Raw genomic sequence first — 226,703 nt, forward strand, 5'->3', positions numbered from 1 at the left:
CACGATGAGCATGCTGATGCCCTTGTGCTTCTTGACGTTCGGGTCGGTGCGCACCGCGAGCCAGACGTAGTCGGCGTAGGCGATCAGACTGGTCCACATCTTCTGGCCGTTGATCACGTAGTCGTCGCCGTCGCGCACCGCGGAGGTGCGCAGGCTGGCCAGGTCGGTGCCTGCGCCGGGTTCGGAGTAGCCGATGGCGAAGTGCAGCTCGCCCGCCGCGATCTTGGGCAGGAAGAAGCGCTTCTGCTCCTCGCTGCCGTAGTGCATGATCGTCGGCGCGACCGAGTTGATGGTCAGGAACGGCACCGGTGCGCCGGCGATCGCGGCCTCGTCGGTGAAGATCAGCTGATCCATCGTGGACCGGTCCTGGCCGCCGTATTCCTTCGGCCAGGCCAGCGTCAGCCAGCCGTCGCGGCCCATCTCCCGCACGACGTCGCGGTAGACGGTGCCCTGGCCGTACTCGCCGGTCTGCGCGCTGAGCGCGGCCCGCCGCTCGGGGGTGATGAGTCGCGCGAAGTAGTCGCGCAGCTCCGCGCGTAGCTCCTCCTGCTGCGGCGTGTACGCAATGCGCATGGCAAATACCTCATGCCTTCTCGATGTGGGTGCATCCGATCATTGCATACCGACTGAAACATGTTCCAGTATTGCTACTGAATCCGGTCGATAGCGCCACCTGCGGCGGTACCGGCTTGTTAGGGTTCGCCAAGGATCGCGGTAAAGGAGTTCTCATGAAGGTAAGCGTCGATCTGGATCAGTGCGAAGCGAACGGAATCTGCGTCGGAATCGCCCCCGACGTGTTCGAACTCGATGACGAAGACCAGTTGCACATCCTGACGGCCGAGGTGCCGGCCGACCGCGTCGCCGACGTCGAGGACGCGGTCGCGCAATGTCCGAAAGCGGCGCTGCGGCTCCAGTGAAATGGTCCCTTGCCATCGGCTGGAACACGTTCTAGGGTCGGCCCCGTGGACGATGTAGATGTGAGCCTGGCCGGACGAGTGGCGATCGTGACCGGAGCGGGCGCCGGGCTGGGGCGGGCAGAGGCGCTCGCGTTGGCCGGTGCCGGAGCCTCGGTGGTGATCAACGACCTGGCCGAATCGGATGCGGTGTCCGACACCCTGTCCGAGCTCCGCGCGCTCGGCGCCAAGGCCGAGTTCGTCGCGGGCAGCATCGCCGAACGGGCCACCGCGGACGCGCTGATCCGCACCGCCGAGGAAGCCTTCGGTGGTGTGCACATCGTGGTGAACAACGCCGGGATCACCAGGGACCGGATGCTGTTCAACATGTCCGACGAGGATTTCGACGCCGTCGTCGCGGTACATCTGCGCGGTCATTTCCTGTTGTCCCGCAATGCCGCGGCCTATTGGCGCGGCAAGTCGAAGGCGGCCGGCGCGCCGGTCTACGGCAGGCTGATCAACACCTCGTCGGAGGCCGGTCTGCTCGGCCCGGAGGGGCAGGCGAACTACGGCGCCGCCAAGGCGGGCATCACCGCGTTGACGTTGTCGGCGGCGCGGGCGCTGTCGCGCTACGGCGTGCGCGCCAACGCGATCGCGCCCCGCGCACGGACCGCGATGACCGAAGCGGTGTTCAGCGCCGCGCCCGAGGGCACGGTCGATCCACTCTCTCCTGATCATGTGGCCCGGCTCGTCGCCTATCTCGCGTCACCGGCCGCCGACGCGGTGAACGGTCAGCTGTTCGTGGTCTACGGCGCGATGGTGGCGCTCATGGCCGCGCCCGTCGTCGAGCAACGGTTCGACGCCGCGGACGGTCAGTGGTCGCCGGGCGATCTCGCGGCCACCCTCGGCGGCTACTTCGCCGAACGCCCTGCCGGGCAGACCTTCTCGGCTTCGGCGCTGCTCGATCTCGGCTGAGCCCGGCTCGCCGCCGCCCGATCTCCGGCGCGAAACATGCGCAGCGAGGATCGGTATCTGCAAGACCCACTCGACACGAACTGCTGATCAACCGACCAACTGTTGATCAAGGGTCCGGCACTTGGTAGACATTGGGTGTCGAGATGTGCTCCGCCTCACAAAGGTGGGATCAATCTCTCTGACACCCGTTCCAGATTTATATGCCGATGCAGCTAAAAAGTGCAGTTCAAAAGTGACAAACATCTTCCGGCAACGTTGTGAACGTGTTCTAATCAATGAGGCGGTGCGGCCTCGGTGAAGAATCGTGCCGTGAGGTTGTACGCAGGTTCTGAGCAAGGAGGTTCGTAGATGAACGAGGTCCTTGCCGTGCCATTGCGGGCCGTCGGCGGGTTCTTCGAACTGACTGCCGAAGTCGCACGCGCCAGCGTGCGCAGGCCATTTCAATGGCGCGAGTTCATCGACCAGTCCTGGTTCATCGCACGGGTCTCGATCGTGCCGACGCTGTTGGTCGCGATTCCATTCACGGTTTTGGTGAGCTTCACCCTCAACATCTTGTTGCGCGAGATCGGCGCGGCCGATCTCAGCGGCGCGGGCGCGGCGTTCGGCGCGGTGACCCAGGTCGGCCCGATCGTGACGGTGCTGATCGTGGCGGGCGCCGGGGCCACCGCGATCTGTGCTGACCTGGGCGCCCGCACGATTCGCGAGGAAATCGACGCGATGCGGGTGCTCGGTATCAACCCGGTGCAGCGACTGGTGGTGCCGCGCGTGCTCGCCTCCATGTTCGTCGCGTTGATGCTCAACAGCCTGGTCTGCACCATCGGCATCGTCGGCGGATTTCTCTTCTCGGTGTTTCTGCAGGACGTGAACCCCGGCGCGTTCGTCAACGGCATCACGCTGCTGACGCATTTGCCCGAATTGATCATCTCGGAAGTGAAGGCCGGATTGTTCGGGCTGATCGCCGGGCTGGTGGCCTGTTATCTGGGTTTGAATGTCAAAGGTGGTCCCAAGAGTGTCGGTGATGCGGTGAATCAGACCGTCGTCTTCGCCTTTATGGCTTTGTTCGTCGTGAACGTGGTGGTCACCGCGGTAGGCATCAAGTTCACGGCGCGGTGACCGCATGGCCTTCGTGATCGAATCCCGCTTCCCGCGTACCGTTCGACGGGTGCGTCGGATGTCGGACTCGCTCGATTCTGTCGGTAAACAGGCTGTGTTCTACGCGCAGGCGCTGGGGGCCATTCCGCGCGCGCTCACCCACTATCGGACCGAGACCATTCGATTGATCGCCGAAATCAGTATGGGCAGCGGTGCTTTGGCGGTGATCGGCGGCACCGTGGTGATCGTCGGCTTCCTCACCCTGTTCGCCGGCGGCACCATCGCGGTGCAGGGCTACAGCTCGCTCGGCAATATCGGCGTCGAGGCGCTCACCGGATTCTTCGCGGCCTTCATCAATGTCCGCATCGCCGCCCCGGTCATCTCCGGCATCGGTCTGGCCGCCACCATCGGCGCCGGCTCGACCGCGCAGCTCGGCGCCATGCGGGTGGCCGAGGAGATCGACGCGCTCGAGTCCATGGCCATCCGGCCGGTGCCGTACCTGGTCGGCACCCGGGTGCTGGCCGGGATGATCGCGATCGTGCCGCTGTACGCGCTCGCCGTGATCGCGTCCTTCCTGGCCAGCCGGTTCGCCACGGTCGTCATCTACGGGCAGTCGGCGGGCGTGTACGACCACTACTTCTCCACCTTCCTGATCCCGAGCGACATCCTCTGGTCGTTCGCGCAGGCGATCTTCATGGCCTTGGCGGTCATGCTCATCCATACCTACTACGGCTACAACGCCGCGGGCGGCCCGGTCGGGGTCGGCGTGGCGGTCGGCAACGCGGTGCGGACCTCGCTGGTCGCGGTGGTCACGGTGACACTGCTGATCTCGCTGGCCATCTACGGCACCTCCGGCAACTTCCACCTCTCCGGATAGCGATATGGCGGATTCGACGAAATTGCGAAACGCGCTCGGGTTCAAGCTCGCCGGAGCCGCGATGGTGCTGGCGATGGTGGCGATCGTCGCGATCGCGCTGCTGATGTTCGTCGGCGGCTTCACTTCGACGGCGACCGTCATGGTCGACGCGCCGCGCAGCGGCCTGGTGCTCGACCCGGACGCCAAGGTGAAGGTGCGCGGCGTGGAGATCGGGCGGGTCGTCGGGATCGAGCAGACCGCCGAGGGCGCCAGCCTGAAACTGGCGGTGAATCCCGATCAGCTGAAACTGGTTCCGGCGAACGCGGGCGTAGATATCCGCTCCACCACCGTCTTCGGCGCGAAGTACGTGAATTTCACGGTGCCCGAACAGCCTTCGGCGACCTCGCTGAAACCCGGTGCGCGGGTGAGTGTGCAGCACGTGACCGTCGAGTTCAACACGCTGTTCCAGCACCTGTCCGACGTGCTGGCCAAGGTCGAGCCGGAGAAGCTGAACGCGACGCTGTCCGCGCTCGGCACCGCGTTGCAGGGCCGCGGCGAGAAGCTCGGTGACCTGCTCGCCCGCAGCGATGCCTACCTGCGCGATATCAACCCGTATCTGCCCACGCTGCAACAGGATCTGGTGCAGACCGGTCAGGTCACCGACCTGTACGCGGACACGGCGCCCGATCTGCTGCGCACCGTGGACAACGCCACCGTCACCAGCCGCGCGCTGGTCGACGAGCAGCAGAGCCTGGACGACGTGCTGGCCAACCTGATCGGCCTGGCCGACACCACCGGATCGGTGCTGAAGGAGAACGAGGGCAACCTCGGCACCGCGCTGGATCTCTTGCGGCCCACCACGCAATTGCTGTTCGAATACAACCCCGCGCTCGGCTGCATCATCAACGCGCTCGGCCCGATGATGCCACTGGCCGAACGGGTTTTCGGCGGGGTGCTGCCCGGCATCGGGATGAACACCAACTTCATGTTCGGCGCCAAGCCCTACACCTACCCGGACGACCTGCCGAAGGTGAACGCCACCGGTGGCCCGCATTGCGAGGGCGTGGTCGACCGGGTGCCGAACAGTCATGCCGACTACGTCGTCACCGACACGAATCAGGGAGCTCCGTACGTGCCCAACACGGGTTTCGTGAAGCCCAACTCGGCGCCCAAGGTGTTCCAGCTGCTGTTCGCCGGGTTACCGGGGGTGGACGCACTGTGAAGAACACCGCGACGACCGTGAAACTGGCCATCTTCACCTTGGTGATGGCGCTGGTCTTCGCCGGGCTGACGGTCGTGTTCAGCCAGATGCGCTTCGCCAGGGAGCACGGCTACCACGCCGTGTTCACCAGCTCGTCGGGCATGCTGCCCGGGGCCAAGGTGCGCATCGCGGGGGTGCCGGTCGGCTCGGTCTCCTCGGTGCGGGTGGGCAAGGACAAGCTGGCGCACGTCGAGTTCGACGTCGACCGCAAGTACCGGTTGCTCACCAGCACCCGGGCCACCATCCGCTACGAAAACCTGGTCGGGGACCGGTATCTGGAGCTGCTGGAGGGCCCGGGCGCCGCGGACGTGCTGCGCGACGGCGGCACCATCGACAAGGACAAGACGGCACCCGCGCTCGACCTGGACATGCTGCTCGGCGGGTTCCGGCCGCTGCTGCGCGGCCTCGATCCCGCGCAGGTGAACGATCTGACCAGCGCCTTGCTCCAGATCTTCCAGGGCCAGGGCGGCACGCTGGTCTCGCTGCTCAACAGCGGTGGCTCCTTCGCCAAGACGCTGGCCGACCGCGACGAGCTGATCGGCAACGTGATCAACAACCTGAACACGGTGTTGCAGACCATCGATCAGCGCGGTGACCAGTTCGCCACCACCCTCGACGAATTGCAGCGCCTGATCACGGATCTGGCCGCCGACCGGGATCCGATCGGCGACGCGTTGCCGCGGATCGCCGGGGCCACCAGGGATCTGACCGATCTGCTCGCACAGGCGCGACCCGATCTGCGCACCACCATCGAGCAGACCGGGCGGTTGTCGAGCAATCTCGACAACGGCTCCGACACCATCCAGTGGGTGCTCGACCGGCTGCCCGACACCTACAAGAAGCTCATCCGCATCGGCGCCTACGGCTCGTTCCTGCAGCTCTACGTCTGCGGGACCAACCTGCTCGTCGACGGGCCGGACGGGCAGCCGCTGCAGGTGAACCTGCCGGGCAAGCAGACGACCGGAAGGTGTGCGCCCGAATGAACGAGCAGCGATCCCGTGTCGTCACCATCGGCATCGTCGGCCTGGTGGTCGCGGTGTGCGTGGCTTTGTCGGCCCTGCAGTTCGAACGGCTGCCGTTCATCCGCGGCGGCGCGAACTACACCGCGTTCTTCGCCGACGCCGGCGGGCTGCTGCCCGGCGATCCGGTCCAGGTGGCCGGCGTGCGCACCGGCCGGGTGGACAGCGTGCACCTCGACGGCGACAAGGTGCTGGTGCGGTTCACCCTCGACGAGTCGATCGTGCTCGGCCAGAAGACCGCTGCCGCGATCAAGACCAACACGGTGCTCGGCCGCAAGTCGCTCGAGCTGACGCCGACCGGGCCGGGCGCGCTGCGGCGCGACGACACGATTCCGTTGGACCGCACCACTTCTCCGTACTCGCTCAACGACGCGCTCGGCGATCTCGGCCGCACCGTGCAGGGGCTGGACCTCGAGCAGGTGGACAAGACGCTCGACACGCTCTCGGCGACCTTCGCCGATACGCCCGCCCCGCTGCGCGCGGCACTGGACGGGGTAACGGCCTTGTCCCGCAGCATCAATGCGCGCGACCAGGCGCTGTCCGATCTGCTGGTCCGCGCGCAGAGCGTGACCAAGATCCTGGCCGACCGCAGCAACCAGATCAACATGCTGCTGCTGGACGGCAACAACCTGCTCGGCGAGCTGGACCGGCGGCGTGGCGCGATCGGGCAGCTGATCGTCTACGTCAACGAGGTGGCCAAGCAGCTGTCCGGTCTGGTCAACGACAACGAGGCACAGCTGAAACCGGCGCTGGACAAACTGAATTCGGTGCTCGGCCTGCTGCAGCGCAACAAGCAGAACCTGTCCGACGCGCTCGACAACCTCGGTCCGTACGCCGCGGCCCTCGGCGAGCAGGTCGGCAACGGCCCGTGGTTCAACGCCTATGTCGTCAACGCCACCAGCACCCAGCTGCAGGGCCTGGTGGACGCGCTGGTGTGGCCCGAGCATCTGCCCGATGACCTGCGCAACATCTTCACGCATCCGGCACCGCCGTCGATCGGCCCGTCGATTCAGGAGCCACCGCGATGACCCTCATGGACAAGGCGAAAAAGGTGCCTCGCTGGGCGGTCGTGGTCGCGGGCGCCGTGGTGGTCGCGCTGGTGGCGTTCGGCGCGTACACCGGGATCACGCGGCTCGGCACGACCAGCATCACCGCGTACTTCCCGTCGACTTCGGGCCTGTACAAGGGCGACGAGGTTCGGGTGCTGGGGGTGAAGGTCGGCCGGATCGATTCGATCGAGCCCGGCAAGGACCGGGTGAAGGTGCGGGTGACCATCGATCGCGGGATCGACCTGCCCACCGACGCCCGCGCGGTGATCATCTCGCCGTCGCTGGTCTCGGCGCGGTTCATCCAACTCGCGCCCGCCTACACCGGCGGCCCGAAAATGGGCGACGGCGCGCAGATTCCGATCGAGCACACCGCGGTGCCGGTGGAGTGGGACGACATCAAGGCCGAACTGTCCAAGCTGGCAACCACTTTGGGCCCGGTCGGCGACGACTCGCAGGGCTCGTTCGGACGCTTCGTCAACACCGCCGCCGACAATATGGACGGCAACGGGCAGAAACTGCGCGACACGTTGCGTGAACTGTCCGCCACCCTGAACACCCTCTCCGACGGACGCACCGACCTGTTCGGCACCATTCGCAATCTGCAGAAGTTCGTGGATGTGCTGGCGGCGAGCAACGAACAGATCGTGCAGTTCGGCGGCAGGCTCGCCTCGGTCTCCTCGGTGCTGGCCGGCGCCTCCGCGGAACTCGGTGCGGGACTGGACAATCTGGACACCGCATTGGCCGATGTGAAGCGTTTCCTGGAGGGCAGCGGCGCCGAACTCACCGAGGGCGTGCAGCGGCTGGCCGACGTCACCCAGATCCTGGTGGACAAGCAACCGGAGCTGGAACGGGTGCTGCACTCGGGCCCGACCGCGCTGGTGAACTTCTACCAGATCTACAAGCCCGCCCAGGGCACGCTCACCGGTGCGGTGGCGCTGAACAACACGGCCGACCCGCTCGGCTTCCTGTGCGGATCGGTGCGCGCGCTGGAGATCAACCAGTCCGATCGCTCCGCCGACCTCTGCGCGCAATACCTTGCGCCGGTGATCAGTTCGCTGGCCATGAACTACGCGCCGATCCTGCTGAACCCGGCGACCGGTGTGCACGCGTTCCCGGAGCAGCTGAAGTTCAGCCCGCCGAGTCTGGCCGAGCAGGCGCCCGCACCGGGCCCGCCGCCGGTCACCGTGCCGGAAGGTCTTGCCGGACTGGCCATTCCGGGAGGTGGACGATGATGCCGCGCCGGATGACGACGATGGTGCTCGGTCTCGCTGTGCTGCTCGGTGTTTCGGGTTGCGAGTGGGACGGCTTGAACTCGCTGCCGATGCCGGGCACCGAGGGCACGATGGACGGCGCGTACCAGGTGCGCATCCAGATGCCGAATGTGACCACGCTGACCAGGAATTCGCCGGTGCGGGTCGACGACGTGACGGTCGGGACGGTATCGAACATCGAGGTGGAGGGCTGGCACGCGCTGGTCACCGTCTCGCTGAACCCGAACGTGCACCTGCCGGCCAATGCCGTCGCCAAGATCGGGCAGACCAGCTTGCTCGGCAGCAACCACATCGAGCTCGCCGCCCCCACCGATACCGCCGCGCAGGGTCAGTTGAAAGGCGGAGACGTGATACCGCTGGACCGCGCAGGCGCCTTCCCGACGACGGAGCAGGTGCTGTCCTCGCTGTCGGTGGTGCTCAACGGCGGTGGCATCTCGCAGCTGGAAACGATCACCCGCGAACTGAATTCGGCGTTGACCGGGCGCGAGAACGACATCCGCGACCTGCTGCCGCAGCTCGAGACGCTGACCACGGGACTGGACAAGCAGCGCAACGACATCATCGCGGCGATGAGCGGACTCGACCGGCTCGGCGGGCAATTCGCCCAGCAGCGCGACGTGGTCGCCAGGGCGATCGAGCGGATCCATCCCGCGCTCACCGTGCTCGCCGACCGCAGCGCGAGCATCACCGCGGCGATCAGCGCGCTCGGCGACCTCAGTGACGTCACCGATCGGATCATCACCACCAGTGGTGAGAACCTGAAGGCGAACCTGCGCAGTCTGGCACCGGTGCTGGAGACGCTGGCCGATACCGGGATGAACCTGGTCGAGGCGTTGAAGATCGTTCCGACCTTTCCGTTCCCGATGAAGAACCTGGACAAGGCGATCAAGGGTGACTACTTGAACTTGTTCATCACCGTCGACCTCACCGGGAAGCGGCTGGACAACAACTGGTTGATCGGTACGCCGCTCGGCGGCCGCTTCGGCGGTGTCGAAGGCGTGGTCGGCGGCTTCGCCCCCGATACCGCCACGCAGGCAGGCAATCCGGCGACCGGACCGCTGCTGCCGCCGCCGGCCGACGGACAGCCCGCGCCCGCGCTGCCCGGCCTGCCGCCCATCCCCGGCCTGCCCGCGATTCCGGGCCTGACCGTGCCGTTGCCGGGAAACACTGCGCCACAAGGGGGCCCGGGCCGATGACGCTGACCAGATTCGTCCGCACGCAGCTCGCGATCTTCGCCATCTTGACGGTGATCGGCCTGGTGGTGATGGGCGGGGTGTACGTGAAGGTGCCCGCGATGCTGGGCATCGGGCGCTACGACGTCACCGTGCAGCTGGCCGCGACGGGCGGTCTCTATCCCACCGCGAATGTCGCCTATCGCGGCACGAATGTCGGTGTGGTGCAGGATGTCCGGCTGACCACGACCGGTGTCGAGGCGCACCTGTCCATCGACAGCGACTACAAGGTGCCCGCGGACGTCAACGCCTGGGTGCGCAGCGTCTCGGCGGTCGGTGAGCAGTACGTCGACCTGATTCCCGCCGAGCGCCCGGTCGGCGGGAACCTGGCCGACGGTTCGGTGATTCCGGTGGGGCGCACCAAATTGCCGCAGGATGTCGGCACGTTGCTCGACCAGTCCGATCGGTTGCTGTCCAGCGTGGCCGACACCCGGCTGCGACAGGTGATCGACGAGGCGTTCAAGGCGTTCAACGGGGCCGGCCCGGATCTGCAGCGGTTCATCGATTCGGCGTCGTTGCTGGTACAGGAGGCACAGAACAACGCGGAACCGACCAAGAAGCTGCTCGATCAGATCGGACCCTTACTGGACACCCAGATCCAGTCCGACGCGGCGATCCGGTCGTGGACCAGTGATTTGGCCACGGTGACCGATCAACTTCGCGCGCATGATGTTTCGCTGCGCAATGTGCTGCACGAGGGCCCCTCGGCGATGCAGCGGGTGAACGCGCAGTTCGAATCCTTGCGACCGACCCTGCCGCTGTTGCTGAACAACCTGGTCAGCACCGGACAGGTGGGCGTGACGTATCACGCCGGGCTGGAACAACTGCTGGTGGTGTTCCCGCCGCTGATCGCGGCGCTGCGGACGGTCATCCGCGGACCCGCGGAGTACGGCGCCATGGTCGACTTCGGGACCGTGGTCAACGATCCGCCCGCGTGCACCACCGGATTCCTGCCCACCGATCAATGGCGCTCGCCGAGCGAACTCGATTCGCTGCCCTCACCGCGTGGCCTGTATTGCAAGGTGCCGCAGGACTCGCCGATCCAGGTGCGCGGCATCCGCAATACGCCGTGCGCGGAATTCCCCGGTCGTCGCGCGCCGACGCCCGAACTGTGCCGCACCGGTTATGTTCCGGAAGGCAACAACCCGCCGTTCGGCCCCGTACAGCCCGTGGCGCCTGCGGCAGCGCCGCCCGCGGAGGTTCCGGCGCAGACCGCACCCGCCGCGTACGGCACCGGGACACCGGCGGCCGCGCGATCCTACGACCCGTCCACCGGTCAGTACATCGGTCCGGACGGACGCACGTACCGACAGGGCGATATCGGACCGAACGGTTCGGGCACGGTACCGTCGAGCTGGCAGGCGATGCTCGAGGAGCAGCAACGATGAGCGATAGCAACGGAGATCAGCGGCGCACGCGGCGACGTGCGGTGCGCTCGGTGGGGCCACCGGCGGACGAGTCGGCGGCGCCCGGTGTGACATCGATACCAGCCGAAAAGACGCCGGTACCGAAGGCCGGCGCGGCGTCGTCCGGCACCGCGCCCACCCCGGTCGACGCCGTGGATTCCGGCACGGTCGCAGACGCCGGAACTGTCGATCTCGGTAAGGCGGCCACCGACGTCGGTAAGCCTGCCGACGCCGAACTGGGTAAGACGGCTGGTACGAGCGCAATCGAGCCCGATGCGTCGCCGACTGACGCGAACGAGTCGAAGTCTCGTCGCGGTGTCGGCCGCATCCTCGCCTTCGCGGCGGCCGCCGTCCTGGTGCTCGCGCTGGTGGTCGGCGCGGGACTGTCGGTGGTCAAAGCTCGTTCGATCGACGCGCGCGACGAGCGGCGCACCGAATTCGTGCAGACCGCCAGGCAGGCCGCCCTGAATCTGACCACCATCCGGGCCGATTCGGCCAAGCAGGACATCGATCGGATCCTCGCGGTGGCCTCGGGCCAGTTCAAGAGCGAGTTCGACGGGCGGGTCGATCCGTTCCTGAACGTCGTGCAGCAGGCCAAGATCGTCTCCAACGGCGAGGTCGTCGAGGCGGCACTGGAAAGCGACGACGCCGACTCGGCGCAGGTGCTGGTGGCGGTCAAGCAGACCCTGACCAACGCGGGCCAGGAGGGTCCGCAGACGCGGCTCTATCGTTTCCGGATCACTGTGAGCCGGGGCGATGCCGGGTTGACCGCATCCAAGGTGGAGTTCGTCGGATGACAATGCGCAGCAAGATCCTGTTGGCGGGCGCGAGTGTGGTCGCCGTGGCGGCACTGATCGTGCTCGGCGTCAACGGATTCCGGATCTGGAACGACGATCGGGCGGAGCAGGCCCGCACGGACGCGGTGGCCGCGGCCGATCGATCGGTGTCGGCGATGTTCACCTACGACTTTCAGACGGTGGACAAGGAACTGCCCAAGGCGGCCGACAACCTGTCGCCGAAGTTCCGCGACGACTATCTGAAGCTGATCACCCAGGCGATCGCGCCCGGCGCGAAGGAGAAGCAGCTCACGGTGCACGCCACCACCCAGGCGGCGGGCATCGTGTCCGCGGACAAGTCCGAGGTGGTCGTGCTGCTGTTCCTCAATCAGGTGACCACGAGCAAGGATTCACCCCAGGGCACCACCACCGGCAGCCGGGTCAAGGCGACGGTGCAGAAGGACGGCGACCGCTGGCTGGTCGACCAGGTCACGCCGGTCTGAGCCCGCGCGGCAGCCGGACCGTGAAGGTGGTGCCGAGGCCCTCGACGCTCTGTACCCGCACCGTGCCGCCGTGCGCGGTGACCAGCGCCTGGACGATGGACAGGCCCAGGCCGGTGCCGCCGCTGCTGCGGGTGCGCGAACCGTCGGTGCGGTAGAAGCGTTCGAAGACGTGCTCGGCCTCCTCGGGTGGCAGGCCGGGGCCGGTATCGGCGACCTCCAGCACGATGTCGTCGGCGGTCGGGGTGAGCCGGACCGCGACGGCCGCCTCCGCCGGCGTGTGCGTGAGCGCGTTGTTGAGCAGGTTGGTCAGCACCTGACGGAGCCGGGTCTCGTCGCCGACGATCTCCAGAGTGCCCTCGCCGGACTGTATTTCGAGTTCGATGCGCCGCCGCGGACCCGCCGGATCGGCCGCCGCGGCCAAGGCGCGGGCGCCGTGCACGGCGTCGCTGGCCACGGCGAGCAGATCCACCACGCCCTGTTCCAGCGGACGTTGGGCGTCCAGTCTGGCCAGCATCAACAGGTCTTCGACCAGGATGCCCATCCGCTGGGACTCCCGTTCGATGCGGTCCATGAACAGGTCGGGCTCGCCGGTCGCGCCTTGCCGGTACAGCTCGGCGAAACCGCGAATGGTGGTGAGCGGGGTGCGCAATTCGTGACTGGCGTCGGCGATGAACTGGCGCATCTTCGCCTCGGAGTGCCGGGCGGCCGCCTCGGACGCCTCGGTCTTGGCGAAGGCCTGCTGGATCTGCGCGAGCATGCCGTTCAGCGACCGGGACAGGCTGTCGACCTCGGTGTTGGTGCCGCGCACCGGAACTCGGCGATACAGGTCACCGCGGGCGATGGCGGCCGCGGTGCTCTCGACCCGGCGCAGCGGGCGCAGGCTGCGCCGGATGACGAAGTACGCGACCAGTGCCAGCGCGCACAGCACCGTCAGCCCGACGACCAGTTGCAGCACGACCAGCCGATGCACGGTGTCGTTGTTCTGGGTGAGCGGCAGCGCCACGGTGGTGGTGCCGTCCGGGGCGCGCAATGTCAGCGCGCGCCACTGGACCGGCCCGCCGCCCGCCGAACCCACGGTGATCGGTCCAGTGGCCGGATTCTCCGGCAGCGCGGGTTCGCCGTCGACACCGAACGCCTTGATGAAGAACGTCCGGCCGTCCGTGCTGGTGGAATGCACATAGAACTGGCTCGGCGCGTGCCGCGGGTCCGGCGGCAGCACCGGTGGCGGTGGCATCCGGGCCCGGCGTGACCATTCGATCACGCCCTCCCGTAACTGCTGATCGGTGCGGTTGGTCAGCGACTGCTCGAGCCCGGAGGTGACCACCGTGCCCGAGATGAGCAGGCCGAGCCCGGCGGTGAGCACCAGCACCACCATCAAGGTCACCCGCAACGGGACCGCGGACAGCGCGGCGGTGGCCTTGGCGCGAATCCTCCCGATCCGCCCCAGGCTCATTTCCCGGCCGACCGGCTGCGGCTCGGTGCGCGCATCACATAGCCGACGCCACGCAGGGTGTGAATGAGCCGCTCGGAACCGGTGTCGACCTTCTTGCGCAGATACGACACATAGGTCTCCACCACACCGACCTCACCGCCGAAGTCGTAGCGCCACACGTGATCCAGGATGCGCGGCTTGCTCAGCACGGTGCCCGCGTTGACCATGAAATAACGCAGCAGGGTGAATTCGGTGGGCGACAGCGCGACCGGCTCGCCCGCCTTCCACACTTCGTGCGTGTCGTCGTCCAGTTCGATGTCCTCGAACCGGAGCCGCGAATTCTCCCGCTGCGGCGCGGTGTGCCCGGCCCGGCGCAGGATCACCCGTAGCCGCGCGACCACTTCCTCCAGGCTGAACGGTTTGGTGACGTAGTCGTCGGCGCCGAGGGTGAGCCCGGTGATCTTGTCCTGCATCTCGTCGCGCGCGGTCAGGAACAGCACGGGGGAGTCGATGCCGTCGGCGCGCAGCCTGCGCAAGAGGCCGAACCCGTCCATGCCCGGCATCATCACGTCGACGATCAGCGCCTGCGGCCGGAAGGTGCGCGCCTTGTCCAGCGCCTGCGCGCCGTCGGCCGCGGTGTCCACCTCGAAGCCCTGGTAGCGCAGGCTGACCGCGAGCAGCTCGACGATCATCGGCTCGTCGTCGACCACCAGCACCCGCGCCTCGGGTGCCTGCTCCGCAGGCGCACCACTCATGGGCTTCATGGTCCGTCATCCTCCTGCGAAGTCGCTGGACCAAACCTGGGTGATTCCTGTGAACGGAACTCAGCGGGTGGGTTGGCGTTCCTCCGGGTAGACGTCGTCGTCGGAGAGCAGGGCGCTGCCCGCGACCTGATCCTGGGCCAGGGCCTCGAGGAAGGCGCGGGCCCAGCGGTCCACGTCGTGGGCGAGCACCTGACGGCGCAGCGAGCGCATCCGGCGGCGCTTGGTGTCGCGGTCGTCCTCGATCGCGGAGACGATCGCGTCCTTCACGCTGTCCAGGTCGTGCGGGTTGCACAGGTAGGCCTGCCGCAATTCGGCTGCCGCGCCGGTGAATTCGCTCAGCACCAGGGCGCCGTTGAGCCCGCTGTGACAGGCGACGTACTCCTTGGCGACCAGGTTCATGCCGTCACGCAGCGGCGTCACCAGCATCACGTCGGCGGCGACGAAGAAGGCGATGAGCTCGTCCCGCGGGATCGGACGGTGCAGGTAGTGCACCACCGGATAGCCGACCCGGGCGAACTCGCCGTTGATCCGGCCGACCTGGCGCTCGATGTCGCCACGCATCTGGATATAGCTCTCCACCCGTTCCCGGCTCGGCGTGGCCAGCTGCACCATCACCGTCTCCGCCGGATCGATCCGCTGCTCGAGCAGCAGCTCCTCCAGCGCGTTGAGCCGGATATCGATGCCCTTGGTGTAGTCCAGCCGGTCGACACCGAGCAGGATGGTCTTCGGATTGCCCAGCTCCGCACGGATTTTCGCGCCCCGCTCGCGGATCGACCGGCGGCGCGAATGCTCATCGAGCTCGGCGGAGGAGATCGAGATCGGGAACGCGCCGACCCGCACCGTGCGGAAACCGACCTGCACGACGCCGAGTTTGGAGCGGACACCGACGGTGCCGCGCGAAGTCGGCTGACCGGCCAGCCTGCGCGCCAGATACAGGAAGTTCTGCGCGCCGCCGGGCAGATGGAAGCCGATCAGGTCGGCGCCGAGCAAACCCTCCACGATCTCGGTACGCCACGGCATCTGCATGAACAGCTCGACCGGCGGGAACGGGATGTGCAGGAAGAAACCGATGGTCAGATCGGGTCGCAGCATGCGCAGCATCTTGGGCACCAGCTGCAACTGGTAGTCCTGCACCCAGACGGTGGCACCCTCCGCCGCCACCTTCGCGGTCGCCTCGGCGAAGCGCCGGTTCACCGTGACGTAGGCGGCCCACCACTTGCGGTCGTAGACCGGTCGCACGATCACATCGTGATACAGCGGCCACAGCGTGCCGTTGGAGAAGCCCTCGTAGTAGTCGGCCACCTCCTCCGCCGACAGCGGCACCGGATGCAGTTCCAGGCCGTCCTCGATGATCGGATCGACATCCGCGTCCGGCACCCCGGCCCAGCCGACCCACGCGCCCTTGTTGTTGCGCAACACCGGTTCCAGCGCGGTGACCAGGCCGCCGGGGCTACGTTTCCACCGGCTCGTCCCGTCCGGCAGCCGTTCCAGGTCGACCGGAAGCCGATTGGCCACCACTACGAAGCCCGAACCGGATTCGGCCGGGCCGACCGGGGTTTGCGGGTGGTCGGCGGAGGTGTCTAGGGCGGGTTCGGAGCCGTCGGACGAAGTCATCTGGTCCACTCACGCATCCTTTGCGCGTCGCTGGGTCCCACAGGATCTGGGTAGCTCGACGTCGCCGTTGGCGTCGAAAGGTAAGAACGGGTTATTCGACCCGGGAGCTGGGGCCGATGCCGAGCATCGACAACAGCATCCGGCACTCGTCGGCGTCCTCCGCATAGGCGGCGACCACGCGCTGAGCCTGTCGTGCGGTCTCGTCGGCCAGTGGTTCCAGATCATCGTCCGCGATGTCGTTCGCGCTGCCCTTCGCGGCCATCTTCAAGTCCTCCCGGTTCACTACGCTCGTACGTGCGAATAGTCAATGGTATCTGGCGCCGCCAGGAGCGGGTGGTACCCGCGTCACACCGGCCCCCGGCCGGGTGTGCCGCCCCGCTCGCCCCTATACCGTGGGGGACAGCAGCAACTCCACGAAAGGGTCGATATGCCGCTGGCCACGGTGAACGGAATTTCCCTCAACTACCAGGTCAAAGGTGACCGTGCGCGGGGTACCGATGTCAAGGGGTCGGGGCCGCTTGTGGTCATGATCATGGGCACCGGAAGCCCCGGGCGGGTGTGGGAACTGCACCAGGTGCCCGCACTGGTCGCCGCCGGCTACCGGGTGTGCACCTTCGACAACCGCGGCATCGCACCCTCCTACGAGGCGGCCGACGGTATGACGATCGACCAGCTGGTCGCCGACACCGCCGGGCTGATCGAGCTGCTAGACGAGGGCCCGGCGCTGGTCGTCGGCACCTCGATGGGCGCGCGGGTGGCCCAGGAATTGGCGTTGGCCCGGCCCGAACTCGTGCGCAAGGCCGTCTTCATGGCCGGCCACGGGCGGCTCGACCAGTTCCAGAAGACCCTCTCGCTCGGCGAACACGAACTCGACGCCAGCGGCGTCGAGCTGCCGGCGAAATATGAGGCCGCGGTGACCGCGGTGATGAACCTCTCGCCCGCGACCATGGCCGAACCGAACTCGGCCCGCGACTGGCTCGACCTGTTCGAGTTCACCGGCGGTCCGGTGACGCCGGGCATCCGCGCCCAGCGCCGGATGGATCACGACTTCGAACGGGTGCAGGCCTATCGCGCGATCACCGTGCCCTGCCTGTCCGTCGGCTTCGCCGACGACCGGATGATCCCGCCCTACCTGTCCAGGGAGATTGCCGAGGTGATTCCCGGTGCGCGCTACCAGGAAGTGCCCGATGCGGGCCATTTCGGCTACCTGGAACAGCCGGAAACGGTCAACAAGATCCTGCTTGATTTTTTCGCGAGCTGAGTTCTCGCCGCCAGAGGTAACCGCCCAGGCGTAACGTCTGCCTTGCTAGGGTCGAAACTACGCTCGGGACTCTAACGGTGCGGACGTCCGTGGAACCTCGGTTCATCGGGCCTGTGCCGGGTGAACCACGAGCGGTCCCGTACATAGCGCCAGTATCCAGTGAGGTGAAATTGAGCACCAACCCCTTCGATGACGAAGACGGCCGCTTCTTCGTCCTGGTCAACGACGAAGAGCAGCACTCCCTGTGGCCCGCCTTCGCGGAGGTCCCGGCCGGATGGCGTGTTGTGTTCGGTGAGGACAGCCGGGCCGCCTGTGTCGAGTACGTCGAGAAGAACTGGACGGATATGCGTCCGAAGAGCCTGCGTGACGCGATGGCCGCCGACGATGCGGCCCGCCAGGGCGCCCAGTCCTGATCCGCGGTATCTGATACTGCGCCGGGACATTTGATCGATCGCCGTCTGCGTGACACCGTAATGCCGGTGTCACGCAGTCGGCGTGCCCGGTTATGATGGCAACCGCTTTCGAGCGGACCCCGCCTCCTTAGCTCAGTGGTAGAGCACTCGCCTTGTAAGCGAAAGGTCGTCAGTTCAATCCTGACAGGGGGCTCAAACCATCCCTGACCTGCTGGAACGGCAGGTCAGGGATTTTGTTTAGGCGGAGCACAGTGCTCGAACACCACTAAACTGTTAGTTTGGTAGGTATGACCGTCGCCCGGAACAGGCAGTCGCGGAACCTCGACGCGGGCCCGTTCGCGCCGGAGATCCGGTCGTTCAGACTCCACCTCAACGCCGAAGGCAAGTCTCAGAAGACCGTCAACACGTACGTCGAGGCAGTGCAGTGGTTCGCCGGCCAGCACCTGTGCGGTGAGGCCGATCACACAGACTGGGCCCAAGTGGCCGCAGACGACGTCAAGGCTTGGATGGTCTGGCTGCTCGACCGCTACTCGGACAGCTACGCGAACAACCAGTATCGGGCCCTACAGCAGTTCTTCAAGTGGTACGCGGACGAAGAAGAGCTACCGAACCCGATGGCGAAGATGAAGCCGCCGAAGATCAAGGAGACGGTCGTCCCCGTCTTCACCGAGAACGAGCTGTCGGCCCTGTCGCGCACGTGCAACGGCAAAACATTCGTCGACCGGCGAGACCAAGCGATCATCGAGCTGTTCAAGGCAACCGGCATCCGGCTGTTCGAGATGGCCGGCATCAACTATGTGCCGGACGCGCCCGACCGAAGCGATATCGACCTCGATCGCCGCGAGCTGGTGGTCCGCGGGAAGGGCGGCAAGGAACGTCGCTGTAAGTTCGGCTTCGAGGCTGCACGGGCGATCGACCGGTACGTGCGTCTCCGGTCGAAACACACCCACGCCGAGAGCCCCAAACTCTGGCTTGGCATCAACAACCGGCCGCCGATGACGGCCAACGGCATCTACCAGATGATCGTCCGCCGCGGCGAGGACTGCGGAGTAGCCGTCAACCCGCACAAGTTCAGGCACCACTTCTCGCACACCTGGCTCGACAACGGCGGCGGTGAAGGCGACCTTATGGAACTCAACGGCTGGACATCACCGCAGATGCTGGCCAGGTACGGCGCCAGCGCGCGTAATGCGCGTGCACGGCGCACCTACGACCGCATTATGTCGGCTGACCGCGCTGTTCCTCGTGACGGGTCCTGAGTCCTCTCATCTGACTGATGAGGGTGAACCGCCGATCCTCAGCACGAATCGAATGAGCAGTCATCGCACAGCAGTGTGGATACGCCGTCCTGCGAGATGCGAATATCTGGCAAGCCAGCCATGCGTCGGAGCTCGTCGTCCCAGCTGACCGTCTCGATCCGTCCGCAGCTTGCGCAACGCCACTGTTGACCGAGCTTGAAGGTGCCGTCGTCGCTTCGCATGGTCGACTAATACCCGATTCGATCGCAAGTTGTCGGATTCGGACACTGCCGAACGGCGTCGTGGCTCGATTCGTCGACGCGTGTAGCCGTCGCTGCATCTCTTTCGAGTATCGCTGACATCGAGCCGGCACCCAAAGTCGTTGTGTACCTTTTGATCATGCTCGAGCAGCTGGTGCCAATGATCGGCGTTGTCCTGGGGTCGCTGGCGACGTATGCAGGTGCAACTATGGCCGAGCGAGCGAGGTTCAAAAGGCTGCTCTCTACCCGATGGGACGAGAATAAACTTGACGCGTACGCCGAGTTTGCGTCGTGTGTGAAGGATATGTTGCGTGCAGCTCAGCGGCATTCACAAGCTCGTGAGGAGCAGTGGGCGGAGCTGCCGCTGGTGCGCTCGGAGCTGGAGGCTGCGGACAATCGCCGCTCGACGGTGTTCGAACGGGTGGTGCTATTAGGAGATCCGGCGGTCAAGGAGGCTGCTGCTGCAGCGAATCAGGTTGTACTTGAGTCGAAACGAATGTCTGTGGAGGGAACGTCGACACCTGGGCAGCACGACCTGGGAGGCGGGCAAGTCGTCGACGCGCTGAATCTGTTGCATGAGGCGGCCCGTGAGGACTTGGGGATTCGACGGCCGGCCAGACACGGGATCGCGATCCGGCCTACGCAGTAGGTTGCCGCCGAACTTGTCGTTGTGATCGAAGTCGGGAGGTGCTCAGGTGGACCGGACCCAGCGTGCGAGCTGGGCACCATCGGCATCGAAGACGATGTGCTGACAGGTCATAGCCGTCGCCGTGCCTTGCGGCGAATACGTCATTCTGGCGGAAGTGCCACCGAGGACGGTTGGGGCCGTGGTGATACACAGCTCGTTCAGGTAGTGATCCGCAACCAGTTGTCCGGTTAGCAATGCACCGCCTTCGCATACGATCTCTCGCAGGCCACGTTCGGCAAGGGTATGGATGATGGCCGCGGCTTCGATTGCGCCCGAGCCGAGTTCAATCACCTCGGCGCCCGCCGCCGCGAGATCGGCCTTTGCTTCGGCGGGCGCGGTGGTAGTCGTGAGGATGATGGGCGGTACCTCCGTATTTGTCAGAAGCCGAGAACGCGGGTCGATGTTCGCGCTACCGCTGACCACTGCAATCGGAGGTACGGGAGGTCGGCCACGGGCGATCCGCCATTGCCGCCGTTCGTCGGTCGTTCTGATGCCGATGTAGTCCTCGGCGCGTATCGTGTTGGCGCCAACGAGGACTACGTCGGAGAGATCGCGGAGCAGCTTCAGGACGTACTGATCGAGCGGAGAGGTCAGCCCACCGGACGATCCGTTGGTCGCGATCGCGCCGTCCACGCTCACTACGAAGTTGGCTCGGACCCAGGGGCCTGAGGTTTCTGGGTGAGGTGCGTACAGCTCAAGCAGCTCGTCATTAGTTAGGTCCGACGCCTTGACGAGCTTTGGTCCCTCGGTCACCTCAGTTTCGCCTGCACTTCCATGCCGCGCCCCAAGTTCTGCACCGTGTACTCGCGTCCACCCACTTCGATAACGGCCACCTTGTAGCTGGAATCCTCGCAGAGTTCGCGAACAGTGATTCCGTCGATGCCGCGCTCATGCGCCGCATCAAGCCACGCTTGAAGTGCGATTCGGTGCCAGTTGTCGCGTGCTTCTGCCCACGATCGACTGTCCGTTCGAAGTGTGTAGTCGGCGACGAATTCCGTCACGAGGTCCATGCTGAGAGCTCCTGTCCGGGGTTGTCAGTGTCGCTAAGAATCGCCAAGAAGAGCCGGGTTGCGACGGCTTCAAACGGCTCGGTCATTGGGTCGGTGTAGGTGCGCGCACCAGGCAAGGACGCTGCGTACCTACGTGCTGCATCCGACAGGGAACCCATGATTCCGGCTGACCGCTGAATAGCCGACTTCTTGGCCCACGCGAGCGCGCCGGCGCCGGTGGGCAGCAATGTTTCGCAGGCCATCCGAAGGCACAATTTGTCTACCGGCTCTCCGTCGTGGTCTCCGAAAAGCGCTGAAGGTCCGAGGGTTTCAGCGACGGTCCAAAATCGGACAGTCTGGAAGACATGGACGAGCTGGTCCGCGTAACGGCCCAGGACTCGCGGATAGAAGTCGGGGACGAGACGCTGATATACGAAGTTGTTCGCCGACTCAGCACGCACTATCTGATCAAGTTCGACAGCGGCTTCGGCAGAGTTCACGGGGTGATGGAGCTCGCGTCCGCCAGCGATGATCGCGTCCGCTCCACTTCCAGTGAGGATCGGCCCGACTGTGTCGATTCGATTCAGGGTCGGAAGCATCGAAAGCAGCGGAATCGCGTAGGAGACCTCCCACAGCTCAGGGAGCCCAAGGCGGCGAACGGCGTCCTGCGCGAGGCTGACTGTCGCGTGCTGGTCGAGTTCCACCACGTCGTGGCGGAGACCGAGTGCGGTGGCGGCAGCCGTGGCATTCGTTCTGTCGGTGCCGCCTTCGGCGATTACCGTAATCGCCCGCGGTCGGGCGCCAATGCTCACGGCCGCCGCCGCTACCAGGATGGAGTCCACGCCACCGGAGAGAAGTACGACGGGTTCACCTGGCTGAGCCCGAAAGATTGCGTCAAGACGAGAGCAAGTCTCCTCAGCGATAAGCTCGGCCGCCTTTGCGGGATCCGCCAACTGCCGGAGTCCAGGATTCGTAGCGGCAATGTCTTGCAGGTCTGCAACATACTGCAGGGATTCGCCCGTCTGCTCGGCGAAGTCGGATGCCGTCATACTTGCGCTCCCTCGGGATCGAGCGGTACGTGGTGAGTCGCCGTGATGACCATGCGATCGGCACGGATGGCGATGTCCGCAGTTTCGACGGGGGTTTCGCCCGCCCAGTGTGTCCGTGTGACGAAGAGGATTGGTGTACCCGAGCCAAGATGCAAGATCTCACTCTCCTTGGCCGTGGGCATCCTAGCTCGGGTTTCTTCCTCGACTCGATCGACGTAAAGCCCGATGGAATCGAACCGTGCGATCACGCCGGGATTGCCTCTTGTGCCGTCTACCGGCTCTTCAATCGGTGTGCCTGCTGTAAGGGCTAGGGGCTCATATTGGGTGCCGACCTGGACCGGAACCCCGTCAACGACCCATACGTACTCGGCCACTGTGACGGGGGCGCCGGGTTCAATGTGCAGGCGCGCAGCAATCGAATCCGACGCAGCTTCGCGCCAGCGCTTGTCGATGACCTTGTCGTGCCAGCCACCGAGAATGGCCTCTTCCATGTTCGGAGCTAGCCCGGTGGGGTTCCGTTGGTATCGAGCTGCGCCCCGCCGGAAGAGTTCGGGTCTCGTACGCACAAACGAGCCCGTGCCACGCCGGGTCTCGATTAACCCCTCGTCGCGGAGCTCGTCTACTGCTTTGACAGCGGTGGCCAGCGCGACGCCGAAAAGCTCGGCGAGCTCCCGCGCCGACGGGATTCGTTGTCCCGTTGCGTACTTACCGTTGGCGATCTCCTCGCGCAGCGTGGCGGCTACCTGCCGATAGGGCCTGACTCCGGACGCCTCATTGATGGTCAATCGATCTTCTCCTCTCGAATCTCTAGCCTAAGCCAGCGAACCATTGTTATAGTATGCTAGAACACTGAAACTAGGAGGTGAAACCGGCCACGTGTCCGGGTTGATCTAGCCCACGAACGCAAAACTCCCCCGGCAGTTCCAGCTGCCGGGGGAGCAGTACTCACCAAAGCGGTTCCAGCCGCTTCAGCAATCTTTCGACTTCAGAGATCGGAGCCCTGAAGCATGCCCAGTGTAAATCCCGCACGTCCTGACGCGTCGGGCAGCAAACAGTGTGTAAGCAGAGCCTGCGCCTCGTCCGGCGCGACCCTAGATGTCTCTTTTCCGCCGGATCTGGTCAAACTCCAGGAAGCGGCCCGAGTTGGTGACGTCCATCCGGCAACGGTTCGCCGCTGGATCGCGCGCAGCATGCTCACGGCGTACCGGCGCCGTCCTTCAGGCCCGCTGTATGTCAGTGCGGCCGAGGTTGCCAACCTAGTTCGGCCTGTTGAGGCGGGCGGTGCGGCATGAGCACCCCGGTTGAGCGGACATTGCAGGCCAAGATCGCGGCGCACGAGTCGTGGGCGTGCACAGCTGACCGTGCGGCACGAACGGCGAAGGCTCGTAGCGCGGTGCTGAGCAAGTTCGAGCGAGCTGTCGATCCGGACGGACTCTTGAGCCCCGAGGAGCGCGCCTACCGCGTCGAACAGGCAAAGAAGGCGCACTACACGCGCATGGCGCTCAAGTCTGCGCAGAACCGTCGTCGCCGCTGCGAAGGCCGGCGCAAGGGCGGTGAACAGTGATGCGCGCCCGGACGTTCGGCCTGGCTGTGGCCGCAGTAGCGATCGGCTCCCTGATCCTGACGAATCCGGCGGTTGTCGGGTTCACGTTGATGGTGCTCGGCGCGGTTGCGTTGTGGCGGTCGAGTCGTCGGTGGGGGGTTCGGCGATGAACGCGAACGAGCCTGTCCATGATCCGGTAGTTCTGCTGGAAGAGCTGGACGCAATCATCGGTGAGCAGCAGCGGTTGCGCGAGCGGATCCAGGTGTTGCAGGCGCAATACCAGGCGTTGGAGCCGTACGCCGACCGGTTCGATCGTTATCCGGCGCCGGCCGGTGAACGGTCTCAGTTCGGGGAAGTGAACATCGAGTCGGCAGTCGCTCGATTGGGATATGCGATCGAGGACACCGCTGGAAGTTGTTGGCTGGCGTCGGCGCGCGAAAGCGCGGCCTGTATCCGGGAGTACCCGCAGCAGGCGCAGCCCGTCGTGCGGGAAGCGGTCGTTGAGTCGGTCGACGGCCCGGGTTCGAGTGGTTTTCGCCGGAGTGGTGATAGTGCCCGGAGTCGTAGCGGCGCACTGGTTCCGGTGTCGTCGGAGTTCGCTCGTGCTCGTACGCGTGAGCTGGCTGATCGGCCGGGGGTTGATCGGGGGCGGTCGCGGTGAACGGCGATTGGCGTGATGCCTCGCCGCAGCAGGTGCACACCGTCTATGTCGACCGGGGTCGGGCTCATACGCCGTTGCATTCGATGGCGGGCCCGGAGTTCACCGGTGCGGGTGCGGTGTATGCCCCGCTCGGTCTGCTGCCGCCGGCGTTGCGGTTGGCCGCGTTCGCGGTGCTGTTGTTGGTCGCGATGGGCGCGTGCACGGCGGCGTGGGTGGACTACAAGCAGTACACGCCCTCGCCGAACGTCTGCCGATCCGTGAATGCGGGTGTGCCGCAGGAGAAGCCGGGTTCGTGTGTTCCGGCCTCGCAGCTGCCGGGGGTGACGCGATGACCGCGCCGGCCGATGATGCGGGCCGGTTGTGGGCGGACTATCAGCGGGTCGCCGAGATCCGGGATCTGTTCGATGACATCGACGCGGCGGCGTGGGCGTCGATTGAGCGCAAGAACTTCGCTGATTCGACCGGTGAGATCGCCAAGCTCGCCCAGATCAAGTCCGCCCGGGCTGCGGTCGGCGGTGAGGTGAAAGAGGTCTTCGACCGCTATATCGACATCGCGGCGCGCACGGCGCCTGTCGATGAGATCACTGCGGCGGTCGAGGAGGTTTCGCGGCGGCGTTCGCGGGGGATCGGGCGGTCGCGATGAGCGGGTTCCTCGATCCGGACGGCGCCCGGCACGGGTTGCCGACGTGGCCGTGGGGTTTGGCCCCGCAGCATTTGCGCACGCGTCGTCAGCTGGCCGCGGATGGCCGGCGGCCGGGTGGTGAGTCCGAGGGCCAGGTGCTGCGTGCACGCGGCGGGTCGCGGGGGCCGCTGAAGGCGTACCTGTATGACGCGGATTCGGCTGTGCCGAAACGGGTTCCGAGCGATGCGCAGTTGGAGGCGTTGCGGCTGGCCCGGTGGACGCGGTCGGTGGATGCGTGTGAGCGGCGCGGGATCGACGCCTCCGATATGCGCGAGGTCATCGAGCAAGCCCGGGCCGATATCGCCGCCCAGCGTGCCGCCCGCCCCACCCCGCGTAGTGGAAGGGAGCGAAGCCGATGAACCACAACAACACCCGGGCCGTGGCGCGGCCGAACCGGTACGCCGGGCTGGAGTTGGAGTACGCGGACCAGATCATCACCGGTCTGCGCGCGAGGGGGATGGGTTATCAGGAGATCGCCCGCACCCTCAACATCCGGGCACGACGGGTCGAGGCAACCCTGGGCGAGATCCGGGCGTTGGCGGGCCGTCAGGTGAGTCAGCACGAGATCGCCCGCCGGGTCGGGTTGCCGCGCACGAGCGTGCAGGACCTGTTGCGGGACAAGAAATCGTCTCGGCCGACACCACGCAAAACGCAGGCGAAAGCGGCGATCTCGGACATGCACGGGATGCAGCTCGACGTGCTGGGCTGGTTCCTCGGGATGGAACGCAACCACGTCTACAGCCTGGCCAAGCAGCTGCACGACGAAGGCTCCATTCACGACCTCGAAGAGGTCCAGGCCGGAGAGAAATGGGTGGTTCCCACCCGGATCACCGCGGCCCGCTACCTGGGCTGGCGTCCTGCCGACTGGCGCCCGCCGCTGGGGCTGGCCGAGCACTACCGGGCCGTGGCGCAAGCGCGGGTGATGTTGGTCGGCGCCGACCGCGCGTTGTGGGTGCCCGAGCGGGTGCTGCGGCACCGCATCGGCAAGACCGCCGGCACCAACGGCCGATCGAAATCGGCTGAGCCGCAGATCTCTTCGGGCCGGACTCCGATCCTAGGTCACCCGCACGTGCACGACGGCCGGTTCCTCGGGGTGGTGGAAGGCACCTACGGCTGGTGGGCCCTGGAGGTCGAGTTGTCGAAGAAGGACCCCGAGCACATGGACATCGCCTTGAAGGGCGCGATCCGGGCCGCCCGCGATGCGACCGAGGAGTCGATGGTCGGGGTGCTGTATCTGTGCCGGACCGCGGCGGTGATCGACAACGTCAACGCCGCCTACGACCGGCTGCCCGCCAGCGAATTCGGCGACGGGCTGGACCTGGATCTGCTGGTCCGCGATTTCGACGAGCGGTGGCGCAAGTTCCTCACCGACTACGGCGCGCGCCGCGAAGCCGCCAAAGCCGCGAGCTCGAATCGCCGCCGCCGCACCATCATCCACCTCACTTCTCGGGAAGCGTCATGAGCAACCAGAACTGCGTCAACATTCTCACTCCCACCGACTGCGATCCCCTCGGAACCGCAGCCCCACCACCACCCGCACCGCCGAGTCCGGTGGAGCAGGCGCCGCCCATCGAGGTGCACCCGGTCAAACCCCCGATCAAGCAACTCGACGGAATCGACCTCCCGGACTTCAGTGTTGCCGTCGACCACGCCGGGACCGGCGCGGCCGCCGGGCTGGTGCTCATGGTGATGCTGCTGCTGATCGTCGCGGTCGCGACGTATTGGCCGTTGACCGTGCACCGGCTGCGGAACTTCGCCATCGCGGCGTTGCTGCTGCCGGCCTCGTCGGCGGTGGCGGGTGGCTCCTGGTCGACCCCGTTGTCGCTGTTGTGGTCCGGTGCCGAACGCGTCGCTGACGGGGATTGGTCCGGGGTGCGGATGATGCTCGCGCTCGGTGTGCCGTTCGCGGCGTTGACCGCAACGTATGTGCAGGCGCGGTTCGTGCACAAGGTTGCCACGGTCGGGTTGAAGAACCTCGGCCGCACCGAACGCGTCAGCGAAGCCATGCTGGCGCGCCAGTTCGCCCGCGCCGCCAAGACCGCCCAGAACGGCGCCCCCTACACCACCAGCGAGGGGATCGTGCTCGGCCCGCTGGCCAAGACCACCACGTCGAAGACACCAGGGTTGTGGCGGAGCCTGACCGCACGCCATGAGCAGTGGATGGTGATCCCGCACCGTGCCGCGCGCCGGCATGTGGCGTGGGTCGGGTCGACCGGTTCGGGCAAGACCGAGGGGATCAAACGCTATTTCGCCGGGCTGCTCACCTACGAATGGACTGCGTGGCAGCGCTGGAAAGACGTACCCGCCATGCGGCACAAGTACCGGCGTCCGCTGTCGGTGATCATCTCGTGCAAGGGCGGGCTCGATGATGTCGAGCTTGGTCGTGAGATCCGCGATATCGCAGCACGGTTGGGGATCGAACCGGACCGGATCGCGATCGTGGTCCCGGGCGGAGACCGGCTCGAGATGTGGGAGGGCACCCCGGCGCGGGATCTGCGTGCCGCGGTGGGGGATCTGCTCAGCGCCGGGGAAGCCACCACCAGTGAGGGCCAGCATTTCGACGAGATGCGCCGTCGCATCGTGTCGCTGGTGTGCATGGCGCCGATCGGGCCGCCGCGCTCGTTCGCCGAATTCGTGGCCCGCCTGCACACCGACGTGCTCCTCGACGCCTGGGGCGGGGACCCGAACGTCAAACGAATGCTCGCTGCGATGCAGGAGGAGAAGGTCCCTCAGCTCGACGACGCACTGATCAAAGCATCCAACTTGTTCGAGTTGCTTCAGGACCAGTCCGGCCAGACCGTGTTCGACGGCGGTAAAGATCTCGACGACCTCGACGTGCTGTATGTGACCGTCCCGGGTTTGGACAAGGACGCCGCCCGCGCCCAGGTCGCCGCGATTCTGCGGATGGCGATGCAGCGTGCCGGGCGCACCGCGAAGGATCAGCGGCGGTCGGTGTCGCTGATCATCGACGAACTCTCCGCCCTGACCACGGCCAAGGGTGCGATCGGGCTCACCGATGTGTGTGAGCGGGGCCGCTCCCAAGGCGTCGCGTTGCTGGTGACCGCCCAGTCCCAGGAAGGACTCGCGCCGGATGAGTGGAGCCTGAACCGGCTGCTCAAATCCTGTGCGGGCGGGGTGATCCTGGGCTACAGCGAGAACGCCGGCGACCTGTGCAAGCACGTGGGTTCGGTGCGGTCGATGCTCCCGTCGCGGCATCTGATCAAGGGCCAGCGCCACGGCGACGAAGGCCAGGTCTCGGTCGGGGAGAAATGGCTCGTCGACCCCGACGTACTGCGCCAGCTCGATACCGGCGAATTCGTCTACGCCCGCGCCCGCCGCGCCGACTGGACCCACGCCGTGCAGGTCAACAAACCCGAACTGACCCCGCTGCCCGGTACCGGCACCGCCGGTGAACCCGCGGGCACACCACGCGTCCCCGGCGACACCGCCGTCGCCTGAACAACTATCCGAAATCTGTTGGAAGGCAACCACATGCGTAACATTCCCGAACCCCACCGCCACAATGACGACGACCCCGACGAGGGCCACACACCGGCCCGTCCGGGTGAGCCGAGCGAACCGACACCCATCCGCGACATCCTCGCCGCGGAGTTCGCCGAGTACCTCGCGCGCGCCAGCGCCAGCACCGACGAACCCATCGATCTCGACGATCCGGCACCCACCGCGGCCCCGGACCCGGGGCCGGTACGGCCCAACCTGCGCCTGGTCACCACCAAACCCGACCCGGCCGACGACTGGGATGAGCCGTTGACCGTCGCCGATGCCGTGGACGCGGCGCGCACCACACGGCGACGGGTCGTGCGCACCGCTGCCGGCGGTACCGCCTTTGTGGTCGCTGCCGGGGTGGTCGCGGGCTGGGGCGAACCCCTGATCGTGACCGGTCCGCTAGCCGTCTACGGGGCGGGTTGGCTGGGTTACCTGTGGTGGAACGCCGCCTTGCGTCCCACTCTCGGCCAGGTCTTCGCCGCCGGATTCGGCGGTATGCGCACCGCGTTCACCGTCGTGCTCTCCACCCTCGCCGCCCTCGCGCACGGCCTGATCGAGCGCGTCAGCTCGGCGCGGTCCCGTCACGAAACCACCCGGACCTCACCCGTCACGCCGTCGGCGTGAAACCAGAAAGGAACCAACCCTGATGAACCCCACCATTATTAGCCCCGTCGCGATCGGAATCACTGCCGGGATAGGCGCATTCGCTGCTCTGTTCATGTGGGTCGAATACGACCCGTACGACTGCCTCGCTCAGCGGCTGGCCGTGTACAAGCTCACCGCCGCCGAACGCGCTGAGCTGGCCAAACTGACCGAGCAGCGCCGCCTCGACAGTGACCGCCACCGTCTTGTGGTCGAACGAGACCAGCAGGAGCGCGCCGAGGCCGCCGCCAGACTCGCCGCGGGCTTCAACCCCGACTTGCTGAACCTCGACGACCCGGTCGGCGACCCGCGCGAGCTGGACTTGACGCAGTTGGTCGCCGAGATCGAGCACGCCGAACACACCTACCGCCACGCCGATCACCACCTGGTGTATCCGCACCGGGAAGCGCTGTATCGGGAGTTCCAGCGCCGGCGCGAGTTCGACGAACTCATGAAACTGTCCCGAGCTGACCGGATCCGCCTGGATCTGGCCTCCCAGCGCGTGAACGCCGCCCGCCACGCGCCGTTCGTCACCGACCCGGCGACCACGACCGGGGGAGCCGATCTCGCCGCGGACTACTCCGGGCCCGCCGCGCTTGGCTACGACCCTGAACCCCCGTTCTGAGGACCCCGTCATGGCGAACAACCACCACGAACCCACTCTGCCGATCCCGTCGAAGCTTTCGCGCGAGATCACCGCCGTCATCGACGAGATCACGAAGTTGGGGGACAAGCTGATCGTTCTCGACCGCCGATTCCGGGCGCTGCAAGCCCGCCCCAGCGTCGTGGCCGTGGACGACCTCGGCCCCGCCATCACGGCCGGCGAAGCGACATCGAGTGTGCGCGGCTGGCTCGGCTGCGCCGAACTCGCCCTGCTGTGCGCGGCCGGGGAGCTGGGTGAAGCCCACGCTCACGCGAGCCGGTTGAAGCTCACCGACTCCGCGGCAGAACACACCCTGTCCGCCATGCGAGGCCCGAAATCCGTTACCCCAGAAAGGAACACAGCCAATGTCTGACCGTAGCCCTGAAGACGAACTGTTCGCTGAGGCGATCAAGTTCGGTCGCTCGTTTCAGCAGATGCTGCGCCTGTACGCCCAGGCCGGGAACTGGCTGGACAAGCGCCGCATCCGCAAACAGATCAGCCTGGCGTTGCGCGAGCAGCGCCGCACCGAGGAAACGAAGCGTAGCCATCAGCTGGATTGGACCCAGCAGATGGTCGACCGCTACCGCGTGCACGCCCAGACCGTCGCGCAGCGCGCGACCGACCCGACCGTCGATCACCAGCGCCGCTACCAGGATTCGAGGATCCTGGCCGAACACGGCGACTTCCTGCGCTCGAAGATCATCGCCAACCCGCGCCTGACCCCGACCGAGCAAGGTATCGCCCTGGACGGCCTGGATGCGGTCACGACGTTCCCGCACCTGCGCACGGGCCGGTTGTTCGACCGCGCCCACAAGGTGAAAGGCATTGACGCCCTTCACTACCGGGCGCAAGTCCACCGGACGAAGACCAGCCTCGACACCGCCGACCGGCAGACCGGCCACAACCACGATCAGGTCCGTGATCGGGCGGGCGCACAGCGACCGGAGCGGTATGCGGTGCAGATGACGTGGTCGGATCCGCGGGGGTGGGTGTGGAGTGAGTTCGGCTCGGCCAGGACCGTAGACGGGGCCGCGGAGTGGGTCGGCGACACTGTCGCACGCTCGGACTGGATGTCGGACACCACGGTCGAGCTGACTATCAGCGACACCGCCGACGAGGCGGCGCGGTACCGCGATTACGGGGAGCCCCGCGAGGTCGCGGAGAACCTGCTCGACTACACCGGCGCCCGGGACCGGGCGGCCCGCCGTGACGCGGCAGCACAGGCCGCGGAGGGTCGCCGGTGGACCAGTGTCGTGCGCTATCACGCGCCGGGTGACCTGGCCGCCGATCAGGTCTCGGTGCGACGCGGGTTCCACGACGAGCGCGGAGACGCGGCGCGGTGGGTGCACGACACCGTTAAGTCCGCGGAGATCGAGCCGCGCACCCGGGTGTCGGCGACGCTGTGGGACAAGGATGCGGTTCAGCCCGCGCATGTCGCGGCGGGCAGCCCCAGCGACGTCCTGGAAGAGGTCCGGCAGCGCTGGCACCGCTACACCGCGCAACTGAGCTACTTCCCCGAAGGCGCGGACCGGCCGGTACACGAAAGCCGCGGTCATGTCAGCGAGGCCGAATGCGCGGACTGGACCCGCCGTCAACTCGACGCGATCCGGTCGGAGCCGGGCACTGACGTGGAGATCGGCATCTACGACGGCGACCGCAGCGACCACGACCCGGTGTTCCGTGCCCAAGGCCCGAAAGGCATGGTGGCCGACGAGATCGACGCACTGCGCGACCAGCACCAGCGCCGAAGCACTCCGGAGCGGGCACGCTCCACCGAGCCGCCCGACGCCGGCGTCGACGATTCCCGGCTCGCCGAGGTCGAACGGCAGCTCACCGCCATGGCCGCCGACCGCGACCGGCTCAGCTCCCGCGTCGAGACCCTGCAGCGCGGCCTGGACGCGGTCACCGCCGACCGCGACGAGATCCGCCGCACGCTCAGCAACGCCGAATCGCAGATCGAGTCACTGAAGAACCGCAACCAGCGTCTGGCCGCCGAAATCGGTCAACTGCGCGACCGGCCGAACGTGGATGCTGTTGCCGCGGAACGGGACCGGTACCGGCGTGAACGCGACGAAGCCGTCGCCAAACTTGCCCAGCGCACCCCAGCCCAGGAGCGTTACGGCAGTAAAGCGCGCGTCGCGTTCGACAAGCTCGGCAACACCGAACGCTGGACCCCTGAACCCGCCACCACCCGCGATGGGACCGCGGCGAGCGGTGAGACGGCCGGTGAGAGTGCCGCGGCGGACCCGGATGCGGCGGCGCGGGAGAAGTACGGGTGGGCGGTCGCTGAGCAGATGTCGGCGGACTTCGTCAAGGCCCACGGCGATGTCTACGACGAGACCAAGATGCAGGAATTCGCTCGCGACTGGCTCAACACCCACGCCGAGAACACCCGCCAGCGGCTCGCGGGCGGGGGCAGTGGCCCGGAGCGTAACGGCCAGTCCCGCAACGGGATCGAACGGAGCCGTTGACATGGAGCACACACAGCCATCGTCGGAGCAGGGGCGCCGGTTTTGGAGTCGGACCCAGTTCGCGGTCGCGCTGGGCATGACCGCGGGGGTGTTCGATCGCGCCGTACGGGCGGGTGCTGTGCCTGCCGCCGACGCCGGGACACCGTCACGGCCGGCGCGCTGGTCGCACGAGACCGTCGCTGCGACGGCCGGGCGGGTTGAACAGATCCGCGCCGAGGTCGGCAGCCTCGACGATGTGGGTGCGGTCCGGGCCGCTCAAGCGCTCTCGGGCACCTTCGGCCGCGAGGTCGACCCGGACACGGTCGAAGAACTGGGCAGGTCCGGGGTGATCCCGGTCGTCGGCGAGTACAAGGGCCACGTCCTGTACTCGGGGTTGGCGCTGGAACGTTTCGACGACACCGCCGCGCTCGAAACGGCGCAGCGGAGGGGCCGGTTGTTCACCCTCGACCAGGCCGCCGCGCACCTTCGGGTTCGGCCAGCCGATCTGCGGCACGTCGTCGACGCGAAGCTGCTCGAACCGATCAAACACGGTCATTCGCGCTGGCAGCGGCGGCGCGACGCCCCGAATGTCGCCCTGTTTCGGGCGGCGGACCTGGACGTGATCGCCGAACACCCCGGCATCGACTGGGAGGCCGTGCGCGCCACCCCGGCCGGGCGTCCCTCACCACTGGCCCGGTTGAACCGCATGCCCGTTCAGAGAGGACGCTGACATGCACCGCGAGCACGAGGAAGCGATGCGCGAGGCGTTCGCCGAACTCGACGGCCTGACCCGCGCCGCCTACGCACCGACGGCGTCGGAGGCCGATATCAATCGGCTCTACACCGACGGCGCGGCGATCGATCAGGGCTGGACCTACGGCCCGCACCAGCAGCAGTGGGAGTTCCTGAAAGGTGTTCGGTCCCAATGGGAATGCGAGCCCGAGCAGGTTCGGTCCATGCTGCGGTACTGCCCCAGTGGCGGCTTGGATGGTGTGCAGCGTCGCAGTATCGAGCAGGCCCGCATCCTGACCGCCGGTTCACGCCCGGAAATCGAGCGGGGGAGGTGACCCGGTGGGCACCGCAGATCAGAACTCGACCGGCACGGCGTGCGGCCGGTGTGACCGGGTCAAGCCGCCGTTGCGGCGCGGGTTGTGCGGTGCCTGCTACCAGCGGACCCGCACGCGCGGGAAAGCCTACGGGCGCTGGGATCCGGACCGCACCGCCGCGGACCCGGTACGCGAGCACATCACTCGCCTGGAGAAGGCCGGCGTCAGTCACCGGCGCCTGGCCGAGCTGGCCGAGCTGCACCGCTCGACCTTGGGCGTTTTGCTGCACGGCCGCCGAGGATTGGAACCGCCGCAATGGATTTCGCACTCTGTCGCGGCGCGGGTCTTGGCGGTGCCGGTGCCGGAATCCGTGGTCGAGGTCGCTGCCCCCAACGGCCGGGTGCCGGTGGTCGGCGCGCAACGCCGGTTGCGGGCGCTGGTCGCCGATGGGTGGCCGCAAAAAGTGCTGGCGCAAGATCTCGGTCTGTTCCCCAGCAACTTGGGGCGGTTGACCCACGGCGAACGTCCGATCACCGCCCGATGGCACCGCGCCGTGTGTGAGCTGTTCGACCGCAAGCAACTCACTCCGGGGCCGTCGCAGCAAGCGCGCGACTACGCGCGGGCGAAGGGGTGGGCGCGGTCGTGGCAGTGGGACGAAGACACCATCGACGACCCCAAAGCCCGCCCGACTCCATCGCACTACCAGCGCAAGGTTGCGCCGCGCCCTGAACTCGGCTGGGCCGTGCACTCCAGCGCGGTGCCGACTTTCACAACCACCACCCGCGGCTACGACGCCGCCGATCTCGCGGTGCCCGTGCGGCGCCGCCGAATTGAAAGGACCCGTTGACATGGACCACACACCCACGAACCCCACACCGAGCGACGCCGAAATCAATTCGGCGGCAAACCAATTGCGTGACTTGATCGCGATCAAGACCTCGAAACTGGCCGACCAGCTCCTGCACAGTCCGGAATTCGGGACACCGGAGTGGGAGCAGGAGTGGAACCAGCGCGACACCCCGGAAGGTCAGCAGCGCCAGGCGAAGTGGCATCTGACCAAGATCCGGATCCAACGCGCCGCCGATATCGACCCGCTCGGCAACGTAATCAACGCCCGCGTGTTCGGCGCGGACTGGGACCAGATCGGCGCCGCCTACGGCATCGACGCCACCGACGCAGCCGACCGCTGGAACCGCGCCTGCTCCGGCTACGTCGAACGACTCGACGCGATCAGGTCGCAGGCGAACCCAGAACCAGCGCAACAGGATCCAGCTCCCTCCCTGGATCGGCCACGCAACCGGATCGAACGGAGCCGCTGACATGGACCACGAATACGAAGTAGCCATGCGCGTGGACTTCGCCCGGTGGCAGGCACTGCTCGACAGCCCGTTTCCGATCGAGACCGAGGCCGAACTCGAACAACGCATCCACGCCGACGAGATCGAACTGCGGTGGTCATACGGTCCGCACAGCGCGCACTGGCGCTACCTCGATGACGCCCACCAGGACTGGGCCGCTCGACCCGAGACCATGACCCGGTTCCTCGACGGCATCACCCAGGACCGTACCGCCGGCTACTTCGTCGGCGTCACCGATATCGAGTACCGCAGCCAATGCCAGGCCCGCGACCTCACCGAGGCCGAACGCGCTCGCAAGCGGGACCGGCCGCCGCGGCAGCGAGGGCGGTGAGGTCGATGACTCTGACAGCGACCAGCCTGTTCGCCGGTGGCGGTGGTGATGCCGAGGGGTTACGGCAGGCCGGCTACGACATTGTCGTTGCGGCGAACCATTGGCGGACCGCGGTGCGAACCCTTCGCGCCAACTACCCCGACACTGATTGCCGGATCGCGAATTTGTCGGAGACCGATTTCCGGACTTTCCCGCGCACCGACATCGCGTGGATCTCTCCGTCGTGTGTGTGGCATGCCCGTTCCGGTGGCCGTAAGCAGCCGCCGGTGCAGGTCGAGTTGCGGCGCGCCGATGAGGGATCGGTTGATCGGGCAACGGCTTTCGCGGTGATCGCCGCGAGTGAGGTGCACCGCTATGAGGCGGTCATCGTGGAGAACGTCCCCGAGTTCATGAACTGGGGCGGCGGCGTGATGTATCGCTGGTGGCTCGATGGCATGACCGTCCAGGGTTACAAGCATCAGATCGTGATCTTGGATTCCGCTGAGATCGGCCCGAACCCGGTGGCGCAGAACCGCAAACGCGTCTACATCGTGTTCACCCGTCACGGCGAGGTCGATCTGGCTCCCGGCCCGGTCGAGCGGACCCCGGCCACCGCGATCCTTGATCCGGATCCGGGCGAGCTGGTTACCCGTCGAATGTATGTGACACCGCAGTTCGAGGAGATCACCGACATCGATGTGCCGCACCTGGTCACCTACCGGCGCAACGCGCACGCCCGCCGCGCCGACCGCCACCAGCTCGCCACCGTCACCGCCGGTGGAAACCACCACGCCATAGCGACCCGCACCGCGGACGGGATCCGGCACCGGCTGCTGAACAACCGCGAACGTGCCCGCGCCCAGGGCTTCCCCGACGACTACGTCTTCCACGGCCGCAACGTGCCGGTCATCACGAACGGCAAACGCCGCTACATCGACGAAGTCCGCGTACAGATCGGCAACGCCGTCTCGGTCAACGTCGCCCGCTTCCTCGGCCAGCGTGTCGCCCAATCCCTCGGCGCCACCGAAGCATTGGGGGTCGCGGCATGAACCGCCCCGATCCACGCACACCCTCGGCAGGCCCGTCCTACCTGCTGATCACGACCGCGTTGAAACGCACCATGGGCGCCGGCCACGGTACCAACGACCCGACACGCTGGACGAACTACCTGTGCCCAGTGCATGAGGGCGACGGTCGCCCGCACACCCCGAGCCTGGGCGTGCGCTACGACCCGGACCAGGCCCGGACCATCGTGCGCTGCTGGGCGACCTGCGACGACGAGAAAGTCCTTGCACGGCTGCCGCATCCGACCGAGAACCGGTCGCTCGGTGTACGGGACATGTTCGACCGGCTCCCCGAACGCCGCCGCGACAACCAGGCCACCAGCCCCGGCAGTGGCGAGGGTCGGCGAGCAGCGGGAGTGGTGTCGCCGGTCGAGCAGGCGATCCTGGCCGCGCGGTTCCCGATCCTGTCCAAACCGGAGCTGGGTGTGCAGACCGGGCCGCCGGTGCGGATGGACACCTACCGGTATCGGTGGCCCGACGGGCACGTCGAAGGCGCGGTGATCCGGATACACATCCCGCACGAACACGGCGTCAAGAAGTCGTTCTATCAACGGCATTGGACCGGAACACAGTGGGAGGACGCGGGTTTCGCGCCTATCCCGTTCCAGCTGCCCGATATCCGGGAAGCCCTCGACACCGGTCGCGAGATCTATCTGTGTGAAGGGGAGAAGGACGTCCTGCGCGCGAACCGGGCCGGGCAGATCGCGACCTGCAATGTCGGCGGCGCGGGCTCCTGGACGCCCGAACACGCGCGTTGGCTGGCCGGCGCCGCCCGGGTGATCGTGGTCGCCGACCGCGACCGACCCGGCTACCGCCACGCCGCCAAGGTCGCCGACACCCTGACCGGTCGCGTCGGGGAGGTGCGGGTGATGCAGGCCCGCGGCGGCAAAGACCTCTCCGACCACCTCGACGCCGGACACGAACTCGGCGAACTCGACCCCGTCCCCTACCTCGACCGACCACAACCGCAGCAGCAGGACAGATTTCGTGGCCCGGCAGTGAGCCGGACGCGTACGCGAAGCCGCTGAACCCCGCCGACCACCACAACGCAAGGACCACTCGAATGACTGAATCGACAGGAGCCGACATCATGACAACCAACCACCCCGGCGCGCAGCCGGTCCGCGCTGAGGAGGGCGCGTCATCGTCATCTTCGCCGCGGCGGCCGATGCGTGCGTGGCCGGTGCTGTTGCTGGCGTTGCCGGCGTTCGTCGCGATCTGGTCCGGGTGGGTCGGGTTGGGTGAGCTGACCGGGTTCGGACCGGTCCGGCCGCTGCCGGGCATCGCGGACGGCTTCACGATCAATACCGCGATCACGTTGCCGATCGGGATGGAAACCTATGCCTCCTACGCACTGTATGTGTGGCTCGGTAACCGCATCAGCTCCGCCGGCACCCGCCGCTACGCGAAGTTCTCCGCGTTCGGCAGCCTCGCGTTGGGCGCGGTCGGCCAGGTCGCCTACCACCTCATGCAGTCCGCAGGCGTGCGGTCCGCGCCGTGGGCAGTGACCGTGCTCGTAGCCTGCCTGCCGGTCGCCGTGCTCGGCATGGGCGCCGCACTGGCACACATGATCCTGCGCGAACACCACCACCCAGCGGTGACCGGTACCGCCGAACATGCGGTGGTGCACGGTGGTGCACGGCCGTTGCCTGAGGCACAGGAGAAGGGTTCGACCGACAGCGTGCACGGTGCCGTCGCACCACCGCATGCACCGGGCACCGAGGGCGGTGCACCGGGTGGTGCGTCCGAGTCGCCGGATGCACCAGCGGCGAAAACCGGTGTGGTGCGCACGCACCGGCGTGTTCCACCCGCCCGCCGCCCGGCCCGGCACCGCTCTACCATCCGGACTCTGCGCCCGCGCAGTACTCGCACCGTGACAGGGATTGTGCCTGCTCACCACCCATCAACATCGGCACCCGAGGCAGCGGAAACCGCGGCGGAGCAGGCGACGCCGGCCGATCGGGACGCGTTGATCCGGGAACTCACCGCGCGGGGCATGTCCGCGCGACAGATCGGCCCGCTCGTCGGCGTGGCGCACACGACCGTTCTGCGAGTGCTGGGCCGCACCGAGAACGCACCAGCCGATGCACCACCCGCGCATTGCGCACCAGCCGACACCGGGTCGGCATCGGTGCCGGTGCACACGACACCGGTCCGGCACCCGGGGCTCCAGGTCATCCACGCCCCCGCGGGCGGACCGGTCGAGGTGATCGAGGCCGAACTGGTCGAGGACACCGAGCGTGCCGTTCCGCACGATCAGACCACCGGCACGGTTCGCAGGCACGCGTGATGAACGGAATCGAATGGATAGAGCGACCCACATTGACTTTGCATTGTGGTGTGGCCCGAACTGGAGGTGCAGGCGAAACTATGGCGCGGCTGATGTCTGTGGCGCTGACCGAGCAGCAGGTCCGTGACCGCACGAAAACTGTGACCCGCCGGATCGGCTGGAGCTACCTCCGTCCCGGCCAACGACTGACACTGTGCCGAAAAGTTATGGGCCGCAAGCATGGCGAGCCACTGATCCGGCTTGTCGACGTTGAAATTGTGGCCGTGCGTCGGGAACGTCTCGACACCATCACATCATCGGAAGTGGCTGCGGAAGGGTTCCCGAACATGACTCCCGCCGAGTTCGTAGCCTTCTTCTGCGCCGCGCACAAAGGCTGTCAACCAAGCAGCGACGTTACCCGCGTCGAATGGCGCTACATCGCGGACTCTGCCGACCAGGGGACACCGTCCGGATAGCCGAAGTGCTGTAACTCCTTTGCACCCGACAAGGCCCGCCAGGCACCCGCCCGGCGGGCCTTTTCGTGGTGTGCAAGAAGCGCTTTCGGACGGGACTTGGACGGGACAATGACGGGACTTGGACGGGACAATGACGGGAAAACCAAGTCCCGTCCAAGTCCCGTCAAGCAGACGCTCAAACTACGTTTGAGCTGGGTGTTTCGCGCCGTCCCCTTCCCCTGCCCGGCTGACACTCTCTCTGGCTTCGCTGTTCAGAGAGAGTGTCAGCCGGGCAGGGGAAGGGGACAACACAAAACACAAAGAACAAAAGATCAAAAGACAAGGGAGACAAGAGAAGGACCAAAAGAGGAAGAGAGACCACAAAGGGAGGGTTGGGAGCGGGGTTGGGTCAGGTGCGGACGTTACGTCGAGAGCTGCGCCACCTCCGGTGGCGTGTTCGCGGCCAAGGCGCGCTCAGTGCGGCAGGGCGCGTCAGGTGCGGAGGTGGCGGTTCAGGGCACGCGAGCAAGCGCGTGTGGGGGGCGAGAAGGGCGCGTCTCGGGTATCCGGGGTGGAAGAGAGGACCACAAGAAGAGGGGCGGATGCGGTCCGGAATAGCGGATGCGGTCCGGAATAGCGTGCTGATTCCTAGGTATCAATTCATCATCGAAGGAGCCAATGCCACTGTGGGAGAGGGTATTTCGGTAGAATGTAGTTAGTAATCAACTAACTGGGGAGGGTTCTATGAGTGTCGTTTCCGCGGCGATGGTCGCTGCGATCGATGAAGCATGGGCCGGTGTTCGCGCCCGGCATCCGGAGGTGCCCGACGTGATGGTCACCATCGCGGCCGGATCGGTCGGCCGGCGCGGTGTGCGCTTGGGGCAGTTCGGGCCCGACCGCTGGGTGCACGGCGATACGCGGTTGCCGGAGTTGTTCGTCGGCGGTGAAGGATTCGTCGACGGCCCGCGCGAAGTGCTGGCGACGCTGCTACACGAAGCGGCTCATGGCGTCGCGCTCACCCGCGGTGTCAAAGACACCAGCCGGGGCGGGGCCTACCACAACAGCAAATACCGCGAGATCGCTGTCGAACTCGGCCTGCACGTCGAACGCAGCAAGGGAGCGGGATGGTCGGACACCGCGATCACCGACGCTGCCGCAGACAACTACCGGGCGCAGATCGACCAGCTCGGTTCCCTGCTGGTCGCGCACCGCCGCTCTGAACACGACTACCTCGACGAACGCGTAGCTGCCGCCGACGAGGGCAACGGAGAAGGTGACACGGAATCGGAGGCGAGCGAACCGATCCCGCACAACGGCTACGCGCTCACGTGTTCGTGCGACCCGGTGCGCCGGATCAGGGCATCCCGCAAGGCATTCGACGTCGGTCCGATCTTGTGCGGGGTGTGCGCGGACCCATTCACGGTGACCACCGAAGACGATGATTCCTAGGAATCAATTCCGGTGCTTCCCAACGAAAGTCGGGAATTCGTGCCTTACGCGCCGATACTGCCGATACTGCCGAGGATACCAGGGGCAGGGGTGCGAATCCGTTCGCGCGCACCGAAACCGGCGTTTGTGTCATACCCGCTCGCTACCGTGATAGGTGGTCGACGTTCGCGTGGCTGCTTTCGGGGGTGAGTATGGCGGCCGAATCCGGGGAACCCGTGCTATGCGCTGGAGATGGACGCCGCGCTGGGCCGCTACGACGAGTACATCGACATCCGCGATCCGGCAGTGTTCGCGACGTGGCAGAAGACCCCCGGTCTGCGGTGCCTGGTGTGCCGGCATCCGGTGACGGTCTACCACTCGAGCGCGCAGAACCCGTTCGTACGGCACGGCAAAGGCTTCGGGGCCACCGGCGATCGCACCGTGAAGACCTCGGCACGGGAAACCTTCCTGCACTTCCGGCTCAAACACTGGGTCTGCGCACAGCTGCGGGCGCTGGGCTCCGAGGACGCCCGCGTGGAAACCCACCTCGAGGCCCGCACCCCGGACGTGTTCGGCCACCTGCACGGCCGCGGCTACGCCGTCGAGGTCCAATGGTCGCGGCTCGACCACGCCGTGGCGGAGGCACGGACGCGAGATCTGCTGGCTGAGGGTGCCGACGAAGTCCTGTGGCTGACTCGGCCCTGCACGTGGGCCGAAAAGCTGCCCGTGCTGGGCATCACCTCGTTCAACCCCGGCGGTGACGACTACGAAGCCCACACCGGATTCCTCACCTACCAACAGCACACCGGAGCCAGATCGAACGGGCCCGAGCGCGGCCAGAATCTCCGGCGGCGTCAACCACACGTCGGTGACCATTCGCGCCGACTGATGCCCATTCATCCCCGCGTGCGAGGCGCCGCCGATACGCCCACTGCCGACACGCATTCGAACAGAACTGGCGCGGCCGACCAATCTCCGGCGACTCGATACCACCCCCGCGTACCCCCACCACGCTCCACGAATCCCTTATTCCGTAACGCTTCAAGCACGCCCTGACAACACCGACAGCAACGGGTCAGGAATCGGTCAAATTCCTCGTTGCGGGCGTGACACCAACCTCGCAACGCAGCACAGCTGTCTTATTTCGTGAGGGTGATGTGGCCGTACCCGCCTGGCATTGCTCGTACGCCGCGTTCAAATAAAGGCCTCCATGGTCGGCAATTCCTGGTGTCCGGCCACCCGGCTGTCGTAGAGTGGGCGCCATGCGACTGAAGGAGCTGCAAGCGGCTGAATTCAAGCGATTTTCCCACCTCACGGTAACCGATATACCGGAAACGGCTCGACTGATTGTTTTGGCAGGGCCTAACGGTGTGGGCAAATCGTCGTTCTTCGATGCGCTACGTACTTGGCACTGGCAGCATGGCTCTGTGGGGTTCTCGTGGGATGAGACGTACTATGTGAAAGCGCAGGAGTTCGAGGATCTCGCGAATTCGGAGGTGCGAAATAAGGCGCAGAATGTGCAGCTGACAATGCATGACGAGTTTAGGTCAGGTATCGACGATGCTCGTAAGCGCGTATACGTTCGTTCTGCGTTCCGTAGTGAACCCGATTTCAATGTCTCTAGTTTCAGTCGCCCTCAATCTCCGCTTGAAACGGTGCGAGTTAATCGGCTTATAGATACAGATGCTTCTATATCTGAGAACTATCGACGTTTAATCATCAAAACAATTGATGGAGTGTTTGACGATGAAATATCTGACGCTACGACAAAGGCTGAGATTCGCTCGCGAATAATCGGCCGGGTCGCGGACTCCATGCTCCGGGTATTCCCTGACCTTGTTTTGACGGGTGTGGGCGATCCTATGGATCAGGGTTCCTTCTACTTCCAGAAGGGAAAGGCAAAGAAGTTTTTATACAAGAATGTGTCCGCTGGCGAGAAAGCCGTGTTCGATCTGCTGCTTGACATGATTATCAAACGCGAGTACTTCGATGATACTTTGTGGTGCATCGATGAGCCTGAGGTTCATCTCAATACGCGTATCCAAGGCAAACTGCTCGGTGAACTTCTAACTCAGCTGCCCGAAAGGTCGCAGCTTGTAATTGCTACTCACAGCATCGGATTTATGGCGAAGGCGCGTGAGCTCGAACAGGATCGGCCAGGCGAAGTGGTGTTCTTGGATTTTGATCGCCAGGACTTCGATCGGCCTGTGGTGCTGAGGCCCATTGTGCTAGACCGAGACTTTTGGGCTCGAACCCTTGACGTGGCACTCGGAGATCTTGCGCCATTGGTGGCCCCGGAGCAAATTGTGCTTTGCGAAGGGCGCCCCATCAAGCAGGGAGAGCTGAGCACGAAGGCGGAGTTTGATGCAAAGTGCTACCGCGCTATCTTTGGTAAGAGTTACCCGGACACCGACTTTATATCTGTTGGAAATTCGGATGATGTAAGTCGAGACAAGCTTGAGCTCGGCCGCTCTATTCAAGCGATCATTAGTGGCACAAAAGTAATTCGAGTTGTTGACCGGGATTATATGAACGACGCGGATGTAGAAGAGTACGAAACTCGCGGAGTCAACGTTCTGTCTCGCAGGAACGTCGAGTCGTACTTGCTGGACGACGAGATGATCACCGCGCTCTGTGTGCACGCAAATAGACCCGAGTTAGGGCCGCAGGCAGTTGCGATCAAGAATGAAGAGGTCTCGAAGAGTGTGCAGCGTGGCAATGATTCCGATGATCTTAAATCGCCTGCGGGCAGTATCTATATTAGACTCAAGAAGCTTTTGCAAATAGACCGTCCCGGACGGACGTGGGAATCATTTTGCACTCAAACGCTGGCGCCTTTGATGACAAAGGGCATGTCGGTGTACAAAGAGTTGGAAGACTCGATCTTTAAGAGTAGATCATGATGGTCTTTACCTGAAGATGGGCTGGCGCAGTACGGCGGGGTGAAATTTGCTGCGGCAAGGTCGCAAAGCCACCTCATCCGGCGCGACTTTGTGGCGCGTTCAAGGCCTCCAGAGGTAAAGCTTTGCTACGTGACACGGTGGTGAGACCGAGACCGTCGGCGCGCAATGCGGAACGGCCAAGTCTGCGCCCCGCCGGATCGGTGACGAGTGGCCTCAACCGTGTTCGGGGCATCTTCTCTGGCCCGGTCGGACTCAATAGCGGTTGTCCAATTCGAGAAGGCCGTTGAAGCCGTGTCGGTAGTCGGCGACGGCTTCAGCGAGGGCGTATAGCCGGGACGCGACCCTGTCGACCGGGTCGGCAGGCTGCCACTCGTCACCGGCCACGTGCAGGCCGTTGATGCTCGGCAATGCGAGCAGGGTGAGCGCCGTGGTGACTTCCTCCGCAGTAGGCGTTGGGTCGAGGTCGCGGCGGACGACGCGGAGTAGTTCGGCGGTGGTGAAGCTGCCGAGGTCGTCCCCATCATCGATGGCGGCCATGACGACGTAGAGGACGTCTCCGGGGCGCTGCTCGGGTGTCTTCATCGGATGCTCCCGCGGGTCAGTTCGGTTCGGTCAGTGAGCGTCGCGGGCACCACTGATAGGCCGGGACGGTGCCGTTCTTGTCGGAGGTCGGGATCGAGAACGAGCACAGTCCGAGCCAAGAGCCGTCAGAGCATTGGGCCCAGGCGTGGACGAAACCGGGCACTGTCCGTGTCAGGTCGAGGCCGGCGGCTTTGACCCGTAGGGAGGCGCCGCGACGTAGGTAGGTCTGGGTGACGATGGCAGTACCGAGTTCGATGAGGACCGGCCGCGCGGTGGGTCGACGAGCTTGCGCAGGGGCGAGGAGAACTCACCAGTCCATTCTTCGAACATAGATTCGAATCTTAGCGTGTCGAAGTGCTGGTTGGTCAGGCGTCCGAGTTAGTCTGCTGACGTGTCATTCTCTGTTGGATCGAAGGTGAAGATCGGTGCGACCGGCGGCTCCGAGTTCACCGTGATTGAGGTCGACCACAACGGCGACCCGGGCGTCGTGCTGATCAAACCGGTCCTGGATGCTGGCTATGAGTTCCCCGCCCGGGTCGCTGATCTCGTCCTGATCGACGGCGGTCCCGGGCGCGTCTAAGGTCCTATGCCCGGTGGTGTCTTGCGCACGCGGGTACGCAAGACATCCGTTCGATCAGGCCCTGCTGATGGTCCTGCTCATGACTTGCTTGCTGGTATCGATTGATTCGCAGTGTGGGCATTCCGTGTGCGGGAAGATGCGGGCGGCGGCTTCCATCAGTACGCCGGAACCGGTGAGGATGCTCGCGAGGACGGCCGCGATGTAGCCGTTCTCGGCGGCCAGAAACACACCGGTGAGGACGCCGAACCAGGTGGCGAGTAGCACGGCGAAGATCCCGCGGCTGGTGGTGAACAAGTTCTTCCACATTGTGTTCATCACGGCGAGCCACATCGGGACCGCCATGAACACGATGAACCCGGACATCAGGGCGAGCACTGGTTTGCCGGTCGCCCACCAGGCTAGCGCGCCGGCCGCGCTTCCGATCGCGGTGGCGATGGCGAGTCGGGTGGTGCAGGGGGCCACCGCTTTGCGACCGAGCTGGGGTAGTAGCGCCAGCGAGATCAGTGCCATCCCGAAGGTGAACGCGTGCAACAGGACGGTCTCCTGCTGCGCGGTGAAGATCCCTCGCATAATCATCGGCCACTGCACCATGAACAGCAGCACGAGGATTTGGCGCCGGAAGGCCCACGACCGCAGGGGAGCCCGCCGGTCCGCGATCAACCGCGGCTGCCTTGGCGCGTTGTTCTGGTAGACGATGACGTTCTGAGGTGTGCTGGGGATGCTCTTCTTCAGCCGTTTCGGCTGCGGGTCGTGGTTGATGCGGGTGACCACTTCCAGTTGGTCGATCGCGTTATCAAGCGCTGCTGACCACCTTCTCGATGGCGAGTCCAGGTCGTCGAAGAAGAGCGTCTCCTGCGTCGCGTTGTAGCGTCCGCTCCGTGGTGCAGGTGATGGTTCGTCGGGATGAACGAGTTGGAGCTGGTGTCGGTCGGCTTCGGCAGTGTCTGTGCTGGGCTCTACGGCGGCTTCCTCGAGGGTGCCGTTGAGTTCGTGCCAGGTGCGCAACACCCGGGTGATCTGATCGTCGCGGAGGCGGCACGCCCGTACGAAACGTTCTACCTGTTCGACGCGGGCTGGCAGGGTGATGTTGGTGCGGTCGGCGAATCGGTAGGCGGTGCTGCGGGGGATTTTCGCGAGCTTGGCGACCTTGCCGGCCGTCATGCCCGATTTGTGCAGGATATTGCGCAGCATCGCCATGAACTCCTCGACCGTTCCCGCGGACAGTTCGAGTTCGTGCACGCGTTCGCGCTCTTGCTGTGGATCCGGGACGGTCACTGATCGCCTCGTTTTCCGCCGAGAAGCACGACCAGCGCGTCGGCGAGGCGCTGCATGAACGAGCCGCGGGACGGCGAAGGGAGCACGCAGATCACGATCCCTACGATCAGGGCCAAGGCGATGCCCGCCGCCATCCGCGGGTCGGTGCCGGAGAATGCAAGCACCGCCGCGAAGACCAGCGCTGCCAGCGCCAGCACACAGGTCAATGTCACGGCCGGCCATGTCCACGCCGAGCTCGCGGGATGCAGGTCCTGGTCGGGACGGGTCTGTTCGGGCGGAGCCGATTGCGAATCGGGCGGGCGCACGCTGTCTTGGTGTCGCCGTTCAGTCGGCATAGAGGAGTCCTCCGATTGTCGCGGTGTTGCGCGGCGACCGAGGAACAGCAGAGCTCGAAGAACCCGGTGTGCGCCTTCCCGTAGGTGGGAGGCGCACACCGGGCGTTCGAGCGGGACCGCAAGTAGGCTCGGTCACCGCGCGGGTGGCATGCAGTCGAGACGTCAAAGGGTTTCGATGACTCGCACCTGAAATTTCGAGTTGGCGCTCGAGCTCAGGCGCCCCCCGGCTTGCCGGGGGGCTGCATGAGCATCATGCCCTTTTGTTCCGACACAGCCCACTGACCAACCGACCAGTTCACGTGCGGCACTACGGAATTCGGGTAGTTTCGTGTCCAACCCCCTGTTTTCGGGGGCCCAAATGCATGTTCGAATGCGTCCAGGTGGAATCGAGGCTCGCGAATCCGTCCAACGGCTGTCCATCCGGGCCGTTCGCTGGACAAGATTAGTGATATGTGCCACATCACGAGGTGGTAACGATCGGTGGAGGACGTGACGTTTCCGCAAGTCACCAGCCCGGCGGCCGCCCAACTAGATGAATTGCACAGACAATTTAAGCCTCATTTGCCTTACAGTCGGGACTGCCAGCAGTGTGAATCGCTGTCGGCTCCCCCGGACTTCGCGCAATGGCATGCAGTCGAGACTCGGGACCCTCGGTGGAAGCAAGTCCGTTTGGCGGCGGACTCCACCACAGATCGAGGGCCTCAGAGCGCCGAACGAACACATCATTCTCGATGGCGCTCTGAGGCCTTCAATCAAAACCTTGTGTACGGTTTGTTTCTATGCTGTCCGAGGCGGACGCCACCGGCGGGTGGTCGTTCGAAGAACATCCGCGGCAAGGCGCCATCCTGACGCGCCGGGTGTATCGCCGCCAGCTCGCCGTGTGGCAGGACGGGCACCTGTATCAATTCCAAGTCGACACCGACAACGCCACCATCAAGATGGGGCGGCGCAGCACCGCTGCAGCAGCCAAGTCTGCCGCGGAGAAGGCGGCCAGGCCGACCCCGGCCTCGTAGCGGTCGCGTGCCTCGCTGGGTCTGACTCACCCCCTCGATCTTGAACGGGTGTCGCCGCTAATGGTGGCGACCAGGGTTGGATCTCTCAAAGCCATTGGTGGTCATCGACTTTGAGGTGCAATTCGAGCATGGCCCAGCTCCACAGCAGGCACCCGAACAAGACTGCGCCTGCCGGCGGAAAGGCTTGTGCTGTGGCGGCGTTGCCGGCGCTGATGCCGAACCACAGCGACAGCACGAGCAGGCCTAATCCGCGCCAGTTCAGCATTTCGTGCCACTGGACGGCGTCTTGCCAGATCAGTGTGCCGACCAGGACCAGCAGGCCGGTGAACATCGCGGTGTAGACCATGGAGTTCATCGCAAGCGATAGCCAGCTCGCCCCGAGGCCTAGGGTGATCCCGACGCCGAGCTTTACCGGGGAGCGGATCGACCGGATCCGGACCACTGCGGGGTTGCGCAGCACCACTACCGCATTCACGGCGACCAGCACAGTCGCGACCAGCGGGACGAGTTGTCCGATGAACCTGTGGAGGACCTGCAGCAGTAACGTCGTGCCCACCAGCAAGGCGAAGTTGAGCCGTGTCGCAGCCAACACCCGCAGCCGTCCTGCCGTGTAGCGCGCTCCATTGCGCTCCCACCGCCGTGCGGCGCGTTGGCTGCGTCGCATGGAACGGTCCGAACGTCTGGCCCGGCGAGCGTCCTCGTCGTTCCACTCGCGTAGTCGCCTCACCCCTGCCTTTACGGTGTCGGGCAGTGCTCGCGCAGTCTCGTGCAGCACGCCATGCCGCAGAGGCAAGGGAGACTCGTTGTCGGCAGCACCGGCGAGCAGTGCTGCCTCGAGTTCCGCCATCTCCTCGCGGAACTTCGCGATATCAGCGGGTTTCTTCTTCTGCTCCGTGGAGGTCTTTTTGGGGGTGTTGCTAACGGCCAGGTGGCTGGGATGCTCGCTGAGCGCGGTCCAAATACCGTGCAGCAGTTCGATCTCGCCGTCGGAGCATTTGCACGCCCTGGCGAAGGCTGCGACTTGGCCCCAATTCTTGGGCAGGGTCGGGTTGCTGAGTTGGACGAACTTGTAGGCCGTGCTGCGCGGTAACTTGCCGTCAGAGTAGCGCGCGATCTGTCCGGCCTTACGGCTTGATCGGTTCATGAGCTGGCGCAACAGCAGGCTGAACTGCTCTGCGGTCACGATCTTTTCCGCCCTGCCCGCCAGATCTATGTAGAAGGAGTCCCCGTCCTGGGGCGGGCTGCTCACGGTGCTCGGTTGACACCACCGGACAATTCGACCAGCGCCGCTAGGACACGGCGCCGCAACGTCGCACCCGTCGAGGCAGGCAGGACGAATGCACAGATCACCACCGCCGGGATCAACGAGAGTGCGGTAGCCGTCGTCGGGGCGAGGCCACGCCCGGTCAGGAAGTAGATAGCCGTCAACGCCGAGACGACCAGCGCTACGGTCACCGTAACCGTCGGCCAGGTCCAGAGCGGCCCGGGGGTGCTCTGCGGGGTTGCTTGCCCGGCCACTGGGCGGGCAGCGGTCTGCTGGGCTGGGGCCTTATCGATCACGAAAGAACCTTTCGTGTGTAGGCACGGCCCGCGACCACATCGCTCAGCCGTGATCGCACACCGGCCTGGCTGGGTTACCAGGGTGTGGCGTCACCGGTCGAGCGCGACCGGGTCGCGAGCCTCGCCATTGTTTGGATGCAGCCGAGATGTTCAACGCCTGGGAAACCCGGACCTTCGCGGCCGGGTTGCCGTCCCGGGCCGCGAAGACTCCCGGCATCGGGCCGGGAAAACTGCATCCGGAATCCTGCCTCGTTTGCCCGTCTATGCATAGGTGCTTTCGAAGTTCGTTGTCCCCGGTCGGCTTTCGCTGGACCGGTCACCATCCGTCCACGCTTCCATCCATCCCTGAGACCTCGTGATAGACACTGTCCTCGCCCCGTCGTGGAATACCAGAAGCTGACTGAGTGTCGGGGCACGACCTGGGAGTTTCGTGTCCATCGCGCGGGACCTGCCCAGCAGGGGGTGTCCAAGACCGCTGTCCGGCCTACAGTCATCGCGGTAAGCGGTGCCGATCTGTCACCGCTTTCCCCGCGCGACGCATTTGGATGCAGCCGAGCCCGGGAGCCGGCGGGCATGTTCGTTGCCGTCGAACATTCCGCCACCGCCTCGGGTCGCCCAGCCGGGTGACCCGAGGTCCAATACTTGACATTGAACCGCGGGCCGCCCGTCAGTGGGCGGTGCTATCTGGCCGGCGAGCACGCCCGGGCTTGCGGCCGACGGCGCCGAGCATCACCAGTCGGGTTTCCGACAGCGCGGGGCGAAGCCACTGCTGTACCGGCACTAGTCCTGGTGCGAGCAAGTCGAAGCCAGCAAGCAGTGCCTGCGCCTCGGCGGTGGACCGGAAGCGGACTTGAGCGGAAGTATCTCTGGTGTGGGCGAGCAACTGGAGTATCTCTGGGGCGGAATCGGCGGAGCCGTGCGTGATTGCCAGAAGACTGCCCGGTGCCAACTCATCGCGGAAGGCTGCGATGATCTCGGCGGGGTGCTCGTCGTCCATGACGTAGTGCAGCACTCCGATAATCGTGATCGCCACTGGCTCATCGAAATCGATCAGGGCGCGGTTCTTCAGCTCATCGAGGATGTCCCGCGGACGGCGAATATCGCCCAGAAGTGCCGACACACCGGCTGTTTTGGCCAGCAGCGCGTCACAATGAGCGAGGACGACGGGGTCGTAGTCGACATACACCACCTGCGCCGACGGGTCGAACTTCAGAGCCACCTCGTCGACGTTGGGCTGGTTCGGGATACCCGAACCGAGATCGATGAACTGACGGATACCGGCCTCTGCGGCCATCTGGACAGTCTTGAGCATGAAACCACGGCAGTACCAGGCCAAGGTCCTGATTTCCGGTGCGCGAGAAAGCATCTGATCGCCCATGTCCTGGTCGATCTCAAGATTGTCCTTCCCGCCCAGCAAGTAGTCATAGACCCGCGCCGAGTTCACCTGGTCAGGTCCGAACGGCTGCGGCGTTCGGTCGCTCTCCGACGCAGGACCTACGTTCCCTTCGACCACGAACGTAAACCGTAGCCGACCACCACTTCAGTCAGCTTGAGAAGCAGAAGTTCTACCATTCAACGTCGGTTTCCCCGAGAAGTCGCGGTGCAGGAGCACCCTCGGTACTTCAGCTGTTGGCGTCGAATCGGTGGTGGCGCCCGGTGCCGAATCGCCCGCCGCCGCGAACGAGACCGACGAGGTACCACACTGGCGCCGGCCCGGCCAAAGCGATGGAAGCACCGTCGTCTCTGCCGAGCAGCTGGCGCTGCTCGACGCAACGGCCGCGGACTGCACATCACCCCGGTACCCGACATCCGCCACCGCTGCGGACCGGCGCGCCTGGACCTGGTTCCTCGGTCAGCTGTCGGGCGTGCTCGGCGTCGCGCTGCCGGATACCGCGCGGTCGAGTCGGGCGTGCTGGTCGCGTTCGTCGTCAGGCACGAATGCCTGCAGTATGAGCGCATCATAATTGCGCTGAGCGCACCTTACGGCGTGTGCTAACCTGCCTTCTACCTGGTCTTTGACCGGTTTTGCACAAAAAATTGAGGCGTGACGGAGGTAGCAACACCATGAGCCAGCCAGTTCCGTTCCCGCGTACGGTCGTTATAGAGCCGCCAGACGCTGCTGCGTACCTCAGCCCTATGGGTGTTGCCATCCCCGACGTCATGGCCGCTATCAGTACGGGCGATACCTGGGCTGGCAATATGACAAAGCATCATCCGATCACGGCCGCAGGTCTTATTCGATGGATCTACGTCGTCGGCACGCTGCGCGAGCGCCTGGCTCGGACGAAGCGGTGGATCGAAGACGACACTTTGAATCGGCCTGTCTCCCAACGAAAAGATGGCATGTACTCGCTCTCTGTCGTCGGGGGCAACGAGGCCACCGGGATCGGGGACCATTCCACTGGCCCGTTCGCGGCGCGGCGCCGGGGACCAGCAACCGAGCAGGCAATCGTGAACGGCACCGTGCCGTTGATCACGGTGCAGTCGCTGCGTGGCCGCAGCGAGGACGACGGTGACCTGCGCAATGAACCGCCATCTGGACCATGGTTCCTCCTGTACTACCGAGACACTGACGCCGTGCGTATGGAAATATCACTGCCGCTCGGGTTCAGCGATGGCCAGTTCACAGGTTGGAAGGTGCGCGTCATCCTCGATGAATGGAGGCCGGACAGTGGCAGCGCGAGGCCGCACGACGTCGGAGGTCAAGACGTCGACTTCGAGGTCGAAGAAATCGTCAGAAGGGTCGGTTGAGACCTACCTGGATCCTGATCGGATCCGGATCGCGCGGATGCGTCGAGGGCTGACGAAAGCTGAACTCGCACGCAACCTGTCGGTTATTCCACGCACGATCACCCGATACGAGGCGGGCGAGGCGCCGCGGCAGGTTGCGGCGGCGCTGGCAGAGGCGCTGGATTTTCCTATCGGGTATTTCGATCGTGGTGGTGCGCCAGTGTTCGACGCTGCCGACGTTCGCTTCCGCGCTGCAAGGCAAGCCAGTGCTCGCGAACGCGATGCCGCAGTGGCAGCTGGCGTATCGGGCGTGGAAATCGATCGTTGGATTTCCATGCGGTTCATCCTTCCCGAGATGGCGGTGCCATCGCTGGCAGGCAACGACCCGGCGACGGCCGCCCAGCTGCTCCGCGGCGTCTGGGGGCTGGGAACCAAACCACTGCCGAACCTGGTGCAGCTGTGCGAGTCTCGCGGTATCCGCATCTACAGCTTGCCGCCGTTCGCTGATGCCGTCGATGCGTACTCGATGTGGCAAGGCGGAACCCCGTATGTCTTTCTGGCCCGCCGCAAATCGCCGGAGCGAATACGGTTCGACCTCGCCCATGAGATAGGCCACCTCGTCCTGCACGACGGAGAGCCCTGCGAGACAGCCGTCATCGAGCGAGAAGCTGACGCGTTCGCGTCGGAGTTCCTCGTACCAGCGGCGAGCGTCGTCGAATATCTGTCGTCGACGCCGTCCGTGTCCGACATTTTGGCTGTGCGTAGTCAGTTCAAGGTATCGGCGATGGCGCTGGCCATGGCTGCCCACAAGTCGGGGCGGATAAGCGACTGGATCTACCGTCAGATCTGTATCGAGCTGTCCACGCGAGGATTCCGGTCGTCGGAGCCGGGTGGAATGCCGAACTACGAGATGTCTCGGGTGTTCCCGCAGGTGCTTCGCCGGTCAAGCGCCAAGGTAAGTGCCCGAGTGATCGCTGACGACCTTGAGCTCCCAACGAGCGATGTCCATGCGCTGACCTTCGGCGCCGAGCTGAGGTTCGCCCAGCAAATTGAGGTCACCAGCGATACCGGCCAAAGCGGCACGGCGGGCGGTTACCGGTTGCATGCTGTCTGAGATCAGGTTCATGACAACCGGACATGCACTGCTCTGAACAGGTGAAACGAACACCACAAAACTTTCGTTTCTGCGCTGGGCGGCACGCTGCTAACTTCGTGATCAGCACAGCGCTGGGGCCGATTGACCTTGTAAGCGAAAGGTCGTCAGTTCAATCCTGACAGGGGGCTCCAGGTAGATAGGCGCGTCGGTTACGACGCGCCTATCGGCGTGCTTGGGACATGGTGCGGACGTAGTGCTCGGGCAGGGCGCGGACGTATTGGGGGCAGGACGGCGGCGAGAGTTGTCGTACCTGCCTGGTAGTTGTGGTGGCAGCGGTTGGGGTCGACCGCGTGTGAAACGGAGGAGGGGAAAACCGATGCGCCCGAGCACGAGTCAGCTGATCAACGACATCTGTGACGAACTGGAGCGGATGCCGGAGGGCTACGGGTTGCCGGTGTGGCCGCCGCGGGAAGAATTGCCGCCGGCAGCGAAAAAGGCGGCCAGGCAACCTGTTTCGGCGCCCGGCCACCCCTGGTTCACTCATCATCCGCGACGGGTTCAGTCGGGCACGTTCGCCCCGTAGCCGAGGTTGCGCAGCGCCTGCTTGATCCTGGCCTGGGCGTCGTCCATGGATTCGGGCGACGGGTCGGGGTCAGCGCCCGAGATGTCGAAATCGGTCATGGTGAACGCCGGGAAGACGTGGACGTGCAGGTGCGGCACCTCCAGCCCGGCGACGAGCAGGCCCGCGCGCGGCGCGTCCCACGCCTGCCGCACCGCCTGCCCGATCTTCTGGGCGACGGCGGTCAACCTGGCGAACGTCTCGGTGTCGACGTCCTGCCACTGATCGATCTCTTTGCGGGGCACCACGAGGGTGTGCCCGGTAGTGACCGGGGCGATCGTGAGGAAGCCGACGAATTCGTCGTCCTCCCACACGAATCGACCCGGGAGCTGACCGGCGATGATCGCGCTGAAGACAGAAGCCATACAGCGCAGACTAGTCCGGCCCGCCGCGGACTACACCGACACGAAGTGCGACAGGATGCCCTGCACCTCGTAGATGTCCACCTGGCGGTTGAACCGCTTCTGCAACGGATCGGGATTGCCGGAGATCCAGATGGCGAGCTCGGCGTCCAGATCGAAGGTGCCCGCGGTCTCCACCGAAAAGTGCGTGATCGCCCGGTAGGGAATGCTGTGATAGCTCACCTTGCGTCCGGTCATGCCCTGCTTGTCGACCAGGATCAGGCGGCGATTGGTGAACAGGATGGCGTCGCGCACCAGCAGGTACGCCGCATAGATCTGTTCGCCCTCACCCATCAACTTCGCGTATTCCTGTTGTGCCCGACCAGGATCGATCCGTCCGGCGTTGCCCATGATTCCGTCGATCAGGCCCATCGTTCCCCGTCCTTCGCACGATCTGGGTGTGGCAGGCCCGCGGCGGTATGCCGGAACCGTCCCTTTCCATGATGCGCGTCGCGAAGCTGATATTCGATGGTCGTCTGTCGTTCATGAGCCGAGGCGTGGGTTCCTGGGGCTTCACCTAAGCTGTCTGCCGTGCGCGTACTCGTCATCGGTTCCGGAGCCCGTGAACATGCCCTCGTCCTTGCGCTGCGCAGGGACCCCGCGGTGACGGGGATCGTCGCTGCCCCGGGCAACGCGGGCATCGCGCAGCACGCGCAGACCAGGGCGGTCGATCCGTGCTCCGCGGAGGCCGTGGTCGCGCTGGCCACCGACGTGGCGGCCGAGCTGGTGGTGATCGGTCCCGAGGTGCCGCTGGTGCTCGGTGTGGCCGACGCCGTGCGGGCCGCGGGCATCGCCTGTTTCGGCCCGTCGGCCGCGGCCGCGCGGATCGAGGGCTCGAAGGCCTTCGCCAAGGACGTGATGGCGGCCGCCGGGGTGCGGACCGCGCACAGCGAGATCGTGGACAACCCGGCCGACCTCGACGCGGCACTGGACCGCTTCGGCCCGACCTGGGTGGTGAAGGACGACGGCCTGGCCGCGGGCAAGGGCGTCGTGGTCACCGCCGACCGGTCGGCAGCCCGCGATCATGGCGCCGAACTGCTCGAGCAGGGTCATCCGGTGCTGCTGGAATCTTTTCTGGACGGACCGGAAGTCTCGCTGTTCTGCCTGGTCGACGGCGAGACGGTGGTGCCGCTGCTGCCCGCGCAAGACCACAAGCGGGTCGGCGACAGCGACACCGGCCCGAACACCGGCGGCATGGGCGCGTACACCCCGCTGCCCTGGCTGTCTCCGGACGCGGTGACCACGATCGTCGAAGACGTGGTGAAACCCGTTGCCGCCGAACTGGTTCGGCGCGGCAGCGGATTTTCCGGACTGCTGTACGCGGGCCTCGCGATGGGCGTCGCCGGACCCGCCGTGGTCGAATTCAATTGCCGCTTCGGCGATCCCGAGACCCAGGCGGTGCTCGCCCTGCTGGAGAGCCCGCTCGGCGAACTGCTCGCCGCCACCGCGGCCGGCACCCTCGCCGAGGTCGAGCCGCCGCGCTGGCGGGACGGTTCGGCGATCACCGTGGTCGTCGCGGCCGAGAACTACCCGGGCCGCCCGCGCATCGGCGATGTGATCTCCGGCGCCGGTGACGGCGCACTCGACGACACCGCGGCGGTGCTGCACGCGGGCACCGCGTTACGCGAGGACGGCGCGCTGATCTCGGCGGGCGGCCGGGTGCTCAACGTCGTCGGTGTGGGCGCCGACCTGGCCGAGGCACGAACCAACGCCTACGCGCGGATCACCGCGATCAAGCTGCCGGGCAGTCACTACCGCACCGATATCGGTCTCGCTGCGGTGGAAGACCGTATCGCCGTGCCGGACCGCGCCTCCGCGAATTCGGGCCGGACCCGGGAGTCGTAACAGCCTCAGCCGAAGTTCAGGCCATGGACCGCCAGCCATTGGCGGGGGTCTACGTGCTGACCGCCGACGATCACCTCGAAGTGCAGGTGCGGGCCGGTGGAGTCGCCGCGGTTGCCCATGCGCGCGATCTGCATGCCCGCGGGGACGCGCTCGCCACGGGACACGAAGAAGTCGTACATGTGGCCGTACACGGTGATCGAGCCGTCGTCGTGCCGGATGCGCACCCACAGCCCGAATCCTTCGGCCGGGCCCGCGTCGATGACGGTGCCGTTGGCGACCGCGTAAATCGGCGTGCCGATCGGGCCCGCGATGTCGATGCCGTTGTGGAAGGTGCCCCAGCGCGAACCGAACCCGGAGGTGAACACGCCGCGCGCGGGCATCACGAAACCGCCCATGCCGGGCAGTACCGCGCCGGGATTCGGGAGGGTGCCGCCCGCCATCCACGGTTGGTATTCGCCCGCGGCCGCCGCGGCGGCTTCGGCCTTGGCGCGCTCCAAGGTGGCGCGTGCGGCGGCGGCCACCACCGCTTGTTCGCGCAGCCGTTCACCGTTGGCGATGGCGTTCAGGTAGCGGCGTACCGAGGGCGGTGTGGTCTGCATCTGCAAGGGATAGGCCACGGCCACGCGCTGCACGTGGTCCACGTCGGGGAGTCGATCACTGATGGTGCCGGTGTAGGCGGTGTCGCCCGCGGCGAACACGGCGGTGACCGCGAGCCCGGCCAGCAGCACGCGATGCTTGCGCAGCAGCGCGAGCATTTTGTCCCGATCGGGTCGTCGCTGCGCCCACAGTTCGGGTAACTCGGCCCGCCGTCGCCACAGTTCCCGGGGGTCGGGCCGGTGTCGCAGCAGTTCACCGAGCTGCACCCGATCGAACAGCACGCGGATGCCCCGGGCGGGTTTCTCCCGCATCCGGGCACGCCAATCCGGCGGAATGACCACGATGCCGCCCACTCCGCGCATCCGGTCGAGGCCGGCTCGTCGAGCATTCTCGAGCATCAAAGCGACCATAACCCTGGTCGCGGCCGCGTGCAGGACCGGCAGGCACGACGGCGCGATACGGCGGAGTCTGCGCGACGAGACGAAGGCCCGGCATCCGCGCGCTGCCGTCGGGGGACACCGTCTAGCGTCTTGCGGGTGTCCAGAGAATCTCGCCGGTCGACCATTCCACCTTTCTACGTGATGGATGTCTGGAAAGCTGCGGCGCAACGGGCCAGAACGCACGGCGATGTGCTGGTACTCGCGGCCGGCCAGCCCTCGACGCCTGCGCCCGCGCCGGTGCTGCGCGCGACGAGAACCGCGATCGAATCCGAATTGCTCGGCTACACCGAGACATTCGGCATCCTCCCGCTGCGCGAGGTGATCGCGGCACATCACACCGTGACCTACGGCTACCCGGTGGACCCGGACGATGTCGTGATCACGACCGGGTCGTCGGGTGCGTTCTCGCTGATTTTCCTGGCGGCCTTCGACCCGGGGGACACCGTGGTGGTGGCTCGGCCCGGTTATCCGGCCTACCGCAACACCCTCACCGCGCTCGGCTGCCGGGTCGTCGAACTGGACTGCGGCGCGCAGACCCGGTTCCAGCCGACCGTGGCCATGCTGGAGGCGCTGCCGGAACCGCCGGCGGGGCTGGTGGTCGCGAGTCCGGCGAACCCGACCGGCACCATGATCGCGCCCGACGAACTCGCGGCGCTGGCGCGCTGGTGTGACGAGCACGGCACCCTGCTCATCTCCGACGAGATCTATCACGGCATCACCTACGCGGGTGCGGATACCGCGACCTCGTCGGCGTGGGAGACCTCGCGGGAGTCGGTGGTCATCGGTTCGGTGTCCAAATACTTTTCGATGACCGGTTGGCGGCTCGGCTGGATGCTCGCCCCGGCCGGGCTGCGTCCGGCGTTGCAGCGGCTCGCCTCCAATCTGACCGTGTGCCCGCCGGCCATCTCGCAGTACGCGGCCTTGCACGCCTTCGGTGCCGAGGCGAAGGCCGAGCTCGACGGGCACGTGCGGCGCTACGCGATCAACCGGCAGTTGCTGCTGGACGGGCTGCCGAAACTGGGCATCACCGACCTCGCCCCGGCCGACGGCGCGTTCTACGCCTACGCCGATATCGGTCACCTCACCGATGACGCGCGCGGCTGGTGTGCCGACGTGCTCGACCACACCGGCGTCGCGCTCGCGCCCGGCCTGGACTTCGATACGGTGCGCGGAAACCGGACAGTGCGGTTCTCCTTCGCGGGCGCCACCGCCGACATCGAGGCGGCGCTGCTGCGTCTAGGGCACTATCTCGCGGTCTGATCGTCGTGTACGGCAACAACTTTCCGCAGTTCGACACCATGACCGCGCGGATACGGTAAAACATCGATGGTTGCTTTTCCTCGCTGATTTCCCCTGGAAGAACTGATGACGACTGGCACGATGGCACGGTGATCACCGCGACGACCCCGAAAGGCGAACGGCGTCGCCAGGCTTTGGTAGCTGCTGCCGCCGAGTTGTTGCTCGAAGGCGGATTCGAGGCAGTGCGGCACCGTTCGGTCGCGACCCGCGCCGACCTTCCGTTGGCGTCGACCACCTACTACTTCGAATCGCTGGAAGACCTGATCGCGCGCGCGGTCGAATTCAGCGGCAACGTGGAACTCGACGCCATGCGCCGCCGGGTCGGCGAGGTGAGTCACCGCCGCCGCGGCGCCGAGGCGACCGTTGATCTGGTGCTCGATCTGCTGGTCGGCACCGACGGGCACGACGAGGGCGCGCGCGGGCAGTTGATCGCCCGCTATGAGCGCTCGGTCGCTTCCGCGCGGCACCCCGAGCTGCGAGAGGTGCAGTTACGGCTGCGCGCCCAGCTCGACGAGCTGCTCGCCGACGTGCTGCGCCGCTCCGATCGACTCGTCCGCCCCGAACAACTCCGCAGACTGGTCGCCGTGGTGGACGGCGCGGTGGTCGCGGCACTCACCGAACTCGACCCCGAACCCCGCCGGATGGCGCGCGGCGCCCTGCTCGAGGTGATCGACATCGTCGCTCCGGCGACGCCCCAGCAAGTGGACCGTTTCCGCACATTAGACTGACGAGACGTGACCCTCGTTCCGAACGTCCTTGCCACCCGATACGCCAGCCCCGAACTGGTGCGGCTGTGGTCGCCCGAACACAAGATCGTGCTCGAACGGCGACTCTGGCTCGAGGTGCTGCGGGCGCAGTCCGAACTCGGAATCGACCTTCCCGCAGGCGTACTCGACGATTACGAGCGCGTGCTCGAGCAGGTCGATCTGGCGTCCATCGCCGAACGGGAACGGGTCACCCGCCACGACGTGAAGGCGCGCATCGAGGAGTTCAACGCGCTCGCCGGGCACGAACACGTGCACAAGGGCATGACCAGCCGCGATCTCACCGAGAACGTGGAGCAGCTGCAGATCCGGCTCTCGCTCGAGCACGTGTACGCGCACGGTGTCGCGGTCGCCGCCCGGCTGGCCGAGCAGGCCGCCGAATATCAGACCCTGGTGATGGCGGGGCGCTCGCACAATGTCGCCGCACAGGCTACGACGCTGGGCAAACGGTTCGCCTCAGCCGCCGACGAGCTGCTCATCGCGCTCACCCGGGTCCGCGAGCTGATCGAGCGGTATCCGCTGCGCGGGATCAAAGGCCCGATGGGCACCGCCCAGGACATGCTCGACCTGCTCGGCGGCGACCCGGCGAAGCTGTCCCGGCTGGAGCAGCAGGTCGCGCGGCATCTCGGGTTCGCGAATGTGCTGACCAGCGTCGGCCAGGTGTATCCGCGCTCGCTCGACCACGATGTGCTGTCCGCGCTGGTCCAGGTCGGTGCAGGTCCGTCCTCGTTCGCGCACACCATCCGGCTGATGGCCGGGCACGAACTGGTCACCGAAGGCTTCCAACCCGGCCAGGTGGGCAGCTCGGCGATGCCGCACAAGATGAACACCCGCTCGTGCGAACGGGTCAACGGACTGCAGGTGGTGTTGCGCGGGTACGCCTCGATGGCCGCCGAGCTGGCCGGCGCGCAATGGAACGAAGGCGACGTGTTCTGTTCGGTGGTGCGCCGCGTCGCGCTGCCCGACGCGTTCTTCGCGATCGACGGCATGATGGAAACCTTCCTCACCGTGCTCGCCGAATTCGGCGCCTACCCGGCCGTGATCGCCCGTGAACTCGACCGCTACCTGCCGTTCCTGGCCACCACCCGGATCCTGATGGCCGCGGTCCGCACCGGCGTGGGCCGCGAAACCGCGCACGAGGTCATCAAGGAGCACGCCGTCGCCGTCGCCCTCGCCATGCGCGAACAAGGCCGCGAACCCGATCTGCTCGACCGCCTCGCCGCCGACGAGCGCCTCCCGCTCGACCGCGCCGCCCTCGACACCGCCCTCGCCGACAAGTCCGCCTTCATCGGCGCCGCCGAGGCCCAGGTCTCCGATGTCATCGCCGCCGTCCAGAAACTCGTCGACGCCAACCCCGAAGCGGCGCGCTACACCCCCTCGCCAATCCTGTAGCGAGAGCAACGATTTCGCCGGAAATCGAGTTCGCGGGTGTCATAGCTGAACGGTATCGTCCCACGGTGCCCTTTCACGCGTTCGTTGACGAATCGATTCGAAGAGATCGCTATCTGCTGTGCGCGGTGTTGATCCCGGTGGCCGAACTCGCGGCTGCACGGGCGCTGGCCCGCAGCTTCTGTCTGCCCGGGCATCGCCGCTGGCATTTTTGGCACGAGTCGGCCCAGCGGCAACGAAAGATTCTCGGATCGTTGCGCCGCATCCGTGGAATGCAGATTTGGGTGATCGAAGGGCGCGGGCGGGAGGTGCCGACACGTCATGAGTGCCTTACCGCGCTGGTGATCGATCTGCTGGACCTCGGTGCCGGCCGCCTCGTGATCGAATCGCGTGAGAGTCAAGATGCCCGTGATCGTCGTACCGTTGCGAGCGCTCTGGGCAAGCGGTCGGGGGAACTTCCGTACGTCCATTTGCCGCCGCATAGCGAGCCTGCGCTGTGGTGGCCAGACGCGGTGGCGTGGTCGTTCGGTGCCGGGGGTAGCTGGAAGTCCGCGGTAGCTCCGTTCATCGACATCAATAAGGATGTCGGAGCCTGCTAGAGACGCGAAACCCGACTGCTGGACGTCCATCCAGGAGTCGGGTCCACTTCTTCCAGCTAGTGCCAGAAGCTATGACTGATGCTACAGCAGCCTGTCGGGAGGGGGCCAGTCGTTTGAATCGCCTGTTGTCAGCGGCCGCAGCACGTGTTCGAAGTGGATTGCCGCAGATAGCGCGAAACCCGACTGCTCACCGTCCGGTGAAGAGTCGGGTCCACTTCTTCCAGCTAGTGCCAGAAGCTGTCTTGATACTACTTCATCTGATGCGTAGAGGCTATTGCAATTGTCGAGCTTCGTGCTGGGGTGGGGTTAGGGTGCTGCGGTGAATCCGTACACGATTTTTGGCGACATTGTGGCTGGGCGGGCGCCGGCGAGCCGGGTGTTCGAGGACGACGATGTGTTGGCGTTCATGGATATTCGGCCGATGACGCCGGGGCATGTGCTGGTGGTGCCGAAGGTGGCGGCGCGGAGTCTGGCGGAGCTGGATCCGGTGGTGGGCGGCAAGCTGTTTCAGGTGGGGCAGCGGGTGGCGGCGGCGTTGCGGGTCAGCGAGGTCGGCTGTGACGGGGTGAATTTCTTTCTGGCCGACGGGGTTACGGCGGGGCAGGAGGTGTTCCATGTGCATCTGCACGTCATTCCGCGGACCCTCGGCGACGGATTCGGCTTGCGTGGCCGCCCGACCAGCCCGCCGCGCGCCGATCTGGATTATCTGGCCGGGTCGATTCGTGGGGCACTCGAGCGCTGAGCTTCCGGGTGTGGCGCCTACATACCGGACAGTTTGCTGAATAGAAGCCTGGAATCAAGATCTCTTCCGTCCCGTCTTACGGTGAGTTACCTTGAAGGTCATTGTCTTGCGGTGATGGAGGTGGGGACGTGCGGCGAACATCGGTTGCTGCGGCAGTGCTGGCCTTGGCCTTGGGGCTGGCCGCACCTGCGTTGGTGGGCTCCGGCACGGCGGCGGCCGCCCAGATCGAGCGCATCGACCGCCTGACCCCCACTCGTTCGGCGCTGTTCATCGATTCACCGGCGATGGGCCGGACCATCCAGGTACAGGTGTTGCATCCGGCCGGTGGCGGCGCCCGGCCGACCTATTACCTGCTGGACGGCCTCGATCCCGGCCTGACCCAGAGCACCTGGACCAACGCGACCGACGCGGAGCGCTTCTTCGCGGGTTCGCGGGTCAATGTGGTGCTGCCCGTCGGCGGCCAGGCCAGCTACTACACCGACTGGCAGCAGGATGATCCGCGCTTCGGCCATTACCGCTGGGAGACGTTCCTGACCGAGGAACTGCCGCCGCTGATCGATGCGGCGTTCAACGGCAACGGCGTCAACGCGATCGGCGGGCTCTCCATGGGCGGCAACGCGGCCTTCGTTCTCGCCGCTCGTAAGCCCTGGCTGTATCGCGCGGTCGCGGGCTACAGCGCCTGCCCCGACACGGGTTTGGCGATGGGCGCGACGATGTTCTCGATCGCCAACCGGGGTGGGAATCCGGTGAACATGTGGGGTCCGCCGGGCAGTCCGGCCTGGGCCGAACACGATCCCGCGCTGCTGGCAGAGAATCTGCGCGGCAAAACGATCTACCTTTCGTCCGGCACCGGCATCCCGGGTCCGCACGAGCTGGAGATCAAACCGCAACTGGCCGAGAACATTTTCCTCGGCGGCCCGGTCGAGGTCGGCGTCAACACCTGTGTGGTCGCCTTCGAGCAACGTTTGCGCGCCCTGGGGATCCCGGCCCGAGTCGACTACCGCCCCACCGGAACTCACTCCTGGTCGTACTGGCAGGACACCTTGCACGCGTCGTGGCCGACCATCGCGCCCGCCATCGGCGCCTGACCGGTTCTGTTGCGGCCCAGCGGATCACGGACCGGGGCGGCCCGCGGTGAGCACCAGGATCGCGATCTGCACCCGGTTCTCCGCGCCGAGCTTGGTGAGCAGCCTGCTGATGTGCGACTTCACCGTGGCGACGCTGAGGTGTAGTTCTTTGGCGATATCGGAGTTGGCCAGTCCGCGGCCGATGGCTTCGGCGATCTCGCGTTCCCGGTCGGTGAGGGCGGCCAGGGCCCGGCGGGCCTGTTCGCGAGCTGCCTCGTCCGCGCTGGGCGCGGCGGTGGCCACCGAGATCAGCTGCGCGGTCACGCTGGGCGACAGCATGGGTTTGCCCGCCGCGACCTGTTTGATCGCGCTGACGATCTCGGCGGGCGGCGTGTCCTTGAGCAGGAATCCGTGCGCGCCGATCCGCAACGCCTGCAACACCATGTCGTCGGCGTCGAAGGTGGTCAGCACGACCACGCGTGGCGGATCGGGGCGGCTCAGCAGTTCGCGGGTGGCGTCGAGCCCGTCGCGTACCGGCATCCGGATGTCCATCAGCACCAGATCGGGCCGTTGCTCGCGCACCACGGCGAGCGCCTGTTCACCGTCGGCGGCCTCGCCCACCAGCGCCAGTTCCGGATCGCCGCCGAGGATCAGCGTCAAGGCGGAGCGGGCCAGCGGTTCGTCGTCGACGATGACCACGCGGATCGGCGCGGTCATCGCTCACCCGTGGTGACGGCGGCGGGCCAGGGCAGCACCGCGCGCAGGCGGTACCCGCCGGCTGGATCCGGCCCGTAATCGAGGGTGCCGCCGACCAATTCGGCGCGTTCGGTGAGACCGAGCAGGCCATAACCGGAGGACGGGATGGACAGCCCGGGCGCTCGCGCGGCGGTGTTGCCGACGACGACGGTCAGGTCGCCGCCGGGGCCGCCGTCGATGCGCACCCGCACCGGCGCGCCGGGTGAATGTTTGCGCGCGTTGGTCAGGCCCTCCTGGGCGATGCGATACGCGGTGCGGGCGCTGGTCGCGGGGAGTTCGGCGGTGGTGGTGTCGGTGATCGTCACGTCCATACCCGTCGAGCGGGCTTCGTCGACCAGCCGCGCCAGGTCGGCCAGGGTGGGTTGCGGTGGTTCCGGGGTGTCGTCGATCGTGGTGTCGGCGCGCAGCACGCCGAGCACCTCACGCAGCTCCTGCAGCGCCAGATGGGCGTTGTCGGCAATGGTTTTCGCGGTGGCCGCGGTCTGCTCCCTGGTCAGGTCGGTGCGGAAGCCGAGCGCCCCGGCGTGCATCGCGACCACCGAAATCCGGTGCGCCAGGACGTCGTGCATCTCCCGCGCGATGCGGTTGCGTTCCAGCAACCGGGCCTCGGCGGCGCGCGCGTGCTGCTCGCGTTCGGCGGTTTCGGCGCGGGAACGTAACGACCACACCAGATCTCGACGTGCGCCCACCGCGAAGCCGATCGCGACGATGGCGGCGACGGTGGCCGTGAGCACGGTCGGCCCGTACCAATCCGGCTGTACGTCAGGACGTTTGGGATAGAAGACGGTGTCGGTGAGCAGGCCGGTGCCGATGCAGACGATCGACATCGCGATCGTCTCGGCATACCGCCTGCGCGTGGCCAGCGAGCACAGGACGAGGGCGGCGGCGCCGTTCGCCGTCACCGACACGGTGGACACCACCGTCACGATCGCCGCGATGGTCACCGGATACCGGCGCCGCAGCAGCGTGAGCAGGATGCAGGCCACGCCGAGCAGCGGATCGACCACGTGGAACCAGGTCAGCTGCATGCCGTCGAGCGGTGCCATCTCCACCATGGCGGTGTTCCAGGCCAGCCCGCCGATCAGCGCCGCCACCGCCAGCCGCCAGGCGTGCGACCACCACCGCAGCGGCGGCGCCGACGACAGGGGAGCGCTGGACATGAGCTGACTCTATGTGGGGGTCATCGGCCTGCACATCGCTCTGCAGGGCGAATCGCGAGCGACCAAAGGATGAACCCGGCCCCGACCGATGACCGATGCGCGATTCAGGGTCCGCGGCGAACCATGAGAAACGGCACCGAGGGTGTCTGACCGGGCACAGCGACGAAAGGAAGATCGGGATGGGCAAGAATGCGTGGATCGGCGTGCAGATCGTCGGCATGGTCGTGCTGGTCGCTTCGGCACAGGCGGTCATCCGGCTGCTGATCGATCACCGGAAATCGCAGCTGTGGGGCCTGTTCGATTGGGTGCCGGGCGGCTGGCTCGGCGAACTGGCCGGGCTCGTCGTGCTGGCGGCCGTCGGCGCGGTCCTCGCAGGCCGAGCGAACGACAAGGTGAAGGTGCTGGAAGGCTGATCTGTTACTTCGGCTGTCTGCGCAACGTGCGCACCAGCGCGAACAGCACCAGCGCCGCGGCCGCCGTCGCGGGCGCGAGGATCACCGGGCCGGCGGGCATGCCGAGGAATTCCACGGGTTCGAGCACCGTGAGCCGACCGCGGACCTCGTCGTCGGTGGGTGCGGCAGCGAAGGTGAAGTCGGTGGTGCGGCTCGACGGGTCCGGGGTCGCGACCGACATTTTCGTCAGGTAGTTCCGTCCGCCGTCCGCCATACCGGTCAGCGTCGGATTGCTGCTGTCGGCGATGCGTCCGGCGAACTCCACATCGACGGTCTGCGTCGTCGCGTCGGGGTCCGACCGTGCCATGCGGTGGTCGCTCAGCACATACAACCGCACCCGCTGTGGTGCGGTGCCGGAGATCCGCATCGGGTAGACGGGTCGGTCGGTCGCGAAACTCAACCGGATCGGATCGATCCGCCCGGTCAGCGAAGGCGTCCCGGTCGTCGCACCGGGGCGGGTGAGCCGGATCGCGACGAACGACCAACCGTCCCTGCCGTATTCGTCGAGCGCGGTATGCGCTTCCGGCCGCAGTGTGTAACCGGTGGCGGCCAACCACGTTCGCATATCGGCGAGCTGTGCGCCGGTGAAGTGAAACGTCTCGAACGGACCTGTCGGGTCTTCCGTTGTCGCCTGATCGGGCCCGTCGGATGCGCCGGTGGGCGCGCCGGTGCCGAACCAGCGGCGCTCGGTCACGATCTCGGGCAGGGTCAGCCGATTCAGGTCGACGAAGGTGGTTTCGGCGACCGGCTCCAAGCTGGCCCGGCTCGGCGTCGGGACGACGAGCACCGCATTGTCGGTGTCGGCCAACAGATTCAGGTCGAGCACCAGGGTCTCGCGCTTGCCGTCCCAGCTGAGCAACGCGGTTTCCCCGGCGATCGAAGCCTGCCGTCCCGGGGGCACCGCGAGTGCGCCGCCGGTGGCCGCGGCGGGGCTCGCCGCGCCGAGCCCCGCCACCGCGGACAGTATCGTCGCGGCAACGGCCACCCGACTGGCAACGGCGATACGCATAATCGCAACCCTACGACACGGCGCAGACACGCCGATTCGTCAGGGCGACACGCCGATTCAAATTCGCGGCTCGCCGATAGAGCTGAGCGTCCGGCTCGGACTCACGCGCTGCGCGCCACGCTCGCCGCATACGCCGGATAGTCGCTGTAACCCTCGGCCGTGCGGCCGTACAACCCGTCCTCGCGCAGGGCGGTCAGTGGCAGATCGTGGGTAATGCGGTGCACCAGATCGGGATTGGCGATGAACGCGCGACCGAACGACACCAGATCGGCGAGGCCCCGGGCGAGAACAGCTTCGGCACCCGCGGCGGACGTGGGTTCCCGGTTCTCGCCGATATTGGCGATGAGCGTGCCGTGCCAGCGGGGGCGCAGGTCGGCGAGCGCCGGGTAGTCGTCGTTGTCGGTCAGGTGCAGGTAGGCCAGGTCGCGACGATCGAGTTCGGTGACCAGCGTCCGGTAGAGCGGGCCCGGATCGGCTTCGTACATGTTGAACTGCGGATTGCCGGGGGAGAGCCGGATCGCGGTGCGCTGCGCGCCGATCGCGTCCGCCACCGCGTCGACGATGGCCAGCGGCAGGCGCATGCGGTTGGCGGGCGAGCCGCCGAACTTGTCGGTGCGCAGGTTGGTGTTGTCGGCCAGGAACTGGTGGATGAGATAGCTGTTGGCGCCGTGGATCTCGACGCCGTCGAAGCCGGCGTCGATCGCGTTGCGTGCCGCGTGGGCATGCTGTGCCACGGCGGCGGCGATGCCGTCGTGGTCGTACGCGGCAGGCGTGATGGGGTCGGCCTTGCCGCCCGCGATCAGGTGCACCCGGTCCTCGTCCAGCACGGCGGACGGACCGGCGGGCCAGGAGCCATCGATGCGCGCGAGCGGATGTCCTTTGCGGCCACCGTGCATGAGCTGGGCGAAGATGCGGCCGCCGCGCGCGTGCACGGCCTCGGTGACCTGCCGCCAGGCCGCCACGTGCCGGTCCGTCTGCAGCCCCGGCGACCAGGCCTCGCTCTGCCCGGTCGAATGCGGCCAGAGGCCCTCGGTGATGATCAGCCCCGCCGTCGCCCGCTGGGCGTAGTAGTCGATGACGTCCGCGGTCGGCGCGCCGTCGGGCTGGGTGCGCAGCCGGGTCATCGGCGACATGACGATGCGGTTGGGGGTGGTGAGTTTCGGATCGCGGTATTCGGTCAGCAGCCTCATTCCTGTACCGTAAAACCTGACATCAATGTCAGGTCAAGGAGCGATCGTGCGCATCGGAGAACTGGCCGAGCAGACCGGCGTCAGCGTCCGGTCGCTGCGGTACTACGAGACCAAGGGGCTGCTCGCCGCGACGCGGACCTCCGGTGGGCAGCGCGAATACCCGGCCGCCGCCGTCGAGCGCGTGCGTCGCATCCAGGAGATGTTCGCGGCCGGTCTGCACAGCGACACCATCGGCGAATTGCTGCCGTGCATCAACGATGTGGACGGCACGCCCAACGCGACGGCCACGCCGTTGCTGCTGGAACGGCTCACCGAGGAGCGTCGCCGGATCGAACAGGCGCTGCGTGATCTGCAGAGCACCCAGCAGGTTCTCGACGGCGTCATCCACGCCGCGTCGGACCACGCCACGATGCCTCGGGGAAACGCGGGATCAGCGGAGGTCTGACCGGAAGGCCGGAGTGTCCCCGCTGATCAGCGGGCAGGCCGGGTCCTGCCGGGACGGACGATGCGCGCGCCGCTACGGTGGAGCGCATGGCTCTCGACAGTGGTACCGGAACGATCTCAGACCTGGGCGGGGTGGCCGCGCCGATCGCCAAGACGGTGCCCACCGAACGCGTGCACCACGGTGACGTGTTCGTCGACGAATACGAATGGCTACGGGACAAGGAGAACCCGGAGGTCATCTCCTACCTCGAAGCCGAGAACGCCTACACCGAGGCGCAGACCGCGCACCTGGCCGGGTTGCGCGACAGCATCTTCGACGAGATCAAGTCGCGGACCCAGGAGACGGACCTGTCGGTGCCGACCCGGATGGGCGACTACTGGTACTACTCGCGCAGCTTCGAAGGCAAGCAGTACGGCGTGCACTGCCGCTGTCCGATCGCCGCCGATGCCGCGGGTATCGACGCGTGGACCCCGCCGCAGCTCGAGGCCGGCACCGAGGTGCCGGGCGAGCAGATCCTGCTCGACAGCAACGTCCTGGCCGAGGGCCACGACTTCTTCGCGCTCGGCGCGTACTCGATCAGTCACGACGGCAACCTGCTCGCCTACTCCGTGGACACCAACGGGGACGAGCGGTACGTGCTGCGCTTCAAGGACCTGCGCACCGGTGACCTGCTGCCCGACGAGGTCGCCGAGACCGCACCGGGCGCGACCTGGTCGCTGGACGGCACACACGTCTTCTATCAGACGGTCGACGAATCGTGGCGGCCCGACACCGTGTGGCGGCACCGGCTCGGCACCGCGCCGGACGCCGACGTCAAGGTGTTCCACGAGCCGGACGAACGGTACTGGGTGAGTGTGGTTTCCACGCGCTCGGAGAAGTTCCTCATGATCTGGGTCGGTTCCAAGATCACCACCGAGGGCTGGGTGCTCGAATCCGACAACCCCGAGGGCGAATTCCGGGTGATCCTGCCGCGTCGCGAGGGGGTCGAATATTCGGCCGAGCACGCGGTGGTGGCCGGGGAGGACCGATTCCTGATCCTGCACAACGACGTGGTGGACGGCGTGAAGGCGGAGAACTTCGTACTCGCCGACGCGCCGGTGGCCGATCCGTCGAACCTGACCCTGCTGATCGGGCACCGCGACGACGTGCGACTCGAGGATGTCGACGCGTTCGCCGATCACCTGGTGCTGAGCTACCGGCGCGAGGCGCTCACCCGCGTGACGGTCTGGCCGCTCACCGAGAGCGGCTACGGCGAGCGCAAGGAACTCGACTTCGACCTCGAGCTGTTCTCCGTCGGCGCGGGCGCGAATCCCGAATGGGCACAACCGACGTTGCGCATCGGGCTGAGTTCGTTCATCACCCCGGTGCAGGTGTTCGACTACGTGCCGGCCACCGGCGACCTGCTGCTGCGCAAGGAACAGCCGGTGCTCGGCGGGTACGACGCGAACGACTATGAGCAGCATCGTGATTGGGCGGTAGCGGAGGACGGAACCCGGATCCCGATCTCCTTGGTCTGGAAGAAGGGAGTCCCGCTGGACGCCCCGAAACCGTTGCTGCTCTACGGATACGGCTCTTATGAGGCGAGCATGGATCCGTCGTTCTCGGTCTCGCGCCTGTCGCTGCTGGACCGCGGCATGGTGTTCGCCGTCGCGCACGTGCGCGGCGGCGGCGAGATGGGCCGGCTCTGGTACGAGAACGGCAAGACGCTCACCAAGAAGAACACCTTCACCGATTTCGTCTCGTGCGCCCGGCATTTGATCGATACCGGCGTCACCGCCGCGGATCGGCTGATCGCCGACGGTGGCAGCGCGGGTGGCCTGCTGATGGGCGCGGTGGCGAACCTGGCCCCCGAGCTGTTCACGGGCATCCTGGCGAACGTCCCGTTCGTGGACCCGCTCACCTCGATCCTGGACCCGTCGCTGCCGCTGACCGTCATCGAATGGGACGAGTGGGGTAACCCGTTGGCGGACAAGGACGTCTACGACTACATGAAGTCGTACGCGCCCTACGAGAACATCGAGGCCAAGGACTACCCGGCCATCCTCGCCATCACCAGCATCAACGACACTCGGGTGCTCTACGTCGAACCGGCCAAGTGGGTCGCCAAGCTCAGGGCGACCAAGACCGGCGACGCGCAGCTGCTGCTCAAAACCGAGATGAGCGCGGGCCACGGCGGGGTCAGCGGCCGGTACGAGAAGTGGAAGGAAGTCGCCTTCGAGTACGCCTGGGTGCTGGACCGGGTGGGTCTCGCCGGCGCGTGATCGCGCGCGGTGCGGCCGCCGGATCGGCCGCACCGCGGGTAGCGACCTTGCCCGGTGCTGTTCGTCGCGCGGTCACCCGACCTGCACGTCGAATACATCTGCCGCTGGCATCGTAGGTTCATGAACGCTGAGCTGATCGTCTCGATCTCCGGCATCAGGGACACCACCCGGGACGCGGCGATCGAGTTCGCCGCGTCGATGGACCAGCGCGGTGTGCCGCTCTCGCTGCTCGTGGCGCCCCGGCTGAAGGGCAAGTACCGCCTGACCGAGGACCCCGCGACGCAGGCCTGGTTGCGCGGCAGGCGGGCCCGGGGCGATGCCATCGTGCTGCACGGCTACGACCAGGCGGCGACCAAGCGCCGCCGGGCCGAATTCGCCACGCTGCCACGGCACGAGGCGAAGTTGCGGCTCACCGCGGCGGACCGGGTGATGGAGCAGGTGGAACTGCGCACCCGCCTGTTCGCGGCGCCGCGCTGGGACGCCTCGGCCGGCGCCCTCGAGGTGCTGCCGGAACTCGGCTTCCGCGTCGCGCTGGGCCTGACTTCCATCCTGGATCTGGAAAGCAATGTGGCGCAGAAGGTCCGGGTGTACGGCATCGGCGAGGGTTTCCGCGCCGAACCGTGGTGGTGTCGCGCGCTGGTGCTGGGCGCCGCCCGCACAGCGCGGCGCGGCGGGCTACTGCGCCTTGCGGTTTCGGCCGCCCAACTGGCGCGCTCCGGCCCCCGCCAGGCCATGCTCGACGCCGTCGATCTCGCGCTGTTCCACGGTGCCGCAAGCGCCGTCTATCGGTGGGAGTCGCCCGCGATCGCACGCGCGGCGTAACGCACCGGCGTCGCCGCCCGTCATGGCGTAAAGCGGGCGGCGACGCGCGAACGGCGCAGGCCGGGTGAAAGCCTCAGTCCGGGTGCGTGTTCCGTTTCGGGTCCGGCACCTGTGCCGTCGCACTGTGGGTGAACCCGCCCGCTTCCTGGCGGGTGAGTGAGGTCGAGAACGGATGCCGGGCAAGCTGTTTCACGCAGCGGTCGAAGTCGGCGAGCAGCAGGTCGGCCATGTCGACGGTGAAGCCGTGCCGGATCACCGCCCGCATGATGATCTCGTTCTCCCGGTGCGCGGGCAACGGGTAGGCGGCGATCAACCAGCCGCGGCTGCGCAGGCGATCCGACAGGTCGTAGAGGTTGAAGCCCGGGTCGCCGGTCAGCCGCCACGACACCGCGGTGATCCCGTGCCGCGGGTCGCCGTCGTGGATCGGCTCGAAGATGCCGAACTCGCGCAGCCCCGCGGCCAGTTTCCGGGCCGCGCGGTAGCCGGCGGACTGCACCCGGGTGTAGCCGGTGCGGCCGAGCCGGATGAATTCGTAGTACTGGGTGATCGCCTGTCCGCCCGGCCGGGAGAAATTGAGATTGCAGGTGCCCACGGTGCCGCCGAGGTAGTCCACATCGAAGATCAGCTCGGCGGGCAGGTCGGCGGCCTCGCGCCAGATCGCCCACCCCGCGCCCAGCGGCGCCAACCCGGTCTTGTGCCCGGAGGCGTTGATCGATTTCACCCGCGGCAGCCGGAAATCCCAGACCAGATCGGGCGCGGTGAACGGGGCCAGGAACCCGCCGCTCGCGGCGTCCACGTGGATCGGGATGTCCAGGCCGCTCACCTCCTGCACCCGGTCCAGCGCGCGGCTGATCCCGGCGACGTCCTCGTACAGGCCGGTGAAGGTCTGCCCGAAGGTCGGCACCACCATGATGGTGCGCTCGTCACAATGCGCGGCGACCTCGTCCGGGTGCAACGTCAGCCGGTCACCGCTGAGCGGAACCTGCCGGATCTCGACGTCGAAGTATCGTGCGAATTTCTCCCAGCAGACCTGCACCGGGCCGCAGACGAAATTGGGCGTACCGGTGCCGCCGCGCTGCCGCCAGCGGAACTTGGCGGCCAGGCCGCCGAGCATCGCCGCCTCGCTGGAACCGGTGGTCGAGGTGCCGTGCGTGCCTGCCGGATCAGGGCAGTGCCACAGATCGGCGATCATCCGGACGCAGCGCCGCTCCAGCTCGGCGGTCTGCGGATACTCGTCCTTGTCGACGATGTTCTTGTCCAGCGACTCGGCCATCAGCCTGCGGGCCGTGTCGTCGGTCCAGGTGGTGCAGAAGGTCGAGAGATTCATCCGCGAGACGCCGTCGAGCAGCAACTCGTCGTGCACGATCTCGTAGGCGACCTGGGAACGCAGCTCATGCTCCGGGAAACCCGACCGCGGCGCGATCCGGTTGATCCCGGGTAACGCGAACAGGTCGTCGGAGTCGGGGGTCTCGGACATCGGCTGCCTCCGGAGGATCGGCTCGCGTGCTGGTACCGAACTGCGCTCGGGTACCAGAATCACACACGCGGCGGGCGGCGGCGCGGGGGCGCGGCGACACGAATCGGCCGGTGCGCGATATTTCACTCGGTGGACTGGTCAGTTCGTGCCAGAGTGGACGGGTGACCGACGATTCTCGTACCGCCGAACTGCGCGCGGCCGTGGCCGCGCTGATGCCACAGGCGAAAACCGATCTGACACAACTGGTTTCGTTCAAATCGGTGGCCGACCCACGGCAGTTCCCGCCGGAGGAGTGCGACCGGGCCGCGCAGTGGGTGGCGGACGCGTTCGCCGCGGCGGGGTTGACCAGGGTCGGCCTGCACGAGACGCCGGACGGCAGCAAGGCGGTCATCGCCGCCCGCCCGGCACCGGAGGGCGCGCCGACCGTGCTGCTGTACTGCCACTACGACGTGCAGCCGCCGCTGGACGGCGCCGCCTGGCATTCGCCGGTCTGGGAACTCACCGAGCGTGACGGCCGCTGGTACGGCCGCGGCAGCGCGGACTGCAAGGGCAACATCGTCATGCACCTGACCGCGCTGCGCGCGGTGGGACCGGACCTGCCGCTGGGCATCACGGTGGTCGCCGAGGGGTCCGAGGAGCAGGGCACCGGCGGGCTCGAGCGGTTCGTCGAGACCAACCCGGAACTGCTGCGCGCCGACGCGATCGTGATCGGCGACTGCGGCAACTTCGCCACGGGGGTGCCGACGCTGACGGAGACGTTGCGCGGCAACGTGAATGTCGTGGTGACCGTCGAAACCTTGACCAGCCCATTGCATTCCGGCATGTTCGGCGGTGCCGCCCCGGACGCGCTCGCGGCCTTGATCCACCTGCTCGCCTCGCTGCGCGACGAACACGGCAACACCACCGTCGCGGGACTGCAGCACGACCAGCGCTGGACCGGCGTGCAGTACCCGGAAGACCAATTCCGTAGCGACGCAGGCCTGTTGCCCGGTGTCGAGTGCACCGGCGACGGCACGATCTCCGACATGCTGTGGGCCCGGCCCGCGTTGACCGTGCTCGGCATCGACGCGCCGCCGGTGGTCGGGTCGGCCGCCGCCGTGCAGCCGTCCGCGCGCGCCCGGCTCAACCTGCGCATCCCGCCGGGCACCGATCCGGAGCAGGCGCACAAGGCGCTCGTTGCGCACCTCGAGGCGAACACACCGTGGAACGCGAAGCTCACCATCGAACTCGAAGGTGTCGGCGCCGCGTTCAGATCGAGCAGCGGCGGCCCGGCGCGCGAGGCGATGGCGGCGGCACTGACCGCCGCCTACGGCCGTCCCACGACCACCCAGGGACAGGGCGGCTCGATCCCGCTGTGCAATGTCTTCGCCGACACCTACCCGGCCGCCGAGATCATGCTGCTCGGCGTCGAGGAACCGAAGGCGCTGATCCACGCGCCGAACGAGAGCGTGGATCCCAGCGAGATCGAGCACATGGCCCTGGCCGAGGCGCTTTTCCTGCTCGACTATGCCGAGCAGGCCCGGCGGCCGCGCTAGAACTCGCGCTGGTCTTCGGGCTCCACCACGGTGAATTCTGTTTCGGCAGGCCCCATTTCGGCCAGCCTGCCGAAGTAGATGCCCTGCGCGGCGGGCTCGATGATGCCGTAGTGGATGGGCAGCGCGGTGCGCGGGCGCACCGCGCGCAGGTAGTCCACGGCCTCGCTGAGCCGCATCCACGGCGCGGCCGCGGGCAGCGCGAGCACGCCGACCTGGACCGGCGGCACCCACAGCGAATCACCCGGGTGCACCAGTTGCGCCGGATCGTCCGGGGTGCCCAGCTGGAAGACGGTGTTGTCGACCACGGGCAGCTCCGGATGGATCACCGCGTGCCTGCCGCCACCGCCGGTGATCTGCAGGTCGCCGAGCGCGAGCACGTTGCCCGCGTGCACCGCCTGCCACGGCTCGCCGCGCTGCTGTGCGGTCTGCGGATCGGCGAGCAGCCGCGCCCCCGGATTGGCCTCGATCAGCGCCTCGATCCGGTTCGGGTCGATGTGGTCGGGATGCTGGTGGGTGATCGCGATCGCGTCCAAGCCGGTGAGACCCTCGAAGCCGTGCGAGAAGGTGCCGGGATCGAAGAGCACCTTCTTACCGTGCAGCTCGACGAGTAGGCAGGAGTGGCCGAAGTGAGCTATGCGCATGGCGCCATGTTAGGCGCGGTGCGGGCCACGGCCCCCGCCCGCGAATTTTGGCCGACCCCGGAGGTGCCGCGGGCAACCAGCACAACTACGCTGCTGAGGTAACCCCCCACCCCACTTGAGGAGCAACGCGTGGCACGAGTCGTGGTCGAGGTGATGCCGAAGGCCGAGATCCTGGACCCCCAGGGACAGGCCATCGTCGGTGCACTCCCGCGCCTGGGATTCGAGGGCATCTCGGATGTCCGGCAGGGCAAGCGATTCGAGCTCGACGTCGACGACAGCGTCGGCGACGCGGAGCTCGCGCAGATCGCCGAATCGCTGCTGGCCAACACCGTGATCGAGGAGTGGAAGGTGGTTCGCCTGCCATGACGGCGCGGATCGGAGTCATCACCTTTCCTGGGACGCTCGACGATGTCGACGCGGCCCGTGCGGTGCGGTTGTCCGGCGCCGAGGCGGTCAGCCTGTGGCACGCGGACGCGGATCTGAAGCAGGTCGACGCGGTCGTCGTGCCGGGCGGTTTCTCCTACGGTGACTACCTGCGCGCCGGCGCGATCGCCCGGTTCGCCCCGGTGATGGGCGAGGTCGTGCGCGCGGCACAGTCCGGCCTGCCGGTGCTGGGCATCTGCAACGGTTTTCAGGTGCTGTGCGAGGCCGGCCTGCTGCCCGGTGCGCTGACCCGCAACGAAGGTCTGCACTTCATCTGCCGCGACGAATGGCTGCGGGTGGAATCGGCGGCCACGGCGTGGACCTCGCGCTACGAGGCCGGCGCGCAGATCCTCATCCCGCTCAAGTCCGGTGAGGGCCGCTACCAGGCGTCCACCGCCGTGCTGGACGAGCTGGAGGGCGAAGGCCGGGTGGTCTTCCGCTACGCCGGTGACAATCCGAACGGTTCGCAGCGTGGCATCGCGGGCATCGCCTCGGCCGACGGCCGCATCGTCGGCCTGATGCCGCACCCCGAGCACGCGACCGAGCCGCTCACCGGCCCGAGCGACGACGGGCTCGGCCTGTTCCTCTCGGTGCTGGACACCCTCGTCTCGGCCTGATCCGCCGAACCGCTCAGGTGATGCGGTCGACGATGTCGAATTCGACACCGTCGGCGCGGGCGATGAAACCGTGCTGGATCGCCTGATTGCCTTGAAAGGCGCGCTGGCCGCCGGGGGTCTCCAGGATCACCCCGTGGTCCAGCGCGCCGAGGACTTCGGGCACGCGCAACGAGCCGACCGCGTGCGCGAGCCCGGCCAGGGTGTGGATGGCCTCATAGGTCATATTGCTGAAACTGGTGAGCGCAGGAGCGAATTCACCGTGCCGCTTGCGATAACGGGCCACCCGTTCGCGCCCGTCGGGTGAATGCTCATCGATGAAAAAGCTGGATGCCACGTAGAAGTTGTGGTTGGCCCCGGGGCCGCCCGCCAGCAAGACGTTCTCGTCCGCCGCAGGGCTGATCCGCAATTGGGAAGCCGCGCGACCGGTAGCCGCGAACTGCCGATTGAACCGGGACACGTCCGCACCGACCATCAGGATCATCACGCCTTGGGCCCGGTCCAGCGCCGGATGGGAGAGGAAGTCGCCGAAATCGGGCGAACCGAGCGGCACGAACCGCTCGAGCACGATGGCGTCGGGGTCGGCCAGGCTGTTGCGGATCGCTTTGGCCGATTCCCGCGGCCAGATGTAGTCGTTGCCGATGATCGCCCAGCGCTGGATGCCGTGTTCGCGGGCCAGCCAGTGCACGGCGGGCAGCGTCTGCCCCGCCGGATGCTCGCCCAGCATCAGCACACCGGGCAGCTCGTCCGGCAGGCCTTCGTGCCCGGTGGCGAACAGATAGGGCACCCGGCTCGCGGTCGCCCGCGCCACCGCCAGCCGCACCGCGGAGGTGTGCCAGCCGGTGATCGCGTCCACCATTCCGGTCGCGAGCAGGGCGGAAACCTCGCTCGCCACCTCGTGCGGCGGCCGGCCGCCGTCGATATTCGTAGTACGAATTTCGCGACCGAGAATTCCTGTGCCCCGGTTGATTTCGTCGACCGCCAGCGAAGTCGCCGCGTCGCACGAGGGGGCCACGATACCGCCGGGACCCTGCATCGGAACGATGTTCAGGATCTCGATAGTGCCCTCGGGGCTCTCGCCGAACGCTGACATTCGGTACTCTTCTTCTCGTTCGAGCGAAATTCATGGCAGGCAGGAAATAACAATGACGACCATTGTAAGCGGATATTCCACGCTGCATGGTGCGCTGCGTGCCGCAGAACGCGGTTGGCTGCGTCACTTGGACGCAGCACTGTGTGCCAGGCAGCTCACGGCCGATCAGTGGTCGATGCTGTCGAATCTCTCCAGCGAGACCGGCATCACGATGAGCGAGCTTGCGGCCAGGTCACAGCTGGCGCCGTCCTCGGCGACCAGGCACGCGGACTACCTGGCCGAGCGCGGTCTCATCTTCCGGCTCGCCGCACAGGACGACCGCAGGCGGATCCTGATCGGGCTCAGCAGGCTCGGTGCGGAACTCGTCGCGTCGGTGCGCGCCGAAGAGGCGCGTGCGGAACAGGAACTGCGCGCCCGGATCGGTGCCCGCCGTTATACGGACCTCATGCGACTGCTGGAACTCGTTTCCGTGAATCCGGGGTAAGCGCGCATTCATCCGATGTATGCCCGGAACGTCCGATCTGTGATCGGCGGCGTCTTCGCTTGCCCGCCAAACGATTCCACTCGGAACTAACCGGCGAGGTCGGCCATTCGGGCCGAAGCGCGGATTGTTTCGCGGGCATGTGAGTGGCCGTTCATTGCGGCCGCGCAATAGCCGGGCACGGCCGCGGCTCCGCGGTGCCGCGGTGGGGTCTGTCGGCCCGCTGGAGCCATCGGCCCGGCCCGGACGACTAACTCGTCCATCTTTCCTTTTTTTGTCGGCACAGCGGACGGCCGGGCTCGGCCGTCCGCTTGTGCTGCCATCGGCCGGATTGGGTTGTGCGGGTTGAGCATTGATTTGGTCGGACGACCGACCAGTTAATTATTGAGTAGCCATATTCTATTTAAATGAAGTCCGGAGCGAGGCGACTTCGTTTAATTTCCCGACACGCCGGGTCGGATCGTCACGTGCCACGTGACAGTTGGCATGATCACCAGCGCTAAGTCATCCATGGATCGACCTACAAACAGGAGGAACAATGCTGCTGCCCGTGGTTGGAAGTATGGCCGGTGCCGCTATTGCTGCGCTTACCGTCATCCTCGGCATCATCATCGCGGTCATCTAGCACTCCGTTCAGACCGAGTTCGTGAAACTGCCTCCGGTGTGAGGCGACCTCGGCTAAGTTCCTGAAATGTCGAGGTAGTTCGACATCTCTGATATCGGCAGCGGCACTCCGTCGCTGCGCGATCACTAGCTCTACCGACAACAGGAGGAACAATGCTTCTGCCCGTGGTTGGAAGTATGGCCGGTGCTGCCATTGCGGCTCTTACCGTGATCCTCGGCATCATCATCGCGGTCATCTAGCTTCCCCAGCTGGCTGAGCTCTCCCCGCCTCTCGTCCGAGGCGATCCTCGGTCGATTTCCTCTCCGGCCGAGATGGTTTGACATTCTGAAATCGGGAGTGGCATGATCGCCGCTGCTCGATTAAATGGTTCAACCGACAAACAGGAGGAACAATGCTTCTGCCCGGTGTTGGTAGTTTTCTGGGTGCAGCCGTCGCGGCCCTGGGTGTGATTCTGGGGATCATCGTCGCGGTCGTCTAGTCAGCGCCTTCGGCACTGCTAGCTGAGATCGCCACCGCCTCCCATCTGAGGCGCCCTCGATCCGAATTCTGTGTGATCGAGGATGTTCGACAATCAATGGATCGACCGACAAACAGGAGAAACAATGCTTCTGCCCGGTGTTGGTAGTTTCTTGGGTGCTGCCGTTGCGGCCCTCGGCGTGATTCTCGGCATCATCGTCGCCGTCATCTAGTTGACGCCGCCCGGCTACATCGTGCCGGGCTTCATGAGGAATCGGACTACTTCCAGCTGGAGTCTCCGAGCCTGTTGAAATCTGCATCGCCTCGACTGCGAGGCGTCCTCGACGAGCATTCGACACGTCGAGGTAGTTCGACAGACTGAATGCCACTGAGCTGGCATCATCACTACTTTTCCGACAGTGGTTAGACCGACAAACAGGAGGAACAATGCTTCTGCCCGGTGTTGGTAGTTTTCTGGGTGCGGCCGTGGCGGCCCTGGGCGTGATTCTCGGAATCATCGTCGCCGTCGTCTAGTTGTCACCTCTGACTGGCTACTGATCCAGTCAGCACAGAACGAAATCGTGCCGGACGACTGCAGCGTCCGGCACGCTTCTTTTTATCCGGTTGAGTTCGGCTCCGGGGGATTGTTGTAGCCGAACAGTGAAATAGATTGTGTTCATTTCAGGCCCGGTGCGGCTGGCTCCCGATGATGTAGCTCGGAGTCTCCGGCCGTGTGTGGGGTCGTGCGTCGGGGCTCGAATATCACCAGTGCGGGCATATCGTGCGCGGCCGGCACCCGGGTAGATGGGCCTGCTGCGGTGCTTGCCCGCCGACCACCGTCGAGCGCTGCGCCGCGGTTCGCCTCAGTGCACGTAACCTGTTGGCCCCCATACGCATCGGAGGACCGGGGCGGCCCGTACGCAGGCCACACCCGGTCCTCCGGAGCGTCGAACTATCGGTGGTGGGGAATTACTCTTGCACGCCCATGCCGTGCGCGAGGGTCGGCCAGGACAGCTTCAGCTCGTCCTGCCAGTAGCCCCACGAATGCGTCCCGGTGTCGTGAATGGTGAAGGTGGCGGGAATGCCCAGCGAATCCAGTTTCGTCTTCAGGTTCTGGGTGCAGTGGGCCGTGGCCGCCTCGATCAGGCCACCGATGATGATCTGATTGGCCAGGCCGTTCGGGCCGGGCTGCGTGTGCGGTCCGTCCAGGGTGTCGTATCGACCCGGCATGCCATTACCCGAGGAGATATACAGTTCGGTGCCGCGCAGGCCCTCCGCGTTGACGTAAGGGTCGTTGGCGACCCATTCCCGTGAACCGGTCGGCCCCCACATGTTCTCGTGGCTGGCGCCGCCGTAACCATCGACGACGAACTTCACGAATCGCGAACCGAGCGGGTCGCTGGTCTGTGCGCAACCGCTGTACGCGGCCGCCACGTTGTAGAGACCCGGTTTGGCGATAGGCAAGGCGAGCACGGTGGTCGCGGAGGTCGAGATACCCGCGATGCCGTTCACGCCATTCGTGCCGAGTGCCGCATCGATGATCGGCGGCAACTCTTCGGTCAGATAGGTCTTCCATTTGTTGCGGCCGAGTACCGGATCGTCCTTGATCCAGTCGGTGTAGTAACTGAACATCCCGCCGATCGGCAGGATCAGGTTCACGTTTTTGTCCGCCATGAACGCGCGGGCGTCGCTCTGCGCCTGCCAGGAAGCGATGTCGATACCGCCGCCCGCGCCGCTCAGCAGATACAGGCTCGGGCGCGGTTTGGACGTATCGGCGGGGCGCTGGATTTCGACCGGAAAGGTCTTGTCCATCGCCGCAGAATAAACCTGAAGTCGGATATTGCGGTCGTCGATGGTCTCTGTGTCGGTTATCCGAGATCCATCCGGCGCGGTAACCGAAGTGGTCAGCAGTTTGGCATCGGTGGCCGGGTCGGCCGTTGCCGCCGATACACCCAGTGCGGTCATTGCGCAGGCGAGCAGTCCGGTCGCCGCGAGGGAGGCTACGGAACGTGATCTGCGGGAGTTGTGTGCTTCTGCGTTTACGCTCCAATTCATAGGACAAGCTTTTAGCACGCCGTTCGGATCGCACATGCGGCGACACGAAGCAATGTCCGAATTACGTAGAATCCTGGGCAAACTGGTCAGTTGTCATAGGTGCCGTTCCGGAAGCTGCCAAGGGGCACAACGTTCTTCGCCGCGTCAACGGTCCCCGGTCGTCCACGGTGGAAATCTCCGCGGCAATTCGCCACGTCCGGCCGCGAATGCGCGCAGATATCCGGGTACGGAACGGATGCACTTGGTACTTCATGGAAGTCCTTGGGTACCATCTGCGCCGGGGTATTCAGCCCCGACATCCGATCGAGCTCTCCGAAGGGTGAATTCATGAAGATGCTCAACCCGCGTTACGCCTTCGCTTCTCTCGCCATCACCGGTATCGCCGCCGGCGCCTCGCTGTTCGGCACCGGAATTGCCGCGGCGGATATGATCGACGATCTCGCTCCGCTGCTGAGCTCGGAATGCTCCTTCAAGCAGATCGACGCCGCGATCCATCAGGACGCGCCGGAGATGGCCGCGAAGCTCGACGCCTCGCCGGTGCAGAAAATGGCGCTGGAGGCGGCCTACAACATGCCGACCGACGTGCGTGTGAAGACGTTCCAGGAGTTCACCGCGCAGAAGAAGAGCGGCGTGGAGACCCCGCTCGACGCCATGAGCCCGGACCTGGGCGACAAGATGACGAAGATCAGCACCTCCTGCAAGACGTTCCCGCAGTCGTAGTTTCGCGCTAGCACTACTTGGGCACTCGCGCTGTTCGACGGACAGTGGGTGGGCAGGTCGGCGTTCGCGCCCCGGCGGGGACGCCACCGGCCCTGCTCTCGACCGACCCCGCGGGTCGGCTGTCGATCACCGCGGCGCACGCGTGCCTAGGATCGCAGGCATGCCCGTTTCCACTACTGCTGCCACGGCCACCGGGTTGTGCGCGTTCGTCGACGAATCGCCCTCGCCCTTTCACGTCTGCCGAACGGTGGCAGCGGAACTGGAAGCCGCCGGGTTCACCCGGCTGGCCGAGGCGGACCCGTGGCCGGTGGACGGGTCCGGTAAGCATTTCGTGGTGCGCGGTGGTTCGCTGATCGCCTGGGCCGCCGCCGATGCCGCGGGGGTGACGCCGTTCCGGGTGGTCGGCGCGCACACCGACAGCCCGAATCTGCGCGTCAAACAGCATCCGGACCTGGCGTCGGCGGGCTGGCAGCTGGTCGGCCTGGAGCCCTACGGCGGCGCCTGGCTGAACTCCTGGCTGGACCGCGAACTCGGGATCTCCGGGCGGCTGAGCGTGCGCGACGGAGATGCGGTGCGCGAGAAGCTGGTTCGCATCGATGATCCGATTCTGCGGGTGCCGCAGCTGGCCATTCACCTGTCCGACGATCGCAAGGGCGTCGCACTGGATCCGCAGCGGCACGTGAACGCGGTGTGGGGTGTCGGCCGGGAGCCGCGCTCGTTCCTCGAATTCGTCGCCGAGCACGCCGATCTCGACCCCGCTGCGGTGCTCGGCTGGGAACTGATGACGCACGACCTGGCGCCGAGCCGGATCGTCGGCCGCGACCTCGATCTGGTCAGCGCACCGCGCCTGGACAACCAAGGCACCTGCTACGCCGGTCTGCAGGCCTTCCTCGCCGCGGTCGCCGACCCCGGTGCCGCGATTCCGGTGCTCGTCATGTTCGACCACGAGGAGGTCGGCAGTCAGTCCGATCGCGGCGCCCAGTCCGATCTGCTGCCCCGCGTGCTGGAACGGATCGTGCTCGCCCGCGGCGGCGACCGCACCGAATACCTTGCCTCGCTGGCCGGTTCGGTGGTCGCCTCGGGCGATATGGCGCATGCGACGCATCCGAACTACCCGGAGCGGCACGAGCCCGCGCACCGGATCGCGGTGAACGGCGGGCCGGTGCTCAAGGTCAACCAGAATCTGCGTTACGCCACCGATGCGGCCGGAGCCGGCGCGTTCGCGCTGGCCTGCGCGCAGGCCGGAGTTCCGTTGCAGCGCTACGTGCATCGCGCCGATCTGCCCTGTGGCTCGACGATCGGCCCGATGACGGCCGCGGGCACCGGCATCACGACGGTCGACGTCGGCGCGGCTCAGCTGGCGATGCATTCGGCGCGCGAAGTGATGGGCGCCGCCGATGTGCCCGCCTACGCCGCGGCGTTGGCCGCTTTCCTCACGCCCGCCGCCACCGGGCGGTAGGTGAGCACCGCGACGACGAAGACGGCGAGGGTGGCCAGTACGTAGCTGCTGCCGATGAGCTGCTGCCACCACGCCCAGTCGAGTTCCTTGTCGTCGGAGTGCGGCAGCAGCCACTGCGGTCCGATCAGGAACATGACGGTCAGCGCGCCGACGCAGCCGAGGAACACCGGCGAACGCTTGCCGCGCACGATCACGTCCGCGGTCACCACCGCGGCGGGCGCGATCCACACCCAGTGGTGCGACCAGGAGACCGGCGAAACCAGCAGCACCGCAGCCGCATTCACCAGCAGTGCGGCCACGGTGGCGCCCGCGTCGATCAGCCTGCGCATCCAGACCGCGGCCAGCGCGACCGCGACCAGCGACAGCGCGATCCACAGCACGGTGGCCGCCGAGTCGGGCAGACCGAGCCGGAACGCCATGCCCTTGATCGACTGGTTGCCCGCGAAGTAGGGCGGGCCGATCCGGCCGGTGTCGGCCAGCGTGTGGAACCAGTACTCGGTCGAATCGCTGGGGAACAACAGAAAACCCAGACCCACCGCCGCGATCGCCGAGACGATCAGCGTGCCCGCCGCCTTCCAGTCCTTGCGCAGCAGGAAGTACAGCAGGTACCCGCCGGGGATCAGCTTCACCGACACCGCGATGCCGATCAGCATGCCGCGCGGCCAGAATGGCTTGCGCACCAGGCAATCCAGCGTGACGGCGGCCATCAGCACCAGGTTGATCTGGCCGAAACCGAAGGTCTGGCGCAGCGGTTCGAAGGTTTGCAGCAGCGCGACCGCGCCGATCACCAGGGTCCACATGGTGACCTTGGGCAGCCCCGGCCGGATCCGCGCGAGCACCAGCCACAGCGTGATCGCCAGGCTTGCCAGCGAACTCGTCAGCACGATCACCTCGGCGACCGGCAGCGCGATCAGCGCGAGCGGGGCGAAGAACAGCGCGGCCAGCGGGGGATAGGTGAACGGCAGGCCGATGCCGGCCACCGGCGGCATCGGGCCGTACAGCTCGCCGTCGTCGAGCCAGACCCGGGCACCGTTGCGGTACACCTGTAGATCGATGTAGCCGGACCACCAGTGCACGGCCAGCGACAGCACCGCGGACGCGGCGAACAGGCCGATGGCGAGCAGGAGCCAGCGCAGTTGGTCACCGGACAGCGGAACGCGCACCTGGGCAGTCGACTCGGTGGTGGTGCCATCCTGCCCGTCGTGCTCGGCAACCGGCCCGGCCTTCGCGACAACCGGCTCAGCGGAATCCGCGATCCCCGATCGTTCGTTCACGGGCCCAGAGTAACTGTGTGGGACGGTGTGACCCGCGTCGGCGCGCGTGGGCACCCGCGCGGGCTGTGACCGGGCGCACAGGAAAACGGCGAACCGGGCGTGAGGTGTATGCGGCCCGGTGCCCACGAACCGTGACGGCTAAACTTCCAGGCGAATCCCCAGCTTCGCGCTCCCGGCCCGAAAGGACCCTGGTACCCCGTGACTTCGCAGGTCGACACCGTCAGCGCAGCCGCAGCAACTCCCGACGTGCCGCAACCCTATAAAGAGCTGGGTCTGAAGGACGACGAGTACGCCCGCATCAAGGACATTCTCGGCCGCAGGCCGACCGATGCCGAGTTGGCGATGTACTCGGTGATGTGGAGCGAGCACTGCTCCTACAAGTCCTCGAAGGTGCACCTGCGCTACTTCGGCCAGACCACCACCGAGCAGATGCGGGCCTCGATGCTCGCGGGCATCGGCGAGAACGCGGGCGTGGTGGACGTCGGCGACGGCTGGGCGGTCACCTTCAAGGTGGAGAGCCACAATCACCCGTCCTATGTCGAGCCCTACCAGGGTGCGGCGACCGGCGTCGGCGGCATCGTGCGCGACATCATGGCGATGGGCGCGCGCCCGATCGCGGTGATGGATCAGCTGCGCTTCGGCGCCGCGGACGCGGCCGACACCCGGCGCGTGGTCGACGGTGTGGTGCGCGGGGTCGGCGGCTACGGCAACTCGCTCGGCCTGCCGAATATCGGCGGCGAGACCGTGTTCGATGCCTCCTACCAAGGCAATCCGCTGGTGAACGCGCTGTGCGCGGGCGTGATGCGGGTCGAGGATCTGCACCTGGCCTTCGCCTCCGGCACCGGCAACAAGATCATTCTGTTCGGTGCGCGCACCGGCCTGGACGGCATCGGCGGCGTCTCCGTGCTCGCCTCGGACACCTTCTCCGGCGACGAATCGGGTACCGGACGCAAGAAGCTGCCGAGCGTGCAGGTGGGCGATCCGTTCACCGAGAAGGTGCTCATCGAGTGCTGCCTCGAGCTGTACGCGGCCAAGCTGGTGGTCGGCATCCAGGACCTCGGCGGCGCCGGATTGTCCTGCGCCACCTCCGAACTGGCGGCCGCGGGCGACGGCGGCATGCACATCGAGCTGGACCGGGTGCCGATGCGCGCCACCGGGATGACCCCGGCCGAGGTGCTCTCCAGCGAATCGCAGGAGCGCATGTGCGCCGTGGTGACCCCGGAGAACGTGGACGCGTTCATGGCCGTGTGCCGCAAGTGGGACACGCTCGCCACGGTGATCGGTGAGGTCACCGACGGTGACCGGCTGGTGGTCACCTGGCACGGCGAGACCGTGGTCGACGTCCCGCCGCGCACCGTCGCGCACGAGGGCCCGGTGTACGAGCGCCCGGTGCAGCGGCCGGACGAGCAGGACGCGTTGATCGCCGACAGCACCGACAAGCTGACCCGCCCGAAGACCGGCGACGAACTGCGCGCCACGCTGCTGCAGATGCTGGCCAGCCCGCAGCTGTGCAGCCGCAAGTGGATCACCGAGCAGTACGACCGCTACGTGCGCGGCAACACCGTGCTCGCCGAGCACGCCGACGCGGGTGTGATCCGGATCGACGAGTCGACCGGCCGCGGGATCGCGCTGGCCACCGATGCGTCCGGCCGCTACACCAAGCTGGACCCGTACACCGGCGCGCAGCTCGCGCTGGCCGAGGCGTTCCGCAATGTCGCCACCACCGGCGCGACCCCGAAGGCTGTCACCAACTGCCTGAACTTCGGCTCCCCGGAGGATCCGGGCGTGATGTGGCAGTTCCAGCAGGCCGTGCGCGGCCTCGCGGACGGCTGTGTGGCGCTGGGCATTCCGGTCACCGGCGGCAACGTGAGCTTCTACAACCAGACCGGGCAGACGGCCATCCTGCCGACCCCCGTGGTCGGCGTGCTCGGCGTCATCGACGACGTGCACCGGCGCATCCCGACCGGGCTCGGGCTGGAGCCGGGTGAGACCCTGATCCTGCTCGGTGACACCCACGACGAATTCGGCGGCTCGATCTGGTCCCAGGTCGTGCACGATCACCTGGGCGGCGTGCCGCCGAAGGTCGATTTCGCGCGCGAGCAGCTGCTGGCCGAGGTGCTCACCGCGGGTTCGCGCGACGGCATGATCAGTGCCGCACACGACCTTTCGGAGGGCGGCTTGATCCAGGCCGTCGTGGAGGCCGCGCTGGCCGGTGAAACCGGTTGCCGCATCCTGCTTCCCGAGGACGCGGACCCGTTCGTCACGTTGTTCGCCGAATCGGCGGGCCGGGTGCTCGTCGCGGTGCCGCGCTCGGAGGAGACCCGGTTCACCAAGATGTGCACCGCCCGCGAACTGCCGTGGGTGCGCATCGGCGTGGTCGACCAGGGCGCGGATTCGGTTGAGGTGCAAGGACAGTTCTCCGTCCCGATGGACGAGCTGCGGGCCGCGCACGAGGGCACGCTGCCGAAGTTGTTCGGAGCAAGTGCGCTCTGATGGCGGCTGAGGCTGGAGCGGTCTCAGTAGTACGTGTGCGCGTCGGCGCCGGCCGGATCGTCGGCGCCGTCGAGCGTTTCTTCCGCCCGAACTACGTGGGTCTCGTCGTCGCGACGCTGTTCTTCTCGTTGTCGCTGACGCCCTCGCTGCTGCCGCGGGATTGGCTGTTCGAGGGACTCATCGGCGGGGTCAACGCGGCCATCGGCTACGGCGTCGGCTGTCTGCTGGAGTTGATGTACCGCAGCTGGATTCGGCCGCGGCTGCCCGAGCAGGTCACCAAGGTGCTGGCGGATCTGCCCACCTGGCTGCCCGCGGTGGTGAAGGTCGTGGTGTTGCTCGGCTGTGTACTCACCGCGGTGCTCATGCTGGTGCAGTCGGCGCGCTGGCAGCGCGAGATCACCCAGCTGATGGGCATGGACGACATCACGACCAGCGGCTTCCTGCGCACCGGTGCGTTGAGCGCCGCCGTGATCGCGCTGGTGATCGGCGTGTTCCGGGCGGTGCGCTGGCTGGTGCGGTGGGTCGCGGGTGAGCTGACGAAGTGGGTGCACGTCCCGCGCCGCCTGGCCATGCCGCTCGGCTTCCTGATCGTCACCATCGTTGCCGTCACGCTGTTCAACGGCGTGCTGGCGAAAGCCTTCTTCTCGGTGGCGAATTCGGCGTTCAGCGTGCGCAACAGCCACACCTCGCCCAACGCCACGCAACCTCAACTGCCCGAAAGATCCGGCAGCCCGGCCTCGTTGGCGAAGTGGGAGACCCTCGGCTCGGAGGGGCGATGGTTCGTCTCCTACGTGCCGAGCGCCGCGGATATCGAAAAGGTCACCGGCAAACCGGCCAAGGAGCCGATCCGGGTGTACACCGGCCTGGAATCGGCGGACGGTCCCGAGGCCCAAGCCGAACTGGCCGTCGCCGAACTCGAACGCACCGGGGCCTTCGATCGCAAGGTCCTGGTCGTGGTGACCACGACCGGTACCGGCTGGGTCGACTCGACCAGCGCCGAATCCGTGGAGATGATGTACGGCGGCGACAGCGCGATCGTCGCCACCCAGTACTCGTACCTACCCAGCGTGCTGTCCTTCCTGTCGGACAAGGACAAGGCCACCCGGATGGGAAAGCTGGTGTTCGACAAGGTGTACGAGCACTGGTCGGTGCGGCCGGCCGAGGCCAGGCCGAAGTTGCTCGTCTACGGGGAGAGCCTCGGCTCGCAGGGGGCCGAAGGCGCGTTCTCCGGTCTCGCCGACCTGCGCAACCGGACCGACGGCGTGCTGTGGGTGGGGCCGCCGAACTCGAACCGGTTGTGGAGTGAGTTCGTCGCGCGGCGCGATCCGGGGTCCCCCGAGGTATTGCCGACCTACGCCGACGGACTCGTGGTGCGCTTCGCAGACGGTCGCGGCGATCTGTGGCAGCCGTCGAGCACCTGGCTGACACCGCGCGTCGCCTACCTGCAGCACGCGTCCGATCCGGTGGTGTGGTGGTCGCCGGATCTGCTGTTCAGCGAACCGGATTGGCTGCGCGAGCCGCGTGGTTCCGACGTGTCGCCGACGATGGCGTGGTATCCGATCGTCACGTTCTGGCAGGTCGCCGCCGATCTGCCCAATGCGCAGGGCGTCAACGACGGGCACGGGCATCGCTACGGCACGCTGGTGCTCGACGCCTGGGCCGCGATCGCACAGCCGCCGGACTGGACCGCCGATCTCTCGGACCGGATCCGAAACTACTTGGCGGAGTCGGCCGTTCGGGAACGCTCGCTCAAATGACGAGTTGATCCGCTGACCTGGGCGGGCCAGGACCCCTCGTCACCGGGCCCGCCCAGGAGCGTGATCAGGCGATGGTGTTGAACGGATCGTGCTCGGCGAGCAGCTTTTCCATCCGTGCCTGATCGATGCGACCGTGTACGGTCGCGGCTTCGTGCTGGTCCCGCACCACCTTCGCCAAGGTGAAGGTGCTGGTGACCAGGAAGAGAAGGCTCATCGCCAGAAAGCTGCGCTGCCAGATGTCCAGCGGCAGATACAGAATGCCCGCGCCCGCCCCGAAAAAGCTGACGCCGAACGCGATCGCGGCCTGGGCGACGAAGGCCGAGGTGGTCTTCGGCTGTGCGTTGGGAGTGCTCATGCCAAGAATTCTGGCGACACGCGTACCCGCACAACCGTGTACAACTACTCGAGCACCCTGGGTAGTTGCCGATCCGCCGTTGCGGGAGACGACAGGCGCGGTAGGCGAGTGTGATCTGTGTCGATCCGCCGCGTGGCGGCCTGGCCAACGCTCGCCGGCGGAACCGGACCGCCATACTGTTGCGATGATGATCGCTATGGAACTGCTCGCGGCCGAACTCCGCACGCGCTGAGTTTCGTGCTAGAGACCGCCTCCACCCTGACGAAGCTGCGTACGCGCGGCGTCGTCGTCGTGCGGCGCGTGGAAGACGTCATCGACCTGAACTATGTCGGACTGGTCTTCGCCACGTTGTTCTTCGCGCTGTCGGTGACGCCGTCGTTGGTGCCACGCGACTGGCTGTTCCAGGGCCTGATCAGTGGTGTCAACGCCGCGCTCGGCTACGGCGTCGGCTGTCTGCTCGAGTGGCTGTTCCGGTTGTGGGTGCGGCCGCGGCTGCAGAAGTTCCTGCCGCCGCCGCCCACCTGGGTGCGCTACGCCGTGAAGTCCGCGATCCTGTTCACCGCCGCCTTGAGCGCCGCGCTGATGCTGGTTCAGTCGGCGCGCTGGCAGCGCGAGATCACCGCGCTGATGGGCATGGAAGGCACCACGACACCGGCCTATCTGCGTACCGGCTTGCTGAGCATGGCGGTCGGCGCGGCCGTGGTGGCCGCGTACCGGACGGTGCGCGAGACCATCCTGTTCCTGGCCCGGCTGCTCAACCGGTGGGTCCGGGTGCCGCGCGAGCTGGCGCCCGCCGCCGGCTTCCTGGTGCTCGTCGTACTGACCGTGACGATCTTCAACGGCGTGGCCTCGCGGGCGTTCTTCGCGGTGGCCAATTCGGCGTTCAGCGTGCGCAATGACCACACCTCGACGAATGCGGTCCAGCCGACCCAGCCGGAACGTTCCGGCAGTCCCGCGTCACTGGCCAAATGGGAGACCCTCGGGTTCGAGGGGCGGTGGTTCGTCTCGCACGGACCGACCGCGAGCAAGATCAGCGAGGTGACCGGCAAGCCCGCGCGCGAGCCGATCCGCGCCTACGTCGGGTTGGAGTCGGCCGAGAACGGCGAGGAACCCGCCGAGCTGGCGGCCGCCGAACTCGAACGCACCGGCGCCTTCGACCGCAAGGTGCTCGTGGTGGTGACGACCACCGGCACCGGCTGGGTGAATGCCATGGCGGCGGGTGCGATCGAGTACATGTATGGCGGTGACAGTGCGATCATCGCCACGCAGTACTCGTATCTGCCGAGCGTGCTGTCGTTCCTGGCCGACCGCGGTAAGGCCGCGACGGCCGGAAAAGAGCTGTTCGACGCGGTGTATCGGCACTGGAGCGCGCGGCCGCAACAGCAGCGACCGAAGCTGCTGGTCTACGGGGAGAGCCTGGGCTCGCAGGGCTCCGAGGCGGCGTTCGACGGGCTCGCCGACCTGCGGACGAAGGTGGACGGCGCGCTCTGGGTGGGGCCGCCGAACTCGAATCGCCTGTGGGAGCAGTTCGTTTCGCGGCGCGATCCGGGCTCACGCGAGGTCGAGCCGGTTTATGCGGACGGCTTGGTCGTGCGATTCGCCTCGGACAGTGCGGATCTCGCGCGTCCGTCCACCGAGTGGCGGCCGCCGCGGATCGCGTACCTGCAACACGCCTCGGACCCGATCGTCTGGTGGTCGACGGATCTGATCTTCTCGCAACCGGATTGGCTGTCGGAGCCGCGCGGTTCCGATGTCTCCTCGCAGATGCGCTGGTGGCCGTTCGTCACCTTCTGGCAGGTGGCCGCCGACCTCACCAATGCCCAGGGCGTCACCGACGGGCACGGGCACCGCTACGGCAGCCTCGTGCTGGACGGCTGGGCGGCGGTGGCGGCGCCGCCGGACTGGTCGGCGTCGATGTCGGACCGGATCAGGGCGGAGATCGAGTCCGCCGAGGATTTCGAACGGAAGATCAAGTGAGCCGTATACCGAAAGCCGTTGCTGCCATCGGGCTTCCGCTGGTCTGGAGCAATCTGGTGTTGCCCGGGCTCGGACTCGGCGTGCGCGGGCGGACCGCGGCCAATGCCGGATTCGCCACGGCTTATGCGGTTTCCTTTCGGGGCGTGCCTGATTGGTTCTCTGTGAAGGGTTTTCGTTACGGTGCGGTGTCGGCTGCGCTGGTTGCCGCCGGTTATGGTGTGGCACTGGCGATTCCGTCGGCGCGCCGAGGTTTGGCGGCCGCCGCTGATCGAGCGCCGGATGTCCCGATCGCCGAGTGGGTCGGTGTGCACATCCCGATCGGCACGGTTTACAGCGAAGAGCTGATCTTCCGTGCGACGTTGGAACCCTTGCTGGACAAGGCTTTCGGTTCGATCGTCGGCGCCGTGGTGGGTTCGTCTACCTTCGGCTTCTGGCATATCCATCCGGCGCGAGCCGCGGGTGACAGTGTTCCGATGACCGTGGCCGCCACCGCCGCGGGCGGTTTCGTTCTCGGCTGGCTCCGCCGTCGTACCGCGAGCGCCACAGCCCCCGCTCTGCTGCATCTCGCGACGAATGCGGGTGGCGCCGTTGCGCCGCAATTGGCTCGGCGACTGTCCTTCGAGCAGGGCGAGGCGCGGCCATCGCTGGATCGGCCGGTTGCCGGGGGCGACCGCTAGCGCGTTCCCGCACCGAGCCGACATGTGTTGCCGGTCGGGCACTTTGTGATCGCCGAATTCCACTGAATCGGCTGTGAACTGGCATTTCTGACGACTCTTGCGTACAACGTTCCTGTATGAGTACAGTGTTCGCAACAGGAGAACGGCGTACGCGCCGACTTGAAGTAGGGCAGGAGAAGGACATGTCGAACGCGGTGAACCAGGGCGTCGAAGGTGGTCGGAAGCCAGGCGGCACTGTGGCTGGGCGGGCGTTCCCCCTGGCGCATTGGCAGCAGCGGCTGGACGAACTGCGTGCCACGCACCATGTGCCCGGCGCGGCGCTGGCCGTGCTGGTCGACGGTGAAATTCACGAAATCGCCAGCGGGGTACTGCATCGCGGCACCGGCGTACCGGTCACCACCGACGCGGTGTTCCTGTGCGGTTCGGTCGCGAAGGTCTACACCGCGACGATGATCGTGCGGCTCGCGGATGCGGGCAAACTGGATCTCGACGCCCGGGTGACGGATGTGCTGCCCGAGTTCGCGACGCCGGATGCCGAAGCGACCCAACAGATCACGGTGCGTCAGCTGCTCAGTCACACCGGCGGCGTGACCAACGACTTCAACTTCGACGGCGGCCGCGGCGACGACTGCCTCGCCCGATATGTCGAGGCGGCAAGGGAAGTCGCGCTCGACTGCAAACCGGGGACCGCGATGTCCTACGGCAGCCTGGGCTACGGAGTGCTCGGGCGCATCATCGAGGTGATCACCGGCACCACCTTCGATCAGGCACTACAGGATCTGATCGCCACCCCGCTCGGCCTGGACCATCTGGTGACACTGCCGGAACAGGCGCTGAAGTTCCCCACCGCGATGAGCCACCTCGGTGCGCCGGGGGCCTACCCGGAACCCGCGCCGGAGTGGGACATCATGCCGCGTGCGGTCGCGCCGATGGCCAGGGTGATCACTTCCGCGGGCGACATGGTGCGGTTCGCCCGCCTGCACCTCGACGGTGGTCGCGCCGCCGACGGCACCGCGCTGCTGTCCGCGCAAGCCGTTGCGGCGATGCAGGATCAGGTGGTGGAGGTGCCGGACAAGTGGTCGGTCAGCGCGGACGGATGGGGTCTGGGCTGGACCCTGTACGACTGGGACGGCATCAAAGGATTCGGCCACGACGGTGCCGCGATCGGCCAGTACGCGTACCTGCGGGTCGTCCCTGCGGCCGGGGTGGCGGTCGCGCTGCTCACCAATGGTGGTGGCGCGCGCCAGCTTTACGCGTCGCTGTTCCGTGAGCTGCTCGGCGAATTGGCCGGGGTGCGGGTGCCGGAGGCCTTCGCCCCGGCCGACCCGCCGGTGCAGGTGGACATCGCGCCGTTCGTCGGCACCTACCGTCGAGCCGGTGTCGTGATCACGGTCAGCAAGCGCGCGGACGGATCCGCGCACATGCTCTACGAATTCGTCGACGACATGAAGGACATGTCCCCACCCCTGAGCATGGACCTCACGCCGGTCTCGCCCACCGTCTTCGCTGCTTCCGGCGCCGGCCCCTCATTCAGCGAGGACTACATGCCCGTCGTCTTCAGCACCCTCACCGACGGCACCGAAGCCTGCTACGTAGGCATGCGCGCCACCCCGAAACACCCCACCCCTGAAGCCAGGTAGCAAGGGCGCCAGGGCGTCGGATCGAAGGTGGGGGTGCGTCGGTAATGTCGGTGGGGTGGCACGTCAGACGGTGAGTCCGGCCGAGTTGCGGTCGGCGGTGGATGCGGTGAGCGAATGGTTGCGGGATGAATCGGCGGCGGCGCCTGCGCGCACCGAACTCGCCGCGGCGGTCCGCGCGACGGCCCGCACACTGGCCGCTTCGGCACCCGGCCACTCGGTGGAGGTCCGGGTGCCGCCGTTCGTCGCGGTCCAATGCATCGAGGGCCCCCGCCACACCAGGGGCACACCGCCGAACGTCGTCGAAACCGACCCGCGCACTTGGCTACTCCTCGCCACCGGCCTCCTGGATTTCGACGCCGCCGTCACCTCCGGCGCCCTCACCGCCTCCGGCAACCGCGCCCCCGAAGTAGCCCACTGGCTCCCCATAGCCCGCCTCGCCGCGGAGTGAACCCACTGGGCTCAGCGGCCGTAGGCCCGGGCCTTTGGATTTCGCCGCCGTCGTGAACTTCAGCTCTACGTGTCGGGCGACGGTGCCCCGAAGGAGCCTATAGGTTGCCGATCGCCCGCCTCGCCGCGGATTGAACCCACTGGGCTCAGCTGCCGTAGGCCCGGGCCTTTGCATTTCGCCGCCGTCGTGAACTTCAGCTCTACGTGTCGGGCGACGGTGCCCCGAAGGAGCCCATAGGTTACCGATCGCCCGCCTCGCCGCGGATTGAACCGCCGGGCGGGGCTGTCCGGTGGGCCGCCGGGCTCTCGGATATCGCCCGCCAACGAGGAGTTCGCACTTTTCCGCTGCGGGTAACCGCACCCTGAAGTCGCGTACTGACTACTGAATGTGGCTGCGCTCGGATGTTGTTGGACGCCAAGGGTTATGGGTTCGCTGCCGTCGTGGCGTCCGACACGTTCTTCCGGCGGGCAACCCCGCACACTGGCTCCTGATCGCCCGTTTCGCGGGACTGACCCCGCAGCGACTAGCGGCGAGGGGTTTGGTGAGCCGAGGTCGGTCAGGGTTGTCCGGCGGTGCCGGTGAGGTGGTCGAGGAGTGCGGCTTTGATGGGCGGGCGGGAACCGAAGACCAGGGTGAATGTTGCTTCTCGTAGGGTGCGTTCGGCGGTGGAGCCCGTCACGATGCCGCGGCTACCTGTCGCGGTCATCAGGGCGGCGGCGGCGCGTAAGGCCAGTTCGGAGGCGCGAGCGCGTGCGACGAACAGGTCCGATTGCCCAAAAAGGCCCGCGTCCAATTCTTTTCGGATGAGCACCGCTTCTTCGCGCAGCGCCGCATGGTCGGCGCCGAGCGTTTCCAGCTCGGCGACACAGCGCCGGACGAGACCGAGCGGTAGTGAACCGTTGCGCCACACGGCAATAGCGGCGGAGTCATGGAACTTCTGCAACGGAACCAGGGTGTCGACGTCGGCGTCCGGGACGAACAGTCCGTCGAAGGTCGCGGTCACGGTTCGGCTCGCGTTCGCGGCGACCAAGGGAATCTGCCGCACCCGCAGCTGTGGCCCTTCGACAGCGGGCACGACAACGCTCACCAGCGCGCCCTCGTCGGCGCTGTCCCGAGCCATCACCCCGACGAGGTCGACCATGCCCCAGCCGCTGACGAACGGTGCGGTCCCGTCGAGCAGATAGCCGCCCGCCGTGCGGCGGGCGACAAGCGACGGCGGTTCGGCCGCACCGGCATAACTGACACCGGCGCGGAGCCGCCCGTCCCGCAGATCCGCGGTGAGACGTTCGCGCAGTTCATGATTCGGCGACACACTGACCCGTCGGGCCACCCCGTGATGCTGCGCCCAGACGAACGCCGTCGCCAAGCAACCCGCGATCAAGATCTCGGCGGCCGCGGTGAACGTGGCCGGATCCAGGTCGTCCTGTAGCGCGACACCGTAGAACCCGGCCTCGGCCAGCCGATCGAAGTGCGCTCGCGGAATCTCCCCGTCCTGGTCGACAGCTTGAGCCTGCGGCGCGAGCACTTCGTCGGCCACCTGCTCGGCCCGTTCGATCCACGATTTCATAGGCATCATCTTCGCGCCCGAGGCCCGTCAGGCTTCGACGCGGTTGGTGCGGTGCAAACCTTTGCGGTCGTAGAAGCGGGTGATGGCGGCGCCGAAGGCCAGGCCGATGGCGAGGCCGAGGACGGCCATCCAGACGCCGCGGGACAGGCCCGCTGCGAAATTCGCGTCGAAGTACAGGATGGCGCGGATGCCGAGGAACACCTGGTGCATCGGTTCGAAGGAGGCGAGCCAGCCGAAGTACTGCGGGGTCGCCTCGATCGGGACGGTGCCGCCGGAGGACGGGAGGCCCAGGATGATGAACAGGATCAGGTTCACCAGCAGGCCCGCGGATCCGATCGCGGCCAGCATGGACAACCCGGTGGCGCCGACGGCGATCATGGCGAGCGCGCTGTAGAGGAACAGCGCGAGCGGATGGTCGATCGGCATGTCCAGGATCTTGCCGACGATCAGGAAGACGGCCGAGACGATGTTCGCGGTCACCACCAGCACGCCCCACTTGATCAGCAGGGTGCGGAAGCGGGAGATCGGCGTCGGCGGATAGTGCACGTACCACGGCCCGTATTCGGTGGGAATGAAACCGAGTTGGGCGTCGATCATTGTGTGGATGACCATCGCGCCGACCACGCCGGCGAGCAGCAACAGCAGCGCGTAGAAGAACGCGGACAGGCCTTGGCCGGTGCCGTCGGGCAGCGGACGATACTGCTGGACGACCACCTTCACCGGATCGGCGATCGCCAGCCGGGTCGCGCCGGACAGTTCGGGCGCGGGCGGCCCGCCGGGCTGCGGTTTCAGCTGTTCGTTCACCTGATCGGTGAGCTGCTTGCCGACCTGCTTGTTCACTTCGGTCAGCGCCTGATTGCCGACCCGCAGCACGATCTGGGTGCCGAACGCGCCGGTGCGCGGGTTGGTCTGCAGCGTGATGATCGGGCGTTCCAGGTCGCCGGGGATCACGCTGCCGATACCGAGATTGCCGAGCTGCTTGCTGAAGTCGCTCGGGATCACGATCGCGCCGTAGACCTTGCCGGCCTGCAGCTGCCGTTCGGCCTCGCTGATGCTGATCACCTGCAGGTCGACCTTGTCCGCGGGCACCCCGGTGCGCAGCGCCTCGGTGATCTGCGCACCGAAGTTCACCTGCTGCTGCCCGTCGGCCTTCTTGATGACATCGCCCACATCCTGGTTCACCAGGGCGATCGGAAAATCGTGCAGGTTCTTCTCGGGATCGACGACGTAGTCCAGATACATGATGCCGAGCAGAGCGGTCAGCAGGGTCAGCACGGAGATGGGAAACAGCACCATACGGGCCCATGGCCGGCGCTGCGGTCCCGTTCCCGCCGTGTTCGATCCCGCTCCGCCGCCGGTGTCCGCGCTGTCGGTAGTCGTCACGGCAGGCACGGTAACAGTTACCGGCCCGCCTGCGCCGGGTCCTGGGGCGTGCTCGATTGCTGTCCGGATGCGGTGGCGAGTGATCGCGAACGAAGTTTCACCCGTAGAATGAAATCGCCCCCAGCCCGCCCGAACAGGGAGCAAACGGTGACCAACGCCGAACTGCCGGTCGTAAGCACATCCGCCACCCCCGATCAGGACGAGAACGAGCCACGCGAAGAGTGTGGCGTGTTCGGTGTCTGGGCCCCGAGCGAGGACGTGGCGAAGCTCACGTACTACGGGCTCTATGCCCTGCAGCATCGCGGTCAGGAGGCGGCGGGCATCGCGGTCTCCGACGGTTCGCAGATCCTGGTCTTCAAGGACCTGGGGTTGGTCAGTCAGGTTTTCGACGAGCAGACGCTGGCCGCCATGCCGGGCCATATCGCCGTCGGCCATTGCCGCTACTCCACCACGGGCGGGGTGACCTGGGAGAACGCGCAGCCGATCTTCCGCACCACCGCGGTCGGCTCCGGACTTGCCCTGGGCCACAACGGCAATCTCGTGAACACCGCCGAATTGGCGGGCCGGGCAAGGGAACTCGGACTCATCGGCGCGACGGTGGCGAACGGCCGCCCGCAGCCGATCGCCGCGACCTCCGACTCCGACGTGATCACCGCGCTGCTCGCGCACGCCTCCGCCGATTCGAGCATCGAGCAGGCGGCGATGGAACTGCTGCCGACCTTGCGGGGCGCGTTCTGCCTGACCTTCATGGACGAGCACACCCTCTACGCCGCGCGCGACCCGCACGGCGTGCGCCCGCTGTGCCTCGGCCGGCTCGACCGTGGCTGGGTTGTTGCCAGTGAGACCGCGGCCCTGGACATCGTCGGCGCCGCGTTCGTCCGGGAGATCGAGCCGGGCGAACTGCTGGCGATCGACGCCGACGGCGTGCGCTCGATGCGGTTCGCCAACCCCGAGCCCAAGGGCTGTGTCTTCGAATACGTGTACCTGGCCAGGCCGGACAGCACGATCTCCGGCCGTTCGGTGCATGCCACCCGGGTCGAGATCGGTCGTCGCCTGGCCAAGGAACATCCGGTCGAGGCCGACCTGGTGATCCCGGTGCCGGAGTCCGGCACGCCGGCCGCGGTCGGGTACGCGCAGGGTTCCGGCGTGCCCTACGGCCAAGGCCTGATGAAGAACGCCTATGTCGGGCGTACGTTCATCCAGCCGAGCCAGACCATCCGTCAGCTCGGTATCCGGCTCAAGCTCAATCCGCTGCGTGAGGTGATCCGCGGCAAGCGGCTGATCGTGGTGGACGATTCGATCGTGCGCGGCAACACCCAGCGCGCGCTCATCCGCATGCTGCGCGAGGCGGGCGCGCTGGAGATCCACGTCCGGATCGCGTCGCCGCCGGTGAAGTGGCCGTGCTTCTACGGCATCGACTTCGCCTCGCCCGCGGAGTTGATCGCGAACGGTTCCGGCGCGGAGGGCAGCTTCGACGAGATGGTGGAGGGTGTGCGCCGCTCGATCGGCGCGGACACCCTCGGCTACATCTCCACCGAGGGCATGATCGCGGCGACCGAGCAGCCGCGTTCGCGGTTGTGCTGCGCGTGCTTCGACGGCCACTACCCGATCCCGCTGCCCACCGAGGCGGCCATCGGCAAGAACGTGCTGGAGGGCATGCTCACCGGCCAGTCCGAGGCGGCCCTGCTGGCCGACAACGCCAACGCCAGCGCGCTCAGCCGCCCGTAGTCCCACCTTTGCGGCAGACGAGGCGAGTTCACTCCGGTGGCTCGCCTCGTTGCTTTCCTGCCGGTTCGGAACGGCTGCGCAGTGTCCCTGATCGACTGTTCAGGCGAGTGCCGGTAACCCCGACACCGCGCGCGGTGTTTCCGGGGCGGATCTATTTCCCGCGATGATCGTCGGTCGGCGCGCTGAGGTGCGCGCTTGTCGGGTCGCGGACTTTCGGCGAGTCGAATTCGCGCGCCGCAGGTTTCCCGGTGTTTTGTCCAGTTTGGAACAGTGGCGTCTTCGAGACGCAGAATCGGACGTTCTAGCCAGAACCTGGACATTCGTCCGGTGATCTGGCCCCTGTGATGCACTATTTGCAACGCTGGCTCACGTCCCGGCAATCTTTTCTGTGAAAACGCAACGTGCCGGAAATGGTTCGTGGGTACGGTGCCCGTCAGATCGGATGTTCAATTGTGTCCGCACCGGGCCTGCGATCCAGGACAACGCGGTGTGGCGCTCGAGAAGTGGGGCCCTGATGTTGGTTTCGAAAACACCTGGGGGCCGGACCCGGACGCGAACTATCGCGGCCGTCGGCCTGGCGACGCTGGTGGCGTCTGCCTTGGCCGGCTGCGGTTCGGGCCGGACCGGTGATGGTGGTGACGGTGGTGGCTTGCTTGCCGGCACTACGGACAAAATCTTCTCGCTCGACCCGGCGGCCGCCTATGACAACGGCTCCCTGGTCGCGGAAACGCAGTTCTACCAGTACGTACTGAACTTCGCGCCCGGCGACGCGACCCCGAAGCCGGACGCCGCGGAGAAGTGCGAGTTCACCAGTCCGACGGTGTACAGCTGCACCATGAAGCCGGGCCTCAAGTTCGCCAACGGCAACCCACTGACCGCCAAGAGCGTCAAGTTCTCCTTCGACCGGATGGTCAAGATCAATGACCCGAACGGTCCCGCGTCGCTGCTCGGCAACCTCGAGAAGACCGACGCCCCGGACGACCGCACGGTCAATTTCACGCTGAAGGTCGCCAACGACCAGACCTTCCCGGCGATCCTGCCGACCCAGGCGGGCCCGATCGTCGACGAGAAGGTGTACGCGGCGGACAAGGTGATGGCCGACGAGGAAGTCGTCAAGGCCAAGGGCTACTCGGGCCCGTACACCATCGCCAGCTACGACAAGAACAAGCTGGTCGAGTACAAGGCGAACCCGGACTACAACGGCATCCTCGGCACGCCGAAGTCCAAGACGGTGTCGACGAAGTACTACGCCACCACCGACAACATGAAGCTCGACCTGCAGAACGGGTCGCTCGACGTCGCGTACCGGTCGCTGACCCCCACCGATATCGAGTCGCTGCGCGGCGACAGCAAGGTCACCGTGCACGAGGGCCCCGGCGGTGAGCTGCGCTACATCGTGTTCAACATGAACACCATGCCGGGCGGCACGCCGGAGCAGAAGCTGGCCGTGCGCAAGGCGCTCGCGTCCACCGTCGACCGGGCCGCGCTGGCCAAGGGCGTCTACAAGAACACCTACCTGCCCGCGTACTCGTCTGTGCCGCAGGGTGTTCCGGGCGCGACCGAGCCGTTCAAGGACATCTACGGCGCCGATCCGAGTAAGGAGAAGGCGGCGAAATTCCTCGCCGACGCCGGTGTCGCCACCCCGGTCGAGCTGAACCTGCAGTACAACCCGGACCACTACGGTTCGAGCAGCTCCGAGGAATACGCGGCGATCAAGTCGCAGCTCGAGGCCAGCGGCCTGTTCCGGGTCAACCTGCAGTCCACCGAATGGGTGAGCTACCAGCGTGAGCGCGCCCGCGACTCCTACCCGCTCTACCAGTTCGGCTGGTTCCCGGACTTCCCGGACCCGGACAACTACCTGACCCCGTTCTTCGGCCCGAACAACTTCCTGCAGTCGCACTTCGAGGATCCGAGCATCTCGGCGCAGCTGACCGCGGAGACCACGGAGAACGACAAGGCCAAGCGCATGGAGATCTTGAAGAACGTGCAGCGTGACCTCGCGCAGAACCATCTGCCGATCGTTCCGCTCTTGTCCGGCAAGCAGATCGCGGTCTCGGGCAAGAATGTGCAGGGTGTCGAGCAGACACTCGATGCGTCCTTCAAGTTCCGTTACACGGTGCTGAGCAAGTGACATCCGGCGAAGCCGGGCCCGGGACGATAGCTGCTCCAGAAACGAAGCCAGCGCCGGCCCGGGCCCGGCGCTTCGGCGTGCCCCGAAAAAGGAAGGGCGGGAGTGATTCTCGCCAGCTCGCGCTGCTCCGCTACCTGGGCGTGCGCCTGCTGCTGATTCCGGTGACCGCGTGGATTCTCGCCACCGTGGTCTTCTTCCTCATGCGCGTGGCCGGTGACCCGATCAGCGCGGCCATGGGTGGCCGGATGACCCAGGACCAGATCGAGGCCCGCAAGGAGGCGGCCGGGTTGAACCGGCCGATCCTGACCCAGTACTGGGAATACATCTCAGGGCTGTTCCGCGGCGATTTCGGTCGCTCCCAAGACAATCGGCAGATCAGCGAGGTGATCACCACCTATGGCGCCGCCTCGCTGGAGCTGATGTTCTGGGCGCTGATCGTCGCCTTCGCGATCGGTATCCCGCTCGGCCGCTACGCGGCGACGCACCGTGATTCGTTGTCGGACACCGGGCTTCGGCTGTTCGCGATCCTGGCCTACGCGGCGCCGGTGTTCTTCGTCGGGCTGCTGCTCAAGCTGGTGTTCGCGGTCAAGCTGGGCTGGCTGCCGGTGGCCGGCCGCGCGAGCACGAACGTGGAACTGCAACTGCAGCACGTCTCGCCGAAGACCAACATCATGCTGGTCGACGGAATCCTCTACGGCGACGCCGGATACATCGGCGATGTCCTGAAACACGCTGTGCTGCCCGCGATCGCGCTCGGCCTGCTCACCGCAGGCATCTTCCTGCGCCTGGTGCGGATCAACCTGATCCAGACGCTGCGTTCGGACTATGTGGACGCGGCCCGGGCTCGTGGTCTGTCCCGTCGGGTGGTCACCGGACGACATGCGTTCCGCAACGCGATGATTCCGATCGTCACCGTGATGGGCATGCAGATCGCGATGATGCTCGGCGGCGCGGTGCTCACCGAGACCACCTTCGAGTGGAAGGGTCTCGGCTACCAGCTCGCGACCTACCTCTCGGCCCGTGACTTCGTCGCGGTGCAGGGCATCGTCGCGTTCATCGCGGTGTTCATCGCCCTGATGAGCTTCCTGGTGGATGCCCTTGTGGCCCTGATCGATCCGAGGGTGAGGTTCTGATGACCGCACCGGAATTGCTCAACGAGCCGGTGGTGACCCCGCCGGTGCCGCCGTCGGCCCGCCGCCGCCTCCCTGGCCTGCGGCTGTTCTCGATGACCGCGGGCCTGCAACGCGCGACGCTGATCCTCGGCTTGGCTCTGGTCGCGATCTTCGTGCTCGCGGCCATCTTCGCGCCGCTGATCGCGCCCTACGGTTTCGCGCAAAGTGCCGCCGACGGCGTGGATTTCGTCCGTCAGCAGGCGCCCTCGGCCGACCACTGGTTCGGTACGTCGGTGCGTGGTGAGGACGTGTTCTCCCGGGTGATCTGGGGTGCGCGCACCGCGCTGTTCGTGATCGTCATCTCGCTGGTGCTCTCGCTGTTCATCGGCGTGCCGCTCGGCCTGCTGTCGGGTTATCTCGGCCGCTGGTTCGACCGGGTGCTGGTGCTGTTCATGGACGCGATGTACGCCTTCCCGACGCTGCTGCTGGCGATCGTGGTGTCCATCGTGGTCGCGGGCGGTCGCTCCACCAGCTTCGGCGGCGTGCTGTCCGCGGCGGTGGCGATCACGGCCGTCTTCGTGCCGCAATACTTCCGCGTGGTGCGCAACGCGACGGTCGCGGTGAAGAACGAACCCTATGTCGACGCCGCCAGGGTGACCGGGGCGTCGACGGCGCGAATCCTGTTCCGGCACATCTTCGCCAACGTCACCCAGTCGTTGCCGGTGATCGTCACGCTGAACGGGTCCGAGGCCATCCTCACGCTGGCCGGCCTCGGCTTCCTCGGGTTCGGCATCGAGCCGACCCAGGCCGCCGAATGGGGCTACGACCTGAACAAGGCGCTGTCGGACGTGTCCAACGGCATCTGGTGGACCGGCATCTTCCCCGGTTTCGCCATCGTGCTGGTCGTGCTCGGCATGACCCTGGTCGGCGAGAGCCTCAACGAGGTGCTCAACCCGATCCTGCGGACCCGGCGCGCCGTCTCGGCGGCGCCCGGTGACGCGATCACCGTCGAGTCCGCCGCGGACCCCGAAAGTGCCACGGCGACAGCCGGAGCCGAGCCCGCTGTCGGGCTGACGAAGGACGGCACCGCCGGGAAGGAGACGTCATGACCAAGTCGGTACCGGTGGCCGAGCGGGATCGTCCCGCGCTGTCCATCGCATCGCTGTCGGTCACCTTCGCGACCGACGCCGGACCCGTGTACGCGGTGAAAGACGTGTCCTACGAGGTGTATCCGGGCGAGGTGCTCGCCATCGTCGGCGAATCCGGCTCGGGTAAATCGGTGAGCTCGCGCACCGCGATGGGCCTGCTGCCGCTGACCGCGCGGGTGAACGGTCTGGTGACCCTCGGTACCCAGACCATCACGTCGATGAACGAGCGGCAGCTCACCGCCCTGCGCGGCGGCGCGATCTCGATGGTGTTCCAGGAGCCGGGCCTCGCGCTCGACCCGCTGTTCACCGTCGGCTTCCAGATCGGCGAGGCGCTGCGCGCGCATTCGGACATGAGCAAGAAGGACGCGAAGGCGCGCGCGGTCGAACTGCTCCGCATGGTCGGCCTGCCCGACCCCGAGCACCGGGTGGACTACTACCCGCACCAGCTCTCGGGCGGGCAGAAGCAGCGCGTGGTGATCGCCATCGCCATCGCCTGTGAGCCGAAGGTGATCATCGCCGACGAGCCGACCACCGCGCTCGACGTCACCGTGCAGGCCGAAATCCTCGAACTGCTGCGCGATCTGCGCGACCGGATCGGCAGCGCCATCGTGCTGATCACGCACAACATGGGCGTGGTGGCCGACCTGGCCGACCGCGTCGTGGTGATGCGCAACGGCAAGGTGGTCGAGCAGGCGCCGGTGGACGAGCTGTTCGCCAGCCCGAAAGCGGACTACACCCGGGCACTGCTCGCGGCCGTCCCGCACCTGGGCACCGAGCAGCTGGCACACGGCCCGGCGAAGGAGGTCGACACGACCGCCGAGCCGGTGCTCGAGGTGTGCGATCTGGTGGTCGAGTTCCCCGGCTCGTTCGGACGGCCGCCGTTCCGCGCGGTCGACGATGTGAACCTGTGCATCGGGCCGGGCGAAACCCTCGGTCTGGTGGGCGAATCCGGTTCCGGCAAGTCGACCATCGGCCGCTGCGTCGCCGCGCTGCAACGCCCCACCTCGGGTGTGGTCAAGGTGCGCGGGCAGGACATCGCCGGACTGTCCGGGCGCAAGCTGCGGCCGATCCGGCGGCGGTTCGGGTTCGTGTTCCAGGACCCGGCCAGCTCGCTGAATCCGCGGCTCACCGTCGGCGAGTGCGTCGCCGAACCGCTGATCGTGCACCAGGCGGGCAGCTCGGCCGAGATCAAGGCGCGAGTCCGCAAGCTGCTCGACGACGTGCAACTGCCCGCGGGCACCGAACGCCGGTACCCGCACGAGCTGTCCGGCGGCCAGCGGCAGCGCGCCAGCCTGGCCAGGGCGCTCGTGCTGGATCCGGATCTGCTCGTCGCCGACGAACCGACCAGCGCGCTGGACGTGTCCGTGCAGGCCGCGGTGCTCGAGCTGTTCGGTCAGCTGCAGCGCGAATGTGGGTGGGCATGCCTGTTCATCAGCCACGACCTGGCGGTGGTCGATCAGCTCGCCGACCGGATCGTGGTGCTGCGCAACGGCGCGGTGGTGGAACAGGGTGACCGGGATCGCATCCTGCGGGCACCGCAGCAGGAGTACACCCAGCGCCTGGTCGCGGCGGTGCCGGTGCCCGATCCGGTGGAGCAGCGGCGCCGGCGCGCGGCCAGCGCCGGACTGTTCGCCACCGAGATCGACGACGTCGAGGTGCAGACGGGATAATCTGGCGAGTGATTTCCCACGCAGCTGGGTAACTCGCCGGGTATCCGTCGACGGCGCCGCGGGGCGCGACCACCGGCAAGGTTGTCAAGTCCCGCGGCGCCGGCAAGCGGTAAAAGACGCCGAGAGGCGGGCAGCACGAAGCAATACCGGTGCTGGGCTGTTATTCGTCTCCGGTAGCGTGAGCAGGCATCTATCCGCCGATTCGGTTTGGAGCTTTCCCCGAAAATGACTGAACAGACCCCCAGTGGTGGTGCCTCTTACGCCGCGGCAGGCGTGGACATCGAGGCAGGTGACCGCGCAGTCGAGTTGTTCGGGCCATTGGCGAAGAAGGCGAGCCGACCCGAGGTGCAGGGCGGCCTCGGCGGATTCGCCGGACTGTTCGCACTGAAGGGCGGCTACCGCGAGCCGTTGCTCGCCGCGTCCACCGACGGGGTCGGTACCAAGATCGCGGTCGCGCAGGCGATGGACAAGCACGACACCGTCGGACTGGACCTGGTCGCGATGGTCGTCGACGACCTGGTGGTGTGCGGCGCGGAACCACTGTTCCTGCAGGACTACATCGCCATCGGCAAGGTCGTCCCGGAGAAGGTCGCCGAGCTGGTCTCCGGCATCGCCGAGGGCTGCGTGCGGGCCGGTTGCGCGTTGCTGGGCGGCGAAACCGCCGAACATCCCGGCCTGATGGATGCCGACGACTACGACCTGTCCGCGACCGGCGTCGGGGTCGTCGAGGCCGACGCGGTGCTCGGCCCCGACCGGGTGCGTCCCGGCGACGTGGTGATCGCCATGGGCTCCTCGGGCCTGCACTCCAACGGCTACAGCCTCGCCCGCAAGGTGCTGCTCGACATCGACCGCATGTCGCTCACCGGGCACGTCGAGGAGTTCGGCCGGACCCTCGGCGAAGAACTGCTCGAGCCGACCCAGATCTACGCCAAGGACTGCCTGGCCCTGATCGCCGAAACCGATGTGCGCACCTTCGCCCACGTCACCGGCGGTGGCCTGGCCGCCAACCTCGGCCGCGTGCTACCCGCCGGCATGGTCGCCGAGCTGGATCGCGGCACCTGGAACCCCGCACCGGTCTTCAAGATGATCGCGCAGCGCGGCCGAGTCGAGCGGGTCGAGATGGAGAAGACGTTCAACATGGGCGTCGGCATGGTCGCCGTCGTCGCCCCCGAAGACGTCGACCGCGCCCTCGCCGTCCTGACCGCCCGCCACATCGAATGCTGGACCCTGGGCACCGTCAAGAAAGCCAAAGACACCGACGCCCTGCGCGCCGTCCTCGTCGGCGAACACCCGCGCTTCTGAGGGTTCGCGTCCGGCCGTCCGTCCGGCCGTCCGCCGCACGTGCTGTGTCGGCCCGTCTCGCAGAGCAGACGCAAGACCCTGCCCGGTGCACCGCAGCTACCCCTGTGATGCACCGGGCAGACGCTTGCGTGCCCCGTGCCCCGTGCCCCGTGCCCCGTGCCCCGTGCCCTCGCAGCCCCGTGGCCCGTGGCCCGTGCCCTCGCAGCCCCGTGGCCCGTGGCCCGTGCCCTCGCAGCCCCGTCAGCCTCGCCATTCGATCGCCGCGCACGTTTTGGTGCGGCGGGCGCGAAATAGTCGGCTATTCCGCGCGCGGGACGCTGAGATGTGCGCGGCGGTTGTGATGCGCCGGTGCCCCGGGTGTGCCGCCTCCTGGCGGCCTCGCTCCCGTGGGCGGGCGGGTGCCCGAGTGGCGTTGTCCGTTGTGCCGCAGCTACCCCTGTGATGCACCGGGCAGACGCTTGCGTGCCCCGTGCCCCGTGCCCCGTCAGCCTCGCCATTCGATCGCCGCGCACGTTTTGGTGCGGCGCGCGCGAAATAGTCGGCTATTCCGCGCGCGGGACGCTGAGATGTGCGCGGGGGCGCTGAGATGTGCGCGGGACGTCGAGATGCGCGCGGTGGTTGTGATGCGCGCGGGTGCCCCGGGTGCGCCGCCTCCCGGCGGCCCGCTCCCGTAGGCAAGGGCGGGGACTGGGTGGCGTTGTCGTTGTGCCGGTGGCGTCGCCGTTGTGCCGCGCACGTTTGTCGTGCCGCGCGAATTGTTCGACTACTTCGCGAGCGGTCGGAGGAGGTGTGCGCGGAGCGCAGATGTACGCGAGGCGCTGAGATGTGCGCCGGGAGGTTGAGATGCGTGCGGGGCGCCCGGGTGTGCTGCCGCTTGGCGGCCTCGCTCCCGTGGGCGGGCAGGGTGCCTGGGTGGTGTTGTCGTTGTGCCGCGCACCTTTTGTCGTGCCGCGCACCTTTTGTCGTGCCGCGCGCGAATTGTTCGACTATTTCGCGCGCGGGGCGCTGGGATGTGCGCGGGGCGCTGGGATGTGCGCGGGGCGCTGGGATGTGCGCGGGAGACGTGGTGCCGGTGCCCGCTGGGTTGCGGTGCCCAAGGCTGGTGCCGTGTGGCCGCGCGCTTGCGGATGTCGGGTCGAATCCTCGTTGGCTTGGCTTGGCTTGGCTTGGCTTGGCCTGGCTCGGCTTCGGGATGCGGCAGGGAGGTCGGATTCTCGGCGGGATGAGCCCAGCGGCGGAGCGGGGACTCACCTCGGCCGGTGTGCGGACCCGAGTGCTCGGCGCAGCGTGAAATCAACGCAGCGTGAAATCAACGCAGCGTGAAATCAACGCAGCGAGAAATCAACGCATCGTGAAATCAACGCAGCGTCCCGCATCGCTCGGATGCGGGACGCTGGTGTGTTGTAAGGCTTTTCGGCGGAGGCCGTCGACACTGGGCAACGGCTGAAGGGGGAGGCACGCGACCTCCCCCTTCATGCGTTGCTTCGAGTCAGCGGCGCCAGTCGTCGTAGTCGTCCTCTTCCCAACGGGTAGAGGACTCGTCCGCGTTGTGCTCATCGGACAGCACACCACTCCGTTGGGAGTTGGGGCTGCCCGAAAGCTCGCGCTGAAGGCTCGCGAAGTCGCTCGGCGGGCTGCTGTACTTCAGCTCGCGTGCGACCTTGGTCTGCTTTGCCTTAGCCCGGCCACGGCCCATGGCTGACCCCCTCGCGTCACTGCGGGGCGGCCTGGGGTTTGGTTGGCGGCCCCGTTCGAATTAATACTCTTCCTGACAGACACTTTAGCGTGTGTCCGGCGGTCTCGCTTCCAGGAGTGGGTGAAGAACTCCCGAAGAGGTTCCGTTTGCCCGGTTGTCGCCCTTGACCGGGGCGGCTACAGCACTCCGGGAATCGCTCGGATGACGCCGACGCGGGCGCCGCCACCGAGTACCGCGGGGGCCGCCAACTCGGCATGCGCGTCGGTCCAATCGACCCCGATTCGATGCAAAATGGCCAGCGTCAGGGGCATTCGGGCGCGGTCGTGACCGTCGTCGATCTTGTAGGCGAAGGCGGTGCCGTCGGGTAGCGCGCCCGCGTGCACCCCGTCCGCGCCGATCTTGCAGACGAGTCCGGGGGTGGCCTGCATAGCTGACAAATCGGGTGCGTTGGTGCCCGAAATCACTCGGGGATGGGCGCGGATGGCGTCGGCGACGCGCCGCTCCGGCGCGTCCGGCGCGGCGGTGGCCATGGTGGCGAACACCCGGGCCAGGTTCACCAGCGAGACCGGAATGATCGGCAGTCCGCAGCCGTCGATGCCGAGATCGGTCTCCGGTTCGCCGGTCAGTTCGGCGACGGTGGCGATGACCGCCTGCTGCAGCGGATGCCCGATCTCGAGGTAGCCCTCGGTCGGCCAGCCGTTGATCGCGCAGGTCGCCAGCATCGCGGCATGCTTGCCGGAGCAGTTCATGTAGATCCGTCGCGGTTCCTGCGACCCGGACAGGACGGCGGCCCGCGCTTTGTCGTCGACCGGCAGGTCCGGCGGGCATTCGAGGGATTTCTCGTCGAAGCCGAAACGGTCGAGCAGCCGGCGGACCAAGGCGACGTGATCGGGTTCGCCGTAGTGCGAGGCGGTCGCGATGGCGAGCTCGGCGTCGTCGAGCGGTTCGAAACCGTGGCGCAGCAAGGTGATCGCCTGCATCGGCTTGTTGGTGGAGCGCGGGAAGATCGGCAGATGCACCTCGCCGAGGGCGAGCGTCGGCTCACCCGCGGGATCGAGGATCACCACCGAGCCGCGGTGCACGCACTCGCGGAAACCGGAGCGGACTACTTCGACCAGATCCACACTCACAGCTGTGCTCCCGTGTCGAGTTCGGCGGCGTGCCGGTGGGCGACGCCGGAGACGGTGGCGGCGCCGGTCCGGCGCTGCGCGGCGCGTGCGGCGTTCGCGTGCCTGCGCGCGTGCCGCTCGATCTGCATGCGCACATCGTCGGAGATGGTCGGTTCCGCGGCGAGCAGGATGGCCAGCAGATCCGGATCGTTGCCGGTGAACAGGTCGCGGACGGTGACGCCGTGATCCGGCACATGCTGCACGGTCACCGTGTCGCCCGCGCCGATCGTGCCCTCGGTGAGCACCCGGAAGTAGGCGCCGGTGTCGCTGCGCAGCGTGAACCGCTTGACCCACTGGGCTTCTCCGCTCCAATGCTGGAACGTCGCGCACGGCACGCGGGGCGCGCTCACCTCGAGCAAGGTGTCGCCGATGCTCAGGCGGGCACCGAACACCGCGTCGCTGATCGGCAATCCGGACACGCGTAGATTCTCGCCGAACCAGCCCGCGGGCAACTCCCGATCGAGTTCGCCGGCCCAGCGCCGGGCGTCCTCGTCGGCGTAGGCGTAGACCGCTTGGTGCACGCCGCCGTGGTGGGCGGTGTCGCAGACGTGGTCGCCGTCGAGACCCAGCGCACGCACCGGAACCCGATCCGGGCGCGGTCGCTTGTCGATGGCGGAGCGGCCGACCCGGGTGGGTACCTCGATCTCGGCGTGCACCACGCACACCGCGAGTACTTCGCCGGTGTCACCGGGTCGCATGGACGCTCCTTTCGCGGTATGTTCGGGACGGTGGGTGCGCGGGGCCGACGGGGTGGCGCGGCGCCATGTGGCTTGCGCCCCTTCGGAATTCGATCGACATCGGTGGGTCAGCGGCCGCGCAGCCGATCGACGGCGAGCCTGCCCGCCTGCGGTGCGTCGTCGACGGGCACCGAGTCGGGGTCGATGGCCGCGGCCGTCGGGCCGGCCGTGAGCTGGGTGTCCACCAGGATCGTGCGTTTGATCAGCGCGAGCGCAATCGGGCCGAGTTCGTAGTGGTCGATCACCGTGCCGAGGCGGCCGATGGCCCGGCCGCCCGCGGTGACATCGTCGCCGGCCGCCGGCCGTTCGTCGGCCGAGCCGTCGAGATGCAGCAGCACCAGATGCCGCGGCGGCTTGCCGAGATTGTGCACCCGCGCCACAGTTTCCTGACCGCGATAGCAGCCTTTGTCCAGGTGTACCGCGCCGTATTCGGCGACGCCGCCGATCCAGCGGGCCTCGTGCGGGATGGTGCGGTCGTCGGTGTCGAGCCCGATTCGCGGGCGCACGGCCGCGACCCGCAGCGCCTCGAACGCCCACATGCCGGCCGGCGCGGCGCCCGCGGCGACGAGCTTGCCCCACCGGTCGGCGAGTTCCGCGCGCGGGACCACGAGGTCGAAGGAGTCGGCGGCCGGCCACGGCATCCGCCGCACGAAACCGCCGCCGGGCAGCGCCACGGCCTCGTAGACACCGGGCACGGAGTCGACGCCGAGCGCGGCGAGCACCTCGGGCGCGTTCGGCCCGAGCAGGCTGAGCACGGCGTGCTCGGATTCGACCGGCTGCGCGTCGGCCCAGAAGACCATCTTGCGCAGGAACTCCAGCAGCGCGGGGCCGCGGTCGCCCTCGGTGTCGATCCACACCGTGGCGTCGAGTTCGGTGAGCACGAAATGGTTCAGCACTCGGCCGTTGAGGTCGAGGTCGAGACTTTCCGCGGACTGCCCTTCGGCGAGGGCCGCGATGTGCTGGCTGGTGATGGTGTGCAGCCAGGTCAGCCGCTCGGCGCCGGCGATGCTCAGCACGAATCGATGCGAGCGATCGACGATCGCGGCCCGCTGCACGGCCGTCCGCTGTTCGCCGAGCGGATCACCGTAATGCCACGCCACGGCGGCATCCGGCGAACCGGGCGCTCCCGCGACGGCTCCCGGTGTAGACAGGATGGGGCTGGGTGCAACGACCACGGACACGTTTCCACTGTAGGCCGGGTCCGCGATGGGTGCCCGAACCGGGGCTCGCGGAACGCGTTCGTGACACCATCTCGGCGGCCCGGCGACGACGCGGTGATGAACCCCGCGCGACCCGCGGTAAAAGATGGACCGAAGTCTGCCGTGACCTAAGCGCGACCAACCAACACCGCCTAGTCTCGACGCATGGTAGATCGGGTTCTTGTCTCACTCGACGGCGCGGTCCGGGACGCGGACGCGCCGTTGGTGTATGCGGACGATATCGGGCTTCTGCGAGGCGACGGTATTTTCGAAACGGTACTGGTGCGCGCGGGCAACGCGTGCGCGATCGAATTCCACCTAGGCAGGCTGCGCCGCTCGGCGCAGGCGCTCGATCTGCCGGAGCCGGAATTGGGGCGGTGGCGTGCGGCGGTGGAGCGGGCCGCGAAGGAGTGGGGCGCCGATCGCGAGGGCGTGATGCGGCTGGTGCTCACCCGCGGGCGCGACTCGGAGCTGTCCGGGGTCGCGGAGAAGGTGACCTCCGGTGATCTCGCGGCCGCGGTCCCCGTGCCGACCGCCTACGTGCTGGTGCTACCCGTGCCCGATCGGGTGCAGAAGGCGCGTACCGAGGGCGTCGCGGTGGTGACCCTCTCCCGGGGCATCTCGATCGACCTCGCACAGGCTGCGCCCTGGCAATTGCTCGGCGCGAAGACGCTCTCCTATGCCTCCAATATGGCGGCGCTGCGTTTCGCCGCCCGGATGGGCGCCGACGACGTGATCTTCACCAGCACCGAGAACCGGGTGCTCGAGGGTCCGCGCTCGTCCGTGGTGATCGTGCGGGACAAGCAGTTGCTCACCCCGCCCGCGAAAAACGGCGTGCTGCCGGGCGTCACCCAGCGCGCGCTGTTCGCCGAGGCGCAGAAGGCCGGGTGGGAGTGCACCTACAAGTCGCTGTTCACCGCGGACCTGCTGACCTGTGACAGCATCTGGCTGCTCTCCAGCATCTCGCTCGCGGCGCGGGTGAATTCGCTGGACGGGCTGCGAATGTCGGCGCCGGACAACGCGGCCGAGATCATCGAACTGGTGGACCGCGGTGTCGAGCGGGCGGGCGCCATCGGCGACTGGTGAGCACCGCCTCCGCACGTCCGGTCGACTGCCCGCAACCGGCGCCGCCGAGGTGATCTCCGTCTAATCGTGGCGCGGTCCGGCGCGCCCGAGCACGGGAAATACCTGTTCGAAGCCGCAATGCCCGGTGTGTCGTGGCCTACGACGCATTGCTGCGCCCTGCCTCCGGCGTAGTCTTACTACGACATGTCGTAGACCGGCAGGAGGTTCAAAGGTGAACGCGCTGGACATCTCGCGATGGCAGTTCGGCATCACGACCGTCTACCACTTCCTGTTGGTGCCGCTGACCATCGGCCTCGCGCCCTTGGTCGCCGCCATGCAGACCGCGTGGGTGATCACCGGCAAGGAGCACTGGCTCCGGCTGACCAAATTCTTCGGCAAACTGTTCCTGATCAACTTCGCGCTCGGCGTCGCCACCGGCATCGTGCAGGAATTCCAGTTCGGCATGAACTGGAGCGAATACTCCCGCTTCGTCGGCGACGTGTTCGGCGCACCACTCGCGCTGGAAGGTCTGGTGGCCTTCTTCATGGAATCGACCTTCCTCGGCCTGTGGATCTTCGGCTGGTCCCGGCTGCCGAAACTCGCGCACCTGGCCGCGATCTGGATGGTCGCCATCGGCGTGAACGCCTCGGCGTACTTCATCGTCGCCGCCAACTCGTTCATGCAGCACCCGGTCGGGGCGCGGTTCAACCCGGAAACGGGGCGCGCCGAACTCGAGAGCATCGTCGCGGTGCTCACCAACAACACACTGCTGGCGGCTTTTCCCCACGTGGTCGCCGGATCCTTCGTCACGGCAGGCACTTTCGTCGCCGGTATCGCGGGTTGGTGGATGGTGCGCAAGGCGCGCACCGGTGACGCCGCGGAAATCACCGAGGCGCGCACCATGTGGCGGCCCGCCGCGCTGGTCGGCATCTGGGTGATGCTTGTCTCGCTGGGCGCGCTGTTCCTCACCGGTGACACGCAGGGCAAGCTGATGTTCGAACAGCAGCCGATGAAGATGGCCTCGGCGGAATCGTTGTGCCACACCGCGACCGACCCGGACTTCTCCATTCTCACGGTCGGCACGCACAACAACTGCGACAGCGTCACGCACGTGCTCGAGGTGCCCGGCGTATTGCCCTACCTCGCCAAAGGCAAGTTCAGCGACGTCACCCTGCCCGGCGTCGTCGACCTGCAACAGGAGTACAACGCGAAATACGGTGTCGGCGACTACCGCCCCAACCTGTTCGTCACCTACTGGTCCTTCCGCGCCATGATCGGCCTCGCGGCCGGGTCGGCTCTGCTGGCGCTGGCCGGACTGTGGCTCACCCGGCGCGGGCGCGTGCCGAACCAGCGCTGGTTCGCCTGGCTCAGCCTGCTCGTCATCCCGACGCCGTTCCTGGCCAACAGCGCAGGCTGGGTGTTCACCGAAATGGGCAGGCAGCCATGGGTTGTCGCGCCCAACCCGACCGGCGACCCGAACCTGCGGCTGACCGTGCAGCAGGGCGTGTCCAACCATTCGCCCGGCGTGGTGCTGTTCTCGCTGATCACCTTCACGCTGCTGTACGGCGCGCTCGCCGTCGTCTGGTTCTACCTGATGCGGCGCTACGTGGTGCACGGACCGGAGCAGCCTGCCGCGAGCCCGCCCACCGACTCGGGGCCGGACAAACCCGCGGGACCGGCCGGACGCTCCGGCGAAGAGCCTGCCGTCGAACAACTTTCGTTCGCCTACTAGGAGCCGACGATGAGTTTGCAAGAGTTCTGGTTCGTGCTGATCGGGGTGCTGTTCACCGGGTACTTCGTGCTCGAGGGTTTCGACTTCGGCGTCGGCATGCTGATGCCGATCCTCGGCAAGGGCTCCGACACCCGAAGGCGGGTGGTGCTCAACACGATCGGGCCGGTGTGGGACGGCAACGAGGTCTGGGTGATCACCGCGGGCGGTGCCATGTTCGCCGCCTTCCCCGAGTGGTACGCCAGCCTGTTCTCCGGCTTCTACCTGGCGCTGCTGCTGTTGCTGGTGGCGTTGATCCTGCGGATCTGCGCGATCGAATACCGCGGCAAGATCGATGACCCGCGCTGGCGGGCGCGCTGTGACCTCGGCATCGGAGTCGGTTCCTGGATACCGGCACTCGCGTGGGGCTGGGTCTTCGCGAATGTGGTGCGCGGGGTGCCGTTGAACGAGAAGAAGCAGTTCGCCGGCTCGGTGTGGGATCTGCTCGGACCGTACGCACTGCTCGGCGGACTGACCACCGGACTGCTGTTCGCGCTGCACGGCGCGGTCTTCCTCGGTCTGAAGACCGGCGGCGAGGTGCGGGCCGATGCGCAGCGCACCGCCAAACTGCTACTGGTGCCCACCGCGGTGGTCGTCGGCGTCTTCGGTGTCTGGACGCAGCTGGCCTACGGCACCGGGTGGACCTGGATTCCGTTGGGGCTGGCCGTGCTCGGACTGGTCGGCGCGGGCGTCGCGGTGTACGCGGACCGGGACGGCTGGGCCTTCACGGGCACCGCCGTCACGGTGGCGGCGGCTACCGCGCTGCTGTTCGGCTCGCTGTTCCCGAATGTGCTGCCCTCCACCATCGACGCCGCGTTCGACCTGACCATCCACAACGCGTCGTCCACGCCGTACACGCTGAAAGTCATGAGCTGGGCCGCCGTTCTGGTCACGCCGGTGGTGCTGCTGTACCAAGGCTGGACCTACTGGGTGTTCCGCAAACGGATCACCATCGAGCAGATCCCCGCGCCCATCGGGCTTTCGCTGAAGGACTGAGCTCATGGCTCGACCGCCTGTCGACCCGCGCCTGTGGCGGTACGCGCGCTCGGCCCGCCGCTACCTGGTGCTGAGTGTGCTGCTGTCGCTGGTGATCACCGGTTCGATCGTCGTCGCGGCGGTCCTGCTCGCCCGGGTGCTGGCCGGGGTCGTCACCGAACCCGGCCAGCGCACATTCGGCGCGTGGAGCACCGAAATACTGGTGCTCGCAGTCGTTCTCGGCGTGCGGGTACTCGCCACCTGGTGGCAGTCCCGGCTCGGGCACCGGGCCGGCGCCGGCGTCGTCGCAGAACTCGAAACCGCGGTGCTGACCGCCGGTGCCCAACTCGCGCCGCGCGAACTGGAAAGCCGCAGAACAGAACTCGCGGTAGTCGTCGGCACCGGGCTGTCCGGGTTGCGTGGCTACCTCACCGGTTACCTACCCGCGCTGCTGCTCGCCGTGCTGGTGCCGCCGATCGTGTTGGCGGTCATCGCGATACACGATCCGATCTCGGGTCTGATCGTGGTCGTCACCTTGCCGCTCATCCCGATCTTCATGATCCTCATCGGACTGCTCACCCAGGGCCGGGCCGAAGCGACACTCGCCGCGACCACCCGGCTGTCCGATCAGCTGCTCGATCTTTTCGCCGGGATGCCGACGTTGCGTGCGCTGGGGCGGGAAACCGGTGGGGTGTCGGCTGATCGGATCAGCGGTGGTGATGGAGCCCGCTCTGGTGCAGCCGAAGCGGATGCGGCGGATTCCGCCGAATCGCGCCGGACCACCATGGTGCCCAGGGTGCGCGAGTTGGGCGATGCGCTGCGGCAGCGCACGATGCGGGCACTGCGCATCGCGTTCCTCTCCTCCATGGTGCTGGAAATGCTCGCGACGCTCAGCGTCGCCCTCATCGCCGTCTCCATCGGCCTACGCCTGGTCTTCGGCGAAATGAGCCTGTACGCAGGCCTGGTCGCCCTCATCCTCGCCCCCGAGGTCTACCTCCCGCTCCGCATGGTCGGCGAACGATTCCACGCCGCCCAAGACGGAATGGCCGCCGCCGACCGCGCCTTCGCGATCCTCGAATCGGATAGTCCCGCAACCGGTTCGGCGCAGGAGGACGACTCTTCGGCGGTGGCCGGCAAGCCCGGGGCGTTCGCCGCGAGTGGTCAGCGGAGCCGTCCGAGTGCGGGTGGTGTCGGAGTTCGCGATGCTTCGAGCGATCGTTCGGATGCGGACGGGGTTGCAGGACAGCCGGATCGCGTCCGTCGCTCGGAAAGCTCGGCAGCCGGTGGTGTTGCTGCGGCGGCTGGTGGCTTGGAGTCCTCGGGGCGTTCGGAGGTGGGCGGAGTCGGGGTGGTCGAGGTGCGGGGGTTGTCGGTGGGGGCGCGTGCGGGTTTCGCGCCCGCGGGGTTGTCGGCGGTGTGTCGGCCGGGGGAGGTGACGGTGCTCGCCGGAGACAACGGGAGTGGGAAATCCACGGCGGTGCAGGCGATTCTGGGGTTGATCGCGCCCGATCGCGGGGCGGTGACGGTCGACGGGATCGATGTGCGGGAGCTGGATTCGGCGGCGTGGTGGGCGCGGGTGGCCTGGTTGCCGCAGCGGCCCGTGCTGGTGCCGGGCACGCTGCGGGAGAACCTCGAGTTGTTCGGCGCGCAAGCGGAAATGTCCGCGGCGCACGGGGCGGCACGGGTCATAGGCGATCTCGAAGCCGCCTGTGTCGCTACCGGTTTCGACGCGGTACTGGACGAATTGCCCGACCGCTGGGACACCGCCGTCGGCTTCGGCGGCGTCGGCCTCTCCCTCGGCCAACGCCAACGCCTCGCCCTCACCAGGGTTCTCGCCGCCGACCGCCCCATCATGCTCCTCGACGAACCCACCGCCCACCTCGACACCGACAGCGAAGCCGCCGTCCTCACCGCCCTGCGCCACCGTGCCCGCGCCGGCGCCACAGTCATCCTCATCGGCCACCGCCCCACCGTCCTGGCCGCCGCCGACCACGTAATCCAAGTCCACGCCACGAACACCCTGACGGAGGTGCGGGGGTGAGCGGGGGGTTGGTGGGGGATTTGCGGCGGATGTGGGCGTTGCTGGGGTTGTCTCGGTGGCGGGTGGTGGTTGCGGTGGGGTGGGGCGTGCTGGCGCTCGGGAGTGGGCTCGGGCTGGCGGCGTTGGCGGCCTGGTTGATCGCGCGGGCCTGGCAGATGCCGCCGGTGCTGGATTTGAGTATCGCGGTGGTCACCGTGCGGGCGCTCGGAATCTCGCGGGGGTTGTGCCGGTACCTGGAACGGTTGGCGACGCACGATGTGGCGTTGCGGGCGATGACGACGGCGCGCACCACGGTGTATCGCACGCTGGCGCGATCGGACTCCTGGTTGCACCGGCCGACGCGCTCGAAAGATGCAGCGGCGCAGGGTGCGAGCGCTGCGGCGCTGCGGCGCGGCGATCTGCTCGTTCGAACGGGCAGCGATATCGACGATCTCGGCGCGGTCGTGGTGCGGGTGTTCGTGCCCGTCGCGGTGGCCGTGGTGCTTTCGCTCGTGGCGATCGGGCTGCTCGCCACCATCTCGGTGGGCGCCGCGGCGATTCTGGCTGGGGCGCTGGCACTTTCCGGTGTAGTGGCGCCGTGGCTGTCGGCTCGGGCCGCACGTGATGCGGAACGCGCGGTGCGCGCGGACCGGGCAGAGTTCACCGCCCAGTCGTTGACCGTGCTCGACCACGCGGCCGAACTGCGGGTGGCGGGCCGCCTCGACGCCGCGCTCGCCGCCGCTGCCGCAGCTTCTCGGCGCGCGGTCGCCGCGGAGGACAAGGCCGCGGCACGCAGTGCCTGGTCCGCCGCGGCCACACCGCTCGCCATCGGCGCAAGTGTGCTGGGCGCCTTGCTGATCGGCATCACCCTCTACGGACCCTCCGGTGGCACCCCGGGTGCCATGACACCGATGGCCCTCACCATCCTGGTGCTGCTCCCGCTGTCGGCATTCGAAGCCGTCGGCCCACTCCCCGCCGCCGCTCAATCCCTCACCACCGCCCGCGCCGCCCTGCACCGCCTGACTCGACTCGACGAGATGCAGGACGAACGCCCCACCTCCGCCGTGCGGGTTGGCGGCCAACACATCCCGCGGCCGGTGGTCGACGATGTCGAGGTCGGTAGCGGTGGAGCGTCCGCGCGAGGAGTTGAACCGGCTGGTGGCCAGGGTGTCCTTGGGGCAGAGTCCGTCGCGGTCGGAGCGGGCAGGGGTGCGGTCCCGGTGCGGCCCCGTGACTCGTCGGATAGTGCTTTGGCGCAGGTGGTTTCGGAGATTCCGGTGGGGCGTCGGGTTGCGGTGGTGGGGCCTAGCGGATCTGGGAAGACGACGTTGCTTATGCGGTGGGCTGGATTGTTCGGAACTCCGCGTCCCGGCGTCACATTTTTTGCGGAGGACGCGCATCTGTTCGGTACGTCGGTGTTGGAGAATCTGCGGGTCGGTTGCGGGGATCTCAGTGTGGGTGATGCTGAGAAAGCTTTGCGCACAGTGGGTCTCGGTGAATGGTTGGACGGGCTGGCGGACGGTGTGCACACGGATCTGATCGGTGGTGCGGCTGCGGTGTCCGGTGGGCAGCGTCGTCGAATTCTGCTCGCCCGAGCACTAGTGTCGCCGGCGCGTGTGCTGCTGCTCGACGAACCCACCGAGCATCTCGAGGCCGACGCGGGGGCCCAGTTGCTGCGTGACCTGCTCGACGCCGAGAGCGGGCTGGTCGAACCCGACCGGGTTGTGGTCGTCGTCACACATCAGTTGCCGGTAGATCACCGTGCCGACGCGATCGTCCGCGTGGACGCATCAGGCCAGGTGACGACGCATTTCCCGGACCAGCCGGGCACCGTTTCCGCCCACCGAGAAATTCCGTTGCCGACCCGCTGACTCCTCGCTAAATTCGTTCTTACACAAGGAAGGAGGTGGTTCGAAGAATGTATGTTCATAGGACTCGTGAGGTGGCTGTCCGCTAGCGCCACCGCTGCAACGGTCTCCGTTCGCGCGAGCGCTGAGCGAATACCAGGCAGCCACCCGGCCCCCGAGCCCCCGGTCTTGTCCGATCGGGATCGCGCAGGTGTTTACAACCGCGATATGGCTCGGGGGTCGTTCCTGTTTTGGGGGTGCTGTGGTTGGTGTGCCCGCTGGCGCGGGCTTGCGTGTGTACCAGCTGCGGTGTGCCTCACGCCTGCGGCGAGAGTCTGTGCGCAGCGGGGCTGGGCAGGGGTCGCCGAATAGCTGTCGCGTGGTGCGCCTGCTGTCGCGTGTTGGGCACGCATCAGTTGGCGACCAGCGCGCCTGCGGTGTGGGTCTGGGAGCGATGTCGCGGGCGGGGCGGGGGCAGAGGGTGTCGACTGCACGCCCGCCGCCCGCGTGCTGCGCAGAACGCCTGCCGCGGCTAGTCCACCGCCTGAGGTGAGAGTCTGTGCATGGTGTGGCGAGTGCGGGCGGAGGTCTGCGCGGGGCAGACGGCTGTCGCCCGCTGCATGCACCAGTTGCGGCGTACCCCATGAATCGCCCCGGGATGTCCGGAGACTTTGATGTACCCCGGTTTTCGCGGAGTCGGGTGAACGGTCTGTGCTCGGTAGGCAGGACCGAATCGGAGGCCCACAGAGGATGCATACGGTTCACAGGGCTTGTGGGGCCTGTGAACCGTGTGGATGGTCTGTGAAGGCGCGGGAAACGAGTCACGCACGCGACGCGCCGGGCGTCGACACGCGGTGACGTGCTGGTCAGGTGATCACCAGGTAACTATGGCGGCATCGTGCGAGAAGGTTCCGCCACCAGTACCTGGTGATCAGTTGTCCAGGAAGGATCTAGCCGATGTAGCGCTGGAGGCGGGCGGAGAGGCGCGGTTCGAGGGGGCCGTCTGCGACGACGCGCTCCTCGACGTAGGCGAGGTCGCCACCTTCGACGATGCCGTAGAGGCGTTTGGCGCCGCCGACGACGATGCCGGACTGGCTGCGGATGACTACGTCGGTGGCCAGTTCCCAGGAGGACTGGGTGAGGGCTTCGCCGTAGAAGAGTTCGACGATGCCGGTGCTGTGGGTCAGCAGCAGTTCGATGACCTCGTCGTTGCCATCGATGCCGACCCGCCAGAAACCGCTCTCGCGCAGGTCGGGGCCGCCGTAGCTGCCGTCGGCGTTGATCACCCAGGAGCGCGAATCCCAGGCCAGGTAGTCGCCGCCATCGTGGGAGACGATGATCTGCTGGCCGAAGCGGTAGTCGCCACGCTCGGGGTGGTTGCCTTCGCCCTCGCCGCGCCACACGCCGACCATGGGCAGCAGCGCGAGCATGGAGGAACTCAGGTCGGGGCCGAGGCGCAGGTTCGCGGTGTCCTCGGGCAGTGGCAGGTCGGGCAGACCGGGGATGTTGCGCGCACCGGTCGACTTGGCGCGCTCGGCAGCCTCGGACACGGCCGCGTCACCGCTGCGGCGGGGAGCCGGATCCGCCGAACCGTTGCCGTTCAGTTGTTCACTCGCTCGCTCGGCTGGACTGGAACCCTCGCTCGCGAGATCGCTCATGATTCGGTGAACAGCCGGTAGAAGACGTAGAGGCCGAACCATCCGATGAGGACGGCGACAGCCACCAGCAGAATCTCGAAGAAGAGGACCACATTTGGAGTCTAACGACTCCCGCGACCGCGCACACAAACGACCCCGGTGGTTCTCCTCATAGTGAGGGGAAGCACCGGGGCCGTTTGCTGCGTACGGTTTCTTACTTGGCGACCGCGACGTCGACCGGGTGGATTCCGGCGCCGTCGGGGCGGATCTCCGCGGAGCCGTTGCCGGCCGAGGAGAGCGCCCGCACGGTCCACGCGCCGGGCGCCGCGAAGAAGCGGAAGTCGCCGGTGCCGGAGGCGACGACCTCGGCGGTGAAATCACCGTTGCCGTCGAGCAGGCGCACGAAAGCGCCGCCCACCGGCTGGCCGTCGGTGCTCAGGACGCGGCCGGTGATGACCGTTTCCTTCTCCACGTCGACACCGGCGGGGATGGCCTGACCCTGGGTAGGTGCTGCACACATGATTACGCTCCCAATTCGATCGGTGCACCGACGAGGGAGCCGTATTCGGTCCAGCTCCCGTCGTAGTTCTTGACATTGCTGTGGCCGAGCAGTTCCTGCAGCACGAACCAGGTGTGCGAGGAACGCTCGCCGATGCGGCAGTAGGCGATGGTGTCCTTCTCGCCGTCGAGGCCGGCTTCCTTGTAGATCTCGGTGAGCTCGGCGTCGGACTTGAAGGTGCCGTCCTCGTTCGCGGCCTTGCTCCACGGCACGTTGATGGCGCCGGGGATGTGGCCGGGACGCTGGCTCTGTTCCTGCGGCAGGTGCGCGGGGGCCAGGATCTTGCCGGAGAACTCGTCGGGCGAGCGGACGTCGACCAGGTTCTTGGTGCCGATGGCCGCGATGACCTCGTCCCGGAAGGCGCGGATCGAGACGTCGGGGGCGGCGGCCTTGTACTGGGTGGCCGGACGGTTGACGCCGGCGGTGGACAGCGGGCGGCCGTCGAGCTCCCACTTCTTACGACCACCGTCGAGCAGCTTGACGTTGTTGTGGCCGTACAGCTTGAAGTACCAGTAGGCGTACGCGGCGAACCAGTTGTTGTTGCCGCCGTACAGGACTACCTCGTCGTCGTTCGAGATGCCGCGGGCCGAGAGCAGGTCGGAGAACTGCTCCTGGTTCACGAAGTCACGACGAACCTGATCCTGCAGGTCCTTCTTCCAGTCGAGCCGGACAGCACCCTCGATGTGGCCACCGTCGTAGGCGGAGGTGTCCTCGTCGACCTCGACGAAGACGACGCCGGGGGCGTTGAGGTTCTCTTCGGCCCAGTCCACGGAGACCAGGACATCGGAGCGAGCCATGTTGTTCCTTTCAGAGATGACTTGCAGGGTCAGTTCGGTGCCGGGGACCCCGGACCACCGCCAGTTGGTGCAGCTATCCGGCGGAAACGGGCGACCAGCGGGTAGATCTGGCAACCCAGGCAGATCCCGAACGCCGCGTTCAGGAACGCCGCGAACAGTGCGAAGCCGGCGAACACCGCGCCGACGATTGTGGAGCCGAGCGCGAAGCCCAGCAGGCTGACGGCCGCGAACACCAGGCCGAGCAGCTGCGCGAATTTCAGCGGCGGTACCGGCTCGGTCTCGGTGGTCGGGGCCCGGCGCGGCGCGACGAATGTCGCGTAGATGCGGCCGTACGGGTGCTTACGCGGACCGTAGGCGGCGCCGATCGCGAAGACGACCGCCTGAACGGCGATCAGCACCGCGGCCGCGATGGGGGAGAAGATGGCGGCGATCAGCACCAAGACCAGGACGGCGGTGGTGATCCAGGCGGCGAAACGCGGGCCGCGAACATCTACCTGTCCCTGCGGAATTGGCTGATTCTGCGAAGTATTACGAATTTCGGTGGACATTGTGCGTACTCCTGCGCTGGATGCGACTGATGGCTGGAAATTGGCCAGTTCGCCGGGGGATCGAGAAGATCACTCGCGCGGCGGACGAAGGTCGGCGTCAGGAAATCCGGAAAAGCCGACCGCTCAGCGGCACAGGCAGCAACAACCACCGAGGCGGCACAGATCAACCGTGCGGCGTCGGGTGAGCATCAGCTCGTGGTTGGAAAGCACGAAAGCAGTTTACCCAATTGGGCGGGAGAATTGGACCCCGGGTTCGTCACAGGGCTCCGGTGAACCTGTCAAGCCGCCTACGCAGCCCGGCTCAGGCGGCGACGGTGAGCGGTTCCAGCGCGGAGCGCAGATCGGTCACCTTCGGCACGCCGGAGATCCGAAAACGTTCGCGCCCTTCACTATCGAAGACGAACGTGGTCGGCAGCGAGAGCACGTTGAGTTCTTTGGCGAGCACCGGCTCGGCGTCGATGTCGATCTCGATGTCCAACGGCGGCTGCGGCGATTCGGCCAGCTGCCCGGTCACGTCGGCGACGACCCGGCGCACCGCGGCGCAGGGTCCGCACCAGTCGGCGGAGAAATGCAGCACGGCGGGGCCGGTACCGGTCACGCCGACGGACGCGAGCAGATCGGCACGGGCGGAGCCGTTTTCGATGTCGGAGCGCGTGCGAGTCGCGAATGCGCGGGCCCGGACCTTGCCGTCGCGCCGCCGCAGCAACAGGCCCACCGCCAAGGCGGCGAGCAACATCACTGCCAGAATTGTGATTTCGATCATGGTCGCTGCAATCGGTCGAGGTCGATCGTGACGTTCACACCCTTGCCCTGGACGACGATCCAGCCGCCGTCCGCACGGACTTTCGCGGGCTGGACACCGAACGGCAATTCCTTGATGTCGATAGTACGGGTGAAGCGCGCGAGCACCGCCGGACGATCGGCCTCCGGCAGCATCGCCACCGGAATCGTCGAGGTGTTGGTGTCTTTGCACGAACCGGTCGCGGTGATCCGCACCTGCCCGCCGTCGAGCGCCAATTCGGCGCGCACCGCGACGTTTTCGCCGCCGAATTGCGCACCGGGCGATTCGGGCAAAGTTCCTGTGAGGCAAAGCACACCGTCGGTCGCGGTCATTCCGGTGCCACCCGTGCCGCCGGTGCCGTCGGATTTGTCCGCGGGCGGGCCTTTCACCTGCAGGTCGGGAATGCCGAACAGCTGGCCGAGTTCGGTCGGCCCGATCCGCAGCGAACTGTCCACCCGCTCCACCGGCACATTGCGCAGGCTGCCGTCGACCAGATCGCGCAGCGGGATGCGCATGCCGGTCAGCGTCGCCTCCATCTCGAACTCCCCGCGAATGTCGGGCCGCTTACCGCTGGCCCTGATCACCACATTGTCGTAGCGGCCGTTGACCGCCTGAGCGAGGAAGGAGACGCCGCTGATGGCCACCGAGGGCTCGGCGGCGAGGTCGGCGCCCTGGCGCAGCGCGCGCGAGACCCGATACTCCGAATAGGCCGCGATGCTGAAATCAGTGACCACTGCCAGTCCCGCGAGAATCAGCAGCCCGATGATGAGCTTGCGCATTGGTGAACCTTAACGGGGGCGGGTGCGACGGTGCATTTCCGGTATCAGACATATCTGCCGGGGTGCGTCGGCAACCCGGATGGCGAGGTCATCGGGGTTCACACGCTAATCTTGCATCCGATTACCTGTGATCAGCGACGTGGCCCCGGCAATGCGGCTGTAGTCCTCGGAGCTATGAGATGGGAGGAGAGCTTGTGGAGCTGCTCCTGCTGACCTCCGACCCCGACCCCGAGTCGGTGTTGCCCTCGCTGGCGTTGCTGGCGCACAACGTGCGTCCCGCACCCACCGAGGTGTCCTCTTTGCTGGAAGCGGGTACCGCGGATGTCGCACTGGTCGACGCCCGCACCGATCTGGCGGCCGCGCGCGGGCTGTGCCGGCTGCTCGGCAGCACGGGGTCCTCGGTTCCGGTCGTCGCGGTGCTCACCGAGGGCGGCCTGGTCGCGGTGAACGCAGACTGGGGCCTGGACGACATCCTGCTGCCCGGGACCGGCCCGGCCGAACTCGATGCCAGGCTGCGCCTGCTCGTCGGGCGCAACGGCGGCGTGGCGAGTCCGGAGAACACGGGCAAGATCACCCTGGGCGAACTCGTGATCGACGAGGGCACCTACACCGCGCGGTTGCGCGGCCGCCCGCTCGACCTGACCTACAAGGAATTCGAGCTGCTGAAGTACCTCGCGCAGCACGCGGGCCGGGTGTTCACCCGCGCGCAACTGCTGCAGGAGGTCTGGGGCTACGACTTCTTCGGTGGCACCAGGACGGTCGACGTGCACGTGCGCCGCCTGCGCGCCAAGCTCGGCAGCGAGTACGAGTCGCTCATCGGCACCGTGCGCAACGTCGGCTACAAGGCGGTGCGTCCGTCCCGGTCCGCGAGCAAGGGCGAGTCCGCGCCGCTGCCGGAGGACGAGGCCGAGGGCACCGACGACGCGCCGCTGGCACCGGTCAACGGCTCCGTGCAGTGAGGTCGGCGGACAGCCGATCCGAAACACCGGTGCGTCATTATGCGTTCGTGTGGAGTTCAGTCGGCCCCGGCGCGGTTTCGCCACGTGGCGCCGGCCGCGTCCGGTCGCGAAATGTTCGCTGACTCCGCGGTGTTGAGCTGAAAGCAATGACGTTGTCCGAGTGCGGAAATGGGGACCGAGTGAGCGAGCGTCGGCAGGCGGACCGGGCAAGCGGTGCCGTGACAACACGGTGGGCGGCGCAGGTCGACGCGGACACCGTCGCGGCGATCCGGCAACTGCTCGACCGGGCCACCGCCGCCGACGGGGTCGCCCCCGTCTCCGAACAGGCGGTGCTGTCGCTGCACCCGGCCGACGACGTACCGGCCCGGCACCTGGTCGCCACCCGCGACGACGTGATCACCGGTTACGCGAATCTCGTTCCGGCGCATGCCGAACACCCGGCGATGGCCGAGGTCGCGGTCGATCCGGCGGCGCGTGGCCAGGGCATCGGCGCCGAATTGGTCGCGGCCGCGCTCGCCGAGGGCGGGGCGGGCACGCGGGTGTGGGCGCACGGCAACCGGCCCGCCGCGCAGGCCGTCGCGGCCCGGCTCGGCCTCGCCACCGCGCGCGAGTTGTGGCAGATGCGGCGCACCCTGGCAACGCCGGAGCTACCGGAGTTGCCGGAGCGTGCCGACGTGACGATCCGGACCTACGCGGGCCCGGCCGACGACGCCGAACTGTTGCGGGTGAACAACGCCGCCTTCGCCTGGCACCCCGAGCAGGGCGGCTGGACCGAACGCGATATCGCCGCGCGCCGCGCCGAGTCGTGGTTCGACCCCGCCGGACTGTTCCTCGCCACCGATCCGGCCACGCCTGAGCAGGTGCTCGGATTCCATTGGACCAAGGTGCATTACGACGAGAACCCGCCGGTGGGCGAGGTGTACGTGGTCGGCATCGACCCGGCCGCGCAGGGCCGCGGACTCGGTCGGCTGCTGACCCTGGCGGGGCTGCGTCATCTGCGCGATCGCGGCCTTGCCGAGGTGTTGCTCTACACCGAGGCGGACAACACCGCGGCCGTGCACACCTACACGCGTTTGGGGTTCGCGCCCGCGCATGTGGATGTGGCGTATTCGGCCGCGTCAGCTGAATAGCGGAAGGCGGGTCGGCGGCGTCCGAGTAAAACTGGGGCTAATGTCACACATAACGCCCCAATCGCGCTTGGCTGTTCACCCGCCGTTCACTCAGGTCGGTCCAACTGTCAACCACGTGACTTTACGTTGATTGGTGGGCAGCCCACGGCTGCCTGGTGCGCAGGTTCCCCGCGAACAGCACCCACATCACCCGTCCGGGCCAGGTGAGGGACCGGACGAGTAGGACGCCTTTCCGGAGGAATAGTGAATCTCAAGCGCAGCAGCGCCCTCGTTGGTGTGCTGGCGGTCAGTGTCATGGGCCTTGCCGCATGTGGCAGTGATGACAACACGTCGAGCAGCAATGGCGACACTGCCAACTCCAATGTCGCCTGTGGCGGCAAGAAGGCGCTCAAGGCCAGCGGTTCGTCGGCGCAGAAGAACGCCATGGAGCGCTTCATCGCCGCCTACGAGGCCAACTGCGACGGCAACACCCTGAACTACACGTCGAGCGGCTCCGGCGCGGGCGTCAACGAATTCCTCGGCGGCCAGACCGATTTCGGTGGCTCCGACTCCCCGCTGAGCGCCAAGAAGGACGAGCCGGCGAAGGCGCAGGACCGGTGCGGCGCCCCCGCGTGGAACCTGCCGACCGTGTTCGGCCCGATCGCCGTGACCTACAACATCGACGGCGTCACCGACCTCGTGCTGGACGGCCCGACCGCCGCCAAGGTCTTCAACGGCGCGGTCACCACCTGGGACGCCCCCGAGATCAAGGCGCTCAACCCGAACGCGAAGCTGCCGAGCGACAAGATCGCCGTGATCTTCCGTTCCGACGAGTCGGGCACCACCGACAACTTCCAGCTCTACCTCGACGCCGCGTCCGACGGCGCCTGGGGCAAGGGCGCGGGCAAGGCGTTCACCGGCGGCGTCGGCGAGGGCGCGAAGGGCAACGAGGGCACCTCGGCCGCCATCAAGGCCACCAAGAACTCGATCACCTACAACGAGTGGTCGTTCGCGAAGGCGCAGAACCTGTCCATCGCGCAGATCGTCACCTCGGCATCCAAGACCCCGGTGAAGCTGGACACGGCCTCGGCGGGCAAGGCCATCGACAGTGCGAAGATCAAGGGCGAGGGCAACGACCTGGTGCTCGACACCAGCTCGTTCTACAAGCCGACCGAGGCGGGCGCCTACCCGATCATCCTGCCCACCTATGAAATCGTCTGCTCGAAGTACAAGGACGCCGACACCGCCAAGGCGGTCAAGGCGTTCCTGACCTCGGCGACCACCAACGGTCAGAAGGGTCTCGACGAGGCGGGCTACGTCCCGATCCCCGAGAAGTTCAAGACGCGTCTGACCACCGCGATCAACGCCATCTCCTGATCGCACAGTTGCAGCCATGACCGTGCACCCTGAGGTGACCGCCGCCGGCTCGTCGGATTCTGATCCGGCGGGCCGGCGGGCGGCCGGAGACAAAGCCCCCATGCCGAGTGAACCGAGCACCGAACCAGCCAAGCGGGTTCGACCAGCCCAGAGCCATCGGGCCGAGACCATCTTCCGGTCTCTCGCCACGGCATCGGGCGCAATCATCGTCGCCGCCATCGCGCTGATCGCGCTATTCCTGCTGATCCGTGCGGTGCCCTCGGTCATGGCGAACGACGCGAACTTCTTCACCAGCACCGAGTTCAACACCTCCGATGCCAACCACCTGCGGTTCGGCATCCGGGACCTGTTCATGGTCACGGTGTTGAGCTCGCTGTTCGCGCTCATCGTCGCGGTGCCGATCGGGGTCGGCATCGCACTGTTCCTGACCCACTACGCGCCGAAGCCGCTGGCGCGACTGTTTGCGACGCTCACCGATCTGCTCGCGGCCGTGCCGTCGATCGTGTTCGGCCTGTGGGGTTTCCTGGTGCTCGCGCCGCAGCTGAAGCCGGTGCAGGAGTTCCTCAACGACAAGCTGGGCTGGTTCTTCCTGTTCGGCGACGGCAACGTGACGATCTCCGGTGGCGGCACCATTTTCACCGCGGGCGTCGTGCTCGCCGTGATGATCCTGCCGATCATCACCTCGGTGTCGCGTGAGGTCTTCAGCCTCACCCCGCCTGCGCATATCGAGGCGGCGCACGCGCTCGGCGCGACCAAGTGGGAGATGGTGCGGATGACCGTGCTGCCCTACGGCCGCAGCGGTGTGATCGCCGGCTCGATGCTCGGTCTAGGCCGGGCGCTCGGTGAAACCATCGCGGTGCTGGTCGTCTTGAAAACCGCGACGCAGGGCGGCAGTTGGTCGCTGTTCGACGGCGGCTACACCTTCGCGTCCCGGATCGCCGCCTCGGCGTCGGAGTTCAGCTCGCCGCTGCCGACCGGCGCCTACATCGCGGCCGGCTTCGTGCTGTTCGCGCTGACCTTCATCGTGAACGCACTGGCACGGCTCGCGGCAGGCGGAAGGGTTAACGGATGACCACCACGCTCGACAAGCCGATCAAGGCGCCGACCTTTCGCGATGTGAGTGTGTCGCGCAAGATCCGCAACAACGTTGCCACGGTGCTGGTCTGGCTGTGCTTCGCCATCGCGCTCGTGCCGCTGGCCTGGGTGCTGATCATGGTGGTCAGCAAGGGTTTCGACGCGATCGCCTCGCTCGACTGGTGGCAGAAGTCGCAGAAGGGCATTCTGCCCGAGCAGACCGGCGGCGGTGTCTACCACGCGATCTACGGCACCATCGTGCAGTCGGCGGTCGCCGCGGTGATCGCGGTGCCGATCGGCATCATGGCCGCCGTCTACCTGGTCGAGTACGGCCGCGGCTGGCTGGCGAAGACCACCACGTTCATGGTCGACATCCTCGCGGGTGTGCCGTCCATCGTGGCCGCGCTGTTCATCTTCGCGCTGTGGATCGCCACCTTCGGCGCACCGCAGAGTTCCTTCGCGGTGTCCCTGGCGCTGGTGCTGCTGATGCTGCCCGTGGTGGTGCGCAGCACCGAGGAAATGCTGAAGCTGGTACCCGACGAACTACGGGAAGCCTCGTACGCGCTGGGCGTGCCGAAGTGGAAGACGATCGTGCGGATCGTGATTCCCACCGCGCTGCCCGGCATGATCAGCGGCATCCTGCTGGCCCTCGCCCGCGTGATGGGCGAGACCGCGCCGGTGCTGGTGCTCGTCGGCTACAGCAAGTCGATCAACACCAACCTCTTCGACGGCAACATGGCCTCCTTGCCGCTGCTCATCTACCAGGAGCTGTCGAACCCGGAGGCGGCGGGCCGCGAGCGCGTGTGGGGCGCGGCGCTGACGCTGATCCTGCTCATCGCGCTGCTGTACGCGGCGGCCGCGGTCGTCAACAAGCTGCTCACGCGGAACCGATAGAAGCGAACGGATAACTGAGATGGCCAAGCGGATCGACGTCAAAGATCTGAATATCTTCTACGGCAAGTTCCACGCGGTCGCCGATGTCGACCTCACCGTGCTGCCGCGCAGTGTCACCGCCTTCATCGGCCCGTCGGGTTGCGGTAAGTCCACCGTGCTGCGCTCGCTCAACCGCATGCACGAGGTGACGCCGAACGCGCGCGTCGAGGGCGCGGTGCTGCTGGACGGCGAGGACATCTACGGCTCGCAGATCGACCCGGTCGGGGTGCGCCGCACCATCGGCATGGTGTTCCAGCGCCCGAACCCGTTCCCCACCATGTCGATTCGCGACAACGTGGTGGCCGGGCTGAAGCTGCAGGGCGTGCGCAACAAGAAGGAACTAGACGAGGTCGCCGAGCGTTCGCTGCGCGGCGCGAACCTCTGGAACGAGGTCAAGGACCGGCTGGACAAGCCGGGCGGTGGCCTCTCCGGTGGTCAGCAGCAGCGGCTGTGCATTGCCCGCGCGATCGCGGTCTCGCCCGACGTGCTGCTGATGGACGAGCCCTGTTCGGCCCTGGACCCGATCTCCACGCTGGCGATCGAGGACCTGATCACCGAGCTGAAGAAGGAATTCACCATCGTCATCGTCACGCACAACATGCAGCAGGCCGCGCGCGTGAGCGACCAGACCGGCTTCTTCAACCTGGAGGCGCAGGGCAAGCCCGGCCGCCTGATCGAGATCGACGACACCGAGAAGATCTTCTCCAACCCGGGCCAGAAAGCCACGGAGGACTACATCTCCGGCCGCTTCGGATAAACCGGCACCAAACGAAAAGGCCCGCACCTTCCGGTGCGGGCTTTTTTCGTTTATCGGTGTGGCACTACCTGTTCCAGGAACTCTTCACAGTGTTCCATCCGGTGCAGCCTTTGCCGTCGGCGCAAAGCTTCAATGCGACCTGCCAGACGCGGGCCGGTCCTTTGGCGAAGGCCTGATCGTGGGCATGCTTGCTGCTGCCGAACTGCACGGTTTCGATGCTGCCCGACTTCATCTTGAATTGGGCCTGCACCTCGAAACTGCAATTGATCTTCGAATTATCGGTGCGCCCGGTCTTGATGTACCAGGAGCCCGCGTAGCCGTCGACCGGCACGCCCTCCAGTTGGACGACATCAGCGGACCAGGTGCAACTACCGAGCGACTGGTGCACGACCGGGGAGGCGGCCGCGGTGCCGGTGTTGCCGACGATCAGGGCGATCGAAGCGACACCGGTGACGAGGCCCGCGGTGACGCGATTGCGAGTGTTGCCCATCTGAGATTTCTCCTGAAGATGTGTTGTTGTGTACTGAATTCGGGCACAGTACTGCCAGGCCGAATCCCCATCGACTTTCAGCCTGCGTGATGATGCTGTGCGATGTGTGAGTGACCGAGATAGTGGAAAATTGTTCCGCCCGAAGGCACTTCGGTATTCATCCCCCTATGGCAGCCCAAACCTGTTCCTTCATATGGTTTGACGCAATAAGGGGCCCGGCGGTTCCGTCGAATCGGAACTTTTTCGCTATTCGGCCGGTGCAGGTACTTCGTCCTGGACGAATTGCGGGACGTAGTTGTTGGACCGGTGTTCCTGATCGGTGTCGCCGCGGGTGGGGGAGGGGAGGCCGAAGAGGCTGCTGCCCTGGGAGGTGGTGGCAGCGGGGTTCTGGGCTGCGGGGTAGGACGCGGGGCTGGTGGTGGTGCCGGGGTCCATCAGCGAACTCTGCGGCTGGGTAACGGATCTCGGTGCGACGGTGTCCGGCTTCGGTTCCGTGGTGTCCGGCTTCGGCGCGGTGGTGCCGGGTTCCGCGGGCTTGGCGTTGGGCTTGTCTTCCTGCTTGGTTTCCGGGTTGTCGCCGGCCTTCGGGTCCTGCTGTTTGCCGTCGTCCTTGCCGTCCGGGTCGGTACCCTCCGGTTTGCTCGGCTGCTCGTCGGTGTAGGTGGGATCGTCGGTCGCAGGTTGCGCCGGGTCTGCGGGCGCGGCGTTGTTGTCGACCGCGTCGACGATCTTCTCGATGCCGGTCGTCGACGCTTCGACGAGGCTCGTACCCGCTTCACCGCCCGCCTTGATGATGTCGGCGAGATTGTCATCGAGCTTGCCGACCGAGTCGAGCAGGGTGGGAATGTTGCCGGTGACCGAGGTGATCGCAGAGGCCACCGAGGTGAGGTCGGAGACCTTCCAGGTGCTGAGGTCGGTGAGCTTGCTGGTCGAGGTGTCCGATGCCGGCACCTCGGTTTCGGGGTTGTCGGACGCCGGCTGCTCGGTTTCGGGTTTCTCGGACGCCGGCGCCGCGGTCTTCGGGTCCTCGGACGCAGGCGACTCGGTTTTGGGCTCCTCGTTCGTCTTCTCGGAGACCTCGGTCAGCTTGCTCGGGTTGGTCCCCGCGGGCTGCGTATCCGGCTGGGACTCGTCCTCCGCCGTCGTCGGATCGTCCTCGACCTGCTCCTGGGTGAGCGTCGACTTCGGGGCCCCGCTGAGCAACGAGTCGCTGTTGTCGATCGGATCGCCGTCGCCGAGCTGCTCGCCGCGCGTTTTTACCGCGGCGCCGGCGGTTTCGATCGCGGTGGTGATGCCGGCCTGGGTGCCGAGCATCTCGTTGAGCGCGGTGGTGATCGCGGTCTGATGGGTCTGCAGGTTCTCGTCGTCACTGCCGGAGCTGTCACCCGACGAGGTGACCTGCCAATCTTCGGAGACGGTGAAACCGGCCGCGGTGGCCTCGGTGACCTTGTCCAGCAACGCTTGCCGGTAGCCGGTCAGCGTGGTTCCGCCGTCGACCAGGGCCTGCGCCAGGGCCTCGGTCTCCTGCGCGACCTTATTCCCGTTGTCCCGGTCGCCGGCGACCCGGTCGTACGCGGCGTAGTACGCGTCACCGCTCCAGTGCGACCCGGCCTCCCTGATCTGGGTGACGGTGCCGTCGATCATGGTGACGAATTCGGCATTGCGAGTACGGATTTCGGCGCCCGCATCGTTGAGCAGCCACGGCTTCCATTCCGTCTGCACCTGGCTCAGCGTCGGAACGCTCTGGTCGCCGCTTCTCATCGATCGCTGCCCGCCGCGTTGAGCTTGTCCCGGAAGTCGGTGTCGGTGACCTCGTAGTCACCGGCGCCACCCTTGGCGATATTGGATACCGCCTTGCAGCGCTGCGCCATTCGCAGCCAGGCGGCCTCGATCTGCGGCGCGCCGCCGGTGAGCGCGCTGGTGATCGTCGAGCCCGGCAGTGCGGTGCTCAACGTGTCGGCGGCGAGGGCCTTCAGCCCGCCGATCTCGCCGCTGATCTTGTCCATCGATGCGGCTAACGCGCGCAACTCTGCCGGATCGACCTTCATCTGCTGTCCCCTTCGTGCCGCAACTCCCTAGCGGCAGGTACAGCCGAAGTCCTGCGCTCGGCTGTAAGGACGATTTTTTACTGATCTACGACGTAAAAGCAAGACTGGCAGCGCGATACGGCAGTGCCGAGCTGCCTGCCACCGCCGGCGGCAGGCAAACCGCTCGCTCAGCCCTCCGCGTCGGGGTCCGGGGGAAGGACGCCGGTGACCAAGAAGATGACGCGCCGACCGATTTCGACGGCGTGGTCGGCGAAGCGCTCGTAGTAGCGGCCGAGCAGGGTGACGTCGACGGCCGCGGCGACACCGTACTTCCAGTCGCGGTCCATCAGCAGCGTGAACAGGTGACGGTGCAGATCGTCCATCGCCTCGTCGTCCTCGTTGAGCTGTGCGGCGCGCTCCGGGTCGCGGGTCTCCAGCACCTCTTTGGCGCCCGCCCCCATATTGACCGCGATGCGGCCCATTTCGGCGAAGTAGCCGTTGACCGCCTCGGGCAGCGCGTGATTGGGGTGCCGCCGCCGGGCGACCTTTGCCACGTGCAGCGCCAGGGCGCCCATGCGGTTGACGTCGGCCACGATCTGGATCGCGCTCACCACCTGGCGCAGATCGCCCGCGACGGGCGCCTGCAGGGCCAGCAGCGCGAACGCGCGCTCCTCCGCGTCCTGGATCAGCTCGGCGATCCGATCGGACTCGGTGATCACCTGCTCTGCCAGAGCGAGGTCGGCCTGGAGCAGTGACTGGGTGGCCCGGTCCATGGCCGAGCCGGCCAGACCGGCCATCTCACCCAGCAGCTGGGCGAGATCTGCCATTTGCTCGTTGTAGATGACACGCATGAAATCAGACATTAGTTCCCGGCGCTGTCCAAGTCACGAACGGTGGGTGAATGCCCGGTGCCGACGCCCCGTGTCGGTGTTACCGCAGGTAGCGCACAACCCCTACTTGCACGTCTCGTCCGCGGCGTTCACGTGTTCCAGGTCGGAGGGCAACGTGACCGGCGTCGCAGGCCCGGTGCTGACCGTCACGTCCGGGATCGGGTCGCCGACCGGCGTGGGCGCCTTGACCGTTCCGGTGAAGTCACCGCCGATCACCACCTCGATGATGCCGCCGAGATCGGTCGCCGGTTCCAGCAGCGCGCCGGGGATGGTGCTGGCCACCGTGGCCGCCGCCGCCTCCTGCCCCGCGCCGAAGCGGACCTTGGAGGTCAGTTCGCTACCGCCGGAGTAGTTGCCGGTGTTGAAGATCTGGAAGCCCTGGTTGCCGAGCTTCGTCGCGGCCCGCTGCGCGGCGCCCGATACGCCCGAGCCGTTGGACACCAGCAGCGAGGCGGTGCTCGGATCGACCGCGGTCAGCTTCGGCGGCGACGGCGGCGGCGTCGGGATCGACCCGGGGGCGGGCGTCACCTTCTTCTCGCCGGGCAGCGGCTGGTCGTCGCGGATCGCCTTGAAGATCGCCTTGATGTCCTGCTCGCGCGGGATCTCGTTGCCGTACGAGGTGGTGCCCGCGGTCGGAATGGTCAGGAAGGTGACCGTGCCCGCGTCCAGTTTCTGCAGCGAGCGGCCGAGCGTGAGCAGATCCGCGGGCTGCACCTTGTCGACCCAGGTGTGCTTGGTGAACGCCTGGATGAAGCTGTTCAGCTTGCCCGGATCGAAGAGCACCTTGCTCGACAGCGCGCCGCGCAACAGCGAGGCCATGAAGCGCTGCTGCCGATTGATCCGGTCGTAGTCGCTGCGCTCCTCGCCGTAGACGTGCCTGGCGCGCACGTAGTTCAGTGCCGTCTGCCCGGTCACCATCTGCTTGCCCGGGTTCTCCAGCACGGTGCCGAGGACCTCGTCGTTGATCGGCTTCGGCGCGCACACCTCGACGCCGCCGATGGTGTCGACCATGGCTTCGAAGCCCGCGAAATCGATCGCGATGAAGTGATTGATCGCGCTGCCGGTCATCCGCTGGATCGTGGTGAACAGGCACTTGGGCCCGCCGAGCGCGTAGACCGCGTTCAGCTTGTCGCCGATCGCCGAGGGATAGACCTCGCTGGTGTACTGGACCTTGTCGTTGTCCCAGCCGTTGCACTGCGGCCGGGTCACGTCCAGGTCGCGGGGGAACGACACCACGACGACTCGCGACCGGTTCTTGGGGATGTTCACCAGCATGACGGTGTCGGCGCGGGAGCCCTCGGCATCATCGAGCGTGCCCGCGCCGACCTGACTGTTCACGCCCGCGCGGGTGTCGGTGCCGACGAGCAGATAGTTCTCGTCACCGAGCTGCGCGTTCGAGTCGACGACATCCTCGGTGTTGTCGTCGATCGCCGAGATCTGGGTGAAGCTGTTGCCGGTGGAGCGCAGATAGCTCCAGCCGCCGCCGGTGGTGAGCAGGCAGATCACCGCGAACACCACCAGGGTGCTGCGGCCCACGGCGCGCAGCCGCTTGTTGCGACGTTGTTTGCTGGCGGCCAGCCGCGACAGGGGGGCCGCGCCGACCGATTTGGGTGGGGCGGCACCGTCTTCGCCGGTCTTCTTGCGCTTGGCCCGGGTGGGCTCGTCGAGCGGCGGCAGGATGTCGGTGACCTCTTCGGCCGTCTCCGGCTTCGGCCGCGCCTTCGGGACGGCTCGGGTCTCCTCGACCGGGCCGCGCCGGTTCGGCGTGCGCGCTGCCGGGGCGCCCGCGATGTCCTGGGCGACCGGGGTGCTGCCGGTGCGCGGCGGCGGCGCGTCGGCGCGCCGGGTGGGCGGTTCGGCGGGGCGGCGCGGCGGCGGTTCGGCCGGTCGGCGGTTCGGTGGGGGAGCCACCACCTGCCTGCGGCCGGTGGTGTCCGGCGAACGCGGCGGCTCCTGGCGGCGTTGCGGTTCGGCGGGACGGCGGGGCGGTTCGGCCTGGCGCTGCACGGTCGGGTCCGCGGGCGGGGTGCGCCGATTGTCGGGAGCCGGTGCGGCGGGGGCCTGCGCGGGCCGCCGCCGGCGGCCGGTGCGTTCGTTGTCGACCTTCTCGACCAGATCCTGCACGGTGAGCGGGGCGGCGCCGGGGTCGGCGGCGGCGTCGGTATGCCGGGATCGCCGCGAGGTCCGCGAACCGTCGCGTTCGCTGTCATCCGCCGTGGGATAGCGCTCCCACGGGGCGCGATCTCCGGGCCGTGGCGAACGCCCGTGCCGATCGTCACCCACCAACGAACCTCGCTTTTCGTCTACGTCGCCGCCTCGGGCCGTACTCGACCGGCTTGACCGATTCCGCAATGATAACGATTCCGCCACAGCGGGCCACCCGAGTGCGAAACAGGCTCCCCGTCGGGAGTATCACGATTTAGCCCGACCGGCCGGTCTTTGTCTACTTCCGTTGTGTCTCTTCGCTTGTCCGCAGCGGGATGCGCGTGGCTTCGCGCGGGACTGCTCGCCCTGTTCAGGCGGGTTCAGCCACCGCTGTGCATCACGTCGGCGCCGTGCGGGACCGCGGGATCCGCCGGATCGTCCAACCAGCCATGGGGCAGCGCGACTTTGCCGGGGGAGCCCTGTCTACCGCGCGGGCCCTCGGCGTCCTTCGGGAACGGGGCCGTCGGATCGAGCTGGCCCACAAGGTCTTCCAGCTCGGTGAGCCGCGACACGGTGGCGAAGGCGCGGCGCAGGTCGGCGCCGACCGGGAAGCCCATCAGGTACCAGGCCATGTGCTTGCGCAGGTCGCGCATCGCTTTGTCCTCGCCGAGGTGTTCCGAGAGCAGCGCACCGTGCCGGTACAGCACCTCGCCGACCCGGCCCAGGTTCGGCGCCTCGGGCAGCGGCTCGCCGCGCAGCGCGGCCTGCAGCTCCGCGAACAACCACGGGCGTCCGAGACAGCCGCGACCGACTACCACACCGTCGCAGCCGGTTTCGTCCATCATGCGCACGGCATCGGCGGCGGAGAAGATATCGCCGTTGCCGAGCACCGGAATCGTGGTGACCGCTTCCTTCAGCCGGGCGATGGCCGTCCAGTCGGCCTGGCCGGAGTAGCGCTGTGCGGCGGTCCTGGCGTGCAGCGCAACCGCTTTCGCTCCCTCGGCCTCGGCGATCCGCCCGGCGTCCAGGTAGGTCAGGTGCTCGTCGTCGATGCCGATCCGGAACTTCACCGTCACCGGCACGCCCGCCGGCTCGGCGGCGCGCACCATGGCCTGCACGATCCGGCTGAACAGCGCGCGCTTGTACGGCAGGGCGGCCCCGCCGCCGAGCCGGGTGACCTTGGGCACCGGGCAACCGAAGTTCATGTCGATGTGATCGGCCCAGCCCTCGCCGACGATGATCCGCACGGCCTCGCCGAGGGTGGCCGGGTCCACGCCGTAGAGCTGCATCGAGCGCGGCGACTCGTCCGCGTCGAAGGACATCATGTCCAGCGTCTTCTCGTTGCGCTCGACCACCGCCCTGGCGGTGATCATCTCGCAGACATAGATCGAGGTCGGGCTACCGAATTCGCGGCACAGCTTGCGGAACGCCAGATTCGTGATGCCCGCCATCGGCGCGAGCACCACCGCCGGATCGACCGGATACGGCCCGATCCGCAGTGCATTCGTCGCCTCGGTAGTCATCGTCACGCCGTCCAGTGTCTCATTTCCGCACGTGAGCGGCCTGGTCGGGTCGTTTTCGCTGTTCGGGTCGGGTGCCGCGGGCTCCGCGCCCGGCGTCGGCGAGTAACCGCGGAACTGAGCTGTGCCCCATGTCACAGTCGTGTGCGCCCGCCGGTTGCTGCCCGGCGGACGCGCACGCGCGATCAGCCGAGATCCGGCAGCCGGTCCGCCAGATCGGTGAGGTCCCACGGCCCGCCCGTCTCGATGGTCGCGGCGGCGGTCCAGCCGGCGAGCACCGAGATGGCGCCGCCCTGCACCGCGAAGACCTTGCCGGTGATCGGACACTTCTCCTGGGCGAGATACGCGACGATGGGTGAGATGTTCTCCGGCGCAAAGGCATCGAACTCGCCCGCGGGCACTTCCTCGGCGAACATCGCGCCCATGCCCGGCGTGGCCAGGGTGAGCCGGGTGCGGGCGACGGGCGCGATCGCGTTGGCGCGCACGCCGTATCGCTCCAGCTCGAGCGCGGCGACCTGGGTCAACGCGGCGATGCCCGCCTTGGCCGCGCCGTAGTTGGCCTGACCGGGGTTCGGCATGAAGGTGCCCGAGGCCGAGGCGGTGTTGATCACGGACGCGGCGACCGGCCGGCCCGCTTTCGATTCCGCCTTCCAATACGCGGCGGCGTGGTGCAGCACCGCGAAGTGACCCTTCAGATGCACCGCGAGCACCGCGTCCCACTGCGTCTCATCCATTGCGGCGATGAACGCGTCGCGCAGGATGCCCGCGTTGTTGACCAGGACGTCCACACCGCCGAAGGTGTCGATCGCCTGGTCCACAAGGGCTTTCGCGCCCGCCCAGTCGGCGATGTTCGCGGTGTCGGCGACGGCGCGACCGCCCGCCGCGACGATCTCGTCGACCACCTGTTGCGCGGGACCGGCGTCGGCGCCGATGCCCTCGTTGTTGCCGCCGAGGTCGTTGACCACGACAGCGGCGCCTTCGGCGGCCAGCAGCAGCGCGTGCGCGCGGCCGATGCCGCGGCCCGCGCCGGTGACGATCGCGACGCGTCCGTCCAGCGAACCCATGTCGTTCCTTTCGATGCGGGTGATCCGGTCAGGCGAGCAGGCCGGCGAGGTTGGTGAGCGAGGCGTCGAGTTCCCGGGTCGAGGCGCGTTCGATCGCGCCGCCGATCGCGCCGACCATCATCTGGCTGATGAACTCGGCGTCGATGGTGACCAGAGAGTTGTTGTCGCCCTGGGGCGTCACGGTCAGCGTGAAGCTGATCTGCGCCCCCGCCATGCCGGTGCCGGAGAACTTCGTGGTGTTCGGGGCGTCGTAGTCGACGACGGTGAAGGTGATGGTGTTGGCCATCCCCATGATGGAGAGCACCTCGGTCATGGTCGCGCCCGCGGACAGCTGCGCGGGCGGCAACTCTTTCCACTTGGTGTGCACCGTCAGCCACTCCTCGAAGCGGTGCGGATCGGTCAGCACCGTCCACACCCGGTCCGGTGCGACGGGAAATTCCTTGGATACCTTGGCCAGTGCCATTGGTGGGTACGTCCTTTCAGCGGTCGGCAGGCCGGTAGGCGGTGACGATGGCGGCGCCGCCGAGGCCGATGTTGTGTGCGAGAGCGACTTTCGCGCCCGCGACCTGTCTGGCCGCCGCGTCGCCGCGCAGCTGCCAGGTGAGTTCGGCGCATTGCGCGAGTCCGGTGGCGCCGAGCGGATGCCCTTTGGAGATAAGGCCGCCCGAGGGGTTGACCACCCAGCGACCGCCGTAGGTCGTGTCCGCGGCGTCCACCAGCTTGTGCCCCTCGCCCTCGCCGCACAGGCCGAGCGCCTCGTAGGTGAGCAATTCGTTGGGCGAGAAGCAGTCGTGCAACTCGATCACGTCGAGATCGTCGGGTCCGATATCGGCCTGCGCGTAGACCTTTCGGGCTGCGGCGGCGGTCATGTCGACGCCGACCAGCGACCGTGCCGTCTTCGTGGCGAAGCTGGATTCGAGGTCGGTCACCATGGCCTGGCCGACGATCTCGACCGCGCGGGCGCCGAGATCGTGCTCCTCGACGAAGCGTTCGCTCGCGAGCACCGCCGCTCCGGAACCGTCGGAGGTCGGCGAGCACTGCAATCTGGTCAGCCCGAGCGGCTCGTAAACCATCTTGGCCGCGGTGATCTCGTCGAGCGTGTACACGTTCTGGAACTGCGCGTACGGGTTGTTCGCGGAGTGCCGGTGGTTCTTCTCCGCGATCTTCGCGAAATGTGTTCGGGTGGAGCCGTATCGCTCCATGTGTTCGACGCCGGCCGCGCCGAACATCCACGGCGCCACCGGCATCGCGAAGTCCCGCAGCTGCGCCAGCGCCTCGATGTGGCGCAGCAGCGGCTGTTCCCGATCGGTGAAACCCGCCTCCAGTGAACCCGATTGCATCTTCTCGAAGCCGAGCGCCATGGCGCAGTCGGCATCGCCGCCGCGAATCGCCTTGGCCGCCAAGAAGAGCGCCGAAGAACCGGTGGAGCAGTTGTTGTTCACGTTGACCACCGGCAGCCCGGTGAGCCCGAGCTCGTAGATGGCGCGCTGTCCGCTGGTCGAATCGCCGTAGACGTAGCCGACGTACGCCTCGGCCACCTGGTCGTAGCGAATGCCCGCATCCGCCAGCGCGTGCTCGCCCGCCTCCCGCGCCATCGCCGGGTAGTCCCATCCTTCGCGGCGGCCCGGCTTCTCGAACTTCGTCATACCGACACCGATGACGAAGACTCTGTTGGTCATGTCGTTTCCTCTTGTACGTGCGCGAATTCGGCGAGTCCGTCCTGGATGACGAACTTGCCGCTGTCGGATCGGGTTTCGAAGACGTAGCGGCCGTGACCGGCCGACCAGGCCGAGGTGCTGATGGTCTGGCCGGGCCGGGCAGGCGAACTCAGCCGCACCGCAAGTCTTTTCAGCCGGGCCGGAGACTCCGGGCTGATCCGGGTGAGCAACGCGTGCGAGACGAACGCGATGGTGCACAGGCCGTGCACGATGATGCCCGGCAGGCCCATCGCCTTGGCGAAATCGTCGTCGAGATGAATCGGCATCGGATCGCCCGCAGCCTCCGCGTAGCGGAAGGTCTGGTCGGCGTCGAAGGTCTGCGCCGCGGTCCAGTCCGGTGCCCGGGTGCGCAACCGCTCGTCGAAGCCGTGCGGCGGGCTCGGCTCGCCGCGGCACCCGTCGAACGTGCCGCCGCGGAAGAAGGCGACGAAATACTGCTCGTTGACGAGGTCACCGCGGTCGACGCTGCGCGTCTCGAGGTGCGCGGTGACGACCACCCCCGACGCCTTGCCCTCGACCCCTATCGGCCGCGCCCGCACCGCCAGCGTCTCACCCGGCTCGATCGGCCGGTGGATGCGGAAATCGTGCTCGCCGTGCAGGATCCGCAGCATCAGATCGTCCGGCACCACCGACATCGCGGCATCGGCCATCAGCGCGGTGACCGGCACCACGGCGAAGACCGGTGGCGCGGATATCCCCGCGATGTGGTGGGCGATCGGATCGTTGGTCGCGGCGGCATAGGCGATGGCGCGCTCGCGGGTCACTTCGAAGGTGTCGGTCGCGCCCCAGCTACCGAGCCGCTCGAGGTCGAAATCCGTCCCGTCCGTCTGCTGTCCCTGCATTCGGCCTCCTGGTCGTTGCTCGACAACCCACGCTAGGAACCCGGGCGCGCGGCCGGGATGACCGTGCTGCGCGCGTTCCGTGACCGCCGCGCTCAGCACATCCGGGCTGGTAGGTTCGCTTCGACCGGTGACGCAGGAGGTGTGGGTGACGGCCAGGACGGTGCCGATCGACTTCGTGCGGGCCGCCGTCGCCACCGCCGCCCGGCAGGGGGTGGACATCGAGCAGTTGCTCGGCAGCGTCGGGGTGGCGCCGGAGTTGCTCGCCCAGGATCGCGCCCGGGTGACCGTCGATCAGATGGCCACGACCGTGCGGGAACTCTGGCGGATCAGCGACGACGAATTGTTCGGTCTCGGCCCGGCCCCGCTGCCGCGCGGATCGATCCGGTTGGTGGGCTTCGGGCTGATCGGTTGCCCGGACCTCGGGGCGGCGATCGAGCGGTTCTTCGAATATCGGCGCCTGCTGCCCGGCCTGCCGCCGATGACGATGACCACCGCCGACGCGAACGCCCGCTTCACCCTCGACACCCGGGAAGTGGCCGAAGGCAACGAGTTATTGACCACGTTCCTGCTCGCCGGGGTGCACCGGACGATCGCCTGGGGTATCGGCCGCCGAGTTCCGTTGCGGCAGGTCGAATTCCCCTATCCGCGGCCACGCAACCTCGACGACTACGCCCTCGTCTTCGACGCCCCGCTCGTTTTCGACGCGCCCATCGCGGCGCTCACCTTCGCCAGTGACCTGCTCGCGGCGCCGATCACCCGCACCGAGGACGAGCTGATCGCCTGGACCCGCAACGCGCCCACCGATGTGCTCTCGCGGCGCGAATACGGCAGTTCGCCGGCCGAGCAGGTGCGCCAGATTCTGGCCCGCGGACTGCGCGGTGACCGCAGCGCGGGCGAGCGCTGGCCGAGCGCCGACGAGGTGGCCAAGCTGCTGGCCATGAGCCCACAGACGGTGCGCCGCAAGCTCGCTGAGGAAGCCACCTCGATCACCCAGATCCGCGAGGACATCCTGCGGGACGCCGCCGTGGCCAGCCTGGTGCGGGGCGAGGAGACGGTCGAGGCGCTCTCGGCCCGGCTCGGCTTCTCCGAACCCAGTGCGTTCCGGCGCGCGTTCCGCCGCTGGACCGGCAGCCCGCCCGGTTCCTACCGCGGCGCCGCCGGTCAACGCTGAACGGTTGCGGGACAGCTGTTCTCGCGAGCCGGCAAACGCTACTGGTCGCGCAGCCGCCGGTGGTAGCGCTCCCGGACCACCGGATCGGGCTGCGCGTAAGCCGTTGTCGCCCCGGTGATTCGCGCGACGACCAGCTGGGCGCGATAGGGCAGCAACTGGGCGGTCTTGATGATCGCGGCCAACCTGCGCGGCACCGTCACCAACGGCTTCTCCTTGGCCACCGTGCGCACGATCGCCTGCGCGACATCAGCGGGATCCACCGTGGTCATCGGCTCGATCCAGTTCGGCATGTTCGCGCCCGCGGACAGTTCGGTGCGCACGATGCCCGGCAGTACCGCCGAGACGTGCACGCCGTGCTCCTTCATCTCCAGGTGCAGCGCCGCGGTGAAACCCACCACGGCGTGCTTGGTCGCGCAGTAGGTGGCCAGTCCGGGAAAGCCCTGGGTGCCGGCCAGCGACGCGATATTGATGAGGTGGCCGCTGCCGCGCGCCAGGAACCGCCGGGTGGCCAGCCGGGATCCGTGGATCACGCCGCGCAGGTTGATGTCGAGGATCCGGTCCGTCATCGCCTCGTCCTCGTCGGCGAACAATCCGGTCGGCATGATGCCCGCATTGTTGACCAGCACATCCAACGGCCCGAGTTCGGTTTCGAGCGCGTCGAGGAATGCGGCGAACGAGTCGCGGTCGGTGACGTTCAACGGCAGGCCGACGATCGTGGCGCCCGGATCGGCGCCGAGTTCGGCCGCGGTCTTGGCGACCAGCTCCACGTCGATATCGCCGATCGCCACCGCGGCGCCCGCGCCGAGAAACGCCTCCGCGGTGGCCCGGCCGATCCCACGGGCGCCGCCGGTGATCGCGACGACCTTTCCAGCAAGCGAGACCTCGCCCTTCGGTCCACTGGTCATGTTCCCGGCCTTCCTCTTTCGTGAACGTTCGAGCACGCACCGGCTTGCGCACGCCCGGGGCGAAGGTGCGGCGCGCTGTTCTCAGTGTCGGCCTTTCCCGCCTGCCGGTCGGCGGATTCGTCCGATCACGGTGCGGCGGAACAGTGCTCGGCGCCGAGCGCGCGCATGTCCGTACCGGTGCCGGGCAGGTAGCGAAATGATCGGATCGCCATGGATATCGCCCGCCGAAATACGGCGAGCGGGCGACCGTCATTTCCGCCGATTAGTCGGCCGGTGCGGCGCGGCGAATACCGCGGCGGTGTCTGCGCACTACCGTGCGGGTTTCCGATCAGGGCATTGTCACAACACGGATGCGGGCCGCGCGGAAACCGCCGGGTATGTGCGCAGCCGGGAATGTCGGCGGGGTCGCGCGGAGAATGTTCGACGCAATAAACCTTCGAACTCGATAAATGCGGTGCGCGGAGTTAGCCGGACAAAAGCGCGCCGCCGCCCGGAGTCCGGGCGGCGGCGTGAGATCTGTTGTGCGCTGGATCAGCTGGCGGTGCTTGCCATCTGGCGTTCGGCCTTCGCGGCCTCGCGGGCCAGCATGCGGTCGCGCTGCTCCTCGAACTTCAGCACGTCCTTGCCGAGCTTGTCCAGGAACAGGCCGAGCCGCTCGCGGACCGCCTCGCCGCGCGCGGTGAAGTCGGTGCGGTCGAAGATGTTCCACTTCTTCAGCACCGGCTGCACCACCTCTTCGAGGTGCTGGCGCAGGTCGTAGATGCCGTGCTTGGCCATCAGGACGCCGTTGCGGCGGAAGTTCGGCATACCGGCGCCGGGCATCTGGAAGTTCTCCAGGATCAACGTGATCGCCTCGATCGCCTGATCCGGCGACAGGTCGAGAGCGGCGCCGCACATGTTGCGGTAGAAGATCATGTGCAGGTTCTCGTCGGCCGCGACGCGCTGCAGCATGCGATCGGCGATCGGGTCGTCGCAGACCTTGCCGGTGTTGCGGTGGCTCACTCGGGTGGCCAGTTCCTGGAAGGTCACGTACGCGACCGAGTGCAGGAAGCCCGCGTCGGCCTCGGTGGGGGAGGCGAAGCCGTTGGTCATGTGGATCATTCGCGCTTCTTCGAGCGCGACCGGGTCGACGCCGCGGGTGACCACCAGGTAGTCCCGCATCACGATGCCGTGCCGGTTCTCCTCGGCGGTCCACCGGCCGACCCAGGTGCCCCACGCGCCGTCCTGCGAGAAGTTCTCGGCGATCTCGCGGTGGTACGACGGAAGGTTGTCTTCGGTCAGCAGATTGGTGATCATGGCCGCCTTCGCGACCTCGTTCAGCCGGGACTGCTCCGGATCCCAGTCGATACCCCCGAGTGCGGCGAAATTGCGGCCTTCATCCCACGGGACGTAGTCGTGCGGATGCCATTCCTTTGCCAGGGAGAGGTGCCGGTTGACGTTCTCTTCGGCAACCGGCTCCAACTCCGTCAGAAGCTCGAGTTGAGTCAGATCCCTTGCCATGTATGAACCCTTCAGTCTGTGCGTCCGGTCGTGCAGGTCATCCCCCCAAGGTAGACCGATGCCGTGCGGCCATACCTTACGGCACCGTAGGTGTGATGCGAAACGCATCCGAATGCCTGTTGACGCCCCGTGATGCACGTCATACGCCATCGTCGGCGTTCGGTGGCCACCTCCGAGTGTATGGCGTCGGCCCGCAGCGAGGGGATTATCGCCGCGGGCCGACCGGTGTTAGCGCGGCGTGCTGCATCGCACACGCCGCCGTGTCGCGCAGGCGCCGAGTGGTCAGCGCTTTCCGCCGAACAGGCCACCGAGCACGTTGCCCAGTGCGCCGCCGGCGTTCTTGGCCAGCGCCTCGCCGATCGCGCCGCCGATGCCGCCGCTCTTACCGCTGCCGCCGAGCAGGCCGCCGAGGATGTCCCCGATCCCGCCGTTGCCGGCCTGGGTCTGCGGCTGGGGCGCCCCGGCACCGCCGCCACCGGTCATCTGCTTGGCCAGATAGGCGAGCACGATCGGGGCGAGGATCGGCATCAGCTTGGCGATCAGGTCGTTGCCGCCGGTGCCCTCGGTCGCGCCGAGCGCGCTGATCACCGTGTTCTTCTCGGTGCCGAAGACGTTCTCGACGATCTTCGAGCCGTCGTTCACGTCGACCTTGTCGATGTCGACCGTGCCCTCGCCCTCGACGAGTTCCCCGTGGTTGTCCAGCGCGTCGACCAGGGACGCCGCGCCTTCGGGTTTGGTCGCGTTCGCCTGCAGTCCGCCGAGCAGCGTCGGCAGGGCCGCGCTGACCGCCGCGGTCGCGGTGTTCTGGTCGACGCCGAGCTTCTCGGCGATCTGGGCGATAGGTACCTGGGAGAGCAAATCATCGAAGGAAGTCATCGGCTCCGCCTTGTCGAGGGACGACCCGGGTTTGTCCGGGTCGCGCTCACAGTAAGGGAAGGCTCGAGGCGAGTGTGGTGTATCCGCGCCGGGCGCGTTGGTCACACCCGTGCCCGGCCCGCAGACGAGAGCGGGCGCCCGGAGTGACCGGGCGCCCGATGTGTGCCCCCAGTAGGGCTCGAACCTACGACCTGCGGATTAAAAGTCCGTAGCTCTACCAACTGAGCTATAGGGGCGCGGTGGGCAGTGTAGTAGGCGCGGCGCGGATGGCCCAAATGGGGGAGCGGGGCGCGTGGCGGGCGCGCGCGGTCGCTCGATCCCGGGCGCGGGACAGTGCTGGCGCCCGGACATCGAGAGCTGTTGCGGCGCCGAGTAACGCGCCGAGCTCGGCGGGCGATCTCGGCGGTAAACATTTGGCACCCAACTTTGTTCATTGTGGCCGGAATTGGCTACCATCCAATCATGTTGGCTAGCAATGTCTTTGGATTTGCCGGGGGTGCATGCCCCGAGCCCGTCGGGGCCGGCCCGGATGGTGAGCGGGTGGGCTGCGGGTGCCCGCCGGTGTTCCGGCCGGCCGGTCCACGCGGGTGAACGTTGCTGCGACGCTGGCGAATTGGGCGCCCATGCGCCGCCCCGCTCCAGGTTGCGCAATGTTTGCTGTAACAGTAAACCTGAGTAGTTGGTTACCTGACTCGTCGGTTTGCCGCGTGTCGGATGGGGTTTCCGGGTACGGTGACAACTTGATGAATTCCGGAAGAATCGCCGGCCTGTTCGGGGATTCGGAATTCGACTTATCGCTGATGTGCCCGAATCTGTCGCGACCGGTCCGGCCGATCGTGGCTTACCTGGAGACGACGCCGCAGGAGGCAGATCCGAGACGAAGAAATGCCTGGGTGCGCACCCCCTGCAGCGCACCCAGGCAGGAAAACTATACCAGCTGGTGTGTTTCAGGTTTTTCGCAAGTTTTCGTACCGAAAGTTTGAAACTGGGCGAAAACCCGGTTTGAAGTATTGATAAAACTCATAACTTCGCGCCAAGGGCCCGTTCCTTTGGGGGTGGCTGTTTGGCGGCGAGTAGGCTTCGGAGGCGTTTCGAGCATGGCACGGCAGCAAGAGCGGGCCCGCCGGACACGTGCGGCGATTATCAGGTCCGCCGCCGTTGAGTTCGGGAAGAGCGGCTATGCCGCTGCATCGCTCAACCGCATATTGGAAGGGTCGCGTGCCACCAAGGGCGCCATGTACTTCCATTTCGATTCCAAGGAAGATCTCGCGCGCGCCGTCCTGGAGACGGCGGTCGAGCGCTACCGCGCCTCGGCCGAGCGTTGGCTCGCGCGAACAGATCTCGGACCCCTCGACATCCTGCACGGCATGATCGACGAGATGGCATTGCGGCTCGAGCACGACATCATCGTGCAGGCCGAATACCGGTTGATCATCGAACCCGACTTCTATCGGGACGTGCAATCCGGTGGCGGGCGAATACTCGGGCGCGCCACCCGCGCGCTCGCCGTCCGCGCCATCGACCAAGGACAACTCCGGCCCGGCGCCGACGCCGATCGGTTCACCCGCACCCTCGTCGCCGCCCTGGCCGGCCAGCGCTACCTGGTCGACGCCCACGGCACCGGGATAGACCTGCGGACCCGATTCGAGGAAGCACTCGAGGTCGTCATCGAGTCCATGGCCACCCCCGAATGGGCCGAGAAGTTCCACAACGACGGCTGGCGCACCCAAGCCCGCCTCGAAGAGCTCAGTTTGGGGCTTTGACCAGCCGGTTTGGTTAACGAGTCCGGTCTGTCATAAGCTAACCGGGCTCCCAACGGACAGCCGTTGAAGCCGGTTCCGGAGAAATCCGGAGACGAGCCCCCTTCGTCTAGCGGCCTAGGACGCCGCCCTTTCAAGGCGGTAGCGCGGGTTCGAATCCCGTAGGGGGTACGGTCTTCGGATCGTTGGAAGCACAGCAAGGCCCTGTGGCGCAGTTGGTTAGCGCGCCGCCCTGTCACGGCGGAGGTCGCGGGTTCGAGTCCCGTCAGGGTCGCAAGTGAGCGCCGGAGCAATCCGGCGTTTCGCGTATGGCATTCAACTCGGGTGCCTGCGGCCAGGTAGCTCAGTTGGTACGAGCGTCCGCCTGAAAAGCGGAAGGTCGCCGGTTCGATCCCGGCCCTGGCCACTTCACTCGTAGGCGAGTCCTACCCGCGGAAAGCGCGGGTGGGCTCGTTTCGTTCGTATCTTGTGGGGTGCAACCCCACACCCGCCCGGAGGGCTTCGCCCCCGGACCCCGGCTCCCGTGGCTGGACCGGCTCCCGTGGCTGGACCGGCTCCCGTAGCTGGACTTCCTCCGTAGCTGGAGCGGCTCCCGTGGCTGGACCGGCTCCCGTGGCTGGACTTCCTCCCGTAGCTGAACTGCCTCCCGTAACTGAACTGCCTCCCGTAACTGGACCGCCTCCCGTGGCTGGACTGCCTCCCGTAGCCGGACCGCCTCCCATAGCTGGACTGCCTCCCGTAGCTTGATCTTCTCCCGCTGCCGGGCTTCGTCCCGTAGCCGGACCCGCCTCGGGCGGAGGCGCTTCTGCGGGCGGTCAGGGGTGAGGTTTTCGAAGTACTGGTTGGTTTTTGTGGGGGTGGGGAATCATGAGGGGGGTGCGGTTTGGGCCGTGCCTGAGTTCGAGTGTGTTCCGCGATCTGCTTCCGCTACTCAGGAGGAATGGGATCCATGGTGACTATTCGGAACTATCGGCGTTCTGCGTTTGCGGTGAGTGTGGTCGGGGCCGTGGGGGTGGTGCTGGGGGTGACCGCGGCACCGGCCTGGGCCGACAACAGCATCGAGATCACGGGGGTGGGGCCGGCGAATGTGGGGGCCGACTACAGCTGTGAGGCTTCGGCGGGGGTGGTCGGGATCAAGGTGATGGTGGGGGATCCGCAGGCGGAGAGTCCGTCGGCTACGGGGACGGAGACCGGCGTCATCTGCGACGGGACTCGGCAGTCGGCGGTGGTGCTGGTGGCCGGGGTGGACGGGTCGCCGGAGCCGATCCAGCGCGGGCAGACGGTGCAGGTGCGGATGGCGTTGGTCGACGCCACCGACACCGTGATATCCGGGACGGCCAAGGTGGTCAGTTTGGGCTAGCGCAGCTGGTCGGTCGATCAGGAGGTAATGGTGGCGGGAGCCTCTCGGCCGATGCCGCCACCATTACCTCGTGATCAGTCGACCAGGACGCGACGCGGCGTGTCGGCCGGGACACGACGTGGGGTTGTGGCCGAAACCTGCGGTCGCCGAGGGGGTTCCGTGCGGTGAGCGCTGCAAGGGGCGCGGCGCAGCGTTCGAAAGGGGTCGCTGGGGCTATCGGTCGACGATCCGAGGCTGAAAGGTGAGGTCCGGGGCGTGCGCGTCGGCGGTGTCTAGGATCGAGGCAGTGGCCGGAGGTTGTCGGAGGGCGTGACCATGGTTGGCAACATCGTGATCTTTGTGGTGATCGTCGGAGTCCTGCTCGTGGTCTGTGGGTTGATTCTGCGATCAGTCCGCGCAGGGTCGGTCCAGATCGATGTGGTGCCGCGCCATCCCCCGGAGGAACCCGCCGCCACCGACGACGAACACCGCTGAAATCGCCGACGCCCGAAAGGGATACCTGCGCCTCGCCCGAGACCCCACCGGGACGCAGGCGTCAACCTGGCTCGAGTGACGACGAGCGCCTCGGAAATCGCAGGCGCACGAAGGCGCACCGGCGCCCGCCCGTGGTCCCACCGGTTACTGTGCGATGGCCCTGATGGCCCCGATGGTGAGCATCGCTGAAGTCGCCGACGTCCGAAAGGGATACCTGCGCCCCGTCCGAGGCTCCACCGGGACGCAGGCGTCAACCCGGCTCGAGTGACGACGGGCGCCGCGGAAATTGCGGACGCCAGTAGGGACCTGGCGCCCGCTCGTGGCCCCACCGGCCACCCGTGTGACAGCCTGGCCCTGATGGTCCCGATGGTGGGCATCGCTGAAATCGCCGACGTCCGAAAGGGATACCTGCGTCCCGCCCGAGGGCTCCAGGACGCATGCGTCAACCCGGTTCGAGTGACGACGAGCGCTGCGGAAACTGTAGACGCCAGTGGGGACCTGGCGCCCGCTCGTGGCCCTGCCGGCCACCCGTGTGACAGCCTGGCCCTGATGGCCCTGATGGCCCTGATGGCCCTGATAGCCCCGATGGTGAGCATCGCTGAAATCGCCGACGTCCGAAAGGGATACCTGCGCCCCGCCCGAGGCTCCGCCGGGACGCAGGCGGCAACCCGGCTCGAGTGACGACGAGCGCCGCGGAAATTGCGGACGCCAGTAGGGACCTGGCGCCCGCTCGCGGCCCTACCGGCCACCCGTGCGACAGCCCTGATGGCGCGATGGCCCCGATGGTGAGCATCGCTGAAATCGCCGACGCGCGAAAGGGATTACTTGCGCCCGAGACCCCACCGGGACGCAGGCGACAGCCCGGCTCGAGTGACGACGAGCGCCGCGGAAACTGTAGACGCCAGTAGGGACCTGGAGCCCGCCCGCGGCTCTACCGGCCACCCGTGTGACACGCCTGGCCCCGATGGCCCCGATGGTGGAATTGCTGAAATCGCCGACGCTCGAAAGGGGATACCTGCGCCCGGCCCGAGGCTCCGCCGGGACGCAGGCGGCAACCCGGCTCGAGTGGCGACGAGCGCCGCGGAAACTGCGGACGCCAGTAGGGACCCGGCGCCCGTCCGTGGCTCTACCGGCCACCCGTGCGACAGCCTGGCCCTGATGGCCCTGATGGCCCTGATGGCCCCGATGGCCCCGATGGCCCCGATGGCCACGATGGTGAGCATCGCTGAAATCGCAGACGCCCGAAGGCGCACCGGCGCCCGCTCGTGCCCTACCGGCCACCCGTGCGACAGCCCGGCCCTGATGGCCCCGGTGGGGGTATCGCTGAGGGCGCGGTCGGCAGGAAACGGGGACCGATGATCCGGTCGACGCCTGGCTGGCGCACGCGTGGCTGCTGAACTCGGAGGAGCGCGTCTGGCGTGCGGAGTCGGTAGCGGCTGCCGGAAATCTGATGGTGCCAACAGTGTTCGCGGTTTGTGGTGGGTCGCGCGGTCGGTGGCGACTGCGAATGGTTCGCAGCGAGACGGTGAGGAGGCCCGCATCGGGTGCGGGACATCGAGCTGCGCATATTCCTTGACAGTTATATAACTGAAGTGGACTATGAAGGGGTGACTGCGGCGACTGTCTTTCAAGTGCTGGCTGAACCTCATCGGTTGGCGATCTTGGAGGTGTTGCGGGCGGGGGAGTCGCCGGTGGGGGCGTTGGTGGCGGAGTTGGGGCTCAGTCAGCCGGCGGTGTCCAAACATCTGCGGGTGCTGAAGGAGGCGGGGCTGGTGCAGGTGCGGGTCGACGCGCAGCGCCGGCTGTACCGGATCAGGCCGGAACCGCTTGTGGAACTGGACGATTGGCTGGCCCCGTATCGCCAGATGTGGAACACCCATCTGGATCTACTCGAAGAGCATCTCGATCGGAGGAGACGATCATGACCGAGGCCCAGTTGCGGACCGACGGTGAACGCCCCGCGGTGCGGTTGGAGCGGGAGCTGGTCGATCCGCCACCGGTGGTGTGGCAGGCGCTGACCGACCGGGAACAGTTGCGCGCGTGGTTTCCGTGCGACGTGCAGGTGACCGGCGGGGTGTGGCGGGTCGGCGCGACGATCGGTTTCGATTTCGGTGACGGGAGCGGACTGCTGCTCGACGGCGAGGTGCTCGCGGTCGACGAGCCGAAGCTCTTGGCGTTCAGCTGGGGCGACGAGCGGCTGCGTTTCGAGTTGGCACCGCACGGTAGCGGCACGCACCTGGTGCTCGTCAACGAACTGGCGCCGGACGCCGCGGCCCGCAATGCCGCGGGTTGGGACGCCTGCCTCGACCAGCTCGCGGGGCTGGAGCCCGGCGACTGGAAACCGCGTTTCGAGGCCTACTCCGCCGTTTTCGAGCCGCTGATCGGCCCGCAGTCCGGCCCGCCGACCGCCTGACCTGCTGCCCCGTTCGCCGTGGGCCCGAAGGCCGGTGGCGGGACAACTCGGGACTGTCCGGCACCGGAGTGATCTTCCTAACCTGGGCGAACACGGCGACGCGCATTGCGCCGCCGCTGTTGGGAAGAAGGTATCGGTGCACCGAATAGTGACGAATTGCCTTGTGGCGGGCGCGATTGCGCTCGCCGCGCTGGCCGGGACCGGCTCCGCGACAGCCGCGCCGGGCCTGCCGCTCGAACCCGCTACTAGCGCAGTACCCGAGGCGCAGCCGATCGATGGCGCCGGCTCGGGCTCCGCCTCCGGTTCGGCGAAGTACCTGTCCAGTCTCTCCGCACGCATCTCCTGCGATATCGGCCCGCCGAACTGCCCCTGAGTCCCGGCGAGCGGGGCGCGCGGTGACGTAACGCGCACCGCATGCCCCGCTCGCGGCCCGGCCGCGGGGTGCGCCGGCTCCCGTAGGCTGGGCCGGTCATGGTGCCTCTCCTACTCGCGCTCGCCGGATTCGCGCTGCTGGATTCGCTCGACGTGCTGCTGGTGGGGTTGACCACGGCGGTGGTGGCCGACAGCCGGTTGGGCCGCCGGTCTCCGGTACCGGGCGGATTGAGTTTCATCGCAGGGGTTTTCGCGGTTACCACCGCGTTCGGTATCTGCACGGTGCTCGGCCTCACTTTCCTGACCGAGCTGGTGTCGTTCGAACTCACACCGGCGGTGCGATATTGGGGCGAGCTGGTGCTGGGTGTGGTGCTCATCGCGCTCAGCCGGGTACCGGTGACCACGCGCAACGAGCCGCCCGCCTGGGCCTCGGCATTGCGTCGAAGACCGTGGTTGTTCGGGTTCGTGGGGATGGCGATCGGTCTGGCGCAGGCGCCGACCGCGGTCCCGTATCTGGCCGGTCTGGCCATGATCTCGGCGCGGCACCCATCGATCTGGCCGCTGCTCGTGGTCGCCTACTGCGCGCTCGCGCTGTTGCCGCCCCTGCTGGTGCTCTCGCTGTCGCTGCGCCGGACGCCCCGGGCCAGACGCGTCTACCGCGCCATCGTCCGCGTCTTGACCCGTCACGTGCCGCGCGTGCTGCGCATTCTTTTCGTGGTCTTCGGCATAGTTCTCGTGGTCGATGCGCTCGTGCACCTGTGGTGAACGTGCTCACACGCCGGGAGCGATCTCGGAAATTCTGTTACGCGGGCAACCTAGGTGGAATGCTGGGGGCATGGCTGAGCGCTGGTACTACTGCTTGAAGCACAAGCGGGCCGAGAAGGGCCGGCAGTGCTGGTTCCAGGATCGGATGGGTCCGTATCCGGATCAGGCGACCGCGGAACGGGCCCTGGAGATCGTCAAGGCACGCAACGCGCAGGCCGACGCGCGCGACGGCGACTGACCTGACGGTGCCCTAGTCCGGTGTGCGGCAAGTGATCCCGCGCGCACCGTCGATTCGCGGGTTCGGGGCGGAACGGAAAACGCCCGGTAAATGTGATCTCGAGACCTGGCGGTACGGGCGCGAAGTCCTGGCGTCCAGGTATATCCACTCAGGTCCGCTTCAGCACGATCAAGTACGGTTTTCTCGAATCAGACGAGTGCTCGGTGGTCCTGACGTGGGCTGCGAGCCGGACCAGGATCAGCAGGGAGGGCGACCCTTGAGGGTTACCGTTGTTGTGCCGACCTACAACGAGCGGGAAAATCTGCCGGTGGCGGTGGCGCGGCTGACCGCGCTGCCGGTGCCCGACCTGCACGTGCTCGTGGTCGACGACAATTCACCGGACGGCACCGGTGAGGTCGCCGACAAGCTGGCCGCCGAACTGCCGAACGTGGTGGGCGTGCTGCACCGGACCGAGAAGGACGGCCTCGGCCGGGCCTACATCGCCGGGATCACCCGCGCGCTGGACGAGGGCGCGGACGTGGTCATCCAGATGGACGCCGACCTGTCGCATCCGGCCGAGGTGATTCCGGCCATGCTGGAGAAGCTGTCCAGCACCGACGCGGGCGTCGTGCTCGGGTCGCGCTACGTGCCCGGCGGGTCGACCGCCGAGGAGTGGAAGTGGTACCGCAAAGCGCTGTCGGCGTGGGCCAACTTCTATGTGAACCTGATCCTGCGGCTGCACGTGAAGGACGCCACCGCCGGCTTCAAGGCGTGGAAGGCGGATACGCTGCGCGCCATCGAGGTCGGCTCGATCCGCAGCAACGGGTACTCCTTCCAGGTCGAGATGAACTACCGGACGGTCAAGCAGGGCATCGAGATTGCCGAGGTGCCGATCCGTTTCGAGGAGCGCACCCTCGGTGCGTCCAAGATGAGCCTGAAGGTGCAGCTGGAGTCGGCGTTGATGCCGTGGAAGCTGCTCTTCGGTCGCTCGGTCTGAGTCGCGAATACCGAGCAGGGCCCCGCATCCGGTGGATGCGGGGCCCTGCGTCGTTCGCGGGCGGTCAGCGCTGTGCCAGACCTTGGCGCATCGCCTCCAGGCCGAGCACGACGACCGGGGCGAGCACGACGTGCATGACCGAGAGCGCGATGGTGGTGACGGTGTCGAACGTGGCGGCGACGGTGAGGCCGATGGTCGCGATGGCGAGCACGCCGCCGACCACCTGGGCCACCCGCAGCACCCCGGTCCAGAAGTAGGACACCAGCGCGGCCAGCGTCAGGCCGAGGAACAGCGGCACCGCGGACGAGGTGATCACCGTGCCGATGCCGACGTGCGTGGTGACGCCCTTCTCGACCACGTCGAAGGAGCCGCCCGCCGCGAGGCCGAGCAGCCACACGCCGAGGTTGACCACGACCGCGACCGCGACGCTGCCGAGGATCGCGATGGGGCGGGTGACGGCCGGGATACGCAGGGCCGCTGTGGTGGATTGCGCGATGGTCATGATGTTCTCCTCATCCGAAGCTGTGCTCTGGTGCTGAGAACAATGGTGAAACCTCAATAATTGTTCAGGTCAAATCGATCGGTGGTGGGCTGGATCACACCCCGGCCCGCTCCGTAGCGGAATGTGTTGCGGCTCCCTGATGTTCGCGCGCTCAGTCCGGCTGCGGCCAGTCCAGCAGCAGGTCCACGTAGCGCTGACGGACCGCGGCCACCTCGGCGTCCAGATTCGCGGGGTCCCAGCCGCTGACATCGATCGGGTCGAGAATCGCGACATCCACGATGCCCGGGCGCGCGACCATCGCGTTGCGCCGGCAGATCTCGCCCGCGTTGCGAATGACGATCGGGATGACCGGCACCCCCGCCTGCATCGCGATATGGAACGCGCCCTTCTTGAACGGGCCGACCTCCGGTGTGTAGGAACGGGTTCCCTCGGGCGCGACGGCGATCGACAGTCCGCTGCGCAACGTCTCGACGACGGGTGCGAGGGCGGCCTTGGCCGCACTGGTGCTCGAGCGATCGATGAACGTCACGCCGACGAAGCGCATCAGCGGTCCGAAGATCGGGTTGCGGGTCAGCTCCTTCTTGCCGATGCCGGTGACGCCACCGCCGAGCACCTCGGGGACGATGATGATGTCGAACTGGCTCTGATGGTTGAACAGGAACACCGCCGGCCGCGGCGAGCGGGCGTGTTCCGCGCCGAGCACGCGCAGCTGAACACCGGTGATGCTCAAGGTGTTACCGGCCGCGTGCGCCATCAGCGCGTCGGCCATCTGCTGCCGGTCCTTGGTGGCCGATTTCGCCGCGACACCGTAGAACGCGCCGCCCAGCAGTCCGGCGAAACCGGCGGTGGTGCGGAGGTAGTCGGCGGGCTGCGCGGCGTGCCTGGCCGCGAAGTGCAATACGGGCCACTGCTTTTCCGAGGCCGCCGCAGTGAGTTGCGGGTCGGGGTTCACCGCCACCGGATGCCCGACCAGTGCCAACAGCGGCAGGTCCGCGTCACTGTCCGCGTAACCGTAGCTGTGTTCGAGATCCAGGTCGTGGTCCGCGGCGAACTCGCGCACCGCGGCGGCTTTACCGTTGCGCCACAGCGTTTTCCCATCCGCGTAGCCGGTGAGCCTGCCGTCCTGCACCGCCATCGGCGTGCACAGCACATGTTCGATACCGAGCGCCGCCGCCGCGGGCGCCACCTGGAAGCGGGTCAGCGAGCTGGCCAGCACCACGGTGTGCCCTGCGGCTTGATGGGTGCGAATCAGTTGCCACGCTTCGGGATACAGGTACTCGTACATGGTCTCGCGGAACAGTCGCACACCCAGCTCGTCCAGGTCGTTCTCGAGCTTGCCCGCCGACACTTCGGCGAGCTGGTGCAGCCACCGGCCGTACGCGCCGTCGGTGGTGCCGCCGCGAATGCCGCGCAGCAGGACGCCGGCGATATCGCGCCCGCGGAACAACCGCCGCAACGGCCCCGGCACCGGCGGATCGGCGACGACGGTGCCGCCGAAGTCGAAGATCGCGGCGATCCGCGCACCCTGCGGCCCGGACCGGATCGCGGCGAGTTCGGCGTCCAGATCCCCGGAAGCGGTGGGGTTCACCGCAGCGCCCGATTCGACGGATCGAGGGCGGCGGCCTGCGAGATGCGGGTGCCGATGGTGCGCAGGCGATCCGCGAATTCCACGCGACGCTCGGTCAATTCGGCCCTGGTCTTGGCCGAATCGTCCGACACGCGATCCAGCAGGCCGTAGTTGTCCGCGAGTTTCAGTGCGCTGGTGAACAGTTCGGTGGACACCGATTCCGGGCTGTGCAGCCGCTGCTGCAGCATCATCTGCTTGCCCACCGCGACGCATTCGGCGATGAGCTGTTTGCGGTCGATCTCGGTCTCCGGATCGCGTGCGGCCAACCGTTCGGCGACCACCAGCTGCGCGTCGAAGAACGAGCGAAGCACGCGGTGCGCCATCATGAATCCGGAGTCGGTGAGCCTGGTCATCACCTCCGAACCCAGCGTGTTCTCCCTGGTGTGACTGTGCCATTCCGGATCGAGCAGCAGCATCTCGGCAGTCATCTGCTCGGCGAACTCGGCACGCTCGGGAAAGAAGAACTCGAACTTCAGCAGGTCGCGCAGCCGGAACGCCTCGTCCCAGCCGGTGCTCAGCTGGTCGGCGCCGTCGCTGTCGAGGGCGGCGAGGATGGACAGTTCGAGGATGGCGCGGTGCACGAACCAGTGCACCGCGCTGTTGCGATAGAATGCGGCTTCCAGGTGCGCGCCCGCCTCGATCGAGTACACCGGCTCCAGTCCGCCGCGATACACGGTGACGACCTTGGCCAGCGAGAGTTGTTCCAGCACAACGGCGAGGCCCTGATCGTCGCGCAATGCGGCGAGTTCCCCGTGCGGCAGGTCGCGCTTCTCGATGTAGCCGAGCACCGGAGCGAGCACCGTGCGCACCTCGCCCAGGGTGAGTGCGCGCTCGTGCACGCCGAGCAGCGCGAGGGTGACCAGCGCGTTCACGGTGACCGGGGTGACCGCGTTGATGCCGACCGCGATCTCGAACGCCAGCCGCTGCACGGCTTTGCGCTCCAGTTCGGCGATTTCGGGTGCGTCGGGCTCGCCCTGCCCGAGTTCGGTGTGCCCTGGAGGAGCAGGCTCGGTACGGTGCAGGGGAATGGTCAGCGGGGGAGTGGTGAGCGGATCGCCGTGCGCGGCAAGCCGATCCCGCGCCGACAGGGGTGCGCCGAAGCGTACGTACACGTGCCCGGCCGAATGCTGTTGGCTGCGGACATAACGCGCCAGCCAGGTGAGTCCCTCCGGCTTCTTCTTGCCGCCCACCTGCTCGGTGGCGATGGCGCCCAGCTCGTTCAGCCGCTCATAGGTGATCGACACCGGAACCAGCATGACGTCTTCGACCCGATGCGAACGCACCGCCGAGGCAAGGTAATTCAGGAGCCCGTAGCGCGGCGGCCGCAGCTTGCCGGTGCGGGTGCGTCCGCCCTCGAAGTACCACTCCAGGTTGAATCGTTTGGCGAGCAGGTAGGCGAAGTACTCCTCGACCACCGCCTTGTACACCTCGTCGTCGCCGAAACTGCGGCGGATGAACACGGTTCCGGTGCGCCGGGCGATCGGGCCCATCGGCCAGAAGCTGAGGTTCGCCCCGCCGATCACGTGGTTCGGCGGGAAGTCGTTGCGGGCCAGCACATCACCGAGCACGAACGCGTCGACGTAGGAGCGGTGCGAAGGCAGGAACACCAGCGGGAAGCGGCGGTTCAGGTCGCGCAGACCGGCCAGGCCGGAATCGTCGGAATCCACCTTCCAGGTCGAGGCGTGGATCGGCCGCATCGCCTGGGTGAACAGGTCGGAGACCAATCTGCTCTGCGCGGCGACGAGTTCGTTGAGCGCCTTCTCCGCGCGGCGGTACACCTCGTGCGGGCTCGCGCCGATCTGGTCGGCGATGAGTTCGAGCCTGCGCAGGAACTCGGGCGAGTCGAGGATCTCCTCGGCCACCAGCCGGGGCACCTTGTAGCGGTCGCCGATGATGGTGCGTTCGGCCCGCTCCAACGCGACGACCGCGGCGCGCACGATGGCGCGCGCGAACGGTTCGGCGCTGCCCTTCGCGAACAGGGCCGCGGCTTCGGGATTGTTCGTGCGCAGCTCGCTGAGCAGCGCCGGCTGCCCGGTGAGCACCACGTGCCGGTTCGGCTGGCCGACCAGTTTGCGCTGCGCGAGCCGGTTCGGCTTGCGCGGATTGGTGAGCAGGGCCATATCGGCGAAGGTGATGCGGCGCACGCCATCACGTTCCGGCGGCAGCCAGAGCACCCGCACCGGGACCACGAGCGGGTCGTCGTGTCGGCCGACCAGCCGGGTGGCGATCGCGCCCGCGTCCAGATCCAGCTGGGTCACCGGCGCGGTGCTGCCGAACTCACCGGTGAGGCCACCGTCGTTGAGCCAGTTCCCGATCAGCTCGCGTTCCACCGCGGACGCCGCGTCGACCAGGGCCACCACCGATTCCGGCGCCGACGCTCGCTGGATATCCGCGGGCGACCCGCCACGGTGCTCGATCATGACCCGGTTTCCCTCCGATTGAAAAGATCCTGTCCCGCCTCCCCGGGGCGTCGAGCCGGACCCGGGCGCCCTGGCCGTTGCGTCGGCGCCCGCCGGTCAGCAGCGGATTCGGCTCGGCCCGTACCCGGTGAGTTACTCATGTTCCTACGTCGTCAGCTGTTGCGGGCCGGGAAACGTGTGTTGGACAGGATCATAGGTCGCTGCGGCGTGGCCAGGTCGCAAGTTTGTTCGCTTTGGCCGGGATCGAACTGCCGCGCGCATCCGGCGCTATCTCCCCCGGCCGAATTAGGCTGCGCGGATGGACTGGGCGTTGCGCGCGTGCGGCTGGCACGGCCACTACACCTACCAGCCGGAGGAACCGGATCTGGCCGCGCGACTGCGCGTCGACACCGTGGCGGGGGTGGCGTGGCGCTGCCTGCGCTGTGGCACCTTTGTGCCCGGTGACCCGGTGGGGTCCGGGCCGGCCGACCACGCGCCGGAGGTGCCGCGCGGGCGACTGCTGCGCGATCGCTGGCTGATGCGCGCGTTGGCGATCGAACGTCTGCTGCGTGGCCTGGTGCTGGTGGCCGCCGCGTTCGGGGTGCTGAAGTTCCGGTCCTCGCGGGAGACGATGCGCGCGGCGTTCGACCAGGACCTGCCGCTGCTGCGCCCGCTGGCCGACCAACTCGGCTGGGACATCGACCGTTCGAAGATCGTGCACCTGATCGATGAGGCGTTCTCCCTGTCGAACACGACGCTGCTGTGGGTGGCGGCCGGGATTTTCACCTACGCCGGGTTGCAGGTGATCGAGGCGACCGGCCTGTGGCTGATGAAGCGCTGGGGCGAGTATTTCGCGGTGGTCGCGACGAGCCTGTTCCTGCCGTTGGAGATCTACGAGTTGACCGAGAAGATCACCGCGCTGCGGATCGGCGCGCTGCTGATCAATATCGTCGCGGTGGTCTGGTTGCTCTACTCCAAGCGACTGTTCGGGTTGCGCGGCGGCGCCGCCGCCTATCATGCCGAGCACAGTGCAGAGAGTTTGCTGAGCGTCGAGCGTTCCGCCCTGGCGGTACCGGCGAACTAGGCTTCCGTGGGTCCTCGGCTGTGTTCGCCAGCACAGCTCTTCTTGAATCAGGTAATGCTAACCTTACCTCCAAGTCAGCCAGTTTTGAGCTTTGGAGGATCGTTGTCGACCACGGACGAACGCTTGCGGGTGGAGTATGTAACCGATCCGGCGGCAGCGATGTCCCGACTGGCGGGGGCAGATCGGTTCGGTGAGTACGTGATGTACGAGAGCCCGGGCGAATGGGTCTTCGCCGCCGATCCGATCGGCGGCATCGAATTGGACGTCGAAGAGCTGCGGGTTACCTGGGACGGGACGACGACCACCAGCAAGTGGGAAGGCAGCCCGGCCACCGTCATCGATGCGGCGCTGCGCGCGCTGCCGCTGGCCGGCCGCAACGCCTACGGCTGGATCGGATTCGAGTTCTGCGCGTGGGCCTTCCAGGCGACCGAACACCTGGATCCGCGGACGACGGTGGCGCACTTGATGATTCCCCGGATCGAGGTCCGGGTCGGCGCCTACGGCGTCCGGGTGTCCGGCGCCACCCCGACCGAGACGGGCGATATCCACAGCTTGATCGCCGAATCGCAGGAATCCGAACTGCCGCAGGCGCATCCCGCCGATGTCCGGATCGATCCGACCGGCTACCGGGACCGGGTCGCCGAGGCGGTCGGCGAGATCCAGGCGGGCCGGTATCAGAAGGTCATCCTGTCCAGGAAGGTCGATCTGCCGTTCGTGGTGGACGTGCCCGCGACCTACCGGCTCGGCCGGGCGAACAACACTCCCGCGCGCTCTTTCCTGCTCCGCCTCGGTGGACTCGAGGCGGCCGGCTTCAGCCCCGAACTGGTCGCGTCGGTCGACGACAACCGGGTGGTGACCACGGAGCCGCTGGCGGGCACCCGCGCCTTCGGCCGCGGCGAGGCGGTCGACATGGCGGCCCGGGCCGACCTGGTCAGCGACCCGAAAGAGATCGTGGAGCACGCCATTTCGGTGCGCACCTCGTTCGCGGAGATCGCCGCCGTGGCCGATCCCGGCACCCCCGCGGTCTCCGATTTCATGGTGGTGCGCGAGCGCGGCAGCGTGCAGCATCTCGCCTCCACGGTGCGCGGCCGCCTGGCCGCCGACCGGTCCAGCTGGGACGCGCTCGAGGTGCTGTTCCCGTCGGTCACCGCCTCCGGCATTCCCAAGCGCGAGGGCATCGATTCGGTGTTCCGGCTCGATCACGACGCGCGCGGCCTGTATTCCGGTGCGGTGGTGACGGTTTCGCCCACCGGCGCGCTGGAGGCCACCTTGGTGCTGCGCGCCGTGTATCAGAACACCGAGGGCGCCTGGCTGCGTGCCGGCGCCGGCATCGTCGGGCAATCGCGCCCGGACCGGGAGTTCGAGGAGACCTGCGAAAAGCTCGGCAGCATCGCGCCTTACGTAGTGCGCGCCTGACCTTCTGACGGGCAGTACACCGAAAGGTGTACTGCCCGTTTGCTGTCTCACCCCTCGAGGCCGCGCAGCACCTTCTTGTCGATCTTGCCGACGGCGGTGACGGGCAGCGTGTCCGCGCGACGGAGCACATCGGGCAGTTTGTAGGTGGCCAGACCGCGGTCGATGAGGAACGTCTTGATCTGCGCCAGCGTCGGCATATCGCCGTCGACGACGAGGACGGCGCAGACCTTTTCGCCGAGCGTGGGATCGGGCAGGCCGACCGCGGCGGCGTGCCGCACGGCCGGGTGCGCGAGCAGGTGCTCCTCGAGTTCGTCGCAGGAGATGTTCTCGCCGCCGCGATTGATCACGTCTTTGATCCGCCCGGAAACGATCAGATGACCGCTCGGCAGCCGGCGCACCAGATCACCGCTGCGGTAGTAACCGTCGGGAGTGAAGGCGCGGGCGTTGTGCTCGGGCGCGCGGTAGTAGCCGCGAATCGTGTAGGGGCCCTTGGTCAGCAGCTCGCCCTCCGCGCCGGGTGGCACGTCGTTGCCGTCCGCGTCCACCACCCGGATCTCGTCGTCGGGCGAGAGCGCCCGGCCCTGCGTGGTGCACAGCAGTTCGGTGTCGTCGTCGAGCCGGGTGTAGTTGAGCAAGCCCTCCGCCATACCGAACACCTGCTGCAGCGTGGCGCCGAGCGCGGGGGTCACCTCGCGCGCGTTGACCTCGGCCAGCTTCGCGCCGCCCACCTGGAGCAGGCGCAGCGAGCTCAGGTCGGCTTCCTCCCATTCGGTGGCGGCGCACCACAGTTGGGCCAGCGGCGGAACCACGGCCGTGACGGTCACCCGGTGTCGTTCGATCGCCGCGAAGGCGTTCTCCGGGCTGGGGTCGGTGACGAAGCTCACCGCGCCGCCCACGCTCACGGTGCCGAGGATGCCCGGGCAGGCGAGCGGAAAGTTGTGTGCGGCAGGCAAGGTCGCCAAATAGACGTCGTCCTCGGTGAGTTCGCAGATCGCGGCGCTCGCGGTGGCGTTGTAGGCGTAGTCGTCGTGGGTGCGCGCGATCAGCTTCGGCAGACCCGTGGTGCCGCCGGAGACCAGCATCAGCGCGATATCGCTCGGATCGATCTCCGGCAGCGTCTCGCCCGCGCGCGGCACCGCGGCCAGATCGGTTCCGGTGCCGGGCTCGCCGACCACCAGCACGTGCCGCAGCGTCGGTACCGCGGCCCGCACCGTGTCGGCCAGTTCGCGATAGTCGAAGTCGCCGAGCCGGTCCACGATGATGTAGGCGACGGCTTCGGAAAGCGCTGCCAGATGCTCGATTTCGGCCCGGCGGTGGGCGGGCAGCGTCAGCACCGGAATGATGCCCGCGCGTAGGGCGCCGAACAGCACCGTCAAGAACTCCGGCACGTTCGGCAGCTGCACCACCACCCGGTCGCCCGGCGCGATGCCGAGGGCGAGCAAGCCGTGTGCCATTCGGTCGGCCTCCGCGTCGAGCCAGGCGTAGCTGCGTGTCTGTTCGGCGTCGAGCAGTGCGGGCCGGTGCGGATGCCGCCGGGCCGTGTCGCGCAGCAGGTCGGCCAGCGGGCGTCCGGTCCAGTATCCGGCGGCTCGGTAGGCGTCGGCGGCTTCGGTGGGGAAGCCGACGTAGCCCGCGCGATGCGTGGTGGATGTCGAAGTCACGGTCTTGCCTCACAGATAACTCGAGCCGAGCGCGGATGGAGGGTCTCGGCATATAGGTTAGGCAACCCTATCTCACCGCTGTCGGTGCTGCTACGAAGGCTCTGACCGCCGCTGCGGCGGTTCGCGCGACCCTCGGGAAAGGTTGCGAATCCGTTTAGACTTCTTGGCTATGAGCAGGTGGGATACCTCGGATATGCCCGATCAGTCCGGACGTACGTTCATCGTCACCGGCGCGAACAGCGGGCTGGGGGCCGTCACGGCACGGGCGCTCGTCCGCGCCGGGGCGCAGGTGGTGCTGGCCTGCCGGAACGTGGCCAAGGGCGAGCGCGTGGCCGCGGAACTGGGGGAGCGCGCGGTCGTGCGCCGGTTGGATCTCGCGAGCCTGGACTCGATCCGCGAGTTCGCCGCGGCCACCGACGGCGCCGACGTGCTGATCAACAATGCCGGGGTGATGGCGCTGCCCGAGCAGCGCACCGCCGACGGATTCGAAATGCAGGTGGGCACAAACTATCTCGGGCATTTCGCGCTGACCGGCCTACTGCTGCCCAAGATCTCGCAGCGAGTGGTCACCGTGGCCAGCGGTGCGCACGTGATCGGCAAGATCGACCTGGACGATCTGAACTGGGAGCGCCGTAAGTACCGGCGTTGGCAAGCCTATGGTCAGGCGAAGCTGGCCAACCTGATGTTCGCCTACGAACTGCAGCGCAGGCTCACCGCCGCGGGTTCGCCGACGATCTCGGTCGCCGCGCATCCCGGCTACGCCTCGACCGAGTTGCAGTCGCACACCGAGTCGATCCAGGGCCGGGTGATGTGGCTGGGCAACCGGGTGCTCGCGCAGAGCGCCGAAATGGGTGCGCTGCCAACGCTGTACGTCGCCACCACGCAGGTCGAGCCGGGTGGCTACTACGGACCGACCGAGTTCGGCGGATTGCGCGGCTACCCCGGCGTCTCGGGCTCCTCCAGGGCATCTCGGGACGAAGGCGTCGCGCGTGGTCTCTGGGAGCTGTCGGAGAAACTGACCGGCGTCCGCTACGACTTCGGCACGTAGGGTCCGCATCGTCTGCCGCCACGAGGTGCCCGGGCCGGCGGGAGTGGTCCACATCACTGCTCGACCGGTGTCACACCTCGCGGCGCTGCTCCGTCCTCTCTGTGAACCGCCCAGCACGGCACGAATCAGAAAGAAGGCAGACATCATGAGCGCTCGCTTCAACCTCTTCGGCAACCGCGTCGCCGCCAGCTTCGTCAAGCGCATGAACACGGCGGGCCGGGTGGTCGCCGAATCCACGCTGCCCGCAGCGACTTACGAGCTGGTCAAGATCCGGGCCAGCCAGATCAACGGCTGCGGCTACTGCACCGACATGCACACCAAGGACGCCGCGCACGCCGGGGAGACCTCGGTGCGGCTCAATCTGGTCGCGGCCTGGCCCGAGGCGACCGTCTTCACCGATGCCGAGCGCGCCGCGCTGGCGCTGACCGAGGAGGCCACCCGCATCGGCGACGGCCGCGGCGTCAGCGACGAGGTGTGGCAGCAGGTGCAGAAGCACTACGACGAGGACCAGATCGCCGCGCTCATCGCCGCCATCGCGATGATCAACGCCTGGAACCGGATGAACGTCATCGCCCGCACGCCGGCGGGCGACTACACCCCGGGTCAATGGGGGTGAATTCCCGACCTGGTACAGTCGCCGACGTGCAGCGCGCGTATTTCTGGTTTAGCAAGCCGGCCCTGGGTGGGCTGGTCTGCGGCAACCACATGCGCTGACGACATTCCACCCCGAGCCGGATATGGACCGGCTCGACGGGGTTTCACGTCCGTGGGTCGGCCGAAGAAAAGGAACCCACGACAATGACACGAGCTGCCGACATAGATCCGCGGCATTGCGATCTCGATGACCAACGCACCATGAGCGTCAGCCCGCTGCGTTCACCCGCCGAGGTCCGTCGCGTGCACCCGATCACCGACGAGCTGGCCGACACCGTCCGCAAGGGCCGCGCCGCCACCGTCGACGTACTGAACGGCGCCGACGATCGCCTCATGGTGATCGTCGGCCCGTGCTCGGTGCACGATCCCGCCGCGGCGCTCGACTACGCCCGCCGGCTGGCCGCCAAGGCGGCCGAGCTGGACGACCGGCTGCACGTGGTGATGCGGGTGTACTTCGAGAAGCCCCGCACCACGCTCGGCTGGAAGGGCCTGATCAACGATCCGCACCTGGACGGCTCCTTCGACGTCAACACCGGCCTCGGCATCGGCCGCAAGGTACTGGTCGACATCACCGCGCTCGGGCTGCCGGTGGCGTGCGAGTTCCTGGATCCGATCACCCCGCAGTACATCGCGGACCTGGTTTCCTACGGCGCCATCGGCGCACGCACCGCGGCCAGCCAGGTGCATCGGCAGCTGAGCAGCGCGCTGTCCATGCCGGTGGGCATCAAGAACGGCACCGACGGTGACGTGCAGGTGGCCGTGGACGGCGTCCGCGCCGCGGCGGCCAGCCATGTGTTCCCGGGTACCGATCTCGACGGCCGGGCCGCGCTGATCCGCACCACCGGTAACCCGGACTGCCACGTGATTCTGCGCGGCGGCAGCACCGGCCCGAACTACGACGCCGCCTCGGTGGCCGAGGCCTGCCTGCGCCTGGAGAAGGCGGCGCTGCCGCAGCGACTCGTGGTCGACGCCAGCCACGGCAACAGCAACAAGGACCACAACAAGCAGGTCGACGTGGTGACCGATATCGCCGAGCGGCTGGCGGCGGGCGAGCCCGGCGTGGTCGGTGTGATGCTGGAGAGCTTCCTCGTGGCGGGCCGGCAGGACCTCACCCTCGGCAAGGCCGCCGATCTCACCTACGGGCAGTCCATCACCGACGCCTGCCTGGACTGGGAGACCACCGCGAGCCAGCTCGATCGCTTGGCCGATGCGGTCGCGCAGCGCCGTAATCGTTGACGGCCGTGCCGGTTTCGGCTGCCCGCAGGGATGCGCGGGCAGCCGGGCCGTCGATCTCATGCCGGAGTGGCGAGGACGCCGAGCAGGTCACCGGCGGTGATCACGCGCACGGCGAACGCCGCGTCGGCGAGATGGTCGCGGAGCTTGCCAGGCGGGGGTTTCGGGCTGGTGCTCTCGGCTTCCGGTGTGCCGTAACCGTAGAAGAGGCACAGCGTGCCGCCCGGCGCGAGCAACCGGCGCAGCAGCGCGAGTTCGGCGACCGGTCGTTTCGTCCAGAACGTGTTGACGTTGACCGCCAGGATCTTGTCGAAACCCGCTGCGCCGCAGGCATGCTCGGCCAGGAACCGGGCCGGGTCGAGATCGGTGAGGCTCGCCTGGACGAGTCGGACCTGCCCTGAACCAACCAGCGCGGCATGGGTTTTCGTGGCCCGCCCGATCGCTGTCGCGGAACGATCGATGCCCACGACGCGCCCGTCGGTCGCCCGCGCGGCGAGATAGGCGAGCGAGTTGCTCGAGCCGGGGCCGATTTCGAGGATCAGGTCGGTGGGCCGAACGCCCATGACCTCGACCATCCACCCGAACCGCCGATCGTCAGCCATGGTCGCAATGTACGACGAGAGCAGCGCCGCAGGGCGTCGTTTGCGCCGGTCGAAAGGCCAGCGACCGGAAAGTGGACCGCGACGCGCAGCCCGTGGTTCGGCGAGAATCGGCAGCGTGATCGAGATGGCGGCGGTGTTCGGGGTGGCTGCGGTGGCGTTGGGCATGGTGCTGACACCGGGGCCGAACATGATGTATCTGGTGTCGCGCACAGTGGCACAGGGCAGGCGGGCCGGACTGGTCTCGCTCGGCGGTGTGGCCGCGGGATTCGGGGTGTATCTCCTCGCGGCCGCCGCCGGGATCACCGCCGTGTTCGCGGTGGTGCCCGGTCTCTATCTGGCGGTGAAGCTCGCCGGCGCGGCCTATCTGCTGTGGCTGGCGTGGCAGGCGTTGCGTCCCGGCGGGACCTCGGTGTTCGCGCCCGCGGCCCTGGCCCCGGACCCGGCGCGGCGGCTGTTCACCATGGGGCTGGTCACCAATCTGCTGAACCCGAAGATCGCGATCATGTACATGGCGTTGATCCCGCAGTTCGTGGTGCCCGGCCACGGCCAGGTCTGGCTGCAGAGCCTCTGCCTCGGCGCGGTGCAGATCGCGGTGGCCCTGACCGTGAACGGCCTGATCGTGCTCGGCGCGGGCGGCATCGCGACGTTCCTGACCGGTCGTCCGCTCTGGCTGCGCGTGCAGCGCTACCTGATGGGCACGATGCTCGGCGCCATCGCCGTCCTCGTCGCCACCGACCGCGCCCGGCCCACCCCGGCCTGACCTGCTCGTTCGGTCGCTCGTGGCGGGCGGCCGGACGGGGCCGGGTATGGCACGGTGAGCGGCATGGTGCAATTCGGTGCTGAGAGTGTGGCGCTGGCCGGGTATTTCGGCTCGGCGGTCGGTGCGGTGCAGCATCTCGGGGAGCTGTTCGGGGTGTTCGCGTTCGCGAGTTCGGGTGCGCTGCTCGCGGTGCGCCGGGATTTCGACATCTTCGGGATCGTCGTGCTGGCGTGCAGCACGGCGCTCGGCGGCGGTGTCATCCGGGATCTGCTGATCGGGCGGACCCCACCCGCCGCCTTCGTGGATCTGAGCTATCTGTGGACCGCCCTGCTCGCCGCGCTGGTGATCTTCTTCTGGCATCCGCCACGTCGGCTCACCAAAGGACCGCTCGAGGTGGCCGACGCGTTCGGCCTCGGATTGTTCTGTGTGACAGGGACTGTCGTCGCCTACACCGCGGGGGCCGGCGCCCCCTCGGCGGCGCTGCTCGGCCTGGTCACCGCGATCGGCGGCGGTGTCATCCGCGACCTGCTCGGCGGCCAGACGCCGAATGTGCTTCGGCCCGACCAGATCTACGCCGTACCCGCGCTGCTCGGCGCGATCTGCACCGCGGTGCTGTTGCATTTCGAGCTGTATCACGCGTGGACCGGTGCGCTGGCGGCGCTGGGTGCCATCGGATTTCGCCTTCTCGCCCTGCGTTTCCGCTGGCGGGCACCGCAGGCGCGCCGGCGACCGGAACCACGCGGACATCTCACCTAGGCTCTGTCTCGGACTTCAGTCGGTAGGTCAGCTGGGCGAACTGCCCGATCCGAGTGACATCGACGAGTTCCAGCCGATCGGAAAGGATGCGCCGGGGCAGCAGCGGCGCACCGGCGCCGAGGGTGACCGGCGTGACGCCCGCGATGATCTCGTCCAGCAGGCCGGCGTCGGCGAACTGACCGACCAGCTCACCGCCGCCGAGCACCCAGACATTGCGGTCGCCGGCCGCCGCGACCATGTCCCGGTGCACCGGTTCGACCGCGCCGGACACGAAACGCAGGTTCGCGTCCGGCAGGGCGGGCAGCTCGCGGTGGGTGAAGACCCAGCACGGGAGGTCGCCGTAGGACTTGTGCCAGTTCTCGGGTTCGTCGTTGGCCAGGATCCACTCGTAGGTGGTCGCGCCCATGCACATCGCACCGACGCCGTCGATGAATCCGGCGACATTGTGCTCGGCCATCTCGTCGGCGCCCGCGACCGTGAACAGCCAGTCGAGCGAGTTGTGTTCGTCCGCGAGATAGCCGTCGAGGGTCGTCGCCGTGAAGTATTGCGTCACCATGCGAACTACCCTGCCAGCGAATACTGACAGGGTATGTCAAGGTTTCAGCTCTTGGTCAGCGAATGCCCGCGCGCAGCCGGCGCACACCCTCGTCGATCGTCTCGTCGCGCTTGCAGAAGGTGAAGCGCACCAGGTGGTTCCACGCGGCGGTGTCGTCGGCGAACACGCTGAGCGGCACCGCGGCGACGCCGAGCCGCTTCGGCAGTTCGCGGCAGAAGGCCAGGCCGTCGGCCGTGCCGAGCGGGGTGACGTCGCCGCAGACGAAATAGCCGCCCGCGCTGTAGGTCACGTCGAAGCCGGTGTCGGCGAGCGCGGCGGAGAGGCGAAGTCGCTTGGCGGACAGGTCTTCGCGTAGTCCGGCCACCCAGTCCAGTTCGTTGTTCAACGCGTGCGCGATCGCGGGCTGGAAGGGCCCGCCGCCGACGAAGGTCAGGAATTGCTTGGCCGCGAGCACGCCGTCGATCAATTCCTTGGGGCCGCACGCCCAGCCGATCTTCCAGCCGGTGACGTTGAAAGTCTTTGCCGCGCTGGACACCACGACGGTGCGTTCGGCCATGCCCGGCAGCGTGGCCACGCTGATGTGCTCGGTGCCGTCGAACACCAGGTGCTCGTACACCTCGTCGGTGAGCACCAGAAGATCGTGCTCGCAGGCGATTTCGGCGATGGCCTGCAGGTCGGCCCGGCCGAGCACGGTGCCGGTCGGATTGTGCGGCGAGTTGACCACCAGCATCCTGGTGGCCGGGGTGACGGCGGCGCGCAGGCTGTCCAGGTCGAGCACGAAGCGGTCGCCGTCGGCGACCAGGTGCGCGGTCCGGCGCTGGGCGCCGGCCAGCGCGACCGCCGCGGCGTAGGAGTCGTAGTACGGCTCGATCAGCACCACTTCCGCGCCCGGCTCGACCAGGCCGAGGATCGCGGCGGCGATCGCCTCCGTCGCGCCGACCGTCACCAGCACCTGGTTGTCGGGGTCGTACTCGGTGCCGTAGCGGCGGGCTCGGTCGGCGGCGATGGCGCGGCGCAGTTCGGGCCTGCCACGGCCCGGCGGGTACTGGTTGAGGCCGTCGGCGATGGACTGCCGGGCCACCTCGAGCATCCCCGCGGGCCCGTCGGTGTCCGGGAAACCCTGACCGAGATTGACCGCGTCGTGACGCACCGCGAGCTCGGTCATCTCGGCGAAGATCGTGGCGGCGAACGGGCGCAGGCGGGCAACGGTCGCGGGTTGCGGAGGCATATCCGCAGCGTAGTGAATTCGCCGCCGGGGCAGGCCGTCGGATGTGGGACGAACGATAGGGGGTTGCCTCAGCCGAGCCGCACGCCGGTGAGTTTCGCCGGGTTCGCCAGGTCGTAGGTGCCCCAGACCAGTCCGTCGCGGATGGTGAATCCGATCACCCGCGCCGGGCGGCCCTCGTCCGCCGCGGTGACCGCGACGCCGAGCTGTCCGTTCACCGACACGAGTTCGGCGGTGAACAGCGGGTCCGCGACGTCGGGCGTCATGCCGTACTTGCGCACGATGCCCAGGTAGAACCTCGCGATCCGGTCCGCGCCGTGCAAGACGTTGATCGCGGTGGACGTGGTGCCGTCGGCGTCCCCGATCACGATCGAATCCGGGTGCAGCGCAGCGGCAACCGCTCGTACGTCACCCGAACCCAACGCGTCCAGGAAGCGGTGCACGGCCGCCTCGTGCTCGGCGTCGGGCACCGGCGGCGGGGTGTGTGCCACGGCCTTGCGTGCCCGCACCGCGAGCTGGCGCGCCGCCTCGGATGAGACGTCGAGCAGCTGCGCGATCTCGGTGAACGGCACCGAAAGGCCTTCGTGCAGTACGAAAGCCACGCGCTGGGGCGGAGTCAGGCTGTCCAGCACCACCATTGCCGCGAGCCGGTAGTCCTGGTGACGGACCACGATCTCCAGCGGGTCCGGCATGCTCGACCCGGCCCGGCCGGTCACCACTGGTTCCGGCAGCCATTGCCCCACATAGCTTTCCCGGCGCACCGCGGCACTGCGCAGGCGGTCCAGGCAGATCCGGCTCACCACGGTGGTCAGCCAGGCGCGCAGCTCGTCGATCTCGGATTGATGCGCGCCCGCCAGGCGCAGCCAGCTCTCCTGCACCGCGTCCTCGGCGTCGCCGACGCTGCCCGTCAGCCGATATGCGACCGAGAGCAGATGCGCTCGATGTGATTCGAACTGTCCGGCAAGCAGAGCGGCAACCATCGAGACGATTCTACGATCTGTCCTAGACGGGGTTTACCCCGGTGCCGTCCGGGCGACGCGCGCGAAACCCCGTGAACTGTCCGCGCTGTTCATGACAACATGACTCGATGGATGCACCGGTGCTGACCAACGGAACGGTATGGCTGTCGATCCCCACGAGCGAGGACATCGACGCGATCACCGAGTGTTGCCAGCATCCGTCCATCGGTGCATGGGTGACCATTCCGGTGCCGTACACCCGCGAGAACGCGAAGACCTTCGTCGAGGACATCGTCGGACCCGGTTGGGCGGGCAAGAGCCCGACCTGGGCGGTGCGCGAGCGCGCGGACGGCCCGGTCGTCGGCATGATCGGTCTCGGTGAGCGCGACGAGTCGTCCGCCGAGATCGGCTACTGGCTGGCGCCGCGGGTCCGCTCGCGCGGCCTGATGACCCAGTCCGTCGCGCTGGTCTGCGACTACGGCTTCCGTCCCGACCGGCTCGCGCTGCAACGCATCAGCTGGCGTGCGTTCGTCGGCAACTACCCTTCGGCCGCCGTGGTCCGCCGCACCGGCTTCCGCTACGAGGGCCTGTCCCGGCTGGGCAGCCTGCAACGCGGCCGCCGCCGCGACCACTGGCTCGCCGCCCGCCTCAACACCGACCCCTCGGGCCCCGTCGCCGACTGGCCCGCCGAATTCCACCGCACCCTCGAACCCTCCCCAGGCCCCCACTGACCCCGCTCCCACCCCGATTCCCGTGGTCAGGGGTACCGGCCGCTACTGCGGCAGTCGTCAGTGCTCAGCCGCGCTCGAGTATCGTGATGTCGTCAGTTTTCAGCGAGGTCGAGTCGATGAGTTCTTCGACAATCACAGATGATCCAGCGGAATCTTCTGGCGCCAATACGTCAGTAGCGGATTTGCCGATGCGACTCGGCCACGCCAAACCGAGGGTGATCCCCGAGCGCAGCATCACAATCAATCCCTCGCCACCATCGATAGCTTTGAATGTCTTGCCTACCTTGCCTTCGATGGCGGGCCATGGAGTCGAAATCTGTGCGATCGGTTGCAACGAGGCAAAGTCGGTCCATCGAGATATCGAAATCTCCCTGATGGCGGGGATTTTCCACGGCCGCTTGCTGTCGAGTTCGTCTACAATGCGCTCGAGGAAATTCCGAACGACCTCGGATGATTGCCTCATCTGCACGACCGTATTGAGCTCTTCTCCTGCCGCAAGGGCGTCTACGAGGGATTGATATGTCTTTTCGATGGTAAAGTTTCCTGGCGGCTTGGCCAAAAGGCTTTCAGCAATGCGCCGTGCTTCGTTCTCATCCAACTCGGAGAATTGTGCCATGTAGAGTACGGTATTCAACAATGGACGCCATTCGTTAGTCATTTGGTCCTCTCTGTCAGTTGAGGGCGGTCGTCTTGACTTGTGAAGCGTCAATTGACACGCCTTGATTTCTGAGCCGGTCAAGTACTTGCTCGGTGTATTCCCGCGAAGGCTTGTAGTGCCCACTCTGGTCGGTAACCAGCTTGAGTTCGCCGTTTACTACTTGCAGCTCGCCTGCACCCGAAACCGGCTTGCCGCCGAGGAAGCTGGAGTGGTGGAACTCGCCTATCGCATGGTTTGTAGAGGCGTACAGATTACCTTTCTCGTCCATGACAAATATTGCTCGTCCTGTCCCCGAGTGCGCCGTTTGTGCGGTGGTTGTGTCGAACAAGCTGCCGGTTGCGTCGTATATTTTTCCGTCTTTGACCGTCAGCTGATACGCTTTGCGTTCCTCGTCGGTGAGATACTTTACATGAGATCCTGGCCAGATGGAATTGCCGGGAATTTCTTCGCCTGCGTAATGCGGATCCATTCCTGTCGATTTGTAATTCGGCAACGGTACCTTCGGGGTATTGCCGTGGTCCGGGCTGCTCGGATCGCGGTCATCACCCTTTCTCTTTCGGAGCCGGTTTCGCAGATCCTCGATGGCCTTCTTGCCCTTTGCCAGCGCAGCTTTCGCGTCTGCGGCGAGGCCTTTGAGCTGTAGGGCTTTGCGTGCTCGCCAGGCGCTGACTGCGGCTTTGATTTTCACGGCCCAGCGGCGGGCGGATTCGACTGCTTTGGCGCCGGCGATGAGGCCGCCGACTCCGGTGAGGCAGGTGGCGATGACGGTGACCGCGGCGTCGATCGCGGCTTCCTGGATGATGGCCTCGATGAAGCCTTTGATTTCGTTGCGGAGCTCGATGATTGATTCTTTGTAGTCGGTGCAGGTCTTGCTGATCGCTTTGCAGGTGTCGAGGAGCCCGGTGATCGAGGTTTCGATGGTCGCGAGGTCTTCGCGGACCTGTATCGCGTCCGTGGAGACCACGTCATCGAAAAGGCTCGCCGCGATGGTGATTTTGTCTTTGGCGTTGGTGTTCTGGTAGATCGTGCCGCGCCGGTGCCAGGCATCGGCGGCCCGGGTCAGAGTGTCGGTGTTGCCGTCCGGGAGCGGGCAATTGATGGCGTCGAGGACCTCGACGGAGGTCTTCGCCAGGCCTTGCGGGGTGCCCCCGGCAGCGGATGCCGGCAGCGCATAAGGGCCGAAAGTCACCGTCGATGCCGCGTCTGGGGGACGGTCGGGCTGCGTTGTGCCCTTCAGCGCCGCATCGGATTTGGCGTGTTCGAAACCGATGTCGTTGAGAGCCGTGCCATACGCGCGCAACGTCGCGAAGGTCTGATCGAAGAACGCGACGGCTTCACGCGCCGATTCATCGTAGGAAGCGGCCCAGGCCCGGCCGCCCTCGTCCCGGCCCGCCATCTGACCACAGCTGTTGAGTTCCCCGAAAACCTATTTGAAGCTGTCGTTCAACGCCGCCGCAGCATCGAAACAGTTGGTGGCAGCCTGGTAGTAGACCTTGGGGTCCACCTCGAGCGTGCTCATACACCCAGAATTCGCAGCGTTTCAGCACCGGCAGTGGTGTAGCTTTCGTGCGCCTTGGCCAGCGCCGCTTCCAAAGCCGCCAGACCGTCCTGCATATCGGCCACCCCTGCGACCCATTCCCTGTGCGCGTCACTGTAAGCCACCGCCGCAGCACCGACCCACACACCTTCGACCTCTGCGGCTTTCGCCTCGAGCTCGGCCAGCCGATCAGCAACCGCGGCCTTATATCCACGCATCCGCGCAGCCAACTGCTCGAGCGCGTCGAGATCGACCGAGAACGACGGCGTATCAGCAGTCACCAATGCCCCCTCTCACGGCAAATCCAGCGAACTCACACCCGAAGCGAAGGACTGATCAGCCGACTGAAAAGTCTCGGCAGAAACCCCCAAACTGCCCGCCAACTCCAGCAACGCATCCCACACCTGATCGGCGCCCTCGTGGAACTCGTTCCACGCCGCCCCGAACGCACCCGCGTTGTTGCCGGTCCACCCCTCGATCGTGGACCTCGCATCGGTGACCAGCGACGCATACCCCGACCGGCACTCCTCAGCGATCCTGTACGCCAAACGCCCCAACGCCTCGACTTCCTCAGGATCAACCCGCACAGACGACCCATCAACCATGATCAGCCACCCCTCCAATACCTGGTTCAGATCACCCGGTTATGAACTATGACGCGCCAGACGTTCCTGCGGTTCCAGGCCGAGATCACTCGTGTTCCCCGCCGTCGAGCGTCGATCCAGAGAGTCACGGTACCGGCGGTGGGCGGGTGTCGGGGGGTTCAGGAAGAATAGGGGGAATCGATGCGAGGAGGGGCTGTGACGGACGGTCCGCTGATTGTGCAGAGTGACAAGACGCTGCTGCTGGAGGTCGACCACGAGTTGGCCGACGCGGCGCGGCAGGCGATCGCGCCGTTCGCCGAGTTGGAGCGGGCGCCGGAGCATGTGCACACCTATCGGGTGACGCCGTTGGCGCTGTGGAACGCGCGGGCGGCGGGACACGACGCCGAGCAGGTGGTGGACGCGCTGGTCAGCTTCTCCCGGTACGCGGTGCCGCAGCCGCTGCTGGTGGACGTGGTGGACACCATGGCCCGGTACGGGCGGTTGCAGCTGGTCAAGCATCCGGCACACGGTTTGACCCTGGTCAGCCTGGATCGCGCGGTGCTGGAAGAAGTGCTGCGGCACAAGAAGATCGCACCGATGCTCGGTGCCAGGCTGGACGACGACACGGTGGTCGTGCACGCCTCCGAGCGCGGGCGGATCAAGCAGATGCTGTTGAAGATCGGCTGGCCCGCGGAGGACCTGGCCGGCTACGTCGACGGTGAAGCGCACCCCATCGACCTGGACTACAGCGACGACAAGTGGCATCTGCGCGATTACCAGGAACTGGCCGCCGACTCGTTCTGGGCGGGCGGGTCCGGTGTCGTCGTGCTGCCGTGTGGCGCGGGCAAGACCATGGTCGGCGCGGCCGCGATGGCCAAGGCGAAGGCGACCACGTTGATCCTGGTCACCAACACCGTGGCCGGTCGGCAGTGGCGGCGCGAGCTGCTGGCGCGCACCTCGCTCACCGAGGACGAGATCGGCGAGTACTCGGGCGAGCGCAAGGAGATCCGCCCGGTCACCATCGCGACCTATCAGGTGATCACCCGGCGGACCAAGGGCGAGTACAAGCACCTGGAACTGTTCGACAGCCGCGACTGGGGCCTGGTCATCTACGACGAGGTGCACCTGCTGCCCGCGCCGGTCTTCCGGATGACCGCCGACCTGCAGTCGCGCCGGCGCCTCGGGCTGACCGCGACCCTGGTCCGGGAGGACGGCCGCGAGGGCGACGTCTTCTCGCTGATCGGCCCGAAGCGCTACGACGCGCCGTGGAAGGACATCGAGGCGCAGGGCTGGATCGCCCCGGCCGACTGCGTCGAGGTGCGGGTGACGCTCACCGACGCGGAGCGGATGGCCTACGCGACGGCGGAGCCGGAGGAGCGCTACAAGCTGTGCTCCACCGCGCACACGAAAATTCCGGTGGTGCAGTCGATTCTGGCCAAGCACGCGGACGCGCCGACGCTGGTGATCGGTGCCTACCTGGACCAGCTCGACGAATTGGGCGCCGCGCTCAACGCCCCGGTGATCCAGGGTTCGACGAAAACCAAAGAGCGAGAAGAGCTTTTCGAGGCGTTCCGGCAGGGGGAGGTCCCCGTGCTGGTGGTGAGCAAGGTGGCGAACTTCTCCATCGATCTGCCGGAAGCGTCGGTCGCGGTGCAGGTTTCGGGTACGTTCGGTTCGCGTCAGGAGGAGGCGCAGCGCCTCGGCCGGCTGCTGCGGCCGAAACACGACGGCGGCCAAGCGCATTTCTATTCGGTGGTGGCCAGGGACACCCTCGACGCCGAATATGCCGCGCATCGCCAGCGTTTTCTCGCCGAACAGGGGTATGCCTATCGCATCACCGACGCAGACGACCTGCTCGGTCCGGCCATCGGATAAGCGGAGGCAATTCCTCCGCAAGCTGTGCTAGGAATAGGGACGTGCGACGCTTCGAATTCCCGGTCGACCGCAAACATGCCCATGCGGTCAACGAGGTGTTCGCCGACCAGCGACGGCTGCGCATCATGGCGATCGCGGCGGGGATCATCGCGACCACCGGTGCGGCCTATCTGATCTGGCTCGACCATCCGTGGGCCTACCTGCTGGCGGTCGCGTTCGTGCTCGGCGCGGTGGTGTCGGTGTGGGTGGCCGTCTGGACCTCGCGACACGCCAGCATGGACAAGCTGTATGCCGACGGCGAGCTGGTGCCCGCGGTGATCTCGGAGACCTACCCGTCCGGCGTGGTGCTGCTGGCGCTGGTCGATGTGGCCAAGCCGGGCGCCACCGATTCGCATTACGCGCTGGTCATCCGCAAGGTCCGCGCGCTGCCGGGGCATGCGGCGAAAGCGGGCGAGCGGGTGCCCGCGGTCGCGGTGCGCACCGATCGGGCGCCGCGGCAGGTGGGGGAGCGCTGGCAGTCGGTCAGCGCGATGCCCATCGCCTGGGGCACCACCGACGAAGCTGTCATCGAACGCGCCAGGGAGGCGATCAGCGACGTCGAATGGCGGCTGCTCACCGACAATCTCGCGCTCGCCGACAAGGTGCGTCGCGCTCCGGCCCGGCGGCTGCTGCTCGATCCGCACCAGCTGCCCGGCGACCTGGGTTCCTGACCGGCGACGAGTCCGGTTGTGATCTCCCTTAATTCGGGTTGCCACTGCGCATAGACTCCGAAGATGGTTCCCCTGTCCAACCTGCTGGCGTTTCTGGCCGCGGCGGTCGTCCTCATCATCGTGCCCGGTCCCGGGGTGCTGTTCACCATCGGGCGGGCGCTGACTCTCGGTCGGCGCGCGGCGCTGCTCTCGGTGGCCGGGCACTGCCTCGGCGTCTTCTTCGTGCTGCTCCTGGTCGCGGTGGGGCTCGGCACCCTGCTCATGGCGTCGGCGTTGGCGCTCGCGGTGGTCAAGTTCGCCGGCGCGCTGTATCTGATCTATATCGGCATCCAGGCGATCCGGGAGCGCAAGTCGCTGCGCGCCGCGCTGGGCGCCGAGGTTGCGGTCGTGCCCACCACGAAGGTGCTGCGGCAGAGCGTGATCGTGGGGCTCACCAATCCGAAGGCGATCGTGTTCTTCGCGGCGATCCTGCCGCACTTCGCCGATCCGGCGGCCGGCTCGCTGCAACTGCAGTTCCTGATTCTCGGGTCGCTGTTCCTGGCCATCGCAGTGGTGTGCGACAGCGCGTGGGCGCTGCTGGCAGCCTCGGCACGGTCGTGGTTCGCGCGCTCGCCGCGTAGGTTGGAAGCGGTCGGCGGTGCAGGCGGGATGATGATCGTCGGCCTCGGCGCGTCGGTGGCACTGACCGGCAGCGCCGACTGAACCGACTACCATCCACCGAGGCTCGGTACGCCCGTACCGAAATGCCCGGCGGCGGAAAAAGGGGTGGTGTGCGAATGAGGTTCGCCGGCTTGGTATGTGCCGCGGTCGCCGGAGCGCTCGTCACCGTGTCGGTGCCCGCCGCGGCCGACCCGCCGCCCGATCCGACGGTCGGTGCGCCGGGGCTCGGGGACCCGTATTACCCGCTGGACGGCAACGGCGGCTACGACGCCCGCCACTACGACGTCACCATCGAGTACGACCCGCCGAGCCATCAGCTCACCGGGTCCACCCGGATCGATGCCGTTGCCACCCAGGCGTTGCGCATGTTCAACCTGGATTTCGCGGGTCCTGCCGTGCGGATGGTCTCGGTGAACAACCTGCCCGCGTCGTTCGCCCGCAACGGCGAGCACGAACTCACCGTGACCCCGATGCTGCCGCTGCTGCCCGGCCTGCCGTTCACCGTGACCGTGGACTACGCGGGCACCGCCGAGAACACCGAGGGCGACGGCTGGACCTACGCGCCGAGTGGCGGCGCCTTCGCCGCGGGCGAGCCGCATTCCGCCTCGACCTGGTATCCGCTCAACGACACGCCGCTGGACAAGGCGACTTTCGCGCTGCACGCGACGGTCCCGGCGGAGTGGGAGGTGGTCTCCAACGGTCTGCGCACGCAGGACGCGGTGCAGGGCGACCGGCGCACGGTCGGCTGGGCGGTGAACCAACCGGTGGTCGGCTACCTGACCACGGTCGCGATCGACAAGTTCAGCTTCCTGGAGCAGCGCCGCGCCAACGGCACGCCGCTGATCAGCGCCTTCGCCCCGGAGGCCGAACGCAACCGGGAGACCGAGCAGCGGCTGCCGGAAATCCTCGACTTCATCGAAAGCCTGTACGGCCCTTACCCGTTCGAGACCTCGGGCGGCATCTACGTGGACGCCGACATCATGTTCTCGCTGGAGACCCAGACCCGGCCGATCTACGCGCCGTGGACCGACCTGCCGACCGTGGTGCACGAGATCGCGCACCAGTGGTGGGGCGATTCGGTGTCGGTGCGCCAGTGGTCCGATATCTGCCTGAACGAATGCTTCGCCAGCTACACCGCCGACTACCTGTGGCCGGAGCAGAAGGAAGGCAAGGACGTCGACGCGGAGTATCGCCAGACGCTGCAGCAGTACCTGGACAACAGCGAGTTCTGGCAGATCCCGCTGGCGAACCCGGGCGCCGGAAACGAATTCACCTCGGTCTACTACCGCGGCCCGCTGTTCCTGCACGCGCTGCGCAGGCAACTCGGCGACGCCGTGTTCTTCGGCGCGGTAAGGGAATTCAACACGAACCACGCCTACGGTAACGCGTCGATGCCGGAGTTCCGCAAGTTCGTACAGTCCAAATCGCCGACGGATCTCACCGGCTTCTTCGACGCCTGGCTCGATCAGGCCGCGCCGCCGCCGGCCGAGTATCTCTACCCGGGCAGCCTGCGCGGCTGAGCCGCGCACCGCTGTCGTCAATCCGCGACGCGCTCGCGGGCCCGTGCCACCCACCGCTCGACCCGGTCGAGTTGTCGCTGGGCCGAACGTAATTCGTCCTGCGCCGCACGCTCGGCGGTGCGGCCGAACTGACGCTCCTGCTCGGCGTGCGCGAGCGCGTCCTTCAGCTCGGCGATCCGGGAGTCGATCTCGCCCAGTCGATTCGTCGCCTGCTCGGCCTCGGCGGTCGCGGAATCCTTTGCCGCGCGGGCGGACTCGAGCGCTTCCAGTGCGTCGTCCAGCTCGCGGCGTGCGTCGTCGTCGGCTGCGGTGTCCTGCGGCGGTGCGGCCGGAGGATCGTCGAGCGCCACCAGACCGGGTCCGGCCGGGCCGAAGCCCGAGTAGGTCTGTGCGGTGGCCAAGGTGCCGGTGCGTACCAGGTCGGCGACCTCCGGGTCGGCCAGTGCCGCGGTCAGGGTCTGCCCGATCTCGCGCAGCACGTTCTCGCTCACCGGGTGTCCCTGCTCGGCCGCGAGCGCGCCCGCCTTCTTCGCCAGCGCGTTGACCGCCTGCTGGCGCTGTCCGGTGAGGGTGCGCAGTTCGTCGCCGGAGAGCCGCTGCTGGGCGGTGCGCAACGCCGCCCCCAGTTGCAACAGCGCTTCGACCTCGTCCGGCGCCGCACGGGCCAGCAGGTTCGCCGTCCACGCGGTGACCGTCGGTTTGCGCAACTTGCCGATCGCGGCCGCGAGTTCCTTGTCGCCCGCGTCCTTGGCGGCCTTGACCTGGGCGGTGCGCGCCGGCACGAACTCGTTCGGCGCGAGCCCGTACAGGTCGACGGCGATGTCGTCCAGGGTCATACTGACCAAGCGTAACGACTTGCTCGCAGGAACCGACAGAGACCACGTATCGGACGAGTGTCCACGTTGTGGTCATGCGCGAAAGGCATTGCTAGTGAATTACTTTGGACTCCAGTTGCTCGGCCGTCTGCTCCCGAGCATCCTCGGCTACTCGCTGCTCGGCATGTGGGGCACCATCTGGTGAGCCGAGGCGGGGTATCAACCCTGGAGTTGATGCGGGCGTGTCGCGCGTCCGGGTATTCTCACCGCGTTCGCGACCGGCGTGAATGTGTTCGGTGAGAGAGGTTTTCAGGTGAAGTTTCCAGGAGCGAGGTTGCTGGCGCGTGTGGTGCTCGCCCTCGTAGCGGTGGCCGCGGTGGTGGTCACGGTGGTCGGCTGTTCCGCGGCCAAGGACGCGAGCAAGTCCGACACGGCCAAGGCCAAGGTCGGCGACTGCATCAACGTCATCACGGGATCGTCCACCGACGCCAAGACCGAGCCGATCGACTGCTCGTCGGAGAAGGCCGTGTACAAGGTCGCGCAGTCCAACGACAAGAAGGTCGAGTGCGCGACCGACTACACCTCCTACGAGGAGACCCTGGGCGGCGGCACCACCGCTTTCCTGTGCCTCGCGCCCAACTTCAAGCAGGACGCCTGCTACAACGAGAGCACGACCACCGGCTACAAGCACGTGGCCTGCACGTCCAGCGAGGCGACGTTCAAGGTGGTGAAGCGGATCGACGGCGAGGCCGACGAACTGCTGTGCGGCGCGGACGCCACCAGCTTCCGGCTCATCTCCGAGGCGCCGAAGATCACCTTCTGCCTGGCCAAGCCGCAGGCCTGATCCCTTCGATCATTCGATGAGGGCGACGGATGCGATCCGGTGCAACGTGAAGTGCCGGATCGCTCCCGTCACCGGGTCCAGCGCGTCCAGCTGGCCGTTGCCCACCTTGAGCGGTTCCACCACGCGCTGGGTCGCGACGCCCTGCGCGTCCACGTAGCCGATATTGACCGGCCGGCGCACCCGCGCCGCCAATTGCAGCAGCGCCAGCGTCGCGGCCGTATTTGTCCTGGTGCCGTCCGTGCGGACCGCTTGCGCCGAGCGGGCACTGGTGGCGCGTTCGGCCGCCCGCAGTTCGGTGACGAGCAGCTCGAGCTGTTCGGTGCTCGGCGGCGTCGGCCGCCACGGCTGCCGGGCATTGGGCCGGATGGAAATCCGCGCGCCCCGCTGCCGCAGATCCACGATGACGCCCGCCGAATCCTCGCCCGCCGGTGCGAAACCGGCCGCCCGCAGCTGCTCGAGCACCTCGCCGAGCGGCGCCTGCGCGATGGCGACCGTCGGCGCGATCGCGCGCAGCGCCAGTGTGCCCGCCACCGGTGCGGCCAGCACCTGGGCCAGCAGGGCCGGGTCGTCGCTGCGCAGGAACGACTGCGCCATACCGGCCCGCAGCTGTCCGTGCCGCCGTGCCACATCGTCGATCAGGTAGGTGAGCGCCTGCGGAATCGGCGTCCGCGAGTGCTTGGTGAACAGCGCGTGCAGCTCCGCCGCGGTCAGCCCGGCGTCGAGCGCCCGCCGAACCGAGGTCTCGCTGATCCGGTAAACCGTTGCCGCGCCAGCGGATTCGACATCGGCGACCAGCGCGACCCGATGCTGTAGCTCGGCGGTCAGCGGGCCGGGCGCGATCACCGTGAGATCGGCCTGGACCAGCACATGGTCGACCGGGGCGGGCAGCGCCGCCTCCATCTCCGCCTCGGCGTCGGCCGCGCTGCTCGCTTCGCCGTGCAGCAGCGCCCGCGCCGCGGAGCCGAGCGCGTCGCGCCCGACGAAGCCGAGCGCGGCCGCCTCGGCGAGCGTGTGCTCGACTGCCTCGAGCCGGAAGTGCCTGCGCCAGCGCGGTTGCCGCCACGCGAGCACCCGGCCGATGTCGGCGGGCGTGAGGGCACTGCCGGACGGATACTCGGAGAGCAGACCGAGGATGGCGTGGCGGTCGCGCGGCGCGTGCGGGTTCCGCAGCTCCAGCGCGAGCGCCGCGAGCGGTTTGTCGTTGGCGTCGCGCATGCCGATCATCCATGGCATCCGATCCAATTCGAGCCACGCGACGGCCAGCGCCGCCCAGCGCCGGGCGAGTGGAGCCTCCAGCCACGCCTCCACAGCGGGGGTCGGCGCCCAGAAATCGTCGGTCGAATCGAGCTCCGGCGGCGGGTCCGGCAAACCCTTTTCGATCAGTTTCGCGGCGGCCAGCAGTTCGACCAGCAAACCGGCGCGTGGCTCGTCGATCCCGGTCTGCTTGGCGACGCGGCGCAATTCGCGCACGCCGAGTCCGCCCGCGCGCAAGGCGGGCGCGGGCGCCTGCCCGAGCGCGTCGATGATCGCGGCGCAGTGCCGCAGCAGCTCGCCCACCTCACCCGCGGCCACCGCGTTCACCTCGGCGGAGGTGTGCTTCTTGGCTTTCGGCTTGGGCGGGGTCAACGCGTGCGGGTGCGTCACGGGTTCGTTGCGCAGCACCTGGCCGACCGTGACCGGCAATTCCACCGTCTCGTCATCGATGCGGTGCACCAGTCTGCGGGCGAGTAGCTGCTGGATCGGCCGGTCCGCCGGGGTGCCCGGTGCGGCATCCTTCGTGCGCCCCCGCGGGCCGGTGGTGGCCAGCTTGTCCAGCAGTGCCCTGGCGGCGGCGGGGAGCTCGGGCAGCGCCGCGCGCACCTCGGGTTCGGTGAGAGCGTCGGGGATCTCGGTGGTGCTGCCGATCGGCCACGGCAGCGCCTCGACGGCCGCGGTGACCAGATGCAGCTCGTCCTCGACGAGCCAGACCAGCGCCCGATCGGTCAATCGGGTGAGCGCCGCGTCGATCGCCGCGGCGCTCACGCGTTCGTTCAGCTGCACGTGCAACTCGGCGCGCCGCAGCGGCGCGCCGTTGCTCTCGGTACGCGTCACGCCGTGCACGGCAAGGGTTTCCAGGATCGCGAAATCGAGAGTGTCCAGGTCGTCGGTGGCGCGCAGCACCGAGGCCCGCTGCTCGGCGCGCGCGGCGAGCACCGCCATCGAGGACGGCAGCGGCACGGCCAGATCGGGCCGGAGTTCGAGCAGCGTCACCAATTGGGCATCACTACGTGCACCGAGCCATCCGGCAAGGGAGGTCGACGTCATCCGATCCAGCGTACGGCTTAGGCGAATCGTGCGCCGGTGCGGAGTCACTGCGCATCGGCACCTAGGCCAGGCCTGAAGTCGCGGAGAGGCGGGATAGCATAGGGCGGTGGTGAACAAATCGAAGAAACCGTATGTCGACAACGGTTGGCCCAAGGTCGCCGACGGTGACCATGCGGTCACCGAACTTTCGTCGACCCGTTCCGGTGGGCTCTCGCCGTACGGTGAGGACACCGAGTTTCCGGTCCCGGCGGATCAGCTGCCTTACATGCACCCGAACACGGTGATCAACCGCTGATCTCCGGACGGAAAGTCCGCAGATACGAAGAAGGGCCCCCATCCGAGGATGTGGGGCCCTTCTTCATGAGTGCCTCAGGAGGGAAGCAGTCCCTTGTTGGCCTCGTAGAAGTTCACGATGTTCGGGTCGAGCTTGGTGCCACTGGCTTTGGCGGCGTTGAAGAAGTCGAAGGCTTCCTTGGGCACCTGGATGCCCTGGCCCTGCACGACCGCGAGGGCGCGGTCGACCGCGTTGAAGACTTCCTGAGTGCTGTCCGGCGCGGCCTGAGCGGCCTGCGGCGCGGGCTCGGGGTTCCAGCGCGGGGTTTCGCTGGTGGTGGGCGCGGAGCGCGGCGTGGGCGCGCTGCTGAGGCCGAGGTTGGCCGAGCAGCTGGGCCAGGCACCCCAACCCTGCGAGGCGAGCACCTTCTCGGCGACCGCGATCTGCTGTTCCCGGGTGGCCTGGTTGGCGCTGGCCGCGTACTCGCCGCCGCCGTGGGCCTTCCAGGTGCTGGGCGAGAACTGAAGTCCGCCTTGGAAACCGTTGCCGTTGTTGATGCCCCAGTTACCGCCGGCCTCACACTGTGCGAGGCGATCCCAGTCGGAGTCGGGTGCCGCGCTGGCGTTGCCTGCGAGGGCCACACCTGCGGTGCCCATGATCGCGCCGGTCACGGCGACCTTGGCTACCGTGCGACCGGTCGAGCTTGGCTTGCGATGGCGTCCACTCATATCGGGTTCGTCTTCCTCTCGGCGCACCTGCGAGGTCATCGATCGGGCTGGACTGAGAGGTCGTCATGCCCGCCCTCGCCCCTACGTTTCCGTCGGGGGTCCGGTACCCGCGGGGCGAGGTTCGGTGCGGCGGGCCGGTGGTAGCCGGTCGTCCCGGCTGGATAAGACCGTACGTCGATCCCGGAGAAAAATCACCATTTGGTAACCGGCGTGTACGAGCGGGTCTCGGTGCGGTATCAGAGCGGGCGAAAGTCCTTCTCTGCAGCTAGAAGCAGTGCCGTCCGGCCAGTGTCGGGCCGTCACCGGTCCGTGACCTCCCCGTTATGTGACGAGGATCACAACCGGGATTCGGTAACGAAAGGCTCGGGTAACCGGTTCGTACCTCGGCGGTCGGCCGCGGTTGGGTCAGCGTGAGCGCCGGCCGGCGCGCAACGCGTAGACCACCGCGACCAGCAGGCCCAGCGGTACGAGCATCGCGCCGAAGTAGAGCCACAGCCCCGGCGTCGCATCGGAGAACACCGGGATCAGGAAGATCGCGAAGATCGCCAGCAATCCCAGCGCGAACAGGCTCAGCGCGACCTGTAGCAACCAGTCACCCGGCTTGCGTGGCGGGGGCGGAGCGGAAGGGTTCGTCACCGCACGACCGTAAAACTGATGTGCTTGCGTTATTCCCACCGGGGTAGACTCGTAGGCACTCGCGTCCCGCATCCCTGCAGGGCGCGTTCTTTTCGCAAAGAGAAAGAACCTGCTCGTGGCGCTGTGCCACAGCGGGTTCCGTGGACCAGTGTGCTCGGGCCGTCGGGGTCCGAGTTTTCGATGATGAACGGGTGAGCGCAGTGCCGACCGGCAGGGTGAAGTGGTACGACGTCGAAAAGGGCTTCGGCTTCCTTTCCCAGGACGAGGGGGAGGACGTCTACGTCCGGTCGTCCGCGCTGCCCGATGGCGTCGAAGGACTGAAGCCCGGGCAGCGCGTCGAGTTCGGCATGGCCGCAGGCCGTCGTGGCCCGCAGGCGCTGAGCCTGAAGCTGCTCGAGGCGCCGCCCTCGGTCCGGCAAGGCCAAGAGCGTGAACGCGCCCGCAAAGAGCCCGTCGCGCGCCGGCACACCCCGGACGAACTGCACGGCATGGTCGAGGACATGATCACCCTGCTCGAGGCGACGGTACAGCCGGACCTGCGCAAGGGCCGCTACCCCGATCGCAAGACCGCGCAACGCATCTCAGAGGTAGTCCGCGCCGTCGCGCGCGAACTCGACCACTGAAATATTGGCCGCGTGGCCGCGGCGTGGTTCGCGGCCCCTTGGTCGCGTATCTCAGCTGTCGAGACTCGCGCCTTCGGCGCATGCGCTTCGACAGCTGAGATACGCGACGGCCGCGAACGGTCGCTCGTAAGGCTCGCTCCGTTGTGGTTCCGTTCGGTGGTGAGTGGGCGGTCGCTCGCAATACTCGCTTCGTGGTGGTGCTGGCGGCGATCAGTGGTGCGGCGCTGCTGCCTTTGGTCGGTCGCTATGGGGCCGTGCTGATGGACCAGGCGGCGTGGGGGAGGTAGAACTCCTTGCCGGTGTCCTTGTCCTTGGCCAGGATCGGCAGTTGCAGTTCTAGGCCGACGAGGCGCAGGTCCGGTTCGGGGCGGGACTCGATGGTGACGGCCATGGCGCCCTGCGGGTAGTTGGTGTGGCTGATCACGCGATCGACCCGTTCTCCGTTGGGCAGTGCGTAGACGACCTGGGCCAGCCACGGTGCTTCGGCGATCTTCTTCGGCAGCGAGAGTTGCAGCGGGTAGTTCGGTGGCACCGCGAGCTGCACGGTCTCGCCGTAGCGGCAATCCGCCATCTGCACCGAGCAATACACGTACGGCTCGACGGTGACGGTCTTGCCGTGCGCGTAGGCGGTGATCACCGGGTCCTTCTCGTCCGCGTTGCGGACCAGCACGACGAGCACGCCGACGAAGGCGACGGTGACGACGAGCAGTCCGGCGACGAGCAAAGCCACGACGGTGCGCGTGTTGAGCCGCTTCACGCCGCTGCCTCGCCGCGGCGCGGGCCGGCCGTCGGCACAGCCGCCGGCTCGAAGGTTCGCTCGCTCACTGGCTGGGATCTCCTATCCCTCGTTGGATATGTGTCGTCTCGCCCCCGGCGGTCCCCGGCTTGCGGTACGCGTTCGAAGTCTGTGGCATCGGCCTGGTCGCGGGAACTTCCTGTTCCGCGTGTTGCGGACGATTTCCGCCGAGACCGGGCAGCAGCGAATGGCCACGGTAGCTGACGAAGGTCTGCACCAACCCGACCACGAGCACCGCGGTGATCACCGCGAAGCCCTTCCAGTAGTCCGTCGGCAGCAGCACGCCGGCCGCGCCGCCGACCACCCAGCTGAGCTGCAACACGGTTTCGGACCGGCCGAAGCCGGACGCGATCGACTCCGGCGGCAGATCGTCCTGGATCAGCGCGTCCAGCGACACCTTCGCCAGCGCACTCGTGCCCGCCGCGACCAGGGTGGCCAGCGCCGCGCCCAGCAGGTTGTTGGTGAACGTCGCGAACAGCGCGACGAGGGCGCAAGCCGCCGTGCAGCCGAGCACGATCAGCGACGGCCGGCCCAGCTTGATCCGGGCGCCGGTGGCATTGCCCGCGAAGTTGCCGATCGCGGCGGCGGCGCCGACCACGCCCAGCATCGCGGCCTGCTGCACCGGCCGGTGCTCGGTGGCCTTGGCGACGAAGGCGATGTAGAAGGTGAGGAACCCGGTCAGCACGCGGATGGCGCTGTTGCCCCACAGACCGGTCACCACCGAACGGCCCAGCGGCTGCCTGCGTTTGCGCGGCGGCACCGCGGATTCCTTGTCCGCCGAGAGCACTTCGGTGTGCGCGTCGGGGCCGTGATAGCTCAGCGTCGCGGGCACTTCGCCCTCGGTGACCTCCACCCAGGACGGGATGCGCAGGCTCAGATAGGTTCCGGCACAGGCGATCAGCGTGGCGAAGATCAACGCGCCGTTGGACCCGGCGGCCATCGCGGCAATGCCCGCGATCGCACCCGCACCGATCGTGCCGCCGACCAAACCGAACACGGTGAGCCGGGAGTTGGTGCGCACCAAGTCGATATCGGGCGGTAGCACGCGCGGCGTCACCGCGCTCTTGAGCACCGAGAACGATTTACTGCCGACCATCATGCACAGGGCGAGCGGATACAGTGCCCAGCTGTCGAATTCGAGCACCAGCACCACCGCGACGACGGCGCGCAACGCGAACGAGGTGGCCAGCGCCACCCGTCGACCGTGCTGCAGCCGGTCGAGCATCGGCCCGATCAGCGGCGCGATCACCGCGAACGGCGCGATCGTGATCAGCAGGTACAGCGCGACTTTCGTCTTGCTCTCGGCGGTCGCGCTGGCGAAGAACAGGGTGTTGGCGAGGGCGACCGCGACCGCCGCGTCGAGGGCGAAGTTGGCCATCGTCGCATAAGTGAGCGCGGTCAGGCCGGACTTGTCGGCGCCGTCGGCCTTCGCTGCGCGCTGGAAGGTGGCGATGCCCTTCTCGGTGAGTTCGCGGCCGCGCATCGCGGCGACCCGGGTGACCGTCAGCTTGCGCGGCACCCGTTGCGGACCGGGCTCGGTGGGTTCGGCACCGCCCTCGGCGGCCGCCGGTTGTTCGGGTAGCGGTTTCGTCGGTGGTGGCGGCGCGGCGAGTTCCGGCTCGGGTCCGTGCGGCGGTTGCGGGCGATTCGGGAAGACGCGGCGCGGTGTCCGGCCCGGCGGATCCTGCCGCCCCGGTAGCCCTGCCGCCGCGGCCGGATGCCGCCGGGTCTCGGCCTGCGACCCGCCGAGCCGATCGGGATCCAACGGCGGTAACGGACCACGGCGCGTCGGCGAGTTCGGCGGCGGATACCGGTCGAAACCGGGATGCCGTTCGATCGGCGGATACTCCCCACCGTCCCACCGATCACGGTCGGGACCGGAAGGTTCGCGGGGAGTAGTCACGTCTTCAATTCTGTCGTACTTCGCTGCTGGGCGTTCACTCGCGCTCGAAGGTGTCGGCGGAAGGTGACGTTTGTCGCGTCGCGGACGACGATGCATACCCGCAGGCTGCCCGATCCGGCGAAGCACAACCGAAATCGTGGTGAACTCGTCGCGTCGCCGGACTCAGGCGGGCACGAAGCGGACCTCGAACATGCTCGGCCACTTCTTGCCCGCGAGCAGGAATCGGTCGGTGCCGGGCAGCTGGGCGATCCCGTTCAGCGCGTCGCTGCCGGTGAGCACTCGGGCGGCGGCCGGATACAGCGCGCTCGCATCGATGCGCGCGAGCACCTCGCCGGAGTCGGGATCGATGCGCAGGATGGTGTCGGTCGGCCAATTGTTGGCGTAGACCGAACCGTCCTCGGCGCAATCGAGCTCGTTGAGCCGGGCGCTCTGGTGGCTGGTCAGCCGGATCGAGCCGGTCGGCGCGAAGGTGACCGGATCACGGAAGGTCAGCGTGTCGGTGCCGTCGCTCATCACGAGCCGGCCGTTCCTGGTGCACAGCCCCCAGCCCTCGCCTTCGTACGGCACTCGGGCACGCTCGGCCAAGGTGACCGGATCCCTCGCGAAAGCCGTGTGCTCCTGCCAGGTCAGCTGCCACAGCGTGTCCCCGGCGACGGTGAGGCCCTCGCCGAAGAAGGGCGCGGGGAGGTCGGTCCTGGCCAGTTGCTCGCCGGTGCGCACGTCCGTCGCGCGCACGCTCGACGCGCCCGAGAGTCCGGTGCCTTCGTAGAGCACGTTGCCGTCGATCTCGAGGCCCTGGGTGAAGGCGGTCGGGTCATGCGGTCTGACGGCGACGACCTCGATCTTCAGCTCGGGTGCGGCCTCCTGCGCGGCGCCACAGCCACTGAAGATGACCAGACCGACCAGCAGAGCGACAGCCAACGAACGCCGATTGCGTTTCATACGGCAAAATGTAGGCGGTGAGCGCAGTTTCTGTTTCTGAGTCCGGCGTCCGGCCGATTCTGGCCGACGCCGTCGATCTGGCCCGCCGTGCGCTCCTGGAGTTGGAACCAGCCGGCGTCGGGGCGCATCTCGGCGTGGCTGCCGAGGACGAGAGCGCGGCGACCCATCGCTTCGAAGCCACCCTGCCCGGCTATCGCGGCTGGCAGTGGGCGGTCGTGGTGGCCGCACCGCCGGCGGCCGAGTACGCGACGGTCAGCGAGTCGGCACTGCTGCCCGGCCCGGACGCGCTGGTCGCGCCCGACTTCGTGCCGTGGGATCAGCGGATCCGGCCCGGCGACCTGGCCCCGGGCGACCTGCTGGCCCCGCCGCCGAACGACCCCCGCCTGGTGCCCGGTTACGTCGCCAACGGTGACCCGGTCGTCGACGAGGTCGCCCTCGAGATCGGCCTCGGCCGCACCCAGGTGATGAGCCTCGAAGGCCGCGCGGACGCCGCCGAACGCTGGCACGCCGAATACGGCCCCGACACCGAGATGGCCAAAGCCGCCCCCTCGACCTGCGGCCTGTGCGGTTTCTACCTCCCGCTCGCCGGTTCCCTGCGCGCCGCCTTCGGCGTCTGCGGCAACGCGATGGGTGCCGACGGCCGGGTCGTGCACGCCGCCTACGGTTGCGGCGCCCACTCCGACACCGTCGCTCCCACCGGCGGCGGCTCCCCCCTCTACGAGGCCTACGACGACGCCGCAGTCGAACTGATCCCGACCGCGGACCTGCGCGTGCAAACGCCGGTGGACGAAGCACCAACCGACGCCGCACCCGCGAAATCGGCGGAAAGTGCTGCCGGGACGGACGACTCGTCCGCGACGGCCGGAGTCGCCGCCGACGCGCACGAATCGGCTGACCCAACTGCCGGGCCGACCGTCGAGGTCGCTGCGGTGCCGCCGCGCGCAGCCGCCGAATCCGCGGCTCCGACGACGGCTCCTGGCGAACCGTCGGACGTCGATACTGCGGCCGGCGAAAGCGGCACGGCCTCGGCTGACGCGACCGCAGCGGCGGCTGGCGGCGAGGGCGATTCGGCTGGGGAAGCGACGATCTCCGACGTCGCGCCGGGAACCCCGGACACCGAGCCCGGTGCCGCGCCAGTCGCGAACGGCGAACCGACCGTCGAGGTGCCCGTGGCCTCGCCGCGCGGCGATGTGGAAACCGCTGGTGCGGACGTTGTTTCGGTTGGTGGATCGGAATCGCCTGCCACGCAGCAGGCCGAGGTCGAGGCGCCGCCGGCTGCCCATGAGCCGACCACATCGGGTGTCGAGGGCGCCGCGCCGTCTGACACCGTTGCCGCGCAGCCCACGGCGGATGTCGTGGCAGCAGTCGCCGCGGACGACACCGCCGCAGCGGTGGCGTCCGAGTCGGCGCGTGCGTACGCCGAATCCTCCGGTGCGGAGATCGTTTCGGCCGGTGCGGCCGACTCGGCTCGCGAGGTGTCACCGGAGGCCACGGATCCGCTCGCGCCCGTGGGCGAGACGCAGCCATTGGCCGACGCTTCCGCCGCGGCGGATGGCGCGGCTGCCGAGAGTGGTGCCGCCGCTTCGGGCGCGCAGCAGGTTGGCGATGAAGGTCGTTGCGCCGGCGCTGGTTTCGAGGCGCACGGGTCGGATGCTGAGCAGCGGGGTGACGCGGCCGAGGGTGGGGCGGACGAGTCATCGCGACAGGGGTGAGCGGGGCGGCCGATCCGTTCGGTACTGCCGCGTTGCGGGCGGGGGTGCTTGCCGCATGGCGTGATTCGCCGACCCGGCTGCGCGAGGACGCGGCGACCGAAGCGGATCTGGTGCGCGCCGGTTATCGCGACCGGCTGCTGACCGAGTTGGCGCAGAACGCCGCGGACGCCGCGGCCAAGGCGGGCGTGCCCGGCCGGTTGCGGGTGTGGCTCGACGGTTCTGCGCTGCACGTCGCGAATACCGGTGCGCCGCTGGATGTTTCGGGTGTGCACGCGCTCACCGCGCTGCGTGCGTCCGGGAAGTCCGATGCGGCGGCTGTCGGACGCTTCGGCGTGGGCTTCACGGCGGTGCTCGCGGTGAGCGACGAGATCGAACTGCGCTCCACCACGGGCTCGCTCCTGTTCTCCCGCGCGCACACCCGCGACGCATTGCGGTCCGACGAACTCGCCGGTACCGCAGACCAACTGGCGCAGGGCGAACCCGGCGCGGAAGCGCTGGCCCCGCCCGCCTTGCGGCTGGCTTGGCCGAGCGAGGCGCAACCGGCCGACGGTTTCGACACCGAGGTGGTGCTCGCGCTGCGCCCAGAGATCGACGCCGCCGCACTGCTCACGGCGATGCATGCCGAAGCGGTCGATCTACTGCTGGAATTGCCTGCGCTGCAGAGCATTGCCGTCGAAGCCGCGGAATTCGTCAGCCGCACTGCCGATCTCGGTGACGGACTGCACGAGGTCCGCGTCGACGGCCCGGCTGACGAAAGCCGGATCTGGTGGTCCTACCGCACGCCGCGCGCCCGCTGGCTGCTGCCGATCCGCAACGGCAGGCCGGTCGCCGTCGCCCCTGATGTGCTGCGCGCCCCGACCCGCTCCGACGAGGAGCTGTCGTTGCCCGCGCTGCTGATCGCGGACATCCCGATGCAGCCGGATCGCCGTCGTCTGCTGCCCGGCGCCCGCCTCGCCGAATTGGCCTCCGGTTATGCCGATTTCGCCCGCGCACTGCCTCCTCGCGACCGACTGGTGCTCGTCCCCAGTCCCGCCTTCGCCCGCAGCGAAGCCGACGCCCTCCTCCGTGAAGCGGTGATCGGCGAACTCCGAACCAGCCCCTGGCTCCCCGTGCTCCCCACGCGCACTGAGGACGCCGCCGTCTCGTTCGACCCCTTACCGCAGGACACCTCGGGCCCCGCCGCCGCGGAACACCCGGACACTGAAACTCCGGACGAATCAGCGTTTTTCGACCTGCCCAGGGCGGCCACCTCGGATGTCGCGGTACCTACGCGGGCGAGTGTGTTCACCGGGCTCACCGGGGAATTGGCGGCGCTGCTCGGGGAGGTGATCGGCCCCTTGGTGATTCCCGAGTTGTCGGGGCAGGGGCAGGCCGAGGCGCTGGGTGTGCTCGACGTGCATCGGGTCGGTTTGGCTCGACTGGCGGAATTGTCCAGCGGGCTGGAGCGGGCGCCGCAGTGGTGGTACGCGCTGTACGAGGCGCTGGAGCAGTTCGTGGCCGACCCGCTGGCCGCCGAGGAACTGGGCGCACTCGCCGTGCCGCTGGCCGACGGACGCCTGGTCACCGGACCGCGCACGACGGTGCTCGATGATCAGCTCGAGGTCGCTATCCCGGTGCACTGGGCCAGGTTGGTGCATCCGGAAGCCGCGCATCCGCTGCTGGCCCGGCTGGGTGCCCGTTCGGCCACCGTCGAGGATCTGCTGCGCGAGCCGGACCTGCGCGCCGAACTCGAGGAGCACCCGGACGATCCGGATACGGTCGACGCTGTGCTGCGCCTGGCCGCACAGGCCGACGCCGCGGCGTTGCCGACCTGGCTGGGCTTGCTCGAATTGCCCGATGCGGACGGTGTGCTGCACCCCGCGGACGAATTGCTGCTGCCCGACGCACCGCTGCACGAACTGCTGGTGGCGGATTCGCCGTTCCATACGATCGATCCAGCCATGGTGGAACACTATGGCGCGCAAGCCCTTCGGGCCGTGCGGGTCGGCTGGGATTTCAGCTTGGTCGTCGAGTCCGACCCGACCGGGCCCGATCACGACCTGGACGACGAGGACAGCTGGTGGTCGACGCTGGCGCAGGAGCCGCGGGAGCTGGCCGCGGTCCGTGACCTCGACCTGATCGACGACGACGCCTGGCCGGAAGCGTTGTGGCAGCTGGCGTCCGCGCCGCGCACCCGGCGACTGCTCACCGATCACGACGGCTACACCGCGTGGTGGTTGCGTACCCACGCCCGGATCTCGGGCACCCCGCTCGGTCTGCTCCGGCACCCCGAGGACACCGAATTCGACGGCCTGCTGCCGACGTTCGCCGTCCCCGGCCTCGCGGACGACGCCGCCGCGATCCGCTCCTTGCTCGCCGATCCGGCGGTGATCACCCTCGAATTGGCCGCCGCCCTGCTCGACGCGCTCGCCGATCCGGCGAATACGCCCACGCCCGAGGTCATTTCGCGGACGCACGCGCGATTGGCCGCCGCGGTGGCGGCGGATCGGCTCGAGCTCACCGACCTCGAACTGCCCGACCGGGTGCGCGCCCTGTCCGGCGCCGTCATCGATCCGGCCGACGCACTGGTACTCGATCAGCCGTGGTTCGGCCTCGCGCTGCCACCGGACCGCTTGGTGGTCGGGGTCGCCGAGACCGCGCCCGCGCTGGCCGCGCTGCTCGATCTGCCGTTGGTCTCTGCGTCGGTCACCGCCGAGGTGGTGAGTGCCGGCCGGCGCACCTCGTGGTCTGCGGAGCCGCTCGGAGTTGTGCTGCGCCAACTTCTTTCGCTGCCGCCGCAGGACGGGGAGCTGGTGCTGCACGACGAGCTGACCGTGCGGCTGCACGGCGCGGTCGAGCGCACGACAACGGTCCCGTGGTGGCGCGAGGGCACGACGGTGCACGCCAGCGCGCCGCGGTAGTGCACCCATGATCCGAGTTCCCGCACCCGACTCCGCGCGGTGTGCGGGAACTCAGATTGCGCGAGAACTGCTGTGTCGCAAGAAGTTCAGGACGCGTACTCCGCGATCATCTGGCTGAGCAGATCCAGTTGGGCGCGGACGGCCTCGCTGTCGTTGTCCACCAGCCAGCGCAGCACCACTCCGTCGATCACGTTGAGGGTGAACCGGCTCAATGAGGGCAGCGGTACCGACCAGGTGTTGGCGGTCGCGTCGCGCGCGTGCTCGAGGATGTCGGCGACGGTGGAGTCGTTGAAGTTGTACTGCTCGCGCGCGATCGCGAGTTTGGCGGGAGTTTGCTCGCCTTCGCGCAGTGCGTAAGTTGTTGTTTCGTAAGTGAGTAGCTGACGTTCCGGGGTTGCCTCAATGTTGAGCCACATGAGTTCCAGTCCCGCGCGGATCAATTTTTGAAGCGCTTCTTTTCCACTTCCGACGTCTTGCCACACTGTTTCATTGGCGTCGACGGAATCTCGTAATTCCATCGACAACGCCTTGACCAGCTCGGTCATCAGCGCGTCCTTGTTTTCGAAACAGTAATGGACCACACCAAGCGAGACGCCCGCCGCCTGGGCGACATCGCGCGTGGTCACGCCCGCAACGCCCTTTTTTTCGGCAAGACCGATCGCGGCCTCGATAAGGTGGGCCCGTCTTTCTTCGACGCTCAATCGGGAGGACACCTCAGGGAGTTAAGCGCTCTAGGCGCGTGCAGTCAATTCGCTGGTCGAAAAATCTGGACTGGACGAGTGACCAGTTGTGTGGTTCGCTGCCATCAGGATCGAAGGAGACGTGTATGCCGCTGTCGCGCAGAACCGTTCTGGCCCGAACCGTAGTCGGTTCGGCGACGCTGGCCGCCGCGGCCACCGTGCCTGTCCTGGCCGAGCGCTCGGGCGCGCGGGCCGCCGCGGCGCCGGATTCCGGCGGCTACGAGATCGGTGTCGGCGTCTCCGACATCACCGGTCCGGCGGCGGAATGCGGAATGATGGGCTATTCCCAGTTCGAGCAGCAGACCGCCGGCATCCACCTGCGTCCGCGCGCCAGAGCGTTCATCATCGGTGCGGGCGGCCGGCGAATCGTGTTCGTGGTGGCCGAGAACGGCATGATTTTCCAGTCCGTGCACCGCGGCGTGCTGGCCGAACTCGCGCGCCGCTTCGGCGATCAATACACCGAACAGAACGTGTTGCTCACCTCGACGCATTCGCACGCGACCTGTGGCGGCTCCAGCAACGATTACGCATACAACCTGTCCATCATGGGTTTTCAGCAGCAGGTGTACGACGCGGAGGTGAACGGCATCGTCGAGGCGGTCGCGGCCGCGCACGCCGATCTCGGGCCAGGCGCGCTGGCGTTGGGGCGCGGTGAACTGCACGACGCGAGCATCAACCGGTCGAGGGTGGCCTGGGAACTCAATCCGAGTGCCGACAAACAACATTTTCCCGCGGCGATCGACCCGGCGGTCACGGTGCTGTCGCTCGTCAAGGGTGGTCGACAGGTCGGCGCGATCACCTGGTTCGCCACCCACAACACCTCGATGACCAACCAGAATCGGCTGATCAGCGCCGACAACAAGGGTTACGCGGCGTTCTCCTACGAGCACCTCGAACACGGCGTCCGCTATCTCGACGGCGACCCCGGCTTCGTCGCGGCCTTCGCGCAGACCAACGCGGGCGATATGTCGCCGAATCTCAACCTGCGTCCCGGCTCCGGGCCCACCGAGGACGAGTTCGAGAACACCCGGATCATCGGCGAGCGGCAGTACCGGGCGTCGAAAGACGCGCTGGCCCAGGCCCGCTCGACCAGCGGACCGGTCGACGCGCTGCTCTGCTACATCGACCTGGCCGATATCGCCGTCGACGGTCGTTTCACTCCGGACGGGCAGCCCAGGCACACCGCGCCGGCCGCCGCGGGCGTCTCGCTCATCGCGGGCAGCATCGAGGACGGTCCGGGACTGCCGGGTGTGCCCATCCCGGAAGGCGTGCGCAATCCGTTCCTGCAGGCGTTGGGCGACCCGAACACGCCCGCGCCCGCGTGGCTCGCGGATGCCCAGGCGCCCAAGGCGATCGCCGCGCCGCTCGGCCTGCTGCCGCCGGTGGCCTGGGTGCCGAACGTGCTGCCGATCCAGCTGGTCCGGATCGGTGAGCTCTATTTGGCCGCCGCCGGTGGGGAATTCACCATCACCGCCGGGCTGCGGGTGCGCCGGGCGGTCGCGGACGCGCTCGGCGTCGCGCTCGAACAGGTCCTCATGCAGGGCTACGCGAACGCTTACCACGAATACGTCACCACCCCTGAGGAATACGACGCGCAGCAGTACGAGGGCGCCTCGACGCTGTTCGGCCGCTACACCCTCGGTGCGTATCAGCAGGAATTCACCCGGCTGGCAACGGCGTTCGCGGCCCGGCAGCAGGTGCCGCGCGGGCCGGCCCCGCGCGACGTGTCCCACCTGCAACCCAACTTCCAGCCGGGTGCCGGGCCGGACACCACCCCGCCGGGCCGGACCTTCGGCGACGTATTGACCCAGCCCGCACCGGCTTACGCCGCGGGCGCTCAGGTCGTCGCCGAATTCGTCTCGGCCCACCCGAAACACAACCCGCGCCGCAACGGCACCTTCCTGGAGGTGCAGCGGCAGAATTCCGCGGGCGAGTGGATCCGGGTGGCCAACGAGGGCGAGTGGGCGGTGAAATTCCACTGGAGCAAGCGCGGTGCCGCGGCCTCTGTCGCGCGGTTCACCTGGGATATCCCGGGCGATGCCACACCGGGCCACTACCGCCTGCAGCACTACGCCGACAGCCTGAGCCCCGACGGTGCGCTGCACCCGTTCACGGGCACCAGCAACGACTTCGAGGTGCGCTGACGCTCAGAGCCCGGTCTGCGCGCCCTTGTCGCCACGCCGCGCACCACGCCGCTGGATCAGGAAGATGCCGAGCGCGAGCCCGCCGACCACCAGCCCCATCAGGCAGACCGGCAGCACCGACGCCCACCTATCGCCACCAGCCCACACCACCACGGTGGCGATCAGCCAGAGCACGCAGCCGACCGCGAGCACGGGCCGCGGATCGGTCAGCCGCGGCGGGATCTGCGGCACGTTCTGAGTCACGTCACCCAGCATAACGGCGGCGTGCCGGGCGGCCCGCGCACCACCGATGTGGCTGCGGCTGTGCGCGTACCGGCGAGAACGCCGGTCCGTCGGCCACCGGTCCCGTATCGTTCACCTCTGTGACAACGCCATCCGATGTTCGAACCCTCGCCGGTGAACTCTCGCTGGCGGTGGTCCGGCTGACGCGTCATCTGCGTGGTCGACGTGCCGACGCGCAGATTTCGCTGACCCAGCTGTCCGCCCTCGCGACCCTTTCTCGGGACGGTGCGATGACCCCGGGTGCGCTTGCCGCGAAGGAGCGCGTCCAGCCGCCGTCGATGACCAGAGTCATCGCCTCGCTCACCGATCTCGGTCTGGTCGAGCGCAAACCGCACCCCACCGATGGCCGCCAGATCATCGTGTCGCTGTCCGAGGCGGGCCGCGCGTTGATCGCCGACGAGACCAACGCCAGGGAAGCCTGGATGACCGAGCAGCTTTCGGGCCTGACCGAGGATCAGATCGTGGTGCTGACCCGCGCGGTCGGCATCATGAAGCAGATCGTCGACGAGTCCGAATAACTCAGCGCGCGCCGAACGGCTGGTCGCTGTCGACGATGTCGCGCCCGAGCGGGAACAGCGACAGCGGAATCAGCTTGAGGTTGGCCCAGCCGAACGGGATTCCGATGATCGAGATGAACAGCGGGATGCTGGTCAGCAGGTGGCCGAGCGCGAGCCACCAGCCCGCGACGATGAACCAGATGACATTGCCGACCAGCGAACCCGCGCCCGAGCCCGGCTTCTCCACCGTGGTGCGGCCGAACGGCCACAGCGCGTAGGCGGCGATCCGGAACGACGCGATGCCCCACGGGATCGTGATGATCAGGATGCAGCAGATGACGCCGGCGAGGATGTAACCCAATGCCATCCAGAAACCGACGAACACCAACCAGAGGATGTTGAGGACGAGCTGAATCGGCTTCACATCCACCAGCATGCCAGCACTCGGCCCGGAGCACACGTGGCCGTGTGCTCCGGCCGGGTTCAGAAGAACCAGCCGAGCACCGCGTCGCGGTCGGTGCCGAAGGCTTCCTGCAGGGCCGCCAGGTCGGCGGGGTCCTTGGCCTGGAGCCGGTTGGCGGCGGCGAAGACTCGGGCCGGATAGGCGCCGAGATACATGCTCGCGAGCACGTCGATGCCGAGTTCGAGCTGCGGGGCGCGGGTGGTGGGCGCGCACTCGGCGACGCCGTTGCGGACGCGCAGAACGAACGTGCCGCCCGCGTCGCGGAACGGATCCTGCACCGCCAGCACGAGTTCCAGGTCGCGCTGGTACGTGCGCGCGGTCAAGGCCGCGGGAATGTCCATGAGCCGCAACCACAGTCCGTCCTCGCGGGCCGTGGTGCGCACCAGCCGCGGATCGGTCAGCAGGTAGGGCAGCGGATCATTGTCGCCCAGTACGGCTTTCACCCGCTGCGCCAGATCCAGTCCGAGCAGCGCCCGCCACAGCGCGGCATGCGCCTCGCCGGTGACCGCCCGCAGCTCCAGCACGTCGACGGTCCGCTCGGACTCGGTGAAATGATTCCGGTACAGCGCATAGCCATCCGGATGGGTGAACGCGAAAAGCTCTGAGCCACCGTCGCGGACCGCCTCCGGATCGGCGAACAGCATGGCCCACGAGGCCGCCGGACGCACCTGCACACCGGGGGTGAACCTGCGCCACCGGTCGTAGACGGCCTCGACGTGCTCGGTGACCGCGGCGGCTTCGGCGAGCAGCACGCCACCCGGATCCGGTGTGGTGGGCCGGAATTCGGCGAAGCGCCGATCGATGGAGACCGCGTTCTCCCGCACCGCCGGTCCGTAACCGAACCGCCCGTAGATGCTGCCCTCGCTGGCCGTGAACAATGTCAGCGCCAGCCCCGCGGCTTCGGTGCGCCGATGCTGCTCGGTGTACATCGCCCGCAGGATTCCGCGCCGCCGATGCGTCGGCGCCACACCGACCGCGGCGATCCCGCAGCCGTCCACCGCTCGCTCGCCCGGCACGGTCACCGTCATCCGCCGGGATTTCACATGCCCGACCACCACGCCGTCGTCGACCGCGACGATCGCGTCGGCCGGCGGGAACAGCTGCCGGCTGTGTTCGCGGAAGCCCGCGGGCCCATAGGCGCCGAACGAGGTCGCCACCAGCGTCCTGATCGAACTCAGATCGTCCTCGGTGGCAGAGCGGATAGTGATGCCGTCAGTCAACGTCATCGTTGCACCCTCCCACGCCCCGAGCGCGCCCCGCACTCGATTTTCGCCGGGGTCGCGCGCAGTGGCCCGGCCACCACGTTCGCGCGGCCACCACGTTCGCACGGCCACCACGTTCGCGCGGCGTCGCGCGCGGCGGACGGCCCCGCTGCCGCCACACCGGGTGGCGGGGATCGGACACCGGTCGCGCCACGCGGTAACCCGGACGGGCAGGATGTAGCCGTGGCCGAAGTGATCGATATCGATGACCCCGCCGACCCGCGGGTGGATGACTTCCGCGACCTCAACTCCGCCGACCGCCGGCCGGATCTACCCGGGCGGCGTGGACTCGTGATCGCCGAAGGGGTGGTGGTGGTCCAGCGGATGCTGGCTTCGCGGTTCGCCCCGACGGCGTTGTTCGGGGTGGACAAGCGCCGCGTGGAGCTCGCCGGGGATCTGGTCGATGTCGCGGTGCCGTACTACCGGACCACGGCCGAGGTGATGGCGGAGGTGGTCGGGTTCCACCTCAACCGCGGCGTGCTGGCGGTCGCGCACCGGCCGGCGCCGCTGAGTCTGGACGAGGTCACCGCGCACGCGCGCACGGTGGCGGTGCTGGAGGGCGTCAACGACCACGAGAACCTGGGCGCGATGTTCCGCAATGCCGCCGGACTCGGCGCCGAGGCGATCCTGTTCGGCGATCGATGTGCCGACCCGCTGTACCGGCGCGCGGTGCGGGTTTCCATGGGGCACGTGCTGCGGGTGCCGTTCGCTTCGGTGCCGGATTGGCCGGTTGGTCTGGATATACTGCGGCGCAAAGGATTCCAGATCATCGCACTCACCCCCGACGCGAACGCGATGACGCTGGCCACCGCGATGACAGGGGAGCGTGTGGCACTGTTGCTCGGCGCCGAGGGACCGGGGCTGACCGAGGAAGCGATGCGGGCCACCGATGTGCGCGCGCGAATCCCCATGTCGCCGGGCACCGATTCGCTCAATGTCGCGACCGCCGCGGCCATGGCCTTCTACGAGCGGGTACGCACATGACCTATCCGCCCACCCAGAGCCCGGCGCCGTGGGGCGCCGGGCTGACCGTCACGATCATGGTCGCGCTGCTGAGCGCGATCGCGGTGTATTCGTTCGGGCGGGCGCTCGCCGAGGTGCATCCCTTGCTCGCGGTCGCGGTGAACGTGGTCGCGGCCGGCGGCGCCGCGCCGACCGCTTGGCGGTTGCGCGAGGCGCCGGTGACCAGATGGGTGGTGCTCGGCGGTGTCGCCGGGGTGGGGCTCGGCTGGCTGGTGCTGCTGCTCGGTGGCCTGGCGAGCTGATCAGGACACGCGGTCGGAGCCGCGCAGCCAGCCGAACAGGCCGCGCCGGGGGCGGATGTCCTCCGGTTCTTCCTCGGGCGGTACCAGCGTGGCCGGGTCGGGCGCCTGTCCTTTCGGATAGAGCGTGAATCCGCAGACCGCCACGTCACCGGGCACCAGCGCGCCTGCCGGAGCCGGTGCGCGGTAGTGGAAGCCGAGCCATTCGTTGTTCGCGGCGTCGGCGAAGTCGGGCGGATCGAAGGGCAGGGTCTGCGGGTCGGGGAGTTCGCCGGCCTGCCAGCGCACCGGGTGCTCACCGGCCCAGTACGGCCGTTCCCAGACCAGGGGGAGTCCCTCGTCCTCCAAAATGTTGACCCGGCTGGAGCTGAACGCCCGGCGGAATTCGCCACGCTCCCAATGCGCGAACGCGCCCCACCCGTGCGCGGTGTCGAACGACACCAGGTAGGTGTGCTCCGAGGCGAGCGGCCGCACCAGCAGTTCCGGCAGCTCGGTCGGGTGGATGCGGGCGGCCTGCGCCGAACACACCACGGTGACGCCGGGGTAGCAGCCGATGTAGACCTCGTCGAGGTCCGGGCCCGCGCACCCGGCCAGCGTGCCGACCATGATCGGCAGGACGTCGCGATCACTGTGCAACTGTTTGGCAAGCGCCAGTGCGGCATCGGGATCCGGGTCGTGATTGGCGCGCAGTACCGTCAACGGGTCGGATGCGTCGACGTACCAGAGCGACGAAGCTTTCGATAGCATTTCCGGCACCTCCCGATGGTTGCACGAATCAGCTCCGCGAACTTCGAGCAACGCACTGGGGTGTCGAACAATTCACCGCGTCGGTGTCTCGTCCGATGCCTGGCACGCCGTCGATCACACACTAAAAATCTACCTGCCGTGCGCGGTTCCGGACCGTCCTTCGGTCCCGGAACACGCCCGCGCGCCGCGAAATATGTTGCTACGCGGGGCTCAGCAAACCAGCCTCGGCCTCAGCAAACCGATTTCGACCGGACGCGCGAGCTACGCACTGAACTCGAGTGCGGCGGAGCGCTCGCCGCGCGCAGCCCGTCGTCGCGCGCGCGTGGCAGCCGAGCGACACGCGGACGGAGTGCGAAACCACGCGGGCGGAGTGCGAAACCACGCGGGCGGAGTGCGAAACATCGCGCGGCAGCTCCTGAACGAAACGCGCCAGCCGTTCTCGGCGGGTCCGGAATACGAGAGCGACGGGCGTGCGCGTCAGTGACCTGAGCTGCGCACGCCGAGCAGCACGTCCTCCCAGGACGGCATGGGCGCCTTGCCGCGCTTGGTGCGGGCGGTCTTGGCCGGGGCCTTGGCGGGCTTGGCCGGTGCTTCCTCGGCCGCCGGTGCCTTCGCCGCCGGCGCCTTGGGCGCGGCGGGTGCGGGCGGGGCGGTATCCGCGGTGCTGTCGGCGGTTGATGCGGCGGGGCTCGGTGCAGGCGCGCTAGGCGCGGGGCTCGCGGCGGCGGGCGTGGTGGGGGTCGCCGCCGCAGGAGCGGCGGTCGCGCCCGCTGTGATGGCGGGCGTGCTGCTGCCACCGGCCGCGACCGCACGCTGCTCGAAGTATTCGTCCAGCGTGGGCCGGCCCTGCTGGCGGGCGGCAGGGCGGGTGGGCGGTGCCGCCGGGGCGGGACGCGGTTCGGCCACCGGCTCGGGCTGCGGTTCGGGGGTCTCGGCCGCCGCGGGCAGGATGGTCGCGAGACCGCGTAGCGCGCGGCCGAAGTCGGGATCGATCAGGTCCGAGGCCGGGTCGTCGAGCGGAGAGACCGAGCCGCCGTGCGCGTCCGGCTGGTAGCGCCAGTGCGCGGCGATTTCGGAACGCCCGTTCTGCCACTGCAATTGGGCGACCCAGAAGCCCTTCTCGTCCTTCCAGGCGTCCCATTCGGCGCCTTCGATGTTGTGCCCGCGCTCGGTGAAGGCCGCGGTGACGACGTCGATGAGGGTTTCCACGGCGGGCCCGTCGGGGCGGACCGGGTGCGCCTTCTGGGCGAGTTCGGCGGCACGGGCGCGCTCCAGCAGCACCGGGTAGGCGAACCGCTCGACGCGGCTGGCCGGCATGCCGGACTCGGCGGTGACCTGTTCGACGGAGGCGCCGGCGCGGATTCGAGCCTGGATATCGCGAGGACGCATAGTTGCTTCCATTTCGATCTCTATCTGGCCGAATCGGGCAAGGTCTCCGCGTGCTGCGGCTCGTAGCTTGTCGTCGGCGGGCAGCCGGTACTTCGCGCCGGACTCGGTGTCGATACACACGATGTGCGTGGAGTCGGGCGTCACCCCGATCACTCGAAGTTCACGCACCGTTACCTCCTTACCGCGTCGACTCGCGACACCGCCCACTTTCCGAAACAGTAGTGCACTTCTGAGATCCGTGGGGCAGGACACGCGGGGCGGAAATCTCCGCGGAGACCTCCGCACCCCGCTAATCTGCTCTGTTCGAGTTGAAGCTTCGCGCGCCACGGCGTGTCATGTGTGGCGTGTCACGTGCGCGGAGCGCGTCGAATCCGGTGTGTCAGCCCAGATTCTGCACGACCCAGTCGATGCTACGGGTGAGCTGGCTGATGTCCTCGGGGTCGATCGCCGGGAACATGCCGACGCGCAGCTGGTTGCGGCCCAGCTTGCGGTAGGGCTCGGTGTCGACGATTCCGTTGGCCCGCAGCACCTTCGCCACCGCGGCCGCATCGACCGAATCAGCGAAGTCGATGGTGCCGACGACCTGCGAACGGTGCGCCGGGTCGGTGACGTACGGCGTGGCGAATTCGCTCGACTCGGCCCAGTTGTACAGCCGCGACGAGGAATCCAGCGTCCGCTTGACCGCCCAGTCCAGGCCGCCGTTGCCGTTGATCCATTCGATCTGGTCGGCGAACAGCAGCAGCGTGGCCAGCGCCGGGGTGTTGTAGGTCTGGTCCTTGGTGCTGTTGTCGATCGCGACGGGCAGCGAGAGGAACTCCGGTGTCCAGCGACCCGAAGTCTTGATCTCCTCGACCCGGGCCAGCGCCGCGGGGCTCATCAGCGCGACCCAGAGGCCACCGTCGGCGGCGAAGCACTTCTGCGGTGCGAAGTAGTAGACGTCGGCGTCGGCGATGTCGACCGGCAGGCCGCCCGCGCCCGAGGTCGCGTCGATGGCGATCAGCGCGTGCTCCGAACCGGCCGGACGCTGCACCGGAATGGCGACACCGGTGGAGGTTTCGTTGTGTGCCCAGCCGATCAGGTCGGCCGACGGGTCCGACACCGGTTCGGGGGCGCTGCCCGGCTCGGACGAGACCACGATGGGATCGCCGATGAACGGGTTGCCCTTGGCGACCGAGGCGAACTTCGAGCTGAACTCACCGTTGGTGAGATGCAGCGAGCGCTCCCGGATCAGGCCGAACGCGGCCGCGTCCCAGAAGGCCGTGGTGCCGCCGTTGCCGAGCACCACCTCGTAGCCGTCGGGCAGCGTGAACAGTTCGCGCAGCCCGGAACGGACCCGCGCGACCACATCTTTCACCGGCTTCTGCCGGTGGCTCGTTCCGAACACCGAGGCGCCGACACTCACCAGAGACTGCAACTGCTCCGGTCGCACCTTGGAGGGGCCGCAACCGAACCGTCCGTCGGCGGGCTTGAGGTCGTCGGGAATCGTCGGGAACGCAGTGGTCATGCCGAACAGGGTAAAGCGTGTCGGACCAGCTCTGTCAGTGTGGGTGGGCTGCTGTGCTCGAAGCCACGGACCGGGCCCGGCCCGGCCGGGCCCGCGCGGCTGCCGGATTTCCCCGCGGCGTGCTCGAGTTGCGGTGGTATTGCTGTGTCGCCGGGCACACTCCAGCTAACCTTTGCGCCCATGAACATGGCGTCGGCGAGCTCGGGGTGGCGACTGCGGGGTCGCCGGTCACGCACCTTCGGGCTACGGGTGGGGGCGATCTCGGACGCGGCGCGGCGCGAGTTGCTGATGCGCGGAGCACTCGGCTCGGCAACGATTTTGGGCGTGCGGCCGAGTTCGAAGGCGGGCGAGCCGGATTCGAGCACGCCCTCGCGGCGCGAGCCGGGTCACGTGTTCTGGGTCCGGGTGCTGGTGGACGGCACGGCACCGTACGAGACCCGGGTGCGCCAGCGGGTGTCGGCGGCCGATCTCGAATGGATGCAGCCCGGAGATGTGGTGTGCTGCCGCATAGATCCGGGCGATCGGGACCGATTGGTGCTCTACGTACCGGATTTCGCGGAGACCGGGCGGGCCGGTATCGCCAAGATCCTCGCCGACGGACGCCGCGCCGACGCGACCGTGCTGGCGGCGACCCCGGTGGCGGCGGACTACTCCGGGCGCGACGACCCGGTGCTGCGGCTGGATCTGGAGGTGCGTGCCTGGGACGAGCCGACGCCCTGGCTGGTCCGGCTCGTGCAGCCGGTGCCGCTGGCCGCGATCGGTCTGGTCGATCTCGGCCAGCACCTCGAGGTCGCCTTCTTCACGGTCGACCACGGCGAGTCCGTCGCCGTCGACTGGGCCGCCTCGCTCGGCGAGGACTGACCGCGTCCGTCAGGGGAGGTGGACGAAGGTGAAGCCCATCGCGCGGATGGTCGGTAGCGCCGCGATCATGCCCGCGCCGGTGCCCGACTGCGGGCGATGCATGTGCGCGAGCGAGATCGCCCCCGGTGCCGCGGCGTTCATCGCGGTCTCGACGTGCTTGGCGGAGGCAGTGGCGCCGTAGTCGGCGTTGATGCTGAAACCGAGGGGGGTCTCGCCGATCTCCCGCACGATCCGCACGGCGACGTCGTCGTAGTGCGCGGTGCCGGGGCGGAAGAAGCGCGGCGGGCGGCCGAGCAGGCCGGCCAGCCGCTCGTGATTGGCCCAGACCTCGTCGGCCGCCTCCTGTGCCGAGCCGGTGCCCGTGATGCCGTAGGCCGCCCGGCCGGTCACCGACAGCGGCTTGTGCGCCACACCGTGATTGGCCAGTTCGAACAGGGGGTTCCCGGCCAACTGGGCGGCGCGCCCCTGATTGGCATCGATCCAGCGCTTGTTCAGGAACAGCGTGGCCGGAATCCGCTGGGCGACCAGGAAATCGATCAGCGACTGATCGATGTCGTTGTTGCCCGGTCCACCGCAGGCGTCGAAGGTCAACGCCATCTGCTTGCCCGCGGCGGCGAAAGTGCTTGTGATGCCTGCCATCTCCATGCCCCACTGCTGCGGCTGGACACCGGCATAGCGGGCGGCGACCGCGGCGGGGGAATTGTCCGGCGGGGGAGCGGCTTTCGAGACGACGACCCGGTCGCTCGGCGGGGCCGCCGCGGTCTCGGTGGAACTCGGGGTCGCGGCCGTATCGCGCTGGGCGGTAAAGCATCCGGTGGCGACGAAACCGGCGGCCATCGCGGTGCCCAGGCCGAGCATCCGCCGCCGCGACATTCCCTCTTCCACCATCCGTCAGCTCTCTCTCGACGTCACGGGGATGCTACTCGAGCCGAACGCCCCACTGGTGTAGGGCATTCGGCTCGTGTCGTGTTCGTTCGATCACCCTGCCGTGTGACGGCCGCGGGACTACGCGTGCCGGACCGAGCTCCAGCCCGCGACGTCCTCGGGGCGACGCGGTCCGGGGCCGGTGTAGATGGCGGCGGGCCGGACCAGCTTGCCGAGCTGCTTCTGCTCGAGGATGTGCGCACACCACCCGGCGGTGCGGCCACAGGTGAACATGGCGGGCATCATGTGCGCGGGCACCTCGGCGAAGTCCAGGATCACCGCGGCCCAGAACTCCACGTTGGTCTCGATCGCGCGATCCGGGCGACGCTCGCGCAGCTCGGCCAGCGCGGCCTGCTCCAGTGCGGCGGCCACCTCGTAGCGCGGGGCGCCGAGTCGCTTCGCGGTGGCACGCAGCACGCGAGCCCGCGGGTCCTCGGCCCGGTAGACCCGGTGCCCGAAGCCCATCAGCTTTTCCTTGCGATCCAGGATGCCCTTGACCAGGGCCCTTGCGTCGCCGGACTTTTCGACGCCTTCGATCATCGGCAGCACGCGTGCGGGCGCGCCACCGTGCAGCGGGCCGGACATGGCGCCGATCGCGCCGGACAGCGAAGCAGCGACGTCGGCGCCGGTGGAGGCGATGACGCGGGCGGTGAAGGTGGAGGCGTTCATGCCGTGTTCGGCCGCGGACACCCAGTAGGCGTCGATCGCCTCGGTGTGCTTCGGGTCCGGGTCACCCTTCCAGCGGGTCATGAAGCGCTCGGTGACCGTGGTGCACTCGTCGATCTGCTTCTGCGGCACCGCGGGCTGGTAGATGCCGCGCGCGGACTGCGCGACGTAGGACAGCGCCATCACCGAGGCACGGGCCAGGTTGTCCCGCGCGGTCTCGTCGTCGATGTCGAGCAGCGGCTGGTAACCCCAGATCGGCGCGAGCATCGCCAGGCCGGCCTGCACGTCGACGCGCACGTCACCGGTGTGCACGGGCAGCGGGAAGGGCTCGGCGGGCGGCAGACCGCGACCGAATTCGCCGTCGACCAGCAGGGCCCACACGTCGCCGAAGGTCACCCGGCCCTCGACCAGGTCCTCGATATCGACGCCGCGGTAGCGCAGCGCACCGCCGTCCTTGTCGGGTTCGGCGATATCGGTGGTGAAAGCCACCACGCCCTCCAGGCCGCTGACGAAATCACTGGGTACGGCGGTCTGCCCAGTAGGCACCGCGGGGGTGGTGGTCATGCTGTGACTTCTCCTTGCACTTCGGGCCGCATGATGCTCGTCGAAGAGGGGTAGCAAGGCTCGCCGAGTACATGCCGATCACTAAAACCTTAGCTCCTTGCTACTGCGGAGTAACGTCTGCCCCATGCGTGACCTGGACAATTCATCTGGCGGACAGGAAGCGGCCGAATTCCTGCCGACCCCCGATCTCGCGGCGATGCGAGTCGACTACGGCGGTGCCCCGTTCGGCAGTGGCGAAGACGTCGATCTGGACGAAACCTGGCTGGCCGGCGGCTGGGAACCGTTGTTACGCCACTGGATCGAGCAAGCGACCGCGGTCGGTGTCGCGGAGCCCAACGCCATGGTGCTCGCCACCGTGTCACTGACGGGCGGGACGCCACGGCCGGTCGCCCGGACGGTCCTCTGCAAGGGGCTTTCGCCCGAAGGTGTGACTTTTTACACCAATTACGACTCGGCCAAGGGCAGCCAGCTCGCCGCCGTCCCGTTCGCCGCGGCCACCTTCGTCTGGCCCGCGCTCGGCAGGCAGGTGCACGTGCGCGGGGCGATCGAACGGGTCGGCGCCGAGACCACCGGCGTGTACTGGCGTTCCCGCCCGCGCGACTCACAGCTCGGCGCGTGGGCCTCGCACCAGTCCAGGACCATCGGCTCGCGCGCCGAACTGGATCGGATCATGGCCGAGACGGTCGAGCGGTTCGCCGACGTCGACGAGATCCCGGTGCCACCGCACTGGGGCGGGTTCCTGCTGCGTCCCGACGAGGTGGAGTTCTGGCAGGGTCGCCGCGGCAGGCTGCACAACCGCATCCGGGTGCTCATTCGAGACGCGACGATGACGGTCGACCGACTACAGCCGTGATTTATTCCCGTCGCGCGGGTGATCAATATCCAGTCGTGACAACCGGGTTCGACTCGCTACAGTGCGCCCGGTGAAGCTGCTCGCCGACACCGCGCCCCTGCGCCACAGCGACTTCCGGCGGCTGTGGACCTCGGGCATCGTCACCATGATCGGCGCTCAGCTGACCGTCGTCGCGGTGCCGCAGCAGATCTTCCAGATCACCGGCAGCTCGGGATACGTCGGCCTGGCCGGGCTGTTCGGCCTGGTGCCGCTGATCGTGTTCGGCCTGTGGGGCGGCGCGCTGGCCGACGTGATGGACCGGCGCAAGCTGATGCTCATCACCAACACCGGCACCGGGCTCACCGCGCTGGCCTTCTGGGTGCAGGCCGCCGCCGGTCTGGACAACGTGTGGGTGGTGCTCGGCCTGTTCGCGGTGCAGCAGGCGTTCTTCGCGGTGAACCAGCCGACGCGCAGCGCCACGATTCCCCGCCTGCTGCCCGAAGACCAACTGGCCGCGGCGAATTCGCTCAGCATGACGGTGATGCAGTTCGGCGCGATCGCCGGCCCGGTGCTCGCGGGCGCGTTGATTCCGGTCATCGGGCTGTCCATGCTCTATCTGATCGACGCCGTCTTCCTGCTGGCCACGCTGTGGGCGGTCTGGCGGCTGCCCGCGCTGCCGCCGACCGGGTCGGTCCGCAAGGCCGGGTTCCGCACGGTGCTGGACGGTTTCGGATATCTGGCGACGCAGCGGGTGCTGCTCGCGTCGTTCGCCGTCGACGTGATCGCGATGGTGTTCGGCATGCCGCGCGCGCTGTTCCCGCAGATCGCGCACGAGACCTTCGGCGATCCGACCACCGGCGGCGTCGCGCTCGGGCTGCTGTTCGCGTCCATGTCGGCGGGTGCGGTGCTGGGCGGGGTGTTCTCGGGATGGATTCCGCGGATCCGGCGGCAGGGACTCGCCGTGCTCATCTGTATCGCCCTGTGGGGCCTGGCCATGGTCGGCTTCGGCCTCGCCGTCGGTTTCACCGGACACGGCCTGAGCCTGGGGGCCGGCCTGTGGATCGCGCTGCTCTGCTCGGCGTTCGGCGGCGCGGTCGACATGGTCTCGGCGGCGTTGCGGGTCACCATGCTGCAGCAGGTGGCCACCGACGAGATGCGCGGCCGGCTGCAGGGCGTGTTCATCGTGGTTGTCGCAGGTGGGCCCCGCATCGGTGATGTTGCCCACGGTTTCGCGGCTGCGAGTCTGGGTACTGCTGTGGCGGCCGCGGGCGGCGGCGGTCTGGTCGTGGTCGGCGTAGTGATCGCGGCGGTGGCGTTCCCGGCATTCGTCCGATACCGGGTGGGCCGCGCACATGCGGAAACAGTGGCGTGAAGCGCCCTGCGAATTCCTGGCAACTGTGGTGCGATGGCCTTGGCCGACCTCACTTGGCCGGGAAGTGATTGTGAGCCTCCCCAGGACTACCCTCCGTGGTTGTCCGGGTCGGTGAACGTCTAGCGTTGAGACAAGTGCATCGTGCGCCGACCGCGACGATGCCTACGGTTCTAGCCTGAGAGGGATCCTTCCGTGCCCGCTGAGAACATCATCAACGTCGACGAAGACGCCAAGCCGGTACTCACCTATCCCGGCGGGGAATTCCCGATGACGGTCACCAAGGCCGCCGAGGGCAACGACGGGATCGAGCTGGGAAAGCTGCTCGCCAGCACCGGGTACGTCACCTACGACCCGGGGTTCATGAACACCGCCCCCACCAAGTCGGCGATCACCTACATCGACGGTGAGGCGGGCATCCTGCGCTACCGCGGGTACCCGATCGACCAGCTCGCCGCGTCCTCGACCTTCATCGAGGTGAGCTACCTGCTGATCTACGGCGAGCTGCCGTCGCAGGCCCAGCTGGAGGACTTCACCGACCGGATCCGCCGGCACACCCTGCTGCACGAGGATCTGAAGCGATTCTTCGACGGCTTCCCGCGCAACGCGCACCCGATGCCGGTGCTCTCGTCCGCGGTGAACGCGCTGTCGGCGTACTACCAGGATTCGCTGGACCCGCGCGACCCCGAGCAGGTCGAGCTGTCCACCATCCGGCTGCTGGCCAAGCTGCCCACCATCGCGGCCTACTCGTACAAGAAGTCGGTCGGCCAGCCGTTCCTCTACCCGGACAACTCGCTGAGCCTGGTGGAGAACTTCCTGCGGATGACCTTCGGCTTCCCGGCCGAGCCCTACGAGGTCGACCCCGAGGTCGCCGCGGCGCTGGACATGCTGCTCATCCTGCACGCCGACCACGAGCAGAACTGCTCCACCTCGACCGTGCGGCTCGTCGGTTCTTCCGATGCCAACCTGTTCACCTCGGTGTCCGGCGGCATCAACGCGCTGTGGGGCCCGCTGCACGGTGGCGCGAACCAGGCCGTGCTGGAGATGCTCGACGGCATCAAGTCCGAGGGCGGCGACGTTCGCGAGTTCATCCGCAAGGTCAAGAACAAGGAAGACGGCGTGAAGCTGATGGGCTTCGGGCACCGCGTCTACCGCAACTACGACCCGCGCGCCGCGATCGCCAAGAAGCACGCCGACGCGATCCTGAACAAGCTCGGCAACGACGAGCTGTTCGACATCGCCCAGGCGCTGGAGGAAGCCGCGCTCACCGACGACTACTTCGTCGAGCGTCGCCTGTACCCGAACGTCGACTTCTACACCGGCGTCATCTACAAGGCCATGGGCTTCCCGACCCGGATGTTCACCGTGCTCTTCGCCATGGGCCGGCTGCCGGGCTGGATCGCGCACTGGCGCGAAATGCACAGCGAGCCACTGAAGATCGGCCGCCCGCGGCAGATCTACACCGGCTACGGTGCGCGCGATTACCGCGAGATCACCAATCGTCAGTAGTACCGAGTAACACCCACCATCCACCAACGAAGGGGATAACCCGAATGACCAAGCCGGAGATCGAGTTCCAGGGCGGCCCCGCGCCTTCCGAGCTGGTGATCAAGGACATCATCGAGGGTGAAGGCAAGGAAGCCGTGCCCGGCGGCAACGTCGAGGTGCACTACGTCGGCGTCGAATTCGACACCGGTGCGGAATTCGACTCCTCCTGGAACCGCGGCGAATCCATCACGTTCCCGCTGCGTGGCCTGATCCAGGGCTGGCAGGACGGCATCCCGGGCATGAAGGTCGGCGGCCGCAGGCAGCTCACCATTCCGCCGGAGCTGGCCTACGGCGGCGCGGGTGCCGGGCACCCCCTCGCGGGCAAGACCCTGGTCTTCGTGATCGACCTGCTCGACGCCAACTGACCTGTAGCGCCCGGTGGCCCATATCCCGTCAAGGGGTATGGGCCACCGGCTTTTTCATGCCCTGACCAGGTCGGGTGCGTGGCGGTGCCCGCGGGATCGGACATCCCCGGCTGACCGGCGGATGGCCTCGAACGCCAGGTGCCGGATCTACGATCGCACCTGATTCGCAAGCTCTATCGACCGGATTCCTGCGGTGCCCGAAGCTGAGGGAGGCTTTCGATGAGTTCGACGAACGTGGCCCGGATCGCACTGGTTTCGCTGGTGGCGGCGGCGGGTTGGGGACTGACTCTGCCGGGTCCCGGCGACGTGGACGGCCGGGCGGTCGGCGCGGCCGAGGTGGTCCTGGTGCGCGACGACGGCGATATGGCAGCCGACGACCCGGCCGACGCGATCACCGACGAGCAACTGCGTGACGTGCAGCTGTGCACCTCGGCGGAGGAGGAAGCCGCTCGAACCGCTGAGGCAGTCAAGGACTGTGCGGCGAAGCGGATCGCCAGCGCGGCGCGGCGGTTCGAGAACGCGCCGTCGGAAGAGTATTCGAAGTTCGAAGCGACGGTTCCGTTCAAGTTGAAGGATGACGTCGGTGTCGCCGCAGCGCAGCGCGGGAAGGGGATCCGTCCTGACGCGTCTCATCGCGACGTTGCTGAGCTGGCGCTGATGGTGGTCTGTGCGCACACCGCGGCGACGGGTGGTCCGTGCGGTGACCCGTCGGACCGGATCTGCGTCGACTCGACGGGGAGCGAGTCCGACGCTATGTCCGCCAAGGGATTACAGGACTACCTCGAGGAAAAGCGGCGACTGCTGTGCGGCAGCGGCTCGGACAGTGACCTGCCCACCGAGCAGCGCGAGGCGAAGCAGGCCGCGCTGCATGCACTTCGCATGGCCAAGGGGGACGACCGGTCGCTCACCGGACGGATCCAGGCAGACAAGGCGGAAGCTCTGGCCGTGCTGACATGGCGTGCGGCGGGTTGGTTGTAGCGATTACTGCCGGACGATCTCGACCGGGTCGGTCAGGGCGAGGGCCAGGGCGGACTGCTGGGTGCTGCTGCGCGGGGGGAGGGCGGCGACGGCCTTGTCGGTTTGGGTGCCCAGGTTGTTCACGATGGTCTGCAGCTGGCTGACGCCGCCGGTGAGTTGGCTGATGGCGCTGACCAATTGGGCGCCGCCCTCGTCGGCCAGCTTGGGCAGACCTTCGGCCAGCTTCGCCCCCTCGTTCAATTGCGCACTGGCGCTGGTCAATCGGTCGACCACGGTGCGAAGCAGGGTGCCGAGATCGGTGTTCGGGTCCACCGCGCCGCCGACGAGCGAGCCGAGGCCGGTCAGCTGGGAGCCTGCCTGGCCCGAAATGTTCTGCAGGCCTTCCAGTTTCTTGATGATGTCGGCCAGCGCCGGATCGTTCGCGAAGGGGAGTGCGCGCAGCAGCGGGATGATCTGATCGAGGCCGGAGTTCACCGTGTTCGCGGTCTGCTCCACCTGCGCGATCGTGATGCCGGTCGAATCCAGGGCGGTGGCGAGTTCGTTCGCCTGTTTCGCGGCCCCGTCCACGGTCGAGTTCAGCAGCGCGATGGCCGAAGTGAGCTGTGCGGAGCCCTCTTTCGCGAAGTCGAGGAAGCCGAGGAGCTGGTCGGCACCCGAGCTGAACTGGTCGGCGCCCGAGGCGGCGGCGTTCACCCCGGCCTTCAGCAGCTGGGTGGTGAACTGCACCTGGGTCATCTGCGAACGCGCCTGCGCGACGGCCGCCAGCGCGGCGTCGACCCCCAGCGCGCCGACCCGGTGGGTCACCTCGGTCACCGCGCCGTGCACCAGCTCGCTGTCGGCGTTCTTGTGCGTGGCCACGGTCACCTTGGCCCGGCGCGGCTGCGCACCGGCCAGAGTGCCCATCGATTCGGTGAGGTCGGCGGGCAGGGTGATCACCGCCGCGTAGTCGTCGGTGCTCGCTTCGCCCGCCTGCGCCGCGGTCCATTCGTAGCCGCCCGCGTCCTCGAGCGCTTTCACCACCTTCGCGCCCGTCGGCCCGGTATCGGCGTTGACGAGTGCGATCCCGGTCGGGCCGCGGTCGGAGCCACCGCAGGCGGTGATACCGGCGCCGAGCGCGCCAGCGCTGAGGAGAGCAACGGCGAGAAGGGCCCAGCGGGCGCGTTTTCCGATCACAGCCCGACCCTAGAACTCGGATCCGTCCGCGCCCATGGCTGTTCTATGAGAGTTCGCTAAGGACCGCGGGCCGCTCAGTTCGCGGTGCGTTCGGGCAGGTCGAGCACCAGACGGACGCCGCCGAGCGCACCGTCGTCGAAATAGGCCCGCCCGCCGTGCAATTGGGCCTGCTGCGCGACGAGGGCGAGGCCGAGGCCGGAACCGCCCTTGCTCGCCTGGCTGCCGCGGAAGAACCGGTCGAACACGGCCTGCCGCTCGTGCTCGGGGATTCCGCGCCCGTTGTCGTCGATGCTGATGACGATGTGGCCGTTCGGTGCCCGATGCGCGGTGACCAAAGCCTGGGTGGCACGGCCGTGTTTGGCCGAGTTGGCCAGTGCGTTGTCCACCGCGAGGCGCAGCCCGGCCGGCAGCCCCCGGGTCACCAGCTCGGCGTCGCTGTCGATGCGCACGGTGAGGCCGGGGAAGTGCCGCATGGCATCGTGGGCGGCTTGGTCGCACAGGTCGCCCACATCGGTGGCGACGTGATCGCGGTCGTGGGTGAGGTCACCGGTGGCCAGGCGCTCCAGGGCCGCGAGCGTGGTCTCCACCCGGCCCTGGCTGCGTTGCAGGTCGCCGAGGATCTCCGCGCGCTGGGCCTCGTCCAGGTCCAGGGTGCGCAGCACCTCGAGATCGGTGCGCATGGCGGTGAGCGGGGTGCGCAGCTCGTGCGCGGAGACCGCCGCGAAATCCCGTGCGGTCTCCAGCGCCGCGGCGGTCGCGGACTGCGCCTCGTCGACCCGCTCGAGCATCGTGTTCACCGCGTCCGCCAGCTTTTCCGCCTCGCGCACGCCCGAGCCGTCCACCGGTGTCTGCGGGTTGTGCGGGTCGGGTAGTGCGCTGCGCGCGTCGACCTGACGGGTGAGTCGCACGATCGGGCGCACCGCGCGCCCGGCGAGCAGCCAGCCGAGCGCGGCCGCGGCGGCGATCGCGAGCAGCGCGCCCGCCAGCACCCAGCGCCGTTGCTCCGCGGTCGCCTCGGCCGCCGACGCGGCGGGGATACCGATCGACACCACCCGATCCGCGGGCTGGTTCTCGCTGGTCGACAGGATGCGATACGGCGTCCCCGCGACCGGGATGGTGCGCGAACCCGGTGTCAGATCGGGCAATTGGGTCGGCGTGCTCGCCGTGACGCCCCCGCCGTCGCGGACGGTGACCGCGATGTCGTTGGTCAGTCCGGGCAGCAGGCTGATAAAGCGGATCGCGATGACCGGTTCGACCAGCACGATGCGCGCGGCGATCGCGAGCTGCTGATCGGATTGCTGCACGTTGTTGCGCTCGATCGCGCGAATGCTGATCACGCTGATCACCGAGACGATCACGATCGCCCCCGCCGCAGCCGCGCCCGCGACCCGGGTGCGCAACGAAAACGCCCGCAGCCGACGGGTTTTCGGCGCCGCGGCGTCGGTCATTTGGGCGCCCGGAGCACGAAGCCCACGCCGCGGATCGTGTGCAGCAGCCGGGGCACGCCATCCACTTCGAGCTTGCGCCGTAGGTAGCCGACGAACACGTCGACCACGTTGGTGTCGGCGGCGAAGTCGTAGCCCCACACCAGTTCCAGCAGCCGCTCCCGGCTCAGCACCACGCCGACATTGCGGGCCAGCGTGGACAAGAGCTCGAATTCCCTTTTGGTGAGCTCGATTTCGTGCCCGTCGAGCAGGGCGCGATACCCGGCGACATCGACCTCGAGCGGTCCGACGGTGATCGCGCCGGGCGTCGCGGGCGGGGGCGTGTCGGTGCGCCTGCGCAGCAGCGCCCGGATCCGCGCGACGAGTTCGGCGAGCACGAACGGTTTCACCAGGTAGTCGTCCGCACCGGACTCCAGCCCGGAGATGCGGTCGTCCACCGAGGCTCTGGCGCTGAGTACGCAGATCGGCACCTCGTTGCCCATCGCCCGCAACGCGGTCACCACCCCGGCGCCGTCGAGCACCGGCATGTTCATATCGAGCACGATCGCGTCCGGCGCGTGCTCGTTCACGCTGCGCAGCGCCTGCGCCCCATCCCGCGCGACGAGCACGTGGAACCCGGACAGCCGCAGCCCGCGCTCGACCGACGCGAGCACGTCCTCGTCGTCATCGACGACGAGGACGGTCGGTGTAGAAGCAGGTGTCACAGCGTCCATTTTGGGCTAACCCGCCGCGCCGGTACTTCAGGCAGGGTAGTTGTGGCAGGTCGCGGCGACCTGACGGATGGTCTCGGCGAGTCCGGCCGCGCGCGGATCGTTCTCGGCCTGTGCGGCCGCGTCCGGGTTCTCGGCGAGGGCGCGTTGCAGATCCGCGCGGCGCTGTTCGACCGGCTGATCGAACTTGCGCTGCAGCTCGGCCTTCTGCGCGGGGTTCGAGTCGAGGATCGAGGCCAGCTGCGGCGCCTTGTCGTGCAGCGCGGCGTCGACCTGCGCGAAGGTACAGTCCGACTCGAGCAGCGGCCCGGCCAGCGTCATCGGATCGGCGGCCGCGATCGCGGGACTGAGGAACAGGGCCACGGTGGCCAGTCCGCCCGCGGCGAGTGCGGCGACGGCGGGACGACCAACGGAACGCTTCATGTGTTGCCTCCAGAGCATCGAGGGGGTTGCTTCAGCGCCCTCGACGCTAGGCCGTCACACTGGCCCCCGTGTGAACGTTCTTTAAGGAATCTCTGAGTAGCGGTCGATCACCAAGGCACAGTGCATTTTTCGCGATCGGGTCGTTTCCCGAGCGCAGGTTCAGGCGGGCGAGCCGACATCGGGCGTGGCGACCGGCGCCTGGTCCGGCGTGGGCGCCGGGCCGTCCAGCGGCCGGGCCGCCCGGATCTGTGTTTCCAGCGCGTCGAGCACCGCGGGGTCCTCGATGGTGGAGGGCACGTCGTAGGTCTCGCCGGCGGTGATCTGCCGGATCGTCTTGCGCAGGATCTTGCCGGAGCGGGTCTTCGGCAGCGCGGTCACGATGACGGCGTCGTGCAGGGTCGCGATCGCGCCGATCTGGGTGCGGACCCGTTCGATCAGTTCGTCGCGCAGCTGCGCCGGGTCCACCTCGACCCCCGACTTGAGCACCACGTAGGCCAGTGGCCGGTGGCCCTTGAGTTCGTCGGGCAGGCCGATCACGGCGCATTCGGCGACGGCCTGGTGACCGGCGATGGCCGCCTCGATGCTGCCCGCCGAGAGCCGGTGCCCGGCCATGTTGATCACGTCGTCGCTGCGGCCGAGTACGTAGAGATAGCCGTCGTCGTCGAAGTAGCCGGAGTCGCCGGTGAGGTAGTGGCCCGGGTAGGCGGAGAGATAGGAGCGCTTGTAGCGCTCGTCGTCGTGCCACAGGCCGGTCAGCGTGCCGGGCGGCAGCGGCAGCCCGATCACGATGTTGCCCTCGGTGTTCGGCGCCACCGGGTTGCCCTCGGAGTCGAGCACGCGCAGCCGGTACCCGGGCACCGGCACCGACGCCGAGCCCGCCTTGATCGGAAGTTGTTGCAGGCCGAGCAGGTTCGCGCAGATCGGCCAGCCGGTCTCGGTCTGCCACCAGTGATCGACCACGGGGCAGTCCGTTCGCCCGGCGAGCAGCACCTCCTCGGCCCAGGCATAGGTGGCGGGATCGAGGCGCTCGCCCGCGCAGAACAGCGCGCGCAGCGACGAGAGATCGTTGCGGTGCGCCAGCGTGGCATCCGGGTCGGCCTTGCGGATGGCGCGCAGCGCGGTCGGGGCCGTGAACAGTACGCGAACATTGTGTTCGGCCACCACGCGCCAGTACGCGCCCGCGTCGGGGGTGCCGACCGGCTTGCCCTCGTAGAGCAGCGTGGTCGCGCCGACCAGCAGCGGCGCGTAGACGATATAGGAATGGCCGACGACCCAGCCGACGTCGGAGGCCGTCCACATCACCTGCCCCGGGCCGATGTCGTAGATGTTGCGCATGGACCAGGCGAGGGCAACCGCGTGTCCGCCGTTGTCCCGTACCACGCCTTTGGGTTTCCCGGTGGTGCCCGAGGTGTAGAGGATGTAGAGCGGATCGGTGGCGGCGACCGACACCGGATCGGCCGGTGTCGCACCGCGGACAGCATCGTCCCAATCGAGCCATTGCGCGGCGACCGTCTGGGTGGAACTCGGTAGTGATTCCGTGGCGGCCTGCGGGGCGGGGAAGTGGATGGTGCGGAACTGCTCGCGCTGCTTCACGATCACCGTGCGCGGGGCGGTGGTGGTGGCGAGGTCCAAGGCCTGCAACACAATCGGCGGATATTCGAGCTGTTTGCCCGGTTCCAGGCCGCCCGAGGCTGTGACGATCAACACCGGCTCGGCGTCGTCGATGCGGGCCGCGAGTTCCGGCGCGGCGAAGCCGCCGAACACCACCGAGTGCACCGCGCCGATCCGCGCGCAGGCGAGCATCGCGATCACGGCTTCCGGGATCATCGGCAGGTAGATGACCACGCGATCGCCTGCGACAACGCCGATTCGGCGCATCGCACCGGCGAACTCAGCTACCTTTTCCAGCAGTTCGGCGTAGGTGAAAACGCCTCTGGTGCCGGTCATAGCGGAGTCGTATATTAAGGCGGGCTGATTCGCGAGGCCTCCCTCTTCCCGCACATGCCGGTCGAGGGCGTTGAAGGAGGTGTTGAGGCGAGCGTCGGGGAACCATCTGGCCACCGGCCGCGCGGTGGTGTCGACGACCTGGGTCGGCGGTACGTCCCAGTCGATCGCTTCAGCCGCACCAGCCCAGAACTCGGCGGGATCGACCAAGCTGGTCTGATAGACCGGTCGGTACTCGTGCCGCACGTTCAAACCCGTGACTCCCTAGCCTCGCCTCGATGCCCGCCTCGATAGATCTGGTTGATTGTGGCAGACTTCACGCGACGCCCGGGATGGTGTTGTGACCATTGGTTTTGCCTGGAACGGGCAGGTCAAGGGGCGCAGCCTGACTCGGAGTCACCCAAGAAGTTATTGATCCGTTAGAATCTGATGTCACTTATTTGGGCCGTCGTAGACGCAATTTCTCGGCCAGCCGCAGTTCTCGGCCAGCTCCGCCTGTCGAGCCAGTATGCGTGTGGAGGTTCGCTGATGGCGCGTGGTTGGGGCCAGTTTGGAAAGTGAGTGGGAGATGCGTGACGCCGCTAGGTCCGGCAGAAGGCGCTGGGCGCTCGGCAACTGGGACCTGCGCTGGAAGGTAACGGCAGTCCTGGCCGTTCCGCTGGCGGTCGCGGTAGGGCTCGGCGTGTCCAGGATTTCATCAGAGTTCGCGGATTCGAGCCGGCTTGCCGGGGTCGCGGAGAACGTCGGGGCGATCCCCGCGGTGACCGCGCTGAGTGCGCAGACGGCGACGACCGTCGGTTCGCAGATGATCGCGGTCGCGCCGAACGTGTCGGTGGTGACCGATCAGAACCTCGCCGACCTCGACAAGGCGATCGCCAACGCGGAGAAATCGGCCGACCGGCTCAACGGAGTCGCCGGCGCCCGCGCGGCGCTGGACAGCATGCTCACCCAGGCCAAAGCGGTTCGGGCGCAGGGTAAGAACGTCAGCACCACGCCGACCTCGGATGCCATCGGACTGATCGACCGGGTCCGCAACGACAGCGTGCGGATCGTCGAGACGACGGTCGGCCAGGTCAGCGATACCGCGGTCGACACCGCGAAACTGCGGCTGGTCGACTCGCTGAACACCCGCGCCACGCTGGTCGGCGAGGTCGCCGCCTTCCCCGAGGTGCTGCGCAATCCGACCACCGGCGTGCAGGGCTTCCTCACCGCCGCCAACACCGAGCGTTCGCTGCTCAGCGTGCTGTCGCACCGGTTCCCGGACGGGGACACCTCGATCGCCGACCTGCGGGCGGGCATCGACACTCGAGTGGCACTGCTGAGCAGTCCGGAGTCGCAGGCGGGCCGGATTCCGGTCGGAGACCTGAAGAAGTCGCTGACCGACAGCCTCGCCGTCTACGAACTCGTGGTGAGCCGGGCGACCAAGGACATCGACAGCGCGATGAACTCCCTGGTGTCCACCGCGCAGCGCGACGCCTGGACCTACACCGCGGTCGTGGTCGCGACCATCCTCGCCGCGCTGTTGCTCGCGGTGTTCGTGGCGCGCTCGATGATCGTGCCGCTGCACCGGCTGCGGCTCGCCGCGCTGCGGGTCGCCGAAAGCGACCTGCCGCACGAGGTTTCCCAGCTCCGCAACGGCGCGTCCCCGGAAGAGGTACCGCTGGAACCGATGCCGGTGCGCAGCACCGAGGAGATCGGCCAGCTGGCTCGCGCCGTCGACGACATCCACGGCCAGGCGCTGCGTCTGGCGAGCGACCAGGCGCAGATGCGTTCGCAGGTCAACGACATGTTCGAGACGCTGGCCCGGCGCTCCAAGTCGCTCGTCGATCATCAGCTCAGCCTGATCGAGGCGATGGAGTACGACGAGAAGGACCCGCGCCTGCTGGAAAACCTGTTCCGGCTGGACCATCTCGCCGCGCGCATGCGGCGAAACGGTGACAACCTGCTCATCCTCGCCGGTACCCGGCAGCGCCGCGCCAAGTCCGCACCGGTCGAGATCGCCGACGTGCTGCGCGCCGCGATCTCCGAGGTCGAGGACTACGAGCGGGTGAAACTGGGTGCCACACCGCGTGGTTCGCTGGTCGAGCCCGCCGCCTCCGATATGGCGCACCTGTTCGCCGAGCTGCTGGACAACGCGTTGCGCGCCTCCCCGCCGGAGACCGACGTGAAGTTCACCTTCGCGCAGGCGCACGATCAGGGCATGCTCATCGAGGTGGCCGACCGCGGTATCGGTATGCCGCCTGCCGAGATGGCCGATATCAACCGGCGGCTCGAGCAGACCGCCGAGCCCGGTCCCGACACCGCCCGGCACATGGGTCTTTTCGTGGTCGGCAGGCTGGCCGAGCGGCACGGGCTCACCGTGCGGCTGCGGCCCACCTTCGACACCGCGCGCGATCCCGGCGTCACCGTGACCGTGCACGTCCCGGTGGGGCTGATCGTCGCGGGCAAGCCGATCACGGCCCAGCCCGTCACTCCGTCGCCGCAGACCCCCGAGCGCACGCGCCCGGCCGGTCCGTCGTCGATGCAGATGCGGGCGATCACCCGCACCCCCGGCGGCAACGTCATGGTCACCGTCGATCCCGGGGTGAGCGGGCCGATCCCGGTCAGCAAGCCGAACACCTCGCCCAGCACGCCGATTCCGGCCGCGGGCGGGCTGCCACAGCGGCAGCCGGGCAGCAATATGGCCGCGACACAGGGGAATGCGCAGGGCCCGACCCTGCGGCCCGCGCCCGGTCAGCAGCAGTCCAGCGGCCCGCAGCGGGGCAAACTCGCCGCCGCGAACCTACCCAAGCGCAACCTCAACCCGGGCGGTCCGCCGCGGCCGCCGGGCGCGCCCGCCGAACCGACCGTGACGGGTCTGCCCCCGCGCGACCCGAATTCGGGCGAACTGCCGAAGCGGCAGCCGGGCACCAACGGTGTGCCGCAGCCGAGTATCAGCGGGCTTTCCCAGCCGCCCGGCGGCCTGCCGCAGCGCCAGCGCGGCGAGAACGGCCTGCCGCAGCGCGAGAGCGCGTCCGGCGGGCTGCCGCAGCGCGAGCCGAATGCCGGTGGCCTGCCGCCCCGTCAGGGGCCGAACGGCCTGCCGCAGCGGGAAGGGTTGCCCCCGCGCGATCCGAACGCGGGTGGGCTGCCACAGCGTTCGTCGGCGGCGCCCTCGTCGGGCCTGCCGCAGCGCGAGGCGGGCGCCAACGGCCTGCCCCAGCGCGAGCCGAGTTCCGGCTTGCCGCAGCGGGAGCCGGGCACGGGCGGCCTGCCGCAGCGCGACAGTGCTTCCGGTGGCCTGCCACCGCGCGATCCGAGCGCGGGTGGCCTGCCGCAGCGGTCGGCCGGGGCGAGTGGCTTGCCGCAGCGCGAGCCGAGCCCGGGCCTGCCGCAACGTGATCCGAGTGCGGGTGGGTTGCCGCAGCGCGAGAGCGCCGCCGGTGGCCTGCCGCAACGTGAGCCGAGCTCCGGTCTGCCGCAGCGCGATCCCAGCGCAGGTGGTCTGCCGCAGCGTGATTCGAGCTCCAGCGGTCTGCCGCAGCGTGATCCGAGCGGGGACGTTTTGCCGCAACGTGATTCGAATACCGGTGGACTGCCGTCCCGGCACGCGGCGGCGACGAGCCTGCCGCAGCGCGAGACACCGACCGGACTGCCGCAACGGCAACCGGGTTCGCAGGTGCCGCCGAATCTGCCCCAGCGCGAGCCGGGCGGGGACGGCCTGCCGCAACGCGAATCCTCGCCCGGCATCGGCCTTTCGCCGCGCAGCCGCGGCGTCGAGGAGCCGGTCGGCGACGCGGACGCGACCGGCGGCGATCCGGGCCGGCACAGCTACCGGGCCAACCCGGGCCGCACGGCGTCGTTCTTCCAGACCAGGCTGCAGCCCGCGGTCGACACCGGCGATTCGGTGATGGGTGGGACACCAATTTTCGCGGAAATGATGTCCGCGTGGCTGTCAGACCCCAATATGGATCGATCCCAAGTGGCCGCTTCCTTCGAATCACCGGGTGATGAAGGGTGGCAGGCGGCCCGGCGGGCGAGCGAGGCACAGGCAGAAACGAAGACGGCGGCCGGGTTGCCGCAACGCAATCCGGGCGGAAGGCTGGTCCCGGGCGCCGTCAACGGTGCGGTGGAACGGGCACCGAGCCGCGATCCAGAAACAATCAGGTCCAGCTTGAGTCGTCACCAGCAAGGCGTCCGGGATGGCCGCGCAATGAGAGCAATGAACCTAACCGGAGATAAAGGAGACCGATGAACCCCGATCTAGGTGGTACGAATCGTCAGCTGGATTGGCTGGTTTCGAACTTCGCCAACGAGGTTCCTGGCGTAGCCCATGCCGTCCTGGTCTCGGCTGACGGCCTACTGATGGCCGCGAGCGCTCAGCTGCCCGTCGACCGCGCCGAGCAGCTCTCGGCCGTCACCGCCGGACTGGCCAGCCTCTCGGTCGGCGTTTCGAACCTGTTCGAGGGCGGCACCGTGTTGCAGTCCGTCGTCGAGATGGAGCACGGCTACCTGCTACTCATGGCAGTCGGCGACGGCTCGTACCTTGCGGTGCTGACCAATACGTCTTGCGATATCGGTCAGGTCGGGTACGAGATGGCGCTGTTGGTCGAGCGTGTGGGCCAGACGGTTCAGGCCACGCCACGCGTCACGATGGGTTCCTGATGGTGGGATGGACATAGAAGATCACCGCGTGGGGAGCGCCGAGCCGAGTCTCGTCCGCCCATACTCGTTGACCGCCGGCCGAACGAGGCCCGCGGTCGAGTTGGCGTTGGAGGCGCTCGTCGCATCGCATCCGGTCGCCCTGGAGCGGCAGTTCGAACTGACCAACATCGAGACGTCAATCGTGGAGTTGTGCAGAGAATCGCCGTCCGTTGCCGAGGTAGCAGCCCGCTTGGGTATCCCCATCGGGGTGGCGCGTGTGCTGGTCGCCGACCTGATCGAGGCCGGGCATGTGCGCGTTTCGGCAACTTTGAAAGACGATTCCAGCGACGATGAACGTCGCGAGCTGATCGAAAGGGTTCTCAGTGGACTCCGGCGTATTTGATTCGACGGCGCAGGTCGACACCCGTACCAGCAAGCCGACGTCGGCGAAGATCGTGGTCGCGGGTGGCTTCGGTGTCGGGAAGACCACGATGGTCGGTGCTGTCTCGGAGATCGTTCCGCTGCGCACCGAGGCATTGGTGACCAATGCCAGTACTGGAATCGACAACCTGACCGGCATTCCGATGAAGTCGACCACCACCGTGGCGATGGACTTCGGCCGGATCAGCCTCGCCGACGATCTGGTGCTGTACCTCTTCGGTACGCCGGGCCAGTACCGATTCTGGTTCATGTGGGACGACCTGATCCGCGGCGCCATCGGCGCCGTGGTGCTGGTCGATACCCGCAGGCTCGAGGACAGCTTCGCGGCCGTCGACTACTTCGAAGCGCGCGGCCTACCTTTCCTGGTGGCGCTCAACGAGTTCGACGACGCGCCGCGTTACCCGATCGAGGACATCCGGCAGGCCCTCGCGGTGCCTGCCGATGTGCCGATCCTGTCCATCGACGCCCGGCGTCGCGAGCCGGCCAAGCAGGCCTTGGTCGCACTCACCGAATACGCCCTGCGCAAGGTGATGCAGGGCTACTGAGCACTCGCGCGGCGTCGCCTCGGCACCGGTGCCGACTGGTTAGTCTCACCCGGTGAGGATTTCGGCGCGCGAGCTGCTCGGACAATTGCTCGACCCCGCCTCGTTCGTCAGCTGGGATCGGCCACCCGTCACGGTGGCCGCCACCCCGCGGTACCGCGAGGACATGCAGCAGGCAGCGGTCGCGGCGGGCACCGATGAATCGGTGCTCACCGGCGCGGGAATGCTGCGTGGCCGTCGAGTGGCCGTCATCGCCTGCGAATTCGGCTTTCTCGCCGGTTCGATCGGCGTCGCCGCGGCGGAGCGGATCGTCTCCGCCGTCGAGCGTGCCACCGAACTCGGGCTGCCGCTCATCGCCTCACCGACCTCCGGTGGCACCCGCATGCAGGAGGGCACCGTCGCCTTCGTGCAGATGGTGAAGATCGCGGGCGCGGTCGCCGCGCACAAATCGGCGGGTCACCCCTATCTGGTCTATCTGCGTGACCCCACCATGGGCGGCGTCTTCGCCTCGTGGGGTTCGTTGGGGCACATGACTTTTGCCGAGCCCGGCGCGATGATCGGGTTCCTCGGGCCGCGTGTGTATCAGGCCCTGTACGGGCAGCCGTTCCCGGAGGGCGTGCAGACCGCCGAAAACCTTTACCGCCGAGGCGTTATCGACGGGGCGGTGACCGTCACGGTCTTCCGGCGTATCGCGCACCGCGCATTGAGTGTGTTCAGCGGGGTGGTGGCGCCGGAAAGCGTTGTGGCCGAAGTTATTCCGGTTGGCGCGGCGGCACTATCGGCCTGGGAGTCGGTGCTGATCTCGCGCCGCCCGGACCGGCCGGGCATTCGTGATCTGCTGCGGCAGGTGACGCAGCGGGTGCCGTTGAGCGGCACCGGGCAGGGCGAGTCGGATCGGACGGTCGTGCACGCGCTGGCCCGCTTCCGTGGTCAGCCGTGTGTGGTGTTCGGGCACGACCGGACCGGGCAGCTCGGCGAATACGCTATGGGGCCGGCCGCCCTGCGCGAAGCGCGCCGAGCCATGGCGCTTGCCGAAGAGTTGCGGTTGCCGCTCGTGCTTGTCATCGACACGGTCGGCGCCGCGATGTCGAAAGAGGCGGAGGAGCGCGGGTTGGCGCCCGAGATCGCGCGCTGCCTGGCCGATCTCGTGACGTTGGACACACCGACGGTCTCGGTGCTGCTCGGCCAGGGCACCGGCGGTGGCGCGCTCGCGCTGCTCCCGGCCGACCGCGTCCTGGCCGCCACCCACGGCTGGCTGGCCCCGCTACCGCCCGAGGGCGCCAGCGCCATCGTCTACCGCGATACCGAGCATGCCGCGGAACTCGCTCGCGCCCAACGCATTCGCGCCGCCGACCTGCACGCCGACGGCGTGGTCGACCGCATCGTCCCCGAATTACCCGACGCCGCCGACGAACCGGTGGACTTCGCCCGCCGCATGGTCGCCGCCATCGCCACCGAACTGGCCCACCTGCGCACCCGCCCGCCCGCCGAACTCCGTGCCACCCGCCACAACCGCTACCGCCGCCTCGGCCTCCCGCGGTGAACTCGGCCGCTGGCACGGTCCGGAAATCGAAGCCTCGTCTGCTGTCGCGGGGGTCACTGTTCGTCGCGGTGAACTCGCAGGTGGGCCAGCAAACATGGAGACAACACGCCAGGGGGCAGCGTTGACGGCTCGCCGCCGCACTTCTACCGTCGCAGGGTGACCTTCAGAAGCGAGACTTCCGCCGTTCCCTCGATCGTCCTCAACGACGGGAATGTGATTCCGCAGCTCGGCTTCGGCGTCTTCTTGGTGCCTGACGACGAGGTTTCGCAGGCTGTCACCGCCGCGCTCGAGGCCGGTTACCGCAGCATCGACACCGCGGCGGTCTACGGCAACGAAGCGGGCACCGGCCGCGCGATCCGCGAGTTCGGCCTGCCGCGTGACGAGATCTATGTCACGAGCAAGGTGTGGAACGCCGATCAGGGTTTCGACGCCACGCTGCGCGCGTTCGACGCCAGCCTGGAGCGGCTCGGCCTCGAGTACCTCGACCTGTATCTCATCCACTGGCCGGTCCCCGCCGCCGACCGCTACGTGGACACCTTCCGCGCCTTGCAGGCACTGAAGACGCAGGGACGGGTGCGCTCGATCGGCGTCTCGAACTTCACCCGGGCACATCTGGAGCGGCTCATCGCCGAAACCGGTGAGATCCCCGCCGTGAACCAGATCGAATTACATCCCCGGATGGCACAGCGCGAACTTCGTGCGTTCCACGCCGCCAACGCCATCGCCACCGAGGCTTGGGGTCCGCTCGGCCAGGGCAGCATGCTCGACGATCAGACCATCGCCTCGATCGCCGGCGCGGTCGGCCGCACGCCGGCCCAGGTGATCATCCGCTGGCATCTGCAGCTCGGCAACATCGTCATCCCGAAGTCGGTCACGCCTTCCCGCATCGCGGAGAACTTCGACGTCTTCAACTTCGAACTGTCCCGCGACCAGGTGGACGCCATCAACGCGCTCAACACCGACAGCCGGGTGGGCGAGAACCCGGACACCTTCGCCGCCGGTCTCGACGGCTGAGCACTGCGCGCCGAACTGGCGCACAGGCAGTGGGCGGCAACGGTATTCGATGCCGCGGACGATCCGTGCTGGAGGTCACCCAGTGCGCGCTCCGATGCGAATCGAACGACTGATCAGTCCGATTCGCGCCCGATGCCCAGGTAGCGAGTGAGCTCGGCGGCCGCGGCGCGTCCCGCGCGGTTGGCGCCGATGGTGCTGGCGGACGGGCCGTAACCGATCAGATGAATGCGCGGATCCTTCGCGACCTGGGTGGCGAGTCGCCCGGTCATGGTGATGCCGCCGCCGGGACCGCGCAGCCGCAGCGGCGCCAGATGATCCAGGGCGCTGCGGAATCCGGTCGCCCAGAGGATCACCTGCGCCCGCTGGAAGGTCCCGTCAGCCCAGCGCACCCCGTCCGGCTCGACGTGGTCGAACATCGGCAGGCGCTGCAGCGCACCCCGGGCCTGGGCCGCGCGCAGCCGGTCGTCGAGGCGCAGCCCGGTGACCGAGACCACCGAGCCGGGCGGCAGCCCGCGGCGCACCCGGTCCTCCACCTTCGCCACCGCCGCGCGCCCGTCCTCGGGGCCGAACGAGTCCTCGCGGAAGATCGGTTCCGTGCGCGTCACCCAGGTGGTCGAGGTGACCTGGGAGATCTCGTCGAGCAACTGCACCGCCGAGATGCCGCCGCCGACCACGACCACGTGCTTGCCCGCGAATTCCGCGGCGGTGCGGTAGTCGTGGGTGTGCAGCTGGCGCCCGGTGAAGGTCTCCGCCCCGCGATAGCGCGGAATGAACGGATGCTCCCAGGTGCCGGTGCCGTTGATCAGGCCGCGCACCCGAATGGTGCCTGCCGTGCCGGTTTCGGCGTTGAGCACCGGCCCGTGCTCGGCGGGGCTGCCGTCCGCCGCGCGGTCGCACACGACAGTTACCGAGACCTGCCGGCGCACGCGCAGGTCGAATCGCTTCTCGTAGAGCTCGTAATAGTGCGGCACCGCGGTCGCCGCGGGCGCCGATTCGGAGCCGGGCGGCAACGTCTCGGCGAACGACATGCCCGGGAGGTCGTGCACCCGGTTCACGGTGGTCAGAGTCAGCGATGGCCAGCGGAACTGCCAGGCCCCACCGGGTCCCGGCGAATGGTCGACGATGAGAAAGTCCTGCTCGGGGCGTAGCCCGAGGCGCTGGAGGTGATAACCGGCCGACAGTCCCGCCTGACCAGCGCCGATCACCAGGATGTCGAAGTCTGTCGGCACAGCCGATGATCGTATCGGCTTCAACGAAGTGTGCCGTCCGCTGTGGCAAAGTGAATGTAACCAGACGGATCGCTCAGTTGGGGAGGTCGCATGCTCGGAGTTAGCCGAGACGGTGACGTAGTGACCATCGAACTTCAGCGCGAGGAGCGGCGCAACGCGCTGAACCTCGAACTCATCACGCTGCTGCGCGAAGCCGTCCTCGCCGCCGTCGCAGACGACGCCCGGGTGCTCGTGCTGACCGGGCGCGGTCCCATCTTCAGCGCGGGCGCCGACCTGTCCGGGGTCTACTCGCAGGAGTTCCTCGGCGGTCTGATGGACATGCTGCACACCATCGAGTCGGTGCCGATCCCGGTGATCTCGGCGATCAACGGCGGCGCGCTCGGCGCGGGCGTGCAGCTGGCGCTGGCCTCGGATCTGCGGGTGATCGAGCCGGACGCCTACATCGCGATCCCCGCGGCCAAGCTCGGCATCTCGGTGGACCGCTGGACCATGACGCGGCTGGTCTCGCTGATCGGCGGCGGCCCCGCCCGGACCATCCTGCTCGGCGCGGACTCGGTGACCGCGGCCGACGCCTACACCTTCGGCTTCGCGAACCGGCTCGGCTCGCTCGCCGACGCGCAGTCCTGGGCCAAGCAGATCGCCGCGCTGGCGCCGCTGTCGCTGCGGCACATGAAGCTGGTGCTCAACGACGACGGCACCAGGGCGCCGGACACCGCGCAGCAGCGTGCCGCCCTGGAGGCGGCATGGAGCAGCGCCGACGCCCAGGAGGGGCGCCTGGCCCGACAAGAGAAACGTGCCGCGAAATTTGTGGGGCGATGATGAGCATTCGCAGCATTGCGGGGTGGGCGGCCGGGGCGCTCGGTCTCACCTGGGTGGTGCGCGCGGCGTGGGGCATACCCTCGGCGATGGGCGCCTCGATCTCGGCCATCCAGCCGTACGCGACGGGCGCGACCACCTACCGCGACCGCCAGTTCCACAACACCGAGCCGAGTAGTCAGATCGCGGCGGGATCGGCGCCGTCTCTGCTGTTTTCGGCGCTCACCAAGCGCAATGTGGGCCGGCCGACCGGCGTGATCCCGTTGCAGACACCGCAGTTGCCCGCGGCGGCCGCCGAGCTGGCCGTCACCTGGTACGGGCACGCCACCGCGCTGATCGAGGTGGACGGCTACCGGGTGCTCACCGATCCGGTGTGGAGCGAACGGGTTTCGCCGTCCGCGCTGGTCGGGCCGACCCGGATGCACCCGGTGCCGACGCCGCTGTCCGCACTGCCCGCGGTGGACGCGGTGATCATCTCGCACGATCACTACGACCACCTGGACAAGGACACCGTCCGCGAACTCGTGCTGCGCCAGACCGCGCCGTTCCTGGTGCCGATCGGCATCGGCGCGCATCTGCGGCACTGGGGCGTGCCCGAGCATCGGATCATCGAATTGGATTGGGGCGGTTCGGTTTCGATGTCCGCGCTGGGCCGGGCGCACGCGGACGCGGATCTGACCATCACCTGCACCGAAGCGCGGCACTTCTCCGGCCGCGGACTGGTGCGCAACACCACGTTGTGGGCCTCGTGGTCGATCGTCGGCCCGACCCGGCGGGCGTACTTCGGCGGCGACACCGGCTACACCAAGGCGTTCGCGGACGCCGGCGCCGCGCTCGGCCCGTTCGATCTGACGCTGCTGCCGATCGGCGCGTACGACGAGCGGTGGCGCGATGTGCACATGAACCCGGAGGAGGCGGTGCGCGCGCACGCCGATCTGTGCGTCGGCAACGCGGGTTACGGCCTGCTGGTGCCGATTCACTGGGCCACCTTCAACCTCGCCTTCCACGGCTGGTCCGAGCCGGTGCGCCGGATGGTCGCGGCGGCGGAGCGGGCCGGCACCACGATCGCCGTTCCCATGCCCGGTCAGCGGGTCGATCCCGATGGGGCGCCCGCACGGGATTCGTGGTGGGAAGATGTGGGGTGAACACTCGTGCTAGTGGGCTACGGAAAGGATCGAACGCTATGAGCTTCGCCGATACTCTGAAGGGCCTGGTCGGCAAGGGCAAGGACGCGGCAGCCAAGAACGCCGACAAGATCAACGATGCGATCGACAAGGGCGGTGACTTCATCGACCAGAAGACGCAGGGCAAGTACTCGGACAAGATCGCGAAGGGCAAGGAGGCCGCCAAGAAGGCGGTCCCGCCGGAACAGCCGGGTACCCCCGAGCAGCCGGGTCCGCAGGGCTGATGAGCGGCGGGGATCCGGTTTCTGTCGGTCCCCGCCTCTAAAATCGTTGTCATGGCCGCCCGCCGGGATTTCGGGGGTATCGAGGTTGAGCTGAGCAACCTCGACAAAGTGCTGTATCCAGCCACCGGCACCACCAAAGGCGAAGTGATCGCCTACTATTCGGCGATCGCGCCCGCCATGCTGCCGCATATCGCCGGT

218 protein-coding genes, 5 tRNA genes and 1 pseudogene (2 of these 224 only partly in view) are annotated in these 226,703 nt (G+C 67.6%); 136 read left to right on the forward strand and 88 right to left on the reverse strand.

The annotated features are described in order from the left end of the window. Positions 1-573 carry the 5' end (the start) of an acyl-CoA dehydrogenase family protein gene (locus NVU01S_RS24935; protein ID WP_014981411.1) on the reverse strand. The gene continues 621 nt to the left of window position 1, outside the view, so only the first 573 of its 1,194 coding nucleotides appear in the window; the start codon lies at positions 571-573; the stop codon falls past the left edge of the window. Between the two features lie 155 nt (positions 574-728). Between NVU01S_RS24935 and NVU01S_RS24940 the strand changes: the two genes are divergently transcribed. The 12 genes from NVU01S_RS24940 to NVU01S_RS24995 all read left to right on the forward strand — a co-directional run bounded on the left by NVU01S_RS24940 (position 729) and on the right by NVU01S_RS24995 (position 12,333). Next, the gene (locus NVU01S_RS24940) at positions 729-917 is read left to right on the forward strand and encodes a ferredoxin (RefSeq protein WP_043679893.1); all 189 of its coding nucleotides are present in this window, start codon (positions 729-731) and stop codon (positions 915-917) included. A gap of 45 nt (positions 918-962) precedes the next feature. Then, positions 963-1,868, forward strand: coding sequence for a 3-oxoacyl-ACP reductase (locus NVU01S_RS24945; RefSeq protein WP_043679888.1), 906 nt, complete (start codon positions 963-965; stop codon positions 1,866-1,868). 348 nt (positions 1,869-2,216) lie between these two features. Next, positions 2,217-2,981 carry an MlaE family ABC transporter permease gene (locus NVU01S_RS24950; RefSeq protein WP_014981414.1) on the forward strand — a complete coding sequence of 255 codons (765 nt, stop codon included), beginning with the start codon at positions 2,217-2,219 and terminating at the stop codon, positions 2,979-2,981. A 4-nt stretch (positions 2,982-2,985) separates the two neighbouring features. Further along, positions 2,986-3,837 carry an MlaE family ABC transporter permease gene (locus NVU01S_RS24955; RefSeq protein ID WP_014981415.1) on the forward strand — a complete coding sequence of 284 codons (852 nt, stop codon included), beginning with the start codon at positions 2,986-2,988 and terminating at the stop codon, positions 3,835-3,837. A gap of 4 nt (positions 3,838-3,841) precedes the next feature. Continuing rightward, positions 3,842-5,038, forward strand: coding sequence for an MCE family protein (locus NVU01S_RS24960; protein ID WP_043679883.1), 1,197 nt, complete (start codon positions 3,842-3,844; stop codon positions 5,036-5,038). Next, positions 5,035-6,060, forward strand: coding sequence for an MCE family protein (locus NVU01S_RS24965; protein WP_029899596.1), 1,026 nt, complete (start codon positions 5,035-5,037; stop codon positions 6,058-6,060). The genes NVU01S_RS24960 and NVU01S_RS24965 overlap by 4 nt, the downstream gene beginning before the upstream one ends. Further along, positions 6,057-7,124 (forward strand): MCE family protein, encoded by a 1,068-nt coding sequence (locus NVU01S_RS24970; RefSeq protein ID WP_014981418.1) that lies wholly within the window; start codon positions 6,057-6,059, stop codon positions 7,122-7,124. Before NVU01S_RS24965 ends, NVU01S_RS24970 begins: the two co-directional genes overlap by 4 nt. Beyond that, positions 7,121-8,377, forward strand: a complete 1,257-nt coding sequence (locus tag NVU01S_RS24975) for an MCE family protein (RefSeq protein WP_043679879.1) — start codon at positions 7,121-7,123, stop codon at positions 8,375-8,377. The genes NVU01S_RS24970 and NVU01S_RS24975 overlap by 4 nt, the downstream gene beginning before the upstream one ends. Next, the gene (locus tag NVU01S_RS24980; RefSeq protein ID WP_043679876.1) at positions 8,374-9,612 is read left to right on the forward strand and encodes an MCE family protein; all 1,239 of its coding nucleotides are present in this window, start codon (positions 8,374-8,376) and stop codon (positions 9,610-9,612) included. The genes NVU01S_RS24975 and NVU01S_RS24980 overlap by 4 nt, the downstream gene beginning before the upstream one ends. Further along, entirely contained in the window at positions 9,609-11,036 is a 1,428-nt protein-coding gene (locus NVU01S_RS24985; protein ID WP_043679872.1) for an MCE family protein, read from the forward strand. Before NVU01S_RS24980 ends, NVU01S_RS24985 begins: the two co-directional genes overlap by 4 nt. Further along, positions 11,033-11,851, forward strand: a complete 819-nt coding sequence (locus NVU01S_RS24990; protein ID WP_156161913.1) for an Rv1363c family protein — start codon at positions 11,033-11,035, stop codon at positions 11,849-11,851. Before NVU01S_RS24985 ends, NVU01S_RS24990 begins: the two co-directional genes overlap by 4 nt. 2 nt (positions 11,852-11,853) lie before the next feature. Beyond that, on the forward strand, positions 11,854-12,333 hold the full coding sequence (locus tag NVU01S_RS24995; RefSeq protein WP_052281261.1) for an Rv1363c family protein: 480 nt from the start codon (positions 11,854-11,856) through the stop codon (positions 12,331-12,333). On the opposite strand, the gene NVU01S_RS25000 is transcribed toward NVU01S_RS24995, so the two are convergent. From NVU01S_RS25000 to NVU01S_RS44290, 4 genes are all read right to left on the reverse strand, one after another. Continuing rightward, entirely contained in the window at positions 12,320-13,786 is a 1,467-nt protein-coding gene (locus NVU01S_RS25000; RefSeq protein ID WP_052281260.1) for a sensor histidine kinase, read from the reverse strand. The genes NVU01S_RS24995 and NVU01S_RS25000 overlap by 14 nt on opposite strands. Continuing rightward, positions 13,783-14,520, reverse strand: coding sequence for a response regulator transcription factor (locus NVU01S_RS25005; RefSeq protein WP_043679863.1), 738 nt, complete (start codon positions 14,518-14,520; stop codon positions 13,783-13,785). Before NVU01S_RS25005 ends, NVU01S_RS25000 begins: the two co-directional genes overlap by 4 nt. Before the next feature lie 69 nt (positions 14,521-14,589). Beyond that, positions 14,590-16,143, reverse strand: coding sequence for an alpha,alpha-trehalose-phosphate synthase (UDP-forming) (locus tag NVU01S_RS25010; protein ID WP_052281259.1), 1,554 nt, complete (start codon positions 16,141-16,143; stop codon positions 14,590-14,592). Positions 16,144-16,234: 91 nt separating this feature from the next. Continuing rightward, on the reverse strand, positions 16,235-16,405 hold the full coding sequence (locus NVU01S_RS44290; RefSeq protein WP_014981427.1) for a hypothetical protein: 171 nt from the start codon (positions 16,403-16,405) through the stop codon (positions 16,235-16,237). Between the two features lie 165 nt (positions 16,406-16,570). Between NVU01S_RS44290 and NVU01S_RS25020 the strand changes: the two genes are divergently transcribed. From NVU01S_RS25020 to NVU01S_RS25045, 5 genes are all read left to right on the forward strand, one after another. Beyond that, positions 16,571-17,404, forward strand: a complete 834-nt coding sequence (locus NVU01S_RS25020) for an alpha/beta fold hydrolase (protein WP_043679860.1) — start codon at positions 16,571-16,573, stop codon at positions 17,402-17,404. A 170-nt stretch (positions 17,405-17,574) separates the two neighbouring features. Continuing rightward, positions 17,575-17,817, forward strand: coding sequence for an MbtH family protein (locus NVU01S_RS25025; protein WP_011207082.1), 243 nt, complete (start codon positions 17,575-17,577; stop codon positions 17,815-17,817). A 121-nt stretch (positions 17,818-17,938) separates the two neighbouring features. Then, a tRNA-Thr gene (locus NVU01S_RS25030) sits at positions 17,939-18,010 on the forward strand. Positions 18,011-18,104: 94 nt separating this feature from the next. Beyond that, on the forward strand, positions 18,105-19,076 hold the full coding sequence (locus NVU01S_RS25035; protein ID WP_052281258.1) for a tyrosine-type recombinase/integrase: 972 nt from the start codon (positions 18,105-18,107) through the stop codon (positions 19,074-19,076). A 378-nt stretch (positions 19,077-19,454) separates the two neighbouring features. Then, positions 19,455-19,964, forward strand: coding sequence for a hypothetical protein (locus NVU01S_RS25045; protein ID WP_063776060.1), 510 nt, complete (start codon positions 19,455-19,457; stop codon positions 19,962-19,964). A 42-nt stretch (positions 19,965-20,006) separates the two neighbouring features. Here NVU01S_RS25045 and NVU01S_RS25050 read toward each other — a convergent pair whose 3' ends face one another. From NVU01S_RS25050 to NVU01S_RS25065, 4 genes are read right to left on the reverse strand one after another with little or no spacing between them, the layout of a single operon-like run. After that, positions 20,007-20,756 (reverse strand): pyrimidine reductase family protein, encoded by a 750-nt coding sequence (locus NVU01S_RS25050; protein WP_043679853.1) that lies wholly within the window; start codon positions 20,754-20,756, stop codon positions 20,007-20,009. After that, positions 20,753-21,013 carry a hypothetical protein gene (locus tag NVU01S_RS25055; RefSeq protein ID WP_043679850.1) on the reverse strand — a complete coding sequence of 87 codons (261 nt, stop codon included), beginning with the start codon at positions 21,011-21,013 and terminating at the stop codon, positions 20,753-20,755. The genes NVU01S_RS25050 and NVU01S_RS25055 overlap by 4 nt, the downstream gene beginning before the upstream one ends. Beyond that, positions 21,001-22,041 (reverse strand): asparagine synthase-related protein, encoded by a 1,041-nt coding sequence (locus NVU01S_RS25060; RefSeq protein WP_043679846.1) that lies wholly within the window; start codon positions 22,039-22,041, stop codon positions 21,001-21,003. Before NVU01S_RS25060 ends, NVU01S_RS25055 begins: the two co-directional genes overlap by 13 nt. After that, on the reverse strand, positions 22,038-22,826 hold the full coding sequence (locus NVU01S_RS25065; RefSeq protein ID WP_052281256.1) for a GntR family transcriptional regulator: 789 nt from the start codon (positions 22,824-22,826) through the stop codon (positions 22,038-22,040). Before NVU01S_RS25065 ends, NVU01S_RS25060 begins: the two co-directional genes overlap by 4 nt. A gap of 503 nt (positions 22,827-23,329) precedes the next feature. Between NVU01S_RS25065 and NVU01S_RS25070 the strand changes: the two genes are divergently transcribed. From NVU01S_RS25070 to NVU01S_RS25180, 23 genes are all read left to right on the forward strand, one after another. Then, positions 23,330-23,605, forward strand: coding sequence for a hypothetical protein (locus NVU01S_RS25070; RefSeq protein WP_244467500.1), 276 nt, complete (start codon positions 23,330-23,332; stop codon positions 23,603-23,605). A 145-nt stretch (positions 23,606-23,750) separates the two neighbouring features. Then, complete coding sequence (locus NVU01S_RS25075; protein WP_156161911.1) at positions 23,751-24,245, forward strand: hypothetical protein; 495 nt, start codon at positions 23,751-23,753, stop codon at positions 24,243-24,245. Further along, a complete protein-coding gene (locus NVU01S_RS25080; protein WP_043679839.1) occupies positions 24,242-24,577 on the forward strand; it encodes a hypothetical protein in 336 nt (111 codons plus the stop codon). The genes NVU01S_RS25075 and NVU01S_RS25080 overlap by 4 nt, the downstream gene beginning before the upstream one ends. After that, a complete protein-coding gene (locus NVU01S_RS25085; RefSeq protein WP_043679836.1) occupies positions 24,574-24,888 on the forward strand; it encodes a hypothetical protein in 315 nt (104 codons plus the stop codon). The genes NVU01S_RS25080 and NVU01S_RS25085 overlap by 4 nt, the downstream gene beginning before the upstream one ends. Further along, positions 24,885-25,286, forward strand: coding sequence for an RRQRL motif-containing zinc-binding protein (locus NVU01S_RS25090; protein ID WP_052281255.1), 402 nt, complete (start codon positions 24,885-24,887; stop codon positions 25,284-25,286). The genes NVU01S_RS25085 and NVU01S_RS25090 overlap by 4 nt, the downstream gene beginning before the upstream one ends. Then, a complete protein-coding gene (locus NVU01S_RS25095) occupies positions 25,283-26,389 on the forward strand; it encodes a hypothetical protein (RefSeq protein ID WP_043679832.1) in 1,107 nt (368 codons plus the stop codon). The genes NVU01S_RS25090 and NVU01S_RS25095 overlap by 4 nt, the downstream gene beginning before the upstream one ends. Beyond that, positions 26,386-28,386, forward strand: a complete 2,001-nt coding sequence (locus NVU01S_RS25100) for a type IV secretory system conjugative DNA transfer family protein (RefSeq protein ID WP_156161910.1) — start codon at positions 26,386-26,388, stop codon at positions 28,384-28,386. Before NVU01S_RS25095 ends, NVU01S_RS25100 begins: the two co-directional genes overlap by 4 nt. A gap of 33 nt (positions 28,387-28,419) precedes the next feature. Continuing rightward, a complete protein-coding gene (locus NVU01S_RS25105) occupies positions 28,420-29,058 on the forward strand; it encodes a hypothetical protein (RefSeq protein WP_043679826.1) in 639 nt (212 codons plus the stop codon). A 22-nt stretch (positions 29,059-29,080) separates the two neighbouring features. After that, on the forward strand, positions 29,081-29,701 hold the full coding sequence (locus tag NVU01S_RS25110) for a hypothetical protein (RefSeq protein WP_156161909.1): 621 nt from the start codon (positions 29,081-29,083) through the stop codon (positions 29,699-29,701). Between the two features lie 10 nt (positions 29,702-29,711). Then, positions 29,712-30,092, forward strand: a complete 381-nt coding sequence (locus tag NVU01S_RS25115; RefSeq protein ID WP_043679820.1) for a hypothetical protein — start codon at positions 29,712-29,714, stop codon at positions 30,090-30,092. Continuing rightward, a complete protein-coding gene (locus tag NVU01S_RS25120) occupies positions 30,085-32,190 on the forward strand; it encodes a hypothetical protein (protein ID WP_063048166.1) in 2,106 nt (701 codons plus the stop codon). Before NVU01S_RS25115 ends, NVU01S_RS25120 begins: the two co-directional genes overlap by 8 nt. A gap of 1 nt (position 32,191) precedes the next feature. Then, positions 32,192-32,899 (forward strand): hypothetical protein, encoded by a 708-nt coding sequence (locus tag NVU01S_RS25125; protein ID WP_052281254.1) that lies wholly within the window; start codon positions 32,192-32,194, stop codon positions 32,897-32,899. Between the two features lies 1 nt (position 32,900). After that, positions 32,901-33,236: a hypothetical protein gene (locus NVU01S_RS25130; protein WP_043679812.1), complete on the forward strand. Its 336-nt coding sequence runs from the start codon at positions 32,901-32,903 to the stop codon at positions 33,234-33,236. A gap of 4 nt (positions 33,237-33,240) precedes the next feature. After that, on the forward strand, positions 33,241-34,062 hold the full coding sequence (locus NVU01S_RS25135) for a hypothetical protein (RefSeq protein WP_052281253.1): 822 nt from the start codon (positions 33,241-33,243) through the stop codon (positions 34,060-34,062). A 1-nt stretch (position 34,063) separates the two neighbouring features. Next, on the forward strand, positions 34,064-34,534 hold the full coding sequence (locus tag NVU01S_RS25140) for a hypothetical protein (RefSeq protein ID WP_052281252.1): 471 nt from the start codon (positions 34,064-34,066) through the stop codon (positions 34,532-34,534). Between the two features lies 1 nt (position 34,535). Next, on the forward strand, positions 34,536-34,904 hold the full coding sequence (locus NVU01S_RS25145) for a hypothetical protein (protein ID WP_043679809.1): 369 nt from the start codon (positions 34,536-34,538) through the stop codon (positions 34,902-34,904). Between the two features lie 5 nt (positions 34,905-34,909). Beyond that, on the forward strand, positions 34,910-35,932 hold the full coding sequence (locus tag NVU01S_RS25150; protein WP_043679806.1) for a DNA cytosine methyltransferase: 1,023 nt from the start codon (positions 34,910-34,912) through the stop codon (positions 35,930-35,932). Further along, positions 35,929-36,975 (forward strand): toprim domain-containing protein, encoded by a 1,047-nt coding sequence (locus NVU01S_RS25155; protein ID WP_052281251.1) that lies wholly within the window; start codon positions 35,929-35,931, stop codon positions 36,973-36,975. The genes NVU01S_RS25150 and NVU01S_RS25155 overlap by 4 nt, the downstream gene beginning before the upstream one ends. 62 nt (positions 36,976-37,037) lie before the next feature. Continuing rightward, positions 37,038-38,237 (forward strand): helix-turn-helix domain-containing protein, encoded by a 1,200-nt coding sequence (locus NVU01S_RS44635; RefSeq protein ID WP_218023634.1) that lies wholly within the window; start codon positions 37,038-37,040, stop codon positions 38,235-38,237. 80 nt (positions 38,238-38,317) lie between these two features. Further along, the gene (locus NVU01S_RS25165) at positions 38,318-38,692 is read left to right on the forward strand and encodes an ASCH domain-containing protein (RefSeq protein WP_043680383.1); all 375 of its coding nucleotides are present in this window, start codon (positions 38,318-38,320) and stop codon (positions 38,690-38,692) included. A 723-nt stretch (positions 38,693-39,415) separates the two neighbouring features. Beyond that, positions 39,416-40,120, forward strand: coding sequence for a hypothetical protein (locus NVU01S_RS25170; RefSeq protein WP_052281287.1), 705 nt, complete (start codon positions 39,416-39,418; stop codon positions 40,118-40,120). A 231-nt stretch (positions 40,121-40,351) separates the two neighbouring features. Next, the gene (locus NVU01S_RS25175; protein ID WP_043680387.1) at positions 40,352-41,155 is read left to right on the forward strand and encodes a competence protein CoiA family protein; all 804 of its coding nucleotides are present in this window, start codon (positions 40,352-40,354) and stop codon (positions 41,153-41,155) included. A 206-nt stretch (positions 41,156-41,361) separates the two neighbouring features. Further along, entirely contained in the window at positions 41,362-43,002 is a 1,641-nt protein-coding gene (locus NVU01S_RS25180; RefSeq protein ID WP_043680391.1) for an AAA family ATPase, read from the forward strand. A gap of 252 nt (positions 43,003-43,254) precedes the next feature. Here the strand turns inward: NVU01S_RS25180 and NVU01S_RS25185 are convergent, their stop codons facing one another. Next, positions 43,255-43,584, reverse strand: a complete 330-nt coding sequence (locus NVU01S_RS25185; protein ID WP_043680395.1) for a hypothetical protein — start codon at positions 43,582-43,584, stop codon at positions 43,255-43,257. A gap of 415 nt (positions 43,585-43,999) precedes the next feature. Between NVU01S_RS25185 and NVU01S_RS43570 the strand changes: the two genes are divergently transcribed. Further along, positions 44,000-44,164, forward strand: a complete 165-nt coding sequence (locus NVU01S_RS43570) for a hypothetical protein (RefSeq protein WP_156161925.1) — start codon at positions 44,000-44,002, stop codon at positions 44,162-44,164. Positions 44,165-44,218: 54 nt separating this feature from the next. Here NVU01S_RS43570 and NVU01S_RS25190 read toward each other — a convergent pair whose 3' ends face one another. Then, positions 44,219-45,403, reverse strand: a complete 1,185-nt coding sequence (locus tag NVU01S_RS25190) for a hypothetical protein (RefSeq protein ID WP_169815266.1) — start codon at positions 45,401-45,403, stop codon at positions 44,219-44,221. A 32-nt stretch (positions 45,404-45,435) separates the two neighbouring features. Then, positions 45,436-45,774 (reverse strand): hypothetical protein, encoded by a 339-nt coding sequence (locus NVU01S_RS25195; protein WP_063048168.1) that lies wholly within the window; start codon positions 45,772-45,774, stop codon positions 45,436-45,438. Between the two features lie 779 nt (positions 45,775-46,553). Between NVU01S_RS25195 and NVU01S_RS25200 the strand changes: the two genes are divergently transcribed. Then, positions 46,554-46,787, forward strand: coding sequence for a hypothetical protein (locus NVU01S_RS25200; RefSeq protein WP_043680407.1), 234 nt, complete (start codon positions 46,554-46,556; stop codon positions 46,785-46,787). An 85-nt stretch (positions 46,788-46,872) separates the two neighbouring features. Here NVU01S_RS25200 and NVU01S_RS25205 read toward each other — a convergent pair whose 3' ends face one another. The 3 genes from NVU01S_RS25205 to NVU01S_RS25215 all read right to left on the reverse strand — a co-directional run bounded on the left by NVU01S_RS25205 (position 46,873) and on the right by NVU01S_RS25215 (position 49,860). Further along, positions 46,873-47,970, reverse strand: a complete 1,098-nt coding sequence (locus NVU01S_RS25205; protein ID WP_156161926.1) for a hypothetical protein — start codon at positions 47,968-47,970, stop codon at positions 46,873-46,875. A 62-nt stretch (positions 47,971-48,032) separates the two neighbouring features. Beyond that, positions 48,033-48,347, reverse strand: a complete 315-nt coding sequence (locus NVU01S_RS25210) for a hypothetical protein (RefSeq protein WP_156161927.1) — start codon at positions 48,345-48,347, stop codon at positions 48,033-48,035. 667 nt (positions 48,348-49,014) lie between these two features. Further along, complete coding sequence (locus tag NVU01S_RS25215) at positions 49,015-49,860, reverse strand: SAM-dependent methyltransferase (RefSeq protein ID WP_052281289.1); 846 nt, start codon at positions 49,858-49,860, stop codon at positions 49,015-49,017. A gap of 623 nt (positions 49,861-50,483) precedes the next feature. On the opposite strand from NVU01S_RS25215, the gene NVU01S_RS44295 reads away from it, so the two are divergent. From NVU01S_RS44295 to NVU01S_RS25235, 3 genes are all read left to right on the forward strand, one after another. Beyond that, positions 50,484-51,098 (forward strand): hypothetical protein, encoded by a 615-nt coding sequence (locus tag NVU01S_RS44295; protein ID WP_043680414.1) that lies wholly within the window; start codon positions 50,484-50,486, stop codon positions 51,096-51,098. Next, positions 51,001-52,191 carry an ImmA/IrrE family metallo-endopeptidase gene (locus tag NVU01S_RS25230; protein ID WP_280140886.1) on the forward strand — a complete coding sequence of 397 codons (1,191 nt, stop codon included), beginning with the start codon at positions 51,001-51,003 and terminating at the stop codon, positions 52,189-52,191. The genes NVU01S_RS44295 and NVU01S_RS25230 overlap by 98 nt, the downstream gene beginning before the upstream one ends. A gap of 358 nt (positions 52,192-52,549) precedes the next feature. Further along, positions 52,550-52,756 carry a hypothetical protein gene (locus tag NVU01S_RS25235; RefSeq protein WP_043680418.1) on the forward strand — a complete coding sequence of 69 codons (207 nt, stop codon included), beginning with the start codon at positions 52,550-52,552 and terminating at the stop codon, positions 52,754-52,756. On the opposite strand, the gene NVU01S_RS25240 is transcribed toward NVU01S_RS25235, so the two are convergent. Further along, positions 52,732-53,157 carry an HIT family protein gene (locus tag NVU01S_RS25240; protein ID WP_043680422.1) on the reverse strand — a complete coding sequence of 142 codons (426 nt, stop codon included), beginning with the start codon at positions 53,155-53,157 and terminating at the stop codon, positions 52,732-52,734. The two genes, NVU01S_RS25235 and NVU01S_RS25240, sit on opposite strands and share 25 nt — an antisense overlap. Positions 53,158-53,187: 30 nt before the next feature. Next, complete coding sequence (locus NVU01S_RS25245) at positions 53,188-53,565, reverse strand: PH domain-containing protein (RefSeq protein WP_014981431.1); 378 nt, start codon at positions 53,563-53,565, stop codon at positions 53,188-53,190. Positions 53,566-53,724: 159 nt separating this feature from the next. Between NVU01S_RS25245 and purD the strand changes: the two genes are divergently transcribed. After that, positions 53,725-55,038 carry a phosphoribosylamine--glycine ligase gene (gene purD / locus NVU01S_RS25250; protein WP_043680427.1) on the forward strand — a complete coding sequence of 438 codons (1,314 nt, stop codon included), beginning with the start codon at positions 53,725-53,727 and terminating at the stop codon, positions 55,036-55,038. 5 nt (positions 55,039-55,043) lie between these two features. On the opposite strand, the gene NVU01S_RS25255 is transcribed toward purD, so the two are convergent. Next, positions 55,044-56,033, reverse strand: a complete 990-nt coding sequence (locus NVU01S_RS25255; protein ID WP_043680470.1) for a M23 family metallopeptidase — start codon at positions 56,031-56,033, stop codon at positions 55,044-55,046. A 138-nt stretch (positions 56,034-56,171) separates the two neighbouring features. Here NVU01S_RS25255 and NVU01S_RS25260 point away from each other — a divergent pair, with 138 nt between their 5' ends. The 6 genes from NVU01S_RS25260 (at position 56,172) to NVU01S_RS25285 (ending at position 61,956) form a co-directional block, all read left to right on the forward strand. Next, the gene (locus tag NVU01S_RS25260) at positions 56,172-57,335 is read left to right on the forward strand and encodes a pyridoxal phosphate-dependent aminotransferase (protein ID WP_043680429.1); all 1,164 of its coding nucleotides are present in this window, start codon (positions 56,172-56,174) and stop codon (positions 57,333-57,335) included. A gap of 128 nt (positions 57,336-57,463) precedes the next feature. Then, positions 57,464-58,102 carry a TetR/AcrR family transcriptional regulator gene (locus NVU01S_RS25265; protein ID WP_014981435.1) on the forward strand — a complete coding sequence of 213 codons (639 nt, stop codon included), beginning with the start codon at positions 57,464-57,466 and terminating at the stop codon, positions 58,100-58,102. Positions 58,103-58,108: 6 nt separating this feature from the next. Next, positions 58,109-59,530, forward strand: a complete 1,422-nt coding sequence (gene purB, locus NVU01S_RS25270) for an adenylosuccinate lyase (protein ID WP_043680433.1) — start codon at positions 58,109-58,111, stop codon at positions 59,528-59,530. Positions 59,531-59,595: 65 nt separating this feature from the next. Further along, a complete protein-coding gene (locus NVU01S_RS25275; RefSeq protein WP_063776062.1) occupies positions 59,596-60,126 on the forward strand; it encodes a hypothetical protein in 531 nt (176 codons plus the stop codon). A 319-nt stretch (positions 60,127-60,445) separates the two neighbouring features. Then, entirely contained in the window at positions 60,446-60,868 is a 423-nt protein-coding gene (locus tag NVU01S_RS25280) for an HIT family protein (RefSeq protein ID WP_041562381.1), read from the forward strand. Positions 60,869-60,996: 128 nt separating this feature from the next. Continuing rightward, the gene (locus NVU01S_RS25285; RefSeq protein ID WP_043680437.1) at positions 60,997-61,956 is read left to right on the forward strand and encodes an alpha/beta hydrolase; all 960 of its coding nucleotides are present in this window, start codon (positions 60,997-60,999) and stop codon (positions 61,954-61,956) included. Positions 61,957-61,980: 24 nt separating this feature from the next. Here NVU01S_RS25285 and NVU01S_RS25290 read toward each other — a convergent pair whose 3' ends face one another. Both NVU01S_RS25290 and NVU01S_RS25295 read right to left on the reverse strand, forming a co-directional pair. Next, positions 61,981-62,652, reverse strand: coding sequence for a response regulator (locus tag NVU01S_RS25290; RefSeq protein ID WP_043680440.1), 672 nt, complete (start codon positions 62,650-62,652; stop codon positions 61,981-61,983). Then, on the reverse strand, positions 62,649-63,851 hold the full coding sequence (locus tag NVU01S_RS25295) for a sensor histidine kinase (RefSeq protein ID WP_052281293.1): 1,203 nt from the start codon (positions 63,849-63,851) through the stop codon (positions 62,649-62,651). Before NVU01S_RS25295 ends, NVU01S_RS25290 begins: the two co-directional genes overlap by 4 nt. Positions 63,852-64,030: 179 nt before the next feature. Between NVU01S_RS25295 and NVU01S_RS25300 the strand changes: the two genes are divergently transcribed. Further along, on the forward strand, positions 64,031-64,264 hold the full coding sequence (locus tag NVU01S_RS25300) for a hypothetical protein (RefSeq protein ID WP_043680444.1): 234 nt from the start codon (positions 64,031-64,033) through the stop codon (positions 64,262-64,264). Positions 64,265-64,268: 4 nt separating this feature from the next. Here the strand turns inward: NVU01S_RS25300 and NVU01S_RS25305 are convergent, their stop codons facing one another. Together NVU01S_RS25305 and NVU01S_RS25310 are read right to left on the reverse strand one after the other, a co-directional pair. Further along, positions 64,269-65,312: a DUF2330 domain-containing protein gene (locus tag NVU01S_RS25305; RefSeq protein ID WP_052281294.1), complete on the reverse strand. Its 1,044-nt coding sequence runs from the start codon at positions 65,310-65,312 to the stop codon at positions 64,269-64,271. 101 nt (positions 65,313-65,413) lie between these two features. After that, positions 65,414-66,502 (reverse strand): alkene reductase, encoded by a 1,089-nt coding sequence (locus tag NVU01S_RS25310; protein WP_043680448.1) that lies wholly within the window; start codon positions 66,500-66,502, stop codon positions 65,414-65,416. A 46-nt stretch (positions 66,503-66,548) separates the two neighbouring features. Here NVU01S_RS25310 and NVU01S_RS25315 point away from each other — a divergent pair, with 46 nt between their 5' ends. The 3 genes from NVU01S_RS25315 to NVU01S_RS25325 all read left to right on the forward strand — a co-directional run bounded on the left by NVU01S_RS25315 (position 66,549) and on the right by NVU01S_RS25325 (position 70,030). Beyond that, positions 66,549-66,947, forward strand: a complete 399-nt coding sequence (locus NVU01S_RS25315; protein ID WP_014981445.1) for a MerR family transcriptional regulator — start codon at positions 66,549-66,551, stop codon at positions 66,945-66,947. A gap of 86 nt (positions 66,948-67,033) precedes the next feature. After that, on the forward strand, positions 67,034-69,208 hold the full coding sequence (locus NVU01S_RS25320; protein WP_052281295.1) for a S9 family peptidase: 2,175 nt from the start codon (positions 67,034-67,036) through the stop codon (positions 69,206-69,208). A gap of 120 nt (positions 69,209-69,328) precedes the next feature. Beyond that, positions 69,329-70,030 (forward strand): DUF2334 domain-containing protein, encoded by a 702-nt coding sequence (locus NVU01S_RS25325; RefSeq protein WP_043680484.1) that lies wholly within the window; start codon positions 69,329-69,331, stop codon positions 70,028-70,030. Positions 70,031-70,103: 73 nt separating this feature from the next. Here the strand turns inward: NVU01S_RS25325 and gad are convergent, their stop codons facing one another. Then, positions 70,104-71,507 carry a glutamate decarboxylase gene (gad, locus tag NVU01S_RS25330; RefSeq protein WP_043680451.1) on the reverse strand — a complete coding sequence of 468 codons (1,404 nt, stop codon included), beginning with the start codon at positions 71,505-71,507 and terminating at the stop codon, positions 70,104-70,106. Between the two features lie 161 nt (positions 71,508-71,668). Between gad and NVU01S_RS25335 the strand changes: the two genes are divergently transcribed. Continuing rightward, positions 71,669-73,042: a dipeptidase gene (locus NVU01S_RS25335; RefSeq protein ID WP_043680454.1), complete on the forward strand. Its 1,374-nt coding sequence runs from the start codon at positions 71,669-71,671 to the stop codon at positions 73,040-73,042. Here NVU01S_RS25335 and NVU01S_RS25340 read toward each other — a convergent pair. Continuing rightward, on the reverse strand, positions 73,039-73,683 hold the full coding sequence (locus NVU01S_RS25340; protein WP_043680457.1) for an MBL fold metallo-hydrolase: 645 nt from the start codon (positions 73,681-73,683) through the stop codon (positions 73,039-73,041). The genes NVU01S_RS25335 and NVU01S_RS25340 overlap by 4 nt on opposite strands. Positions 73,684-73,812: 129 nt before the next feature. Between NVU01S_RS25340 and purS the strand changes: the two genes are divergently transcribed. Together purS and purQ are read left to right on the forward strand one after the other, a co-directional pair. Further along, positions 73,813-74,049 (forward strand): phosphoribosylformylglycinamidine synthase subunit PurS, encoded by a 237-nt coding sequence (gene purS, locus NVU01S_RS25345; protein ID WP_014981451.1) that lies wholly within the window; start codon positions 73,813-73,815, stop codon positions 74,047-74,049. Beyond that, entirely contained in the window at positions 74,046-74,723 is a 678-nt protein-coding gene (gene purQ / locus NVU01S_RS25350) for a phosphoribosylformylglycinamidine synthase subunit PurQ (protein WP_029899496.1), read from the forward strand. The genes purS and purQ overlap by 4 nt, the downstream gene beginning before the upstream one ends. 13 nt (positions 74,724-74,736) lie before the next feature. On the opposite strand, the gene NVU01S_RS25355 is transcribed toward purQ, so the two are convergent. Next, positions 74,737-75,813: a substrate-binding domain-containing protein gene (locus tag NVU01S_RS25355; RefSeq protein WP_043680459.1), complete on the reverse strand. Its 1,077-nt coding sequence runs from the start codon at positions 75,811-75,813 to the stop codon at positions 74,737-74,739. Between the two features lie 52 nt (positions 75,814-75,865). On the opposite strand from NVU01S_RS25355, the gene NVU01S_RS25360 reads away from it, so the two are divergent. Both NVU01S_RS25360 and NVU01S_RS45270 read left to right on the forward strand, forming a co-directional pair. Continuing rightward, positions 75,866-76,297, forward strand: coding sequence for a MarR family winged helix-turn-helix transcriptional regulator (locus NVU01S_RS25360; protein ID WP_042256239.1), 432 nt, complete (start codon positions 75,866-75,868; stop codon positions 76,295-76,297). Between the two features lie 1,182 nt (positions 76,298-77,479). Then, positions 77,480-77,608 (forward strand): hypothetical protein, encoded by a 129-nt coding sequence (locus NVU01S_RS45270; protein WP_256656707.1) that lies wholly within the window; start codon positions 77,480-77,482, stop codon positions 77,606-77,608. Positions 77,609-78,344: 736 nt separating this feature from the next. Here the strand turns inward: NVU01S_RS45270 and NVU01S_RS25365 are convergent. Further along, positions 78,345-79,340 (reverse strand): alpha/beta hydrolase, encoded by a 996-nt coding sequence (locus tag NVU01S_RS25365; protein ID WP_014981455.1) that lies wholly within the window; start codon positions 79,338-79,340, stop codon positions 78,345-78,347. 417 nt (positions 79,341-79,757) lie between these two features. Here NVU01S_RS25365 and NVU01S_RS25370 point away from each other — a divergent pair, with 417 nt between their 5' ends. Together NVU01S_RS25370 and NVU01S_RS25375 are read left to right on the forward strand one after the other, a co-directional pair. Beyond that, entirely contained in the window at positions 79,758-80,150 is a 393-nt protein-coding gene (locus tag NVU01S_RS25370) for a hemophore-related protein (protein WP_051728014.1), read from the forward strand. 160 nt (positions 80,151-80,310) lie between these two features. Then, on the forward strand, positions 80,311-81,609 hold the full coding sequence (locus tag NVU01S_RS25375; protein ID WP_043683005.1) for a M18 family aminopeptidase: 1,299 nt from the start codon (positions 80,311-80,313) through the stop codon (positions 81,607-81,609). Here the strand turns inward: NVU01S_RS25375 and NVU01S_RS25380 are convergent. Further along, the gene (locus tag NVU01S_RS25380; protein ID WP_082032497.1) at positions 81,558-82,883 is read right to left on the reverse strand and encodes a glycosyltransferase 87 family protein; all 1,326 of its coding nucleotides are present in this window, start codon (positions 82,881-82,883) and stop codon (positions 81,558-81,560) included. The genes NVU01S_RS25375 and NVU01S_RS25380 overlap by 52 nt on opposite strands. A 198-nt stretch (positions 82,884-83,081) precedes the next feature. On the opposite strand from NVU01S_RS25380, the gene purL reads away from it, so the two are divergent. Together purL and NVU01S_RS25390 are read left to right on the forward strand one after the other, a co-directional pair. Further along, positions 83,082-85,376, forward strand: coding sequence for a phosphoribosylformylglycinamidine synthase subunit PurL (purL, locus tag NVU01S_RS25385; protein ID WP_043683003.1), 2,295 nt, complete (start codon positions 83,082-83,084; stop codon positions 85,374-85,376). 35 nt (positions 85,377-85,411) lie between these two features. After that, positions 85,412-87,133 carry an alpha/beta hydrolase gene (locus NVU01S_RS25390; RefSeq protein ID WP_043683000.1) on the forward strand — a complete coding sequence of 574 codons (1,722 nt, stop codon included), beginning with the start codon at positions 85,412-85,414 and terminating at the stop codon, positions 87,131-87,133. 64 nt (positions 87,134-87,197) lie between these two features. Here the strand turns inward: NVU01S_RS25390 and NVU01S_RS25395 are convergent, their stop codons facing one another. Beyond that, entirely contained in the window at positions 87,198-87,488 is a 291-nt protein-coding gene (locus NVU01S_RS25395) for a YiaA/YiaB family inner membrane protein (RefSeq protein ID WP_014981461.1), read from the reverse strand. Between the two features lie 237 nt (positions 87,489-87,725). On the opposite strand from NVU01S_RS25395, the gene NVU01S_RS25400 reads away from it, so the two are divergent. From NVU01S_RS25400 to NVU01S_RS25415, 4 genes are all read left to right on the forward strand, one after another. Next, the gene (locus NVU01S_RS25400; RefSeq protein ID WP_043682998.1) at positions 87,726-89,465 is read left to right on the forward strand and encodes an alpha/beta hydrolase; all 1,740 of its coding nucleotides are present in this window, start codon (positions 87,726-87,728) and stop codon (positions 89,463-89,465) included. Beyond that, positions 89,462-90,142: a CPBP family intramembrane glutamic endopeptidase gene (locus NVU01S_RS25405; protein WP_043682996.1), complete on the forward strand. Its 681-nt coding sequence runs from the start codon at positions 89,462-89,464 to the stop codon at positions 90,140-90,142. The genes NVU01S_RS25400 and NVU01S_RS25405 overlap by 4 nt, the downstream gene beginning before the upstream one ends. A gap of 182 nt (positions 90,143-90,324) precedes the next feature. After that, positions 90,325-91,782: a serine hydrolase domain-containing protein gene (locus NVU01S_RS25410; RefSeq protein ID WP_043682993.1), complete on the forward strand. Its 1,458-nt coding sequence runs from the start codon at positions 90,325-90,327 to the stop codon at positions 91,780-91,782. Positions 91,783-91,837: 55 nt separating this feature from the next. Beyond that, positions 91,838-92,230 carry a sterol carrier family protein gene (locus NVU01S_RS25415; RefSeq protein ID WP_043682990.1) on the forward strand — a complete coding sequence of 131 codons (393 nt, stop codon included), beginning with the start codon at positions 91,838-91,840 and terminating at the stop codon, positions 92,228-92,230. 556 nt (positions 92,231-92,786) lie between these two features. Here the strand turns inward: NVU01S_RS25415 and NVU01S_RS25420 are convergent. Together NVU01S_RS25420 and NVU01S_RS25425 are read right to left on the reverse strand one after the other, a co-directional pair. Then, on the reverse strand, positions 92,787-93,797 hold the full coding sequence (locus NVU01S_RS25420; RefSeq protein ID WP_052281456.1) for an acyl-CoA dehydrogenase family protein: 1,011 nt from the start codon (positions 93,795-93,797) through the stop codon (positions 92,787-92,789). A gap of 27 nt (positions 93,798-93,824) precedes the next feature. Beyond that, positions 93,825-95,093 carry a YhgE/Pip domain-containing protein gene (locus NVU01S_RS25425; protein WP_043683039.1) on the reverse strand — a complete coding sequence of 423 codons (1,269 nt, stop codon included), beginning with the start codon at positions 95,091-95,093 and terminating at the stop codon, positions 93,825-93,827. 234 nt (positions 95,094-95,327) lie between these two features. Between NVU01S_RS25425 and purF the strand changes: the two genes are divergently transcribed. The 6 genes from purF (at position 95,328) to purM (ending at position 104,271) form a co-directional block, all read left to right on the forward strand. Beyond that, complete coding sequence (gene purF / locus NVU01S_RS25430; RefSeq protein WP_043683042.1) at positions 95,328-96,908, forward strand: amidophosphoribosyltransferase; 1,581 nt, start codon at positions 95,328-95,330, stop codon at positions 96,906-96,908. Between the two features lie 514 nt (positions 96,909-97,422). Beyond that, a complete protein-coding gene (locus NVU01S_RS25435; protein ID WP_082032498.1) occupies positions 97,423-99,039 on the forward strand; it encodes an ABC transporter substrate-binding protein in 1,617 nt (538 codons plus the stop codon). A gap of 122 nt (positions 99,040-99,161) precedes the next feature. Then, entirely contained in the window at positions 99,162-100,172 is a 1,011-nt protein-coding gene (locus NVU01S_RS25440) for an ABC transporter permease (protein ID WP_244467572.1), read from the forward strand. Positions 100,173-100,264: 92 nt separating this feature from the next. Then, positions 100,265-101,260: an ABC transporter permease gene (locus NVU01S_RS25445; RefSeq protein WP_244467573.1), complete on the forward strand. Its 996-nt coding sequence runs from the start codon at positions 100,265-100,267 to the stop codon at positions 101,258-101,260. Beyond that, on the forward strand, positions 101,257-102,969 hold the full coding sequence (locus tag NVU01S_RS25450; RefSeq protein WP_042262086.1) for an ABC transporter ATP-binding protein: 1,713 nt from the start codon (positions 101,257-101,259) through the stop codon (positions 102,967-102,969). The genes NVU01S_RS25445 and NVU01S_RS25450 overlap by 4 nt, the downstream gene beginning before the upstream one ends. A 225-nt stretch (positions 102,970-103,194) precedes the next feature. Then, positions 103,195-104,271, forward strand: a complete 1,077-nt coding sequence (gene purM / locus NVU01S_RS25455; protein WP_029898795.1) for a phosphoribosylformylglycinamidine cyclo-ligase — start codon at positions 103,195-103,197, stop codon at positions 104,269-104,271. A gap of 1,489 nt (positions 104,272-105,760) precedes the next feature. Here purM and NVU01S_RS25460 read toward each other — a convergent pair. From NVU01S_RS25460 to ygfZ, 4 genes are all read right to left on the reverse strand, one after another. Next, positions 105,761-105,967, reverse strand: a complete 207-nt coding sequence (locus tag NVU01S_RS25460; protein WP_014981474.1) for a DUF3073 domain-containing protein — start codon at positions 105,965-105,967, stop codon at positions 105,761-105,763. Positions 105,968-106,143: 176 nt separating this feature from the next. Beyond that, positions 106,144-107,097 carry an asparaginase gene (locus NVU01S_RS25465; RefSeq protein WP_043680280.1) on the reverse strand — a complete coding sequence of 318 codons (954 nt, stop codon included), beginning with the start codon at positions 107,095-107,097 and terminating at the stop codon, positions 106,144-106,146. Then, positions 107,094-107,834 (reverse strand): MOSC domain-containing protein, encoded by a 741-nt coding sequence (locus NVU01S_RS25470; RefSeq protein WP_043680283.1) that lies wholly within the window; start codon positions 107,832-107,834, stop codon positions 107,094-107,096. Before NVU01S_RS25470 ends, NVU01S_RS25465 begins: the two co-directional genes overlap by 4 nt. A gap of 107 nt (positions 107,835-107,941) precedes the next feature. After that, on the reverse strand, positions 107,942-109,054 hold the full coding sequence (gene ygfZ, locus NVU01S_RS25475; RefSeq protein ID WP_043680287.1) for a CAF17-like 4Fe-4S cluster assembly/insertion protein YgfZ: 1,113 nt from the start codon (positions 109,052-109,054) through the stop codon (positions 107,942-107,944). Positions 109,055-109,237: 183 nt separating this feature from the next. Between ygfZ and NVU01S_RS25480 the strand changes: the two genes are divergently transcribed. From NVU01S_RS25480 to cydC, 5 genes are all read left to right on the forward strand, one after another. Next, a complete protein-coding gene (locus tag NVU01S_RS25480) occupies positions 109,238-110,158 on the forward strand; it encodes an aminodeoxychorismate lyase (protein ID WP_043680290.1) in 921 nt (306 codons plus the stop codon). A 211-nt stretch (positions 110,159-110,369) separates the two neighbouring features. Further along, the gene (locus tag NVU01S_RS25485; RefSeq protein ID WP_043680293.1) at positions 110,370-111,869 is read left to right on the forward strand and encodes a cytochrome ubiquinol oxidase subunit I; all 1,500 of its coding nucleotides are present in this window, start codon (positions 110,370-110,372) and stop codon (positions 111,867-111,869) included. 9 nt (positions 111,870-111,878) lie between these two features. Further along, positions 111,879-112,901 carry a cytochrome d ubiquinol oxidase subunit II gene (cydB, locus tag NVU01S_RS25490; protein ID WP_043680296.1) on the forward strand — a complete coding sequence of 341 codons (1,023 nt, stop codon included), beginning with the start codon at positions 111,879-111,881 and terminating at the stop codon, positions 112,899-112,901. A 4-nt stretch (positions 112,902-112,905) separates the two neighbouring features. Then, positions 112,906-114,921, forward strand: a complete 2,016-nt coding sequence (locus NVU01S_RS25495) for an ABC transporter ATP-binding protein/permease (RefSeq protein WP_043680299.1) — start codon at positions 112,906-112,908, stop codon at positions 114,919-114,921. Between the two features lie 29 nt (positions 114,922-114,950). Continuing rightward, on the forward strand, positions 114,951-116,771 hold the full coding sequence (cydC, locus tag NVU01S_RS25500; protein WP_052281283.1) for a thiol reductant ABC exporter subunit CydC: 1,821 nt from the start codon (positions 114,951-114,953) through the stop codon (positions 116,769-116,771). 926 nt (positions 116,772-117,697) lie between these two features. Here the strand turns inward: cydC and NVU01S_RS25505 are convergent. From NVU01S_RS25505 to NVU01S_RS25530, 6 genes are all read right to left on the reverse strand, one after another. Continuing rightward, complete coding sequence (locus NVU01S_RS25505) at positions 117,698-118,405, reverse strand: heme-binding beta-barrel domain-containing protein (protein WP_043680302.1); 708 nt, start codon at positions 118,403-118,405, stop codon at positions 117,698-117,700. Positions 118,406-118,598: 193 nt separating this feature from the next. After that, complete coding sequence (locus NVU01S_RS25510; RefSeq protein ID WP_014981486.1) at positions 118,599-118,904, reverse strand: DUF1416 domain-containing protein; 306 nt, start codon at positions 118,902-118,904, stop codon at positions 118,599-118,601. Positions 118,905-118,906: 2 nt separating this feature from the next. After that, entirely contained in the window at positions 118,907-119,740 is an 834-nt protein-coding gene (locus NVU01S_RS25515) for a sulfurtransferase (protein WP_014981487.1), read from the reverse strand. A gap of 29 nt (positions 119,741-119,769) precedes the next feature. Then, the gene (locus tag NVU01S_RS25520) at positions 119,770-120,288 is read right to left on the reverse strand and encodes a DUF4395 domain-containing protein (RefSeq protein ID WP_052281284.1); all 519 of its coding nucleotides are present in this window, start codon (positions 120,286-120,288) and stop codon (positions 119,770-119,772) included. Positions 120,289-120,589: 301 nt separating this feature from the next. Continuing rightward, positions 120,590-121,051, reverse strand: coding sequence for a thioredoxin family protein (locus tag NVU01S_RS25525; RefSeq protein ID WP_043680307.1), 462 nt, complete (start codon positions 121,049-121,051; stop codon positions 120,590-120,592). Then, positions 121,048-121,848 (reverse strand): LmeA family phospholipid-binding protein, encoded by an 801-nt coding sequence (locus NVU01S_RS25530; RefSeq protein WP_043680311.1) that lies wholly within the window; start codon positions 121,846-121,848, stop codon positions 121,048-121,050. Before NVU01S_RS25530 ends, NVU01S_RS25525 begins: the two co-directional genes overlap by 4 nt. Positions 121,849-122,042: 194 nt before the next feature. Here NVU01S_RS25530 and NVU01S_RS25535 point away from each other — a divergent pair, with 194 nt between their 5' ends. The 6 genes from NVU01S_RS25535 to pstB all read left to right on the forward strand — a co-directional run bounded on the left by NVU01S_RS25535 (position 122,043) and on the right by pstB (position 128,057). Beyond that, positions 122,043-122,807, forward strand: coding sequence for a winged helix-turn-helix transcriptional regulator (locus tag NVU01S_RS25535; RefSeq protein WP_014981491.1), 765 nt, complete (start codon positions 122,043-122,045; stop codon positions 122,805-122,807). A gap of 179 nt (positions 122,808-122,986) precedes the next feature. Then, positions 122,987-123,937: a mycothiol synthase gene (gene mshD, locus NVU01S_RS25540; protein WP_082032392.1), complete on the forward strand. Its 951-nt coding sequence runs from the start codon at positions 122,987-122,989 to the stop codon at positions 123,935-123,937. A gap of 243 nt (positions 123,938-124,180) precedes the next feature. Further along, a complete protein-coding gene (gene pstS, locus NVU01S_RS25545; RefSeq protein ID WP_043680314.1) occupies positions 124,181-125,293 on the forward strand; it encodes a phosphate ABC transporter substrate-binding protein PstS in 1,113 nt (370 codons plus the stop codon). 100 nt (positions 125,294-125,393) lie between these two features. After that, positions 125,394-126,365 carry a phosphate ABC transporter permease subunit PstC gene (pstC, locus tag NVU01S_RS25550; protein ID WP_029901063.1) on the forward strand — a complete coding sequence of 324 codons (972 nt, stop codon included), beginning with the start codon at positions 125,394-125,396 and terminating at the stop codon, positions 126,363-126,365. Then, entirely contained in the window at positions 126,362-127,261 is a 900-nt protein-coding gene (gene pstA / locus NVU01S_RS25555) for a phosphate ABC transporter permease PstA (protein WP_043680317.1), read from the forward strand. The genes pstC and pstA overlap by 4 nt, the downstream gene beginning before the upstream one ends. A gap of 19 nt (positions 127,262-127,280) precedes the next feature. Continuing rightward, entirely contained in the window at positions 127,281-128,057 is a 777-nt protein-coding gene (gene pstB / locus NVU01S_RS25560) for a phosphate ABC transporter ATP-binding protein PstB (RefSeq protein ID WP_014981496.1), read from the forward strand. A 64-nt stretch (positions 128,058-128,121) separates the two neighbouring features. Here the strand turns inward: pstB and NVU01S_RS25565 are convergent, their stop codons facing one another. The 10 genes from NVU01S_RS25565 to NVU01S_RS25610 form a co-directional block, all read right to left on the reverse strand. Further along, on the reverse strand, positions 128,122-128,547 hold the full coding sequence (locus tag NVU01S_RS25565) for a hypothetical protein (protein ID WP_043680321.1): 426 nt from the start codon (positions 128,545-128,547) through the stop codon (positions 128,122-128,124). A gap of 246 nt (positions 128,548-128,793) precedes the next feature. Beyond that, positions 128,794-130,269 carry a hypothetical protein gene (locus NVU01S_RS25570; protein WP_156161920.1) on the reverse strand — a complete coding sequence of 492 codons (1,476 nt, stop codon included), beginning with the start codon at positions 130,267-130,269 and terminating at the stop codon, positions 128,794-128,796. Between the two features lie 35 nt (positions 130,270-130,304). Further along, positions 130,305-130,595, reverse strand: coding sequence for a hypothetical protein (locus NVU01S_RS25575; protein WP_156161921.1), 291 nt, complete (start codon positions 130,593-130,595; stop codon positions 130,305-130,307). A 167-nt stretch (positions 130,596-130,762) separates the two neighbouring features. Beyond that, positions 130,763-131,425: a phosphate signaling complex protein PhoU gene (gene phoU / locus NVU01S_RS25580; protein ID WP_014981499.1), complete on the reverse strand. Its 663-nt coding sequence runs from the start codon at positions 131,423-131,425 to the stop codon at positions 130,763-130,765. A 102-nt stretch (positions 131,426-131,527) separates the two neighbouring features. After that, positions 131,528-133,747, reverse strand: coding sequence for an LCP family protein (locus tag NVU01S_RS25585; protein ID WP_043680331.1), 2,220 nt, complete (start codon positions 133,745-133,747; stop codon positions 131,528-131,530). Positions 133,748-133,989: 242 nt separating this feature from the next. After that, the gene (gene dusB / locus NVU01S_RS25590) at positions 133,990-135,132 is read right to left on the reverse strand and encodes a tRNA dihydrouridine synthase DusB (RefSeq protein WP_043680365.1); all 1,143 of its coding nucleotides are present in this window, start codon (positions 135,130-135,132) and stop codon (positions 133,990-133,992) included. Between the two features lie 182 nt (positions 135,133-135,314). Further along, positions 135,315-136,193, reverse strand: a complete 879-nt coding sequence (locus NVU01S_RS25595; RefSeq protein WP_043680334.1) for an SDR family oxidoreductase — start codon at positions 136,191-136,193, stop codon at positions 135,315-135,317. A 28-nt stretch (positions 136,194-136,221) separates the two neighbouring features. Continuing rightward, on the reverse strand, positions 136,222-136,656 hold the full coding sequence (locus tag NVU01S_RS25600) for a type II toxin-antitoxin system Rv0910 family toxin (protein WP_043680338.1): 435 nt from the start codon (positions 136,654-136,656) through the stop codon (positions 136,222-136,224). Positions 136,657-136,672: 16 nt separating this feature from the next. Further along, positions 136,673-137,872, reverse strand: a complete 1,200-nt coding sequence (locus NVU01S_RS25605) for a lipid-transfer protein (RefSeq protein WP_043680341.1) — start codon at positions 137,870-137,872, stop codon at positions 136,673-136,675. After that, on the reverse strand, positions 137,869-138,753 hold the full coding sequence (locus NVU01S_RS25610; RefSeq protein WP_043680368.1) for a MaoC/PaaZ C-terminal domain-containing protein: 885 nt from the start codon (positions 138,751-138,753) through the stop codon (positions 137,869-137,871). The genes NVU01S_RS25605 and NVU01S_RS25610 overlap by 4 nt, the downstream gene beginning before the upstream one ends. A 127-nt stretch (positions 138,754-138,880) precedes the next feature. On the opposite strand from NVU01S_RS25610, the gene NVU01S_RS25615 reads away from it, so the two are divergent. Next, positions 138,881-139,924 (forward strand): AraC family transcriptional regulator, encoded by a 1,044-nt coding sequence (locus NVU01S_RS25615; protein ID WP_052281285.1) that lies wholly within the window; start codon positions 138,881-138,883, stop codon positions 139,922-139,924. A gap of 38 nt (positions 139,925-139,962) precedes the next feature. On the opposite strand, the gene NVU01S_RS25620 is transcribed toward NVU01S_RS25615, so the two are convergent. From NVU01S_RS25620 to NVU01S_RS25635, 4 genes are all read right to left on the reverse strand, one after another. Then, positions 139,963-140,829: an SDR family oxidoreductase gene (locus NVU01S_RS25620; RefSeq protein WP_043680345.1), complete on the reverse strand. Its 867-nt coding sequence runs from the start codon at positions 140,827-140,829 to the stop codon at positions 139,963-139,965. 531 nt (positions 140,830-141,360) lie between these two features. Beyond that, positions 141,361-142,329, reverse strand: a complete 969-nt coding sequence (locus tag NVU01S_RS25625) for an acyl-ACP desaturase (RefSeq protein WP_014981508.1) — start codon at positions 142,327-142,329, stop codon at positions 141,361-141,363. 282 nt (positions 142,330-142,611) lie between these two features. Continuing rightward, positions 142,612-143,205 carry a DUF937 domain-containing protein gene (locus NVU01S_RS25630; protein WP_043680348.1) on the reverse strand — a complete coding sequence of 198 codons (594 nt, stop codon included), beginning with the start codon at positions 143,203-143,205 and terminating at the stop codon, positions 142,612-142,614. 163 nt (positions 143,206-143,368) lie between these two features. Further along, positions 143,369-143,441: transfer RNA gene (locus NVU01S_RS25635), tRNA-Lys, on the reverse strand. Positions 143,442-144,302: 861 nt separating this feature from the next. Between NVU01S_RS25635 and NVU01S_RS25640 the strand changes: the two genes are divergently transcribed. The 12 genes from NVU01S_RS25640 (at position 144,303) to NVU01S_RS25695 (ending at position 151,563) form a co-directional block, all read left to right on the forward strand. Beyond that, positions 144,303-144,968 (forward strand): TetR family transcriptional regulator, encoded by a 666-nt coding sequence (locus NVU01S_RS25640; protein WP_029901157.1) that lies wholly within the window; start codon positions 144,303-144,305, stop codon positions 144,966-144,968. Between the two features lie 95 nt (positions 144,969-145,063). Further along, positions 145,064-145,136: transfer RNA gene (locus NVU01S_RS25645), tRNA-Glu, on the forward strand. Between the two features lie 29 nt (positions 145,137-145,165). Further along, positions 145,166-145,239: transfer RNA gene (locus NVU01S_RS25650), tRNA-Asp, on the forward strand. 58 nt (positions 145,240-145,297) lie between these two features. Beyond that, positions 145,298-145,371, forward strand: a tRNA-Phe gene (locus NVU01S_RS25655). 543 nt (positions 145,372-145,914) lie between these two features. Further along, positions 145,915-146,325 carry a hypothetical protein gene (locus tag NVU01S_RS25660; protein ID WP_156161922.1) on the forward strand — a complete coding sequence of 137 codons (411 nt, stop codon included), beginning with the start codon at positions 145,915-145,917 and terminating at the stop codon, positions 146,323-146,325. Between the two features lie 309 nt (positions 146,326-146,634). Further along, positions 146,635-146,799, forward strand: coding sequence for a hypothetical protein (locus tag NVU01S_RS43575; RefSeq protein WP_156161923.1), 165 nt, complete (start codon positions 146,635-146,637; stop codon positions 146,797-146,799). 1,607 nt (positions 146,800-148,406) lie between these two features. Further along, positions 148,407-148,724 (forward strand): ArsR/SmtB family transcription factor, encoded by a 318-nt coding sequence (locus tag NVU01S_RS25675; protein ID WP_043664798.1) that lies wholly within the window; start codon positions 148,407-148,409, stop codon positions 148,722-148,724. Next, positions 148,721-149,212 (forward strand): SRPBCC domain-containing protein, encoded by a 492-nt coding sequence (locus NVU01S_RS25680; RefSeq protein ID WP_043664720.1) that lies wholly within the window; start codon positions 148,721-148,723, stop codon positions 149,210-149,212. The genes NVU01S_RS25675 and NVU01S_RS25680 overlap by 4 nt, the downstream gene beginning before the upstream one ends. Positions 149,213-149,375: 163 nt before the next feature. Then, entirely contained in the window at positions 149,376-149,585 is a 210-nt protein-coding gene (locus NVU01S_RS25685) for a hypothetical protein (RefSeq protein ID WP_043664717.1), read from the forward strand. A gap of 98 nt (positions 149,586-149,683) precedes the next feature. After that, the gene (locus NVU01S_RS25690) at positions 149,684-150,349 is read left to right on the forward strand and encodes a GAP family protein (protein WP_043664712.1); all 666 of its coding nucleotides are present in this window, start codon (positions 149,684-149,686) and stop codon (positions 150,347-150,349) included. Between the two features lie 70 nt (positions 150,350-150,419). Next, entirely contained in the window at positions 150,420-150,587 is a 168-nt protein-coding gene (locus tag NVU01S_RS44300; protein ID WP_167829341.1) for a hypothetical protein, read from the forward strand. A gap of 274 nt (positions 150,588-150,861) precedes the next feature. Next, positions 150,862-151,563, forward strand: a complete 702-nt coding sequence (locus tag NVU01S_RS25695) for a polyprenol monophosphomannose synthase (RefSeq protein WP_043664709.1) — start codon at positions 150,862-150,864, stop codon at positions 151,561-151,563. Between the two features lie 64 nt (positions 151,564-151,627). Here the strand turns inward: NVU01S_RS25695 and NVU01S_RS25700 are convergent, their stop codons facing one another. The 3 genes from NVU01S_RS25700 to NVU01S_RS25710 form a co-directional block, all read right to left on the reverse strand. After that, complete coding sequence (locus NVU01S_RS25700) at positions 151,628-152,065, reverse strand: DUF6069 family protein (RefSeq protein ID WP_043664706.1); 438 nt, start codon at positions 152,063-152,065, stop codon at positions 151,628-151,630. A 151-nt stretch (positions 152,066-152,216) separates the two neighbouring features. Then, complete coding sequence (locus NVU01S_RS25705) at positions 152,217-153,653, reverse strand: HAD-IB family hydrolase (RefSeq protein ID WP_052280189.1); 1,437 nt, start codon at positions 153,651-153,653, stop codon at positions 152,217-152,219. Continuing rightward, a complete protein-coding gene (locus tag NVU01S_RS25710; protein ID WP_082031831.1) occupies positions 153,650-156,112 on the reverse strand; it encodes a glycerol-3-phosphate 1-O-acyltransferase in 2,463 nt (820 codons plus the stop codon). The genes NVU01S_RS25705 and NVU01S_RS25710 overlap by 4 nt, the downstream gene beginning before the upstream one ends. A 298-nt stretch (positions 156,113-156,410) precedes the next feature. Between NVU01S_RS25710 and NVU01S_RS25715 the strand changes: the two genes are divergently transcribed. Both NVU01S_RS25715 and nbtS read left to right on the forward strand, forming a co-directional pair. After that, complete coding sequence (locus NVU01S_RS25715) at positions 156,411-157,175, forward strand: DUF2127 domain-containing protein (protein ID WP_043664703.1); 765 nt, start codon at positions 156,411-156,413, stop codon at positions 157,173-157,175. A 102-nt stretch (positions 157,176-157,277) separates the two neighbouring features. After that, a complete protein-coding gene (gene nbtS / locus NVU01S_RS25720) occupies positions 157,278-158,591 on the forward strand; it encodes a nocobactin biosynthesis salicylate synthase NbtS (RefSeq protein WP_043664701.1) in 1,314 nt (437 codons plus the stop codon). A gap of 47 nt (positions 158,592-158,638) precedes the next feature. Here nbtS and NVU01S_RS25725 read toward each other — a convergent pair whose 3' ends face one another. Continuing rightward, positions 158,639-160,252 carry a (2,3-dihydroxybenzoyl)adenylate synthase gene (locus tag NVU01S_RS25725; protein ID WP_043664699.1) on the reverse strand — a complete coding sequence of 538 codons (1,614 nt, stop codon included), beginning with the start codon at positions 160,250-160,252 and terminating at the stop codon, positions 158,639-158,641. Positions 160,253-160,421: 169 nt separating this feature from the next. Between NVU01S_RS25725 and NVU01S_RS25730 the strand changes: the two genes are divergently transcribed. The 3 genes from NVU01S_RS25730 (at position 160,422) to NVU01S_RS25740 (ending at position 163,190) form a co-directional block, all read left to right on the forward strand. Beyond that, entirely contained in the window at positions 160,422-161,300 is an 879-nt protein-coding gene (locus tag NVU01S_RS25730; RefSeq protein WP_043664696.1) for an oxidoreductase, read from the forward strand. Between the two features lie 145 nt (positions 161,301-161,445). Continuing rightward, the gene (locus NVU01S_RS25735; RefSeq protein ID WP_042253605.1) at positions 161,446-161,916 is read left to right on the forward strand and encodes a carboxymuconolactone decarboxylase family protein; all 471 of its coding nucleotides are present in this window, start codon (positions 161,446-161,448) and stop codon (positions 161,914-161,916) included. Positions 161,917-162,098: 182 nt separating this feature from the next. Further along, entirely contained in the window at positions 162,099-163,190 is a 1,092-nt protein-coding gene (locus tag NVU01S_RS25740) for a 3-deoxy-7-phosphoheptulonate synthase (protein WP_043664692.1), read from the forward strand. Positions 163,191-163,246: 56 nt separating this feature from the next. On the opposite strand, the gene NVU01S_RS25745 is transcribed toward NVU01S_RS25740, so the two are convergent. Further along, entirely contained in the window at positions 163,247-163,789 is a 543-nt protein-coding gene (locus tag NVU01S_RS25745) for an SAM-dependent methyltransferase (RefSeq protein ID WP_043664690.1), read from the reverse strand. Between the two features lie 115 nt (positions 163,790-163,904). Here NVU01S_RS25745 and NVU01S_RS25750 point away from each other — a divergent pair, with 115 nt between their 5' ends. Next, positions 163,905-164,549: a LysE family translocator gene (locus NVU01S_RS25750; RefSeq protein WP_029900397.1), complete on the forward strand. Its 645-nt coding sequence runs from the start codon at positions 163,905-163,907 to the stop codon at positions 164,547-164,549. Between the two features lie 63 nt (positions 164,550-164,612). Continuing rightward, a complete protein-coding gene (locus NVU01S_RS25755; protein WP_014981528.1) occupies positions 164,613-165,305 on the forward strand; it encodes a trimeric intracellular cation channel family protein in 693 nt (230 codons plus the stop codon). Here NVU01S_RS25755 and NVU01S_RS25760 read toward each other — a convergent pair. From NVU01S_RS25760 to NVU01S_RS25770, 3 genes are all read right to left on the reverse strand, one after another. Continuing rightward, complete coding sequence (locus NVU01S_RS25760) at positions 165,298-165,861, reverse strand: dihydrofolate reductase family protein (protein WP_043664687.1); 564 nt, start codon at positions 165,859-165,861, stop codon at positions 165,298-165,300. The two genes, NVU01S_RS25755 and NVU01S_RS25760, sit on opposite strands and share 8 nt — an antisense overlap. A 55-nt stretch (positions 165,862-165,916) precedes the next feature. Continuing rightward, positions 165,917-167,089, reverse strand: a complete 1,173-nt coding sequence (locus NVU01S_RS25765) for a pyridoxal phosphate-dependent aminotransferase (RefSeq protein ID WP_043664685.1) — start codon at positions 167,087-167,089, stop codon at positions 165,917-165,919. Positions 167,090-167,157: 68 nt separating this feature from the next. Continuing rightward, positions 167,158-168,066 (reverse strand): sigma-70 family RNA polymerase sigma factor, encoded by a 909-nt coding sequence (locus NVU01S_RS25770; RefSeq protein WP_043664683.1) that lies wholly within the window; start codon positions 168,064-168,066, stop codon positions 167,158-167,160. 107 nt (positions 168,067-168,173) lie between these two features. On the opposite strand from NVU01S_RS25770, the gene NVU01S_RS25775 reads away from it, so the two are divergent. Further along, positions 168,174-168,776 (forward strand): GNAT family N-acetyltransferase, encoded by a 603-nt coding sequence (locus NVU01S_RS25775; protein ID WP_043664682.1) that lies wholly within the window; start codon positions 168,174-168,176, stop codon positions 168,774-168,776. 64 nt (positions 168,777-168,840) lie between these two features. Here the strand turns inward: NVU01S_RS25775 and NVU01S_RS25780 are convergent, their stop codons facing one another. The 4 genes from NVU01S_RS25780 to NVU01S_RS25795 form a co-directional block, all read right to left on the reverse strand. Continuing rightward, positions 168,841-169,392, reverse strand: coding sequence for a hypothetical protein (locus NVU01S_RS25780; protein WP_063048171.1), 552 nt, complete (start codon positions 169,390-169,392; stop codon positions 168,841-168,843). A gap of 55 nt (positions 169,393-169,447) precedes the next feature. Then, complete coding sequence (locus tag NVU01S_RS25785; RefSeq protein ID WP_052280188.1) at positions 169,448-170,830, reverse strand: IQM protein middle domain-containing protein; 1,383 nt, start codon at positions 170,828-170,830, stop codon at positions 169,448-169,450. Positions 170,831-170,949: 119 nt separating this feature from the next. Next, complete coding sequence (locus NVU01S_RS25790) at positions 170,950-171,252, reverse strand: WXG100 family type VII secretion target (protein WP_043664786.1); 303 nt, start codon at positions 171,250-171,252, stop codon at positions 170,950-170,952. A 12-nt stretch (positions 171,253-171,264) separates the two neighbouring features. Continuing rightward, positions 171,265-171,576: a WXG100 family type VII secretion target gene (locus tag NVU01S_RS25795; protein WP_156161420.1), complete on the reverse strand. Its 312-nt coding sequence runs from the start codon at positions 171,574-171,576 to the stop codon at positions 171,265-171,267. A 195-nt stretch (positions 171,577-171,771) separates the two neighbouring features. On the opposite strand from NVU01S_RS25795, the gene NVU01S_RS25800 reads away from it, so the two are divergent. The 4 genes from NVU01S_RS25800 (at position 171,772) to NVU01S_RS25815 (ending at position 176,320) form a co-directional block, all read left to right on the forward strand. After that, on the forward strand, positions 171,772-173,430 hold the full coding sequence (locus tag NVU01S_RS25800) for a DNA repair helicase XPB (RefSeq protein ID WP_043664676.1): 1,659 nt from the start codon (positions 171,772-171,774) through the stop codon (positions 173,428-173,430). A gap of 41 nt (positions 173,431-173,471) precedes the next feature. Next, a complete protein-coding gene (locus tag NVU01S_RS25805) occupies positions 173,472-174,140 on the forward strand; it encodes a DUF3239 domain-containing protein (protein ID WP_043664674.1) in 669 nt (222 codons plus the stop codon). Positions 174,141-174,203: 63 nt separating this feature from the next. Next, positions 174,204-174,842, forward strand: a complete 639-nt coding sequence (locus NVU01S_RS25810; RefSeq protein WP_043664672.1) for a LysE family translocator — start codon at positions 174,204-174,206, stop codon at positions 174,840-174,842. A 74-nt stretch (positions 174,843-174,916) separates the two neighbouring features. After that, positions 174,917-176,320: a M1 family metallopeptidase gene (locus tag NVU01S_RS25815; protein ID WP_043664670.1), complete on the forward strand. Its 1,404-nt coding sequence runs from the start codon at positions 174,917-174,919 to the stop codon at positions 176,318-176,320. A 17-nt stretch (positions 176,321-176,337) separates the two neighbouring features. On the opposite strand, the gene NVU01S_RS25820 is transcribed toward NVU01S_RS25815, so the two are convergent. Continuing rightward, positions 176,338-177,156: a hypothetical protein gene (locus NVU01S_RS25820; RefSeq protein WP_043664669.1), complete on the reverse strand. Its 819-nt coding sequence runs from the start codon at positions 177,154-177,156 to the stop codon at positions 176,338-176,340. A gap of 313 nt (positions 177,157-177,469) precedes the next feature. On the opposite strand from NVU01S_RS25820, the gene NVU01S_RS25825 reads away from it, so the two are divergent. Next, entirely contained in the window at positions 177,470-177,979 is a 510-nt protein-coding gene (locus tag NVU01S_RS25825) for an LppU/SCO3897 family protein (RefSeq protein WP_237748248.1), read from the forward strand. A 9-nt stretch (positions 177,980-177,988) separates the two neighbouring features. Here NVU01S_RS25825 and NVU01S_RS25830 read toward each other — a convergent pair whose 3' ends face one another. Then, on the reverse strand, positions 177,989-180,283 hold the full coding sequence (locus NVU01S_RS25830) for a helicase-associated domain-containing protein (protein ID WP_043664667.1): 2,295 nt from the start codon (positions 180,281-180,283) through the stop codon (positions 177,989-177,991). Positions 180,284-180,389: 106 nt separating this feature from the next. On the opposite strand from NVU01S_RS25830, the gene NVU01S_RS25835 reads away from it, so the two are divergent. After that, positions 180,390-180,578, forward strand: a complete 189-nt coding sequence (locus NVU01S_RS25835; RefSeq protein ID WP_014981540.1) for a hypothetical protein — start codon at positions 180,390-180,392, stop codon at positions 180,576-180,578. Between the two features lie 74 nt (positions 180,579-180,652). Here the strand turns inward: NVU01S_RS25835 and NVU01S_RS25840 are convergent, their stop codons facing one another. Next, positions 180,653-181,285: a resuscitation-promoting factor Rpf1 domain-containing protein gene (locus NVU01S_RS25840; RefSeq protein WP_043664784.1), complete on the reverse strand. Its 633-nt coding sequence runs from the start codon at positions 181,283-181,285 to the stop codon at positions 180,653-180,655. Between the two features lie 405 nt (positions 181,286-181,690). After that, a complete protein-coding gene (locus NVU01S_RS25845) occupies positions 181,691-181,921 on the reverse strand; it encodes a hypothetical protein (protein WP_043664665.1) in 231 nt (76 codons plus the stop codon). 200 nt (positions 181,922-182,121) lie between these two features. Between NVU01S_RS25845 and NVU01S_RS25850 the strand changes: the two genes are divergently transcribed. Next, positions 182,122-182,544 carry a cold-shock protein gene (locus tag NVU01S_RS25850; protein WP_014981543.1) on the forward strand — a complete coding sequence of 141 codons (423 nt, stop codon included), beginning with the start codon at positions 182,122-182,124 and terminating at the stop codon, positions 182,542-182,544. A 244-nt stretch (positions 182,545-182,788) separates the two neighbouring features. On the opposite strand, the gene NVU01S_RS25855 is transcribed toward NVU01S_RS25850, so the two are convergent. The 3 genes from NVU01S_RS25855 to NVU01S_RS25865 all read right to left on the reverse strand — a co-directional run bounded on the left by NVU01S_RS25855 (position 182,789) and on the right by NVU01S_RS25865 (position 186,185). Beyond that, a complete protein-coding gene (locus NVU01S_RS25855; RefSeq protein WP_043664661.1) occupies positions 182,789-183,301 on the reverse strand; it encodes a DUF2771 domain-containing protein in 513 nt (170 codons plus the stop codon). Between the two features lie 64 nt (positions 183,302-183,365). Beyond that, positions 183,366-185,243: an MFS transporter gene (locus NVU01S_RS25860; protein WP_043664659.1), complete on the reverse strand. Its 1,878-nt coding sequence runs from the start codon at positions 185,241-185,243 to the stop codon at positions 183,366-183,368. A gap of 162 nt (positions 185,244-185,405) precedes the next feature. Beyond that, on the reverse strand, positions 185,406-186,185 hold the full coding sequence (locus tag NVU01S_RS25865) for a glutaminyl-peptide cyclotransferase (RefSeq protein ID WP_043664657.1): 780 nt from the start codon (positions 186,183-186,185) through the stop codon (positions 185,406-185,408). 17 nt (positions 186,186-186,202) lie between these two features. Here NVU01S_RS25865 and NVU01S_RS45585 point away from each other — a divergent pair. Next, a pseudogene (locus NVU01S_RS45585) lies at positions 186,203-186,935 on the forward strand (DUF3027 domain-containing protein); the annotation flags it as partial. Positions 186,936-187,893: 958 nt separating this feature from the next. Then, the gene (locus NVU01S_RS25875; RefSeq protein ID WP_043664651.1) at positions 187,894-190,797 is read left to right on the forward strand and encodes a sacsin N-terminal ATP-binding-like domain-containing protein; all 2,904 of its coding nucleotides are present in this window, start codon (positions 187,894-187,896) and stop codon (positions 190,795-190,797) included. 86 nt (positions 190,798-190,883) lie between these two features. Here NVU01S_RS25875 and NVU01S_RS25880 read toward each other — a convergent pair whose 3' ends face one another. Beyond that, complete coding sequence (locus tag NVU01S_RS25880; RefSeq protein ID WP_226887073.1) at positions 190,884-191,498, reverse strand: TetR/AcrR family transcriptional regulator; 615 nt, start codon at positions 191,496-191,498, stop codon at positions 190,884-190,886. Between the two features lie 125 nt (positions 191,499-191,623). Here NVU01S_RS25880 and NVU01S_RS25885 point away from each other — a divergent pair, with 125 nt between their 5' ends. After that, positions 191,624-193,681, forward strand: coding sequence for a neutral/alkaline ceramidase (locus NVU01S_RS25885; RefSeq protein WP_052280186.1), 2,058 nt, complete (start codon positions 191,624-191,626; stop codon positions 193,679-193,681). Between the two features lie 3 nt (positions 193,682-193,684). Here NVU01S_RS25885 and NVU01S_RS25890 read toward each other — a convergent pair whose 3' ends face one another. Then, a complete protein-coding gene (locus tag NVU01S_RS25890) occupies positions 193,685-193,936 on the reverse strand; it encodes a DUF2530 domain-containing protein (protein ID WP_042253573.1) in 252 nt (83 codons plus the stop codon). A 107-nt stretch (positions 193,937-194,043) separates the two neighbouring features. Between NVU01S_RS25890 and NVU01S_RS25895 the strand changes: the two genes are divergently transcribed. Continuing rightward, positions 194,044-194,481, forward strand: coding sequence for an Rv0880 family HTH-type transcriptional regulator (locus tag NVU01S_RS25895; protein ID WP_043664648.1), 438 nt, complete (start codon positions 194,044-194,046; stop codon positions 194,479-194,481). A gap of 1 nt (position 194,482) precedes the next feature. Here NVU01S_RS25895 and NVU01S_RS25900 read toward each other — a convergent pair whose 3' ends face one another. Both NVU01S_RS25900 and NVU01S_RS25905 read right to left on the reverse strand, forming a co-directional pair. After that, on the reverse strand, positions 194,483-194,896 hold the full coding sequence (locus tag NVU01S_RS25900) for a YccF domain-containing protein (protein ID WP_209444756.1): 414 nt from the start codon (positions 194,894-194,896) through the stop codon (positions 194,483-194,485). A gap of 47 nt (positions 194,897-194,943) precedes the next feature. After that, positions 194,944-196,149, reverse strand: a complete 1,206-nt coding sequence (locus NVU01S_RS25905) for a GNAT family N-acetyltransferase (protein ID WP_043664778.1) — start codon at positions 196,147-196,149, stop codon at positions 194,944-194,946. A 219-nt stretch (positions 196,150-196,368) separates the two neighbouring features. Here NVU01S_RS25905 and NVU01S_RS25910 point away from each other — a divergent pair, with 219 nt between their 5' ends. Further along, a complete protein-coding gene (locus NVU01S_RS25910; RefSeq protein WP_043664646.1) occupies positions 196,369-197,169 on the forward strand; it encodes a TrmH family RNA methyltransferase in 801 nt (266 codons plus the stop codon). After that, the gene (locus NVU01S_RS25915; protein ID WP_029899889.1) at positions 197,166-197,450 is read left to right on the forward strand and encodes a DUF2537 domain-containing protein; all 285 of its coding nucleotides are present in this window, start codon (positions 197,166-197,168) and stop codon (positions 197,448-197,450) included. Before NVU01S_RS25910 ends, NVU01S_RS25915 begins: the two co-directional genes overlap by 4 nt. Here the strand turns inward: NVU01S_RS25915 and NVU01S_RS25920 are convergent, their stop codons facing one another. From NVU01S_RS25920 to serC, 3 genes are all read right to left on the reverse strand, one after another. After that, positions 197,451-198,194 (reverse strand): DUF6928 family protein, encoded by a 744-nt coding sequence (locus tag NVU01S_RS25920; RefSeq protein ID WP_043664640.1) that lies wholly within the window; start codon positions 198,192-198,194, stop codon positions 197,451-197,453. It lies immediately after the preceding gene. 477 nt (positions 198,195-198,671) lie between these two features. Further along, positions 198,672-199,751: a septation protein SepH gene (sepH, locus tag NVU01S_RS25925; protein ID WP_043664637.1), complete on the reverse strand. Its 1,080-nt coding sequence runs from the start codon at positions 199,749-199,751 to the stop codon at positions 198,672-198,674. A gap of 211 nt (positions 199,752-199,962) precedes the next feature. Further along, complete coding sequence (gene serC / locus NVU01S_RS25930) at positions 199,963-201,087, reverse strand: phosphoserine transaminase (RefSeq protein WP_043664634.1); 1,125 nt, start codon at positions 201,085-201,087, stop codon at positions 199,963-199,965. Positions 201,088-201,267: 180 nt separating this feature from the next. Here serC and NVU01S_RS25935 point away from each other — a divergent pair, with 180 nt between their 5' ends. Then, positions 201,268-201,948, forward strand: coding sequence for a hypothetical protein (locus NVU01S_RS25935; protein ID WP_043664632.1), 681 nt, complete (start codon positions 201,268-201,270; stop codon positions 201,946-201,948). Between the two features lie 9 nt (positions 201,949-201,957). Here the strand turns inward: NVU01S_RS25935 and NVU01S_RS25940 are convergent, their stop codons facing one another. After that, positions 201,958-202,836: a polysaccharide deacetylase family protein gene (locus NVU01S_RS25940; RefSeq protein ID WP_244467112.1), complete on the reverse strand. Its 879-nt coding sequence runs from the start codon at positions 202,834-202,836 to the stop codon at positions 201,958-201,960. A gap of 117 nt (positions 202,837-202,953) precedes the next feature. Then, positions 202,954-204,102, reverse strand: coding sequence for a citrate synthase 2 (locus NVU01S_RS25945; protein ID WP_014981562.1), 1,149 nt, complete (start codon positions 204,100-204,102; stop codon positions 202,954-202,956). A 124-nt stretch (positions 204,103-204,226) separates the two neighbouring features. Here NVU01S_RS25945 and pdxH point away from each other — a divergent pair, with 124 nt between their 5' ends. From pdxH to NVU01S_RS25970, 5 genes are all read left to right on the forward strand, one after another. After that, the gene (pdxH, locus tag NVU01S_RS25950; RefSeq protein ID WP_052280185.1) at positions 204,227-204,955 is read left to right on the forward strand and encodes a pyridoxamine 5'-phosphate oxidase; all 729 of its coding nucleotides are present in this window, start codon (positions 204,227-204,229) and stop codon (positions 204,953-204,955) included. A 70-nt stretch (positions 204,956-205,025) separates the two neighbouring features. Continuing rightward, positions 205,026-206,306, forward strand: a complete 1,281-nt coding sequence (locus tag NVU01S_RS25955) for an MFS transporter (RefSeq protein WP_043664627.1) — start codon at positions 205,026-205,028, stop codon at positions 206,304-206,306. 192 nt (positions 206,307-206,498) lie between these two features. Next, complete coding sequence (locus NVU01S_RS25960; protein WP_014981565.1) at positions 206,499-207,812, forward strand: citrate synthase; 1,314 nt, start codon at positions 206,499-206,501, stop codon at positions 207,810-207,812. Positions 207,813-207,856: 44 nt separating this feature from the next. Then, positions 207,857-208,216, forward strand: coding sequence for an FKBP-type peptidyl-prolyl cis-trans isomerase (locus NVU01S_RS25965; protein ID WP_043664624.1), 360 nt, complete (start codon positions 207,857-207,859; stop codon positions 208,214-208,216). A 219-nt stretch (positions 208,217-208,435) separates the two neighbouring features. Further along, positions 208,436-209,194, forward strand: a complete 759-nt coding sequence (locus NVU01S_RS25970; protein WP_156161419.1) for a hypothetical protein — start codon at positions 208,436-208,438, stop codon at positions 209,192-209,194. A 3-nt stretch (positions 209,195-209,197) separates the two neighbouring features. Here NVU01S_RS25970 and NVU01S_RS25975 read toward each other — a convergent pair whose 3' ends face one another. From NVU01S_RS25975 to NVU01S_RS25995, 5 genes are all read right to left on the reverse strand, one after another. Beyond that, a complete protein-coding gene (locus tag NVU01S_RS25975) occupies positions 209,198-210,367 on the reverse strand; it encodes a YhgE/Pip domain-containing protein (protein WP_043664619.1) in 1,170 nt (389 codons plus the stop codon). 74 nt (positions 210,368-210,441) lie between these two features. Beyond that, complete coding sequence (locus tag NVU01S_RS25980; protein ID WP_052280184.1) at positions 210,442-211,815, reverse strand: sensor histidine kinase; 1,374 nt, start codon at positions 211,813-211,815, stop codon at positions 210,442-210,444. Beyond that, positions 211,812-212,525 carry a response regulator transcription factor gene (locus NVU01S_RS25985; RefSeq protein ID WP_043664616.1) on the reverse strand — a complete coding sequence of 238 codons (714 nt, stop codon included), beginning with the start codon at positions 212,523-212,525 and terminating at the stop codon, positions 211,812-211,814. Before NVU01S_RS25985 ends, NVU01S_RS25980 begins: the two co-directional genes overlap by 4 nt. A gap of 27 nt (positions 212,526-212,552) precedes the next feature. Then, the gene (locus tag NVU01S_RS25990; RefSeq protein WP_014981570.1) at positions 212,553-212,945 is read right to left on the reverse strand and encodes a hemophore-related protein; all 393 of its coding nucleotides are present in this window, start codon (positions 212,943-212,945) and stop codon (positions 212,553-212,555) included. 159 nt (positions 212,946-213,104) lie between these two features. Next, complete coding sequence (locus tag NVU01S_RS25995; RefSeq protein ID WP_043664612.1) at positions 213,105-215,141, reverse strand: AMP-binding protein; 2,037 nt, start codon at positions 215,139-215,141, stop codon at positions 213,105-213,107. Between the two features lie 316 nt (positions 215,142-215,457). Between NVU01S_RS25995 and NVU01S_RS26000 the strand changes: the two genes are divergently transcribed. The 6 genes from NVU01S_RS26000 (at position 215,458) to NVU01S_RS26025 (ending at position 223,052) form a co-directional block, all read left to right on the forward strand. Then, positions 215,458-219,123 carry a sensor histidine kinase gene (locus tag NVU01S_RS26000; protein WP_209444755.1) on the forward strand — a complete coding sequence of 1,222 codons (3,666 nt, stop codon included), beginning with the start codon at positions 215,458-215,460 and terminating at the stop codon, positions 219,121-219,123. Then, positions 219,120-219,533 carry a roadblock/LC7 domain-containing protein gene (locus NVU01S_RS26005; RefSeq protein WP_011207200.1) on the forward strand — a complete coding sequence of 138 codons (414 nt, stop codon included), beginning with the start codon at positions 219,120-219,122 and terminating at the stop codon, positions 219,531-219,533. The genes NVU01S_RS26000 and NVU01S_RS26005 overlap by 4 nt, the downstream gene beginning before the upstream one ends. A gap of 7 nt (positions 219,534-219,540) precedes the next feature. Continuing rightward, a complete protein-coding gene (locus NVU01S_RS26010; RefSeq protein WP_014981573.1) occupies positions 219,541-219,915 on the forward strand; it encodes a DUF742 domain-containing protein in 375 nt (124 codons plus the stop codon). Further along, a complete protein-coding gene (locus NVU01S_RS26015) occupies positions 219,896-220,498 on the forward strand; it encodes a GTP-binding protein (protein WP_014981574.1) in 603 nt (200 codons plus the stop codon). Before NVU01S_RS26010 ends, NVU01S_RS26015 begins: the two co-directional genes overlap by 20 nt. A 52-nt stretch (positions 220,499-220,550) precedes the next feature. Next, positions 220,551-222,038 (forward strand): acetyl-coenzyme A carboxylase carboxyl transferase subunits beta/alpha, encoded by a 1,488-nt coding sequence (locus tag NVU01S_RS26020; protein WP_043664608.1) that lies wholly within the window; start codon positions 220,551-220,553, stop codon positions 222,036-222,038. Between the two features lie 156 nt (positions 222,039-222,194). Continuing rightward, positions 222,195-223,052, forward strand: a complete 858-nt coding sequence (locus NVU01S_RS26025) for an aldo/keto reductase (RefSeq protein ID WP_043664606.1) — start codon at positions 222,195-222,197, stop codon at positions 223,050-223,052. 113 nt (positions 223,053-223,165) lie between these two features. Here NVU01S_RS26025 and NVU01S_RS26030 read toward each other — a convergent pair whose 3' ends face one another. Continuing rightward, entirely contained in the window at positions 223,166-224,281 is a 1,116-nt protein-coding gene (locus NVU01S_RS26030) for an NAD(P)-binding domain-containing protein (RefSeq protein WP_043664603.1), read from the reverse strand. Between the two features lie 90 nt (positions 224,282-224,371). Between NVU01S_RS26030 and NVU01S_RS26035 the strand changes: the two genes are divergently transcribed. The 4 genes in view from NVU01S_RS26035 to NVU01S_RS26050 are tightly spaced (at most 51 nt apart) and all read left to right on the forward strand, a layout consistent with a single transcriptional unit that may run on beyond the window. Further along, a complete protein-coding gene (locus tag NVU01S_RS26035) occupies positions 224,372-225,100 on the forward strand; it encodes an enoyl-CoA hydratase (RefSeq protein ID WP_042257370.1) in 729 nt (242 codons plus the stop codon). Beyond that, positions 225,100-226,242 (forward strand): MBL fold metallo-hydrolase, encoded by a 1,143-nt coding sequence (locus NVU01S_RS26040; protein WP_043664770.1) that lies wholly within the window; start codon positions 225,100-225,102, stop codon positions 226,240-226,242. Before NVU01S_RS26035 ends, NVU01S_RS26040 begins: the two co-directional genes overlap by 1 nt. Before the next feature lie 38 nt (positions 226,243-226,280). Beyond that, a complete protein-coding gene (locus NVU01S_RS26045; RefSeq protein WP_014981582.1) occupies positions 226,281-226,505 on the forward strand; it encodes an antitoxin in 225 nt (74 codons plus the stop codon). Positions 226,506-226,556: 51 nt separating this feature from the next. Then, positions 226,557-226,703: the start of an ATP-dependent DNA ligase gene (locus NVU01S_RS26050; RefSeq protein WP_043664599.1), read on the forward strand. 2,169 nt of this gene lie beyond the right edge of the window; only the first 147 of its 2,316 coding nucleotides appear in the window; the start codon lies at positions 226,557-226,559; its stop codon lies off the right edge, out of view.

Origin of the sequence: Nocardia vulneris, assembly GCF_001613425.1 — a bacterium.
Taxonomy (GTDB): Bacteria; Actinomycetota; Actinomycetes; order Mycobacteriales; family Mycobacteriaceae; genus Nocardia; species Nocardia vulneris.

What these genes read in the sequence shown, in the direction of transcription:
- phoU (WP_014981499.1), bottom strand. Translation starts at nt 131,425, where the DNA reads ATGCGTGTCATCTACAACGAGCAAATGGCAGATCTCGCCCAGCTGCTG.
- NVU01S_RS25980 (WP_052280184.1), bottom strand. Translation starts at nt 211,815, where the DNA reads ATGACCGACGCCGCGGCGCCGAAAACCCGTCGGCTGCGGGCGTTTTCG.
- NVU01S_RS25755 (WP_014981528.1), top strand. Translation starts at nt 164,613, where the DNA reads ATGGTGCAATTCGGTGCTGAGAGTGTGGCGCTGGCCGGGTATTTCGGC.
- NVU01S_RS25620 (WP_043680345.1), bottom strand. Translation starts at nt 140,829, where the DNA reads ATGACCAGTGGACCGAAGGGCGAGGTCTCGCTTGCTGGAAAGGTCGTC.
- NVU01S_RS25300 (WP_043680444.1), top strand. Translation starts at nt 64,031, where the DNA reads ATGGGCAAGAATGCGTGGATCGGCGTGCAGATCGTCGGCATGGTCGTG.
- NVU01S_RS25885 (WP_052280186.1), top strand. Translation starts at nt 191,624, where the DNA reads ATGCCGCTGTCGCGCAGAACCGTTCTGGCCCGAACCGTAGTCGGTTCG.
- NVU01S_RS25890 (WP_042253573.1), bottom strand. Translation starts at nt 193,936, where the DNA reads ATGCTGGGTGACGTGACTCAGAACGTGCCGCAGATCCCGCCGCGGCTG.
- NVU01S_RS25425 (WP_043683039.1), bottom strand. Translation starts at nt 95,093, where the DNA reads ATGGTGCTGTTTCCCATCTCCGTGCTGACCCTGCTGACCGCTCTGCTC.
- NVU01S_RS44300 (WP_167829341.1), top strand. Translation starts at nt 150,420, where the DNA reads ATGGCTGAGCGCTGGTACTACTGCTTGAAGCACAAGCGGGCCGAGAAG.
- NVU01S_RS25785 (WP_052280188.1), bottom strand. Translation starts at nt 170,830, where the DNA reads ATGGCGGGCCGGGACGAGGGCGGCCGGGCCTGGGCCGCTTCCTACGAT.
- NVU01S_RS25820 (WP_043664669.1), bottom strand. Translation starts at nt 177,156, where the DNA reads ATGACCCTGGACGACATCGCCGTCGACCTGTACGGGCTCGCGCCGAAC.
- NVU01S_RS26040 (WP_043664770.1), top strand. Translation starts at nt 225,100, where the DNA reads ATGAGCATTCGCAGCATTGCGGGGTGGGCGGCCGGGGCGCTCGGTCTC.
- dusB (WP_043680365.1), bottom strand. Translation starts at nt 135,132, where the DNA reads ATGACTACCGAGGCGACGAATGCACTGCGGATCGGGCCGTATCCGGTC.
- NVU01S_RS25985 (WP_043664616.1), bottom strand. Translation starts at nt 212,525, where the DNA reads ATGGACGCTGTGACACCTGCTTCTACACCGACCGTCCTCGTCGTCGAT.
- NVU01S_RS25600 (WP_043680338.1), bottom strand. Translation starts at nt 136,656, where the DNA reads ATGGCACTGGCCAAGGTATCCAAGGAATTTCCCGTCGCACCGGACCGG.
- NVU01S_RS25920 (WP_043664640.1), bottom strand. Translation starts at nt 198,194, where the DNA reads ATGCTATCGAAAGCTTCGTCGCTCTGGTACGTCGACGCATCCGACCCG.
- NVU01S_RS24980 (WP_043679876.1), top strand. Translation starts at nt 8,374, where the DNA reads ATGATGCCGCGCCGGATGACGACGATGGTGCTCGGTCTCGCTGTGCTG.
- NVU01S_RS25905 (WP_043664778.1), bottom strand. Translation starts at nt 196,149, where the DNA reads ATGACGTTGACTGACGGCATCACTATCCGCTCTGCCACCGAGGACGAT.
- NVU01S_RS25295 (WP_052281293.1), bottom strand. Translation starts at nt 63,851, where the DNA reads ATGTCCAGCGCTCCCCTGTCGTCGGCGCCGCCGCTGCGGTGGTGGTCG.
- purQ (WP_029899496.1), top strand. Translation starts at nt 74,046, where the DNA reads ATGACGGCGCGGATCGGAGTCATCACCTTTCCTGGGACGCTCGACGAT.
- NVU01S_RS25195 (WP_063048168.1), bottom strand. Translation starts at nt 45,774, where the DNA reads ATGCCGACTGAACGGCGACACCAAGACAGCGTGCGCCCGCCCGATTCG.
- NVU01S_RS25085 (WP_043679836.1), top strand. Translation starts at nt 24,574, where the DNA reads ATGACCGCGCCGGCCGATGATGCGGGCCGGTTGTGGGCGGACTATCAG.
- NVU01S_RS25970 (WP_156161419.1), top strand. Translation starts at nt 208,436, where the DNA reads ATGAGTTCGACGAACGTGGCCCGGATCGCACTGGTTTCGCTGGTGGCG.
- NVU01S_RS25325 (WP_043680484.1), top strand. Translation starts at nt 69,329, where the DNA reads ATGAACGCTGAGCTGATCGTCTCGATCTCCGGCATCAGGGACACCACC.
- NVU01S_RS25170 (WP_052281287.1), top strand. Translation starts at nt 39,416, where the DNA reads ATGAGTGTCGTTTCCGCGGCGATGGTCGCTGCGATCGATGAAGCATGG.
- NVU01S_RS25410 (WP_043682993.1), top strand. Translation starts at nt 90,325, where the DNA reads ATGTCGAACGCGGTGAACCAGGGCGTCGAAGGTGGTCGGAAGCCAGGC.
- NVU01S_RS25610 (WP_043680368.1), bottom strand. Translation starts at nt 138,753, where the DNA reads ATGCAGGGACAGCAGACGGACGGGACGGATTTCGACCTCGAGCGGCTC.
- NVU01S_RS25690 (WP_043664712.1), top strand. Translation starts at nt 149,684, where the DNA reads ATGGTGCCTCTCCTACTCGCGCTCGCCGGATTCGCGCTGCTGGATTCG.
- NVU01S_RS25775 (WP_043664682.1), top strand. Translation starts at nt 168,174, where the DNA reads ATGGATGCACCGGTGCTGACCAACGGAACGGTATGGCTGTCGATCCCC.
- NVU01S_RS25700 (WP_043664706.1), bottom strand. Translation starts at nt 152,065, where the DNA reads ATGACCATCGCGCAATCCACCACAGCGGCCCTGCGTATCCCGGCCGTC.
- NVU01S_RS25460 (WP_014981474.1), bottom strand. Translation starts at nt 105,967, where the DNA reads ATGGGCCGTGGCCGGGCTAAGGCAAAGCAGACCAAGGTCGCACGCGAG.
- NVU01S_RS25125 (WP_052281254.1), top strand. Translation starts at nt 32,192, where the DNA reads ATGGAGCACACACAGCCATCGTCGGAGCAGGGGCGCCGGTTTTGGAGT.
- pstB (WP_014981496.1), top strand. Translation starts at nt 127,281, where the DNA reads ATGGCCAAGCGGATCGACGTCAAAGATCTGAATATCTTCTACGGCAAG.
- NVU01S_RS25625 (WP_014981508.1), bottom strand. Translation starts at nt 142,329, where the DNA reads ATGGCAAGGGATCTGACTCAACTCGAGCTTCTGACGGAGTTGGAGCCG.
- NVU01S_RS25480 (WP_043680290.1), top strand. Translation starts at nt 109,238, where the DNA reads ATGGTAGATCGGGTTCTTGTCTCACTCGACGGCGCGGTCCGGGACGCG.
- NVU01S_RS25180 (WP_043680391.1), top strand. Translation starts at nt 41,362, where the DNA reads ATGCGACTGAAGGAGCTGCAAGCGGCTGAATTCAAGCGATTTTCCCAC.
- NVU01S_RS25305 (WP_052281294.1), bottom strand. Translation starts at nt 65,312, where the DNA reads ATGCGTATCGCCGTTGCCAGTCGGGTGGCCGTTGCCGCGACGATACTG.
- NVU01S_RS25395 (WP_014981461.1), bottom strand. Translation starts at nt 87,488, where the DNA reads ATGAGCACTCCCAACGCACAGCCGAAGACCACCTCGGCCTTCGTCGCC.
- NVU01S_RS25035 (WP_052281258.1), top strand. Translation starts at nt 18,105, where the DNA reads ATGACCGTCGCCCGGAACAGGCAGTCGCGGAACCTCGACGCGGGCCCG.
- NVU01S_RS25730 (WP_043664696.1), top strand. Translation starts at nt 160,422, where the DNA reads ATGAGCAGGTGGGATACCTCGGATATGCCCGATCAGTCCGGACGTACG.
- NVU01S_RS24940 (WP_043679893.1), top strand. Translation starts at nt 729, where the DNA reads ATGAAGGTAAGCGTCGATCTGGATCAGTGCGAAGCGAACGGAATCTGC.
- NVU01S_RS25505 (WP_043680302.1), bottom strand. Translation starts at nt 118,405, where the DNA reads ATGAGCGATCTCGCGAGCGAGGGTTCCAGTCCAGCCGAGCGAGCGAGT.
- NVU01S_RS25010 (WP_052281259.1), bottom strand. Translation starts at nt 16,143, where the DNA reads ATGACTTCGTCCGACGGCTCCGAACCCGCCCTAGACACCTCCGCCGAC.
- NVU01S_RS25865 (WP_043664657.1), bottom strand. Translation starts at nt 186,185, where the DNA reads ATGAAACGCAATCGGCGTTCGTTGGCTGTCGCTCTGCTGGTCGGTCTG.
- NVU01S_RS25840 (WP_043664784.1), bottom strand. Translation starts at nt 181,285, where the DNA reads ATGAGTGGACGCCATCGCAAGCCAAGCTCGACCGGTCGCACGGTAGCC.
- NVU01S_RS25255 (WP_043680470.1), bottom strand. Translation starts at nt 56,033, where the DNA reads ATGCTCGAGAATGCTCGACGAGCCGGCCTCGACCGGATGCGCGGAGTG.
- NVU01S_RS25760 (WP_043664687.1), bottom strand. Translation starts at nt 165,861, where the DNA reads ATGGTGACGCAATACTTCACGGCGACGACCCTCGACGGCTATCTCGCG.
- NVU01S_RS25020 (WP_043679860.1), top strand. Translation starts at nt 16,571, where the DNA reads ATGCCGCTGGCCACGGTGAACGGAATTTCCCTCAACTACCAGGTCAAA.
- NVU01S_RS25165 (WP_043680383.1), top strand. Translation starts at nt 38,318, where the DNA reads ATGGCGCGGCTGATGTCTGTGGCGCTGACCGAGCAGCAGGTCCGTGAC.
- NVU01S_RS26035 (WP_042257370.1), top strand. Translation starts at nt 224,372, where the DNA reads ATGCTCGGAGTTAGCCGAGACGGTGACGTAGTGACCATCGAACTTCAG.
- NVU01S_RS25470 (WP_043680283.1), bottom strand. Translation starts at nt 107,834, where the DNA reads ATGCGACCCGGTGACACCGGCGAAGTACTCGCGGTGTGCGTGGTGCAC.
- NVU01S_RS25100 (WP_156161910.1), top strand. Translation starts at nt 26,386, where the DNA reads ATGAGCAACCAGAACTGCGTCAACATTCTCACTCCCACCGACTGCGAT.
- NVU01S_RS25240 (WP_043680422.1), bottom strand. Translation starts at nt 53,157, where the DNA reads ATGGCTTCTGTCTTCAGCGCGATCATCGCCGGTCAGCTCCCGGGTCGA.
- NVU01S_RS25520 (WP_052281284.1), bottom strand. Translation starts at nt 120,288, where the DNA reads ATGTCCACCGAAATTCGTAATACTTCGCAGAATCAGCCAATTCCGCAG.
- NVU01S_RS24975 (WP_043679879.1), top strand. Translation starts at nt 7,121, where the DNA reads ATGACCCTCATGGACAAGGCGAAAAAGGTGCCTCGCTGGGCGGTCGTG.
- NVU01S_RS26000 (WP_209444755.1), top strand. Translation starts at nt 215,458, where the DNA reads ATGCGTGACGCCGCTAGGTCCGGCAGAAGGCGCTGGGCGCTCGGCAAC.
- NVU01S_RS24960 (WP_043679883.1), top strand. Translation starts at nt 3,842, where the DNA reads ATGGCGGATTCGACGAAATTGCGAAACGCGCTCGGGTTCAAGCTCGCC.
- NVU01S_RS25435 (WP_082032498.1), top strand. Translation starts at nt 97,423, where the DNA reads ATGTTGGTTTCGAAAACACCTGGGGGCCGGACCCGGACGCGAACTATC.
- NVU01S_RS25900 (WP_209444756.1), bottom strand. Translation starts at nt 194,896, where the DNA reads ATGCTGGTGGATGTGAAGCCGATTCAGCTCGTCCTCAACATCCTCTGG.
- NVU01S_RS25735 (WP_042253605.1), top strand. Translation starts at nt 161,446, where the DNA reads ATGAGCGCTCGCTTCAACCTCTTCGGCAACCGCGTCGCCGCCAGCTTC.
- cydC (WP_052281283.1), top strand. Translation starts at nt 114,951, where the DNA reads ATGTGGGCGTTGCTGGGGTTGTCTCGGTGGCGGGTGGTGGTTGCGGTG.
- NVU01S_RS25340 (WP_043680457.1), bottom strand. Translation starts at nt 73,683, where the DNA reads ATGCGCATAGCTCACTTCGGCCACTCCTGCCTACTCGTCGAGCTGCAC.
- NVU01S_RS25640 (WP_029901157.1), top strand. Translation starts at nt 144,303, where the DNA reads ATGGCACGGCAGCAAGAGCGGGCCCGCCGGACACGTGCGGCGATTATC.
- NVU01S_RS25120 (WP_063048166.1), top strand. Translation starts at nt 30,085, where the DNA reads ATGTCTGACCGTAGCCCTGAAGACGAACTGTTCGCTGAGGCGATCAAG.
- serC (WP_043664634.1), bottom strand. Translation starts at nt 201,087, where the DNA reads ATGACCACTGCGTTCCCGACGATTCCCGACGACCTCAAGCCCGCCGAC.
- NVU01S_RS25000 (WP_052281260.1), bottom strand. Translation starts at nt 13,786, where the DNA reads ATGAGCCTGGGGCGGATCGGGAGGATTCGCGCCAAGGCCACCGCCGCG.
- NVU01S_RS26010 (WP_014981573.1), top strand. Translation starts at nt 219,541, where the DNA reads ATGGACATAGAAGATCACCGCGTGGGGAGCGCCGAGCCGAGTCTCGTC.
- NVU01S_RS24950 (WP_014981414.1), top strand. Translation starts at nt 2,217, where the DNA reads ATGAACGAGGTCCTTGCCGTGCCATTGCGGGCCGTCGGCGGGTTCTTC.
- NVU01S_RS24970 (WP_014981418.1), top strand. Translation starts at nt 6,057, where the DNA reads ATGAACGAGCAGCGATCCCGTGTCGTCACCATCGGCATCGTCGGCCTG.
- pstC (WP_029901063.1), top strand. Translation starts at nt 125,394, where the DNA reads ATGCCGAGTGAACCGAGCACCGAACCAGCCAAGCGGGTTCGACCAGCC.
- pdxH (WP_052280185.1), top strand. Translation starts at nt 204,227, where the DNA reads ATGCGTGACCTGGACAATTCATCTGGCGGACAGGAAGCGGCCGAATTC.
- NVU01S_RS25445 (WP_244467573.1), top strand. Translation starts at nt 100,265, where the DNA reads ATGACCGCGGGCCTGCAACGCGCGACGCTGATCCTCGGCTTGGCTCTG.
- NVU01S_RS25745 (WP_043664690.1), bottom strand. Translation starts at nt 163,789, where the DNA reads ATGGCTGACGATCGGCGGTTCGGGTGGATGGTCGAGGTCATGGGCGTT.
- NVU01S_RS25680 (WP_043664720.1), top strand. Translation starts at nt 148,721, where the DNA reads ATGACCGAGGCCCAGTTGCGGACCGACGGTGAACGCCCCGCGGTGCGG.
- NVU01S_RS25515 (WP_014981487.1), bottom strand. Translation starts at nt 119,740, where the DNA reads ATGGCTCGCTCCGATGTCCTGGTCTCCGTGGACTGGGCCGAAGAGAAC.
- NVU01S_RS25715 (WP_043664703.1), top strand. Translation starts at nt 156,411, where the DNA reads ATGGACTGGGCGTTGCGCGCGTGCGGCTGGCACGGCCACTACACCTAC.
- NVU01S_RS25355 (WP_043680459.1), bottom strand. Translation starts at nt 75,813, where the DNA reads ATGTCAGCGTTCGGCGAGAGCCCCGAGGGCACTATCGAGATCCTGAAC.
- NVU01S_RS25810 (WP_043664672.1), top strand. Translation starts at nt 174,204, where the DNA reads ATGGTTCCCCTGTCCAACCTGCTGGCGTTTCTGGCCGCGGCGGTCGTC.
- NVU01S_RS25140 (WP_052281252.1), top strand. Translation starts at nt 34,064, where the DNA reads ATGGACCACACACCCACGAACCCCACACCGAGCGACGCCGAAATCAAT.
- NVU01S_RS44290 (WP_014981427.1), bottom strand. Translation starts at nt 16,405, where the DNA reads ATGGCCGCGAAGGGCAGCGCGAACGACATCGCGGACGATGATCTGGAA.
- NVU01S_RS25115 (WP_043679820.1), top strand. Translation starts at nt 29,712, where the DNA reads ATGGCGAACAACCACCACGAACCCACTCTGCCGATCCCGTCGAAGCTT.
- pstA (WP_043680317.1), top strand. Translation starts at nt 126,362, where the DNA reads ATGACCACCACGCTCGACAAGCCGATCAAGGCGCCGACCTTTCGCGAT.
- NVU01S_RS25360 (WP_042256239.1), top strand. Translation starts at nt 75,866, where the DNA reads ATGACGACCATTGTAAGCGGATATTCCACGCTGCATGGTGCGCTGCGT.
- NVU01S_RS25765 (WP_043664685.1), bottom strand. Translation starts at nt 167,089, where the DNA reads ATGCCTCCGCAACCCGCGACCGTTGCCCGCCTGCGCCCGTTCGCCGCC.
- NVU01S_RS25055 (WP_043679850.1), bottom strand. Translation starts at nt 21,013, where the DNA reads ATGGACCTCGTGACGGAATTCGTCGCCGACTACACACTTCGAACGGAC.
- NVU01S_RS25660 (WP_156161922.1), top strand. Translation starts at nt 145,915, where the DNA reads ATGGTGACTATTCGGAACTATCGGCGTTCTGCGTTTGCGGTGAGTGTG.
- NVU01S_RS25965 (WP_043664624.1), top strand. Translation starts at nt 207,857, where the DNA reads ATGACCAAGCCGGAGATCGAGTTCCAGGGCGGCCCCGCGCCTTCCGAG.
- NVU01S_RS25230 (WP_280140886.1), top strand. Translation starts at nt 51,001, where the DNA reads ATGAATGGAGGCCGGACAGTGGCAGCGCGAGGCCGCACGACGTCGGAG.
- NVU01S_RS25795 (WP_156161420.1), bottom strand. Translation starts at nt 171,576, where the DNA reads ATGGTTGATGGGTCGTCTGTGCGGGTTGATCCTGAGGAAGTCGAGGCG.
- NVU01S_RS25105 (WP_043679826.1), top strand. Translation starts at nt 28,420, where the DNA reads ATGCGTAACATTCCCGAACCCCACCGCCACAATGACGACGACCCCGAC.
- NVU01S_RS25090 (WP_052281255.1), top strand. Translation starts at nt 24,885, where the DNA reads ATGAGCGGGTTCCTCGATCCGGACGGCGCCCGGCACGGGTTGCCGACG.
- NVU01S_RS25450 (WP_042262086.1), top strand. Translation starts at nt 101,257, where the DNA reads ATGACCAAGTCGGTACCGGTGGCCGAGCGGGATCGTCCCGCGCTGTCC.
- NVU01S_RS25990 (WP_014981570.1), bottom strand. Translation starts at nt 212,945, where the DNA reads ATGAAGCGTTCCGTTGGTCGTCCCGCCGTCGCCGCACTCGCCGCGGGC.
- cydB (WP_043680296.1), top strand. Translation starts at nt 111,879, where the DNA reads ATGAGTTTGCAAGAGTTCTGGTTCGTGCTGATCGGGGTGCTGTTCACC.
- NVU01S_RS25370 (WP_051728014.1), top strand. Translation starts at nt 79,758, where the DNA reads ATGAAGATGCTCAACCCGCGTTACGCCTTCGCTTCTCTCGCCATCACC.
- NVU01S_RS25630 (WP_043680348.1), bottom strand. Translation starts at nt 143,205, where the DNA reads ATGACTTCCTTCGATGATTTGCTCTCCCAGGTACCTATCGCCCAGATC.
- NVU01S_RS25005 (WP_043679863.1), bottom strand. Translation starts at nt 14,520, where the DNA reads ATGAGTGGTGCGCCTGCGGAGCAGGCACCCGAGGCGCGGGTGCTGGTG.
- NVU01S_RS25510 (WP_014981486.1), bottom strand. Translation starts at nt 118,904, where the DNA reads ATGTGTGCAGCACCTACCCAGGGTCAGGCCATCCCCGCCGGTGTCGAC.
- NVU01S_RS25525 (WP_043680307.1), bottom strand. Translation starts at nt 121,051, where the DNA reads ATGATCGAAATCACAATTCTGGCAGTGATGTTGCTCGCCGCCTTGGCG.
- NVU01S_RS25130 (WP_043679812.1), top strand. Translation starts at nt 32,901, where the DNA reads ATGCACCGCGAGCACGAGGAAGCGATGCGCGAGGCGTTCGCCGAACTC.
- NVU01S_RS25060 (WP_043679846.1), bottom strand. Translation starts at nt 22,041, where the DNA reads ATGACGGCATCCGACTTCGCCGAGCAGACGGGCGAATCCCTGCAGTAT.
- NVU01S_RS25365 (WP_014981455.1), bottom strand. Translation starts at nt 79,340, where the DNA reads ATGACCGCACTGGGTGTATCGGCGGCAACGGCCGACCCGGCCACCGAT.
- NVU01S_RS25175 (WP_043680387.1), top strand. Translation starts at nt 40,352, where the DNA reads ATGGACGCCGCGCTGGGCCGCTACGACGAGTACATCGACATCCGCGAT.
- NVU01S_RS25740 (WP_043664692.1), top strand. Translation starts at nt 162,099, where the DNA reads ATGACACGAGCTGCCGACATAGATCCGCGGCATTGCGATCTCGATGAC.
- NVU01S_RS25235 (WP_043680418.1), top strand. Translation starts at nt 52,550, where the DNA reads ATGCGCCCGAGCACGAGTCAGCTGATCAACGACATCTGTGACGAACTG.
- NVU01S_RS25320 (WP_052281295.1), top strand. Translation starts at nt 67,034, where the DNA reads ATGGCTCTCGACAGTGGTACCGGAACGATCTCAGACCTGGGCGGGGTG.
- NVU01S_RS25565 (WP_043680321.1), bottom strand. Translation starts at nt 128,547, where the DNA reads ATGGGCAACACTCGCAATCGCGTCACCGCGGGCCTCGTCACCGGTGTC.
- NVU01S_RS25095 (WP_043679832.1), top strand. Translation starts at nt 25,283, where the DNA reads ATGAACCACAACAACACCCGGGCCGTGGCGCGGCCGAACCGGTACGCC.
- NVU01S_RS24990 (WP_156161913.1), top strand. Translation starts at nt 11,033, where the DNA reads ATGAGCGATAGCAACGGAGATCAGCGGCGCACGCGGCGACGTGCGGTG.
- NVU01S_RS24985 (WP_043679872.1), top strand. Translation starts at nt 9,609, where the DNA reads ATGACGCTGACCAGATTCGTCCGCACGCAGCTCGCGATCTTCGCCATC.
- NVU01S_RS44295 (WP_043680414.1), top strand. Translation starts at nt 50,484, where the DNA reads ATGGGTGTTGCCATCCCCGACGTCATGGCCGCTATCAGTACGGGCGAT.
- NVU01S_RS25940 (WP_244467112.1), bottom strand. Translation starts at nt 202,836, where the DNA reads ATGGTGGAAGAGGGAATGTCGCGGCGGCGGATGCTCGGCCTGGGCACC.
- NVU01S_RS25045 (WP_063776060.1), top strand. Translation starts at nt 19,455, where the DNA reads ATGCTCGAGCAGCTGGTGCCAATGATCGGCGTTGTCCTGGGGTCGCTG.
- NVU01S_RS25075 (WP_156161911.1), top strand. Translation starts at nt 23,751, where the DNA reads ATGAACGCGAACGAGCCTGTCCATGATCCGGTAGTTCTGCTGGAAGAG.
- NVU01S_RS25770 (WP_043664683.1), bottom strand. Translation starts at nt 168,066, where the DNA reads ATGGTTGCCGCTCTGCTTGCCGGACAGTTCGAATCACATCGAGCGCAT.
- NVU01S_RS26045 (WP_014981582.1), top strand. Translation starts at nt 226,281, where the DNA reads ATGAGCTTCGCCGATACTCTGAAGGGCCTGGTCGGCAAGGGCAAGGAC.
- NVU01S_RS25605 (WP_043680341.1), bottom strand. Translation starts at nt 137,872, where the DNA reads ATGACCAACAGAGTCTTCGTCATCGGTGTCGGTATGACGAAGTTCGAG.
- NVU01S_RS25185 (WP_043680395.1), bottom strand. Translation starts at nt 43,584, where the DNA reads ATGAAGACACCCGAGCAGCGCCCCGGAGACGTCCTCTACGTCGTCATG.
- NVU01S_RS25530 (WP_043680311.1), bottom strand. Translation starts at nt 121,848, where the DNA reads ATGCGCAAGCTCATCATCGGGCTGCTGATTCTCGCGGGACTGGCAGTG.
- NVU01S_RS25495 (WP_043680299.1), top strand. Translation starts at nt 112,906, where the DNA reads ATGGCTCGACCGCCTGTCGACCCGCGCCTGTGGCGGTACGCGCGCTCG.
- NVU01S_RS25575 (WP_156161921.1), bottom strand. Translation starts at nt 130,595, where the DNA reads ATGAAGGTCGATCCGGCAGAGTTGCGCGCGTTAGCCGCATCGATGGAC.
- NVU01S_RS26005 (WP_011207200.1), top strand. Translation starts at nt 219,120, where the DNA reads ATGAACCCCGATCTAGGTGGTACGAATCGTCAGCTGGATTGGCTGGTT.
- NVU01S_RS25070 (WP_244467500.1), top strand. Translation starts at nt 23,330, where the DNA reads ATGAGCACCCCGGTTGAGCGGACATTGCAGGCCAAGATCGCGGCGCAC.
- NVU01S_RS25145 (WP_043679809.1), top strand. Translation starts at nt 34,536, where the DNA reads ATGGACCACGAATACGAAGTAGCCATGCGCGTGGACTTCGCCCGGTGG.
- NVU01S_RS25935 (WP_043664632.1), top strand. Translation starts at nt 201,268, where the DNA reads ATGAACATGGCGTCGGCGAGCTCGGGGTGGCGACTGCGGGGTCGCCGG.
- NVU01S_RS25815 (WP_043664670.1), top strand. Translation starts at nt 174,917, where the DNA reads ATGAGGTTCGCCGGCTTGGTATGTGCCGCGGTCGCCGGAGCGCTCGTC.
- NVU01S_RS25595 (WP_043680334.1), bottom strand. Translation starts at nt 136,193, where the DNA reads ATGGGTTCGCTGGACGGACGCGTCGCGATCGTCACCGGCGCGGGCCGC.
- NVU01S_RS44635 (WP_218023634.1), top strand. Translation starts at nt 37,038, where the DNA reads ATGACAACCAACCACCCCGGCGCGCAGCCGGTCCGCGCTGAGGAGGGC.
- NVU01S_RS25110 (WP_156161909.1), top strand. Translation starts at nt 29,081, where the DNA reads ATGAACCCCACCATTATTAGCCCCGTCGCGATCGGAATCACTGCCGGG.
- NVU01S_RS25830 (WP_043664667.1), bottom strand. Translation starts at nt 180,283, where the DNA reads ATGACGTCGACCTCCCTTGCCGGATGGCTCGGTGCACGTAGTGATGCC.
- NVU01S_RS25420 (WP_052281456.1), bottom strand. Translation starts at nt 93,797, where the DNA reads ATGAAATCGTGGATCGAACGGGCCGAGCAGGTGGCCGACGAAGTGCTC.
- NVU01S_RS45270 (WP_256656707.1), top strand. Translation starts at nt 77,480, where the DNA reads ATGTTCGACAATCAATGGATCGACCGACAAACAGGAGAAACAATGCTT.
- NVU01S_RS25155 (WP_052281251.1), top strand. Translation starts at nt 35,929, where the DNA reads ATGAACCGCCCCGATCCACGCACACCCTCGGCAGGCCCGTCCTACCTG.
- NVU01S_RS25310 (WP_043680448.1), bottom strand. Translation starts at nt 66,502, where the DNA reads ATGAGGCTGCTGACCGAATACCGCGATCCGAAACTCACCACCCCCAAC.
- NVU01S_RS25915 (WP_029899889.1), top strand. Translation starts at nt 197,166, where the DNA reads ATGACCTATCCGCCCACCCAGAGCCCGGCGCCGTGGGGCGCCGGGCTG.
- purM (WP_029898795.1), top strand. Translation starts at nt 103,195, where the DNA reads ATGACTGAACAGACCCCCAGTGGTGGTGCCTCTTACGCCGCGGCAGGC.
- NVU01S_RS25150 (WP_043679806.1), top strand. Translation starts at nt 34,910, where the DNA reads ATGACTCTGACAGCGACCAGCCTGTTCGCCGGTGGCGGTGGTGATGCC.
- NVU01S_RS25945 (WP_014981562.1), bottom strand. Translation starts at nt 204,102, where the DNA reads ATGACCACCACCCCCGCGGTGCCTACTGGGCAGACCGCCGTACCCAGT.
- NVU01S_RS24955 (WP_014981415.1), top strand. Translation starts at nt 2,986, where the DNA reads ATGGCCTTCGTGATCGAATCCCGCTTCCCGCGTACCGTTCGACGGGTG.
- NVU01S_RS25375 (WP_043683005.1), top strand. Translation starts at nt 80,311, where the DNA reads ATGCCCGTTTCCACTACTGCTGCCACGGCCACCGGGTTGTGCGCGTTC.
- NVU01S_RS25290 (WP_043680440.1), bottom strand. Translation starts at nt 62,652, where the DNA reads ATGACCGCGCCGATCCGCGTGGTCATCGTCGACGACGAACCGCTGGCC.
- gad (WP_043680451.1), bottom strand. Translation starts at nt 71,507, where the DNA reads ATGTCCGAGACCCCCGACTCCGACGACCTGTTCGCGTTACCCGGGATC.
- NVU01S_RS24995 (WP_052281261.1), top strand. Translation starts at nt 11,854, where the DNA reads ATGCGCAGCAAGATCCTGTTGGCGGGCGCGAGTGTGGTCGCCGTGGCG.
- NVU01S_RS25780 (WP_063048171.1), bottom strand. Translation starts at nt 169,392, where the DNA reads ATGGCACAATTCTCCGAGTTGGATGAGAACGAAGCACGGCGCATTGCT.
- NVU01S_RS25710 (WP_082031831.1), bottom strand. Translation starts at nt 156,112, where the DNA reads ATGATCGAGCACCGTGGCGGGTCGCCCGCGGATATCCAGCGAGCGTCG.
- NVU01S_RS25245 (WP_014981431.1), bottom strand. Translation starts at nt 53,565, where the DNA reads ATGGGCCTGATCGACGGAATCATGGGCAACGCCGGACGGATCGATCCT.
- NVU01S_RS25200 (WP_043680407.1), top strand. Translation starts at nt 46,554, where the DNA reads ATGCTGTCCGAGGCGGACGCCACCGGCGGGTGGTCGTTCGAAGAACAT.